This is a genomic window from Paenibacillus yanchengensis, assembly GCF_042684845.1.
Taxonomy (GTDB): Bacteria; Bacillota; Bacilli; order Paenibacillales; family Paenibacillaceae; genus Pristimantibacillus; species Pristimantibacillus yanchengensis.
This window is the reverse complement of the sequence record NZ_JBHUMH010000012.1, coordinates 1-230,686: the sequence shown is the minus strand read 5'-3', so window position 1 is coordinate 230,686 and position 230,686 is coordinate 1. Positions and strand designations below refer to the sequence as shown.

Sequence of the window (230,686 nt, the reverse complement as noted above, 5' to 3'; positions counted from 1 at the left end):
TCGCTGGTGTAGCGTTAGGCTTCATATTAGGAGTCTATCCGATAGCGATGGGACTTGTGTTTGCGATAATTGCTTCTTTTGCAATTGAGCGTTTACGTAAAGCATACAAAAGTTACGCGGAACTTTCACTAGCTATTATTATGTCTGGTGGTATAGGACTGGCCTCGATCTTATTTACGTCTGGTAAAGGGATGCAAATGAATGTTAGTAGCTACTTGTTTGGTTATATTTATACGTTAAATAAAATGGACTTAATTGTAATTGCTATTGTTACTATAGTCGTACTTGTTGCAATTGGTACACAGTTCAAAAAATTGTTTCTGATTACATTTGATGAAGAGGCTGCTGCTGTAAGTGGCTTGCCAGTATCATTCTACAATGTTATGATTAGCGTGCTAACTGCACTTGTGATAAGTGTCTCCATCAAAATCGTTGGTGCACTACTCGTTTCGGCATTACTCGTCATTCCAGCGGCGAGCAGTTTGCTCGTTGCCCGTAGTTTTAAGCAGGCGATTGTGCTAGCTGTTTTGATCGGTGAAATAGCTGTAGTAGGTGGATTATCGGTTGCAGGAATATGGAATTTAGCACCGGGAGGTACAATAGTATTATTGTTAATAGCTATGCTATTGATTTTATTGACTGTTCGTAAAGGCTTCCGGCTATCAAAGTAAATCGATAAGAGGTGAATCAGTTGGAAGCTAACATTACAATATGGATAGCTCTAGGCGCAGGGTTCGCATCATTTATATCACCTTGCGTTTTGCCGCTTTATCCATCGTACTTATCGTACATAACAGGTGTATCTGTAACAGAATTAAAGAAAAATCAAATGCCCGGAAAACAACGATTGCTTATGATGTCGCATACACTAGTCTTTTTACTAGGCTTTAGTACAGTCTATTATGCACTTGGATTAGGGGCAAACATGTTTGCGGAATTCATGTATGATTATCGTGATGTTATTAGGCAAGGATCTGCTATACTTATTGTACTTATGGGGTTATTTCTGCTCGGAATATTCAAACCAAGCTTATTAATGAAGGATAGTCGACGGAGCATTATTCCGAACAAAGTAAGTTATCCGGGTTCTTTTATATTTGGATTAGGATTTTCAGCAGGATGGACACCTTGTACTGGACCAGCGCTAGCTGCTATATTAGCATTATCGGCATCAGAGCCTGGTACATGGTTTAAATTGACGACAGCATATGCGATCGGTTTCGCACTTCCTTTTTTAATTTTAGCTTTTTTTATCGGACCATCTCGTTGGATATTGAAGTATTCTCCCTATGTGATGAAAATTGGTGGAGGATTGATGGTACTGATGGGAATATTATTGTTCTCGGATCAGATGTTACAAATTACAATTTGGTTAAACGGAGTAACGCCCGACTGGCTGAAATTTTAATTGAAATATAAGATGTTTGCTGCAATGGCAAGTAGACGCGATTAGGAGGTTTTACATTGCCTACTCCGAGTATGGAAGATTATTTGGAAAGAATTTATAAGTTAATCGAGGAAAAAGGTTATGCTAGAGTTTCTGATATTGCAGAAGGATTGGAAGTTCACCCTTCATCAGTAACCAAAATGATCCAAAAGTTAGACAAAGATAGTTATTTGATCTATGAAAAGTATCGTGGACTCGTCTTAACGACCAAAGGGAAGAAGATGGGGAAACGTTTAATGGAACGCCATCATCTGTTAGAATCGTTTTTAGAAACTATCGGAGTGCAAGAAGAAAATATTTATGCGGATGTTGAAGGAATCGAACATCATTTAAGTTGGGATTCCATTACCTGTATAGAAGCATTAGTGCAATATTTTGAAAGTGATCCATCGCGATTAGAAAATCTGCGGGCTATACGTGCCGAAATGGAAAGCGATTAGCTGTAATATAAAAAGCCGTCAGCTTGATTAATTAGGATTTCTCCTAACTGTAGTCAAGGTGACGGCTTTTATGTTGCTTCTGTACTTTCTCAGTGATATTTTGGTGTATCATCATCGTCTTTATTGCCATCAATTACTCGAAAAGGAACCTTTTTTGAACGTGTTCGTTTTTCTTTGTTTGTAGTTTTTGGTGGCGAGTAGTACGTTTGTTGTCCACGTGTGGAAGTATTCTTTTTACGCCACGTTTCGGGTGGGTATTTGTATAGTAAAAATATACCTCCTAAAATAACAATCGGTATTACAAAGGCAACAAAATTATTTTTTAAGCTTACAATAAATCCAACTATAGTTAAGAATAGTACGACAATAGCTACGCCATTAACCGTTTTAGGTCTTCTCACGATGGATGCACCTTCTTAAGAATAATTACTTTGTAGTTTGTTTGATGTTACAGCTTCAGCTTCATTGGCCAGTTGTACATCTAATTCTTGCATTTTTTTGAATGAAGCAATGGAAACAGCTACTTGATCGTTGTTTGGTTCTTTTGTTGTAAGTAATTGTAACCATAAACCAGGATAACCAAGGTAACGAAGAATTGGAACATTACGCACTGCATTCGTTATACGCAATACTTCATAGGATATTCCTAGTACGACTGGTAGAAGTAATACACGAATGTAAACTCGCTTCCAGATTGAATCGCCCCAATCGAAAATAGGCATAGAGTAAAGAATAATACCAACAATTACAGTGAAAATAATAAAACTTGAACCACAACGATAATGAAGACGACTATACTTTTGCACATTATCGACAGTTAATTCTTCGCCCGCTTCATAGGCGCTTATTACTTTATGCTCGGCACCATGATATTGAAACAGACGTTTAATAATTGGAGTCATGGACATAAAGTATAAGTACACAAGTAAAAAAACAAGTTTGATTAAGCCTTCGATTAAGTTGTGAACGACAGGATGGAACATGTTATTGAACAACAATTGTTCCACTGCTGCTGGAGCAGCCGTAAAGATCAGTTTTCCAAAAACGAAGGAAAGAACACCGATAGCTGCAACACTTAGTACCATTCCTGCACTCCAGCCACTTTTTTCTTTCTCGTCTTTTTGTTTCTGTTTTGCTCGTTCTTCTTCTGTCATGTCATCATATTCATCTTCAGCATATTGTTCCGAAGAAAAATTCAAATGTTGCGAACCTTTGGCACTCGATTCAACTAATCCGACAACTCCTCTTAAAAAAGGAATTTTCTTTAGTGATTGCACCCAAGGCTTAGAAGTACGGGGTACATGATAATAGACAATTTCGTTGTTTTTTCGTCTGACGGCAGTAACGTTCACATGTTTCCCTTGAAACATAACTCCTTCGATTACCGCTTGTCCGCCATAAACCGCTCGCGAATCTTGTGACAAATGAAGCTCACCTTCCTATATATAGCATCTTTAATACTACTATTGTACTTTATTCCAGCCATAATTGCCAACGCGCTTAGATAGGTTAGTTTTACTAAAAACAAGCCATACTAACACAACAGTTAATCGTTAGTAAAGGAGTGCAGGGAATTGGCAAAACAATCAACTTCGTCGCAAACTACGAAACCATTCCGATATGCTTTGTTTATCGGTTTTTATGCAGGACTTATTTGGGGATTTGTACGTTGGGGAGCTTATGGGCTCAAATTTACAAAAGAAATTCCAGGATATTGGTTAGAGCCATTTTTTCGCAATAGTTTTTTAAAATCTGGTTGGGGAGGTTTAGTGGGGGTTGGTAGTTTCATCATCTTTTCGATTATTGCTGCTCTTATTTATCAATATGGGTTGCGAAAATTGAAAGGCCCATGGGTAGGTATATTTTATGGTTTTTTATGGTGGGTACTTGTATTTGGCTTTCTGGGACCGTTACTACAAATGACGACTCCACTGCAATCGGTTGGTTGGATTACTATTTTTACGGAACTCGGAATTAGTTTATTATGGGGAGTTTTTATCGGTTATTCTATTTCTTTTGAATTTAATGATGAAGCGAGCAGAGAACCTACTCCAAAAAGAAAGTAACTATTATCTTCTCAACATACGGTTATTTGTGGTAAAATGGCTAATGATCTGTTTAACTGTCACGTGGGAGGTGCAACATTGAGCAAGATTGCTGTATTTAACGGACCGAATCTTAACATGCTCGGCATTAGAGAGCCAGATGTATATGGAAATGAGACTTTAGAATCAATTGAAGCTATGCTCAAGTCTTATGCAGAACCTCTAGCAGTTCAATTGCAGTTTTTACAAACGAATCACGATGGTGTAATGATAGATGCGATTCATGCCACTTACCAAAATTACGACGGTATAATCATTAATCCAGGTGCATGGACACATTATAATTATGCGATCAGAGATGCATTAAGTGCTGTGCAACTACCTGTAGTTGAAGTGCATTTGTCCAATATTCATAAGCGAGAAGCATTTCGTCAACATTCTGTCATTGCCTCAATTGCAGTTGGGCAAATTGCTGGCTTCGGTGGTTATGGCTATATTTTAGCTTTACAAGCACTGCTACAAAATATTAGACCGAAATAATAAAGGGAAGAAAGGGTGGCTAATATGATTACACAACGATTAAGTCGTCTACGTCATGTTATGGTTGAAAGTGACATAGCTGCATTGTTAATAGCAAGTCCAGTCAATCGTCGCTATTTGAGCGGATTTACCGGATCTTCAGGCATGTTATTGATTACAAATAGCAACCAGTATTTACTTACTGATTTCCGTTATATGACACAAGCACCGCTGCAAGCGCCGAATTTTACTGTTGTTGAGCATGGTGCTAATCCCATAGAAAATGTGAAAGAGCTGTTGGAGCAGGAACGGGTGGAAGAATTATCTTTTGAGCAAGAACATGTTACATATAGTGTCTTTCATTCCTGGAGTAAACAATTATCTAGTATACAATGGAAGCCGCAATCTGATATAGTAGAAAAGTTACGTCGCATCAAAGATGATGGTGAAATTGCGATTATGGAGCAAGCTGCTCAATTAGCAGATCGTACGTTTGATCACATCCTCCAACTGATTAAACCAGGAATACGTGAGTCTGACCTAGCGCTTGAGATGGAAGTGTATATGCGAAGTCATGGGGCAACCTCTTCTTCCTTTGACACTATTGTCGCATCAGGTGCAAGATCTGCTTTGCCACATGGTGTTGCTAGTGAAAAGAAGCTGGAGCACGGTGATTTTGTTACCTTTGACTTTGGAGCGTATTTTCAAGGATATTGTTCAGATTTAACACGTACAGTAGTCGTTGGTGAAGCAACGGAAAAGCATATCGAAATTTATAATATCGTATTAGAAGCACAGCTGCATACACTGGAACATATTAAACCAGGGATGACTGGCAAACAAGCAGACGCGCTAGCTCGTGATATTATTAGCAGCTATGGGTATGGTGAGCAGTTTGGACATAGTACAGGACATAGTTTAGGTATGGAAATTCATGAAGCGCCTAGATTATCAATGTACTCGGATACAATTTTAACGCCCGGTATGACAGTGACGGTAGAGCCTGGTATTTACTTGCCTGGATTTGGTGGGGTAAGGATCGAAGACGACATCGTTATTACGGAGTCCGGTATTAAAATATTAACTTCATCACCGAAGCAATTAATTACTTTGGGATAAGCAATTATATTCAGGAGGGAATCAGGGATGATTTCAGTTAACGATTTAAGAACAGGATTAACAGTAGAAGTAGAAGGCGACATTTATACTGTCATTGATTTTCAGCACGTAAAGCCAGGTAAAGGTGCTGCCTTTGTACGTTCTAAATTAAAAAACTTGCGTAATGGAAATACGGTTGAAAAAACATTCCGGGCTGGAGAAATGATCGGTCGGGCAATTATTGAAAACCGTGAAGTGCAGTATTTGTATAATTCTGGATCAGAATATACATTTATGGATAATGAAACGTATGATCAGTTTACACTAGATAAAGATCAACTAGAATGGGAATTAAACTTCTTGAAAGAAAACATGAACGTTCATATTTCTAGCTATAACAGTGAAATTTTGGGAGTTCAGATGCCGAACAGTGTAGAGCTAAAGGTTACGGAGACGGAGCCAGGCGTACGTGGTAATACGGCGCAAGGAGCGACTAAAAGTGCTATTGTAGAAACAGGTTTAAGAGTACAGGTGCCATTGTTTATTAACGAAGGAGATGTACTGCTAATCGATACGAGAGAAGGAAAATACGTTTCGAGAGCGTAATTTACACCGATTTACTATGGATGCCGTCCTGGAACTACAGGCGGCATTTTTTGTCGTGAAAAATACTAATATATCCAGATAATATCATATCCAACTTTCATCATGCTGTGCTATAATAGTAAGTTGTAAATATACGTCGGGTGTGAGGAGTGAATCAGCTTTGTCTTTGATAGTGATGAAATTTGGTGGTAGCTCTGTAGGTACTCCGGAAAGAATGCAGTTAGTTGCCAAACGGATTATAGAAAGACAGCAGGAAGGGAATCAAATTATCGTTGTAGTGTCTGCAATGGGAGATACGACGGATGATTTGATCGATCAATCAAAATTGTTGAACAGTAACCCTCCTGCACGAGAAATGGATATGCTGCTTTCCGTTGGGGAACAAATATCTGTTTCTTTGCTTGCAATGACTATTAACCAATTAGGTCATTCGGCAATGTCTTTTACTGGTTGGCAGGCTGGTATGATTACGGAGCAAGAACATGGTAAAGCAAAATTGAAAAAAATAAATCCATCACGTGTGATGGCTGCTTTGGAATCTGGTGCTGTAGCTATTGTGGCTGGATTTCAAGGAATGAGTGAAACGGGTGAAATAACGACACTCGGTCGCGGTGGTTCAGATACGACTGCTGTTGCAATCGCTGCTGAAGTAGGTGCCGATGTGTGTGAAATATACACAGACGTGGATGGGATATATTCTACTGATCCACGAGTAGTTCATCGTGCTCGCAAGTTAGACTATATTTCTTATGATGAAATGCTGGAGCTTGCTCATTTGGGCGCAGCAGTACTTCATCCGAGAGCAGTTGAATATGCGAAGCACAACAATGTGAAATTGGTAGTTAGATCCAGTTTTACAAGCAATGAAGGAACTGTAGTTAGGGAGGAAGCAAGCATGGAGCAAGGGGTAGTTGTTAGTGGCATTGCTTTTGATAAAAATGTAGCGCGTGTTAGCATACTAGGTGTGGAAGACATTCCGGGCGTACTGGCTACTGTATTCGGCAGTTTGGCTGATAATGAAATTGATGTAGATATTATCGTTCAAAGTGGTGTACAAGATGGAAAAGCTGATTTTTCATTTACCATTTCTAGAAATGATGTAGACGCAGCAATGGCTGTTATTGAACAAATGCGAGAAAAAGTTTCCTATAGTGCGGCAACACATGATGATAATTTAGTAAAAGTTTCGATTGTTGGTGCCGGGATGGTAAGTAATCCAGGAGTAGCAGCAAAAATGTTTGCGACGATATCAGCAGTCGGAATAAGCATCAAAATGGTTAGCACTTCCGAAATTAAATGTTCTTGTGTTATTGAACCTGACAAATTGAAGGAAGTAGTACAGGCGCTGCATACGGCTTACGGGCTTGACGCGGCAGAAGAAGTATTTGTTGGCGGTCCGAAAGATCGCAGATAAATATATAGTAATAGAAGCACCTTGTCATCGTTTCTAATAGTAGCGTAATTGCTCTATCTAGTGACGGTGTACAAGGTGCTTTTTTTGTAAACGGTGTATAGGAAGTTATTAATTTCAAATTAATATAGAAAGCTGTTCCGGATACGTCGCCTTCAATTTACCAGCAATCAACATAGGTACGACATCATATTGATTGATAGTGCTACAAGCGTAGATATCGTCTTTTAATCCCATTCGGACTAACCGTTCTCCACATTTACTGCTAAGCAATAGCTCGGTAATGTTATCTTTATTTTGCAAGTAGAAGGAATGAACTGTTTTACCAAAATCGTCAAGCTCTATTTTCCCATTTGTTAATTGCCACAATTCCTCTATAAGCATTCCCGCACAGATCCCATCCTCCAATGCATACTGATCATGATTACCTGCACAAACGATAACGACATGTCGATGGAGTTTGTTGATTACTTTTGCTGCTGCACGCACATTCTGTAAGGAAGCGGCTAAAATATAATCTGCTTTTTGCGCTCTTTTAAGTGCTCGAGTTCCATCGGATGTAGTCAGTATAATTGTTTTTTTTGCTAAATTATGATTGCTTATTTCTACAGGTGAAATACCAAATTCAAAGTTTGCGATTTTTCTTCCGAATCTTTCTCCTGCTAACAAATCTGTAGGCCCCCGCAATTTTTTGGCTTCTAAGACCGTTTCTACAGGTATAACTGCTTCTGCATTGGCAGCTAATGCACTAGCAATAAAACTAGTAGCACGCAGAACGTCAATAACTACTGCTGTTCGAAAAGGAAAATAAGTAGATCTCGCCTCGTTAACGTAAGGGATTACTTGAATATCCATATATATCACAACCTTTGCATTAATGTCTGCACTATACGTATACCCATATTGTATGCTTTATCATTTGGGCTGGTGTTTATAATGATTTGGTTATGAAATAGGGACAAGTCAGCATATACATATATAACGATAAGAGGTAGACATAATTTAAAAAGACAAGCATACAATGGAAACTACGCAATACATTTATGCGGGAGTGATGCGTAATGCTAGCGAAGGTGACACATTTATTACCGCTCGAGCTACAACAATTACTTACAAAACTGCCTAGTGATATACAGCAGGATATGGAAGAAATAAGAGTGAGAGAAGCAAGACCACTCGAAATTGGCTTTCGGGGGCAGTCGCGGCTTGTTGCCAAAGACGGTACATTTGCATGGCGACCAGATGAAGCCTTTATACCATCAGAAGAACAATGTCGCACATTACTTGAGAAAATATCCAACTACTCTTTGTATTCGATTGAAGAAGAATTACGCAGAGGATACATAACGGTATCTGGCGGGCATCGCATTGGTCTAGTAGGACGAACTATATTGGAGCAAGGACATGTCAAAGGAATAAGAGATATTGGTGCGTTTAATATTCGGATTGCTCGCGAGATGATTGGTGCAGGAACATCGTTATTACCGAAGTTGTTAGATACAGTAAATCAGTCGATTCATTCGACCTTAATTATTGCACCTCCACAACACGGTAAAACGACGATGATCCGAGATTTAGCTAGATCAATTAGTTATGGATATTGGCCCAAATCTATTAGTAGTAATTGGTCAGGAAAAAAAGTTGGCATTGTAGATGAACGTTCAGAAATTGCTGCCTGTGTACGAGGTATACCTACTTTTGATGTTGGTCCACGTACCGATGTGATGGATGCATGTCCGAAAGCGGAAGGTATGATGATGATGCTTCGTTCTATGAGCCCGGAAATATTAATAGCGGATGAAATTGGTCGTCAAGCAGATGGTGAGGCAATTATTGAAGCTAGCCATGCAGGTATTAGAGTTATTGCGACAGCTCATGCCTTTGATATGACCGACGTACTAGGGCGTCCTATTATAAAGAAATTAATGGAAGAAGGGGCGTTTAGATTAGTAGTACAGCTTCGAAAAACAGCATCGGGTATTTATCATCATGTCATAGATACAAGTACGCTGCTCCAAACAAACAACGTGGAAACGAATGCAGGAACGTTGAAATGATGAAGTTATTAGGAGCGCTACTTATATTACTCGCAGGCACGCTATTCGGTTTTTTTCAAGCCAATCTATTTATGGAACGACCGAAACAGCTAAGGCAACTTATTCATATTCTCCAGCGGTTGGCAACAGAAATTGGATATGGACAAACAGCACTTCCTATCGCAATTGAACGTGCATCAAAAGATGAACAAGGGGTTGTATATCGTTTGTTTCAAATGGTGGTTGAACAATTGCAGGAGGAAAACGATCGTTCGTTTGTAGAAATATGGCAATCGGTGATGGAGCAACGGTGGGCATATACCTCACTCAAAGCTTCAGAGCAACGAATTGTAATTAGGCTTGGATCAGTATTAGGAATTAGCGATACTACAGATCAGTTGAAGCAGCTGCAATTAGCAATGGAGCAACTAAAAATGGAGGAAGAACAGGCCAGAGATAATCAAGCGAAATACGCTACAATGTGGCGGAGTTTGGGACTGTTAATCGCAGTATTTATTATTATTTTAATTATGTAATGATAGAGGGTGCCTTTGTATATGAGTGTAGATGTTAGTGCGATATTTCAAATTGCTGGCATTGGCATCATTATTGCCATGATTCATACGGTGCTAAAGCAAATGGGAAAGGAAGACATTTCTCATTGGGTAACGTTAATCGGTTTTGTTATTGTATTGTTCATGGTCATTCGATTATTAAATGAACTTTTTCAGGAAATAAAAACCATCTTTCTATTTCAGTAGGTGAGCAATTTGGAAATGATTCAAATTGTCGGGATTGGGTTAATGGCCGCCATTTTAGTAATTGTACTGAAAGAACAAAAACCGATGTTTGCCTCTTTGCTTGCTATTTTTGCTGGATTGTTTATTTTGTTACTCGTCATCGGAAAAATTGAAGCAGTAATCACAATTATTGAAGACTTGGCTAATCGATCAGGCATCCCGACTATCTATTTAAAAACGATACTTAAAATAATCGGTATTGCTTACATTGCTGAATTCGGCGCACAAATGATTCGAGATGCTGGTCAAGATGCGATAGCCTCCAAAGTAGAGTTTGCTGGCAAAGTATTTATTCTCGTCATGGCCATTCCTATTATTACAGTGATGATTGAGACCATATTGGGATTGTTGCCAGACGGAGGTGGGTAATATGTTGGGGGACAACAGAGGTCGTGGTAGACATTTTACAATGAAAATACTGACAAGCTGCTTTATCGTTTATATGCTGTCATCACTTTTTTATCCAGTCTATAGCCTAGCAGCTACCGCGGCTGAAGAATCCTCTACCCCTTCGCTGACCAACAGTGCAACGGATCAATTAGCAGAATTAGAAATAGATACAATATCCACATACTGGGAAAAATTACGAGAGGAATATGGCGGCTACTTCCCAGATCGAGCAGTTCCTAGTTTTAAAGAGATGTTAAACCCTAGTGGTGATAGTTTTAAATTAAAAACGATGCTGCAAGGTTTGCTACGCTATTTATGGCATGAAGTACTTTATAATGGCAAATTACTGGTGACTATCGTATTTCTCACGGTATTCAGTATGATACTACAAAATTTACAAACGGCTTTTGAAAACAATACCGTTAGTACAGTGGCATATACGATTACATTTATGGTGCTACTTATTATTGCAGTCAACAGTTTCTATGTTGCGATTGACTATGCGAAAGATGCCATTCAGAGCATGATTCATTTTATGTTAGCGATGGTGCCGTTACTATTGACGCTACTGGCATCTATGGGAAGTGTCATCACAGTGTCTATGATGCATCCGCTAATTATATTGATGATTCACGTCGTTGGAACAGTTGTCTATACTGTGGTGTTCCCATTGTTATTTTTTTCAGCAGTGCTGCATATTACCAGTGCATTGTCAGAAAAGTATAAAGTTACCCAGCTGGCAAATTTGTTGCGAACGATAGGTGTCAGTATATTGGGTGGTCTACTAGCTATATTTTTGGGTGTTATATCGGTGCAAGGTGTGACAGGTGCAGTAACAGATGGCGTTACGATTCGAACAGCAAAATATGTTACTGGAAACTTTATCCCTGTCGTCGGAAAAATGTTTTCGGATGCAGCGGATACCGTTATCTCCGCCTCCCTTATCGCCAAAAATGCGGTGGGAATAGTTGGTGTAGTTATCATATTGTTTCTAAGTGCATTTCCAGCAATTAAAATTTTGACACTTGCACTTATCTATCATGTATCTGCCGCTGTTATGCAACCACTTGGTTCATCGCCTATAGTGACCTGTTTGCAAACGATAGGTAAAACGATGATCTATATATTTGCTGCACTAGCAACTGTTAGCTTAATGTTTTTTTTGGCAGTCACGATCGTCATTACTGCTGGTAATGCGGCGGTAATGGTTCGTTAATTATACAGCAGGATATAATCATTAGAAATAAAGTCACTGTACAGGGAGGAACTACCTATGGCTGCATGGTTAAGTGATTGGCTGCGAAGTGTGGTGACAGTTATATTACTTGCCGTCATTGTAGATATGTTACTACCGAACAAAGTGATGCAGCGTTACGCTAGAGTGGCGGTTGGACTAATTATTCTACTTACGATACTAAATCCAGTGATGCAGTTTTTTCGAATGGATTTTGCAAGTACTTTGGATGCAGCTACAGAAATATTTGATGAAAAAGCAGCGCAAAAAAATTATCAAATGCCTTCATTAGAAGATATTCAACAAAAGGCGGATCGATTAAAAGAGCGACAGCAACAAGAAGCGATGCAAAAGACCAAAAGCTCATTAGAGCAAGCGATTGCTGAACATTTGGAACAGCATATTGACGAAAAAGTAGAAAAAATAGACATTACATTGCAGCAGACTGCAAAAGATGAAATGCCTAGTGGCATAGAAAAATTACAGGTCCATTTACTCGTTACAGCCAATAATCAAGGAGAAGACAGGGGAGAACAACAAATGGATGAAGATCATAGTAACTCCGATGAAATTGCAAACATAACAGAAGTGCCAGATGTGGAAGAAATCAACGGTGTCCATGTGGCTATTGAAGCGTCAAATGAACATGAAGATGCCATATCAGCAATGGGGGCAAGTGAGCAGCATAACGTACTCCTTTCGAATCCCCAATTAGAGCAGTTTGTAAAGAATGTTATTTCATCACGGTGGGAGGTGAGTAAAAAACTGATTTCTGTCCAGCTTATGGCGCAGACGTAGCATAATAAGGTGAAGTCAAATCGTACAGTACCTTTGTAGTGGAAAGGAGAGTAACGACATTGTGGCGAAATGGCTGGAAAAATTCGAAAAAGTTGTAGGAGGTGGATCCGGCGGGCCGAAGCGAGTGCGAACGCTAAGGTATTTGTTAATACTAGGCGGAGTTGGCGCAGCTTTAATGTTGTTAAACTCATTCGTTTCGCTGCAAAGTGTAGAGCCGCAATTAGAAGAGCAAGCGATGGAGCCGGAAGCTGCACTTACTCTTGGTAAGAAATCAGAATTAGAAACCTTGTTTGAAACATATGAACAATCGATTGAAAATCGGTTAAAAGAAATATTGGAAAATATCGTTGGGGTGGGCACAGTTGATGTCCTAGTCACGATTGATTCTACCGAAGAAATAGTGGTGGAACGTAATGAGCAGCAATCAGAGCAAATTACGAATGAAGTAGATCGCAATGGCGGTCGCAGACATATTACATCTACAACTAAGTCAGGGCAAATTATGTTGCAAGATGATGATGGTGATAATGCACCAATTATTTCTAAAACGTTGAATCCGAAAATTCGTGGAATAATCGTAGTAGCAAATGGGGCGGAGCATGCTACCGTTAGAACGCTTATTATACAAGCTGTTGAGCGGGGAGTAAATGTACCAATAAATCGCATATCTGTCGTTCCAAGAAAACAATAAAAAGAAAAAGGTTAATAGGAGGAATAATAATGAATTCAAAAAGACAAACAATTTGGCTTGTATCTATGCTTACTTTAATGGTGATCTTATCAGCGTACTACTTATTTACGCAAGACCCTGTGGATAAAGAAATGTTTTCAGAAAATACGGTGCAACAAGAAAATAAAGAACAACTCGACAATATAGAGGGATTAGTTGTAGATGGCGATAATTTAACAGAAGAAGAAATATTGGCGCTATATGAGCAGAATATGGAAAGTGGCGGAATATTTAGCGAACTAATGGATAAACGTGAACTAGCAACGAAGCATCAATACGATGAAATTATGGCAACCATTGAAAATACAGCTAATGACGAAGAAGGAACGGTAGCCGCTTTTGTTGACTTGGAAAAATTTGAAGAAAAAACATCGAAAAAACAAGCATTAGAAACGATGCTAATGGAAAAGTTTGATGTTGCGCACGTAGACGAGACGTCAAATAAGTTTAATGTTGTAGTGAAAAGTGAAAATCTAAGTAAAACGGAAGCAGCGGAAATAATTGAAGAAGTAATTAGTGTAATGGCAGTTAAACCAAGCCAAGTATCCGTGCAATATGTTCCATAAACAAAAATAGTACTAGATGTGAAGCAATAATGATAGCTTCGGTTTTTGTCGGTAATTGCCGATTAAACCGAAGCTTTCATATTTTCTAGTATAAGTTTAAAAAATGATTCGTGTTCTCGTTAATTTATGATATAATGTGTTACGTCATGTGAAGAAGAGGAGTGAAAAGGAACATGTTCAAATTAAGCGAGATTAAAGAGTTAATCAAGCTTGTAGATCAAACATCAGTACAGGAACTGGAACTTGAAAACGAAGGAGCAAGACTTGTTATTCGCAAACCTGGTAAAACAGAAGTAGTCAATGTACAAGCAGCTCCAATTTCTCATACATATACTGGGATTGCTGGTGCACCAGCAGTTGCGCCTGTCGTAGTCGATGCTGCAACACCAGCAGCGGTTCCTGCAAATGAAACGTCAAGTAATGACCACTTGCACAAAATCGTTTCTCCAATGGTCGGAACGTTTTATTCCGCACCATCACCGGAAGCGCCTGCATTTGTGAAAGTAGGCGATCGTATTCATGAGAAGAGCACTGTTTGTATTTTGGAAGCAATGAAGTTGATGAATGAATTAGAAGCGGAAGTAAGCGGAGAAATAGTAGAGGTATTAGTATCTAATGGTCAGTTAGTGGAGTATGGCCAGCCTCTCTTCCTTGTAAAAGCTGACTAACCAAATCAATGATCAATTGCTGGTGAACAGTCATTGGAAAGGGGTTCTTACGTGAAATTCCAAAAAATTTTAATAGCCAATCGAGGCGAAATTGCTGTGCGGATTATTCGCGCTTGTCGCGAACTTGGTATTACTACAGTAGCTGTATTTTCAGAAGCTGATCGTGAAGCATTACACGTAAAACTAGCTGATGAAGCATACTGTATCGGTCCTACGCTAGCTAAAGATAGTTATTTGAATTTTACTAATATAATGAGTATAGCTACATTAACAGAATGTGATGCAATCCATCCTGGTTATGGATTTTTGAGTGAAAATGCTGACTTCGCAGAAATTTGTGAATCATGCAATATTACTTTTATTGGGCCATCTTCGGAGGCTATTAGTAAAATGGGGGACAAAGCAGTTGCCAAATTAACGATGCAGCAAGCGGATGTACCTGTTATTCCTGGTTCAGATGGTTTGATTTCTGATTTGGACGAAGCACTGGTAATAGCACGTAATATTGGCTATCCTGTTATTATTAAAGCAACAGCTGGCGGTGGAGGCAAAGGGATTAGAATTGCCGAGAATGAAGAGGCGCTTATTTCTCAAATTACTACAGCTCAGCAAGAAGCAGAAAAAGCATTCGGTAATGCTGGTGTTTATTTGGAAAAATATTTGACCGGTATGAAACATGTCGAAATTCAAATTTTGGCGGACAAGCACGGCAATGCCGTACATTTATTTGAAAGAGATTGTTCGATTCAAAGACGTCGCCAAAAACTAATAGAAGAAGCGCCTTGTCCGGTTTTGACACCGCAATTGCGTGATCGTATGGGGCAAGCAGCTGTAAGAGCTGCACAAGCAGTTCAGTATTCAGGTGCCGGTACACTAGAATTTTTGTTGGGTCCGGATAATAATTTTTATTTCATGGAAATGAACACAAGAATACAAGTTGAACATCCGGTTACAGAGATGATTACTAATGTCGATTTAATCAAAGAAATGATTATGATTGCTGAAGGAAATCCGCTTCCATTTGCACAGTCAGATATTTCTATTAATGGTTGGTCGATTGAATGCCGTATTAATGCGGAAGATTCGGAACGTAATTTTATGCCATCTGCTGGTCTTGTACCGTTTTATTTACCGCCTGGTGGTATAGGTGTTCGCGTTGATAGTGCAGTTTATCCTGGCTACTATGTGTCGCCGCACTATGATTCGATGATTGCGAAACTGATTGTGTGGGGCAATACTCGTGAAGAAGCGATTGCGCGGATGAAACGTGCACTGGAAGAGTTTGCTATTGAAGGAATTAAAACGACAATTCCATTTCATTTGAAATTACTTAACCATCCGAAATTTATAGATGGCGACTTCGATATTAAGTTTTTAGAAGATCATGATCTGTCTAATTAATTAAACTAGAATTGTTTGTCATATTTTATGCGGAATGTTATAGTATAGAAATAAGCTGCGGATGCAGGCTCGTCTTTGAAGCCGAAAACGCGCAACTTTAGGGAGGTGTACAGCCAACATGAGCACAATTGCTGCTGATTATGAGAAGACTGAAATGGGAACAATTCAAATTGCTCCTGAAGTTATCGCTGTCATTGCTGGACTGGCAACAGTAGAGGTAGATGGTGTGGCAGGTATGAGCGGAGGCTTGGCTGGCGGAATCGCCGAATTACTAGGAAGAAAAAACTTGTCCAAAGGTGTTAAAGTTGAAGTTGGACAACGTGAAGCGGCTGTAGATGTTTCAATTATCGTGGAATATGGTAACAAAATTCCCGAGGTAGCAGCCAACATTCAGAATAATGTCAAACATTCTATTGAAATGATGACAGGACTTCATGTAGTGGAAGTTAACGTTCATATCCATGATGTTTACTTTAAACCTGTGGATAAGCCAGAAGAAGAAGATCAGTTAAATCGCGTGAAGTAGATAGTTTACGCATTTGCAATGTATACCCCCTTGTGATGGGCATATCGCTTCGCACTAGGGGGTTTTCATTCGAAATGACAGGAGGAGACGCGCAATGGTTAAAGTAGTTGATAAAATGTTGTTATTTTTATACAGCATTGTCATTATGATTATCTCTGCCGTTGTAATTGCAGCAACTTTAGGCTGGATACCTTTTACATATTCCGAAAGATTCATCGAAATGCTTCAACTGAATCGAACAGTTGCTATTACTGCCATATGTATAGCAGTTGTATTGTTACTCATGAGCTTGCGTTTCTTTATCGTATCTGTTGCTAGAACTTCGGTAACGTCTACTTCTATCGATCAACGTACTGACTTTGGCGATATTCGTATATCTATGGAAACGATTGAAAGTTTAGCATTAAAAGCTGCATCTAGACAACGTGGTATTAAAGATTTGCGTGCCAGAATTAAAGTTACGGATGCAGGTTTAGATATTGTACTGCGAACGGTGATTGATGGAGAAACAGCTATTCCTCAATTAACAGAAGATGTACAAGTAGCAGTCAAATCACATATAGAAGAAATTACAGGCATGCCCGTAGCTGCAGTAGCTGTATTTATCGCTAATGTAGTTCAAGCCAATACGTTTAAAAGTCGCGTAGAGTAGCAAGGAGGGTTTGCTCATGATAGAAGAATTTTTAAAATTATACTGGAAACGGATTTTAGGAATTTTTGCTGGAGTATTCCTCAGTATAGTCTATTTGTTTTTCGGTTTTTGGGACATGCTATTTGTTGTGCTGCTCCTTTATGCAGGTTATTCCATTGGAAAGTATAAGGAAATGAACCATACACCATTGATGCCGATACAACGACTATGGGAGTCGCTCAACGATCGATTTAGACGATTCAAGTAATCCTGTGTTCTCCTCCGTTCTCCGGATGTGTATCTATTCGGAGCAGGGAGGAAAACATAGGTTTTTGCAATTTTATAGTGAAAATAGTTACGCATAAAAGCGACCTTGGAGGATACATGAGACGACGATTAGCAAGGCAAATAGCGGTAGCAAGTTTATATCAAACAGAGATGAATGAAGTATCGATAGAAGTAGCAGTAGATGTTGTAATGGAAGAGCTGCATGGGGAAAATGAATGGGAAGAAGAGTTACAAGGATTGACGAGAACAGAGCAATTTGCGCGTGAGCTTGCTTATCAAGTGGCAGAGCGTAAACCAATGCTTGATGATATGCTACAGCAACATTTGACGGGTTGGCAAGTAGATCGTTTATCGAAAATTGACTTACAAGTATTGCGTCTCGCATGCTATGAAATGATATTTCGGGAAGATATTCCGGCTAAAGCAGCAATTAATGAAGCTATTGAAGTGGCTAAATATTTTGGTTTTGAAGATTCAGGTAAGTTTGTAAACGGAGTGCTAGGCAAGTTGATCCTATCACTTCCATCACACGTAGAATCGAAAGCAGAACCGCAAGTAGAACAAAATATAGAAGGAAATGAGGACTGATTTTTGATGAGCGCACAAATTATTAATGGTAAAGAAGTATCTTTGCAAGTAAGGGAACAATTGATTGCAGAAACAGCGCAACTAAAAGAACAAGGTGTCACACCGGGTTTAGCGGTTATTTTAGTAGGAGAAGATGCTGGATCGAAAGTGTACGTAGCATCCAAAGAAAGAACATGCAAAGAAATAGGATTCTACTCTGAAGTACATCGTTTACCTGAACAAACAAGCGAGCAGCAATTATTACAGTTAATTGAAACATTGAACGGTCAAGATACGATTCATGGTATTTTAGTACAGTTGCCATTACCAGCTCATATTAATGAAAAAGAAATTATCGATGCTATCGATGTGAAAAAAGATGTGGATGGTTTTCATCCGCAAAGTGTAGGGAATTTAGTTATTGGTGATAATAGTTTATTACCATGTACACCTGCTGGCGTTATTGAGTTAATTAAACATAGTGGCGTTGAAATTGCTGGTAAACATGCCGTCGTTATTGGTAGAAGTAATATTGTAGGCAAGCCAATGGCGATGCTATTGCTAAGAGAGAATGCGACTGTTACCATTTGTCATTCCAAAACGGTTAATATGGAAGAGATCGCGAGTAAAGCAGATATACTAGTAGTGGCAATCGGAAAAAGCAAGGCAATCGATAGCAAATTTGTTAAACCAGGTGCTGTTGTTATTGATGTTGGGATGAACCGATTAGATAACGGTAAACTTGCTGGTGACGTTGATTATGATGATTGTTTGGCAACGGCAGGATATATTACACCAGTTCCAGGTGGGGTTGGTCCGATGACGATTACGATGTTGATGAAAAATACTTTGGTTTCTGCAAAAAGAACACTCCAATAGAAGGGGTGAGGCTTGTTATGAAACAATCACGCGTATTTACGATTAAAGAAATAAATAAATACATTCGGATGAAATTAGACGCTGATGTAACATTAAGTGATGTGTGGCTACAAGGAGAAATCTCTAATTTCATCCATCATTCCAGTGGTCACATGTACTTTACTTTGAAGGACAAAGATAGCCGCATAAAAAGTGTTATGTTTGCTTCACATAATGCTAAACTATCCTTTATTCCGAAAGAAGGAGCTAAAGTACTAGCTCGTGGCAACATTAGTGTATTTGAACGAGATGGACAGTATCAATTTTATGCCACTAATATGCAACCAGATGGGCTTGGGCATTTGTTTCTAGCTTTTGAGCAATTAAAAAATAAGTTGGAACAAGAAGGTTTGTTTGCGGAATCTCGCAAACGTCCTTTACCCCGTTATCCTTCTGCTATTGGTATTATTACATCTCCTACGGGAGCAGCTGTGCAAGATATTATTACAACTTTACGGCGGCGCTATCCGATTATTCCTATTTATATTTATCCCGTACTAGTGCAAGGAGAGCAAGCGGCTGCTTCTATCGCTCGAGCAATAGAAGTGATGAATGACCGTCACATGTGTGATGTGTTAATCGTCGGTCGCGGTGGAGGATCGTTGGAAGAGTTATGGGCGTTTAATGAAGAAGTGGTTGCAAGAGCTATTGCTAATTCTCATATTCCGATTATAAGTGCGGTTGGGCATGAAACTGATTTTACTATCGCTGACTTTGTAGCCGATTTGCGTGCAGCAACTCCTACTGCGGCGGCAGAGCTTGTTGTGCCTCATGTGGATAATCTTCGGGAGCAATTCATGAATAAGCAACAACGACTGTTGGGTGCTATGCAACAAAGGTATCTTCGCTATCGAGATCGGTTATCTCGGTTAACTCGTTCTCCATTTTTTGTGCAGCCGCACAAATATATGTTGGATCAAGCGCAACGATTAGATTTTTTGCAGTTACAGCTACAAAATTCGATGCGGCAGTTTATACAAGCGAAGCAAGAGCAACAAGTTGAACAGCATGGGAAATTACAACTTGTTCATCCAAAGCAAAGAAAAGTATTGTTGCAAAAACAATTGGAAAATTTGCAATATAAACTAAATCAATCGACGAACGTTATTATAAACCGCAAGCAAATGCAGTTGATAAGTTCCATGAAGCAACTCGATGCACTGAGCCCGCTAAAAGTAATGGCAAGAGGTTATGGGCTTGTCTATGATCGTCACCAGCATAGATTAGTTACCACTACAAGTCGGTTACAAGCAGGGGACAACATTGAAGTGCGGTTAGCGGACGGTACGATACACTGTTTAGTGGAATCTGTGGAAGAAGAGCGGGGTGAAGGGCATGAGTGAACAGCAAATGCAGGAAAAACCTAATTTTGAAATGGCAATGGATCGATTGGAACAAATTGTCACGCAATTGGAAAATGGAGATGTACCTTTAGAAAAAGCGATTGAGTTATTTCAAGAAGGAATGGAATTATCAAACTTGTGTAATCGGAAACTGGAAGAAGTCGAAAGTAAAATTGAATTGTTAGTGGAGTCGAATGGAAAAATAGATAAAAAAACGTTTACGACAGTAAATGAGGATAAAGGGGAATAAGGTTGAAGACGATGATATCTATTGAACAATATCTACAGTCCCAAGCATCTATGATTGAGCAAGCGCTCCGCACTATGTTACCGACCGAGTGGCCTATTCCAGAACGTTTACGAGAAGCGATGGTTTATTCGTTGGAAGCAGGTGGTAAGCGGATTAGACCAACCTTGTTACTAACTGCGGCAAATGCGGTGCAAAATAGTGAGCAAGCTGTTCACAATGCACTGCCAGCTGCATGTGCGATCGAATATATACATACTTATTCTTTAATTCATGATGACTTGCCAGCAATGGATGACGATGATTTTAGAAGAGGAAAACCAACGAATCACAAAGTATTTGGAGAAGCGATGGCCATTTTAGCCGGCGACGCTTTATTAACGCATGCATTTCATTTAATTACTCGTGTTCAAACAAACAGCACACTAACAGCTACAGATTTACTAGCGATTGTAGAAGATCTATCGAGACTATCTGGTCCTAGCGGAATGGTCGGAGGTCAAGTTGCTGATATGGAAGGAGAGCAAGGGATTACGTCGATTGCAGAATTAGAATTTATTCATCTGCACAAAACGAGTGATCTGATCGTATTTGCAGTTACGGCTGGTGGTAGAATCGGTGGCGCTAGCAAGGAGCAGCTAGAACAGCTGCGCATCTATGGGCAAAATATCGGTTTAGCGTTTCAAATCCAAGATGATATATTAGATTTAATTGGTGATGAGCAAAAGATGGGGAAAAAAGCGAATAGTGACGTAGAGCAAAGTAAAGTAACCTATCCTTATCTATATGGGCTTGAAGAAAGTAAACTGAAAGTAGCTGAACTGACGGCAGAAGCAAAAAATGCGATCGTAAATGCTAATTTTGCAGCACCAGAACGTTTATTGCAAATCGCGGATTACTTAGTACATCGTGATCACTAACGTTGCCATAAATTATGCATCTGTTCATGAATATGCTATACTAGCTCAAGAAAGAGAAAGTTAGCCGCCAATATGAATTAGCGATTAATAGATGTGAGAATACAGACAATGTGATCCTTAGTTAACGCAATAAATTTAGAGATAAGAAGTATCGTGAACAGGACAGTAGTTGATCGTTATAAACTGTCTCCGAAAGCGAGGAAAATATAGTGCTGCTTAATAAAATAAACGATCCGCAAGACTTAAAACAATTGACTGCTGCTGAGCTTGAAACACTTGCAGAAGAAATTCGACAATTTTTAATTGAAAAATTATCGACGACAGGTGGGCATTTGGCTCCCAATTTAGGTGTTGTGGAATTAACCATTATGATGCATTACTTGTTCGATAGTCCCCGTGATAAGTTTATATTTGATGTTGGTCACCAATCTTACGTACACAAAATATTGACAGGTAGACGTGAGCAATTCGATACGCTGCGCAAGTACAAAGGAATGTGTGGATTCGTCAAACGTGCGGAGAGTGAGCATGATGTATGGGAAGCTGGTCATAGTAGTACATCTTTGTCAGCGGCAATGGGAATGGCTATGGCTCGTGATTTCAAAGGTGAAGATAACCGTGTCGTAGCGGTTATTGGTGACGGAGCGCTCACTGGTGGAATGGCATTGGAAGCATTGAATCATATTGGTCATGAAAAAAGTAAAATGATCGTTATTCTTAATGATAACGAGATGTCGATCGCACCTAATGTGGGTGCATTACATCATTATTTAAGTAAAATCCGAACCGACCGCCATTATCAGCGTGCGAAGGAAGATTTGCAACAGTTTTTAAATCGGATTCCTGCTATTGGTGGTAAGTTAGCTAAAACAGCGGAGAGATTTAAAGACAGTTTAAAGTATTTACTTGTGAGTGGCATTTTGTTTGAACAATTTGGGCTTACTTATTTAGGACCGGTAGATGGTCATGATATGGAACAAATGAAAGAAATATTGAAGCAAGCTGATTCTATTCAAGGACCAGTCCTAGTCCATGTTATTACAATAAAAGGAAAAGGATATTTGCCTGCGGAAGCTGATTCACATGCATGGCATGGTGCATCTCCATACAAAATAGAATCTGGTAAAATGATTAAAGTGGTTGGTCCACCAATGTATACGAATGTTTTTGGTGATATGTTGATCGAGCTAGCCGAACAAGATGACTCCATTGTTGCTGTAACGCCAGCGATGCCAGGTGGTTCAGGTTTATTGAAGTTTGCGGAACGATTCCCTGGTAAAATGATTGATGTTGGAATTGCAGAACAACATGCTGCTACAATGTCAGCTGCACTTGCAATGGAAGGAATGAAACCGGTATTTGCAGTTTATTCAACGTTTTTACAGCGGGCATACGACCAAGTAGTGCATGATATATGCCGACAAAACTTGAATGTCTTCTTTGCCATTGATCGTGCTGGTTTTGTTGGACCTGACGGTGAGACGCATCAAGGTGTATATGATATCGCGTTTTTGCGACATGTACCTAATTTAGTTTTAATGATGCCAAAAGATGAAAATGAACTGCGTCGTATGATGAAAACAGGAATTGATTATAAAGATGGACCGATAGCTGTTCGCTACCCACGTATAAGTGGTGTTGGTGTAGAGTTAGATGCTGATCCACAACCATTACCAATCGGTGAGTGGGAGACGCTTAGAGAAGGTAACTCTGCTACGATTTTAGCGATTGGACCAATGATTCAAGTGGCGGAAGAGGCTGCTAATTTGCTAATGCGTGAAGGTAAGTCGGTAGAAGTAGTCAATGCTCGCTTCATTAAACCACTTGATGAAACGATGCTGCGCCGATTCGCTGAGCAGAACAAAAAAATCGTAGTTCTTGAAGAAGGCTCGGTGTTGGGCGGTTTTGGAAGTTCGATTCTCGAGTTCTATTCACAGCAAGGTTTATATAATATTCCAGTTAAAATTATTGGTGTTCCAGATGTGTTTGTAGAACATGGATCTATTCAAGAGCAGCGAGAAGAAGTAGGGCTTACAGCCGAACGAGTAGCTCAAGAGCTTAGAGCGATGTTACCGGTTCAAATAAGACGAGTATCAACAAGTCAACAGTAAGTACAGGATGGATGTTTAAGAAATGACGACGATAAGCAAAGAACGAATCGATATATTATTGATCGAACAAGGTTACTTCACAAGCCGTGAGAAAGCCAAAGCGGCGCTTATGGCAGGGCTTGTTTATGTAGATGATCAACCGGTAGAAAAAAGCGGCATGAAAGTGCCGCGCACCGCTACGATCAAAGTAAAAGGTGCAGTTCATCCATATGTAAGTCGTGGCGGTCTAAAATTAGAAAAAGCATTACAAACATTTCAAATTGATTTGCATAATAAAATAATGTTTGATATTGGAGCATCGACAGGTGGCTTTACAGATTGTGCTTTGCAAAATGGAGCCAAAACAGTATATGCCATCGATGTAGGATATAACCAATTAGATTGGTCGCTTCGTAATGATGAACGTGTTGTTGTAATGGAACGAACTAATTTTCGGCATATGCAGTCAAGTGATGTTAATGATGTTAAACCAGAATTTGCTTCTATTGATGTTTCTTTTATTTCTTTAAAGCTTATTTTGCCCGTACTAGGGCAGCTTGCTGGAGAAAAATTAGAAGTAGTAGCATTGATAAAACCACAATTCGAAGCTGGGCGAGAAAAAGTAGGAAAATCAGGTGTAGTTCGGGAAAAATCTGTACATTTAGAAGTACTTTCATCGATTACTACATTTGCTGCTCAAACCGGCTTTCGTTTGCTTGGTATTACTTATTCCCCAATTACTGGTGGAGAAGGTAATATTGAATTTTTGGCACATTGGTTACACACAGGAGATACTGCTGAGCTAGTACCTTCGCATGCACACTTAGAGCAAACAGTAGATGATGCTCGAGCAACCTTTGGTAACAAATAAATAATCAAACAAGATAAGATGCTGAACAGTAAAATGCTGGTTTGGCATCTTTTTGCTTTACTATGTTGAAAATATTTGATACACTAAGAATAACCAAACAAGCGTTCGCTTAATCGATTTATCTAAGTGGGAGGCATTTCGGTGATGAAATACGTAGACTTGTTCATAATGGCGATTTTTGCGGTAATAATTATTATATGGTTGTATCGGTTTCTATATCGTTGGTTACATACACCTGTAGCGATGAATGCTATTACTCTCGGTAAAGGTCAACCTGTAGATCAAGAAGATCCAGTAGTGAAATTACTGACAAAGTCAGGCTATACGGTACATTCCAGTAAACATATCGTTCGTATTCCAATTGAAATAAATGATAAACCGCTGTCACATACAGCGAGATTACATATTGATTACATCGTGGAGAAAGATCACGCCACTTATATTGTTAAGCTTGTTAAAGCGGGTAGTACTATTGAATTTACTGCTAACAGTTTGCGTGATTCTTTCTTAATATATTCGCTTGTATTGCCCCATTGCGTGGGGGTAATCGTCGTGGATGGTAATGATGATTCCCTGCATAAAGTAACTTTTTTATTTGATTAGTGGAGAATAATGAATGGAGGAGCTTTGTGTGAAAGGAATTAGGCAGTACAAAATAAGAGAAATCGTGTCCAATCAATTGATTGAGACGCAAGAAGAATTGGTGAATGCATTGCGTGAAAGTGGCATGAACGTAACGCAAGCAACGGTTTCTCGTGATATGAAAGAACTTATGTTAATTAAGGTACCAGCAGAAGAAGGGAAATATCGTTATTCCTTACCTGTTGATATGCAGAAACAACATCCTATACATAAATTGAAGCGGGCCCTTTTGGATCATTTTACCCATATTGACTTTACAGATAATCTTGTTGTGTTGAAATGTATGCCTGGGACCGCTCATACGATAGGCGGTTTAATTGACAGCATGGATTGGGCAGAAGTGATGGGAACAATTTGTGGTGATGATACGATTCTCATCATTTGTAGGACGAAGAAGCAAAGTGCCGAAGTCGTCGAACGATTATTAGAGCAATTGAATTAAGAGGAGGAACTAGTAATGTTGCGTGAGTTAGCGATTAAAAATTTAGCAGTTATTGAACAAGTTGATGTGACCTTTCGTCAAGGATTTCATGTATTAACAGGTGAAACAGGAGCAGGAAAATCAATACTAATTGATGCACTTGGTTTAGTAATTGGTGGTCGCGGCTCCGCAGAAATGGTTCGTCATGGATGTGATAAAGCGGTCATAGAAGCAATGTTCGATTTGTCAGCCCAACATCCTGTTTGGAACGTATTACACAAAATCGGTATTAATGCTGCTGCAGATGAGGCACTAGTCATTCGTCGTGAGCTTTCGGCTGCTGGAAAAAGTTCCAGTCGAATTAATGGGCAATTAGTAACGATGACGATGTTGCGTGAAGTAGGAGAGTTTCTTGTTAATATTCATGGGCAGCACGAGCATCAGTCATTACTTAAAACGGAAAGACACTTGGAATGGTTAGATTTATACGCAGGTGATTTGCTTGCCGATCGCAAGCACTCGTATCAGCACATATATAAACAGTTACAACAGGTAAGAGCAGAGATGAAGCAATTAGAACAAACAACTCGACAGAGTGCTCAAATGTACGATCTTTATTCTTTTCAAATGGAAGAAATTCAAAGCGCTGCGTTAACTATTGGTGAGGATGAAATATTATTAGAAGAAAAACAAAAATTAATGCATGCTACCAAGTTAATTGATCATACTAATGAAGCCTATACATTGTTACGTGAAGCGGGCGCAATTGATGCGTTGGCGACAGCGCTTAGCAAACTAGAATCGATTATGTCTTACGACAAAGAAATGCTTTCACCTTTACATGAACAATTATCTAACGCTTATTATCAAGCGGAAGATGCATCATTCCAGTTGCGTGATTATCGAGACAATATTGATGTAGATCCGCAACTGCTAATCGAAGTAGATGATCGGATTGCATTGATCAACAGTTTGAAGCGAAAGTATGGCGAATCGATTGCAGAGATACTGCAATATTTACAAGTTATCCAAACAGAACGTGACAAGATTGAAAATCGTGATGCTATATTGGAACAGTTAGCGAAGCAGGAACGTCAATTAATGGACGATGCATTACGATTAGCGACAGAACTATCTTTGCTGCGCAAACATGCGGCTACTGAGCTTGCCAGCAATATTGAACAAGAGCTTAAATTGTTGCAAATGCCAAATGTGAAATTTAACGTTAAAATTGATGTTCTGACCGATCATGATAATGAAATTAGATTGAACAACAATGGTATGGATGAAGCAATATTTATGTTATCATCTAATCCCGGTGAACCATTAAAGCCACTTGCAAAAATTGCTTCCGGTGGTGAGATGTCACGTATTATGCTTGCATTAAAAAGTATTTTTTCCGAAATTGATCAAGTACCTGTCCTTATCTTCGATGAAGTCGATACAGGTGTTAGTGGACGAGCAGCGCAAGCAATTGCAGAACGTATGTCAAATCTTGCATTGAGATGCCAAGTGTTTTCCATTACACATTTGCCACAAGTAGCATGTATGGCAGATCATCATTATGAAATTCGTAAACAAGTAGTACAGGATCGAACGGCAACAGGGGTAACTATGCTTGTACAAGAAGCGCGTATAGAAGAATTAGCCCGTATGCTAGGTGGCGTAGAAGTTACGGAAAAAACTCGCAATCATGCACAAGAAATGCTTGATTTGGCACATGGTTTAAAAGGTGCTTAAACGATCTAATAAAGGGAATCTTTTATGGACATAAAACGGGGAGCACGGGGTAACTTATAAGTACGCCAGTGGCGATATAACTTTTTTCGTCTTGCGATGGAAAGTCAGGGAGCGTGAGATCATTGAATTCCAGTCAACGGAAACGGTGGTTCGGTCTTTTACTCGTACTTATTATCTGCTTGATTAGCAGCTCCTCCACTTTTCAGCAATTTGTTTCCATTCCTAATGAATTAAGGTTATTCACAGGGCAATTGAAGCATTTGCAATATGGAGTACCCGTACAAGCAGAAGCGACCGTTAACCCACAAGTGCTAAAAATTAATGGTTCTACAGCACAAACAGTATCTGTTAATTTGAAAAACCCGTTAGCTTTACAGCCTTCACAGAGTGGTCACACCAAGTTACAAATGAAATTATTCGGTAAGATTCCTATTAAAACGATTGACGTTAATGTAATACCGGATCTGAAAGTTATTCCTGGTGGGCAGACGATCGGAGTAAAAGTGAAATCTGCTGGTGTACTTGTTGTGGGGCATCATCAAGTTGCCGATGGAACTGGGACTAAGTTATCTCCTGGTGAACAAGCAGGATTGAAGCTCGGTGATTTAATTACAAATATCAATGGTTCAAAAGTTACCGAGGTTCAGCAAGTGGCCGATTTATTACGCAAACATACCGATAAAAAGAAACCACTTCAAATTAAATATAAGCGAAATGGCTTAATAAAAGAAACAGTACTTGCTCCTACTTTTGATTCATTCGATAAGTCTTGGCGCTTGGGATTGTATATTAGAGATACAGCAGCGGGTGTTGGCACTCTAACGTTCTATGATCCGGCAAAAGGTCGTTACGGAGCGCTTGGGCACGTTATAACGGACATGGATACACAAACACCTGTAGAAGTTGGAGAAGGTAAAGTGTTGCAGTCCAATGTAACTTCAATTAACAAAAGCCAAACTGGTGAACCTGGTGAAAAACGAGCGCAATTTGTGAAAGAAGATCAAGTACTTGGTAATGTGGAACGCAATACGGCATTTGGTATTTTTGGTAAAATGCATAGTGCTCCTAAAGAAGGATATAGTTTACAACCTGTGCCAGTAGCTTTTTCTGAAGATGTTAGAACTGGACCAGCAGAAATATGGACAGTTGTTAATGGGCAGAAGGTCGAAAGGTTTCATATTGAAGTTACACATGTCACCAAACAAAATGCACCTGCAACAAAAGGTATGGTAATTAAAATTACAGACAAAAGATTGCTGGAGAAAACCGGTGGAATTGTACAGGGGATGTCAGGTAGTCCTATATTGCAAAATGGCAAACTTATTGGAGCAGTAACACACGTTTTTGTAAATGATCCATCATCTGGTTATGGTTGTTTTATTGAGTGGATGTTGCAAGATGCAGACGTCATTAAGGCGACTCCATCCCAATCTTTTATCACAGATGAGATTAATCATCCATTGCCTATCGCCGTATAAATTATTAAAACGGACGCCTCCTAAAAAGGTGTCTGTTTTATTTTTTTTGTCGAATGAATTCGAATCCAATCAGATGTTGTTACAAAATATTAATTATAGCGAATTTTTAAAAATAAATAAACAAAAAAATTTTTCGACAGAAGGAATTTCATAGTCTGTGTCGAAAACTACAGTTACACAACTATAAGAACGAACAGATAAGTACAAATTAAAGGAGGATTTTGCTTTGCACAAAATCGATATATTGTTGGCTGATGACAACCGAGAATTTGTAAGCTTATTATCTGAATACATATCTGAGCAAGGTGATATGAATGTTTGTGGTGTAGCTTATAACGGAGAAGAGGTATTGCAGTATTTAGAAACATCTTCAAAGCTACCCGATGTACTTATATTGGATATCATTATGCCGCATCTGGATGGACTCGGTGTTTTAGAACGTATGCGTGATATGGATCTAGGTTCATCAAGTCCCAAAGTAATTATGTTAACCGCTTTTGGTCAAGAAAGCATTACACAAAAAGCAGTACAGTTAGGTGCATCATATTATATTTTAAAACCATTCGATCTAGAATTATTGACAAGCAGAATAAGACAATTAGTTGGTGGAATGACTACAAATGTATCATCATCCTTTGCTAACAACTTTACGTCAGTCATTAAAACAAATGTAGTTCCTATGGCAAAAGGAAAAAATTTGGACGCCAGCATTACAAGCATTATTCACGAAATAGGTGTTCCAGCGCACATTAAAGGATATCAGTATTTACGAGAAGCAATTACAATGGTTTATAATAACATTGAAATATTGGGCGCAATTACGAAAACATTATATCCTGCCATTGCCGAAAAATTCAAAACAACGCCATCTCGCGTCGAAAGAGCGATTCGTCATGCAATCGAAGTCGCATGGACACGTGGCAACATCGACAGCATCAGCCATTTATTCGGCTACACCATCAACATTAGCAAATCCAAGCCAACGAATAGCGAATTTATAGCGATGGTGGCAGATAAGCTGAGAATTGAGAATAAGGTGTCTTAGAGCTAGGTTGGTAAGGGTTTTCGAGGAATAATATACCAACCAATTCTGGTAAATGTGTTTGAAACCTCCCATTATAAACCTATGAACAACATTACGATAAACGTATAAATTTCACTTCTTTATTGGGTAGTCTATTCCCAGTGGAGGAGTGATTTTTTTGACTAATTTTGAGTTTCAACTTGATAATTTCATGCTTTACTGTTCCTCAAAAAATCTGTCACGTAAAACGTTAGTAATCTATGAGCAAATGCTACGACTTATTGAAATGTACCTTAAAGACACGTTTCAAATTGAAGATGCAAAAAAAGTGCAATCAGGTCATATCAGACAGTATAAGAATCATGATGATTTAGTCAATAGTCATGCACTAGCTGTACAGGCGAGGAAATCAGGGAAATTGTATGTCTAAACAATAATCAATTAAGAGTGATTTCGTACAATTTTTTATGTCATATAGGTTTAGTTGGTATTGAAATTATATTTAGCTAGTGATAATATGGATATAACAAAGGAGCCATGCTGGTAACATGACTCCAGTTCTACAATAACCGCTTTTAAGGGCGGTAGGCTCTGAACGTGATAATACGTAAAAATAGACCGATTACCTTGTCACAGGGGCGGTCTATTTGTCGTTTCTGAATGACAGTATCGCAACGATTAATAAACCAAATGTAAGCATTAAAATAAGTGCTTCGTATACTGTCATAAGGCATCCCTCCTTTCATGGAGGTAGCCGACCGCCCATATAAGCCAAACTATTGCATGAGTCTGATTATAGCATATTTTGTATATTAGGAGTAGCGAGAGCTGCTTCTATTTTTTATTTATAAGGAGCGGATAATTACTATCCAATTAGCAGTGATATAGATGTTCGTAGGGGAATAATGTCAGTTTATTATGCTAGTTTTTCATTGGTGAGTTGTGAGCAGGTAGGTTATATGTATGAAAAGAGGTATGCATAAACGCAGAGTGGTTACATAAAGGTGGCATAGTCGATACCTCAAAACGAAAATGAGGGGTGGAAGCATATCCACTTTCGCATAAATGGAAAATTTCAAAATTAGAAAATAAAAAATGGATTTTTGACATATGAGAGTCAAGAACTTTATTCTCACGGCATGATTGATGATATGATTTTTGAACCGAATCCAGAAGATAAATCATAAATAGATAAATAATTTTACAATTATATTTTGTCAAAGATACTGTGCCATTTAGTCAGGATTGACAGACCATTAGCCTATTATTTTCCTAATACTATAGACCTAGTTTGTAAATCATGATATCATTATGGAAAATATAGGGGTTGGAGGATTGGATGTTATGAAATTAAAACCAGCAACAATTATCGCTATATGTGGTGTAGCAATCTATTTAGTTTTACAAACAATATTGAAACTTTCGCCAAAATTAATTTTATCAACTATGTCATTTGGTATGTTCAATAAATACGAATTAGTATCGATTGCAATAGTATCATTATCATTATTGAATTTTTTCGTTTCATTTTTATTAGCTCAGAGGAAAAGAGGTTAGTATATGAACAGCGAAATAGATAAAATTATTCAGAATCAACCTGTTCGAACCAATACATATAAAACTAATCCAATTGCTGATTTGTTCTATAAAATAGGTATTGCAGAATTGATCATAGGCATTATTGTAGGTATTTTAATTATTGCAACTTTAAAAGACCCACTATCAACGTATACATATATACATGAACCACATCCTTTGAGGTGGGTATATGGTATATCAATTATTGTTACTACTGCTATTACTGCCCTATTTACCGTTGGTTTCGGTGAAATCATTAGACTACTTACACATATTAGGGAAAACACAAATAAATAATAAAAACATAGGCAACAATCAGGTCTACCACATCGGTAGACTTTTTTGTTTGATCAATTTACTGTAAACAATCGAAAGGATGCATACATTCCTACATCAAGCTAAAATAAGAAAGAAATCTACCAAAAAGCATTATTTGTACTCGAATCTATTGCTAACAATTCTCAACTTCTGGCATGCCTTAAATTTGATGATATGATTGTTTATGATTTTGCTGATTCGTTACAAAATAGAATAGATCAGCTAGAGCGAAAAGTTAGATTGCTTCCATCGAGTGACGATGCAGAGAGCAAGGTGTTTATTAGGCATGTTCTACATAAAATCTTGTTCAATCTTGATTGTCGTTTTGAGGCTGTACACGCTTTTATAGACAATAGTAATCCGTCGTTTAGAGAAGGCAAAGTGTTAACACTCATACAGAATAAGGTAACAGAATATTTGTCTATCGCTTCAATAAATCTGAACCTTGTAAGTAGTGAAGAGTTTATGATACAGGGGAACAAGTTTAAAATTATCACAAATGATACATTTAGTGAGCCTGGGATTGCTATATTTACATGCGAGAGAACGCGGTATAGATGATGTAAATAATAATAATGCTAATGGCTTAGCATGTTGGATTAATATTACAAACAGTGTGCCTGTAAAGTGTGAGGTGGAGAACTCTTTGCAATTAACTTGGCAAACACCACATAATGCGCCTTTATTAATTGTATCGTCAAATCCTTCAAATCGCCAGCATATCAAAACATTTTGTTGGTTTACTTTGATTTGAGTGAAGTTGACTTTAGTAAGAAAGCGGAATTGGTATATCTCTATGCAGGGAAAGAAATATCTGTTACATATGCAGTAGACTTTTCTAAACTCGAGTAAATATTTATGTATTATTTGACCGTCAAATCTGGCGGTTTTTTCTTTGCCGAGTGCCCAGACAAGCACGTATTTTCTAACTTTAAGGTGAACTCTTTAAACAGCTTTTTATAGCCATTTGGTTATTCTTCATGAAAGCAGATAAAGTGCCATGGTCCGGCTGGAGTTTGCCTATCAGCCACATCAGTTCAATGTTTCGTTTCGTTTTTCATTTTGCGAAGGAGCGGATGCCGTTCATATAGCAGTAAAGATAGGGCTTAAGAAGGTCCTCCCTACGATAAGGTTTTTGCCCCGCTTTGGTACCCGAATACACCTAAAACCCCAATTCTTCTAGGACTAATCTATCAACGTAAGCATCGATGACTAGGATAGAACTCTAGTTCTTTAGGCGAATGGGGGGATAGTTTACATCAACATGAAGTTGCATGAATGATGAAAGGGGTATAGCAGCACTACTAGTCAGCGACACAGTAAAATTTAACGATACGATAAAGATGTTTATTCCAGTACATGGTACAATTGTTTTATTGTAAGAATGATTTTATCGAAGGTGGTATAATTTATTGGACAAAACAAAAGTAATGGCTTATTTCAAAATTTTTGGTGAGATGTTTTCATCGGATGAAGTAACAAATAAACTTGAAATTGAACCAACAGAAAGCACAATAAAGGTGATAAAATCGTTAGACCCCAAAATCCCAACATTATTTCAACTAATACTCATTATAGAAAAGAAACTGCTTGGGAATTAAGCACAGGTTATCAGAATCTAATGATATAAATGAACAGCTGAATTTACTTCTTAATGTCCTTGAAAACAAACAATATGAACTCCAAGAAATCAAAAGCAATAATGATTTATCCTTTTTGTTTATAATAGTTGTTCAAATTGAAAACAATGAAATGCCTGCGATGTATTTAGGAAGTAGGATAATAGATTTAGAAATTTCAATAGGTGCAGAAATACACTTCGACTTGTATGTCTTTAGCTAGCCAAGAAACAAGAAAGCACGATTTTATACAATATGGAGTGAATGAAAATGATAATAAAATATACTTGTCCTTGTTGCGGCTATAAGACATTAGATGAAGAACCTCCAGGTACTTATGATATATGTGAAATTTGTTTTTGGGAAGATGATGGTGTTCAATTGGATGACCCTGACTATGAGGGTGGAGCAAACATAGCATCCTTAAGACAAGGGCAGAAGAATTTTCTAAAGTTTGGGGCATGTGAGGAAAGTTGTAAACAATCTGTTAGGAAACCCACTAACGATGATATACGTGACCTCAATTGGAAACCTTTAGATGGTGGTGGAAATATGCAGACATTCAAAGAGTTGATTTCCATTACAGATTTTACAAAGGTTTGGAAAAAGTTTATTGTCCAATATCCAACTAAAAAAGACAGATTTGAAAAGTTTAGTATGCTATATGAAAAACTGAAATTGATTATACCTGAAGATAACGAAACTAATATGTACATTTATATCAATGTGTTCCAAGAAGAAATTGATGGTGAATGGATATGTACCAATGCGTTTGATGAAGATGATGATTCACTCTCTTTTGACGTTAGTGGTAAGGACGACGAATGGACTGGCTACTCTATAGCATCAAGCAAATTTAATGAATGGCTAGGTTACTACATTGACAAGAAGTCATTAGATACTATGTCAAATGAAAGCTTTATTGCCCACTGCCTTTGGGAAATGACGTTCTATTATGGATATGATGACACAGTGGCTAGATAAAACATGGATTTTATTACAATGCACTGAGGGTGAATATAGGAGTCGAAGAATACAGGTGGACTGTCTCTGCAACAAGTTATCATTAAAACAAATTGGATTAGAGAATAGGTTTAAAATGAACGGGAGGCTTGGAGTTGAAAATATATAATAAGCTTGTACGTGATAAAATACCACAAATTGTTGAAACTAATGGTCAGCAATGTGACATTAGCTTTCTCAATGAGGAAGAATATGAGGTGGCATTAAAATTGAAGTTGCAAGAAGAATTAAATGAATTTCTTCAAGCGAAGAATGTAAACGAGCAGATGGAAGAATTGTCTGATTTGTTAGAGATTATATATAGTATTGCCGAAAGCAAAGGGGTTGTAAGGGAAGAACTAGAGAATATTCGTCAAAGAAAGCGTGAAGAACGTGGTGGCTTTCAGAAGAGGATAATGCTGTTAACAAGTTCTTGAAAATAATGTGATTGTGATTCAATAATATGCCAATGTAACGATTCGGTATAGGGATTAGCCCGACACCGAAATGTTTACAATGGGCTTGTAGATCAGTTTTTCGATATAGAATAAATAGCATGATTTTATGTATAAAATAGTAGTGTAGTACAGCACAGTTGATGCACCCTATCGATGACTTTTTTGGAGGAATAATTTATTCTGCTACTTTCCAATCTATTATTAAGTTGGACTTACACTTTGAACATGTTGTGTTTACTGTATCGGAAACGATACTAACATCGCCACCGCAAATAGGACAGGCTTCTTTTTTAGTAGAGATAAAGGATAGAACGATCATTATAATACCAAAAATTAAAGCTGCGAGTGGGATTAAGAAAAGAAACGGAATAACGAAAAGTAAAAATAAGTTTAAAATGATGAGAAAAAAACCAAAAAGTAATTTACCTACATGAGGACTATTAGGTGTGAATTCTTCTGTTTGAATGTAGACTAAATTTTGTTTAGCTATTTCTACCGATGATTTATTGTTTTAGTCACTTCGTCCATCGATTGCTTTCCCTCCTTATTTTATCCTTTATAATCAAAGTGTGTTATTCTACATGCTCTTCGAGTGGAATGACCGTAAACAGTTCACCCATCGTAATATTTAAATAACCGCATATATTTGCTATTAATGTTGCGGGAATTCTAGCGTCTTCTATGTCGTTGCTAACTAGTTTATAGATCGTACCGATTCGTTCTTGGGTATCTTTTGCAAGTCTGTATGGAGTAATATTTTTTGTTTGGAGAATATTATTTAGATTACAAATTAGTTTGTATTTTGGACTCATCTGTATTGCCCCCAGCGTATGGAAGTTGACTATTGACATTAAACGTCTATAGATTTATAGTGTTATATGACTATAGTCGTTAATCGTTTATAGTCGTATAATGATTATAGCATTCTCCCCAAATAATGTACATATATCCATGCTCTGACGTTGCATATAGAACGAAGGAGGTAGTTATTATGAATTTGGAACAGTTGGTATTATTAATTGATCAAGGTGAACAAGCAACTCTACAAGATACGGTCGCTTCTTATCGCCCAATTGATCTTGCGGAAAGTATGGAAAAACTGGATCAAGAGCGCCAATTGATGTTCGTGACGTTGCTTACACCAACTAGTGCTGCTGAAGTAATCGAGCAACTGATGCCACTGCATCAATATTCGATATTACATCGGTTAAGTGCTAAAAAAGCAGCTGCTATATTAAGGGAGATATCTGGTGATGTCGTTGCTGATATGATGTTAGCGATTCATCGGCATCAAGCTGTAAATATGTTGAAATTGTTGCCTGATGAGTATCGAACAAAAGTGGAGATGTTGATGACATTTCCGGAAGATACGGCTGGTAGTTTGGCTACAGTCGATTATATTTCGGCTAGAGGGAAATGGACAGCAGAACAAACGTTGAAACATATACGTAAAGTTGGGCGGACGGCTAAGTTTACGTCTTATATATATGTGATAGATGCGATGGGGGTATTGTTAGGCGTTGTGTCGCTAAAAAATATTATTATCACCCAGCCAAGTACGCAATTAGAACAAATAATTGCTCCTGCTGTATCTGTTTCAGCATGGATGGAGCAAGAAGAGACAGCGGAGTTGTTGTCGCGTTACGATTTTGTAGCTGTTCCGGTAGTAGATAAACAGTTACGTCTCATCGGTGTTGTAACGGTGGATGATGTTATTGATGTGATGAGGGAAGAAGCGACAGAAGATATTCATAAATTGGGTGGTAGTGAGCCGCTCGAAAATTCATACTTTCAGACGTCTACGTTCCAATTGTATCGCAAACGAATTGTTTGGTTGTTAATTTTGTTCGTAGCAGAGGCGTATACTGGAAATGTTATGCGTCATTATGAAACAACGTTATCGGAAGTTATTGCCTTATCTTTTTTCATTCCTTTATTGATTGGTACAGGTGGAAATACAGGGACGCAAACGGTTGCGACTTTAGTAAGAGCGCTGGCAATGGGTGAAGTGCAGTTTAAAGATATTTTTAAAGTGGTGAGAAAAGAATTAACTACCGGTTTATTAACTGGTTTATCGATAGCTATTATTGCTTTTGCAAGAGCGTGGATGCTTGGTGTAGAATATAATGTAGGATTAGTTGTTGGGATTACAGCGTTAGCCATCGTCATTTGGGCTTCATTAGTAGCTGCTGTGCTTCCGTTATTGTTGCATAAGTTAAAAGCCGACCCGGCTGTTATCTCTGGTCCATTTATTACGACGTTAGTAGATGGAACGGGATTGGTTATTTATTTTACGGTGGCTCGGTTGTTATTGCAGTTGTAATAAAAGAGCTGATCTGTTCGCAAAAACAAGGCGAAGGATCAGCTCTTTTGATAAGTATCTTATTGTTTATTGTTGTGATTGTGGGGATGGTGGTGTTCCAGTGGAACCCGGTTTAGGTGGTCGTGGACGTTTTTCTTTGAATTTTGTGGAGACATAATTCCGTTTCCGATCGCGGAAAAATATCCAGCCGCCAATAAATCCAACGCCAATGAAAAACATAACAAATCCAGAAATAAATAACCACCATTCAAAGTTAGGCGTGGTGGCACTGTCTCCGAAAGCAGAGAAGTAATGGAATACGGCGTTTTTCATATTGAGAAATCCTAAGCAAGCAACGATGCCAGGAATGACAAGCAACATAATGGCTATAAATCGAGCAGTGATTTGTTTCATATCCAGCGATTCTCCTTCTGTTATAACTGATATAATGATACCTTGTTCTGGAACAAGAAGAAAGGGCATCATTTGATTTATTTAGTCTAAATGATTGTATTTTAGCATATTGTCAAGCAATTGTAACTGTTTTCATTATAATTATCGAAAATTTTCTGTTTTTTCACTTGTTTATTACTATAAAAATGCATTACACTTATCACTTCTTATTTTGATTGTTAGTAGGTATTCTGTATATAATGAGACATATGTAGCTGGAGGGAAGTTCGATGACGATTGAAGCGGATATAGCGATACTAGGTGGTGGTCCTGGCGGCTATACAGCGGCGATAAGGGCTGCTCAGCTAGGTAAAAAAGTAGTAATTGTCGAACAAAATAAACTAGGCGGTACGTGTTTGCATCGAGGGTGCATACCGAGTAAGTCATTGCTTCGTAGTGCAGAAGTATATCAATTGTTGCAAGCAGCAGATCAATATGGCATTGCTGTATCAACTGAAAATGTGAGCGTACAATTCGATCAAGTACAGCTGCGCAAACAGAAAACGGTAGATGAATTACATATAGGTTTGCAATATTTAATGAAAAAAAATGGCATTCAATTAGTGGAGGGAAAAGCAAGATTAATAGGTCCTTCGATTTTTTCGCCACGTACGGATTCTTTAGCTGTGGAATTAGTTAACGGGGAAATGGAAACAGTGCAGTTTGGACAATTAATTATTGCTACTGGTGCGAAGCCGAAAACAATTCCAAACTTAAATATAGATAAAAGTTATGTGTGGACAAGCGACGAAGCATTACAAATGGAGCAGTTACCAGCATCGATGATTATTATCGGTGGTGGAGTCATTGGTGTGGAGTGGGCATCTATGCTGCAAGATTTTGGGGTGCAGGTAACGATAGTCGAGGCAGCAGACCAGCTATTGCCTGGGGAAGATCGGGATAGTGCTGCTGAATTAACGAAACAGTTGGAACAAAGAGGCGTTCGTATATTGACGAGTACAGAGATCGCTGCGGAAAGTTACCGAGTAGAAGCGAATGCTGTTGTAATAGAAGCACAATCTGAACACAAATCAATTGTACTGCAAGCAGACAAATTAATGATTGCTATTGGAAGAGCACCTATCGTCCATGGTTTGGGATTAGAAAATACGGATGTTACGTATAGCGATAAAGGTATTGTAGTTAATAGTTTTGGACAAACGAGTGAACCGCATATCTATGCGATTGGAGATTGTATCGGTACTATTCAGTTAGCTCATGCGGCTAGCCGTATGGGGATTATTGCTGTTGAACATATGTTGGAACAGAAACCGCAGGAATTTACGACAAAGCATATACCCAGATGTATTTATTCTAAACCAGAAATTGCGTCGATAGGATTAACAGAAAAGCAAGCAAAAGAACAGCATCAACAAATTAAAATCGGCAAAATTCCATTTCAAGCGATTGGCAAAGCTCATGTTATCGGAGATACTGGCGGATTTGTAAAAGTGATTGCGGATGTGGCGACAAACGATATACTTGGTGTTCATATTGTAGGTCCGCAAGCTACGGATCTAATAGGGGAAGCGGCTCTTGCTGGTTGGTTGAACGCAACACCTTGGGAAGTCGGGCAATTAGCACATGCACACCCTTCTCTATCTGAAGCGATTTATGAAGCAATGCTCGCTGTAGATGGCCAATCTTTTTCTTTTTAAGGAATGATTATTTCATTTTTTAATAAGAAGGAGTATAATATAAGACATGGTATTAGTACCAGGTGATAGTATCTGATATAAATTACTGCTAAGTACTATATACTATAAGATATGTAGCTTGCTAGTAGTGGATAAATGGTATATGCAGTTTAGTTTGCAAAAGGTAAAAATGATACGAATTGGATAGGAGGCGTCAATCTATGTCCCAATCGTCTATAGTAAAGCAACAATTGTCACATGTGGAGTTAGGTTTGAGTAATGAAAAAGCTGTTGATATGTACAAAGTAATGATTACAGCACGCCGTTTCGATGAACGTGTATTGTTGCTTCAACGAGCTGGCAAAGTGAATTTTCATGTGTCCGGCATTGGACATGAAGTGGCACAAGTAGCGGCTGCATTTGCATTAGATCATGATCAAGATTATTTTTTGCCTTATTATCGTGATTATGGGTTTGTGCTTAGTGTAGGTATGACACTTAGAGACTTGATGTTATCTGTTTTTGCTAAAGAGGAAGATCCAAATAGTGGAGGCAGACAGATGCCAGGACACTTCGGATATAAGAAGTTACGTATAGTTACAGGTTCATCTCCTGTGACGACCCAAGTGCCGCATGCTGTAGGTTTTGCACTGGCAGCCAAAATGCAGCGCAAATCTTTCGTTAGTTTTGTTACCTTCGGTGAAGGATCTAGCAACCAAGGAGATTTTCATGAAGGATGTAACTTTGCAGGTGTGCATAAGTTACCAGTAATTATGATGTGTGAGAACAATCAATATGCAATATCAGTTCCTGTTAGAAAACAACTGGCTGCAAGTGTAGCATCTCGTGCTGCTGGCTATGGATTCCCAGGTCATCAGATCGATGGGAACGACGCACTTGTCGTTTATCAGTATGTGAAAGAAGCTAGAGAGCGTGCTGTTGCAGGAGAAGGTCCAACTTTGATTGAAGCGATGATGTATCGGCTATCACCACACTCGACTTCGGATAATGATCTTGTTTATCGCACGAAGGAAGAAGTGGATGAACATAGAGCGAAAGACGGGCTACCTCGATATAAGCAATATTTGGTGGATTGTGGTTTATGGGATGAGCAGCAAGATGAGCAATTTGAACAGCAATTGCGTCAAATGCTTGATGATGCAACAGATTATGCTGATCAAGCACCATTCCCATCAGCAGAATCTTCATTGCTGCATGTATATGCCGAACAGTAATAATGGGGGAGGGAATGGGCAATGGCAAAGATGAATTATCTAGATGCGATTAAACTTGCGATGCAAGAAGAAATGCAACGGGATGATCAAGTGTTTATTCTTGGTGAAGACGTTGGCGTAAAGGGTGGCGTTTTTACAACGACAAAAGGGTTGCAGGAGCAGTTTGGAGAAGAAAGAGTATTAGATACACCACTTAGTGAATCAGCGATTGCTGGAGTAGCGATTGGCGCTGCTATGTATGGTATGAAGCCGATAGCGGAGATGCAATATTCCGATTTTATGTTTCCAGCAGCGAATCAAATTATTAGTGAAGCGGCAAAAATTCGGTATCGCTCTAACAATGATTGGAGCTGTCCAATCGTAATTCGAGCGCCAATCGGTGGCGGGATATTCGGAGGTTTATATCATTCGCAGTGTCCGGAATCTGTTTTTTTTGGTACTCCGGGACTGAAAATTGTGGCTCCGTATCGTCCGTATGATGCGAAAGGGTTGCTAAAAGCTGCTGTTCGTGATCCGGACCCTGTTCTATACTTTGAGAATAAAAAGTCATATAAATTAGTGAGTGGTGACGTGCCGGACGATGACTATGTTGTACCAATTGGGGAAGCGAATGTTTTGCGGGAAGGGACAGATATTACTGTTATTAGTTATAGTTTACCGTTAATGTTTGCTGAACAAGCTGCGGCTGAACTTGCTGAAGAAGGTATCGAAGCGCACATACTTGACTTACGAACGTTACAACCACTTGATAAAGAAGCCATTTTGGAAGCAGTACGCAAAACAGGCAAAGTATTAATTGTACATGAAGATAACCGCACTGGTGGTATTGGAGCAGAAGTGTCAGCCATTATTGCGGAGGAGCTTTTATACGAATTAGACGCACCTATTATGCGTCTTTGTGGTCCGGATGTACCGGCAATGCCGATTAATCCACCAGGAGAAAAGTTTTTCATGTTAAATAAGGAAAAGCTGAAAGATGCGATGAAACAATTGGCTTTATATTAGGAGATGGTAGTTATGAAGAAAATGGTGGAAATCGTCGTGCCTCAGCTTGCTGAATCACTCGTATCCGCTACGATAGATAAATGGTTGAAGCAACCAGGTGACTATGTAGAAAAATACGAACCGATTTGTGATCTTTTAACGGACAAAGTAACTGCTGAGTTGCCGGCTACCTATTCTGGCACAATTAAAAAAATATTGGTAGGCAATGGTGAAACCGTACCTGTTGGTACAGCTATTGCATTGCTGGAAACTAGTGATACATTATCTGCTAATGATCAGCCAATCGTGATGGAGGATCAAATGGAAAATGAAGCTGGCACGCAGCAAGAGGCGAGTAAAGAGCAAGCGGGTGAACTTTCTTTGAAGAATAGATATTCACCAGCCGTTCAGCAGTTAGCACTTGAGCATGGTATTCAATTGTCAAGATTAACGGGAACAGGGCTTGGTGGTAGAATTACACGTAAGGACGTTCTGAATTATGTTGCTTCTGGAGCTCATGAACAAGCAAAACAAGCACCGCAAGCGTCAGAAGTGAAAGAAGAGCCAGTTCGTTCTACTGGTATTCATCTATCTGATCAGCCACCGTTACCTAAAATCGAAGTAGAACCATTTGCTACAACGGGTCAAGGGGAATCTTATATTGATGTAACTCCGATACGGAGCGCGATTGCTCGTAATATGCAGCAAAGTGCAACGACTATACCGCATGGTTGGACGATGATTGAAGTGGATGTAACGAACATCGTGTTGCTGCGTAATAAGCTTAAAGACGAATTTCGTAAGCGTGAAGGTGTCAATTTAACTTACTTAGCATTTTTATTAAAAGCGGTAGTAAATGCCATAAAAGATTATCCGATTATGAATTCTAGTTGGACAGATGAAAAAATTATTGTAAAGCGTGATATTAATATATCGCTTGCTGTTGGTACGGAAGATTCCGTAATGACACCTGTTATTAAAAATGCTGATCAAAAAAATGTCGCCGGTTTGGCGCGAGAAATCGATGAACTTGCCCGAAAAACACGGGAAGGGAAATTAAAGCTTCATGATATGCAAGGCGGGACATTTACAGTAAATAATACGGGATCATTTGGTTCGATCTTATCTTACCCGATTATAAATTATCCACAAGCAGCTATCGTTACATTTGAGTCTATAGTGAAGCGTCCTGTAGTTATTAATGATATGATTGCTGTCCGATATATGGCTAATCTTTGTTTGTCATTAGATCATCGTATATTAGATGGTGTCATTTGTGGTCGTTTCTTACAACGAGTAAAAGATAATTTGGAAAGTTACAATACGGAGAGTACGCTATACTAGAGAAAAGGGGTACGATCATGAGCAATGAAATAAATCGCTCGGTTCGACGATTAGATGCCCAGTATATAGGCTTGATGGAGTATGCTGCTGCATGGGATTTGCAAAAAGCTTACGTGAAGCAGTTGGATGAGGGGGAGCGGGAGGATACGCTGCTCCTTCTTCAGCATCCACCGACGTTTACCATTGGAACGAGCAAACATATGGAGCATTTATTGTATACAGAAGAGCAGTTGCAAGAGCGGGGAATAACGCTGTTTGAAATAGATCGTGGCGGTGATATTACATACCATGGACCAGGACAATTGGTAGGCTATCCGATTATGTTTTTGCCTGCGGAAGGGTTAAACTTACACCAGCATTTGCGTACGATGGAACAAGTTATGATCGATTGGTTGGCTACTTATCAAATAAAAGCAACGAGAAAAGCCGAATTTACTGGTGTATGGGTCGGAGATGAAAAAATTGCTGCCATTGGAATCAAGTTCAATAAATCGCGCCATGCGAGGGGATTTATTACGAGCCATGGGTTTGCGCTGAATATTAAAGCGGGCATCGAATATGAAGGATTTAACGGAATTATACCATGTGGCATTCAACAGTATGGGGTAACTTCATTTAACAATTTGACAGGGTTATCGTTAACAGTTGAAGAAGCAGCGGAGCAATTGCTGCCTTTTTTTTGTGATCGGTTTGGTTTTCGTTAGAAAATATAAAGAAATACGAGTTGAAATGAAGCAGTTATCATAAGATAATAAAGGAGAGCAGCTTGCTGTGTTTAAAATATTAAGCGGCAAGCTGCTATACAGCGGATGTCTAAAATAATGCTAATGAGCCGATTCCGGCGAAGAGTGTAGTAATAAGCATGGCTGCTGCTAGTATAATAGCAACAATTCTGATTATTTTTTTTTGGCGCATACGAAGTAACTCCTTTCTAAAAATGTTGTCAATTTAATAATTAACTCTATTGTATACGAAAATGACGTTTGGAGGAAATAGTAATGGTTAACAAACAGCGAATGATAGATGAATTTATGGAACTTGTGCAAGTAGATAGTGAAACTGGTGATGAAGCAGCCATTAGTAAAGTGCTAATGCAAAAGTTTACACAATTGGGGCTTGACGTGTTGGAAGATGATACAGCGGAGAAAACAGGATTTGGAGCTGGCAATCTCATTATTAACATAAAAGCAACCGAAGGGTTGGAAAAGCTGCCAGCACTTTTATTTACGTGTCATATGGATACGGTAACTCCTGGGAAAGGAATTAAACCGCAACTTGGTTCAGATGGCTACATACGTAGTGATGGCACAACGATTCTAGGCAGTGATGACAAAGCTGGCATAGCTGCATTGTTGGAAGCTGTACGTATTTTGCAAGAACAAAAAATTGCTCACGGAGCGATACAATTAGTTATTACGGTCGGTGAAGAGACTGGGCTAGTAGGAGCAAAAGCACTTGATCCAGCGCTGTTACAAGCAGAAATGGGTTTTGCTCTCGATTCTAATGGTGAAATCGGTGAAATTGCAGTAGCAGCACCGACACAAGCACAAATTGTAGTGAATATTCATGGCAAATCAGCTCATGCTGGTGTTAATCCGGAAGATGGGATCAGTGCTATTCAAATTGCTGCAAAAGCGATTGCCAAGATGCCACTTGGAAGAATTGATGAAGAAACGACAGCTAATATCGGAAAGCTTATCGGTGGAGGTCCAACGAATATTGTATGTGATTATATTCAAATCGAAGCTGAGGCGAGAAGTATCCAGCAGCATAAATTGAATGAGCAAGTGGAGAAAATGCGCTTAGCGGTGGAAGAAGCTGTCCAAGAATGTGGTGGTAAAGCAGAATTTATTAGTGATTTAGCGTATCCATCATTTCATTTTTCAGATGGTGATGCCGTTGTAGAAGTTGCGAAACAAGCGGTTGCCAAGCTCGGTAGAGAAGCGAAGCTGTTCCATTCTGGCGGAGGTAGCGATGCGAATGTATTTAATGGTTTAGGAGTTCCAACAATCAATCTAGCTGTTGGTTATGAACATATTCATACGACAGAAGAGCGAATTAAAGTGGATAATTTAGTGTTAACTGCTGAACTTGTAGTAGAAATTATAAAGCAGCCTGTGGATGCAAACTAAATATTAATAACAGAATTTATCCTAATTAGGAGATGTACAAGTGTGGAACGGAAAGCTGTACATCTCCTTTATTAATATGAAGGTAGTCGGTTATTTTTGAACGATATCAATTAAAGCACTTTTTGCTCCGAATTGATGGGATAGACGTCGTAATTGGTATTTCACTTGCCAAGCTTTACCTACGATTCGTAACTGATTATGATCCATGTATACTTTGATGAAAAACGCCTCCTAGTGCATATAGTATTTAGAATGTATGTAGATAGGGAGAATATTATGCAAAATGAGACAACAATTATATTTTGGGTTAATAATAAGGAGTGACAAATAGTGGAGGAATATGAAGTGACAAGGGAACAAACGGAAACAACGATAGCAACTAATAAAATATTTTCGGGTAAAGTAATTTCGCTACAAGTAGACACGGTTTTATTGCCAGACGGGACGGAAGCAACGAGAGAGTTGGTGAAGCATCCTGGAGCAGCAGCAGTTATTGCTTTAGTTGATCAGAAGCTAGTAGTTGTAGAACAATATCGTAAGCCACTCGAGAAAATGCAGATTGAGATTCCAGCTGGAAAGTTAGATCCGGGGGAAGATGCTCAGACGGCAGCTGCGCGTGAATTAGAAGAAGAGACGGGCTATATTGCTACGGAATTACAATTGTATCGTGTGTTTGCTACTTCACCGGGATTTGCGGACGAATGGATTCATTTGTACATAGCCAAAGATGTGACGTCGGGGCAGCAGCAGCTAGATGAAGATGAGTTTTTAAATGTATTTACGATCACGTTAGAAGAAGCGGAAGCTTATATTGCCAATGGACGGATCGGAGATGCGAAAACGTTGCTGGCAGTATTGGCGTGGAAACAGTATCTAGCTACAGGTAAGTGGCAATAAAAATAAACAACAATGCAGCAAATCGGTCATAGAATAGCTTCTTTCATCATACCTATAACATGGACAACCTATAGTTGGGTGAGGTGGGAGAGCTATGAAAAATCGCAATTTACATTTATACGCATTTGTTATTGGTCTAATCGGTGCCGGCTATTTATTCGGAATTGTTCTTGCTCACAATATAACGCTTGATCAACAACAATTACTTTCACAAGAAATTGCCCAGTACTTACATATGCTCCAACAACCAAGTAGTGTCGATTCACCTAAATTCTTTACAGAGTTTATGGCACAATTGAAGTGGTTATTACTTATTTGGGGGTTAGGAGCGACTGTAATCGGAGTACCTTTGTCACTAGTTTTCATATTTTTAAAAGGTTCTATATTAGGTTTTACAACGATGATGTTCATCGAACAATTTAGCTGGAAAGGACTCACCATTTCTATTTTAGCTACAGCACCACATAATTTGTTAATACTTCCTGCATTAGTAATTGTGACGGTTGCCGCTATGCAATATAGTTGGAGAATGATTCAGCAGCATGTACTACAGCACAAATTAGTGGAAAAACAATTGTTCGTTCGTTATACTAATCAAGCGATTATAATGGTGTTCGTATTTATAGTTGCTGTTGTTATCAAAACATATCTATCACCCACTATCGTTCAATGGGCTGCAACATATGTGATGTAAATGTTTGACTTAATCTGCAAGTAACAACTATAATGATAGAAAATAATATCTTGCGATTATAGCTGTTGCAGGAGGGGAAATATGGAAGCCCGTATCGAGAAAATAAAACAACAACTGCAGTCCCAGGGCTACAAATTAACGCTGCAACGAGAAGCGACTTTGCGTGTTTTGTTAGAGCATGAAGCGGATCATCTTAGTGCGGAAGACGTATTTTTGTTAGTCAAAGAAAAAGCACCAGAAATAGGTTTAGCTACGGTGTATCGGACATTAGAGCTGCTAAGTGAGCTGCATGTTGTTGAAAAGCTTAATTTTGGTGATGGCGTTGCTAGATATGATTTGCGTAATGATAATAATCAGCATCATCATCATCATTTGATCTGTATAAAGTGCGGATCGATGGATGAAGTGAAAGAGGACTGGCTTTTGCCACTGGAAGAGAAGTTGGCAGTGGAATATGGATTTACTGTTATCGATCATCGATTGGACTTTCAAGGGATTTGTGCAGCATGCAACAAATTGGAATAATTACCGGCATAGGTATGACGGGAAAGCTCTGTCTCCAGTAATCACTGTGAAGCAGAGCTGTTTTTTAATTTATGGTATATCAGGAAGGCTCGTTTCATATGGTGTAGCATGAGGTTTTTTTAGCAAGCGCACTGTTATCTGGAAAGGGGTACCTAATATATGATCATTTCACTTAAAATGTTCTGGAAACGAATTGTTTTTTTTGTTGTTTTTATTTGTTTAGTTTTAGTTGTATCTGGTGGGTATCATTGGTTGTTCGATCTAATGTCACCACTTCAATCGAATAAACTACCGCGCGGTGAAGCGGTTAAAGTGTTTACTATAGAGCAAGTGACATTGGAAAGTAATAACATTATTGATCGCTTACGTTTGTTTTATTGGTATGGGCAGTAAACAACGCAAGAGAAGAGGGGAGTATAGGTGGAGCAGGAAATAAAACAGTTTATACTTTATTTGCAGCTGGACAAGCGGTTATCTCCTAACTCGGTCGTTTCTTATGAGCGTGATGTACATATTTTATCTCGTTTTTTATATGATAATAAAGTGACACATTGGCGTGATGTCCAAGCTTTTCATTTGAATAAATATGTTTATCAGTTAAAGGTAGAACAAAAAAAATCTTCCACTATCGCTCGTTATATTAGTTCTACTAATGTTTTTTTTCAATATTTGCAGCGACAAGGAGTTATTGTTAACAATCCTGTTGCGCTGATAACGCCTCCTAAAGCAGAGAATAAAGAGCCAAACATCATCAGTGTAGAAACGGCTAATCAACTATTACAAATGCCGGACGAGACCACTGTCATTGGGAAACGAGACAAAGCAATGTTAGAATTGCTGTATGCCAGTGGCTTGAAAGTATCGGAGCTGGTAGGGCTAGATGTAGTGGATATTAAGTTGGAACTAGGTTTTGTACAATGTACGACTAACTATCAACAAAAAGAACGGATAGTACCGATTGGTAAGCACGCTCTAAATGCATTAACGATGTATATACAGCAATCTCGTGAACATTTTATCAGTGAACGTAATGCGGGGGATGCGCTTTTTTTAAATCATTTGGGAACGCGTTTAACGAGACAAGGGTGCTGGAAAATATTTAAAAGGTACGCCGAAAAAATTGGCTGTGCAGATGTTATTACACCCAATACGTTGCGACAATCTGTAGCTGCTCATATGTTGGCGAAGGGGGCGGATATTACAATGGTACAAGAGATGTTAGGGCATGATACTGTAGCGACTACATTAAAATACCTTCCTGTAAGTCCGACGCGTTTACGAGAAAATTATGAACAATCTCATCCTCGAGCATAGCTTTTCATTGGACAGTAAGATACAGTAATAGATAATAAGAAAACTTAGGTAGGAGGAATTTTAAACATGCAACAGTCAACAGAACAAATAAAAGAAGCAGCGCAATACATCCGTGAACAAATACAGTCCAATCCAGAAATTGGATTAATTATGGGTTCTGGGCTAGGTGTGTTAGGAGATTATATTCAGCAAAGTGTGACTATTCCATATGAAGATATCCCTCACTTTCCTCTATCCACTGTAGAAGGACATGCGGGCGAGTTAATTATAGGAGAACTATCTGGCAAACAAGTGGTGCTTATGCGCGGTCGCTTTCATATGTATGAAGGATATGAACCAGCGCTTACTGCTTTTCCTGTAAGGGTGATGAAACAATTAGGTGTTCAATCGCTTGTAGTAACTAATGCAGCTGGTGGTATCAATCTTGCATTTGCATCTGGAAACTTAATGTTAATTTCAGATCATCTGAATATGACAGGTAAAAACCCTTTGATTGGTGCAAATGATAATGATCTTGGACCACGTTTTCCAGATATGTCGGAAGCTTACAGTGAACGATTACGTGCGATTGCACATGAAGTAGCGAAAGAACAATCGATAACGCTCCAAGAAGGTGTCTATGCGGGGTTATTAGGGCCGTCTTATGAAACACCAGCGGAAATACGGATGCTCCGCATTTTGGGAGCTGACGCTGTTGGTATGTCGACAGTAGCAGAGGTTATTGCGGCAAGACATAGTCAAATGGAAGTGGTTGGTATTTCTTGTATTAGTAATATGGCGGCAGGAATTTTGAAGCAACCTTTATCCCATGCGGAAGTAATGGACACAACTGAAAAAGTGAAACTGCAATTTTTGTCGTTAATAACGGCACTTGTAGGTAGAATATAGTAGTAATTTGTAATAAAATTATAAGATACACTCGACGTGTTCCGACACCATTCCTGTTGATCATTATCGTATAATGTCCCTAATGATGAAGGAACTTGGAGTGTAGAGTAAGATGGACAAGCAAATGAACGAGGAAATGGAATTATTGAGGAATGAAATGGAGAAAATTGCTATAAAAACTAATAATTTATCGCATCCTATTGTTTTAGAAGCTAGTCAAAGATTGGACAGAGCAATATATACTGTTCAATATGATAACTTTAAAAAGTGGAAAAAATAATAATCTATTCATTCGCAAAGTGCATGTTTTAGCTGATCAAGCTAATTCATGCATTTTTTTATTCTGTTGGAATATATTTCTTGTTTTTAGTTAACAATAGAAACGAAAGTGTACATGAAGGAGGCAATTAGAAATATGAAATTAAACTATACATCAATTATTGCGTGGACAATGGTATGTTCTTTAGCGCTATTACCTTTGACTGCCGTAGCTAGTCCTAGTACTAGTAATGAGAGCTTGGCAACCTATATGGCAAGTGAGGAAAAGGGAGATGCATCTCCCAATGCGATGCCTAACAGCTCTGCGCCTGATCTAGCACCATCTGCTACATCCGCCATTTTGTTGGATGCGGAAAGTGGCACTGTAATTTATGAAAAAAATAGTCATGACAAATTACCACCGGCTAGTATTACAAAAGTGATGACGATGTTACTAATTATGGAGTCACTGCAAGATGGAAAATTGAAATTGACTGATAAAGTAAGAACGAGTGAACGAGCAGCATCTATGGGTGGATCACAAATATTTTTAGAGCAAGGCGAAGAGATGGCTGTGGAAGAGATGCTTAAAGGAATAGCGCTCGCGTCAGGTAATGATGCTTCCGTAGCAATGGCAGAAAAAATAGCTGGTACGGAGCAACAGTTTGCGGAACTGATGAACAAACGGGCGAAGGAACTCGGAATGAATAATACGCACTTTGTAAATGCAAGTGGCTTGCCCGCAGACAACCATTATTCAACAGCTTACGACATTGCGATTATGTCTCGAGAGCTTTTGAAGCATCCAGATATAACAAAATATACAGGATTATATCAAGACTACTTACGCCAATCGTCCAAAAAACCATTTTGGCTCGTCAACACAAACAAATTGGTTAGATTTTATGACGGTGCGGATGGGTTAAAGACGGGTTATACGAGTGAAGCGAAATATTGTTTGACAGCAACAGCAGTACGTGAAAATATGCGTGTCATCGCCGTTGTAATGGGTGAGCCGACTACTAAGACAAGAAATGCAGAAGTTAGTCAAATGTTTGATTACTCATTTGCACAGTATGGTAATTTAACACTTATTGATGAAGGCGAAATGATTGGTGAACTGGCAGTGGAAAAAGGTAAGAAATCTACGATCTCTATCGTTGCAGACAAGTCATTGAAGGTGTTAATGAAAAAAGGTGTAACGAAAGAACAAGTTCGTCAAGAACTACATTGGAATGAGCAACTTAAAGCTCCTATAAAAAAAGGAGAACAACTGGGTAAGTTGAAAGTTTATCATGAAAATGAATTAGTTAAAGAGTTTGATATAACATCACCAGAAAAGATTTCAAAAGCAAACTGGTGGGTTTTGTTGAAACGTTCCGTTTCTGGTCTCTTTTCGTAAGTGAATTACTGTTGAAAGTTGTCTGTTCATAGGTTGTTACTTCTAGTTTTGTCAGCAGGAAGGAATCTATAAATGCATAAGCGAATAGTATTCTTGTCATGTAAAACAATAACTCGAAGGAGCTGAGCGATCGAAATGAGCTTGCAGACAGAAATTCATAAACATCGCAACATGTTAATTGTACGATTGCAAGGAGAATTGGATCACCATACGGCAGAATTAGTTCGAACGAAAATGGAAGAAGCATTGCTTTCAAGTAATGTTCACCACATTATTTTAAACTTGAACGACTTGCATTTTATGGATAGCTCAGGCATTGGAGTTATTCTAGGCAGGTATAAACAAATAAAAGGTAAAGGTGGCCAAATGGTCGTTTGTGAAGTAAATCCACAAGTACATCGTTTATTTGAATTATCAGGGTTGTTCAAAATAATGTCGTTCTATGATAACGAGCGTATGGCGATCGAAAGTTTGGAGGTGGTATCATGACCTCGAGAAACGAATTAAAGCTTAGCTTTAGTGCAAAGTCGGAAAATGAAGCATTGGCGAGAGTTGCGATAGGTGCGTTCATAAGTAATTTGGACCCAACGATGGATGAATTGGATGATGTGCGAACGGTTATATCTGAAGCGGTAACGAATGCGATTATTCACGGATATGAAGAGGACCCAAGCAAACAAGTGGTCATTGAAGCGGTTATTGAAAATAATGAAGTGCAAATTTCTGTTTCAGATACTGGTCTTGGCATTGAGGATATTGATCTGGCACGACAACCATTGTTTACGTCAAAGCCAGAACTCGAAAGATCAGGAATGGGTTTTTCGATTATGGAAACATTTTTGGATAAACTTGAAGTTACTAGTAAACCCGGCGAAGGTACTACAGTGTTTATGAAAAAGCATATCGTATCAAAAACACGCTCCACAGCAAGAGCATAGGGGTTGATCCTCATGAAAGTCGATATGAAACAATCCTCACAACCATATCTAGATGATGCCGAGGTGAAGCGTTTAATTGCGCTTAGTCAATCTGGTGATATGGCTGCGAGGGACAAGCTTGTAGAATCTAATATTAGACTTGTTTGGTCAGTCGTGCAGCGATTTATTAATCGGGGATATGAACCAGAAGATCTTTTTCAAATTGGTTGTATTGGTCTGCTGAAATCAGTGGACAAGTTTGATCTCTCTTACGATGTGAAGTTTTCAACCTATGCTGTCCCGATGATTATTGGAGAAATTCAACGGTTTTTGCGTGATGATGGAACATTAAAAGTAAGTAGATCACTAAAAGAAACGGCTAATAAAGTAAGAAAAATGAAGGATGAATTATCGAAAACGTTAGGTCGTTTACCAACGCTGAGTGAAGTTGCAGAAGCGCTTGAATTGACACCAGAAGAAGTGGTGTTTGCCCAAGAAGCGAACAAGCCTCCAACATCTATACATGAGACGGTATTCGAAAACGATGGTGATCCGATCACATTAATGGATCAAATTGCAGATGATTCGCAGGATCGTTGGTTTGAGAAATTAGCATTGAATGAAGCGATTGAAGCATTAGGGGAACGAGAACGACTTATTGTTTATTTACGATATTATCGTGATAAAACACAATCGGAAGTAGCGAGTCGATTAGGTATTTCGCAAGTACAAGTTTCTCGTTTGGAGAAAAAAATATTACAATCGATAAAAGATCAAATTGCTCTCTAGAGCGATTTGATCTTTTTTTTGTTGGAAGGTTGTTAGAAGTTGGATGGAATTGGTTGATTAGAGAAATGATACATCTCTCATACTAATCATAGTCTATTTTTTATTGCGTTTGGAAGGAATGAGTCTAATGAGCAACGATACATTAGTTGTATATTTACGATTGAAAAAGAGAATACACATTAAACCAATGCAATTGATAACACTTGGACAAATCGCTCGACTAGTTATAGATTCCGAAAAATGGAAAATGAAATTAACAGAGCTAGAGCTATATCAGCATCGCATGGAAGATGGTAATCGGGTTGTCATTGATTTGCTACAAATTGTGCAAACTATAAAACAGATGAATCCAGCTTTATCTATAGAATCATTCGGCGATCCGCAAGTACTACTTATTGTGACCGAGCAAGAAAGAAAGCCACGTATGGCTGTTTTGTTATTTAGCTGGGTATTATTATTTTTTGGAGCGGGAGTAGCTATTATGAATTTCCATGCAGATGTGGGGATGGAGGAAACGCAGATAAGGCTGGTGGAGCTAATTAGCGGAGAGCGAGTAGAGAACCCTTTATGGTTTCAGATTCCATATTCCTTCGGGATTGGGGCCGGCATGGTTTTGTTTTTTAATCATCTCTTTCGCAAACGATTCAACGAAGAGCCGAATCCATTAGAAGTAGAGCTTTTTATGTACCAAGAAAATATGAATGAGTTTGTTATAGCTGATGAAATGAATAAGAAAACGGGGGATGAGGAGTAATGTTATATGAATGCAACGATAGTCGCTATCGGTGGCAAATTGTTAATTGTGCTTATAGGGTTTTCAGGCGGCATTGCTGTAGGTAGTGGACTGGTAGCTCTTTTGATTGTATTCGATCTTATTCCAAGATTGGCTCAGTTGGCTAGAGCATTTCATATGTCCGCATGGTTTGAATCAGCCATTATAAGTGGGACGTTGTTTTGGACGATAGCTGATTTTATAGATTTTAAGATAGGTTTACCTTCGCAATTACTACAATCGTTTGTCGGGATTTTGGCAGGTATTTTTGTGGGCATGTTAGCCGCAGCATTAACGGAAGTAATGAATGTTATTCCGATTTATGCAAAGAGATTAAAGTTATCGGATTATATGATTGCGCTAGTGATGGCAATGGTATTAGGAAAAATTATTGGTTCCTTGTTTAATTGGTTAGTGATGTAAGAAATTTTGGGATAGACAATATAGGGGGCAGTAAGATGATCAAATTAAAAGCTAATCGAAGACGCAATAGTAGGACGGGCAGTAGTAAACAAGACCAAGAAGCTTCGCAGAAGACAGATCATATTCCGTCAAACCTAGAAGAATTGAAAGAACGATTAAAAAACGAATTGGGCTATAAAAAAAGTTTTGATATCGTCGTTCGTGAAATGAATATTGCAGGAAAAAAAGTAATGTTCGTTTATTTAAGCGGTCTTGTTAACAGTGACTTACTTACGGATGTATTAAATCGATTGACTTTGTTGGACGATGGAGAAGTCAGTAGAGCGGTGTTTAATGATTTTTTTGATAAATACGTGCCTGCTGGACAAGCGAATGCGGAAGATAGTTGGAGTAAAGTATTGACAAATGTGCTATCGGGAATGGCAGCATTTTTTATGGATGGTGAGCACGATTGTATTGTTCTTGATGTGAGAAATTATCCTTCTCGTAGTCTGGAAGAGCCTTCCTTAGAGAAAGTTGTGCGAGGTAGCCGGGATGGTTTTGTGGAATCGATAATTACTAATATATCGTTGGTACGACGTAGAATACGCGATCCTCAGTTACGCTACGAACTTCTTCAAGTAGGGGAACGAACACAAACAGATGTAGTAATCGCCTATATAGATGATATCGTAGATCATCAACTAGTTGATTCATTTCGTTCCAAAGTCGAATCAATCAAAATCGATGGTATACCATTAGCAGATAAGCAGCTAGAAGAAGCGACGATAAAACGAGGCTGGAATCCATTTCCGTTAGTTCGTTATTCCGAACGACCAGATACCGTTTCGTCTCATTTGCTTGAAGGTGCTGTCGTAGTCTTCGTTGACAGTTCTCCCAGTGTGATGATTTTGCCTACAACGTATGCTGATTTAGTTCAACATGCTGAGGAAATAAGACAAACACCATTTATCGGTACTTACTTACGTTGGGTACGTTTCTTTGGAATCATCGCATCTTTAATTATGTTGCCTTTATGGTTGTTATTTGTGATGTATCCAGAATTCAAACCAGCGTCGTTAGACTTTTTGGGACCGGAGAAAGTAGGGAAGATTCCATTATTCGTTCAGTTTTTAATAGCAGAATTAGGAATTGATTTGATGCGAATGGCGTCTGTTCATACACCATCTTCGCTATCTACAGCGATGTCATTAGTTGCTGCTATTTTAATTGGAGATATAGCCGTTCAAACGGGACTTTTTAACAATGAAGTCATATTATATATGGCGGTGTCTGCGGTTGGTATGTTTGCTACACCGAGTTATGAATTAGGATTAGCTAATCGAATCGTTCGTTTAGTTTTAATTTTAGCTGTCGCCATTTTCGGTGCACCGGGGTTAGTCGTTACTGCTGTTGCGATATTTTTAGCATTAGTTTGTGAAAGATCATTGAATAGACCGTATATGTGGCCGTTTATTCCATTTGATCTACAAGGTATGATCAGTATTATATTGCGTAAACCAGTCTTATTTAATCGGAAGCGACCGAATATTTTAAGACCGCAACAACAAAATAAAATGCCTAGTGATAATTAATAAATAATTGCAAGAAACGTGTTCAGAATAGTTTTTTGTGCCATCTGAGCAATTTACCGTTTCACTGATCGAGTGATTGCGATATACTAGGTTTATAAAACTAGAAAGTTGAGGGACTAGGCATGTATTTGCATGGTACGAGCACAATTAACGATCAGGGACATTTGCAAATTGGTGGTGTAGACACGGTACAATTAGCCGAGCGTTTTGGCACACCATTATATATAGTGGATGAGCAATTGGTAAGACAGCGGGCACAACAATTTGTTCGCGCATTTAGCGAGACTGATTTGAAATTCCAAGTCGCTTATGCGAGTAAAGCCTTTAGTGTTGTGGCGATGTGTGTATTAGCGGAGCAAGAAAACTTATCGTTGGATGTCGTATCTGACGGTGAGCTGTACACCGCATTGCAAGCTGGTTTTCCAGTAGAACGAATTCACTTTCATGGTAATAACAAAACAGTAAGTGAGTTAGATATGGCTCTTCAAGCGAATATTGGCTGTTTTGTAGTCGATAATTTTTTGGAGCTGGATCTATTACATGAACGGGCTCAGCTACAAGGCAAGGTAGCTAATATATTGCTTCGTATTTCTCCTGGAGTGGAAGTACACACACATGAGTATATTTCTACCGGTCAGGAAGATTCTAAATTTGGCTTTGACTTGGGGAACGGTACAGCTGCTACAGCTGTTGCTACAGCACTACAATATGACAACTTACAGTTGTTGGGAGTGCATTCTCATATTGGATCACAAATATTTGAAGTAGAAGGTTTTAAACTAGCAGTAGAAAAAGTCGCTACCTTTGCTGTAAACATGCGCGAACAACATCAAATTACATTTCCTGTTATTAATATGGGAGGTGGGTTTGGGATTCGTTATACGGCAGAAGATTCGCCACTAGCTATAGAGAAATATGTTACTGCAATTGCAGGAGCTGTGAAAGAAAAATTTTCAGAAGCTGATTATCCGATGCCTGAAGTATGGATTGAGCCTGGTAGAAGTATGGTTGGTGATGCTGGTACAACGTTGTACACCGTTGGTTCAACAAAAACGATTCCGGGAATTAGAAAATATGTGGCAGTCGATGGCGGGATGACAGATAATCCCAGACCAGCACTTTATCAAGCGAAATATGAAGCGATACTAGCTAATCGAGCAAATGATGCAGTAGAAGAAGTTGTTTCTATTGCTGGGAAATGTTGTGAAAGTGGTGACATGCTTATTTGGGATTTGTCACTTCCTGAAGTAAAACAAGGCGATTTACTTGCTGTATTTAGTACAGGAGCTTATAATTATGCCATGGCAAGTAATTACAATCGTATCCGTCGTCCAGCTGTTGTTTTTGTGAAAGATGGTGAAGCAGATTTGGTTGTTGCTAGAGAATCATTGGAGCAAATTGTAGTAAATGATCTCGTTCCAGCTCGCTTTCAGAAAACTACACTTGCGAAGTGAGGAGAAGATTGGTAAGTTAATATACAGAAGTTATTAGAAAGGGAGTTTATAACATGGCAAAACAAGCGAAAATTACATTAGCAACAGGTGAGGAAATTATTATTGATCTTTATGATCAAGATGCACCTAATACGGTAGGGAACTTCGAAAAACTAGCAAGTGATGGTTTTTACAACGGTCTTACGTTTCACCGCGTTATTCCAGGTTTTGTAGCACAAGGTGGATGTCCAAATGGTTCAGGAACAGGTGGTCCTGGATATACGATAGATTGTGAAATCAACCCAAACAAACACGTTCGTGGTTCGCTAGCAATGGCTCATGCTGGACGTAATACAGGTGGAAGCCAGTTTTATATTTGCTATCAACCGCAACCGCATCTAGATGGCGGACATACTGTGTTTGGCTTAGTAGCAAAAGGTATGGAATTTGTAGATGCATTGAAAAATGGCGATCAAATGAACAAGGTTGAAGTTTACGAGGTTTAATGCTAAGCTTGAATTCAATAAATGAAGATCAGCTTTTCTTTCGGGGTCGGGTGTAAGTCCCAACCGGCGGTGATCAGCAAATGATAGTTGTTGTAAGTATAAGACTAATCTATTCGATAGTTTAGATTTAGCTTATAGCAGCTACATTTGCTTGTAAGTCCGTGACCTGCATAGTGGTAATTACTCTTTCAGAGTACATGATGCAGCTGACTCGGTGTAACTCCGAGACCGACAGTATAGTCTGGATGGGAGAAAGAGAAGGGGTCAACGAATGATACGAGAAATACTACTAATAATATTGTGCATTTTTTCACAATCGTTAGTAGTCGCTATTTTTCTATCGCACGATACGACTGCAAACAGGTTTATTGGCGGTTTGTTTGAATCGGCATATTTGCATATGCTAATAAGTAGATGATCATCTACTTGTTTATTCGAGCATCCCTAGCTATGTAACGTTTGTATTTGTATTTTCGTTTGACACTTCCCATAATCGCTCATACCCCTTTTGGATAGCTGCCAAAGGGGTTTTTTTATGGTTGTAAAGATGAATGAAGCTTTCTATATGCAAACCGCACTTCAGCTTGCGGCAACTGCACTTGGTCAGACGGGTATTAACCCTGTCGTAGGTTGTGTCATCGTGAATAGCGGGGTAGTAGTAGGGTTGGGTGCTCATTTGATGCGGGGGGAAGCTCATGCGGAGGTTAATGCTCTTCGGATGGCTGAAGGTAAAACTAACGGTGCGACAGCGTATGTAACGCTGGAACCGTGTAGTCACTACGGATCTACTCCTCCTTGCTGTGATGCATTGATCCAAGCCGGTGTGAAAAAAGTAGTAATTGCCACTCTTGATCCTAATCCGCTAGTAGCTGGGCAAGGGGTAGCAAAACTAGAAGCTCATGGTATTGAGGTTTCGGTAGGAGTGTTAGAGCTAGAAGCAAGGTCGTTAAATGAGAAATTTAATTATTTTATTACGTCGAGATTACCGTTTGTTACACTGAAAACAGCTAGTACTCTAGATGGAAAAATAGCTACAGCAACTGGCGATAGTCGATGGATTACGAGTAGCAAAGCACGAGAAGAAGTACACGCTATGCGCCATCAACATAGTGCAATTATGGTTGGGGTTAATACGATTATTACAGATGATCCGTCTTTAACGACAAGACTAGATGTGCCAGCGCTACATCCTATACGGATTATTGCAGATTCCACTTTACAATTGCCGCTCGATGCCAAATTACTACATGATAAGCTGGCGCCCGTTATTATTTTAACTACTACACAGGCTAATGCTGACAAACGACAGCAGTTAGAACTGTTGGGAGTAGAGGTAATAGATTGTGGTGATGGATTGCAAGTAGATCTTTCACTGGCTATGCGTTTATTGGGAGAACATAACATTAGTTCAATCCTGCTGGAAGGCGGTGGAACGTTGAACGGTGCGATGTTAAAAGCAAAAATTGTGAATAAAATAATCTTGTATGTTGGAGCAAAAATTGTAGGAGACCCTAACGCTCCTTCCAACTTTAACTTCACTGGTGTGAACTTGATGGCAGATGCAGTGTCGCTGGAGCAAGTTCATGCTGAAATGGTTGGAGAAGATATTAAAATTAGCGGTTACCCTATTTACAAAGAGGAAGGTGGCTGAACATGTTTACTGGATTAGTGGAAGAAGTAGGCCACTTACGTTTTGTTAAATCAGCAGGACAATCATTATATTTGACAATAGCAGCAAAGAAAGTTTTATCCGATGTGCAAATTGGCGATAGTATTGCTGTTAACGGTGTTTGTTTAACGGTTACGAATTATACGGGCAATTCATTTACTGCTGACGTAATGCCGGAAACGTTCCGTAGTACAACATTACACCAATTGAAGCCTGGTGATGAACTTAATTTAGAGCGAGCAATGAGTGCCCAAGGGAGATTTGGTGGGCATATCGTACAAGGACATGTGGATGGTGTTGGACAGATCGCAGCAAAAATTTCGGAAGGTAATGCGATCGTTTTTACCATACGTCCAGCAGATGAGCGAGTGCTTAAATATATAGTACCAAAAGGATCGATTACTATTGATGGAATTAGTTTAACCGTTGTTAGTACTACGAAACAGCAATTTACTGTTTCGATTATTCCTCACACAATGAGTGAAACGGTATTGTTAACACGTGATATTGGTGATGATGTTAATTTGGAATGCGACATTATTGGAAAATACGTAGAGCATTTATTGTCATTTTCAGTGGAGGAATCAAAAAATAACCAACAGAAATCAAAGTTAACCGCTAGTTATTTAAGTGAACACGGTTTTATGTAGTTTATATAGATTATATGGGAGGGAAACAGGATGACACAAGCAGAAGAGAAAATTGTTTTTGATACGATTGAAGATGCCATTAATGATTTATTACTTGGAAAAGTAGTTATCGTTGTGGATGATGAAGATCGTGAAAATGAAGGGGATTTAATTGCGCTAGCTGAAAAATCTACCCCAGAAGTTATTAATTTTATGATCAGTGAAGCAAAAGGGTTGGTCTGTGTACCGATTACACCTGAACGTGCCGAGGAATTAGATTTGCAGCCAATGGTCGCACACAATACCGATTACCATGGTACAGCTTTTACTGTGTCTATCGATCATGTAAGTACGTCTACCGGAATATCTGCTTTTGAACGATCCGAATCGATTAAAGCATTAATAGATCCGAAAACGCGGGCAGAAGATTTCCGCAGACCGGGGCATATATTTCCTTTGATTGCGAAAGCCGGTGGGGTGTTGCAACGAGCAGGTCATACGGAAGCGGCAGTAGATTTAGCAAATTTGTGTGGAGCGTATCCAAGTGCGTCGATTTGTGAAATTATTAATGAGGATGGTACGATGTCACGATTGCCTGATTTGTACCAGTTTAAATTAAAGCATCAATTGAAATTGATTAGCATTAAAGATTTGATTGCATATCGCAATGCGAAAGAAAAATTAGTAGAACGTATTGTTGATGTGGAGATGCCTACAGATTTTGGTCAATTCCGGGCGATTGCTTATACCAATCAAGTGGATGGTAAAGAGCATGTAGCGTTAGTGAAGGGAAATATTACAGCTGATGTTCCGGCGCTCGTTCGTGTACATTCGGAATGTTTAACTGGTGATGTGTTTCACTCCCAGCGTTGTGATTGTGGACCGCAGTTAGCCGCAGCACTACAACAAATTGAAGATTCAGGTAATGGTGTGCTGTTATATATGCGACAAGAAGGTCGAGGAATTGGCTTAATTAATAAGCTGAAAGCTTATGCTTTACAAGAGCAAGGTTACGATACGGTAGAAGCAAACTTAGAGCTTGGATTTGCAGCTGATTTACGGGAATATGGTATTGGCGCACAAATATTAAAAGATATTGGTGTTCGTCAAATGAAGCTGCTTACGAATAATCCACGAAAAATTAAAGGACTTGAAGGATATGGAATTGAAGTTGTTGAACGTGTTCCGCTTAAGATGGAAGAAAACGAAAATAATAGCCGATATTTAGCTACGAAAAAAACTAAATTAGGTCATATGCTATAAAAAATTTAAAATTACTATTGAGGAGAAGATGAGAAAATGATACGTTATTATGAGGGAAATCTAGTTTCTGATGGATTGAAAATTGGAGTAGTAGTTGGACGTTTCAATGAATTTATATCCAGTAAGTTGTTGGCGGGAGCATTGGATGCTTTTTCTCGTCACGGATCTACTGGAAGCGACGTAGAAGTAGCATGGGTTCCAGGAGCATTTGAGATTCCATTAATTGCTCAAAAAATGGCGGAAAGCGGTAAGTATGATGCTGTAATTACACTTGGAGCTGTTATTCGAGGATCAACGCCACATTTTGACTATGTATGTAATGAAGCTGCTAAAGGAGTAGCTGCGGTTGGTCTAAAAACAGGCGTACCGACAATATTCGGCGTGCTAACTGTAGATACGATTGAACAAGCGATTGAACGTGCTGGTACGAAAGCTGGCAACAAAGGCTATGAGGCGGCTGTAGGCGCCATTGAGATGGCTAATTTAACGAAGCAGATTGCAAAAGGATAATAATTTACACCTAAGCAACTGCTCGCTGGAGGAAAATAATAGTGTCAATGCAGTACAAGCTGGATTCATTTGAAGGCCCTCTTGATTTGTTGCTACATTTGATTGATCAGGCAGAAATTGATATCCAGGATATTTCTATTAGCGATATAACAGATCAATATATGGATTACTTGCAAGCTATGCAGCAGTTGGAGCTGGAGTTAACGAGTGAGTTTTTGGTTATGGCTGCTACTCTACTTGCGATGAAAAGTAATCAGTTGTTACCTAAGCCACCTGTTATCGATCAAGATGCTTTTGCAGAGTGGGCAGAAGGTGATCTTGATCCACGTGATGAACTAATCCAGAAGCTGATCGAATATCGTAAGTTTAAACAATTAGCTGAGCAGTTGCGTGATAAAGAATCCGAACGAAGTCTGATTTATGATAAGGAGCCGGAAGATTTGACACCTTACGAACGGGTAGTGCCGCTTAATCCATTACATGGTGTTTATTTATCCGACTTAATTCAAGCATTCCAAAAAGCGATGCGTCGAGCCACTCGTAGAGATATGGTTGCGACTGTTCACCGTGATGAAATATCAGTAAAAGATCGAATTCAAGATATTATTCATATATTGCGTCAACATGAAACAATTCGATTTTCTCGATTACTATCTTCAAATATGATCCGGCAAGAAATAGTGGTTACGTTTTTAGCTATTTTAGAATTGATGAAAATGAAACGGATTCGATGTTTTCAACATCAGTTATTTGAAGATATTGTTATAGAGTGGAAAGGAGAAACGCAAGAAGATGAATTATCAGAACTTGAAGTCAATTATTGAAGGATTGTTGTTTATGGCGGGAGAAGAGGGGCTTAATAAACGACAATTAGCTGATATTTTAGATGTAGAACAGGAGTTTGCTATTGATTTGGTCGAAGATTTACAACGTGATTTGGAACGGGAAGGACGAGGTATTCAAATTAGCTCGCTAGCTGGCGGATTTCGAATGACAACCAATAAAGATCACGCTGTGTTTTTTGAAAAAATGGCTTATACACCAACGAGATCACATTTATCTCAAGCAGCACTTGAAACATTGGCAATTATTGCTTATCGTCAGCCTATTACAAGGATTGATATTGAAGAAATTCGTGGAGTAAAAAGTGATCGCCCGATTTATTCACTAGTGTCCAAAGATTTGATCGAAGAAGTTGGTCGAGCTGAGGCGATTGGTCGCCCGATATTATACGGAACAACGAAGTTGTTTTTAGATTATTTTGGGCTTGCTACGCTAAAAGATTTACCAATGCCACGAGGGGATATAGAGCAGGAACTAGAAGCGGAAACACAGATGTTATTCGACAGGCTAGACAATAGTCAGCTTAATATAGAACAATTTAAAGAATGATCCGAGACTATCAGGTCATACTATATACAACATTACTGTGAAGAAAGGAAGCATTTTTATGCGCGGATTCACAACAGTTGGTTGGATATGGGTGATCGTTAGTCTCTTTTTTTTGTTATTTATTATTGCAGTTTTAATTTCTTCAGTAAAAATTGAATGTAGCTACATATGGCAATCAAAAAGAAATCGAACGATGATTCGAGTTGTTGCTTGCTACGGTTTAATTAAGTACAAAAAAGTGATCGATCGTAGTCAAAATGGAGAAAATAGTGCGGATACAGATGCAATGAATATGGTGGATGGTTTGAGAAATTTGTTCAAATTAATGAAAAGTATGACGGAGCAACTGCAGAAGCTCTTTAAGCATATGAAATTTACCCAGTTTCGTTGGCATACGACTGTTGGTACTGGAGATGCGATGTGGACCGCGATGACATGTGGGTCTGTGTCTACCATTCAGTCATTCATCATTGCTTATTTGCTGCAGCATATTAATTTTGTAGATAAACCGAGTACTGTAGTCAAGCCTATATATTCCCATCCTATATTTGCTACACGCTGGTCTTGCATAGCTCAAATTAGCTTAGGTAAAGCTATTATAGCTGGGCTTGCATTGTTAGCCCATATGAACAAGGAGAAAGGAGCGATACGTGCATGGCAGAACATCCTATCCAAGGCTTGATGCAAACAGCGATGGAAAACATTAAACAGATGGTCGATGTTAATACAATTGTTGGTGACCCTGTTCAAACGCCAGATGGTGCAATTATTATGCCTATCAGCAAAGTTGGTTTCGGATTTGTAGCAGGAGGCAGTGATCTAAGTTACGAATTTGAGGATTCGCAAGATCAATCCGCAATATCAGCTCACCTTCCATTTGGCGGAGGTAGCGGTGGAGGGGTGTCGATTACTCCAATTGCCTTTTTAGTTGTAAACAATCAAGGTGTGAAAATTGTTCCGCTTGATAACCAAACACATCTATTGGAAAAAGTTATTGATTATGCACCCCAAATGGTTGACAAGTTTCAAACGTGGATGAAGCAGCCAACAGAAAATGAACAATCGGTGACATCATCAATGCTTGATTAAAACAAAATGTTAACGGGCGTTTACGCTTTTATCATTTACGTTTTAGAAGCTGTGTCCTGTTGCATATTGCAAATCAGGATACAGCTTTTTTTAATTAAACAGTAGCATCAAAGCTGATGCGTATACTGGCAGCTGTACAAGCATATACTGCTTATAGATAGTTCTAACCTATGATTAAGAAGAAAGGAGCGGCCAATCATTGAACGGTATTATAACTAGTAATCGACTATTACGAATCGTCGTTTGTATCATTATTGTTTCGTTGTTTACACTGCAAATTGTTTCTCTGAATGATGTACAAGCCGCTACTAAGCAATATCAAGCAGAAAAAGCTGACAAACAAGAAGTGGCTACCAGCGCAAAAGCTTCAGCGCTTATCGATGTAACTTCAGGCCGGATATTGCATAGCGATAATGGAGATTCACCATTATTGATAGCTAGTCTTACGAAAATAATGACAGCAATTGTTGCGATAGAACATGGTCGGTTGGATGATCAAGTCACCGTTAATGCCACTGCTGTTGGTAAGGAAGGCTCATCGATTTATATTGAATTAGATGAAAAAATTACATTACATCATTTGTTATATGGGCTTATGCTTCGTTCTGGTAACGATGCTGCTGTCGCAATCGCGGAGCATGTGGGCGGTTCAGAAGAAGGATTTGTACATTTGATGAATGAAAAAGCAGTGATGTTAGGAATGAAAAATAGCTCATTTAAAAATCCACATGGATTGGATGAAGACGGGCATTACTCGTCTGCTAATGATTTAGCGATACTTACTGCTTACGCTTTGAAAAATAAACATTTTGCTGAAATTGTTGCCACTAAAGTAAAAACAGTTCCGAATACGATTAAAGACTGGAATTATCGATGGACCAATAAAAACAAACTGTTGTCTATGTATGATGGTGCCGATGGTGTAAAAACAGGCTATACGAAAAAAGCGCAGCGCTGTTTGGTCTCATCTGCTACTCGTAATGAACAACAACTTGTCGTGGTAACCATTGCGGCAGGGGATGATTGGAATGATCATCAGAAATTATTAGATTATGGATTTAAAAATTATAACCTAGAAAAATTGGTGCAAAAAAATAAACCAATTCGAGGTTATCCATATCAAGCGGGCAATAATTTTTATTATCCGTTAAAAGCTGGTGAATTAGAGCAAGTACAAAGTAAAGTTGTACCATTTGATGATGTACAGCCGTTTCGTTTTGGCTTAAGAGGATATATGCAATATTTTTTAGAGGATGAATTAATCGGTTCTGTACCGCTTTATGATTATAAAGGTGTATTTGGCTATTAGTGTCTCTATGGGGAGGAGAACAAAATGGTTAATTGGATTTGGTTATTTTTTATTGTAAGTAGTGTAGTAGTAGCAGCAATAAATGGGGAAATGGAAGTTGTTACACAAGCGATGTTTGATGGAGCGAAATCGGGTGTAACCATTAGTTTTGGTCTCATTAGTATTATGGTATTTTGGCTTGGCATGATGCGTATAGCGGAAGATGCGGGCTTATTAAAAAAGTTAGCAGTTTTAATGAGCCCGATCATTTCGCGCTTGTTTCCAGATGTACCAAAGGGACATCCAGCACTTGGATATATTATGAGTAATTTAAGTGCCAACGTATTTGGACTTGGTAATGCGGCAACGCCTATGGGGATTAAAGCAATGCAGGAATTGCAAAAGCTTAACGATGATAAGACGACAGCAACACCAGCGATGTGTACGCTATTAGCGCTTAACACGTCAAGTATTACCATTGTACCGACAACATTAATAGCGATTAGAATGAATTATGAGTCAGCTAATCCAGCAGAGATTATAGGAACAACATTAGTTGCGACATGTATCGCTACAACGGCAGCTATATTAGCTGATCGCTATTATAGAAAGAAAAACAAACAACGTCCACCAAAGTATAAATCGCCGATGAAGAACGCTAATATAAGCGGAGGTGGCGAACATGTATGAGTTGTTTACACAATTCTCTACGTGGTTAATTCCTGCTATTGTAGTATTTATTCCCCTTTACGCCGCCACCAGAAAAAAAGTTCCTGTATTCGAAACATTTGTTGAAGGTGCAAAAGATGGTTTTGGTACAGCGATTAATATAATTCCGCAATTGGTTGGGATGATGGTTGCCATTAGTATGTTTCGTGCCTCAGGAGCAATGGAAATGCTTCTTTCGGCTGTGCGACCGTTGTTTGATTGGGTGGGCATACCGAGTGAAGTGTTACCACTTGGTATATTGCGACCGCTTACGGGAGCGGGTTCTTTAGCTTATACTGCTGACTTAATTCAAAGCTATGGACCGGATTCGATGATAGGTAGAATTGCTTCGACTATTCAAGGTAGTACAGATACAACACTTTACGTTCTAACGGTATATTTTGGAGCAATTGGTATTCGCAAAACAAAATATGCATTAAAAGTTGGATTATTTTCTGATATTGTTGGTTTTTTTGCTGCAATATTTATTTGCTTACTTATATTTGGTTGATTTACTTGTGATTTTCACAGCGGAAAGTTATTATTGTACTTGAGGTGAAAATCATGGAGCGTCTGCAAAAAATTATTGCGCAGGCCGGAATAGCATCTAGACGGAAAAGTGAACAGTTAATTCGAGACGGACTAGTCCAAGTTAATGGCGAAATCGTAAAAGAGCTCGGAGTAAAGGCTGATCCGGCAGTTGATATTATAACGGTGAATGGTCAAAAAATTAATAGTGAGAAAAAAATTTACCTTATTATGAATAAAGTGAAGGGTGTTATCACTAGTTTGGAAGATCCGCAAGGTAGAAAAACAATTCTTGACTTTTTACCAGGGATCAAAGAAAGAGTATATCCTATCGGTAGGCTAGACTATGATACAGAAGGGTTACTTTTACTTACAAATGATGGTGAGTTTGCAAATATGCTGACACATCCTAGCTATCAAGTTCCGAAGACGTATCATGCAACAGTCAAGGGAGTGCCACACGGCACATTACTTGAAAAACTAGCAAATGGTGTTGAATTAGAAGATGGCATGACAGCGCCAGCAAGAGTAGAATATCATGATGTAGATACAGAGAAGAAAGTAGCTACTATTTCTATTACGATCTACGAAGGGCGTAACCGTCAAGTAAGAAGAATGTTTGCGGCAATCGGACATGAAGTAACGTTATTGAAACGAGTCCAGTATGGAGATGTTACGCTGCAACAATTGCGACGGGGAAAATTTCGTCATCTTCACCAATTTGAAATAGAAAGTTTGCTAATGTTTGCAAACAAGACACATAAAGTTCATAATTAGTAGTAGGCGGCGGCGGTTTTTGCCGTCTACTTTTCGTTATAATTATACTGGATTGTAAGCTTATATATGAATTGGTGGTGAAAGAATTTGAAAAAAAACCGCAAATTGATACAAGTTGTTATATTGGTAGCTGCATTACTTATCGGTGGTATTTCGATAGGAGCAACACTTGCTGATGGTAAGAAAGTTCGAGTGAAGGAAGGAGGACCACCTCCAGATTTTAATTTATCGCAACTTGAGGGCGGGTCAAAACAATTAGCTGATTATAAAGGAAAGCCGTTAATCATTAATTTTTGGGGAACGTTTTGCGAACCATGTGTTACAGAGATGCCAGAATTCGAACGCCAATATCAAAAGTGGAAAGATCAAGGGTTAGAGATTGCAGCTATTAATTTGCGTGGTGAAAACACGCTTACCATTACAAAGTTTGTCGAAAGCTTGGATTTGTCCTATAACATTTTGCGTGATGTTGATAGCAAAACAGAAAAAATGTACGGGGTAAGGCAATATCCAACTACTTATTTTGTAAAACCCGATGGTAATGTGATGGAAATTGTTTCTGGTCCAATGACAGAAAAGGATATAGAGGAGCGGGTAGTTCGTTTGTTGCAACAGTAGGAGGTAGTCAATTTGCTCAAATTTCAAAATACTAAATGTGAGTGCGGTCATCAAAATGCGGTGGCAACTGTTCTTTGTGAATCTTGTGGAAAGCCTTTGCAGGAAACAGAGCCATCGAATGAGCCGCTGGAGATGCGCTACGACGGAGTAGCGCGTCGCTCACAAAGGCGAAATGCTGATTTTATCGACCGGATATGGAACTTTTTTTCATCGGTTAAAATTGCTATTTACTTAATACTAATTACGCTTGTAGCATCTATGTTAGGAACGATCTATCCGCAAGAAGGATCGTTTATTAATAACTTTAATGCCAAAGTGTATTATGAAGAAACCTATGGTCTTCCCGGAAAAATATATCATATGCTTGGGTTGTCCAACACATTTGAAAGCTGGTGGTTTATCACCTTATTAGTGATGATCGGTACTTCGCTCGTCGTTTGTAGTTTGGACCGAGTTTTGCCACTATATAGAGCATTGAGTAAGCAGCAAATTCGCAAACATTTGCAGTTTATTACTCGCCAAAAAACAGTATATCAAGCGCAAATCGAACAACCAGCTAAAGAATGGACAGATACCTTTGGTGAAGCGTTAAAGAAAAAAGGATATAAGATCCATAAAGAAAAAGACGGGACAGCAATGCTTGCTGAGAAAAACCGGTTTAGTCGTTGGGGACCATATATTAATCATATTGGATTGATATTATTTTTGCTCGTTATATTGGCTAGATTTATTCCTGGTTGGCATATGGACAGTTACGTGACCGTTGCTGATGGAGATACCGTACATATAACAGATACACCGTACTATTTAAAAAGTGAAAAGTTTACGGTTGATTTTTATGAAGATGATGAATTGCCTGATCGGTTAAAAGGAACGACAAGACCAAAGTTATTTCAAACAGATGCTGTGCTATATTCATGTGAGAGTAATTGTAATGATCCTGTGGAAGAGCCAGTGTTAAAAGAATTGAAGCGTCATCCGATTATTGTTAACGATCCATTGGTATATAAAGGATTAAAGTTGTACCAATTTGATTTTGATCTTAACCCTCGTTTGAATGCAGTCGAACCGTCATTGTTCAACAAAGAAACGGGTGAATCGTATGGATCATTTCATTTGCCAATGAAAGAAGCAGAATTAGTGCATCAAATCGGTCCTTACACATTAGAGATTGTAGCGAACTACATGGATTTTGGTTTGAATAGCAAAGGAGAGCCAACGACATTATCTCCGGAACCTAATGCACCTGCTTTTGTATTTAATATGAAGGGACCTGGCTTAGCAGAAGCTGGAGAACCGTATATTTATTTCCCAATGCAGAAGGACAAGGCTAGATTCGCACAAGACGTTTTAAATGGACCAATTTCAGAAAAGTTAGAACTTCGAGTAGAAGATATGAGTAAAGTCCAATTTTCAGAGGCGAAAACAACATTGAACGTTCGTGTTGATAAGGCGATTCCATACTTATGGGTGGGAGCATTTTTCTCCATGCTTGGTCTGACTATGGGTTCATATTGGCAGCATAGAAGAATCTGGTTGCGTATTGATGACGGAAAGTTATCATTAGGTGCTCATACGAATAAAAATTGGTATGGTATGCGAGCAGATGTGGCAGGAGCTTTGAAAAAAACAGGAATTGAAGTAGATCCAAAGCTACTCGATAACGGAGGGAATCAAGGGTGAATTTAATAGACCTTAGTGCCGATATATTTATTGTTGCATTTTTTCTATATTGTTTTGCTTTTATTTTTTATTGTATTGCAGTCATGGGAAAAAAATGGAGTAATCGTGATCCGCTGTTACATGAAAAACGTTGGGGAAAAATAGCTTTTACTACTTCCTCACTTGGTCTCGTCGCTCATATTGCTTTCTTTTCATTGCGCTGGGCAGGAAGTGGCGTTATACCAGTAAGTAATATGTATGAGTTTATTAGTACACTTGCAATGGCTATTATGATTGCTCATACTGTATTTTACTTTTTATACAAAAAAACAGTTATCGGTATGTTTACATTACCGCTAGCGATCATTGTTGTTGCTTACGCATCGGTTTTTCCACAAGAAATACAACCATTAATTCCAGCTTTGAATAGCATCTGGCTAAAAATTCACGTCACGATGGCTGCTTTAGGCGAAGCATTTTTCGCAATCGGGTTTGCTGCCGGTTTAATGTATTTATTACGAGTGGCAAATTTTACAGATAAGAGTAAAAAAGCTCGTCGTGCTCATTTTTGGTTAGAGTTTTCTTTGTATGCTATCGTTATTGTTGTTGGATTTATCGTTGCTGTATTTGCCTTCAAAGGAATGGGTTATGAAGCAACATTTTCTGAAGAAAAAGCAATTGTGGATGCTCGTGGTAATGTAGAATCAAAAGTCTCAACTGTAACTTATACAATGCCGCCTATTGTTAAACCGTTTAATGGACAAACTGTAGAAGTACAGCCGTTTTTAGGAATGAAAGATGCGTTGCTTGAAGCTCCTGATTGGATGAATGGTGTCAATGCTGCAAGAAAGTTAAACACTGTTATTTGGTCGATTATTACAGGGAGTTTGCTATACGGCTTATTCCGCTTAATTGCACGTAGATCCATATCAAAAATGATTCATCCTGCTCTTTCTGAAATTGATCCAGACGATCTGGATGAAATAAGTTACCGTGCTATCGCTATTGGTTTCCCTATATTTACGTTAGGTGCTTTAATCTTTGCGATGATCTGGGCGGAAATTGCTTGGGGCAGATTTTGGGGTTGGGACCCGAAAGAGGTATGGGCGCTTGTTACTTGGTTATTCTATAGTGCATATTTACATTTCCGCTTGTCTCGTGGCTGGCAAGGATACAAGTCAGCATGGCTGGCTGTTATCGGATTTGTAGTTGTATTATTTACGCTTGTAGGCGTAAACTTGATTATAGCAGGACTACATTCCTATGCTGGTGTATAATAGGGATTGGAGTGTAAAAAAGCAATAATCCAAGTGCAACTAGTAAAGCATACAGCAACATTGCACGTTGAGAGGAGCAATGAATATGTCAGATTTTTTGAACCGCATTTTGGTTGTAGATGACGAAGAACGGATTAGACGTCTTCTCAAGATGTATTTGGAGAAAGAGGGCTACGTAATTGATGAAGCAGAAGATGGTGAAAGTGCGCTTCGGATGGCAACTAATGCTGATTATGCTTTAATATTGCTCGATGTCATGTTACCAGGTATCGATGGAATTGAAGTATGTGCAAGATTGCGCCAAGTGAAGGCTACACCAGTAATTATGTTGACAGCAAAAGGTGAGGAAATGAATCGCGTACAAGGGTTTGAAGTTGGTGCGGACGATTATGTCGTTAAACCATTTAGCCCGCGTGAAGTTATTTACCGTGTAAAGGCTGTTCTTCGTAGATCTTCGACAACAGCATTTTTAACAAAAGATCTTAATACGAGTAACAATATTGTATTCCCGCATTTAATTATCGAGCACGATGCGCATCGAGTAACTGCTGGTGGTCAGGAAGTAAGTTTAACGCCAAAAGAATATGAATTGTTACACTATTTAGCTGTAACTCCAGATAAAGTTTTTTCGAGAGAAGAATTACTGAAAGATGTATGGAATTATGAGTTTTTTGGCGATTTGCGCACAGTCGATACGCATGTGAAACGATTGCGTGAAAAGCTTAACAAAGTATCTGTCGAAGCTGCTTCGATGATTACTACCGTTTGGGGCGTTGGCTACAAATTAGAGGTACCAAAGTAAGATGAAGAAGCTGTGGAACTATTTGGTCCGATTGCTTTGGCATAGTGTAATTGGAAAGTTGTGGGCGACCATCATGCTACTTGTGGCGGTCGTCCTCATCATTCTGGGCGCTTTTTTATTGCAATATATTGATATATGGTTTGCAGATGATTCGCACCATATAAAGGTGTTATTTATAGTTGTAGCCATTATCGGTTTTTTGTTGTCTACTTTCTTTGCTTTTTTTCTATCCAACAAACTGCAACAGCCGCTTATTCAATTGAAAAATGCAGCGGGTTCGATTGCAGAAGGTGATTATACACGCCGAGTGGATATACGTTCTTCTGACGAGATTGGGCAATTAGCTAATATGTTTAATCATATGACCGAGCAGTTGGATAAATTGATCCATGACTTGAATCATGAGAAAAAACATTTGGCCAGTATATTGCGAAGTATGGGGGATTCGGTTATTACTTTTGATGCCGATGGTGTTGTTATATTGACGAACCCTAGTGCGGATTTACTTATTAGTAAGTGGAGTAGTTTAGATTTTGCCAGTCAAGAGCAATCGTTGCAAAATGATACTGGATATACATCTGTACCTATGCCACTCCGTGATTTGTTTCAAGATGTGATGAGTTCCGGGCAAGATACGAAAAGTAAAGTACATGTTCATAGTTTTGTCTGGTCGGTTGTGATGGCTCCATTAATTACGAATCAAGAAGTTAGAGGAGCAGTTGCTGTTATCCGAAATGTCACAGAGGAACATAAGTTAGAAAAGTTGCGTCAAGACTTTGTTGCCAATATCTCTCATGAAATTCGTACACCATTATCCATGCTACAAGGGTATAGCGAAGCGCTACTCGATGAGATTGTAGTTGATCCAGAAGATCGTCGTGAGTTAGTGCAAGTCATTCATGATGAGTCGTTACGGATGGGGAGATTGGTAAATGGCTTTTTGGACATTGCGAAAGTAGAAGCTGGTCATATCGATATGCATATGGAGCAAATGGACTTACGTGATTTAATTACTCGCGTACATCGTAAATTTTTGGCTTATGCAAAAGAACAAGAGGTGAAGTTGCAGACGGAGATTGTTTCCGATCAGCTGATCCTTTATCAGGCAGATGAAGATAAATTAGAGCAAGTATTAACTAATTTACTAGATAATGCTCTGCGACATACACCTGCTAATAAGCAAATTGTTATCAAAGCAAAGCAGTATGAAATAAACAACCAATTCTACGTCCAAATTGACATTGCTGACGAGGGGCAGGGTATTCCTCAAGAAGACCTGCCATATGTTTTTGAACGGTTCTACAAGGCAGATAAGGCGCGTAAACGAGGAGCGGCGGGGACAGGGCTAGGACTTGCGATCGTAAAAAGCTTTGTTGATTTGCATCAAGGTGAAATTACAGTAACAAGTTCTCTCGGAAAAGGTACAGCCTTCACAATAGTGCTACCAGTCAATCCGCAAATTGAATGATATCGCATAATTCAACAAAAAATAAGCATCCGACAAGCGGATGCTTATTTTTGTTGAAAGGATACGAATATTATTGTTGTTCGTGAAACATTACACAAGTGTAATTTCTTTTGCGATATTCAAATCGGCAATTTCGGTTAATTGCTTTAATACTTCTTTCGGTGTCGGCTTATCTACACCAAGTACCATAATTGCTTGTCCGCCCGCTAGTTTACGTCCAACTTGCATTGTGGCAATATTCACATTGTTACTGCCTAGCAAAGTTCCTACATTCCCAATAAGACCAGGTTTGTCATTATGGGAGATCAAAATCAAATTACCAACTGGTGCAACGTCTACTGGAAATTTGTCGATTTGGACAATTCTCGGCCCATATCCTGTTAATAAAGTTCCTGCTACGCTACGTTCTTCTTTTGCCGTTTTTAATGTAACAGTAAGTAGGTTCGTAAAGTCTTTGGCAATATGTGACTTTTGGATGACGATATTTACATCACGAATTTTGGCAAGATGCATCGAGTTGACTACGTTAACTTGATCTTCGCCCAAATGGTTAGCAAGTACACCACGTACAATATAGCGTGTTAATGGCTGCGTATCTACTTCAGCCAAATCACCTGCATAGCTAACTACGATTTCTTGTACAGCACCACTAGCTGCTTGAGCAATAAAGCTGCCTAGTTTGACACCTAGATCGTAGTAAGGCTGCAATTTATTTTGTAAACTTGCTGAAATGGGAGGCATATTAACAGCATTTGCAAATGGTTCATTGCGTAAAATATGCAAAATTTGTTCCGATACGTCAATCGCAACATTTTCTTGCGCTTCTATCGTTGACGCTCCCAAATGCGGAGTAACTATAATTTTTGGATGAGACAAAAATGGATGTTCTGGGCTTGGTGGCTCTGACTCGAATACGTCAAAAGCTGCACCAGCAACGATGCCATTATCGATTGCTTCAACCAATGCTACCTCGTCAATAATACCACCGCGAGCACAGTTAATAATTCGCATTCCTTTTTTCATAATAGCGAACTGATCTCGACTAACCATATGACGTGTTTCTGGAGTAAGTGGAGCATGAGCAGTAATAAAATCTGCTTGTTGCACAATCTCATCGACTGAAGCAAGTGTAATGCCTAATTTGGCAGCACGCTCTTCCGTCATAAAAGGATCGTAGCCTAGTATATTCATACCGAATGCTTTTGCTCGTTTGGCTACTTCGCTACCAATACGTCCCATTCCAAGCACACCGAGTGTTTTATGACGAAGTTCAACTCCGAGGAATGACTTGCGGTCCCATTCACCAGTAACTGTTTTAGCATAAGCTTGTGGAATATGACGTGCTAATGCCATCATCATAGCAAAGGCATGTTCGCAAGTTGTAATCGTGTTTCCGTCTGGAGCATTAATGACAATAATTCCACGCTGTGTTGCAGCTTCTAGATCAATGTTGTCTACTCCAACACCTGCTCGTCCAATGACCTTTAGTTTAGTAGCAGCTTCCATAATTGGTTTTGTTACTTTTGTTTGACTACGCACTAATAGAGCATCGAATTCTCCAATAATTTCAATAAGTTCTGCTTCGCTTAAACCGGTTTTTTTAACGACAGTAATATCAGCAGCTTCTGTTAATTGCTGTATCCCTTGATCGCTAATAGGGTCAGATACTAATACTTTGAACATAATAATCCTCCTGTACAGGGTTTTCCAGCCTAGAAGGGCAAACCCTAAAATTATGAACAGAAAAACCCTCTTCCTGGCACTAAACATGCACAGGACGAGAGTTTCATCACCGAATGTTAGACTATTTTAGTTTATAGTATTTACAGATGAAAATGCAATGAAAAAACAAAATATTATACAAAACTTCATAAATTAGTTTTAAAAATTGCTGATATTGTCAGAATTTTGAACAAGTTCATTTACATATTATCTGGATAAAAATAAGGCAATTGCGGTAAAAGTTGTTTTTCATCATACTTCATTTTATTGTTGATGAAATCTCCAGCACGAACGGCTTTTGTATCAATTAACAATTGCACGATTTGTTCAAAAGTTGTAAGCATCATTTTGTCCGCTTGCCCATTTGTAATAAAGTCGTCGATGCGACTTGTTAAATCTTGTGGTAAAAATGGTTGTATCGTTTTTTGCTCCTTCAATATTTCTGCCACTAGTCTGTTTTTGATCGTGAGTGGGAGTGTTTTCCATTTATCTAGTTTCAAAGGTTTTTGTGCTTTGTACTGCTGCGGTAGATCGGAATCCAAAGAAACGGCCCATTTCTCCATCGCTGTAAAATAATAATGTTGTGCAGTGAATGCCAACTGTACAGACTCATTATATATTTTGTCTTGTTCAATGGCTTGCAGCAACTTTTCTCCAGCATCGTTTTTTGCATACTTGGCTGCTTTTTCAGCAGCGTCATGGAATGTTCGTAAACTACGAATATAATTCGTTTGAGCATATCCAAGTAATGGCGTTTTGGACAAATTAACGGATCGAGCTTCTTCAGCTTTTTTGCTGGCTAATTTGGCTAGACCGTTGAACATAGCGGTTTCGTCGAAAGATTGTCCTTGTACTAATTTGTTAGTCGCATTTAACCATTCGTTTTCAAACTCTCGATAAGGAGAGTACACCGTGTGATAAAAAGAGACAAGATCTTGTTGCTGATAATTATGCGCTTCCCCCGCGACTTCCTCCGGAGGCAATAAACTAGCATACTTTGCGTTCGATTTTTCAGCACCGATATGCATACCATAAAAAAAGGCAGCGACAGCACATATAATCATAAAAATAAAGCCAACACTAAATAACATTGCAGTAGTTGTTAAACGTTTTTCCATAATGATTCTCCTTCTATATGTCTAATCCAGAACTGTATATTAAAGTCTGGAAATACTCCGTGTTGATTGTTATTGTCTATATCTAATAGTAAAATGATAATGTTTGATGGATCATGTCAGAATAGGCGGGTGGAAATGAAAAAATTTAACTTTCGCAATATCCGAGTTCGAAAAGTAACGGTAGATGAGCTGGATGACCGAATGTTGCTTATTAATTTATATATGACACAATCACTTATTTTTATTATCGGTTTTGTTTGGGTTTTATTTCAGCGTCAAAACGTAAACAAGCTATTTTCTTTTCCAAAAACGTTAGATTTCCTATATTTTGGTGCGGGATTAGCCTTAATTGTTATTATTTTAGATCTCCTCATTTCTAAATTTGTGCCGGACGAAGCGATGGATGACGGTGGAGTTAATGATCGTATGTTTGGAAATCGACCGGTATGGCACATTATTGTTATATCATTTATTGTAGCGGTTTGCGAAGAGTTGTTATTTCGAGGTGCTATTCAATATGCTATTGGTCCATATTGGACGAGTATTGTATTTGCTGTTATTCACATTAGATATTTGAAACATTGGATTCCTACAGCAATCGTATTTTTGAGCAGTTATGGCTTAGGGCTTATTTATGAACATACTGGTTCTATTTGGGCACCTATTGTCGCTCATTTTTTGATTGATTTGGTGATGGGATTAATTATTAGATTCAGGAGGAAGTCATGAGTAGGAAGGAGAAGTTCAGCAGAGCCAATAGAAAGAAAAGGATAAAGAAACAATTTATTGAAGCTGCTACTTCAGCAATAGAAACAACAGAGGAAATGCCAGCTAGAAGTAAAAAGCATCCTTCGAGTAAGCAACAAATGACGAAGCTTTTTTATAATACGTTATTTGTTTTATTTGTACTATTAGTTATCGTGTTATTTTGGTATGGATTGGAACATAGTGAGTAAATATCGCTTATTTCCTTAAATTATATGATCATTAATTTTAAAAAATGGCTACACTATAGGATGCATGCTGACAGATGCTTAGTATGTAATTCGTTGAAAAGAGGTGTAGTAAATGCGGGTAGGAAATATGTTACTTGGAGCAGTTTTAGGCGCAGCTACTATAATGGTTGTTGCTCACAGGAGACCGCAGTTAGTGGAAGCTGTCAATGATGCTGTGGCGGATACAGCTACGAATATTGGCAGAAAGTCAAGTCAGATGTTTCGGAAAATGAAGCGACAAGACTTCAAAAAAGAAATGCAGACAGTTATTCCAGAAATAAAGCATGAAGCAAAAGAAATGTGGGATAAGACGAAACATTTTGCCGGTGAAATAAATGATGAAATTATGCATTTACAGCATAATAATCATGAGAATGATGACAAAATAAAGCACCAGCATTAAAAAGAAGTGCCGTTTGAAGAAATAATTTATCTCTCCATAGAAATGATGAAGTGAACAATAATCGTATATGTGTACAGTATTCTTATATGCAAGAATATTTGTCCATATATACGATTATTTTTTTGTTAATAATAGTGCATATGCTGAGCATCCATGGTAAAGTATTTACATAGTATGATAAGATCAAGGTCAATTTATCGATATCATGCAATTTTATTATTATTACGTAATTGTAAAGGAGGATCCTGTCATGAAAATTGAACGCCTGGGTCAGGATAAGATAAGGATTTTTCTGACATTCGACGATTTGTTGGAACGGGGGATCCAGAAGGAAGATATGTGGCGTGAGCCGCCAAAATTGCATGATTTGTTCAGTGAAATGATGGAACAAGCATACAATGAACTTGGATTCGAAGCGATCGGACCACTAGCTGTTGAAGTGTTTGCTATGCCAGCTCAAGGCATGATTGTAATCGTTACAAGAGGTCGTTCATCTCGAGATGATCAATTATTGGAAGAGGACCTCGATGAAGAGCTATATGAGATGGAAGTAACGATGGAACAAAGCGACATTATTATGTACGCATTTGCTGACTTTGAAGATATCGTCTCCGTTAGCAAGCAGTTCAAATCGTCAGGATTAACAAATAGCGGTCGTCTATATTCGTATAATGAAAAATGGATTTTGGTATTTGAGCCTGATTCGATTGAGCTGAATAGCCATCATGCAATTATAGCATTACTGGCTGAATATGGTGAAGCTACTTCAGTAACTTATGCCATGTTGGAAGAGTACGGAAAGATTATTATTGCAGATGAGGCGGTACAGCAGATTAACCAACATTTCACCTTCTAAATTTTAGGAGGTGAAACCCCGTGAGGATGAAGAGCAGTCGTCGATATTATAGACTAGCTGCTCTTTTTACAATTACTTTAATGGTTACTATGACACAGCCTAGTCTAATTACGAGAAAGCAGGTAAACTATGCTGTTATTTTCATTGCTAAGTGTAGCTATCGCTCCAGGCTTGTCCTTGTTAACCTATTTGTATTTACGAGACAAGTACGATGCTGAGCCTGTTCATATTGTTGTCAAAATGTTTGTGATGGGTATTATTATTTTGATACCGATTATGGTTATTCAGCGTGGGCTTCAGCTATGGGCTGCAGACCTGCCTTGGATTGTATCATATATTGAATCCGCGGGCGTGGAAGAATTTTTCAAATGGTTTATATTATATCATTTTATTTTTAACCATGTAGAATTTGACGAGCCGTACGATGGCATACTGTATGCTGCTGCTATTTCACTCGGATTTGCTACGATGGAAAATATTTTATATGCCATATTTACACCAGTGTCATTTTCGATGATGTTTACTAGGGCGCTGCTCCCAGTAGCTGGACATGCTATTTTTGGCATATTAATGGGTTATTATTTAGGGAAGGCAAAGTTCTCAAAGCGAAGAAAATACTACTTGTTCATATCAATCAGTGTACCGGTTTTATTACATGGTACGTATGATTTAATATTACTTTCATTACCTGCTACTTGGATATGGTATCTTCTTCCATTCATGATCTTCATTTGGATATGGGGGTTGCGGAAAATGGAACGTGCGCATGCTCGCTCTCCATTTAAACTTTATATCAAAGAAGATGAGGTTAATTATTGAAAAAATAGTTAATAATGCTTCATAACTGACATCTTAATAGAGGAGGATATGAAGCGGTTGGTGGATGTATTTAGAACAAAGGTAATGATTCGTTGCAATTTGTGTGGAGAAAAGTATATTTTGCGTGGTCGCCGGATTGATCAAACCATTGATACTGGTTTTAAACAATGTATATGTGATAATACGGAAGACTTGCACATGGAGGAGTATAGTCCGACATAATAAAAAAACTTTGTTTTCCTTTTTTGGCGAAAATGTATAAAGCCCCATTCGTTCAAGCAAACTAAGATCAGGTTTGTTAACGAAAGGGGCTTTAGTTTATGTATAAGCGAATAAGTGCAGTGATGTTTCCGATTACGTTGTTACTGTTAGTGGGGTTTATTTTTTGGGGAGTACAGCAATATCAAGCAAAACAAGCGGTTTTAATTAAAGCAGAAAATCAATATCAGCGTGCATTTAACGATTTGACATTTCATATGGGAAAATTAAATAAACAGTTGGGGGAAACATTAGCCGTTCATACGTCTTCCAATGGTCACCAAAGGAAAGCGTTAGTTAACGTGTGGCGCTTGTCTGGTGAAGCACAAACAGAAGTAAGTCAGTTGCCACTTAGTTATTTGCCGTTTAGTGATGCGGAGCAGTTTTTATCACGGATCTCTAATTTTGCTTATAAGGCATCCGTAAGAGATTTGTTAAAACAACCTTTAACAGATCAAGAATTCAAAACGCTACAGACGTTACATGAAAAATCGCAAGAAATATCACAAGATTTGTCGAAAATGCAGCAAGAAGTGTTGGATAACAACTTGCGTTGGATGGATATTGAAATGGCGATTGCCAAAGAAGATGCAGCACAAGGAAATTTGGTCGTAGATGGGTTGCTTGATATTGATAAAAAAATTGGTGAGTATCCTGAACTAGATTGGGGTCCTTCCGTAATGAGTATGTATGAGCAAAAAAGCTTTAAAGCACTAAGTGATCATTATGTATCGCCGGAAGAAGTGAAAAGTAAAGCGGTAGATATGTTTGGCTGGGATAAAAGTAAAATAAAAATAGAAGAAAATGGTGTAGATAGTGAGTACGCTAGTTATGTTGTCACTTACGCTACATCTGACGAAAAAAAATACGTACGAGCTCAATTTGCCAGACAAGGCGGTCATTTATTGTTTTATATGAATGATCGAGAAGTGAAAGAGGAAAAACTTCAGCTTGAAGAAGTCAAAAATGCTGCGGATAAACTATTAGAAAAATTGGAATTTAAAAATATGAAAGCTATTAGTTACGATAAGTTTTCGAATAGTGGTACGTTTACTTATGTAGGATCGCAAAATGGTGTGCTATTGTATCCAGAAAAAATTGTCGTTGAGATGGCGCTAGATAATGGTGATTTATTGAGTATGCAATCGAGAGAATATGTACAAGAGCATCAAAAAGAGCGGAAATTACCAGAGCCAAAAATTAGTTCAGCGGACGCTCGAAAAGTACTTCATCCGAAAATGGCCGTTGAAGTGGAGCGATTAGCGGTTATTAAAGGAGAATCAGGCGAAGAAGTGCTTTGTTATGAATTTACAGGTAAAATCAATGACACCATTTATCGAATATATATAAATGCCGAAACAGCGATAGAAGAAGCGATTGAACAAATGAGTAGAGAAGATAAACACGTTACTACTGCACTAGGACAAGTGATGGGTCAAAAGTAGTGTAAAATCAACTAAAAAGATGATGCTCCCTTTCTAATGGCATGTTATAATATGCATAAGTAGGAGGGGAGCCAATTGTTTCCAAAAGTTAATCAAATGCTTTACTATTATATCGCAAACTCTGCCGGTGAAGAAAGTGAAGTAGAGTACAAATCAAGAATTGCTGATGATTTAGGAGATGCATTTTTAATTGAATACCCTATGTATCAAAACAATGGTGGCTACAAACGACTGCTTATAGGAGATGAATTAGCTGCCTATTACATAACGGACGAGGGTATTAAGAACTATTTCAACACTAACGTCATCGGTTTTTCTGTCGATCGTTTACAATTAGTAAAAATAATTAAGCCTAGTGAAGAAAGAATTACAAAGGTCCAAAGACGCAACTTTTTACGAGTACCTGCTGAACTTGAATTAGCGGTAAAGTTCCCTAACCAAAAAAGATATTTATGTAAAACATATGATGTTGGCGGTGGAGGTATTTCATTCGTTACGGATTTTGAACATGCCGTTTTCGTAGGAATGACGATGGAATGCTGGCTGCTTATTCAATATAAAAACGGTCTGATTGAACATGCCCCTTTTCATGCGGAAATCGTTCGGTTAAATCAATTGGAAAGTGGTCGACAACATGTGATGTGCAAATTTGTTTCAATTAAAGACTTAGAACGGCAAAAGCTAATTCGTTATTGTTTTGAACGTCAATTAGAATTTCGCAATCGATAGGGAAGAAGGAGTACGAATGAGATGAGTGACAAAAGTATAACAGCTAAATTACGACAATCTCATGAACAATCTCAAGATCGAAACCATATGCAATCGAACCAAAAATGGATCGAACGTTATGATTCTTATAGTAAAAAAGCGTTTCATTTGGCGATAGTTGCTTGCATTATAATCATTCTTATTCAGATTGCTATGCAAAACGATACGATTCGTCATTTTTTAACATCGGTAGAAGTATTAGAAGGGCAGCTGCTGGAATGAGCAGCTTTTTTGCATGTTGTATGTTTCTATGGTATAATTTTCACGTTCGCAGGCATTGCCTGCTTTTTGTTTGAAGCATAAAAAATGCGCCCAAAGCTTCTGCTTTGGCTCGTTTTATTATCTGCACAACTGATGCAAGCTAGCTTGCAAAAAGGGGGAGAACTGAGCGTGTCACAGCAACATAGTGACCGTGATCAAGCAGGTAACCGGATTAATATTGCTATTGATGGACCTGCTGGAGCAGGGAAAAGTACGATTGCTAGAATGGTAGCTGGTCAACTTAATTACATCTATATCGATACTGGTGCAATGTACAGAGCGGTAACATTAGCAGCGCAACGAGCAAAAGTTGCCTCTAGTGATGAAGCTGCTTTAGAGCAATTGCTAAAGAAGATTCAAATCACATTGCTGCCAGGTGATGAAGGTCAATTAGTATGGATGAACGATGAGGATGTAACAGGAGCTATTCGAAAACACGAAGTGACGGAACAAGTATCATACTATGCTGCTCAAAGAGTAGTCAGAGAAGTTCTTAGCCAGTGGCAACGAGAATTGGCTGCTACTAAGGGAGTAGTAATGGATGGTAGAGATATTGGAACTGCAGTATTGCCTAGTGCAGAACTTAAAATATTTTTGACAGCTTCCGTGTCAGAACGAGCTTCTCGTAGGTTCAAACAACTAAAACCTCATGAACAAATGGATCTTGAAACGTTGGAGAAAAGTATTGCAACTCGGGATGAGTTGGATAAACAACGGGACATTTCTCCATTAGTACAAGCGGAAGATGCTATATTACTAGACAGTACTGGCAAAAGTATTGATGAAGTAGTACAGGAAGTTGTTAATCTTGGGAGATGTAAGATGGCGGGGGAGAACTAAACGATGATGTATCAGATTTTCAGGTTTTTACTTCGTGCCATGTACCGCCTTTTGTTTCGTTTGGAAGCAAGAGGGGTAGAAAATGTACCAGTAGAAGGTCCGGTTATTATTGCGTCTAATCATTTAAGCAATTTTGATCCACCTACAGTTGGTGTCTTGTTAAAGCGAAAAGTTCGATTTATGGCAAAAGAAGAACTTTTTAAAGTTCCTGTATTGGGACCATTAATAAATTCATTTGGTGCGTTTCCTGTAAGACGTGATGGAATCGGAAAAGATGCTATTAAAACGGCACTTAATCTGGTCAAGTCAGGAGAAATGTTAGGTATTTTTCCAGAGGGAACACGTAATAATGATTCTGGTATGGCCAAAAAAGGAGCGGCTTTGATCGCAGTGCGAAGCGGTGCAGTTATTATTCCAACAGCTATCGTTGGGGAGTATAAACTGTTTCGTAAAACCTATGTTTATTACGGTAAACCATTAGACTTGCAAGCGGTTGTAGACCAAGCTGGTGATCAAGATAAGTTAGAAGCGGTTACGGAAGCTATTATGAGGCGTATCCATATGCTTATCGAACAGCATCATTCTAGTTAAAAGACTGCTTTGAACTAGTTTATCGGCGGATGAAATAGTGAACAAAGTGGATTTTAAATAAAGTAAGGGCAACAATCGAGGAGGTTATATTGAATGTCAGAAGAATTGAATGTGCAGGAAACTGCATCAGAAGAAGTAACTCAGGAGGCTATGGACAACCTAGTGTCTCTTAAAAAAGGTGATACCGTTACTGGTACTATCGTGAAAATTGAAGATAACCAGGCTTACGTGAGCATTGGATATAAATATGATGGTATTATTCCAATCCGTGAGCTATCTTCGCTACAATTGGAAAATGCAGCAGATGCTGTACAAATCGGTCAAGAAGTAGAGCTTAAAGTCGTTCATCTTGACGACAACAAAGAAGTTCTTAAATTGTCCAAAAGAATAGTAGACGGTGAAAAAGCTTGGGATGTATTGCAACAACAGCTAGATACTAAAGAAGTTTTTGAAGTAGTAGTAGCTGACGTTGTAAAGGGAGGATTAGTAGCAGATGTAGGTCTGCGCGCATTTATTCCAGCATCTATGGTTGAGCGTACATTTGTAGAAGATTTTAGTGATTATAAAGGCCGCACGTTGCGCGTCGTTGTAAAAGAACTAGATCGTGAAAATAACAAAGTTATTTTGTCACAAAAAGATGTGTTGGAAGCTGAATTTGAAGCTAACAAACAAAAAGTGATGGAAACTCTGCAAGTAGATCAAGAGTTGGATGGTACAGTACAACGATTGACTCCATTTGGTGCTTTTGTAGATATCGGTGGTGTTGACGGGCTAGTTCACGTATCTGAACTTTCTTGGGAGCATGTTGCTCATCCGAAAGATGTTGTCTCAGAAGGGCAACAAATTCGTGTGAAAGTACTAAAAGTTGATCCAGCAGCTGGGAAAATCAGCTTAAGTGTAAAAGCGGCTCTACCAGGTCCATGGGAAACTGCTGCAACAGAATTAAATGTTGGTGACATTGTAACAGGAACGGTTCGTCGTATTGTAACTTTTGGTGCGTTTGTTGAAGTTGCTCCAGGAGTTGAAGGACTAGTTCACATTTCACAAATTGCTCATCAGCACATTGCAACTCCACACGAGGTACTTAAAGAAGGGCAAGAAGTTCAAGCTAAAATACTTGATGTAAGTGTTGAAGAAAAACGTATCAGCTTGAGCATTAAAGAAACAGAAGAAGCACCTGCAAAATCAGAGCAACCAGCTCGTGGTGAACGTGCAGAACGTGCGCCAAGACAAGAAGATTTGAATAATCCAAACGTTAGCTTGAACAGCTCTAGCATGAGCTATTCACTAGGTGAGCGTTTTGGTGATAAACTAAGCAAATTTAAATAATAAATATTGTATATTAAAGTGCTATTCCCGTTATCAATGGGAATAGCTTTTTTTGTTTAGCACATAATAGTTCACATGGAAGGTGATGACATGATGACTAGCGGCTATTACTTTATTTTCACCGTCATAGTTTTAATTGTTTTATTGTTAACCGATTGGAAACCAATTATTGCTCCTCATTTATCAACAAAATTAACGATTTGTTCCATAGTATTGTTAGTTATCATGACATTTGTTCCATATCATATACCAATAGTAGGTGTATCATTCGTGACCGTAACTGCCCCTGTTTTTTTGTTGGGCATCATCGCTATAGCTATTTTGATATACCGGATAGTTGCAGTGAAAAGTATAGTTAATCTGTTGTTATCGGTTGGAGGAATTACAGTTTGCTACACTTTTATTAGGCATCTTTATTTTGTAGATCCGATATATTATTGGTTATCACCTCAGCATGATGCATTATTGTTGGCTGCTTGTATCAATGTTTTGTTGATAAGAAATGCAGCGGAGCAGTTTGCTGTTGCTACAATTACCCTTCTATTAGGGAATGTTTGGTTAGAAAGGTTGAATTCACCATCAACACATTTTTATTTAGGATCGTTGGAATGGTGGGATGAATTTGCACTAACGATATTATTTGTTGTTGTTTTGCGCATCGTGTATTACTATTTTTTACATTTTAAACTAAGTATGCAGCATAAATGGTCTTTGTTTCGGAAAGGGGGATCTACTTGATTACAACATTTCTTGAGGAAAACAAGCAGTTATTAGCCATTAGTTTAGCTCTCTTAGGCGGAATTGTAGCTAGAATGATATTGTTACGTACCGACTATCGGCAATACCCTACTTTCCCGCATGGAAAAATAATTCATCTTTCTTTAGGTGTTATTGCTGCTGCATTAGGTTCTGTATCTGTACCAGCACTGCTAAGTAAAGACTACACAGCTATTACTTTTTTAACATTAGCGGCGCAGCAGTTTCGTGACGTTCGAAAAATGGAGCGAGAGACGATGACGAAGCTGGACAGTCAAGAATTGGTAAGTAGAGGAGCTACATACATTGAAGGAATTGCTATGGTATTCGAGGGACGTAATTATTTGGTCATTATTAGCTCGTTAGTTACTAGTTTTTTTGCTTCTGTATTTTCAATATGGTGGGGGCTTGTGGCGAGTGTTATCATATTGATAATAGTTACAAAATTAAAATCAGGGAAACAATTACAGCATATTACTGAAGTGAAGCAAGGAACAGTGAAAATAGTTGGACCCGATCTATATGTTGATGATATTTACATTATGAATGTTGGCTTAAAGAGCAACCAACACATTATGGCAGAGCATAGTTTAGGGTTCATTCTTACCCCTCATAATCCGAATGGAAAAGTGACGATATCCAATTTGGGTCAACGACAAGCTATATTATATGATCTTGCGACTATATTAGGCGTTTACCGTGACTCGGGTGAACCGGCACTGATTCCGATGGCAAAGCTCGATATTGCAGAAGGAAGATTAGCGGTGTTTGTTATTCCAAAAGAAAAGGATGTCAGTAAAGCACTGCAAATAATAAAACAAGTACCGTTGCTGGAATCAGCTGTACGGATGCCAACGGAAGCTTTTGCTAATGAGAAGGGTGGAGTGGAACATGGCTAATATTATAGCGGTAATAACGAATGATGGAACCAAGGTAAAAGCAGGCGGAGCGCCGGTCTTTGTTGAACATAACGACGAAGCTCGAGAGCAAGTTGCTTTTTTATTAGAAAAAATATTAGATGCTAGTGCACATAATTTAAAAAATGGATCAATAATTATTGTAAATAGACAATGAAAGGTTAGCCAACTCGCCACTTTTTTGCTATGATTGGTAACGTGAGAAAGTTTGAAGGAGTGGACAATTGAATATGGCTAGACCAGTAGTAGCAATAGTTGGAAGACCAAACGTAGGGAAATCAACGATTTTTAATCGTATTATCGGCGATAGATTAGCTATTGTTGAGGATAAACCTGGCATTACAAGAGATCGAATCTATGGTGTTGGAGAGTGGAATGGCAAAGCTTTTAGCGTCATTGATACTGGCGGTATAGATTTGGATAATAATGATGAAATTATGCAATCTGTTCGGGCTCAAGCAGAATTGGCTGTGCAGGAAGCGGATGTTATCATTTTTATGGTTGATGTCAAATCAGGTATTACGCATGCAGACAGTGAAGTAGCGCAAATGTTATTTCGTTCGCGTAAACCAGTCGTTCTGGCTGTAAATAAAGTAGACAATGATGAAAGAATGACTGATATTTACGAATTCTATAGTTTAGGGTTTGGAGAACCGATCGCGTTATCGGGTTCACATGGTATCGGTATAGGAGATTTATTGGATGCCGCTACAGAATTGTTGCCAGAAGATCACTCGGAAGAATATGCTGATGATGTAATAAGGGTGGCATTGATCGGTCGACCGAATGTAGGTAAATCTTCACTTGTTAATGCCATATTGGGTGAAGAACGAGTCATAGTCAGCGATGTGGCTGGCACAACCCGAGATGCTATCGATACGCCGTTTGAGCATGAAGGACAGCGTTATGTTCTGATCGATACAGCTGGAATGAGAAAACGTGGCAAAGTTTATGAAACGACAGAAAAGTATAGTGTGTTACGAGCGATGAAAGCCATTGAACGAGCGGATGTTGTGCTAGTGCTTATTAATGGTGAAGAAGGCATTATCGAGCAGGACAAGCATATTGCTGGATATGCACATGAAGCTGGAAAAGCTTCGATTTTTGTTGTAAATAAGTGGGATACGGTAGAGAAAGATGATCGTACGATGCAAGAATTTACAAATGCTGTTCGTGACCAATTTTTATTTATGACTTATGCTCCGGTTGTTTATTTGTCGGCTCTTACGAAGTCAAGATTGCATAAATTGCTACCTGTCATTAATTACGTTTCTGATCAGCATGCCATGCGTATTCAAACGCATTTATTAAACGATGTAGTATCGGATGCGGTGGCGATTACTCCACCTCCGTCTGACAAAGGAAAGCGTCTACGAATCAATTATGTTACACAAGTGGCTACGAAACCACCGACAATTATATGTTTCGTTAATGATCCGCAATTGATGCACTTTTCGTACGAACGCTACCTTGAAAACAAAATTAGAGCTGCATTTAATTTTGAGGGTACACCAGTTCGTATATTTTCTCGACGTAAATCCGAAGACGGTTAGGGGAGAAGGAAAGTGCTATATAATATCATAGCGATTATAGCAAGTTATTTGTTAGGTTCAATCTCATTTAGTATCGTCTATGCACGGTTGTTTAAAGGTATTGATATTAGACAGCATGGCAGTGGTAATGCGGGTGCAACGAATACTTTGCGGATATTAGGAAAGGGACCTGGAATATTAGTATTTTTACTTGACTTCGCCAAAGGAACTGTAGCGGTATTGCTCGGTTATTGGTTAAGTACAAATGAATGGGTTCCTGTATTATGTGGCCTAGCTGCTATTATCGGTCATAATTGGCCGATATGGTTTCGCTTTAAAGGCGGCAAAGGAATTGCGACAACGGTAGGAGCGATGGCAGCTCTTGCCTTTTGGCCTGCGTTAATTGCAGGAATATTGACTATTATTTTAATTGCCATTACTAAGTATGTGTCAGTTGGTTCTTTGTTGTTTGCAACTTTAACTCCAATTTTCGTAGCAATTTTTAATTTTTCTTGGCCTTTGTTCGGTGGAACGCTTATTATTTGTTTATTTGCATTTGTAAGACACCGCTCGAATATTGTAAAGTTGTTACAAGGAAAAGAGAACAAGCTTGGTACGAAGAAAGGGATGTAAGCCGATATGGAAGCTCAGGAAGATAGTTCAAATCGTATACATCGTCGTGTAACTGTATTAGCCGCTGGTAGTTGGGGAACGGCACTCGCTATGGTATTAGCTGAAAATGGTTTTCAGGTAATGCTGTGGACGCGTTCAGAAGAACATGCAGCAGCTATGAACAAACAGCGTAAAAATGAAAAATATTTACAAGATGTGATGCTGCCTAATAATATTACTGCCACTAGTAGTTTGGAGGAAGCTATTGCTGCTAGTGAACTGGTGTTATTCGTATCGCCTTCAGCAGCTATGCGTCAAGTTGCTCAGGCAGCTAGTCCTTATATTAAGGATGAAATGTTGATCGTTCATGCGACGAAAGGCTTTGAAGCTGATACATTGAAACCAATGAGTATAGTGCTGGCGGAAGAATTACAGCGACCAGTAGAGAACATTGTTGTTTTATCAGGTCCAAGTCATGCAGAAGAAGTCGTTCGCCGTTTGCCAACTACAGTAGTGGTGGCAGCAGGCGAACTAGTTTGTGCAGAACGAGCGCAAGATGCGTTTATTAATACAGCGTTTCGTGTTTATACTAATCAGGATGTAGCTGGTGTAGAAATCGCGGGAGCATTAAAAAACATTATCGCATTAGGAGCTGGCTTGTCGGATGGCTTGCAATATGGTGATAATGCTAGAGCTGCACTAATGACCAGAGGATTAGCTGAAATTGTTCGTTTAGGTGTGCAGATGGGAGCGAATCCGTTAACCTTTGCAGGTCTTGCTGGTGTAGGTGATTTAATTGTTACTTGTACGAGTAAACATAGTCGGAACTGGCGTGCGGGCTATAAATTAGCGCAAGGCGAGTCGCTGAGTGATGTTTTACATACGATGGGGATGGTTGTAGAAGGAGTAAAAACGACGCGTGCAACTTACCAATTAGCGGAGAAGTATCAAGTAGAAATGCCAATTACAACACAATTGTATGAAGTGCTGTTTAACGGTAAGCAACCTAAATTAGCTGTGGAAGCATTGATGGGTAGAATTAGAACTAACGAAATTGAACAATTCTAATGGGTTCTTGCCTACACCTAATCCGCTCTTTTCTCATATGATGTGAGTAATGCATCGGACTGAGAAGGGTGGAGCGACAAATGGCAAGTAATTCAAAAGATGTGCTTGGAGAAATAAAAAAACGTACAGGTAAAAGTATTTCACCTACTGCAGTCAATAAATTGGCAAGTAAAGTAGATGCTTCTACACTCACTAATGAAGCGGAGCTTAGAAAGTTAGTGAAAAGTGTTGCAGCAATGGCGAAAGTAAAAGTTACGGAATCTACTGTCAATGATATTGTGAAAGCAGTGAAATCTAGTGGGATGAAAACTTCTCACTTGGAATCGCTTATTAATATGATGTTGAAAAAATAATAACAAATGTGACAAAAGTAGTAACGTTTAAAAAACGTACATCTGCTTTTGTCCTTTTTTTTTGCAAATGCTATAATAGAGGATGGTTTATTGTATGATGATAAAAAAATGAGATGAAGTGGGAGATAGATGCTATGGATCCAATGCAAAAAATGTGGATTTCCTTTCTAGGAATTGGTTTAATGGCTGTGGCTGCACTTGTAATTACAATTGCTAGAACGAAAACAAAAGGTATTTTAAAAATTATATTATCTATTGTAGCTTTTATCATGTTAATCTTAGGCTTTATCTATGGTTTTTTCTCTATATTGTAACAAAAGGGTACAGACAAATTACATAACGAAGTATGAGAAGTTAAAGGAGATCGAATGCAATGATTGAACTAACTGGACGAACGATTACAAAAGAGGTTGAAGCCGAAGAAGGATTGTCCATTCTTGATTTAGCCATTAAAAATAAAGTAGATTGGGGCTATTCTTGTACTCGAGGTACTTGTGCGCGTTGTCGCTGTTTAGTGCTAGAGGGAGCAGAATATTTGGAAGAAATAACAGATGCAGAATGGGATCGATTAGAACCGGAAGAGTTCGATGAAGGATTCCGACTGGGATGTCAAACGGTAATTAAAGCGAATGCAGGAACGATTAAAGTGAAAAATAAAACGTATTTTTAAATGAGCTGTTGTACAGTTATTAGTCATCAAGGAAAAGGAAGTGTAGGTAAGATGGAATCTGCTCTAATATATGACGCCATAGCGATACTAGTGAATCGATTAGACGATGCCAAACACACTCACCCATGGGTCATTGGTGGAAGTACAGCTCTTATGTTACGCGGGCTTGCACTTACACCGAGAGATATTGATATTTATTGTGATTTAAATAGTGTGAATTTTTTGTGTGAACGGTTAAATGATTATATGGTGGAAGCGCCTAACTATAGTGTAACGAATATTTATTCATCTACGCTTGCACGCTTTCAGATAGCAGGAGTTTCTGTAGAATTGGTTGGTGATTTTACCGTTCGAACTGCTTGTAGCAGTTACCACATTCAAGTGGAGCAGCTGCTATCTCCTTATAGTGATACTATAACTGTACCTGCTTGTACGGAAAGTACTGCGTTACCATTAGTGCCGCTGGCTCATGAGTTATTGTTCAATTATTTGCGTGGACGTGAAGATCGATTGCTTCAAGTTACCTCTATATTTCAAAAACAATACAATACCCATTTTCCAGCTTTTAAAGCATTAGTAGGGGCAAATGTATTATCAGAAGCAGACAGAATTCACTTACATCGGATCATTGCTATTTAAGAAACGGAGGGCTGAAAATGGATGCCGAGATAACATTCTGGCCATCAGGTCGTAAAGTTAAAGTGAAGCAAGGGACATCTGTTTTAATGGCTGCCAGACAAGCGGGTGTATTAATATCTACACGTTGTGGCGGCAATGCGGCTTGTTTCTTATGCAAAGTGCAACTGTTACCGAATAATGAGGTCATGCCAATGAATGAGGTAGAGCGTAGAAAGCTTGGGAATCCAGAAACAGCAAAGTTTCGCCTTGCTTGTCAAGTGAAAGTAACAGGAAAAGTAGAAGTCGAAGTACCACCAGATCCGTTAAAAGCGGCTGTGGCGCGACAATTGGCAAAACAACAAGAGGAAGATTTATTGTGGTAATGGAATGGAGCTGATAGTTATTTTGAGTAAAAATCGAAGATTAGCAATACAAAAGAAAATCTTACCTGTTGCCTTGTTATCGATTTTAATCGTTGTAACCCTTTCAGGGTGTTTGTACCCTAAGGAACGAATAGAACAGCAGCAAGGGGTGTCGAGAGACGTTGTACGCAACGTGCAAGCTGTTGTTGACGACTATCAAGCTGAAACAGGCTTACTACCTATTTTAAACAGTGCTAAAATGGTTCCTCGTTTTGAAAAATTTCAAATGGATTTCGTTAAATTAAAGGAGAAAAAATACATAAGTGAAATTCCAAAAGCTGCATTTGAAGTTGGAGGCTCCTATTATTTTTTAATTATTGATGCTGAAACTAATCCACAAGTGAAATTAATGCATTTGCCAACGATTCAAAAAGTGAACGATCTGCAAAATAAAGTATTAGAGTATTGGCAGAAAAATAAACATTTACCGCAAAAAGAAGAACAGTATGCCGGTTTCTACGTGATTGATTACGAAAAGCTTGGCATGAAGGCTCCTGCGATCAATAGTATCTTTACGAATCAAAGTCAAGAACTGCTAGTAGATAAGGCAGGAAATGTTTATGTGGATTATGGACCAGATATTATGCAGTTAATACTCACTCAACAAATATCAGATGATCAATTAGTAGGTGATTTAAGAGAGTTACTATTGGAGCATTCTGATTATGTGCCAGTTCGGGCACCAGCGTACTTGTATCAAAATAATGAGCCAGTAGCGATGCTTGATCGTCATATGCCAAAAACAGAATAGTGCGAAGAACAGTTGTACAAAGTAAATCTTTGTTCAGCTGTTTTTTTATTAATGGAGTCATAGTTTCCATATTATCTACATATATTTCAATCTTGGAAGGGCAAAAAAAAGTGTTTAATATTTTATGGACATAATCAGCATAATTGGACAGTCTCAACATATGATATTACTAGTCCTAAAAGTATGTACGAGTTGCGTCGCTGGCCTGCCCTCTTATCCGGTGGATGGCGGCGAACCGGAAAACCAATCAGGAGGGGATATTCAGTGGAGAAAGTGGACATTTTCAAGGACATAGCCGAACGTACCGGCGGGGATATTTACCTCGGCGTAGTCGGAGCAGTCCGGACAGGCAAATCTACCTTTATTAAACGATTCATGGAAACAGTTGTATTACCGAACATTCCAAATGAATCTGAACGGGTCAGAGCCGTCGACGAACTGCCGCAAAGCGCCGCAGGCAAAACAATAATGACAACCGAGCCGAAATTTGTACCTAATCAGGCGGTACAGCTTCTTGTTACCGAAGGGCTCGAAGTGAATGTTAGAATGGTAGATTGTGTTGGCTACGCTGTGGAAGGTGCGAAAGGGTATGAGGATGAAAATGGTCCTCGTATGATTACAACACCATGGTTTGAAGAACCGATACCATTCCAAGAAGCAGCTGAAATTGGTACTCGTAAAGTCATCCAAGAACATTCTACGCTTGGTGTTGTGGTAACTACTGATGGCAGTATCGCTGAAATTCCGCGTAGTTCATATGTGGATGCAGAAGAACGAGTCATTGAAGAACTAAAAGAAGTAGGTAAACCATTTGTCCTAATTATTAATTCAACTCATCCGCGTAATGAAGAAACACAACAACTGAGAAGTGAATTGCAAGAAAAATATGATATTCCAGTTATGGCTTTAAGTGCTGCAACGATGGGTGAAGAAGAAGTCATGTCCGTACTTCGTGAAGTGCTGTATGAGTTTCCTGTTCATGAAGTTAATGTTAACCTGCCAAGCTGGGTTATGGTATTACAAGAAAATCACTGGTTGCGTAGTAGTTACGAAACTTCTGTACGTGATACAGTGAAAGATATTCGTAGACTGCGTGACGTAGATCGTGTTGTTATGCAATTTATGGAGTACGAGTTTATTGATCGCGCTGGTCTGAGTGGTATGAATATGGGACAGGGAGTAGCAGAAATTGATCTGTATGCACCTGACGCTTTATACGACGAGATTTTGATGGAAGTAGTAGGAGTAGAGATTCGTGGAAAAGATCATCTACTACAACTAATGCAAGACTTCTCGCATGCCAAACGAGAATATGACCGTTTTGCTGAAGCGCTCGAAATGGTCAAAACGACTGGTTATGGTATAGCAGCACCTACACTTGCTGAGATGGCGCTTGATGATCCAGAACTTATTAGACAAGGTTCAAGATTCGGTGTTCGCTTAAAAGCGACAGCTCCATCTATCCATATGATTCGTGTAGACGTAGAGTCTGAGTTTGCTCCGATTATAGGGACAGAAAAGCAGAGTGAGGAATTAGTCCGATACTTAATGCAAGACTTTGAAAATGATCCAATTAAAATTTGGGATTCCGACATATTTGGTCGCTCTTTACATTCTATCGTTCGCGAAGGCATTCAAGGTAAAATAGCGATGATGCCTGACAATGCACGATATAAGCTGCAAGAAACGTTAGGTAGAATTATAAACGAAGGATCTGGTGGATTGATCGCCATTATTCTGTAACGCAAAACGAGTCAAGCTAGAAACTGGACATATCGTCCTAGTTTCTAGCTTTTTCAAGTTTTCAAAGTTAGGGCTTGAATTTGGCTAATAGCTGTATTACTATAAGTTTGTTCGGTTAACAGGTATATATTTCAACAATTCCGTTAATAAGATGAATATGATGGTTTTTTCTGCATCACGCCTTATTTAACAAAACACCGTGCAATATTTTTTATATACACAAGGAGGTGAAACCATGAACAAAACAGATTTGATTGCCAAAGTTTCTGAAAGCACTGAACTTTCTAAAAAAGATGCAACAAAAGCAGTTGATGCTGTTTTCGAGGCAATTGCAGAAGCGTTGCAAAGTGGAGATAAAGTACAATTGGTTGGTTTTGGTAACTTTGAAGTTCGTGAACGTCAAGCGCGCAAAGGACGCAACCCACAAACAGGTGAGGAAATTGATATAGCTGCAAGCAAAGTGCCTGCATTTAAACCAGGAAAATCACTTAAAGATCAAGTTTCTCAATAATAAGCAAGTAAGAAGCGCTTGAACGAACTTCGTTCAGGCGTTTTTTTGCGAATGAATGAGTTTGCAAGATACAAAGTGTTACGTGACTAGAATACTATTTGCACTATTAGAAAAGTTGCACTATAATTCACATGGGAAGCAGCATAATGGTGTGGGAGGTATAACAATGGAGCCTAATCATGGTGATTACGTAATTGTTAAAGCAAAAGAACAAGGTGTACAAGTGATTGGCCTTACTCGTGGACACGATACAAAATTTCATCATATGGAGAAGCTGGACAAAAATGAAGTATTGATTTGTCAGTTTACAGACCATACATCAGCAATTAAAGTTCGTGGTAAAGCAACGGTGATGACTAAATATGGCAATATTGAAACAACAGAATAAGTGTTGTCGGAAGCAGGCATAGCCTGCTTTTTTTCTGATTTGTTTAGAGACCGCATAATGTCTCCATGATGCTCGTACAATAGTAATATCCAAATATAATTAATTTGTATGAAATGTATTTTATTTGGAATGAAATCGGTACAAGGTGGAGGTTTTATTATGCGGAGGTTACAATGGTTCGTTTCAGCAATGCTAATTACGATTATAGGAACGATGTTACTCGTCATATTAAGTCCAGCAATAAAGAAAAACAGCTCACCTATAGGTGCAGTCCATAAAGAAGTATTTAGTTATGATACCATTCAACATTTGAATAATTATAATATTGTAGATTGGATTGTAGGATTGTCGTTACAGCAAAAGTTAGGTAGAGTAGAATGGTCTAATCAATTGTTAATTATTGAATTACATGTGGACATCATTCATTTGCAACCGGATGAGTGGTTGAAGGATGTACAGCAGCTAGTGGAGGCAAGCTTCAAACAAGTGACTAATGTGGAACGGATTTTAATTCGATTATTAGAACCGAAAGAACTGAATCGGCAGTTATTAGCTACGGTTGATGTAAGGAAATCGGATAGCTGGATCAATGAACCGGAAACGATGGAACAACTAAAATATCGCAATCCGTTATATGATCCTATTTGGCGAGAAAGACTTCGGATAAATGTAACATCTTTGTGGAAAGAGAAGTTCGGAGTGCCTAGAATATAAAACGAATGTTTCTTTTTTAAAACATCGTGTCGCAATCGTATGCTCTTTAAAAAAGTTATGCTATAATAGTTTAGATTATGGAGCGGTGATTATAGCTACTTGGCTTCGGAGGAAGTTATAATGAAAAATTATCGAATTCCGCAGTTAGCGGATAAGTATACGAATTTTGATATGATTCGTACATATACAACATTACCACCTTTGGCAAACCCAAGATTATGTTTACTACAGGCTGTATTAGACGAAGGTGGTACAGAGTTGCAAAAAAGTGAACTATTCGCGTTGGCAACAGCACTTGTTCAGCTAGCGATGGATACACATGATGAAATCTCTGCACAATATGAAGATCAACGTCTAGAAAAAGATATGCGCTCAACGCAGTTAAAAGTACTCGCCGGAGATTATTTTAGTGCACGATTTTATTACTTATTAGCAAAACAAGGAGAAATAGCTTTAATTGCTAAATTGAGTGGTGCAGTCAGTGAAGTTAATCAACTGAAAATGGATTTGTACTTTAATTCACAAGAACAAGTAATGACGGTAGAGGACTACATAACTACAGTAGTAGAAATTAAAAGCAGGCTATTTTTACAGTTTTCCGATTTATTGACGGGATTAACAGCAAACCTATGGCCTGAAATCATTCGTACCATCAGTAAATTAGAGATCATCACTGGCGAGTATGAGCGGATGAACCAGCTAGATAGTTTTCAGGATAGTTTAATTTACTGGCATTTGTTGGAGCAGATGGATAGTTCGGACAAGCAAGCTATTTTAGCGCAGGTCAATGAAAGTAAATTAATGCAATGGATAGAGCAATATCAGATCAAGCTATGGTTGGAGCAACTACTAGAAGAAACATGTAATCAAGTAGAGCGTTTATGTACAGAGCTAGGGGCTGTAAAGATTGTTTCGCATTTACAATTTCTAACAGAAAAACTGTGCTCTAAGACAAACGGCATCCAAGTGGCTGTACAATAATAGTGGGGTGAATGTAATGGGCACACATCCGAAAAGTCATGTGCACGATTTGTTTGAATCGATTGCTCCAAAATATGATTTCATGAATGATTTGTTGAGTTTTCGCAGACATAAAGCATGGCGCAAATTTACGATGAAAAAGTTGGCGTTAAAACAAGGTGATCGTGCTTTGGATGTATGTTGCGGAACGTGTGACTGGACAATTGCTTTAGCTGAAGCGAGTAAAACAGGCGATATTATTGGGCTTGATTTTAGCGATCAGATGTTAGCAGTTGGCAAGTCAAAAGTGAAAGAGGAGCAATTGCATGATCGTATCCAGCTAGTGCAAGGAGACGCAATGCAACTACCGTTTGATGATAATAGTTTTGATTTTGTTACAATTGGTTTTGGATTACGTAATGTGCCAGATTATGATCAAGTGATCCGCGAAATGTATCGTGTAGTAAAGCCAGGTGGAAAAGTAGTTTGTTTAGAATTATCGAAACCGACATTTTTACCGTTTCGTGCCATTTATTATTTATATTTTGAACGAATACTTCCATCTATTGGGAAGATAGTAGCCAAACGTTATGAAGAGTATAAGTGGCTTCCAGAATCACTGAAGCAGTTTCCAGATGCGAAACAGTTGAAACAGATGTTTGAGCATGCTGGATTAAGGAATGTTACGGCAGATGCTCTAACATTTGGTATAGCTGCGCTTCATATCGGTGAGAAGGAGTTATGATATGATATTTCGGAAATTAAAAATTATATTAGAGATGATCAAGTTTGAACATACAGTATTTGCTTTACCATTTGCTTATATGGGGGCAATACTGGGTTCATTTTCACTCTATGGAACATTTCCTAACTGGGCTGATCTCGGTTGGATAACGATGGCGATGTTTGGAGCACGTAGTGCAGCGATGGCGCTTAATCGAGTTATCGACAAAGCGATTGATGCAACTAATCCACGAACAGCTAACCGGGCAATACCAGCAGGACTGTTGAAATCAGCAGAAGTTATCCTGTTTATTATTGTATCTTTTGGACTATTATTTTGGGCTGCTTCACAATTGCACCCTATTACGATGAAATTAATGCCGATTGCAGTTGTAATGCTCGTCCTGTATTCGTATACAAAACGTTTTACGTGGATGTGTCATCTTGTACTTGGCTTAACGATTGCGTTATCCCCGATGGGAGGATGGCTTGCTATTACTGGGCAAGCATCACCAACGATGTGGATTTTGTTTGTCGCAGTGGCACTATGGATTGCAGGGTTTGACATTATATATGCAACGCAAGATTTCGAATATGATCGGCGTACGGGTGTCCACTCGATACCAGCGCGCTTTGGTTTATCAGGTGCATTATGGATTGCTAGAAGTTTACATTTGATTACGGCAACTGGTTTTGTACTATTATCTTTTTTATCAGAATTAAGCTGGATTTATTTGCTAGGTGCTATAGTGTCCATTATGTTATTATTTTATCAGCACTGGATGGTTAGACCGTATGATTTATCACGGGTACCTACAGCTTTTTTTGGAATGAATGGCACATTAAGTGTGGTGTTGTTTATATTTACAATATTTGATTTGGCGGTGCTGCAACAATGGTCATAGACAAGAAAGTTAATCGCTGGATCGTAGGAATTACTGGTGCGAGTGGCGCTATATACGGTGTACGATTAATCGAACATTTATTACAAATGCAATATCAAGTTCATTTGGTAGTAACGGATGCTGGTTGGCGAGTCATAAAAGAAGAGCTAGGCATCGATGCATTGCGACGGGCGGTTACTCTTACGGAATTGTTCGGCTCAGCATTAGAAGATGGGCAATTGATTTACTACCCCAATGGTGATATCGGGGCTGCTATTGCTAGCGGCTCTTTTCAAAATGCGGGTATGATTATTATGCCTTGTTCTATGGGTACGCTGGCTTCTATTGCACATGGTATATCAAATAATTTAATGGCAAGAGCTGCTGATGTTGCGTTAAAAGAAAAACGAAGCCTAATTATTGTACCTCGCGAAACGCCGATTCATGCGATTCACTTGGATAATATGGCCAATTTGGCAAGGCTCGGGGTACATATTGTCCCAGCAATGCCAGCTTTTTATTTTGGCCCTCAATCGATGGATGATATGATTTCATTTATGGTAGGTAAAGTGTTAGACGCTGCTGGTATTGAGCATACTTTATATCGTAGATGGAAAGAGGAAGAACAATGAAGGATATTTCGAAAATGAGGATGGGGCAAATTATTTATGCAAATAGTTGGCCGTTATTTTATCAGTTAGAGCGAAGCTTGCCGAGTACATATGAAATGATAAGAGATATTCCTGTTTCATTGAATCGGATGCTTGCTTCTGGAGAGTTAGATGTCTCAGGCATCTCTTCGTTTTCATATGGGCAGTACGCTGACGATTATATATTATTACCAGAGTTATCCGTTGGCTCGGTAGGTGAGGTTAATTCCATACTGTTATTTTCAAAAGAGCCGTTGGAAAAAGTACGACCTCGGACAGTAAGTCTATCTTCTAGCTCAGCTACATCGGTTAATTTATTAAAAATTATGATGCAGCTTCGCTATGATTGTTTACCTGAATATGATGTATCATCACAATCGTTAGAACAGATGTTATCGCAGTCCGATGCAGCTTTATTAATTGGTGATCCTGCCATAGTCGCTGCGCGAAAGTATAAGCAGTTACATATTGTTGATTTAGGAGCTGCATGGCATGAGTGGACGGGGTTAGGTATGACCTATGCTGTAGTTGCTGCTCGTAAACAAGCTTATTTGCAACAAAAACCTTTGCTAGAACAACTACATGAAGCATTATTAATTAATAAAACTAGAAATAGTAAAGATCTGTCCGCAATCATTAATGATGCTTGCTTGCAACTTGGTGGAGATCGTGCATATTGGACACGATATTTCTCATGTTTACAATTTGATTTTAATGAACAATTACAAGAAGGATTAGCGCTTTATTATCGTTATGCGCAGCAGTTAGGCTTTTTATCATCTGCTGTTCCGCTTACATTTTTGAACGACAAATTGCCAAATAGGTGAAAGCATGAAACTATTAGACTTATACGCCAAGTTAAAAGGCGATCTTAATTACATAGAGCAAGAATTGGAGAAGGCGGTAAGTGTGGAACACCGCTTGCTGAGCGAAACGTCATTACATCTGCTCAAAGCAGGTGGAAAGCGACTTCGACCTGTCATGATTTTGCTAGCCGGCAAGTTTGGCAATTACGAACTGGACGTTTTGAAAAATATCGCCGTACCATTGGAGCTCATTCATATGGCTTCATTGGTTCACGATGATGTTATAGATGATGCCATGTTACGTCGGGGACAACCAACAGTGAAGGCAAAATGGGATAATCGGATCGCTATGTATACTGGAGATTATATTCATGGTAAAGCGCTCACGATTGCAACCAAACTGGAAAATCCGCTTATTCATCAAGTATTAGCGAAAGCTATTGTTCAAATGTGTATTGGTGAGATGGAACAAATTAGAGATTTCTTTAATGTGGACCAAACGATTCGTAACTATTTACTTCGGATTAGAAGAAAAACAGCTTTACTTATCGCAGTAAGCTGTCAATTAGGAGCGCTCGCAGCGGATTGCTCTCCTAGAGTGATCAATGCATTATACAGCTATGGTTATAATGTTGGTATGGCATTTCAAGTTAGAGATGATTTACTCGATTTATATGGTACCGAAAAACAAATCGGGAAACCGCCCGGCTCTGATTTAAGACAGGGAAATATTACATTGCCAGTAATTATTGCTCTACAAGACCCACAAGTGCGAACTAACCTCTTATCTGAGCTTGCTCACATTCGTACACAAAAAGATGCTGATTCTAAGCAAGCGGTTGCGCTTGTCAAAGCAAGTAATGGCGGTAAATTTGCAGAGCAGTTAGCAGATCGTTATATCGCTAAAGCACTTCATGCCATAACAGTATTGCCTAATATATCTGAAAAGAAGAATTTAATAGACATTGCTCATTTTGCAGGGAAACGTAGTTTCTAACGAGGCAAATGAGTCAAACGAGCGAACGAGAGGATGTATTTGAGTGGAAAGAACGTTTATTATGATCAAGCCAGATGGCGTACAGCGCGGATTAATTGGAGAAATAATTAGTCGTTTTGAAAAAAAAGGACTACAATTATTGGCAGGTAAATTTCTACAATTAGATGAGGAAGCTGCTAAGAAGCATTATGAAGAGCATGAGGGAAAATCATTTTATGATCCGCTATTGGAATTCGTAACTTCTGGACCAGTGTTTGCTATGGTATGGGCTGGCGATAATGTCATTGCATTAACTCGGGCTATTATCGGTAAGACGGATGCCGTCACAGCAGCTCCTGGTACGATTCGTTCTGATTATGCCGTACATACTAACTTTAATTTAGTGCATGGATCAGATAGTGTAGAAAACGCAGAGCGAGAAATACCGATCTATTTTAGTGAACACCAAATTGTGTCCTACGAACATACGATACAGCGCTGGATTTAATGCTTTTCAGGGGGAATAACGATGGAAGAGCTTGATTTTGATCAGTTTATTACATTTATAAAAATGAAAACTAATATTGATTTGGCGCAATATAAAGAAGTGCAGATGAAAAGACGTCTGACGACGCTTCGAGATAAGCGGGGCTTTTCTAGTTTTAAACAGTACAGTGAAGCATTAGTGAATGACAAGCAATTGTTGGTTGAATTGTTAGATCGTATTACGATTAATGTGACGGAATTTTTTCGTAATCCAGCTCGCTGGGAAGTTTTATACAATCGTTTTTTACCAGAACTTATCCAACAATCGACATCTAGCAAATTAAAAGTATGGAGCGCTGCTTGTTCTACTGGAGAAGAACCATATACGTTAGCGATGCTACTTCATGAACTACAAGTTTTGCAGCGATCGGAATTGCATGCAACGGATTTAGATATACAAGCATTGCAAAAAGCGCAGGAAGCGATTTATGTTGATCGTTCTTTACGAGACACACCTCCTGCCTATGTTCAACGATATTTTGTGGAAGAAGATGGGCAATATCGCATTACTGATAAATTAAAACAAGCGATAATATTTCGACAACAAAATTTGTTAGCTGATACTTTCGAACGGAATTTTGATTTGATCGTATGTCGTAATGTCATGATTTATTTTACGGAAGAAGCAAAAACGATACTGTATACGAAATTTGCAGAAGCATTGAAACCAGGTGGTATATTATTTGTTGGAAGTACAGAACAGATATTTTCCCCCGCTCTATTTGGATTAGAAACAGCTGATACGTTTTTTTATCGAAAATTGTAATGATTGTGTTGGGGCATTCATGTCAAACTATAAAATGGTAAGTGGGGAATCGCAATGAGAGAACTGATAGTTGAACTCGGTGAACGATCTTACCCGATCTATATTGAAGCGGGTTTGTTAGATCGAATGGCAACTATTTTTATGGAACATGCTATTAGTAAAAAGTCACCGATATTAATTGTAACGGATACGAATATCGCTCCACTTTACTTGAGTAAAGTGGAAAAGCATTTACAACAATATGGATTTATCGTACATTCAGCAGTAGTGACGGCTGGAGAAGCTGCTAAGTCGCTTACTAATTTAGAGTCTTTAGTAGGTTCTGCTTTAGAGTTCGGACTTGATCGTCGTTCTGCTATTGTTGCGCTTGGTGGCGGAGTAGTTGGCGATTTAGCTGGAACACTAGCAGCAACGTATATGCGTGGAATTTCGTTTATTCAAATTCCAACGACGATATTGGCTCATGATAGTAGTGTAGGTGGTAAAGTTGCTGTCAACCATCCACTTGCCAAAAATATTATTGGCGCTTTCCATCAGCCACAATTCGTATTATATGATTTGAATACGATTCAAAGCTTGCCGCTTCGTGAAGTCAAAGCTGGGCTTTCGGAAGTAGTGAAACATGGGTTTATTTGGGACGAGTCGTTTGTTAGTTGGTGTGAAGAAAATGTTTCTAACTTACTGCAATTGGATGCGGAATCGCTTGGCTATGCGTTGTACAACGGTTGTAGTGTGAAAGCGAACGTTGTATCGCAAGATGAGCGAGAAAATAGTTTGCGAGCTATTTTAAATTTAGGGCATACGATTGGTCATGCGCTGGAAGCGGTAGCTGGATATGGTGAGTTGCTGCACGGTGAAGCCATCTCGATTGGTATGGTAGGTTCAGCTATGTTAGCCGTTCGCTATGGTGTTGATGAGCAAGTATATACGAGAACTAAAGCGTTGCTTGAGCAGTTGGGATTACCGACTAGTATTCCGGCTCATTTTGATGTAGATGCTATTATGCGAGCGATGATGCACGATAAAAAATTCCGAGAAGGTCATATGGTTTTTGTTGTGCCAACGGCAATGGGAACAGTTGAAATTAAAGAAAATGTACCTGTAAGTTGGGTACGTGAAATTGTAGAGCAATTAAAACGGGAGGCATCATGATGATGGGTGTGAGAGGAATTAGAGGCGCTATCACGGTGGAAGCTAATGAAGCAAAGGAGATTGCAGCTGCTACATTAGAGTTAACACGAGCTATTGTAGAAGCAAATGCCATTGATCCGGTTGATATTTGTAGTGTATTGGTTACTGTAACGGCTGATTTGGACGATACTTTCCCAGCGCAATCGATTAGACAGCTTCCAGGTTGGGAGCTTGTTCCATTAATGTGTTCACTAGAAGTTCCTGTCAAAGGAAGTCTAGAGAAATGTATTCGTCTTATGTTATTAGTCAATACCGACAAAGGGCAAGCGGAAATCGAGCACGTTTATTTGCAAAGAGCGCGTATACTTCGTCCAGATTTGACGAAACAATAACAAAAAAATAGTGGTTGACGCATGCCATGAGATGTAATATAGTGGTTGATATAATACTTAACAGTTTAGTTTAGTGAATGATGAATGAGATAAGAGACCAGCGGAGTTTAGCCTAGCAGAGTAGAGCTTAGTTGAGATTAGTAATGTAGAGAAGCGTAGCATAGTGGTATTTATTGTTATATTCCACATCTTTGTAGATATTTGTCTACGTCTATTGTGGTATATATTCATGCTACTCAGATAGTTCCTACAGTTACTACCTATACTTCTACACTTGTAAGCTTCTGCGCTGGCAGAAGCTTTTTTAATGTTTTAACAATGTGATGATGGAGGTAGTAAATAATGACAACAACTTTTGAACAAGTCGAGCAGCTAGCTAAAACATATAATTTAATTCCAATTGTAAGGGATATGATGGCAGACACGGAAACGCCAATTCGGTTGTTTCAACATTTTTCTCAAGAAAAACATGCCTTTTTATTAGAAAGCGTAGAAGGTGGTGTCAAGTGGGCGAGATATTCATTTATCGGTACTGATCCATTCATGATGCTTCACGGTAAAGGTGATCAGTTAATGCTGACGCTTAACGGAAAGCAGGAGCAGATAGAAGGTAAACCGATTGAAACGTTAAAAGAAAAATTAAATGCGTTTCGTAGTCCTGCCTTACCAGAATTACCACCATTTACTGGTGGCGCTATCGGATTTTTCGGCTATGATTTGTTGCAGTATTACGAAAACTTACCGAAACATCAAGTCGATGATTTGCAAATGAATGATTTACAATTTATGTTTTGCGATCAGATTATAGTATTTGATCATTTTAAACAAAAGCTGCAAGTAATCTGTAATGCTCATATTGAACCGAATGCTTCGGCAGCAACGATCGAGGAAGCGTATCGTCAAGCGAATGTGAAAATAGATCAACTGATCGAGCGAATACAGCAGCCCGTTGTTATATCTGCCGCTTCTACGAGCAACTATGCTGCATTGCCAATCGATGTTAGTGAAGTACAATCGAATGTAACGAAAGAACAATTTGAAGCAAATGTGTTAAAGGCGAAAGAATATATACAGTCGGGAGATTTGTTTCAAGTTGTTTTATCACAGCGATTTAATATAGAAACTACGATTGATCCATTATTCGTATACCGGGTATTGCGAACGATGAATCCATCGCCGTATATGTATTATTTGAAAATGGATGAAGAAGTGATTGTCGGTACATCACCTGAAGCATTAGTGAAAGTAGATGGTGATCGAGTAGAAACTAGACCAATTGCGGGAACAAGACCGCGAGGAGCGACAGCAGAAGAAGATTTGCGATTAGAGGAAGAACTATTAGCGGATGAAAAAGAGATTGCCGAGCATGTGATGTTAGTAGATCTAGGTCGTAATGATTTAGGTCGAGTATCGGAGTACGGTTCAGTCGTATGTGATTCTTATATGGAAGTGGAACGATTTTCACACGTTATGCACATTGTTTCGAACGTATCTGGCAAGCTTCGTCAAGACAAAGACTTTTTCGATGCTTTTATATCTTGTTTGCCAGCAGGTACAGTATCGGGTGCTCCTAAACTAAGAGCGATGGAAGTGATTGCAGAACTCGAAACAGAAGCAAGAGGGGCATATGCTGGAGCGATTGGTTACTTAGGATTTGCTGGTGCGATGAATAGTTGTATTACTATTCGAACGATTATTTTTAAAAATGGTAAAGCATACGTGCAAAGTGGCGCTGGTATTGTCCATGATTCTGTACCAGAAAATGAATATTATGAAACGGTCAATAAAGCAAAAGCGATGCTTACCGCTATTCGAACAGCAGAACGATTGTTTGGGAAAGATCAAGCAAAAGCGAAGCCAACAGCTATCAATTCAGATTATGATACACAATTAACAGTTGAAGGGAGGAACAATTGATGAACATAGAACAGTCAGTACAGCCAATTACAATGCAGCAAGCACTGACAAAATTGATTGATGGTGAAGGTTTGAGCCGAGTAGAAGCAAATCATGTGATGAGTTTTATTATGCGTGGAGAAGCGACGTCATCACAGATTGGAGCAGTAGCAACAGCACTGCGGATGAAAGGCGAAACGAAAGAAGAAATTACCGGCTTTGCGCAAGCGATGCGGCAACATTCTAGCCATCTGACAACTAGTAATGAAGGGCTGCTTGATACATGTGGTACAGGCGGATCGGGGATTCACAAGTTTAATATTTCAACAGCGTCTTCGATTATTGCCGCGGCAGCGGGCATTCGCGTAGCTAAGCATGGAAATCGAGCAATGTCTGGAAAATCTGGTAGTGCTGATGTATTGGAAGCATTAGGGGTAAATATTAATCTGTCGCCAGAGCAAGCAGAAATTTGTTTGGATGATATCGGTATTTGTTTTATGTTTGCTCAGTTGTATCATCCTTCTCTTCGCCATGCAGCAGCTCCACGTAAAGAGCTGGGCATTCGAACAATTTTTAATATGCTCGGACCACTTACTAATCCGGCAGGTGCAGATCGTCAACTACTTGGATTGTTCGATCGTAATCGTACAGAAACAATTGCAGCCGTTCTTGGAGAGTTACAACTTAAAAGAGCATTGGTTGTCAGCAGTTATGATGGTTTGGATGAAATAAGTATATCTGCACCAACACAGCTGTCGGAATTGAAAGAAAATGGAACGATTGAAACGTATAGTATAACGCCGGAAGATTTGGGACTCAAGCGATATGACATTAATCAAGTGATGGGCGGTGACGCAACAGTTAATGCCGGATTAATTCAAGAAGTATTTGCTGGGAAACGACAGGATGCCTACCGTGATATTGTGCTAGCGAACGCTGGAGCGTGTATTTATATAGGCGGATTAGCAACATCACTGCAAGCTGGGGTGCAGCAAGCTGCCGCAGTAATAGATAGCGGTAAAGCAATACAAAAATTGGAGCAGTTAATATTAAAGACGAAGGAGCATGAACATGTTTCTAGACAAAATAGTAGCAACGAAGCAACAGGAAGTTGAGCAGTTAGCGGCAACCTTTCATAGCAGTGAGATCGAAAGAACAATTAGCAATCTGGAGCAATGTCGTTCATTTGAGCAGGCATTATTAGCAGGTAATCGTCATTACCCGTTGGGGCTAATTGCTGAAGTGAAAAAGGCATCACCATCCAAAGGGTTAATTCGAGCTGATTTTGACCCTGTACAATTAGCAGTGACATACGAGCAAGCAGGGGCTGACTGTATTTCGGTATTAACAGATGTTTCTTATTTTCAAGGGAGTAATCAATATTTAACGGCTGTTCGTGAAGCTGTTACATTGCCACTATTACGAAAAGACTTTATTATCGACTACCGACAAATATATGAAGCAAGATTGATTGGTGCCGATGCAGTTTTATTAATTGTTGCGATATTGACGAAAGAGCAATTAAAAGAATATTATCATTTGGCTAAATCGCTCGGTCTTGATGTTTTGGTGGAAGTGCATAATCAAGCAGAACTCAATACAGTGCTGGAGCTTGATATATTTACTTTGATCGGGGTTAACAATCGCGACTTAAAGTCATTTCACACCGATATTAAAACGACAGAGTTATTAATAGCTGATATTCCAAAAACAGCGACGATTATTAGTGAAAGTGGTATATCTGGACGTAGCGAAATGACTTATTTGCAATCTATTGGAGCTGATGGTGTACTAATTGGCGAGCATTTTATGCGACAACCTAATGTACTGGAAGCTGTACAGACGTTAATGAGTTAGGAGTGTCTATGATGGAAGCTATGCCGATACAGAACGATCAGCGCTGCCGAATTAAAATATGCGGTTTTAAACATATCGAACAGATGAAACATATAACAGAGCTAGACGTTGATCAAATCGGATTTGTCTTTGCTAAAAGCAAGCGACAAGTGACAATGGAGCAAGCGAGAGAAATGGCAGAAGCATTGCGTAATGGTCATTCTAATCAAAAGCTGCCAGGCTTCATTCCACAAATCGTTGGTGTGTTCGTCAATCATCCGCTTGATCAGTTGCAACAAATCATTGACCAGGTGAAGCTGGATGTCGTGCAATTACATGGTAATGAGTCACTTTTATATATGGAACAACTGAAACAAAATAATCCCGAGCTTATCATTTGGAAAGTTATTTCGGTAGAGGAAGAAATAGTAGCTATTTTGGATGGCGAATTCAAACATAATACAGATCAAACAGCAACTGAAAAAATGTTCCGTTTAGCATTGGAACAACTAGTTACTTATGTGCCTACTGTTGATGCTTATTTGCTAGACACGCCAGGTGGCGGCACCGGCAAAACATTTCGCTGGGATACCATCTCTGCTTATAGCCAAGCATGTCGGTCATTAGGAATACCGCTATATGTAGCCGGTGGGCTTCATCCAGATAATGTGGAGCAGCTGCTACAGCGCTATGCTGTTGATGGTGTTGATGTGTCGAGCGGTGTAGAAACAGATGGAGAAAAAGATTGGACTAAAATACATTTATTTGTGAGAAAGGTGAGAGAATCATAATGCAAGTACCTAATGAGCATGGTCGCTACGGTGTATTTGGCGGCAGATATGTACCAGAGACGTTGATGAATGCACTGCTTGAATTGGAATCGGCATATAATAAACATATTAATGATCCGAGTTTTCAAGAAGAAGTGAATTATTTGTTAAAGCAATATTCTGGTCGTCCAACTTCACTTTATTATGCGGAGCGATTAACGGAACGACTTGGCGGAGCAAAGGTTTATTTGAAGCGAGAAGATTTGAATCATACCGGCGCTCATAAAATAAATAATACCATTGGACAGGGTGTCCTTGCCAAACGGATGGGGAAAACGAAAATTATTGCTGAGACAGGTGCGGGGCAACATGGCGTTGCTTCAGCGACTATCGCAGCATTGCTTGGTCTTGAGTGCAAAGTGTTTATGGGTGAGGAAGATATGAAACGCCAGCAATTAAACGTATTTCGTATGCAGTTACTAGGTGCAGAAGTAGTACCGGTGACATCAGGAACTCGTACGTTAAAAGATGCATGTAATGAAACTTTGCGCTATTGGGTTAGTCATGTTGATGATACGTTCTATATACTTGGTTCTGTAACAGGTCCACATCCGTATCCGATGATGGTTCGCGATTTTCAACGTATTATTGGCGTGGAAGCGAGAGAACAAATATTAGCAGAAGCGGGACGTTTGCCGGACTATTTGGTAGCAGCTGTTGGTGGTGGAAGTAATGCGATCGGTTTGTTCCATCCGTTTCTAGAAGACGAAGGGGTACAGATGATTGGTGTGGAAGCAGCGGGTGCAGGTATCGATACAGAGCAACATGCAGCAACGATGACGAAAGGAAGTCATGGCGTATTCCAAGGTTCAATGAGTTATGTGCTGCAAGACGAGTATGGGCAAGTGTTGCCTGCTCATTCGATATCAGCAGGTCTTGACTACCCTGGTATAGGCCCGGAGCATGCTTATTTAAAAGATCTAGGAAGAGCGAAGTATGTTCCTGTCACTGACCAGGAGGCGCTTGATGCACTGCAAATGCTGGCACGTACGGAAGGGATATTGCCGGCATTAGAATCAGCTCATGCCATTGCACATACAGTTAAATTAGCGCCACAGCTATCTCCAGACAATATCATTATCGTTAACTTGTCAGGACGTGGTGACAAAGATGTGGAAGCAATTATGGGTTATTTGGGAGGTGCGCCACAATGAACTTAATCGACAAAGTATTTGCAGAGCTACAAGCAAAAAAAGAAACAGCACTTATTCCATTTCTGACGATGGGCGATCCCGATAAAGAAACGACGATTGATATTATTAAAGAAGCTGAGGCAGCAGGCGCACATATTATTGAATTAGGCGTTCCGTATTCTGATCCATTGGCAGATGGTCCAGTTATTCAACGTGCTTCGCAGCGAGCGTTAATTTATAATATTACACTTGATGATTGTATGGAAATTGCGCAATCGGCTCGTCAGCAAGGGGTTAAACTTCCTTTTGTATTATTTACTTATTTTAACCCTGTGCTGCAATACGGAGTAGAGAGATTGATTGAAAAGGCAAAAGAAATGGATATTAGCGGATTGCTTATTCCTGATTTGCCGATTGAAGAAAATGCGGTAATTCGTAAGTTAACGGAGAAACATGGCATTCATTTGATTTCACTAATTGCTCCTACATCAGCTGATCGCATAGCAAAAATTGCTAGTGAAGCAGCAGGCTTTATTTATTGTGTGTCTTCACTTGGTGTAACGGGTGAGCGAGCAGACTTTCATCATGAGATTGATCAATTTTTATCGACGGTTCGCAAGCATGCGAACGTTCCGATTGCGGTAGGGTTCGGTATTTCCAGTCGAGAGCAAGTAGAGCGCTTTGAACCGTTGTGTGACGGTGTTATTATCGGCAGTGCGATTGTTCGCACCATCGAAGAAAATATTCCATTGTTACAAAGTAACGAACAACGTGCTACGGGGCTAAACAATATTAGACAATTTATTGCTCAATTTAAGCCGGAGTAAAAATAGCGTCAAAAGAAAAGTAACACAAAACCAGTAGCTGCGCTTCAAGTGCACTGTTACTGGTTTGTTTTCTGTACAAAGGTAGTTTGAAAGTCAAGGGGATCGTAAGGCTAGCACTATACAAATACTATCGACCTGTGAGACAATAGTTACTAGCCATTTTTTAAAATAATCGGTTATGAAGAATGTTATTACAATGAAGAGGTGAATGGCATATGCAGCCAAAATCAAATATTGTACATCTACCCGTATACAAACCAGGCAAGCCAATAGAAGATGTAAAACGGGAGCTTGGACTATCAGAAGTTATTAAACTTGCTTCGAATGAAAATCCATTTGGTTTTTCTAATTTCGCCAAATCAGCAATTCAAGAACAATTACAACAGATTAATTACTATCCAGATGGTGCAAGTGTTGAACTGACGAGTGCGCTAGCAACTCATTTGCTAGTAAAGCCAGAACAGCTTATTTTTGGAACAGGTTCGAGTGACATTATTTTAATGATCGCACGTGCTTTTTTGACGTTGGAAGACGAAACCATTATGGCCGAAGAAACATTTTCTCAATATAAACATAATGCAGAAGTTGAAAATGCAATTGTTGTTGAAGTTCCTTTAGTGGATGGTAAACATGATTTAGTTGCGATGCAAGCAGCTATTACAGAGCGCACGAAAATTATCTGGATATGTAACCCGAATAATCCGACAGGGACGATAGTTACCAATGAAGAATTAGTTGCTTTTTTGGACAAGGTGCCTGATCATGTGATGGTTGTTTTGGATGAAGCATATGGAGAATATGTAGAGGACCCGTCTTTTAGTAATGGAATACAACTATTAGACAAATACCATAATTTAGTTTTATTGCGAACTTTTTCGAAAATATACGGACTAGCTTCTTTACGAATTGGTTATGGTATCGGAGATCCAGAGATTATTGCTTATATTAACCAAGTGCGAGAACCGTTTAATACGACACGCCTAGCACAAGTTGCTGCCAAAGCGGCGCTTGCTGATGATGCTTTTTTAAGCTACTGTCGTGAACAAAATCGTGCAGGTATCGACTTTATAAATCAAGAACTAGAACGATTAGGGCTGGATTACTTCCCAGCACACGGAAACTTCGTTATGTTTGATGCAAAGAGAGCTTCGAGCGAAGTATTCCAATCATTACTGCAAAAAGGGATTGTCGCACGTGCGGGATGGAAAAATTACCCTAATTGGATTCGTATATCTGTCGGTACGATGCCACAAAACGAAAAGTTTATAGCTGCACTAGAACAAGTTTTGCAGGAAGTGACGGTGCAATAATAGCATGATAAAAGTTGCCATATTTGGAGTAGGCTTAATTGGAGGATCTTTAGCGCTTTGTTTTAAAAATGATCCTAATATACATGTGATCGGTTACTCTAATCGACAAAGTTCCATCGAGAAGTATTTGCAGCGTGGTGTCGTGCATAGTGCGACTACATCGTTAAAAGAAGCAGCCGAGCAGGCGGATTTTATCTTTTTATGTGTTCCTGTCGGGTTACTTGAAGAGTACATGATAGAGTTATCGAAGTGTGAGCTGAAGTCAGGGTGCATTATTACAGACGTTGGTAGTACGAAAGCTGCGGTAGCAAAACGGGCGAATCAATTAGCTTTTGCAGATGCTTATTTTATTGGTGGTCATCCGATGGCTGGCTCTGAGCGTTCTGGCGTAGAAGCTGCTTCCTCTCATCTATATGAGAATGCTTATTATATATTAACACCTGACAAACAAACGCCTGCGCTGGTTGTAGAGCGTTTGAAACAGCTATTGACTTTGACTAAAGCTAATATTGTTGTTATGGATGCGGATGAACATGATGAAGTAGTCGGGGCAATTAGTCATTTACCACATATGATTGCCGTTGCATTAGTTAATCAAATTCGTCAATATAACGAAAATAATGAATTATATGAAATGCTCGCAGCGGGTGGTTTTCGTGATATTACGAGAATTGCGTCGAGTGATCCTATCGTATGGCGAGATATTTTGTTGCACAATAAAGAAGTGGTTTTACGTTTATTGCACGATTGGAGCAAGCAAATGACTGATTTTGCATCAATTTTACAAAATGATGATGGAAAAGCAATTATTGCTGCATTCGAGCAAGCGGGACAATTTCGCAGTAAAATGCCTGAACGCCGCAAAGGAATTATTCAGTCTATTTATGATTGCTATGTGGATGTGCCAGATCATCCTGGTATTATCGGAAACATTGCAGGAGAACTAGGTAAACAGCGCATTAACTTGAGCAACATTCAAATTATTGAAAGTCGAGAAGATATACCCGGCGTATTGCGGCTTTCGTTTCATGATCAATTAAGTTTAGACCAAGCGATGGAGCATTTGCAGTCCATTGGTTATGCCGTTCATATGTAAATGATAAAAGTAACTGTTTTGAAATGAATAAATTTCAAAACAGTTGTTGACAAATTGGAAGCGTATACATATAATAAAAGTACAGTATGGTTTCTCTCCACTCCTATCCTAATATGAGTTACCCTATAATGGGCAACGAGTCGCAAATGATTTGCGGCTTTTTTTTTATTCTTTTATCGAAATAGGCGTAGTAGGTCTCATTAGATCATATAAATATAATTATGAGAATTGTTAAAAATGAATGATTTGTCGAAATAGGCAGGAATTTGCGTGGCAATATCGAATTTTATAATACTGGACATTATTTATTATATTATCGTTAACCGCAACTAATTCCCCTTAAAGCAGTATATACAATACATAGTAATGCTAGGGTAATCAATTGCAGGTGAAGGAGGGTTCGCCTGTCATGACTGATTCACAGTTAATACGTGAGATAAAGGATGGCAACGTTGAGCTCTACTCAGAGCTAATGAATCGCTATCAAAGAAAAATTATGGCTTTTATATATCATATGTTAAAGAGTGCTAAGCTTGAATTAATAGCAGAGGATCTTTGTTCGGAGACGTTTTACAAAGCTTATCGTAGTCTTCATTCCTTTCGTGAAGTTGATGCTTCATTTTCTACGTGGTTATATACAATTGCTCGTAATACAGTACTAAGTGAACTAAGAAAGAATAAGGCTGTTCAAGTGTCGATGGAAGATGCAGGTTATGAACCAGTAGAGTCAACAGAACTATTACCAGAACAACAGATGCTACGTAATGAAAGAATGGAAATGGTACGTGAAGCGATTAATAAACTACCTGATAAACAGCGTTCTGCATTAATATTAAGAGAGTATGATCAATTAGACTATCAAGAGATTGCAACAATTATGGGGCAAACAGTCAGCTCTGTGAAGTCATTACTATTTCGTGCCCGCGCGAGTATCAAAACACATTTGGAACCATACTTTGGTCAAACAGCGCTGTTGGAACAGTATGAAGGGATGGATTCGCGATGAACTGCGACGATGTGCAAACATTACTTGGCAGTTACATAGATATGTCGCTTGATGATGAGTTGAAGCAGTATATCGATGAACATCTTGTTCATTGCGATCATTGCTTAGAATATTATGGAAATATGGACGAAGAATTGTTTCAAATGGAATACGATAACCTCGAATCAAGCTACGATCCATTGGCTACGCCATCCTTAGACCGAATGAACGATAATGTAATGAAGCAGATTTTTCAAGAAGAAAGCTGGTTGGCTCCAACAACTGTAAAAAGCTATTCTTTTTCCAAATATTTTCGGCGTAATTTAGCTATCATTGTAACTGTATGTATGGCTATTTTAACAAGTGCATTATTCATGATGTTATTTAATCAGCAGCCGGAAAGTTTAGATATTGCGTCTATGTCAGGGTTCATGGATCCGTCACTTGCTTCTGCTGATCCAGCTCCGATTTCCGCTTCTTTTTATGCTGAAGTACCTGTTGCAAGCATCAGTGATCCGATCATTCTAACGCTGGTACCAACGTTTCCTCAATATTATATCGCTTTGTCCCTTATAGGTATTGTGATGGCATTATTGTCGCTTAATTGGATTTCAAGGACTCGTAATTAATAGTCCATAACAACGTTAGGAAAGAAATATGGGTGGATGATATTCCGCATCGAAGGAGGATTTTTTAGTTGAAGCTTGGGTTTGTTAGACATGGTGAAACAGATTGGAATAGGCAAGGAATATTGCAAGGACAAACGGACATTCCGCTTAACGAAACGGGAGTGTTACAGGCTCGGCAATTAGCAGAACGACTGGCGCAGGAAGAAGCAATTTGGGATGCGATTATAGCGAGTCCACTACAACGTGCTTACGACACAGCAGCCATTATTTCTGATAAGTTAAATATTCCACTATTAACAGCAGATACGCGATTACAAGAGCGGGGTTTTGGTTTGGTGGAAGGAACGAATGCTGAACAACGAGTTGCTCGTTTTGGAAAAGACTGGAGAGATAACGCTGTAAAAATCGGTATGGAATCCGATGAACAAATTTGGGATAGATTCCAATCGTTTTTAGCTGAGTTGCAGCAGGAAGAGCAACCGGGTAATCTGTTAATTGTTTCGCATGGCAGCTTTTTAGGTGCGGTATTACATCTACTTTGTACAAATTTAGAAGAGGAACGAATTGATAATTTATCCTATTCGATCTTTCAATGGGACAGTAGTCAGTGGTCACCTTTATTGTATAATTGCACACGTCATTTGAATAAGTTATAGCGAGGGGATGCCATAGTTGAGCATCCTCTTATTGTTATATCCATCTGTAACTATCCTTCGCTTTGATGCGTCCTCCATCTATCATTCTTCTGACTTCGTTAGCTGAGTCGTCTCAATATTATAAGGCTATTATGGTAATTTTCCTCATAAAAAAGACCTTCTTTCGTGGAATTCTTATTATCAATTTTGACAATCGTAGTTTGAAATATAAAAAAAATCCCCATACTATGTCTAGGCAGCAAGCTTGGCGAGAAAGGGGCTTGAAGTTGATGAGCAATTTGGCGGATATGTTAGTTTATGCTGATATTAATCAACTACATAAAATGGCACAATTGTATCAATGTGAATGTAATAGTAATTCGAAGCATGAGCTTATTCAAGCGATTATGACTACGATTCATTCGAAAGATACGTTAGAGAAACAAATAGAGTCAATGTCATTGGCTGAATTACGATTTGTTAATTCGCTGTTGTTTGAAATAAATCGTAGTTATAGCTTAGAAGATTTACTTGCAAAAGCACAACAAAGCAATAAAGTTGTTCCGATTACAGCAGAAACCGACAAGGTGAAGTCACAGCAACAACCGCGAGAATTGATAAGTAAATTAAGGCATCGTGGATTTTTATTTAATGGGCATCGGGAACAAACGAAGTATCTGTTTCATGTTCCTAGAGATATGCAGCACTCGTATCAAGCGATGCTCAAGAAAAAATTTGCCCAGCAGCTCACTTACACTGCTGATCCAGCGCTATATCGGGATGAACAACGATTGCTTCAAGCAGATATTACGATTACATTGCAGTTTATTAAAGAGCAAGATGTGATGCTAATCGCGGATGGATCCATGTACAAACGTTACTTGACCGCACTACTTGAACAATTGCATATAGAGGAGCAATTACCAACAAAGGTTGCGTGGCGCTTCGGTTATGGCAGACATTTCACTCATTATCCAGATCGTTTTTCACTACTATACGATTATTGCATTGCGCAAAAGTATATCGCAGAACAAGTAACCGGAAATTTAACGTTACTAGCGCCGGGTGAACTACGTCTTTTGGAGGATAAAGAAGTACAAGCTGCATCGAAGTGGAAAGCTGAATCGATGAGGTTGTATGTTCATTGGATGAAAGTTTATAAAAAAGCGATTCCTAATATGCCGTCGCTAGTCACGTGGATAGTTCAATTAGCAGATCAATGGGTTACTTTGGATTCCTTGGAAGCTGTGTTGTTACCATATCTCAATGATTTTTACTATGAACAGTCGACAGATGTATTTCGAAAACGAATAGTAAAACCGATGATTCATTTAGGATTATTGCGTTATGGAGAGATAGAGGAAGCGGGTACAGTTATCAAAACAACGTCGTTATGCAAGACAATCGTACATTAATGTATTGTCAGGCAATTATCTTTAACCTAGCGACGATTTTTGAATATCTTAGTATATACACAAAAATGCTACAAAAATAGGTGAACAACGAACAACGTTATTTCGTACACTTCTCTACATCCCACAATAGCGGAGGTGCATCTGATGGATAAAATGAAAATAGGTTATGAAGTGATATTGGCATTAGCAGCAGAAATGACGCTTGATCAAGCTATTCATTCCTTTGCTCTGGAGAGATTGGATCGTTTAATTGACGAAGCACTAGCAGCAGGTGATGAGCAGAGTTTTTATGAGCTTGTTCAAAAAAGAAATGAATTGCATACGTAAATGACTTCTTTCTTAATTAGAAACCAAAAAAGCTTCCATCTAGTACAACGAAATGTTGTCATGTACTAGCATTTGGAAGCTTTATTATGTAAAATGAACATGATTGTAACAATTATCGCATGTACAGGAGGGTTGTGAGCAGTGAAGTTTAGCGATATAGAGGAGCAAGAGTGGGAGGAACTACAACCTTACCTAGATACTTGTCTACTACCTATCACTGGATTGGATGGTAGTGAGCAGCCATATGAGGTAACCGCTGGCTTGGAGCAGTTACGGGATTTGCTAGATTTGGTAGAAATTCCATACAAGGGAAGAGTAGTAACCTATCCAGCTTATCATTATGTTGATTTTTCTGAGCAATCATTAACTTTAATATCCAATGTTTGCCAAAATTTGAAAGTGGCTGGCTTTAAGTATATTATACTGGCTACAACTAAAGCAGAGCATGCATTGGATGTATGTGAAGCAGATATTGTGCTTACCTTAAAAGAAGACGGGGCATTGCCTAGTAGCAGCGAAGTAGCAGAAGAAATTCAATTGTTATGGAATCGTTCGTCTACATAAACTAACTAAACTTTTTGCATATTTTTAGTAACATTAGGGAAAAACTAATGAAAAAGCTGTCAAATGTGACAAATTGACAACAAATTTTCGAACGACAATTCTATAACAGCTCAAATATTGTGCCAAATTGTTGACGCTATTATATTGCTAGGCTATTATAAGTTATGTCCTGGTTCGTCATTTGTTTTGCCGTGTGGCAAAGCGCGATATATGTTGACAAAGGGGGTTGGAACAGAAGATGAATAATAACGAACAATTTGAGGCTGAAAAAGGTCGGAAAAAGCGTAAAGAAATGACACGTCGTCAATTCTTATCGTATACGCTTGGTGGTACTACAGCATTTCTAATGGCTGGCCCTATTTTACCAATGGTTCGCTTTGCAGTCGATCCATTGTTGAAAAAGGAAGAAGCGGGAGAGCATGTTAAAGTTGTTGAAGTTAGTAAAATCACAACAGAACCGCAAGAATTCAAATTTAAAGTAAAACAAGTGGATGGTTGGTATGAAAGCGAAGCAGAGTTGATCGCTTGGATTTCCAAGGATGACAAAGGAGAAGTATTTGCACTTTCTCCAGTATGTAAACATTTGGGCTGTACTATTTTTTGGAACACGAAGGGTCTCAATGAATACGATTGCCCATGTCACGATGCGCGTTATTCAAAAGACGGCAAAAACATTACTGTTTCCCGTTTACCGCTTGATGAGTACGACGTAAAGATTGATAACGGCTACGTGTACTTAGGAAAAATTAAACCAAATACAAGAATGAAGTAAGGAGGCGTAACTGCAGATGTTTAAAAATATTTACAACTGGATTGATGAGCGTCTTGACATTACGCCTTTGTGGAGAGATGTTGCCGATCATGAAGTTCCTGAACACGTGAACCCTGCGCATCACTTTTCTGCATTCGTTTATTGTTTTGGCGGATTAACGTTTTTCATTACAATTATTCAAATTTTGTCAGGTATGTTTTTAACTATGTATTATGTACCAGACATCATTCATGCTTATGCATCGGTTGACTTCTTGCAACAAGTTGCTTTTGGTAAAATCGTGCGTGGTATGCACCACTTTGGCGCAAGTCTTGTTATTGTAATGATGTTTTTACATACGCTACGCGTTTTCTTTACAGGTTCTTACAAAGCACCTCGTGAAATGAACTGGGTAGTTGGGATGTTAATTTTCTTCGTTATGCTAGGATTAGGTTTTACAGGATATCTACTTCCTTGGGATAACAAAGCGTATTATGCAACAAAAGTTGGTGTGGAGATCGCTGCCTCAGTACCTTTTATAGGTTCCTACATAGCTGACTTCTTATATGGTGGCGATATCGTAGGTGCTCAAACATTAACCCGATTCTTTGCAATTCACGTATTTTTCTTGCCGGGAGCATTGATAGCTCTCTTAGCAGCTCACTTTATTATGATACGTAAGCAAGGTATATCAGGACCGTTATAAGCGAAGGGAGGGTAATACATGGCTAGTGGTCAATCATCAAAGGAAAAAGTTCTTTACGTCGGTGATTCCCGCGTAAAGAAATCAGGTCGTATGGAAAACATACCGCCAGATTTTACTTCATATCCAGGAAAATCAGAAGCTTTTGTACCTTACTTCTTGCTTAAAGAATGGATGGTAGGGGTAGTTGTACTGGTTGGTTTCTTGGCATGGGTCGTTGTAGAAACGCCGCCGCTTGGTTATCCGGCTGATCCAACGAATGCATCATTTATCCCGATGCCGGACTGGTATTTCTTGTTTTTGTATCAGTTTCTGAAATATCCTTATGTTTCACAAGATTATTTGTTACTTGGTATTCTTGGAGTGCCAGGAGTAATGTTCGGTGCTTTAGTATTGGCTCCTTTTCTTGATACTGGCAAAGAGCGTCGTTTTTACCGCCGTCCGATTGCATCAGGACTAATGATTCTATCTCTTGCAGCAGTAGTTTATTTAACTTACACGTCATGGGATGGATACCAAAAACAATTAGTGGCGACTAATACGACACCTGAGCATCATGTTCGGGCAGAAAAGGTAAAAGAAGCATTGGAAGCTGGTAAGCCGCGTCCGAATCCACTGAAAACAGTACCGATTATTGAAGAAAGCGATCCAGCGATGGAAATAGCTCAATCAAACTGTATGAGCTGTCATGCTATTGATCTTGCTGGTTCAGGAAATACACCGCCGTTACTAGGTATCGGAAACAAATATACAAAAGAAGAAATTGCTGCAATCATTACAGAGGGTGCAGGCGATGGTATGATGCCTTCATTTAAAGATACTCTATCAGCAGAAGAGATTGATGAGCTTTCTGTGTGGCTTGCAAAGCAAACTCAATAATAATGCTAGTCAACACCTGATCGGTAATACGATCAGGTTTTTTTTAATCGAAAATGCTGTTATACTGTTGTAATAATGTTCCATTGTCTATAAGTTATTGATAAATCGAAAGGTGTTTACTCCATGAATCCATTTTTTTTGTTTAATAAAATGTTTCTGATGAATCGTTCGTTTTTATGGCTGTTATTTTGGATTAATTTTTTAGGAACTATTTACGGGTATATATGGTACGGCGGACAACTGGCATATACTGCTATAACTGAACCGCTTTGGCTGCTTGTATTTGTTCCAGATTCACCAACTGCCAGTTTATTTTTTACGATAACCATTTTATTTTTATTGTATCCACCATCTACTCGCTACAAATGGATAACTGTAGTCCGTCAAATTGTAGAAGGATTAGCGGTAGTTTGTTCGGTGAAATATGGGGTATGGGCGGTCGCTATTATTTTTGCTGGTTGGTTTGAAGGTGCGCCAATGTATGCAACAGATTTTATGCTCATAGCTTCACATTTGGGGATGGCGATTGAAGTATTGTTGTATTTACGGTTTATGTCGGTTGGCAAAGCTGGATTATTGTTGGCTACTGGCTGGCTGCTCTTGAACGATACAATTGATTATACATATGGGGTTTATCCAAATTTACCTACGCAGCTACATGATAACGTATCTACAGTAAAATGGTTTACGGTTACTTTATCGATCATCAGTTTGTTCATATCACTCTTTGTGTTTAAATTTAAAAAGCGGTCATAATGCAGGACAACCTCTCATAGCCATATAGGGGAGGGATCGTTATGAAAGTCAGGGTCGCTGTTTTGTTAACGATAAGTATATTGTTATTTAGCGGATCGTTTTTTACTTTAACGCGTGCATATGCTGCTGATCCAACGATGCAATACAGAGATGATGGACGGTTGTTACAGCAGGTCGAGAGTACGATGCAAATGGTATATGTTGCAGCTACGAACAATAATAGGCAGGCGGGATATTTGGAGTTAGATAAGCTACGCCAATTAAGTGATCGTATTGCGGAGCGTAAGCTCAAGCGAAATCAAGTGGAGCAAGCGGCGTATTGGAAAAATATTGCGGTAGAAAGCCGTTTAATAATGAATACGTCTAGCGATAGTGTATTGTCTGGTCGGTGGTATCAACAAATTTCTGCTTTAAAGTTAGCTGTCGATGCTCTAGTGAGACCGAATGAGGCGCTCTGGTTGCAGTATGACCGTTTACTTTTGGAAGATATACATTATTTACGTCAACTACTGCTGACCGCTAATTCGAGTGATCTTTACGCTGTACAAGCGGTTATGAAAGGTATGCAGCAAAAGATTGATAGAATTAAATTAGCAGTGGAGATGAGCAAGCAGCAATATGCATTGCCTGCTGTGGAAGAAAGGTTACTTTATACCGCTTATCTAATGGAGCAACAGCCATATGCTTCTAAAGAAATGAGAAATCAAATCGTTCATTCGATCTCTGCATTGGAGAAAACGATCAATCATTTGTTTCCAGTAACTACAACAGCGATTACTTCAATAAGTGTATCTTCTTCTAACGAGAAGCTTTTGTTTGGTTGGTCATTATTTATAGGTGGTATTATTACGTTAATATTAAGTTTGACGGTATGGAGAAAGTATCGTATACAACCATATGGGATGAAACCACTATAAGTGTATAGATGCGAAACATCATTATCATTTCATCATTATAATAGGTATTTCTGGTCGTCGTTATTAACTAATGTTGCTAAACGATGGATAGGAAATATCTTTTTTTATTGTCTTTATTTCCGTAGACGAAGGCATTGATTTTAACAAGAGTGATACGGTAACATAGAGATATAGTTAAGAGGAAGAAAGGAATAAACCAAATGTCAGAAAAAACATTACATGATATACAGCAGGAAGTAGATCAATATATTTCACAATTTAAAACGGGGTATTTTAGTCCGCTCGCATTAATGGCTAGAATGACAGAGGAGGTTGGAGAGCTCGCCCGGGAAGTAAATCATACGTATGGAGAAAAAAAGAAAAAATTAGATGAAGCGGACAGCTCTATTGCGTTAGAGCTTGGCGATATCTTGTTTTTGTTATCTTGTTTTGCCAATTCGATGCAAATAGACTTAACGGAAGCGCATAATAAGGTGATGGAGAAGTTTCAAACGCGCGATGCTAACCGCTGGGAACGAAAGACTGACGAACAGTAGACAAGCTATTTACATATGCTGTACTAACAATCTGTGCATAAGGAGGCTTAGCAGATGGACGGTGCAGCGTGTGTACAACGAGCTTATCACTATATTTTGCAAAATGATTTTGAGTCAGCTATTGCTTGGTTTGAACGAGCAATTGCACTGGAACCTAGCAATGCCGATTTTTATTATCTTTGCTCTATCTCATGTACTCGCAGTAGAAAATGGCAGAAAGCAAAAGATTATGCTAGCACTGCATTAAAGCTTGAACCGCACAATGAAAAGTATCATTACCAACTAAAAGTTAGCGAAGCTAATTTATTATATGAGCAGGCAAAAGGTTACATTGGACAAAAACCACCAGCGTTAAAACAAGCGGCAATATTATTAGAAAAAGCAGTAATTAGTGATGCACTTCACTTTGAAGTACGGTATACTTTAAGCCTAGTGTATAATGAGTTGGGTCAGTGGGAATTGGCTTATCTGCATGCGAGTGAGGCATTAAAGTTATCGCCCGACCATAGAACATTACAACGTTTGATTGTGGATTTAAAACAAAAATTATAGTAGTATTCATTGTTAATTATCGATTATTTTGAAGAGGAGAAATTCGATATGGATAAAATAAAAGTTGCAGTAACTGGTGCAGGCGGTAGAATGGGGCGGGAAGTTGTTAAAATGGTGCTGGAGGACGAAAGCTTGCAACTCGTTGCAGCTATTGATCCTTCAGCAGGCCCGATTGACGCAGGTATTCTGGCAGGTATGGGGCAGTGTGGTGTAGTTGTTAATGCATCGTTGGAAGATGCACTGAGACAAGCAAATGCGGATGTTATGATTGATTTTACTGTGCCACAAGCAGCTTACAAAAATACGTTAGAGGCTATTTCGTTTGGTGTGCGACCAGTAATTGGAACTACAGGATTTACACCAGCTCAAATAGAGGAGTTACAACAGCTTTGTGAGCAAAAGGGAATCGGTGGACTAATTGCTCCCAACTTCTCAATTGGTGCTATTTTAATGATGAAATTTGCTGCTGAAGCATCTAAATATATGCCGCATGTCGAAATTATCGAGTATCATGGAGATCAAAAGTTAGATGCACCTTCAGGTACTGCTGTAAAAACAGCAGAGTTAATTTCAGAAGTGCGTGAAGAGTTAAAACAAGGAAATCCAAAAGAGGAAGAAACAATTGAAGGAGCTCGTGGTGGATACTACAATGGCTTTAGAATACATAGCGTCAGATTGCCAGGCGTATTTGCACAGCAAGAAGTCATTTTTGGCGGCTATGGTCAAACATTGAAAATTCGTCATGATTCCTATGATCGTGCAGGTTATATGCCGGGCGTTAATATTGCTGTCAAAAAAGTAGTTACGTACACCGGACTCATCTATGGATTTGAACATATTATGGATTAAGCGCATGTCGTTGCGCGAGAGGAGTAAAATATGCTTAATATAGCATTTATAGCACATGATCGTAAAAAAGAAGAGATGGTCAACTTTGTAACTGCTTATGAACCGATCTTTGCTGGACATCAGTTGTACTCTACCGGAACTACTGGTCAACGGATAATGGATCAAACGAATTTAAGTATTCATCGTTTTTGTTCCGGTCCATTAGGGGGAGATCAACAAATAGGTGCTCTTGTAGCGCAAAATGAGATGGACTTGATTATCTTTTTGAGAGATCCACTAATGGCTCAGCCGCATGAGCCTGATATTATAGCGTTGTTGCGTTTGTGTGATGTGCAAGGTATTCCAGTTGCTACGAATGTAGCGTCAGCAGAATTGCTTGTAAGAGCTTTAGCGAGGGGAGATTTTGCATGGAGAGAGTTAGTTCATAAATATAAACCGGAGACTGTTGAATAATGGACAAGCTTGATATTTTAGTATTTGGTGCCCATGCCGATGATGCAGAGATTGGAATGGGCGGTACGATTGCTAAGCATACGGCGCAAGGTTACCGAGTTGGAATATGTGATTTAACACAGGCAGAGATGTCTTCTAACGGCAATGTAGAGCTACGTCAACAGGAGGCATCTCAAGCTGCTAGTATACTTGGAGTGGCGATGCGAAGTAATTTGCAGCTTCCTGATCGTGGTTTATATGGTGGGGAAGAGCAATTACACAAAATTGTTGCCGAAATTCGCAAATGGCAGCCGAAAATGGTATTCGCTCCATTTTGGATCGATCGTCATCCGGATCATATCGCTTGTAGTAAATTAATAGAAGAGGCTGTATTTAATGCGAAGTTGCGTAAATATATGCCTGATCTACCAGCTGTTCAAGTCGAACAATTAATATATTATTACATAAATGATGTAGAGCAAGTGAATATAGTTGTTGATGTAAGTGAGTTCTATAAAGTGAAAATGGAAGCACTTCATGCGTACCGTTCACAATTTAGCGCACCCGGGACAGCCGATAGTGAATTAGACCAAGTAGCGACACCTTTGACGAATAGTTATATTGAACATGTGGCAGCAAGAGATAGTTTGCTCGGGAGAAAAACAGCCTCTACTTATGCCGAAGGGTTTGCAATAAAGCAGCCATTTCCTATTGCATCATTTTTATAATAAAAAGTTAAAACATACATGAAGTAGAGGGAGGTGCATAATGACAGAGCCTCGGAAATTGAAAATCGGAATTACGTGTTACCCGACATTGGGCGGCTCAGGCGTTGTAGCGACAGAACTGGGCAAATTACTTGCAGAGCGCGGGCACGAAATACATTTTATTACGCATAGTATCCCTTTTCGTCTAGGGAAATTTCATAAAAATATATTTTTTCATGAAGTAAGTGTCAACAATTATTATGTATTTCGTTATCCGCCGTATGACCTTGCGTTAGCAAGTAAAATGGCTCAAGTAGCTAAAATGCAACAGCTAGACTTGTTACATGTTCATTATGCTATCCCTCACGCCGTTTGTGCGCATTTAGCTAAGCAAATGGTCGGTTACCAGTTGAAAACGGTAACGACTTTGCATGGAACAGATATAACAGTATTAGCGCAAGATGAATCGATGAAAGATTTGATTCGACTAGCGATTAATGAAAGTGATGCGGTCACTGCTGTGTCACAAGATTTAATACGAGAGACGAGAAGTTTGTTAGATATTCAAGCGCCGATCGATTTGACTTATAATTTTGTTGATAAACGTATTTATTATCCACGTGATGTTAGTAGCTTACGTGGTGACTATGCGAAACCACATGAAAGAATATTGATGCATATTTCTAATTTCCGTCCAGTAAAACGTGTGGATGATGTTATTGATATATTTTATAATGTACTGCAAACGATGCCTGTAAAGCTTTTGTTAGTTGGTGAAGGACCAGAACAATCGAAAATACAACATAAAGTACAGCGACTAGGAATCGAGGAACATGTTTATTTTCTGGGCAAACAAGAAGATGTAGCACAAGTAATATCGATGGCAGATGTGCTATTACTTCCGTCGGAGAAAGAAAGCTTTGGACTTGTTGCACTAGAAGCAATGGCTTGTGGTGTTCCGACTATTGGCTCCGATGCAGGTGGTATACCTGAATTAATCGCTCATGGGAAAACAGGTTACTTGTCTCCTATTGGTGACGTAGAGTCTATGTCGCGGGATACGATAAATTTATTAAGTGATCCGATTTTATATAGTCAGTTTAAACATGCTTGTATAGAGCGTGCTAGAACCGTATTTTGTAACGATATTATTACTGTACAATATGAACAAATTTATTATCGTGTGCTCGGTATTGATGTTGACTTACCAATTCCTATTTGTAGTGAATAATGAGGTGTTTCTATGTACTTGCAACTACCAACTGAATTAGTAAAGGCTATTCCAGTGCTTGATCGTTTATTAGCGCATGGCTATGAAGCAGTTTTTGTTGGTGGTGCAGTTCGAGATACGATACTTGGCTTGCAAGTGTCTGATGTCGATATAGCAACATCTGCTACCCCTCATCAAGTGATGGGTGTGTTTGAACGAGTAGTTCCTACTGGCTTACAGCATGGTACAGTAACTGTACTGTATAAACAGAGTAGTTATGAAGTGACGACATATCGTACAGAAGGAACATACGTCGATAGCCGTCGCCCAGCATCCGTTCAATTCGTCAATCGATTAGAGGACGATTTAAGCAGACGGGATTTTACGATGAATGCTATGGCGTTAACAAATGAAGGCGAAGTGCTTGATCCTTTTTTTGGATACCAGCATTTGTTGGCAAAAAAACTGTATGCTGTTGGTGATCCGGCGCAACGATTCGAAGAAGATGCATTGCGCATGCTACGGGCTATTCGGTTTATTGCTTGCTATGAGCTGCAACCTGCACCTTCGGTATGGCGAGCTATTACAGAGCATGGATCTGCTATACGCTTAATCGCTATGGAGCGTGTACAAGTCGAATTGGACAAGTTGTTGCAGGCTCAAAAGCCGGATCGAGCAGTCGGTTGGTTGTTAGCTAGTCGATTGTTACTCCATGTCAAAGAACCACTTTTTCCGGATATAAATTTGCCAAAGGCTAATGCTACAGAAGATCTGTCAGCTTTAGCCTTGCTGCACTGTGTAGATATGCGTTGGGCAGCTTTATTGATCATTATGCAGCGTACAAAAGAACAAACATTAGCTAGTTTTCGTGCTCTCCGATTTGCCAAAAAACGAGCGCAAGAAATAAGTGCCATTGTTGAAGTTCATGAGCTAGTGATGGATCATAAAAAAAGATCGCCGCAACATGTATCGCAGAAAACATGGGTTACCATTGTAATATCGATGGGGCAAGCAGCAATAGCAAACTGGCTTCAAATAGCCCAATTATTGCAGCAAAACAATCAGTTGATATTGGAAAAAAAAGAAATAAAGCAATATAACGAGTGGTTTCATGCGATGCCAATTTATCATATGAAACAATTAGATGTGAATGGCAATCAACTTATGGCACATTTTGCAAAACGACCAGGTGCTTGGATAAATAATCTGTTATATTATTTGCTTCAAGCGGTTGTTTGTCATGAAATAACGAATGAATATAACGAACTGCTTCGATATGCAGAAATGTGGAGAAAAGAGGTTGATGTTAGTGAGCAGCCTATTAGATATATTCAAAAGCAATCCGAATGAGTACTTGTCTGGTACGAAATTAAGTGAATTATTAGGTGTTAGTCGCACAGCAATCTGGAAGCAAATACGGAAGTTAGAAGCGGAAGGTTATGAATTTGAAGCTTCGACGAAACTTGGTTATAAATTAATGATGCATCCTAGCAGTCTGGATCGAGATTTGATCGCTAAACAATTGCACACCAAAACTTTTGGTCAGCAAATTAATGTATATCCAGCGGTTGATTCTACGCAAAATGTAGCAAGAGAAGCAGCAGAACAAGGCGCGCCTGAAGGAACGTTGTTTATTGCAGAGCAGCAACTAAGCGGGCGAGGTAGAATGGGCAGACAATGGGTTTCTCCAGCTGGCAAAGGGATATATTTAAGTATGATTTTACGACCGAATGTAGCCATTCCATTTGCCCCACAATTAACATTATTAACTGCTGTAGCGTTATGTCGTAGTTTGCGAACTATAACAGCTTTGCCGATTGGTATCAAATGGCCTAACGACTTATTAATTGGGCAGCAAAAAATAAGTGGTATATTGTTGGAGTCTGCAACAGAGGATACACGGATCAAATATATTATTGCAGGTATAGGTATTAGTGTGAACTTAACAGAGAAGGACTATACAGAGCAGTTGTTAGTTAAAGCAACTTCACTTCGCTTAGCAGCAGGGAAACCATTCGATAGGGCGACCATAGTTGGACAGTTTCTGTTGGAGTGGGAGCAATTATATGAATCGTATTTGGCAGCAGGATTTCAAGCGATTATACCGATTTGGGAAGCACTATCTGTTTCTTTGGGAAAACCGACAACGATAACGACACATAATGAAACGATTGTAGCTACTCCGATTGGGCTGGATGAAAGTGGAGCGATTCGGATTCAACTGGAAGACGGCAGCGAACGAGCGATTTTTTCTGCGGAAATGGGCCAGCCAAACATTAAAAAATAATAATTGATATTTACGAATGGAAGACAATTTGCTACTATAAATTTTAACAGGCGGTATTTGTAGAAAACTGCACTGGGTTATTGAAGTAAAAAAGATAGTGATTCAAAAGTCAAAATGTGACAAGTCGTACTCTGCTCTGAGCCGTAGGGACCGAGACAGAAGGAAGCGATAGTTAATAAAAGTTTCCTTTTCAGATCTAGGACCTTTTTAGCAGCGGCTAAAAGGTTTTTTTATGTTCAAAATATCCGTAGGAGGATGATACTGATGAGGAAAAGATTAACGATTACGAAATTGGCAGAAATGAAAAAACAAGGTCAGCCGATCTCTGTTTTAACAGCATACGATTATCCATCAGCTAAATTAAGTGAAGAGGCTGGAGTAGACGTTATTTTGGTTGGTGATTCTTTAGGTAATGTAGTACTTGGTTACGATACAACTATTCCGGTGACGGTTGAAGATATTATTTATCATACGAGAGCTGTTGCACGTGGTGCACAGAATACTTTTATAGTAGCGGACATGCCTTTTATGTCTTATGGCGCTAGTCGCAAAAAAACATTGCAAAATGCTGCGAAAATAATGCAGTTAGGACTAGCACAAGCTGTTAAACTAGAAGGTGGAGAAACAATTGCTAAAGATGTGAAAGCACTTGTAGATGCTGGAATACCTGTTATGGGACATATTGGGCTTACTCCACAAGCAGTTCATCAAATTGGCGGATATAAAGTGCAAGGAAAAGATGATGCAGATATTAAACGACTAGTGAAAGATGCAGTAGCTTTAGAAAAAGCGGGGGCGTTTAGTATCGTAATTGAACTTGTCACTGAAAAAGCAGTAAATGAAATGAAGAAAAAAATAACGATTCCGATTATTGGAATAGGAGCAGGGCGTAATTGTGATGGGCAAGTACTTGTATATCATGATGTTTTACAATACTCCTCACCATATTTTGCTAAAAAGTTCGTGAAAACTTATGCTAATTTAGCAAATGATATAAAGGAAGCCATCGGTCAATATGTGATGGATGTGAAAGAAAGAGTGTTTCCAGCTGAGGAACATACATTCGAGCCAATCCCTACAGTAGCTCCACCTAAGCAACAAACCGATAAAGAGCTAGACAACAGCGCTACACCATCAACAGGTGATGATCATGAACAATTATATGGCAGCGGAGCACCTAAAAAATCCAATAGTAAAAAGGAGAAGGGGAGCAAGTGATCACTTGTCATACTATTTCTGATTTACAACAGCAATTGCAAGATTATCGGAGCGAAGGAAAACAAGTTGGATTTGTACCAACGATGGGATATTTGCATGCTGGACATGCCAGTTTATTACACAACGCAAGGCAAAACAATGATATTGTTGTATTAAGCATTTTTGTTAATCCACTTCAATTTGGTGTAAATGAAGATTTGGATCGCTATCCGCGTAATATGCAACAAGATACGGAAGTGGCGAGAAATAGTGGAGTTGACATTATATTTGCACCAACCGTAGAAGAAATGTATCCGCAGCAGCCATTAACTAAAATTACTGTTGCACAAGTAACAGATTTATTATGTGGTGCTACAAGACCGGGGCACTTCGATGGTGTTGGGATTGTCGTTACAAAGTTGTTTCATATCGTTAAGCCGGATCGGGCTTATTTTGGAATGAAGGATGCGCAACAAGTAGCGGTAGTCGAAACGATTGTTCGTGATTTGAATATGGATGTAGAAATTGTACGCTGTCCGATTATAAGAGAACCAGATGGTTTGGCATTAAGCTCGCGTAATGTATATTTGTCAGCAGAACAACGAGCGCAAGCGGTCATTATTTCGGAATCATTAGCCTATGCGGAGCAATTATTTCTTGCAAAGGAAATGACTGGTGAGCAGATCGTGGAACAAGTTCGTCAAAAGCTACAAAGTGCATCGCTAGCTCGTATCGATTATTTACAATTACTGAGCTATCCACAATTAAAGCAGATTGATCTGCATGACATACCTGCACATTTGGAGGAACAATTGTTACTAGCGACAGCCGTTTATTTTGGCGAAACCAGGTTAATTGATAATTGTTTATGGGAAGGGTGAAACATATTGTTTAGAACAATGATGAAATCAAAACTACACAGAGCAACGGTTACAGAAGCAAATTTAAACTATGTTGGAAGTATTACGATAGATGAAGACTTGATGGATGCTGCGAACTTATGGGAAAATGAAAAGGTACAAGTTGTGAATAATAATAATGGAGCCCGATTAGAAACATATGTTATCGTAGGACCTAGAGGATCGGGTGTTATTTGTTTGAATGGTGCAGCAGCACGACTTGTACAGTCTGGAGATCAGGTAATTATTATGTCCTATGCGATGATGGAAGAAAAAGCTGCGAAAATGCATGTGCCTACTGTTGTCATTTTAGGAGAAAACAACCGAATTGAACAACAAATTGGCTCGGAGCCACATTCCACAATTATGTAATGTAATGACTGGACGATAGTATGAAAAATTGATTTGTAACAGACAATGTACGTATCATCTCCTTAGCTCAAAAAAAAGGCGGGATACGTTATGTTTCAGTATATGTTTACGACGATGCACGAAGCACTTGATCAAATTGTTGCCCAGTACAACGAAGCAGATGAAGCAGAGCAAGAGCAATATTTAGAACAGTTGAAGGAACTAAAGCAAGTAAGTGATACGTGTTTGGAGATGTGGTTGGAATTTGAAGAACGATGGACGACCTTAGTTGAATCTAACCAAAGTGACGAAGCAGTTAATTATATCCAACCTTTAGAGCCAGCAGATACTGTCAGCAATAATGATAATCCATGGAATGAATTTGCAGTGGGGAGAGGTTATTACAATTTATTTATGTTTCGTGAAGCAGCTAACAATTTTTTGACAGCTGTAGAACAAGCACCGCATAATCACTTAGCACGATTGTTTCTAGGCATGTGTTATATGCACTTACAGCAATGGCAAGCGGCGGAACGAGAATTTAAACTGCTTCTTGTATTATCAGAAAATGAAAAATGGCTTGCATTAAGTTATAATGCACTTGGATGCATTGCCGCTATTTACAAACAGTTAGATAAAGCTCAGCAATTATTCGAAAAATCATATCAAATTTATCCGCACTTTTCTTATTCTTTAAATAATTTAAAAGCATGTCAAAATAAACAACAGCAATTATCTTTATATTTTGGAAGTACGGAGCTGTGCTGTATGTGAGAGGATCGGGATGAATGAAATATGCTGTTATCGATCTGGAAACAACAGGTCATAGTGCAGAGGATAGTATCATACAAGTCGCTGCAGTAATCATCGACGATAAATTAAATATTATCGATACATTTAATTCTTATGTGAGACCCACGGTAGCAATTCCGCCATTCATTACTAACTTAACTGGGATTGACGATGAAACGGTAAAATCAGCTCCTGTATTAGAAGAAGTGCTTATTTCGCTCATCGGCAAGTTAGACGATACCGTACTAGTCGCTCATAATGTAGGTTTCGATGCTGGATTTTTGAATCAATCATTGGAACAAAATGGGTATATGCCATTCGTTGGTCGAAAGTTGGATACAGTTGAGATGTTACGCATATTGTATCCTTCTATTTCCTCCTACCAATTAGGAGCTGTCGCTGCTTATTTTTCTATTCCTCATGAAGAACAGCATAAAGCTGATCATGATGCGATGGCTACTGCACAGATTTTTATTACAATGACCAAAAAATTGCGTCAAATGCCGCTGCTTACGTTGCAGCGGCTCACTTCTTTCATTGATGAAAGTAGTGATCTCGGTTGGTTTATGCAGCAAGCAGAGCAGCATGTGACGACGTATGGCTTATATGAGCCTGATGATTTGGATTATTATCGTCAATTCGCATTGCGGAGCAAGGAATGGTATAGCGATAAGGAAAAGGATGATTCGCCAGCTTCGGAAGTGGAAGAATTATCGTTTGAACAATACTTTCAACAAGTGCAAACTAATTTTGCTGAAAAATTTCCTCTTTATGAAGAGCGCCCTGCGCAATCAGAGATGATTCAACATGTATACGATGCGTTATTGCAGGATGATCATTTAATGATTGAAGCGGGTACAGGTACTGGTAAATCGATGGGATATTTGTTGCCCGCTATTTATTATAGTAAAAAGTTTGACAAACCAGTTATTGTTAGCACGCACACGATAAATTTGCAGGAACAACTACGTCAGCGGGATTTGCCTTTGTTAGCAGAAATATTACCGTTTTCTTTTCAAGCTGCTATATTTAAAGGTCGTCGTAATTATTTATGTTTACGAAAATTTGAAGCTAGAGCTAATGGATCTGTTCCAATGGAAACGGTAGATGACAAGCATGTTACTGCTCAAATGACGGTTTGGCTAGCGGAGACAGAAACGGGAGATCATGAAGAATTAAATTTAAGCGGACGTGGGTTAGACGTATGGGAAACAGTAGCAAGTGATGCTGATTCTTGTTTGAATCGAGCTTGTCCATGGTTTCGTCGATGCTACTATCATAAAGCGCGGAATGAAGCGAGCCAAGCAGATGTTACTGTAACTAATCATTCCTTGTTGTTTACGGATGTGGCTGCGGAACATCGATTACTACCTGCATATCGACATCTTATTATCGATGAAGCACATCATTTGGAAGAAGTAGCTAGTAAGCATTTGGGTTTTCAAAATAATTATTTAAGTGCTCCGCAACTTATTACGCGCTTATTTAAAGATGCGAAAAATGGTTTATTATTACAACTTCGTCATTGTGCGATGGAAGAAACAGATGAACAAAGTAATGTTTGGATAGAAACAATCGATGATTTAATCCCTCAACTAACTACGATGAAAGAACGTTGGGATGTATTATTTGATTTGTTGTATCAATTGGTGGATCATCAGTCGGAAGAGCAAGTAGAAAATGGTGGGCTAGTATTACGTCTGCATAAAGATAAATTGCCGGAGCAATGGAATGTAATCGTTGAACATGAACAAAATCTACATAGTACAATGAATCAATTTGTCACCAACTTAGATAAGTTACTGTTACAAATAAAAGAACGTGCGGAAGAAAGTGTAACAGAAGCGGTAGTTGTAGATATTAATGGAATTGTTCGCGATTTGACGCGCATTAAAGACGAGCTTAAAATGTTTGTAAAGCTAGAAAATAAAGACTACGTATTTTGGTTGGAAGCGAGTGCAGTCTATCGACATCGCTCTATCTACTTGTACGCTGCTCCGATTGATGTTAGTAGTCAATTACAAAAGTATTTTTTTGATGTAAAAGATAGTATTATTATGACTTCCGCTACGCTGACTGTACAAAAGAGTTTTCAATATGCTGCCGAGCAGTTAGGATTGACAAGCTTTGAACAGGCAGGTAGATTGAAAACAGTTGTACTACCTTCGCCATTTAACTATCGTGAACAGGCACTTGTTGTCATTCCACGTGACTTTCCAGTGTTAAAAGGAGCTAATGTAAGTGAAGAATATTTACTTAAATTAGCACGTTCTCTTGCTGATGCTGCCAAAGAAACGGGTGGGCGTATGCTAGTTTTATTTACATCGTATCGGATGTTAAAGCAAACCTATGAACCGCTCAAGCAATTTTTGGCTGATAGTGATATTTCTATTTTAGGTCAAGGAGTAGATAGTAGTAATCGTACCAAGTTAGTGCGCCGCTTTATGCAGCAGCCAAAAACGGTATTACTTGGAACGAGCAGTTTTTGGGAAGGTGTTGATATTCCAGGCGATGCTCTACTATGCTTGGCGATTGTTAGATTACCTTTTCAGCCACCTAATCATCCATTAATTGCTGCTAAAGCAGAACTATTGGAACAGAAAAAACAAAATCCATTTATGAAGTTGTCTATTCCACAAGCGGTCATAAGATTCAAGCAAGGGTTTGGCCGACTAGTTCGTTCTAGTCAAGACAAAGGAATTGTGATTTTATATGATACTCGGGTAATTGAAAGCTATTATGGCAAACATTTTTTATATTCTCTGCCTGGTCCAAAAATCGAAACGATGTATGCAGAGCAAATGATTTTACGAATGAGAGAATGGCTTTCTACTTAACTGGTAGAGAGCTGCGGAGGTGCAATGATGAAGCAAGCGAAAATATCCGAAGCTGTTGTCAAGCGTTTGCCTGTCTATCTGCAGGTACTAAATGAATTGCAATTTCGAGACATTTTGACGATCTCATCTCAGGCTTTGGGTATGAAGCTTGATTTGAATCCAGCACAAATTCGCAAAGATTTGGCTTATTTTGGTGAATTTGGTCGAAAAGGAATCGGTTATGATGTCGCTTATTTAAGTGAGAAAATTAGAGAAATATTAAAAGTTGATCGAAAAATAAACGTTGCTTTAGTAGGCGCAGGTAATTTGGGTCATGCTTTATGCAATTATAATCGTTACTCTAAAGATAGTATGAAAATAACTGCGGTTTTTGATACGAACCCTACTAAAATCGATACTAAAATAAATCATCTACTCGTTTTACCAATAACGGAATTGAAACATAAAATTAATGAGCAAGATATTAAAATCGGCATTATTACTGTTCCTGCGCCAGAAGCACAGAAAGTGGCTAATCAGTTTGTGGAAGCAGGAGTGAAGGGTATTTTGAATTTTGCTCCAACGGTTATTAGAGTTCCTGAAGAAGTTCGGATTCATCATGCTGATTTTACAAAAGAATTGTTAAGTTTAGCCTATTATTTGCATCGTGAAGGAGAAGAATCGGATGAGTCAATTGTGGATTAAAGATGGATTGTTTGTGACGATGAATGAGCAAGCGGAAGTGATACAAGGTCATATGGTTGTAGAAGATGGTGTAATTGTTTATTTGGATAAACAAACCCCTCCAGCAACATTACTTCATAGCAATGTAGAAAAAGTAAATGGGCATCATCTTGTCTTTATGCCAGGGCTTATTAATACACATGGACATACACCTATGTCGTTGTTGCGAGGGTATTCCGATGATCAAAATTTGCAAGTGTGGCTAGAGCAAAAAATGTGGCCAATGGAAGCTAAATATACAGAGCAGGATACGCACAATGGCGCTGCAATCTCGCAAGTAGAGATGCTGTTAAGCGGTACGACGACGTTTGTTGATATGTATGATCGGATGGAAATTGTAGCTGCATTAACGGAGCAAACAGGAATGCGCGGTGTGTTAACACGTGGGGTTATTGGACTTTGTTCTCCAGCAGAACAGAAGCAAAAATTGGATGATGCGATTCAGTTTGCGGTAACTTGGAATGGTAAAGCAGACGGACGTATAACAACGATGCTTGCTCCACATGCTCCTTATACTTGTCCTCCAGATTACATTGCTCAGTTTGTAGAAGCAGCTGTAAAATATCAATTGCCTTTACATACACATATGTCGGAATCTCGTGCGGAAGTAGAGCAAAACATAAAACAATATGGTACTCGTCCAGTGGAACATCTAGATGCGCTTGGTTTTTTCTCTGTACCGAGCTTGCTGGCGCATGCTGTACATTTGACGGATGAAGAGATTGCCTTGTTAGCTGCCAAAGATGTTGCTATATCGCATAACGTTATTAGTAATTTGAAGTTAGCTAGTGGGGTAGCTAGACTACCTGAACTGTTGCAAGCAGGAGTGCGTGTTTCCCTTGGAACGGATGGTCCGGCAAGTAATAATAATTTGAACTTATTTGAAGAAATTCGACTCGCTGCACTGCTGCACAAAGGAACGACTTATGATCCTACTGTAATTCCAGCAACGGAGGCGTTAAAATTAGGTACGTATTACGGCGCGAGATCGCTACGGATGGAAGACAGTATTGGCAGTTTGCAAGTAGGAAAACAGGCAGATTTCATTGCGCTAAATATCGATCAACCACATTACTATCCGCTTACTGATATTACATCGCATCTCGTTTATACAGCGAATGGACATGATGTGCAACATGTATGGGTAGCAGGAAAGCAATTAGTGAAAGATCGTCAATGTCTCACATTAGATGTAGAAAAGATTAAATATGAAGCACAAGCCAGCTTTGAGCGGCTAATTGAAAATTAATGCGTTCTACAGATAGAAAAAGTTCAACCTTTATGACGCCACGACGTTGGGCAATGGTAACGATATTATTGGTACTTGCTTTAATTAGTGCGACTATTTACTACTTTACGATTATCCAACAACCTAAATGGGATGAAATGAAGTTGATCAAACAACGTTTAGCAACAGAAGCTAATGTAGTAGAATGGGATCAGTTAGCTAAATATGTATGGGATGAAGTCGTTTGGGTTGCGGAAGGAGCAGTAATAGATCAAGAGATCAACACTGTTATTTTGCGAGACGAGCAACCGCCATTGATTATTTTGCAAAATGAACTTATAGATCGTACACAGATAGAAGCGCAGTTTATGCAGTCCTATAGTAATGAAGATACAGTAGAATTATTAAGTAGTCGTCTAGGTTTTGTGGCTGGTCAGCCAGTTTGGGAAATATACTATAAAATGGATCAACAATATAACTATCACTTTTACGAAGCAACAACTGGACAAACGATTGATAATTATCGATTGATCAATAAACATTAAAGAAGCGGAGCCAATTGGCTCCGCTTCCTGTTTTTACAACCGCTAATAGAGTATAAACTATGATATACTTTTTGATATACGAAATAGTGTATTATTAGCTATATTACTTTTTTAGCAGGGGGCTCAATGATGAATCAATTAAAGGGAAAAGTGATCCTTGTTACTACTATTATTACTGCAATTGTATTGTTTGGAGGTTGGGCAATATATGAGCAGTTTGTCGTTAAAGCTCCGCTAGAACAAGCAATTATGAAAGTAGACGGCATTATTAAAGCCGATAAACCAGTTAGAGATCAAAAGACGATGTCAATCCAAGTGGAATTATCACCTACTGCTAATTTAAAAGAAGTTTATACGGCAATTAGTGAGCAAGGGAAGCGGATGATCGGAAATCGAACATTGCAATTAGATGTAAATAATCAGGAATACGAGCGATTAGATCAAGTCTGGGAAAAAAGTATGTTTCAAATTGCCGAAGCGATGGAAACAAGAACTTATTCCACTATTCCTAACGTGTTAGAGCAATTAGCGTCCGATGAAATAGAAGTATATACAGAAATGGATGATAGCAATGTGTATATTACTTTAAAAGATCAAAATACAGCATTACACAAAATTTTGCCGCGTGTTGCTGAAAAGTTGGGGGTTTGGACAAATGTCTAAATACTGGAAAGAAATTGTCATTGGCATTGTACCTATTGGATTATTTTTTCTAGTCTTTTTGAACAACGCTTTTCTTCCGATAGCAATCGTCGCACTGTTAGCAGTTGTTTTGTTATTTATTGCTTCTAGAGGAAAAAGTGGACTGATGGCTATGCCAGTAGCTAGATCTGAACGTCAAACGTTAGAAACGTCGTTTAGTTTTGCAGAGATTGGTGGACAAGAACGAGCAAAGCAAGAGCTAGTTGAAGCATTGGATTTTTTAGTAAAGCCAGAACAAATTGAAAAATTAGGCATTCGTCCTTTAAAAGGTATTTTGTTAACTGGTCCACCCGGAACGGGAAAAACACTATTGGCTAAAGCTGCGGCTCATTATACGGACTCCATTTATTTAGCGACATCTGGTAGTGAGTTTGTGGAAATGTACGTCGGGGTTGGAGCGGGAAGGATAAGGGACTTATTTCAAGAAGCTCGCAAAAAAGCAAAAAAATTAGGGAAATCCAATGCGATTATTTTTATTGATGAAATAGATGTCATCGGCGGTCGTCGTGATGGAGGACAGCAGCGTGAATATGATCAAACGTTAAATCAATTGCTTACAGAAATGGATGGCATTCATAGTGAGGTTGCTCCGCGAATATTTATTATTGCTGCCACAAATCGTAAAGAATTATTAGATTCTGCGTTGATTAGACCAGGTAGATTTGACCGCCATATTGAAGTTGGTTTGCCAGATAAAAAAGGACGTTTGCACATCCTAAATATTCATGCCAAAAATAAACCGTTAGCTACTTCCGTTGATTTGGAGAGGATAGCAACACAATCTTACAGTTTTTCTGGTGCTCAATTAGAATCAGTAATGAATGAAGCTGCCATTTATGCATTACGCCATAATTTAACAGAAATTACAGAAACGGAATTAACGATGGCGATTGATAAAGTGTTGATGGGTGAAAAGACAGATCGAGAAGCTGCTGAAGAAGAAAGAAATAGAGTAGCTCGTCATGAATTAGGTCATGCTATTATGGCTGAGATTGTGTCGCCGGGAAGTGTTGCGCAAATTACGGTTGCCCCTCGGGGAGAAGCATTAGGATTTGTTAGACATCATCCCGAACAAGATAAAGCATTGTATACGAAACAATTTATTTATGGTCAAATTAAAATTGCATTAGCTGGCGCTGCGGCGGAAGAAATTTATTATGGAGAAAGAAGTACGGGATCGCGAGGCGATTTTGACCAAGCGGTAAAACTAGTTCGTACCCTTGTCGAGTCTGGAATGACAGAACTTGGTATTGTTAATCAATCGATGATGACACCAGATGGTTGGGCAACGATAACACGAACAATATTGGATCAGCTGATGAGTGAGACAAAGGATAGTTTATTACAGCATAAACAAGTGTTAGATCGAGCACTGGATGTTCTTATTTGTGAAGAAACAATGAACGGAAATGAGTTTCGTCAACTGTTAGTGAGTTAATTAATTCATGAAGCGGTTTCATTCTAACAATTTGAAGGCAGACTGGTTTGATGCCTTCTTTTTTGTTGGAAAAGAGTTATAATATAAAGTGAATAACTACCTAAAGGGGCAGTAAAGATGATAATTAAGAAAGTCGGCGTTGTTGGAATTGGAACAATGGGACAAGGGATCGCTGAAATGCTAGCAGCTAATGGTCTTGATGTAGTCATTGTAGAAAGTACAACAGAACGTCTTGCACATGGATTGAAAATGATCGAGCTAAATCTCGATAAGCAAATTGAAAAATGGGCACTTACTAATGCAGAAAAGAAATTGATTCTGTCGAGAATTCAAGGTGCTGACCATTATTTTTCACTATCTGATTGCCAGCTTGTCATTGAATCTATATCGGAAGATTTGGATGCGAAAAAAAAGCTGTTTCAAGAAATGGATAAATGTTGTGGACCAGATATTATTCTTGCAAGTAACACTTCGGCATTAAGCTTAACGGAGCTAGCTAGTGCAACGCAGTATCCAGAGCGTGTAATTGGTGTTCATTTTATTTATCCGGTATTAAAAATTGATCTTGTAGAAATCATTCGTGGTCTAAAAACCTCTGATGAAACATTCAATACGACAAAAGAATTTGTGGAGCATACGATTCAGAAAAAAGGAATTATGGTGTACGAATCTCCAGGTTATGTTACTACCCGCTTGATTACGTTGTTGATTAACGAGGCGTTGCATGTACTTGAAGAAGGAGTTGCTTCGGTAGAAGATATAGATGAAGCAATGCGTATTGGCTATTCATTCCAACATGGCCCATTCGAAATGGCAGATAGATTTGGGTTAGATTCTGTATTAGCTGCGCTTGAAAATATGTTTAGAGATTACGGGGAACTGAAGTATCGTCCGTCTATTGTGCTGAAAAAGTTAGTTAGAGCAGGGCATCTTGGCGTGAAAACTGGAGAAGGTTTCTTTAAATATGATGAGGAAGGGGATCGTATTTGATGATCGTTCTAATTCTTAATGCGGGAAGCTCTTCTTTGAAATATCAAGTGTATAATATGACGAATGAATCTGTACTTGCCAAAGGATTGGTCGAAAGAATTGGTATGGATTCTTCCATTGTTACGCACAAATCTACAGGATTTGAAGAAGTACGTGAAGTAAGTGAAATTTTGGATCATGTAACAGCGGTTCGCCGTGTGATTGATATGTTGACTAATAGAGAATACGGTGTATTGAAAAATATAAATGAAATTCAAGCAGTAGGACACCGAGTCGTTCATGGTGGGGAAGTCTTTAAAGAATCTGTCTTAGTTACGGACGCAGTAAAGCTAGAAATAAGAAAATTGTTTGACCTAGCACCATTGCATAATCCAGCCCACATGATGGGGATTGTTGCTGTCGATTCTAACTTGCCAAATGTACCGCAAGTAGTTGTATTTGATACAGCGTTCCACCAAACGATGGATAATGTAGCTTATTTGTATCCTATCCCAACAGTATTATATCGTCGTCACAAAGTTAGACGTTACGGATTCCATGGTACGTCACATGCTTATGTCAGTGTGCATGCAGCAGAGCATTTGCAAAAACCATTGGAAGATTTGAAGATGATAACTTGTCATATTGGAAACGGTGCTAGCTGTACTGCAATCGTTGGTGGTAAATCTGTTGATACTAGTATGGGTATGACTCCGCTAGAAGGTTTAATGATGGGTACACGAAGCGGTGATATCGATCCGGCTATCGTTCCTTATGTTATGAATAAAGAAGAGCTAACGATGAATGAAGTTAACTCGATGCTGAATAAGCATAGCGGGATGTTAGCTATTTCGGGTAATAGCAGCGATATGCGTGAAATTACAGAAGCGATGCAAGAAGGCGATAAAAATGCGCAACTAGCATTTGATATGTACGTTTACCGACTTGTAAAATATATTGGATCTTACGCTGCTGCGATGAACGGTTTAGATGTGCTAGTGTTTACGGCAGGTGTAGGAGAGAATTCAGCCGTTGTTCGAAAAGCTGTTTGTGAAGCTATTACGTTTTTCGGAATAGAGTTGGACGAGCAAGCAAATGCCGTTCGTTCTGGAGATATAAGAGAAATATCTACAGCTAACTCCAAAGTAAAAGTGTTAGTTGTACCTACTAATGAAGAACTACTTATTGCAAGAGATACGTTTCGGATCGTTAATGAGCTAAAATAATTATTTATGCAGTTTAGTCATTAGAGGAGGAGTCATTTCATGAAAGACGAAATATGGAAAGCATATTCGCATGGAATGGCTGTAGCGATGCAAGAAGGCGGTATATATTTACCGTCTCTTTTGTTGCGTAGCTACAGCCAGCTAGGTCTTGATAACTTCGAGATGATGTTGATGCTGCATCTCATATCATTTGCGCAGACGGAACAAATAGAATTTCCTACACCTAAGCAGTTGGCAGATAGAATGGGAACTACAGCAGAACAAGTAGAACAATCGTTAGGACGATTACTAAAAGAGCAATATATTACAATTGAAGATTACATCGATGAAGAAAGTGGACGTCATACAGAGCGATATAACTGGCAACCTTTTTTTGTCTTGGCTACGCAGTTTATTGCAGAGGAACAACGTCACAAAAAAACAAATCAGAAGCAGCCAGTAGTAGAGGTTAAACCTTCATCGACTAATCTATTTTCTACATTTGAACAGGAATTTGGCAGATTATTATCTCCAATGGAATGTGAAACAATTATTAATTGGCTAGACAATGACCAATATACAGAAGAAATAATTTTATTCGCACTTAAAGAAGCTGTGTTTGCTGGAAAACTAAGTTTACGCTACATAGATCGCATTCTTATAGAGTGGAGTCGGAATCGGATAACGAATGCGGACGAAGCGAAAGCACATATCAATCGCTTTCGCAAAGGGAACGGATAGAGTTAATGTACTAGAAGTAAAAACAGTTAATTAGTGTTCAAAATAAAAGTAAACAAAACAACAGCTTGCCGACAAATGGCAAGCTGTTGTTTGTACTTTAGCGTTGTAAAAGCTCCATTTTATAGACATATTCAAACAAAAATTCAAACGCTTCAAGATGACGTTTTGCTTCGAACGCATTGGCTCCCCAAGCGTAAATGCCGTGTTTTCGTAGTAGGATACCAGGAATTTTACTGTCTATTCTATCCGTTACTTCGGGAACAATCGCTGGTATATGGGCAAAATTAGAGACGATTGGAATCTCGATATGCGCATCTTCGTCCCATATATTAAAAGCTTTAATCAATTCTACACCGTCTACCGGCACAGATTTACGCTCCCAAAAATATTCCGAGATAATGCTATTGTACACACTATGAATATGGAAGATAGCACCTGCACCTGTTAACCGATAAATTTCGCAATGAATCAACGTTTCAGCTGATGGTTTAAGGGAAGTTAATTCGCTCGGCTGTCCTGTTTGATCGACTAATAAAAAGTCGGAAGGAGTATCAATCGTTTTATCTTTACCGCTAGCAGTAATAGCAAAATGAAATTGTTCGGCATCGAAGTCACCGACTCGCACCGATAAATTACCACTTGTGCCTGGAAACCAGCCACGCTCTGCAAAGAGCTGCTTCACCGATCGTAATTCAGCGAAAGCTTGTTGTTTCTCTTCTAAAGTAATGGATCTGTTACTCATTTTTATTTCTCCCTTTCCATTTCGGCAATAATATCATGAAAAGTAGCAAAGTCTGTATAGGGTAAGTTTAATTCGGCACATTGTTCAGTAAGACGGGCACGTGAGTAGATTTTGTCAGCTAGTTTGGCAGCTTCAAAATCGGTGACACTATCTCCAATGACGATACGATTATATTGTTCAGTTGGAAATTGCCGCATAATCGTCGGTTTACACATGCCACAATTACGCTGACAATGCTCATCGCAAGGGTGTGGCCATGTTATTTCAATCGTATCTCCTGCAAAATTACTACCATTACAATAAATATGGGCTGTGTCGATGTTATAACGAGCGAGTGTCGGATAGACAAAAAAATCAATGCCACCACTCGTTACATATAAGATGATGTTATTATCGTTACAGTATTGTACGAATTCAGCAAACCCATCTCTTATTTCAACATTAGTAATACTGAAATCAATCACTTCTTGTTGCATAGAGGAAGGTAGTAGGTGGAACATCAGACCTACGCCTTCTTTAATTGTCATGGATGTATCTAACACTTTAGTTGCTATCGCTTTCCAACCTGGTGGGTCGAAATGTTGAATAATCGCAATAATATTATCATTGATCGTAATCGTACCGTCAAAGTCACAAAAGATAACTTGTTGTTTACTCATTGTTTAATCCCCCAAGTTTCAATAGCTACTTTCAATGATTCATTACCCGCATTCTCTGTTGCTGCTTGCAAAGTTAATCCGTTCTTTACCGCATCAATCGCTTGTCTAAATGCTTGTCCGCCAGCACTAGTGCCGAGTGGGTGACCATGGATGCCACCGCCAGCGTTAATAACGACATCTTCTCCAAAATCTTGCATCAGCAATGGAACGATTCCGGGATGAATACCAGCAGAAGGAACCGGCACACTTTGTTTCAGATGATGAAGTGGAGCTAATAGTGCTTCTTGTACCGCTAAATTTTCTTGTTTTGGCATAACGACAGAACCATATGGCGATGGGAAGAGTACTAAATCTGCTCCGGCAAGTCGCATTAATTTTCCTAATAGGAGAGGAGCGGCTATACCATAATGGGGGGACGGATAATAAGCACCTGCGAGCGCTGGGTGAGCGGCTATAGGTACTTGAATATCTTGGTGGCTACTTAGCTCATGAAGCGCATCATAACCATACGCTAGTACGTTAAATAGCAAACCATTTGCTCCCGCATCAATTGCTCTTTTCGCTTGTTCGATTAATTGACTAGTTGGACCAGTGATATTTGTAAAATAAATCAATTTTTGTCCCGTTTCACTTTCGGAGCGGCGTGCCATATCGATACAGGCAGCTACTCTTTTTTCGATAGGAGTAAGTGGATTTTCGAATAATATTTCATCATCTTTAATAAAATCAACGCCACCAAGAGCTTGTTTGTAAAATTGTTCTTGTAGGTTAGTTAGATCATGACCAACAACCGACTTGAAAATGCTCATTAGCAGCGGTCGATCGTATACTTGTAGTTGTTCACGTATGCCAGCTAATCCGAATTTCGGGCCAGCAAATGAAGCAGCAAAATCATCGGAAAACTGCAAGTCGAGTAGCTTGATTTTTCCATCCATCGATAACTTACCAAACACAGTAACAAGTAGAGCTGGTATATCTTTACTAAAATTAATATCAGGATAGGCTATCGTAATATCGGCATATCGTTCGCCTGGCTGCAAAGCAAGCGGTTCATGCACCTCTACTTTAACGACTTGTCCTAAATGCTGTTCCATTTGCTTTTTTTGTGCTTCCGGTAGATCTGTCCAGCTGCCAACCGTTAATCCTACCGCAATACTTTGTGCTTTTTTTTGAAAGTCAGCCTTATCATCATAAGAGCGATAAGTAGCTACACAATATTGATTCATCAATGGATGCTCCTTTCAATTTCTTTGCCAAGTTCATCTGCTCGAGTACAAGCACGCTGAATGGCATCCGATATCGTAGTAGATAATTGTTGATCTATCATAACATCGAGCGCAGCAGCAGTTGTACCATTAGGCGAAGTGACATTTTTTCTTAATTGTTCCGCCGGAAGCTCCGTCTGTTCTAACATAGCAGCAGCGCCTTTTAATGTATGCAGGACGAGCTTACTAGCATCTGCTGTTGTAAATCCTAGCTTTTCGGCAGCAGCAGTCATCGCTTCTACAAAGAAATAAATATAAGCAGGTCCGCTTCCCGAAATAGCGGTAATCGCCGACTGCTGCTTCTCGTCAATCGTTAGTGCTATACCAATTGCTGAAAAAATAGACTGAATGGTCATTTTTTCAACTTCCGTTACTTCATCAGAATAGCTAATACCAGTAACACCTTGCCCAATCGAACTTGATGTATTCGGCATGGCTCTCACAACGGGTTGCTTAACTCCGATGAGTTGCTTGATAGAAGTAATAGACAGACCAGCAATGACCGAAACTAACACTTGATCTGCTCGTATATGTGCTTGCAATTCGGTAAGGGCAGCAACAGCATCTTTTGGTTTCATTGCAAGGACGATAATATCTGCTTGCTGCAATAACAGCTGTTTTTGCTGCTCTTCATTACTAACGGTAACACCATATTTACTATGTAAATGGTGGAGACGTTGCTCGTTACTTTTATTGAGTACGGATACTTGCTCGGGTAGAAAAATACCTTGAGCAAGTACCCCGCTAACAATTGCTTCTGCCATTGCGCCAGCACCAAAAAAGCAGATAGTATTATTTTGTTTATTCGATTGCTCCATTGTGTACTCCTTTACTACTGACGAATTTGTCCGTTTCCTGTAATTTGATATTTGGTTGAAGTAAGCGCTGGTAATCCCATTGGACCACGTGCATGTAGCTTTTGTGTACTAATACCAATTTCAGCACCGAATCCGAATTCAAATCCATCTGAGAAACGAGTAGATACGTTATGATAAACAGCCGCTGCATCCACTTCTTGTAGAAAGCGAGCAGCATGAGCAGCATCATTGGTTATGATACTTTCCGAGTGTTTCGTACTAAATCGATTGATATGAGTAAGTGCTTCATCCAAACTTTCGACGATAGCGATATTTAAAATGTAATCATTATATTCGGTAGCAAAGTCTGCTTCTGTCACAGCAGTTGCTTCTGGTATATTTGCCAAATAAGCTGCTGGAAGTTTCAATTGCACGTTAGCTTCTGCGAAAAGTTTACATAATGCAACGAGGTGCTCATTGGCAAATTGTTGGTGAATAACTAATGTTTCCATTGCATTACAAACAGATGGGCGTTGCACTTTTGCGTTATACGTAATTGCGGCAGCCATGTCATAATTTGCATCCGCATCAATATAAGTATGGCATATGCCAGCACCTGTTTCGATTACCGGAACCGTTGCATTTTCAATGACATTACGTATTAGTGAAGCACCACCGCGAGGGATAATGACATCAATAAAACGATCTAGTTTAATTAATTCCGTTACGGAAGCACGATCTGTATCTTCAATTAGTTGCAATGCCTCTGCTGGAAGAGCAGATTGTTGCAGTGCTTGCTGTAATACAGCAACAATTTTACTATTAGAGTGTAGAGCAGCAGAACCACCACGTAGCACAACACTATTGCCTGTTTTCAAACATAATCCTGCCGCATCAACGGTAACATTCGGACGAGCTTCATAAATAATGCCAATAACGCCAATCGGAACGCGAATTTGTCGAATATTTAAGCCGTTTGGTCGAGTAAACTGTTGTAGTTGTTCTCCAATTGGATCAGGCAGTACAGCAATTTCTTTCAAGCCTTCTGCAATAGCGGCAATTCGTTGTTCATTGAGAGTTAATCGATCGAGCATAGCGCTACTCGTTCCTTGTTGCTTGCCATATTCCAAATCGAGCTTATTAGCGGTAATAATTTCGTCTGTAGCAGCGATAAGCGCATCTGCCATCATTAGCAACGCTTCATTTTTTTGTTTCGTTGTTACATTATTTAACGATCGTGCTGCCTGTGCAGCTAATTGACCCTTATTAAATACTTCGCTCATATTTTTACGCCTCCAAATAGTTAGATTATATCGAAACCCACTCATTACGATGGATAACTTCAAGACGAGCCGCATCTATGCGACGACTAACTTCCTCTGTTGATAAACCTGCTGCTGCTAACAATTGTTGCTGGGTGTAATTAACAACGCCTCTACCTAACAATTGTTCTTTATTATTATACACTTCTACAACATCTCCAGGGTGAAACTCGCCGCTAGTTGTTATTACACCTGCCGGTAATAAACTTTTACCACCATGCATTAGTGCTTCTTGCGCACCATCATCTACAATAATTTTACCTTTGACGAAAGAGTGAAAGCCAACCCATTGTTTTTTAATTGAAAGACTGTGTAATTGCGTGTCAAAGTAAGTGCCTTTGCCGTTGCCTTCTAGTGCAGCTTGTAAATCTAACGATTGTTGTACTTTTCCAATAAACGTGTTTACGCCACCACGCATCGCTATTCTGGCAGCTTCTATTTTGGAGCGCATGCCACCAGTTCCGACGCTAGAGCCAGCACCACCTGCTAAGGCGATAATGTCGCTAGAAATTTGATCTACGCGATCAATTTTACTAGCGTCAGGGTTTTTACGTGGATCTTCTGTATATAAACCATCCATATCCGTAACTATAATAAGCTTATCTGCACGAGTCATGGCAGCTACCAACGCTGATAAGTGGTCATTGTCTCCGAATTTAAGGACAATTTCATCGGTAGAAACAGTATCATTTTCATTAATAATGGGAATAATATTTTGTTTTAATAATTCTTCAATCGTAATAAGTGCATTGTTAATTCTTCGGCGATTAGAGAAATCTTCTCTCGTTAATAAAATTTGTGCCGCTGTAATCTGATGTTGAAAAAAAGCATCTTGATAAGCTTGCATTAGTAATGCTTGACCTACTGCGGCGGCAGCTTGTTTTTCGTGAACTAATTTAGGTCTTTCTGTATATCCAATTTGCCGAAAACCTGCGGCTACAGCTCCTGAGGTAACTAACATCATCGGATAGCCTTGTTTATGTAAATAAGCAATTTCGTTGGCGAAAAAATTGATTTTTTCCCGATGAAGTCCTCCTTCTGCTGATGTAAGAGAACTGCTGCCGATTTTGACAACGATTCGTTTCGACATAATATATCCCTTCCTCATTGTAAATAATATAGCTTATAGTTAGCTTAAAAAACAAAAAAACTTTCATCCTTATGTAAAGGACGAAAGTTATACTTCCGCGGTACCACCTTTGTTGATGCTCGCACGTTTAAAAGATAAGCATCCAGCTCATACCTAGTAACAGCAGGCAGACTGTTCGGCAAAAACGCCGACCGTTCAGGGGTAGGATTCAGCTAAAAGTCAAGACGCATTTTCCAGCCGTTCGAATGCGATTTCTGGGCATGACATAAGTAAGCTTACTGGTCCCATCTTTACGTTTCAGATTATTATAATGAGCATAACATGAACTGAAATGACTGTAAAGGTGACCCTTTTCATCTAATATAGTCATTCCACAAAGATGGTGGAAAATTTTAAAAGAGCTGCAATTTTCCAATCCGATCTATCGCTTCGATCAGTCGCTCTTCACTAGCTAACAAAGCAATACGAACATATCCTTCGCCATATTGTCCAAAACCAATGCCTGGTGCAACAACAACATTAGCTTGCTCCAATAGTAAATCTGCAAACTGCTCGGAAGTGTAGGGGGCAGGTACTTTTAACCAACAGAAAAATGAGCCTTGTGGTTGTGTTGATTGCCAGCCAATTCGATCAAGTGCTTGGAACAAAGCATGCCGACGGTTTTCATACATGTTTCTTAATTGTACAACCGATTGTTGATTATCGCCGAGTGCGATAGCGGCAGCTTCTTGGATACCACCAAATAAACTACAATAGTAATGGTCTTGCATAAGATTAATCATTTCGATTACTTTGGCGTTACCGAGTGCAAAGCCCACTCGCCAGCCAGCCATGTTATATGTTTTGGATAATGTATAAAATTCAACGCCAACTTCTTTTGCACCTGGAATACTTAAAAAACTTATGGGCAAATTACCATCAAAGCCAATGGCACCATAAGCGAAGTCACTGGCGATGACGATGTTATGTTGTTTGGCAAACTGAATGACTTGCTCATAAAACGCTACATCTGCAATGGCGCCGGTTGGATTGTTAGGATAATTTAAAAACATCAACTTTGCTCGCTCTGCAATAGCAGGTTCAATAGCTTGTAGATCGGGTAAAAAGCCGTTTTCGGATAGTAGTGGCATAAATGACATTTCTGCTCCCGCCAGTGCTACGCCTGACCAATAATCAGGATAGCCGGGATCAGGGACTAGACAAATGTCATCAGGATTCAATAAACATTGGCTAATTTCTACCAACCCTGTTTTTCCGCCAAATAAAATAGCCACTTCCGTATTCGCATCTAACGAAACGCCATGATCTTGCAAATAGCGGTTGGCGATGGCTTCCTTTAGAAAGGAATAGCCGCTAAATGGGGGATATTTGTGATATAACGGATTAGTAGCAGCTTGCTGTAGTTGTTTCACAATATGCTCTGGTGTTGGTTGATCAGGATTACCTTGCCCTAAATTAATCACATCATGCCCTTTAGCAATTTGCGCATTAGCTTTGGCGACTAATTTTGAAAAAAATTGAGTTGGTAATTGTTGCAGTCGTTCTGCAGCTTGTATAGAAAAAGTATAATCTGTCTTCATCTTGCATTGCTCCTCAACCATTATTCACATTAAACATAGGTTTTTAGTTTACTTTAACATGTTTGTGTATGATTGAGAAGCCAGATTTTTAAAGCAGCGATTAAGCAGCTTTTTCGATCATCTTCATTAATTTTTTTGCATTGGTATCACATTGAAATAAAAATGGTTTTCGTTGTTCGCTAAAAACAAGTACTAATGGCTCTTCATTCTCACAATTGAAAATAAACAATTCATGAGCAACTATAACTTGATCTTTTAATTTTATTTCGCGTGGCTCCAGTAACGGCAGTTTTATAATATGAGTGCAATCTGTCGAGATTTGTAATTGGGGAGCTAAAGTGTCCATTTTTTTTATTATTTTATTAGCATATTTTTGAAATCGTTTGTTATTTTCCACCTGTAGTACTATTTTTTCTTGTTTAATATCAAACACTTGAATCTGACTGGTGGCAGTTTGATCGGAAGCAAAGCTGACTGCTGGAACGTTGGAGATAATAATGGAACTAAGCATAAAGATACAGACAAGAGTCCGGATTGTCGATTTTAACTGTTGCATAATCAAGCTCCTTTGTTTTTATTAGTGGTGAACGGCTATCTCTTCTAATACGATTCCCTGCTTGACAGTAAACCATGAGCAGTTATGATAAGAGAAATAATACAAGTGTAGGAAGGAAGCAGTGATTATGGCAAGTAAACTACAAGTGGCATTACTTCAAATGGATGTTTTTATTGGAGACGTAGAGCGGAATTATGAACAAGCAGCACACCTGATTTCGCAAGCAAAACAAGAACAACCTACCATCAAAGTTATAATATTACCTGAATTGTGGAATACGGGGTTTCAACTCGATCAAATTAAACAATTAGCTGACCAAGATGGACATCGTACGAAGCAGTTTTTGGCACAATTGAGCAAACAACATGATGTATATATCGTTGGTGGTTCTGTTGCAGAATTAAAAGAAGATCAAGTGCTAAACACTACTTATGTTTACGATCCAACAGGAGCGCAAATAGCAAATTACAGTAAAGTACACTTGTTTCGTCTAATGAATGAGGAGAAACATTTGACACCAGGAAATGATACTAGCTTGTTTTCTGTAGAAGAAACGACAGCAGGTTCGATTATTTGTTATGATACTCGTTTTCCTGAATTGTCACGTAAGCTGGCAATTAGTGGAGCGAAGATGATGTTCGTTCCAGCACAGTGGCCACATCCGAGGTTACATCATTGGCGTACGTTATTGATGGCAAGAGCGATTGAAAACCAAATGTATGTTATTGCTTGTAATCGATCAGGAGTTAGTGACAATACTCACTTTTTTGGTCATTCGCTTGTCATTGACCCTTGGGGAGAAGTTATCGCCGAAGCTAGTGAAGAGGAGACGATCTTGTATGCCGAAATCGATCTACACTTAGTTGATGACGTTCGTGCAAAAATTCCTGTTTTTCAAGATCGTCGTCCTGAAATATATAAAATTGAGGAATAGACTAAACATTTATTTATAAATTGATTTATGTTTCGTTCTGTTGTAATTGCATCGTTTCATGTAACGTTTGAATAAAAGCTTCCGCCGCTTTGGATACATATCTCCCTTTTCGACTAGCTATTATTAATGTTCGAGTTGGTTTAGATTGCAGTGGTAAATAAACAGGTGCAAATTCAGAGCGAGCGGCTCTTGCTAACATTTGAGGAACAAAGGCGATTCCCATGCCACCACCGACGAGCGATTGGATCGTTTCGATATTGCTGCTTTCAAATACAATTTTTGGTGTAAAGCCGGCCTTCACGCATAAGTCGACTGTAATTTGGCGAAAACCTTGACCTCGTTTTAAACCAATAAAAGGTTCATCCTGTAACATTTCTAACGCTACTGGCTGCTTATAATTGGCTAGCTTATGTGATTTTGGAACGGCAAGCCAAATTTCTTCCTCCAAAAAAGGGCTCCACTCTAAAGTGTTGTCTATTAAAGGAAGGGAGAGAAAACTAATATCTGTTCCACCACTAATCGTTAACTGTTCTAACTTCGCTGTTGTTTCTTCGACTAGCACTACTTCAATTTGCGGATACTTTTTGCCGAAAGCAGGTAGCACTAACGGTAATACGTGGGAGCCGGTAATCGGAAGAGTGCCTATGACGAGCCGTCCGCGCTTCATTTGAGCCAAATCATCCATTTCTTGCTTTAATTGCTCGACGGCATCCATAATATGCTGCGCTCGTTCGATAAACACTTGACCAGCTGGTGTAACTTCGACAGAATTAGTCGTTCGTCTAAATAGTAATAAACCAAGTTCTTGTTCTAATTTGGACAATTGCTGACTAAGAGAAGGTTGAGCAATATGTAGCTTCTCCGCCGCCCGTGAAAAGTTTTGTTCTTTGGCAATTTGTAATACATACTGTAATTGACGAAATTCCATATATTTACAACTCCTTATAACATCAATTATTGATCGGCGCCTTATAGTTAATTCTTATAAACGCTATAGATATTATATCTTGGCTCTATGAAGATTGTCATGTTATGATGTATAAAGTTAATATTATTCGTAGAAGTAAGAACTGAAAGAAACGATGGGGTGAATTATTATGACAAAAAAGACAATGTTTGAAAAAATTTGGGACAATCACGTCATTCATCAAGAAGAAGGTAAACCTAGCGTTATTTATATCGATTTACAGCTTGTTCACGAGGTAACATCTCCACAAGCATTCGAAGGTTTGCGCTTGTCTGGACGTAAAGTAAGACGACCTGATTTAACATTTGCTACGATGGATCACAACGTACCGACTAAAGACAGATTTAACATTAAAGATCCAATTTCGAAACAACAAATCGACACATTAACACAAAACTGTGCTGATTTCGGCGTTAAATTGTTCGATCTAGATAATATCGATCAAGGTGTTGTTCATGTTATGGGACCTGAACTTGGTCTAACACACCCAGGTAAAACAATCGTATGTGGTGATAGTCATACCTCTACACACGGTGCTTTTGGAGCATTGGCATTTGGTATCGGAACGAGTGAAGTTGAGCACGTATTGGCTACACAATGTTTGCAACAGTCTAAGGCGAAAACGATGGAAGTTCGCTTCGAAGGTAAGCGTCGTCCAGGCGTAACAGCTAAAGATATGATTTTAGGTGTTATTTCACAGTATGGTACAGACTTCGCTACGGGATACGTTATTGAATTTACGGGTGAGTCAATTACTAGCTTAACAATGGAAGAGCGAATGACAGTATGTAATATGTCTATCGAAGCGGGAGCTCGTGCTGGTATGATCGCTCCTGACGAAACAACTTTTGAATATTTGCGTGGACGTGAGTATGCACCAGCATCTTTTGAAGAGTCTGTAGAAAAATGGAAGCAACTTCGCACAGACGAAGGGGCACAATTCGATAAAGTTGTTACCTTTGATGTGGATGCATTGATTCCACAAGTGACTTGGGGAACTAGCCCAGGGATGGGAACAGATATTACTGCAAAAGTTCCTAATCCAGCAGATTTGCCTACAGAAAATGATCGTAAAGCAGCTGAAAAAGCGCTTGAATATATGGATTTACAGCCAGGTACTCCAATGACTGATATTGAAATCGATTATGTATTTATCGGTTCTTGTACAAACGGTCGTATTGAAGACTTACGTGCAGCAGCAGAAATTGCTCGTGGCTACAAAGTAAGTGAAAAAGTAACAGCTATCGTTGTTCCAGGTTCTGGACGAGTGAAGCTGCAAGCAGAAAAAGAAGGTTTGGACAAAGTGTTTACAGAAGCTGGATTTGAATGGCGTGATGCAGGTTGCTCTATGTGTCTAGCGATGAATCCTGACGTATTGGAGCCGGGTCAACGTTGTGCTTCCACGTCAAATCGTAACTTTGAAGGACGTCAAGGACGCGGTGGTAGAACGCATCTTGTTTCACCTGCAATGGCAGTAGCGGCAGCTATTAACGGTCGCTTTACAGATGTGCGGAATTGGGAAGTTAAACAAGCTAATTAAGAAAGGGGAACGAATATAATGGAAGAATTTCAGCAACATTCAGGCATCGTTGCACCAGTTGATCGTGTGAACGTTGATACCGATGCTATTATACCTAAACAATTTTTGAAACGTATTGAACGTAGTGGATTTGGTCAGTTTTTGTTTTATGAATGGCGTTTTCATGAAAATGGTGAAGTGAATAAAGAGTTTGAACCTAACAAGTCTCGCTATGAAGGAGCATCTGTGCTTTTATCTCGTGCTAACTTCGGTTGTGGTTCTTCTCGTGAACACGCACCATGGGCAATTTTGGATTATGGATATAAAGTTATCATTGCGCCATCATACGCAGATATATTTTATAACAACTGTTTTAAAAACGGAATTTTGCCAATCAAACTGAGCGAAGAACAAGTAGAAGATTTGTTTCAACGAACAGCTACACACGAAGGATACCAATTGCACGTTGATTTGGAGAAAAAGCAATTGACGGACGATCATGGACTAGTGATTGATTTTGACTTGGATGAACATCGTCGCCAATTTTTGTTGCAGGGTCTTGATGATATCGGTCTTACACTACAACATGAAGATAAAATTACAGCTTATGAAGCAGCACAAGCTGCTCGTCTAGCTAATCAATAATATGGATGAAAGGATGTTTTTCGCGTATAAGTAAAGCGAAAAACATCCTTTTTTATTCCTCTGAGTAAATGTTCATTATTAGTAGATGAATTTCGTAAACCGACACAATTATTTAAAAATCCAATTATTGCCGCAACCTTTTTAGACAAAAAGCGTCTATTTATATGTCTGGGCATGTCAATTGGCGCATGCATAGGGGCAATACATCATTCGAGGTGCAAAATGAAAAAAAATTTATTGATGCTACTTACTTGTCTACTGTTTTTTGTAATTGCAGATTATGGACATGCTGCCACCGTTGCCAAGCCAAATCCTAAATTGTTTTTGAATGGGGAACGAATTCATTCAGAAGTAGAGCCTTATATTGAGAAAACCGCAACACTTGTACCACTTGCGATTTTGTCAAAAGAACTTGGCTATCAAGTGAAATGGGATAATAAGTTAAAGCAGGCAACAGTGATTAAGCATGACAAAACGATCAAACTTATCATTAATAAGCAAGATGTGCTAGTAAATGGTGAAGTACAGAAAGTGACGATACCGCCAAGACTGCACAAAGAAAAAACAATGGTGCCACTTCGTTTTATTGGAGAAATTATGGGTTTATCATTTAAGTGGGATCAAAAAAGTCGTGAAGTACATATAACGAGTGAAACTGCTCCAAAACCATCTCCACCAGAAGTAGAAACGAAACCAGATCCTGGTCAATCCGTAGAGAATGCCGCAAGTACCATTTCTTCGATTGCATGGGAAAATAATTCGTTGTTAGTTATTTCTTATACGGGAAAACTTTCACCGAAAACATCGTATTTGAAAGGGACAGATAATAGTGCAGATCGATTAATTATTGATATGGCTGGTACTAATTATAGTATGAAGGCGGCTAATACTGTAAAATTGGATAGTAACCCATATATTCAAGGTTATCGCCACTCTCAGTTTCAAGAAAAACCGTTAATGGCGCGAGTTGTTGCTGATATTCATCCTAATCAAACACAATATGCGGTGACTCAAGCAAATAACCAATTGTTTATTCAATTTGCTGCCATAGGTGAAGAGATCCCAGGTAATAATTCAGAAGTTGATCCTAATGAGCAATTACCAACCGAGCCTCAGCCAGAAGAGGAACTACCACCAATAACAGGTGGACAAGTATATACGGTTGTTTTGGATGCAGGGCATGGTGGTACTGATCCAGGTGCGAGCGACAGTAGTAAAAAACGATTAGAAAAAGATTTTAATTATAATGTGACGCTGCTTATGAAACAAATTTTGGATCAAGACGGTCGAATCAATGTTCAATTATCTCGTCCAGAAGATAAAAAGGTAGAGCTGCGTGAACGAGTAGCTTTTGCTCACCGAATGAAAGCTGACCTCTTTATTTCTGTTCATGTCAATAGCCATACAGCAAGTTCTGCTAATGGTAGTGAAACGTATTATTATCATGAGCGAAGCAAGGAACTTGCGAACGTGATGCAAAAGTATTTGTTGGCTGGAACAGGACTCGCTGATCGAAAAGTGAAAAAAGCAGGTTTCCTTGTAATCAAAGAAACGACGATGCCAGCTATTCTTTTAGAATCAGGTTTTGTCTCTAATCAACATGATGCCGATGTACTTTATAACTCTGAAAATCAACAAAAAATTGCTGCACAATTAGCGCTAGGTGTAAAAGAATATTTAAAGCTGAATTAGGATAAGGGGTGCGAGCATGAGAAACTACAATAACCGACTGAGGATGTTGCCTATACTGGTGGCTGCATTGATGGTACTATTACTAGCGGGCTGTGGTGCAAATAAACAACCTGTAGGTGGCAGCGCAACGCCAGATCCTTCGAATGAATTGTCAGAAGAAAAAACAGAAGAACAAGAAATAGTCATCTATGGTGTTGACTTGAACGGTGAGGAGTTAGTCGAACGTACAGAGAAAATCACCTATAAGACGGAGCAAGAGTTGGTAGAAGCAACGTTACAAGCGCTACAAGCAGAACCCAATGAGGACTCTGTTTCTCCGTGGAAAAAGATTATTGTTCATTCTGTTCAATTAGATCAAAATCGGGTGAAGCTTGATATTGCTATTCCGAGCGAAGCTAAATTAGGAGCAATGGGAGAGCAACAATTTATTGAAGTATTAACGAAAACATTATTTCAATTGGAAGTCGTGCAAGAAATTGAACTTTTAGTTGATGGAGAACAAGTAGAAAGTTTAATGGGACATATAGAGCTTGACTATCCGCTCAAGAAAGAATCACAATAGAAAATATTATATAGATTTAAAAAGGAGATATGTTGCATGAAATTGCATCGTCATATGAAAAAAACAATAGTGAGTGTAGCAGCAGCTACGTTATTAATGGGGGGGATCCCAACGTTAGCACCACTATCATCCTCTGCTGTACACGCCGAAGTAGTGAACCAAGCAGCGACGATTTTTAAAGATGTGAAGGCTGGGTTATGGGCTGAAAAACATATTGCCAAGTTATCATTGCAACGAATCATAAATGGATATTATGATGAAAAAACAGCGACGTATTCCTTTAAACCTAACCAAAGTGTATCGCAAGAAGAAGCGGTAGTTATGGCACTTCGTTTTGCAGGATTAGAAAAAGACTTAGATAGTTCAACTGATATTACATTCGATGAATCTTTCCAAGTAACGAAGTATGCAAAGCCGTACATTCAATTAGCATTTGACAAACAGTTTCTTGACAAAGAGCAAGAGTATTCCCTCGCAGGCGAAGATAAAGCAAATAACTGGGGGACGAAACCAGCTACTCGTGAATGGGTAACGAAACTGATTGTTAGAGCGATTGGGGAAGAAGAAGCAGCGAAAAGATTGCAGAATAGCGAGTCTTCCTTTAGAGATGCTGATGCGATCGATTCCAAATATGTTGGCTATGTAAACGCGGCAACACAAATGGATTTAATTAAAGGAATTACGAATAGTAAAGGAACGTCATTCGAGCCGAAAGATCCAATCAATCGTGCTAGTTTAGCTACTTTGCTCAGTCGTGCCCAACATCAAATAGAAGTAAATTATGAAGGTCAATCCACTGGAATTGTATCGAAATTGACAGATAAAGAAGTAGCTTTATATGTGGATGGCAAAGAAACGACGTATCAATTGAATGATCAAACAGCTTACTATCATTTTCAAACAGAAAATTCTATGCGCAAACAAGAGTTAATTGAGTATGGAGATGCACTTGTTATTGCAGAAAATGGCGTAGCTAAATATGTTGAAGTGATGGGTGTCGAAAAGAAAGTTGAATCCGTGGTAGGTACAGTTGTTCTTTACAATAACGAAGAGAAAATGCTGTATTTATTAGTGAATGGTAAGCCAGAAGGGTTTTTGACGAATGATCAAGTAATTATTGAATCAGCAGATGGAAAAGTGTTGCAATTGGCAGACTTAAAACGTGATCGAGAAGTAACGGTATTACGTGATAAGTTCCGCAGCACCCCTCAAACGATCAAAATTGTTGTTTCTTCTGCACCAATCGTATCTACAGTTAGCGGGAAATTAATGAGTAAAAGCAACAAGTTAGTTACTATTTCGCAAACGACAACGACTAACACAACTGGTAAGCTAGATACGTATTATTTGGCACCTCATGTTGCAGTTGAAATTAATGGTATGCTTGATGCCTCTATCGAGCAACTTGTAGTTGAAGGTGATGCGGATGGAAACGCAGCTGGTGACGTTGTACAGTTAAGTATTAATGAAGATGGTCAAGTAACTAAAATTAAAGTGGAAAATCGTTCGGTAGAAGTTTTAGCGGGTGTAAAAGCCTTTTTTAATAAAGATTTGCCGAATTATATTATTTTGACAGATGCGTTTGATAAAAATGCTAAAACGTTAGCTTTTACAGCAGATACTCGTTTTGATATGAATGGAACGAAGCTGGACAAAGCAAATGCTTTGCAAATGTTAAATACAAATGTGAACGTAAAAGTTAGCTATACTTCCGATAAAATTATTTCGATGTCTTTTGTAACAGAGTATACAGGCACAGTTGTAGAGCGTAATACGGTTGATAAGACATTAACGTTCAAATTAGCGGAAGGTGCAACGGTCAAGCTGCCTTATGCCTCTTACGGAAATATGGCGATGCCAATTGAGAAGCGTGGAATTTCTAATGCGACTATTGCAGATCTGCGTCAAGGTGATACTATTTCGGTAGGTATGAATATGGGACAATTACAAATTATGAATGTACGTGTACAGGCTACGGAGCAAATGCAAATTACTAATATTGATTTAGCCAATAATAAAGTAACTTTCCGGACAAATCAAAATACGACCTTTACGCAATCTATCAATAAAGCTGAGCTGCTAGGATCAACAGGTTTGAAATTAGCATTAAATCGTTTCAAAGTTGGTGAAACAGTAAATACGACATTTATTGGTAATGAAATGTTGAAAATGCAGTCAATAGATAGTGGTAATTAATTGCTTTGTTATGATCTATCATTAACTTTCTGTGAAAACTGCTCGTAAGAGCAGTTTTTTTATATTAAAATTTATAAATTCATGTTGATTATAGTGATGTTTTTCGCTACACTTTGAACGATAGTAGTTTATTGGTTTGCTATTGTAGTGGTTCGGGGAATTAAAATAACAGATTTAGAGAACACTGTATATTTTTGAGGAGAGAATAGAAATGAATGCTAAGCAAAAAACGCGCATTATTTTGGATCAGTTAGCAGAGATGTTTCCTGATGCACACTGCGAGCTTGTTCATCAGAATCCGTTTGAGCTTACTATTGCTGTATTGTTATCAGCCCAATGTACCGATGAAACAGTAAATAAAGTAACAGCTACGTTGTTTCAAAAGTACAAACGACCGGAAGATTATTTGGCAGTGCCGCTTGATGAGCTGGAACAAGATATTAGGCGAATTGGTTTATTTCGTAGTAAAGCCTCAAACATTCAGAAACTATGTCGGATTTTGATTGATAAATACGATGGAGAAGTACCAAACACGTATGAGGGATTAATTGAGTTACCTGGAGTTGGTCGCAAAACAGCTAACGTTGTAATGTCTATAGCATTTGGAGTACCAGCTATTGCGGTAGACACACACGTGGACAGAGTATCTAAGCGATTGGCGCTTGCTAAACCTGATGATACGGTATTGCAAGTAGAGCAAAAATTAATGAAATTAGTTCCTCGTGAAGAATGGACAATGACGCACCATCGACTTATCTTTTTTGGACGTTATCACTGCAAGGCGCAAAATCCACAGTGTCCGCTTTGCCCGTTATTGGAACTGTGCAAAGAAGGTAAGCAGCGGATGAAAAACCCAGTTAAACCGAAACAGCGAGGTAAGCTTGCCTAAGCTCGGAAGGATAGTTGTGTTTCATTGGCAGTAATATGCCTGTAGGCGACTGTTTTACAAAGCTCATGGCGATCTATCTTGCAATCCTATACTGTTGAATGAGGGATGAGAAGATGAGAAAATGTATTTCTGTATACACAAAAGATTTTGAAGCTTTTTCGGATATTTACGAAGAGGTATTAGGGGCGCCGCCGCAAGAAAATGAAGATATAACGGTCCAAGGTATTACCGTCAGTGGATCTGGCGAAGTGCCTGAGCAATATATCGATAGAATGCGTAGTAGACCAGAAGTAGTTGTTATGCGCGAAAAAGAACGAGGAATTATGATTTTACAACATGGCAATGTGTTCGAAATTTGTATGCCAGCAGATCCTACGGATGAAATTATAGAACAATAAGATCGATAAGAGAAATAGTATAGATATAGAAAAGGAATGACTGTAATGACGGTGCAGAGCATAGCGCAAGCGTTATACGATATCACCGCAGCAATGGAAAATCGGCAAGATTTTAAACACAGCCGACAAATCCAGCAACTGAGCAGTAAGCTGATCGATGATCGGCTTACTGTTGCTTTATGTGGGCATTTCTCAGCTGGAAAGTCTACGTTAATAAATACATTGTGCGGTGCAAAATTGTTACCTTCTAGCCCGATACCAACGAGTGCTAACGTGGTACAAATTAGTGGTGGAAGTAAAGCGATTGCTTTTGTTGAACAGAAGCAAGCCGGGGAATTAGTAAAAAACGAAGTGCCTATTGACGAGTTAGAGCAATATTGTCTAGATGGAGAAGCGATTGCGTCCATTTCTATTCAATATCCTAGCGAGCTATTAGGTGATCATATTATGTTGTTAGATACACCAGGAATAGATTCGACAGATGATGCTCACCGTATGGCTACGGAATCAGCCTTACATTTGGCGGATGTTGTTTTTTATGTGATGGATTATAATCATGTGCAATCAGAAATCAATTTTACATTTGCCAAGCAGTTAAAAGATTGGGGCAAGCCACTTTACTTTATCGTTAATCAAGTAGATAAACATCGTGAACAAGAAATAAGTTTTGCTACTTATCGAAAAAGTGTTAGTGATGCTTTTCAAATGTGGCATTTAGAGCCTGCCGGTATTTTATATTTATCGTTACGTTACCCAGATCATCCATTGAACGAGTATAAGAAGTTGGTAGCGATAATGGAGCAACTTGCAACGCAACGTCAATCATTATGTGCGTATAGCGTCGTTGCATCTTTACATCACGTTGTAGAGCAGCACAATGCCCTCATAAAGCTAAATAACAGTGATCAGTATGAGAAGTTGCTTGTAGCGATTGGCGGGGAAGAGGCGGCAACTACAGCGCAGCTACAGCTAGCTCAATTGGAAGAGCAGAAACGAGAGTTGTTGGAACAACCACTTAGAAAAATGCAACAGCTTCGTGAACAAGTGGAAAATATACTAGATAATGCTAATATTACACCAGCTAGTTTGCGAGAGCAGATTCATTCGTTTTTAGTTAGTCGGCAATCCGGGTTTAAAAGTGGTTTTTTGTTTGCTGGAGCGAAAACAGCTACTGAAAAAGCGAAACGTGCTTCAAATGTGCTAGAAGAGCTACACAAGTTAATTCAAGCGTCGATCCAGTGGCATGTCAAACAGTTGTTACGTAAAGAAATGATTGCAGTAAATGATATAGCGGAACAACAAGTCTTCTTCGAACAGTCGCTAGAGCAAGCAATTTCGTTTTTGCCAAATGAAAGCTGGTTAGAAAGCCGAGTGAAACAAGGTGCGATTATGGGTAACGAATATACGATGACCTATAGTCATGAGTTAGCAGCTGATATAAAAAGAACTTATAAGCAACAATCGTTTCAACTAATTGAACAAATTGGTGAATATGTACAAGAGCAAGTGAATGAGCAGATCGCTAGTTTGCAACAACAGTTAGAGACGATGGGCGAAACGATGGTTCGCGTCAACCAATTGCAGCAACTACAACTTGCAGAGCAACAAATGATGGAACAAACAAGTAAGCTATTACCGGACAAATTAACAGCTCCGTCGCTACCCCGCTTACCTGAAAGCGATTTAAGCAGAACGGATACTATAAAGGAACAACTCGAACAAGCAATCGAACACGAAAGTAGCAAAGGCATTGATGTATCTGCTGTAACAAAAAGACATTCGGATAGCGATGCTGCGGTACAAATAAGGAAGGCTACAGAAGCAAAGGGGACATTGCTACATAATCAGCGTCTAGCGGCACAACGTCTGCAAACAGCCGCAGACTTTATACGTACAGAGCCAACACTTGTACAAGCGACACAAACATTAAGAGAAAAAGCAGATCGATTGCAGCAAAGTAATTTTACGATAGCATTGTTTGGTGCATTTAGTGCAGGGAAGTCATCGCTTGCTAACGCTTTAATAGGTGAAGCGGTGTTGCCGGTATCTCCTAATCCGACGACAGCTTCTATTAACCGTTTGTTGCCACCTACGGAAGAGTATCCGCATCGTTCTGCTCGTATTGTAATGAAATCAGAAGAAGAGATGGCGGATGACTTACGATATTCTTTGGCATTGTTAGGGGAAGATGCTAGTGAAGCGACATTGCCTACGATTGCTACTATTTTGTCTGCGGCAGAAAAAATGTCACCAGATCGGATTGCGGCGAATGGACGTGCGCACTACAGCTTTTTGCGAGCGGCATCTATCGGTTTTGCAGAGCATGAACAGTGGCTTGGGCAAGAGTTGCGTGTAGATCATGAACAGTATGAACGTTTTGTTGCTGAAGAATCGCGTTCTTGTTTTGTTAGATCTATCGATTTTCACTATCTTTGTCCATTAACTGCCGAAGGCATAATATTAGTAGATACTCCTGGAGCGGATTCTGTCAATGCGCGTCATACTGGAGTTGCCTTTGATTATATTAAAAATGCAGATGCAGTATTGTTTGTAACCTATTATAATCATGCTTTTTCCCAAGCAGATCGACAATTTTTACAGCAATTAGGGCGAGTCAAAGATCAATTTGAGTTGGATAAAATGTTTTTTATCGTTAATGCGGCTGATTTGGCAGCGGATGAACAAGAATTAAGCGGAGTATTAACTCATGTGGAACAAAATTTGTTGCAGCATGAAATACGTTTTCCACGATTATTTCCTGTGTCCAGCCTACAAGCTTTGCAAGCTAAAGTAACGAATAATCAAACTATTTTGCAACAATCTGGCATGGCGCAGTTTGAAGCAGCCTTCTTACAGTTTGTTCAGCATGATCTTGGCACGTTAGCACTTCAAACGGCAACATTAGAATTACAGCGAGTGTATGCAATGGTCACAAGTTGGCTACAGGCTACACAAGGAGATCAAGCGAAGCGAGAGCAACAATTAACTGATCTACTAAACAACTATGAACAGCTACAATCGCAGTTTGAAGGATACCGACAAAAGACAGTACCGCAACAATTGAATGAAGATATTAGTGAATTGCATTATTATATTGCACAACGACTACAATTTCGCTTTGGTGAGTTTTATAACTTGTCGTTTAATCCTGCTGTATTGCAAGATGATGGGCGTGATTTGCGCAAAGCACTGTTGCAAGCATGGTTGGAATTAGAACGGGTCATACAACGTGAATTAGAGCAAGAATTACAAGCCACTAGTTTACGGATAGAGAATAATTTGCAAAGAGAATTAACGGCATACTACGATCAATTGACAGCTCCAATAGAGCGAGTTATTGATTACTATCAAGCAGCTACTGTGTCGTTTGATTCGATTCGTCCGCCTGCGATGAATCGTCATTTTCAAGCACCAGTTATTGAACAAAAATGGCTTTTTCAAATGTTCAAATCTCCCAGAGCATTTTTTGAAGGAGAAGGAAAAACAAAATTACGCACTGACTTAGAACAGCTCATCTTGCCTGCTGTAGCAGAGTGGTTAAAAATATATACAGAAGATTGGCAAGCATTTTATCGGAAAATGTGGACAGAACAATTAGCGGTTACGATAAGTAAATTGGAGTTAGATATACAAGAACATGTGCATGGAATTTCCAGTACGCTGCGTGATGAGCAACAAAAAGAAAAGTGGGAAATATTACACAAAAAATTACAATCATTGTTAGATGATCATCTGGTAGAGAAGTAAATTTTTAAATTACAAAATTCTCCTATTCATCTAATGTAGATAGCGCTTTCTGATCAATTAATATCATAATCAGTTCGATACACCCGGTTCTTTATGAAGGCGTCCGGGTGTTTTTTTTTTATAGTGAAGGATAAAGTCAAAAAGAGAGCAAATGGAATAGAAGCCAACATTAAAGGACGATTTAAGAGGTTTCATGCTATTTTGCTGTATATTTGGCATATTAAGATGAAACGTTCACCATTTCGAAACATTATCGAATTTGCTCCTCGTACCCGATGCTGATAATATTCATTCATACCAAGAAGAACTTTTTAATTTAAGGACGAAATTTACAGCGATGAGGGAGTTCGCTTGGCAACGTTAGAAATATAAAAATAATGAAGACGGGGAGATGGATAAGGTTGGACATATTAAGGCAGCTAAAGGCCTTTTATTGGCCTGAGCGTAAGCTGTTAGTCGCTTCAATCGTATTTTTAATGATTTCTACAGCGCTTGGGCTTGTTTATCCAAACTTGCTTAGCTATCTAATTGAAGAAGTCATTAGACCAGAAAAATTTGAAAGAGTACCGACCTTAGCTCTTGTAGTAGTGGGAGTTATAACTGTGAAAGCGCTCAATCAGTTTTTGCATGGTTTTTTTGGAGGGAGATTAGGGAATAAAGTTGCCTATCGATTACGCAACTCAGCGTATTCCAAATTGCAACAATTGTCATTTCAATATTATGACAAAGCAAAAACGGGCGACCTTATGTCACGATTGACAGCAGATTTGGAAGGAATTCGGCAGTTTATCGGATTTGGTTTTGCACAAATATTGAACATGGTCTTAATGGTTGTGTTTGGTGGAGCAATGATGCTTTACTTGAACTGGCAGTTAACATTAATAACACTGGTTACTATTCCAGTTCTTGCATTTTTGGCGCTCCGTTTTGAGAAATTGATTCACCCTGCGTTTCGAGAAATGCGACAAGCATTTAGTAACCTTACAACTGCTGTTCAAGAAAACATTACTGGTGTTCGGACAGTGAAGTCTTTTGCACGGGAAGACCATGAAGTAGGGAAATTCTCGATACGAAGTGATGCGTACAAAGATAATCAAATTGGAATCGCCAAAATATGGGCAAAATATTTCCCTGTTATGGAGTTAGTAGCCAATTTGAGCGCAGTTATATTATTTATCGCAGGTGGTTTATTAGTTATTAACGATCAATTGAAACTAGGAGATTTTGTAGCATTCTTTAGTTTAATTTGGTACATTATCAACCCGATGTGGCAACTTGGTTTTCATATTAATAACTATACGCAATTTAAAGCTTCTGGTGAAAGAATATTAGCATTGTTGAATGAACACGTACATGTAAAAAATAAGCCTGACGCTATTGTATTAAATAAAGAACAAGCAAAAGGTCATGTCCAGTTCGAGCATGTGTCCTTTCATTATCCAGATAAATCGAATGCGGTAACAGATATTAATATCGAAGCGCCGGCAGGTTCAGTGATTGGATTTCTTGGACCGACAGGAGCAGGGAAATCAACGATTATTCAGTTGTTGATGAGAGCTTATAACGTGAAAAAAGGTAGTATCAAAGTAGATGGTGTAGATATCCGCGATTTGGATGTACACAGCTTGCGTAGTATTATAGCTACTGTGTTTCAAGAAACGTTTTTGTTCTCGGCATCGATACGGGACAATATTGCTTATGGTGCTGGCAATGTGACGCAAGAACAAATTGAATATGCTGCCAAATTAGCGCAAGCCCATGGTTTTATTATGGAATCGCAAGAAGGCTACAATACACTTGTTGGTGAACGAGGTATGGGGCTATCTGGTGGACAAAAACAGCGTATTGCGATTGCAAGGGCACTACTGATTAATCCACGAATATTGATTCTTGATGATGCGACGAGTGCTGTTGATATGGAAACAGAACATGAGATTCAAGCCGGGTTTAAGGAATTAATGAAAGGGCGGACGACGTTTATTATTGCCCATCGTATATCTTCCTTACGTCATGCGGATGAAATTATTGTGTTAGATGATGGCCATATTGTACAACGAGGAAAACATGCAGACTTAATTCACGAGGCAGGACCATATCGCGATACGTACGAAATACAATATGCCGACTATTTGCTTAAGCAGAAGAAAGAAAAAGCAGCTGCTTCTAACGTCGTGCATATGGATCAGAAAAGGAGTAGCATATAAATGAGTGCAACATCCAATTCAAAAACACATAATCGTAATGAGCGCTTTGTATATCAGGATGATGAACAAATAGAAAAACCATTTAATTGGGCACAATTGCGTCGATTGTTCGTTTATATGAAACCATATCGTAAAGAATTGATGCCTGTTCTTTTAATGATGGTCATCGGCACATTAACACGGTTAGCCAATCCGCTAATTATTGTTATAGCGATTGATACTGCTCTAGATGGAAAGAACAAACAACTCGTCATATGGCTAGGAGTGGCGATGTTAGCTCTTTATATTATCCAGTGGGTGACGAACAAGTATAGAATCAAACATACGACTATTATTGGTCAAAAAGTTATTTATGATTTGCGTAATCATTTATTTCAACACATTCAACGGTTATCTTTTAACTTTTATGACAAACGACCAGCAGGTTCGGTATTAGTTAGAATAACGAATGATGTTAATGCATTGCAGGATTTGTTTACTAACGGTGTTGTTAACTTACTGATGGATTGTATCCAATTGTTTGGAATCGTCTTTATATTATTGTTTATGAACGTGAAGCTTGGGCTTGCCGTTATGATAACCGTTCCGTTGATGTTTTTTGTCTCATCAGCACTGCGGAAACGAATTCGGTTTGGCTGGCAAGATGTACGGATTAAACAAGCAAGAATCAATGCTCACTTGAATGAAAGTATTCAAGGAATGCGAGTAACACAATCTTATGTACAAGAGAAAAACAACATGAGTTTCTTTGATCATATGAACTCGATTAATTTGAAATCATGGAATAAAGCATCAGCACTTAATCAGGCATTTGGTCCAATTATCGAAATAACAGCTGCGATTGGAACGTGTATTTTGTTTTGGTACGGCACATCTTTAATAGCAGCAGATGTAATTACGGTAGGGTTTTTAGTTGGTTATGCGAACTATATGGGTAACTTCTGGGAGCCGATTAACCGACTAGGTCAAATGTATTCACAATTACTTATTGCCATGGCATCATCCGAACGTATATTCGAATTCATAGATGAGCAGCCTGACATTGCTGAAAAAGATACGGCTCAACCACTACCACAAATTCGTGGTGATGTTCTATTCGATGATATTATATTTGAATATGAGCCAGGCAGACAAGCGCTGAAAAATATTACGATTAATGTGCAAGCCGGACAGTCTATAGCGTTAGTTGGTCATACTGGTTCAGGAAAAAGTACAATCATTAACTTGTTATGTCGTTTCTATGATCCGGTGCATGGCAGTGTGAAAATTGACGGAATCGATATTCGTGATGTAACCATCGAAAGTTTACGTTCACAAGTAGGGATAGTACTGCAAGACACGTTTATTTTTAGCGGTTCTATCCGCGATAATATCCGTTACGGTCGTTTGAACGCAACAGATGCAGAAGTTGTAGAAGCGGCAAAAGCAGTCCATGCGCATGATTTTATTATGAGTTTGCCTGATGGATACGATACGCAAGTGGAAGAAAGAGGTAGCATTCTATCCATGGGTGAGCGTCAGCTTCTGTCATTTGCTAGAGCATTGTTGGCAGATCCGCGTATTTTAATTTTAGATGAGGCTACCGCTAGTATTGATACAGAAACGGAATTAAAAATTCAAGAAGCGTTAAAATCTTTGTTACAAGGTCGCACATCGTTTATGATTGCTCACCGACTATCTACTATTCGTAATGCCGATGATATAGTTGTACTGGATCATGGAGTGATTGTAGAGCAAGGTACTCATGAGCAGCTAATCGAAAAAGGCGGATATTACAATACGCTTATTGAAGCACAATTTAGATTTATATAAGTAGCATGAAATAGTTGCATTTTCATAATAGAACCCCCAAAATAAAGGAAAAACAATTATTTTGGGAGGTTCTATTTTTTATGTCATTTACTGCGGCTAATCAAAAACATGCACGGAAAATAATGTTGTTAGGATCAGGTGAATTAGGTAAAGAAACGGTTATCGAAGCGCAACGTTTAGGAATCGAAACGATAGCAGTGGATCGATACGATCATGCTCCGGCGATGCAAGTAGCCCACCGCAGTTATGTGATCGATATGTTAGATGGTGATGCTTTGCGTCAATTGATTTTGCAAGAAAAGCCCGATATAATTGTTCCAGAAATTGAAGCGATAGCAACGGATACACTCGTCCAATTAGAGCAAGAAGGGTTTCATATTGTGCCAGTAGCTCGCGCAGTTAATTTAACGATGGATCGTGAAGGAATACGTAGATTAGCTGCAGAACAGTTGCAGTTGCCAACTGCTCCTTACCGATTCGCTGATAGTTTGGAACAACTACAAGTAGCAGCAGAAGAAGTAGGCTTTCCTTGTGTCATTAAACCGCTGATGAGCTCGTCAGGAAAAGGACAAAGTGTTTGTTATTCTGAATTAGAACTAACACATTGCTGGGAGTATGCGCTGCAAGGTGGACGAGCTTATAATCAACGTGTCATTGTGGAAGGATTTATTGCTTTTGAATCGGAGATAACGTTATTGACGGTGCGTTCGGTATCGGGAACGACATTCTGCCCGCCGATTGGTCATATTCAAAAAGATGGGGATTACATAGAATCTTGGCAACCACACCAGATGTCAGCGAAGCAATTGCAGCAAGCAGAGCATATTGCTAAACGTATTACAGACGAATTAGGTGGCTACGGTGTATATGGTGTTGAATTGTTTTTAACGAAAGACGGTGTTATATTTAGCGAAGTATCTCCTAGACCGCACGATACGGGGATGGTTACTTTGGTAACCCAACAGTTATCAGAGTTTGCACTACATGTGAGAGCGATGTTAGAATTACCGATTCCGGCGGTACAATTAGTAACTGCTGGTGCTACTCGCACACTTAAAGCAGAAAAAGATAGTATAGCGTATACTATAGATGGCGTTGCAGAAGCATTAGCTGTTCCAGATACGAATATAAGGTTGTTTGGAAAACCATCGACGCTCAAAGGAAGAAGAATGGCTGTTGTGTTAGCAAGTGCCACATCTGTAGAGGAAGCTCGAGCTTATGCTGAACGGGCTGTTGCTCAGTTATCTATACGTTACGACGTTCTATAGTGAGCGATATGATAGATATAATGAGCTCTACCTCAAAATTATTACTTGACGTGTGAAAGTGCAGATAGTCTCTCACCGCTCGGACATTTACAGGAAACAGGAAGTGATTTATACGATTTTTCACACAAATTGCCTCCAAATTGATTCCAATTGATGCCGATTGTACGAAAAATCGTACATAAAGGAAGGCGCGGCATTCAAATAGCGAAATTTTGTACGATTTATCGTATAAATTAGTCATCATTGCCTGGAATTGACCATTCTTTGTACGAAAAATCGTACATTCCATGCTGCGCTACCCAATCAACATCAGCACAGGTCAAGCACTGATTTCGGTTTTGAGCCATAAAATGAGGTGAATCTTTTGAAAAAAAATAAAAAAAGCAAAACTTTTAATGGAAGAGAACAACGTGGGCATGTAGACGAAGCAAAGCAGCAAGTATCAGGGCACACGATGCAAGATTTGATTGATGATACGATGTTACAAAAGCTTAAACTGCAAGCCAAAGAGTTAGAAGCAGCAGAACAACAACGGGTAGAATTAGAACAACAAAAAAAACTCGCTGCTAAACAAGCGGAAAAGAAACAAAAGGAAAATGATTTTGCGTACCTATTAGAAAACAGTGATCCGAATTGGAATAAATATAAGTAATTAAACACCTGCCGTCTGCTCGAACCATATGCTATTACACAATGAGCAGCTGGAAGGAGAATGACTTTGAATATAGTAGTGCAACGTGGCGATTCTCTATGGAAGTATAGTCAATTATTTGATTTACCTTTACAATTGTTAATTGATTCTAATCCAAATATGCAAACGGAAGCTTTACAAATCGGGCAAATTATTCGTATACCAGGTTATTGGTTAGATTATTATACAGTTGCAGCGGGTGATACATTGTGGTCCATCACTAATCAGACAAATACTGATCTAGATCAAATAATACATTTGAACGTGATTACGAATCCACAAACGCTCACCATTGGGCAAACGTTATTGTTGCCTCGCCGTGTAACAGAATTATTAATAACGTGGTCAAAGCCTTATTCATTCGAAACGATGCAAGCCGATTTATCGAAGCTAATAGCTATTTATCCGTTTATTGTACAAGAAATTATCGGTTATTCCGTTATGGGAAAACCACTCTATGCCCTTTCCATCGGGCAAGGAGAAAAACAAGTAGGGATGAATGCAGCGATCCATGCGAATGAATGGATTACAGCTCCGACTGTCCTTCGCTTTCTCAATGAATATGCTTTGGCGATAACGAATGGAAAAAGTTTGCGAGGACTTGCGATGTTGCCTTTCTATTTGCAGACTACACTTGCTTTGGTACCAATGGTAAATCCTGATGGAGTCGATTTAGTGATCAACGGTGCGCCAAGTGAAGAACCATATCGTAGTAATGTGCTGAAAATTAACAATGGTAGCAACCAATTTAATGGTTGGAAGGCTAACATTCGCGGTGTAGATCTTAATAAGCAATTTCCAGCTTTGTGGGAGCAGGATGCCGTAAAAGGACCGCAACAGCCAGCCCCGAGAGATTATTCAGGTACTGCGCCACTTACTGAACCGGAAGTAATAGCACTAGCAAAATGGACGGAAGATAATCAGTTTGTTCATGTGTTAGCTTTTCATACGCAAGGAAAAGTGATATATTGGGGATTCGAGCAGCTCGAACCGCCAGAATCAGAAGCGATAGCAGCAGAATTTGCGAGAGTTAGTGGTTATGTGCCGATTCGTAGCATCGATAGTACAGCAGGTTACAAAGATTGGTTTATTATGAAATGGCGGAAACCTGGTTTTACCATTGAGCTAGGTCAAGGAGTTAATCCGCTTCCGCTCACCCAAATAGATGAAATTTATGAGGCAGCAGCGGGTATTATGTTAGCAGCTTTATACGAATAGTGTATAGGGGAAGGCTGATGTGCAGTCTTCCTTTTCCATTCCGTATCGGAAAGAAGTTATAGATAGATGGCTTTACGAATCTGAATTGTTGCTTTAAAATAGCGGAAGGTGTATTTCTGAACGGGGGGAACATATGTCGGAGCAATTGAATTTGTTTTCGCAGCAAGATGAACAGGCAAAATTATATGATGCTGATGATATACAAGTGCTTGAAGGGTTAACAGCAGTTCGCAAAAGACCTGGAATGTACATTGGTAGTACGAGTAGCTCTGGTTTGCATCACTTGGTATGGGAAATTGTCGATAATGCGGTCGATGAGCATTTGGCTAAGTTTTGTTCAGCGATTGATATTACATTACATCGGAATGGCTCGATAACTGTTTATGATAACGGACGAGGTATACCAACAGGAATGCATAAACTGGGGATACCTACTCCGCAAGTAGTGTTCACCATGCTGCATGCTGGTGGTAAGTTCGGTGGCAATGGCTATAAGAAATCAGGCGGATTACATGGGGTTGGTGCTTCTGTAACGAACGCTTTATCGGAATGGCTGGAAGTCGAAATCTATCGAGATGGCAAAATTCACCGTCAACGATTTGAATATTGGATTGATGCAGATGGTAAGGAGCATGTAGGTGAGCCTGCTTCTCCTTTAGAAGTAACCGGCAATACGAATCGTACGGGAACAAAAGTGACGTTTTTACCAGATAAACGAGTGTTTCCGACAGGAATATCGTTTAGTTATGATACGCTCGCAGAACGACTACAAGAAATTGCGTTTCTTAATTCTGGACTAAAAGTAACGATTAAAGATGAACGCAGTGATAAAAATGATGTATTTCATTATGAAGGCGGAGCTCGTGAGTTTGTACAATTTTTGAATGAGTCCAAAACAGTATTGCATGAGGTAATCCATTATAGCGGTGAACGTGATGATATCGAAGTGGAAGTTGCTTTGCAGTACAATGATGGCTATACAGAGACATTAGCTTCATTCGTTAACTCGATCCCAACTAGGGGCGGTGGAACGCATGAGACAGGGTTCAAAACAGCTTATACACGCGTGATGAATGACTATGCTCGTAAAACAGCATTATTGAAAGAAAAAGAGAAGAATTTGGAAGGAAATGATTTACGCGAAGGTATGATGGTTGTTATTAATATAAAAATGTCGGAAGTTGAATTCGTCGGTCAAACGAAAGATCAACTCGGAAGTGCTTCGGCGCGTAGTGCAGTAGATGCGGTTGTATCAGAGAAAATGCAATTATTTTTGGAAGAAAATCCACAAACAGCCCAGTCTATTTTAAAAAAGGCGATGCAAGCATCGAAAGCACGTGAAGCAGCACGTAAAGCTAGAGAAGAAATTCGGAGTGGCAGAAAAAGAAGTGAAAGCTCTAATTTAGGCGGAAAACTTACTCCAGCTCAATCCAAAGACTATACTCGTAACGAATTGTTTATTGTGGAAGGGGATTCTGCGGGCGGTTCTGCCAAACAAGGTCGTGATTCAAGACATCAAGCGATATTACCGCTAAAAGGTAAACCGATGAATCCAGAAAAAGCTAAACTCGCTGATATTTTGAAAAACGATGAGTATCGTGCTATTATCGCGACCATTGGTGCGGGTATCGGTTCCGAGTTTGAAGTGGATGAAAGTAATTACAATAAAATTATTATTATGACAGATGCGGATACAGATGGAGCTCATATTCAAGTATTACTACTTACTTTTTTCTATCGGTATATGAAACCGTTAATTGATGCTGGAAAAATCTATATTGCACAACCGCCACTTTATAAAATTACTAAAAAGTCAGGGAAATTAGAAACGATCCGTTATGCTTGGACAGATGAACAATTACAAAATTATTTGAAAGAATATGGGAAAAACTATGAGTTGCAACGGTACAAAGGGTTAGGCGAGATGAATCCAGATCAGTTATGGGATACAACGATGAATCCTGAGACAAGGACATTACTACAAGTACAAATTGAAGATGCGGCTAAAGCTGAACGTAGAGTATCGACGCTTATGGGTGATAAAGTAGACCCTCGTAAACGATGGATTATTGAAAATGTCGATTTTACACAATATGAAGTATAGGAGGGATTACACTTGAGTACGTTGGAAGAATTTTTACCGGCATTTTTAGAAGAAATTGTAGGTGACCGATTTGGACGTTATTCGAAGTATATTATTCAAGATCGAGCTATTCCAGATGTACGTGATGGATTAAAGCCCGTGCAGCGACGGATTTTATATGCGATGTATGACGCTGGCAATACGCCAGACAAAACGTATCGTAAGTCGGCTAAGACGGTCGGAGATGTCATGGGTAATTATCATCCTCATGGTGATTCCTCGATCTATGAAGGTATGGTCCGAATGGCACAACCATGGAAAATGGCTCATCCACTCATAGATGGTCATGGTAATTGGGGTTCGCAAGATGATGACCCGGCGGCGGCAATGCGGTATACAGAAGCAAGATTGTCGCCCATTGCGTTAGAGTTACTACGTGACATCGAAAAACGAACGGTGCAATTTAAAGATAACTTTGATAATACGACAAAAGAACCGGTCGTTTTGCCTGCAAGATATCCTAACTTGTTAGTAAACGGTGTAAGTGGTATTTCATCCGGCTTTGCTACAGATATTCCCACACATAATTTGCGAGAAGTCATTAATGGTTGTATCGCCTTAATGGAAAATCCTAATTTAGAGATAGAGCAAATTATGGAGCATATTAAAGGACCTGATTTCCCTACTGGCGGCATTATTATGGGAGAACAAGGGATTATCGATGCCTATAAATCGGGAAAAGGACGCATATATGTTCGTTCTGTAGCAGAAATCGAAAATGTGCGTGGCGGTAAGCAGCAAATTGTTATTACAGAAATTCCTTATGGTGTAGTAAAGTCTCGTTTGGTAACAGCGATGGAAAATATACGCTTAGAACGTAAAGTAGAAGGTATAGCAGAAGTTCGTGATGAAAGTGGACGGGCAGGACTTAGAATTGTAGTTGAGCTGCGGAAAGATGCGGATGCGAAAGGTATTTTAGCTTATTTGCTCAAAAAAACCGATTTGCAAGTGACATACAATTTTAATATGGTGGCGATTGTTAACAAAACACCGATGCAACTTGGCATAAAAGACATATTATTAGCTTATATTAATCACCAAAAAGAAGTTATTCGTTTTCGAACGGAATATGAGCTAGAAAAAGCAGAAGATCGTGCTCATGTGGTGGAAGGGCTAGTAAAAGCGCTTCAAATATTAGACGAAGTTATTGCTACGATTAAAGCGTCGAAAAATCGCTTAGATGCACAAAATAATTTAATTAAGCAGTTTCAATTTACAGAGCGACAAGCAGATTCTATTCTAACGTTGCAATTGTATCGATTAACTAATTTGGAGATTACAGCATTAGAAAAAGAGTTTAAAGAAGCGATGAAACGAATCGCCTATTATCGTTCGATACTGGATAGCGAGAAAAAGTTAATAGGTGTTATCCGTACAGAGCTGCTAGAGATAAAAGATAAGTATGGTATTGACCGACGTTCTTCGCTTCGCAGTGAAGTAGAAGAATTGAAAGTGAATGTGGAAGTGTTAGTCAATGCAGAAGATGTGTTGCTTACACTAAGTGAAGAAGGATATGTGAAGCGTACAAGTATGCTATCCTTTACCCGGTCTGGCGGAGATATTACAACGGCTGGTGTAAAAGAAGGCGATGTCATACGTAAATTGTTAGAAGTAAATACGCTCGACCAATTATATATATTTACAAAAAAAGGGCAATACTTTATGTTGCCAGTTCATCAAATTCCAGATTTTAAATGGAAGGATATTGGAACAGCTATCGTTAATTTAGTAGCTATTTCGAAAGATGATGCTATTGCGGAAGTTTTTGTCGCTCGTAGCATACAAGAAGCAACAGAATCGATTGTTTTTGTAACCAAACGTGGTCAAGTAAAGCGAAGTGAACTAAAAGATTATTACACGACCCGTTCTACAGCAATTGCGGCATGTCGTCTAGCTGCTGACGATGAGATCATTAAAGTGGTGCTGAGTCAGGGCGATAAACATATTATGCTAGTTACAAAAGCGGGTATGTCGATTCGTTTTGAGGAGCAAGAAGTTAATGCAATGGGTAGAGTAGCTGCTGGTGTTCGCGGTATTCAGCTGAAAGATGATGATGAAGTAGTAGCAGCGGAATGGGTGGCGAATGATGAAGGCGAAATATTATTAATTACAGAAATTGGATATGGAAAACGAACATTGTTACTTGACTACCCTGTACAAGGTCGAGGTGGTCGAGGAGTACAAACATTCCAGTTTAAAGAAGGAAAACGAGTACGATCCAATGGTAGTTATATCGTTGCTGCTTTTTACTGCAAAGAAAAGTTGGAGCTTACAGCAATGACGAATGAAAAAGAAGGTTTGATTAATAGTTCTGAAAAAGCACCAATTGAGGATCATAAGTCCGTAGGGAAATTATTATTTGCCGTAGAGAAACCACAATTTATTCAAACGGTATTTGTACAGCCATCCATCGTTGGAAAACTGGATGACCAGCCTGAACGACCATAAAGAAAAGACAGGGATATACTTCGATTATGTATGAATCGACAGTGAACCTGTCTTTTTCTGTTAGTTTATATAAGTTACACTCAGCAAATGACAGAAACTATTAATAGCATTAACCTTTTATTCGACAATTTCAGTTGCTATAATTAGTTAAGAGACTAGAATTTGAGAGAGTGGGTGAACCCATTGGTAGCAGATCAGTTTACAATACTATGGACAAGATTATCAAAGGAATGGAAAATGAGTTTAGAGCAGTCATTAGCACCTTTAACAGAAGGACAATTACATGTTTTGGAACTAATAGAGCAGTTAAAACAAGTGAAACCATCCGATTTGATCGAATATTTATCTACTTCCCCTGCAGCAATTACGACGTTGCTTGATCGAATGGAACGTAATCAGTTAATTGAACGAACAAGAGATGAACAAGATCGTCGTATTGTCTGGGTTACTGTGTCAGAAAAAGGGAAATCCGAAATGGAACGAGGCAGACAAATTCGTAATCAGTTGGTGGCAGGCTCCTTGAACCGTATATCGGAGCATAACCAACAATTACTTGTCTACTTATTAGGAAAAGTCGCTAATCCATAGTTGTTGTAGCTGTTATTGTTTCATCGATTCTAATCGCGTTTTTAACATAGCAAAATCACTTTTAAGTTGTTTATAATCGTTAGGTGCAAGGAGTGGATCTTGTTGCTGTTGTAAAACTTGTTCCACTGGCAAAATTCTGTATCTGTAGTATTGATCTGGCTTGTAACGATGTACCCAAGTGGGAATAGCAGTAATATCGGTTAGCTCTGTAAAATTTGACGTTAATTCTTTTTTTAGGTTAACTTTGTATAGTACGCCATAATCTTTTGTATCTCCACGTTGGTTAGATATAAAGTTACCGAGAGAGTAAATAATGAGTGCTTTTTTTTTCTTACCTGCACTCGTAAAGGTTTCAATTACTTCATAAGGTTGAATAACATGCGGGTGGGAGCCAGCAATAATATCTGCACCTGCATCGACAAGTTTACGAGCCAATTGTTTTTGTTCTTCACTTGGTATTGGATCATATTCAATGCCGAAGTGTAAAGCGACCGTTATTATGTCGACTCCAGCATCTTTTAACTGTGTAATATCCGACTTTATTTTTTGTTCATCTATTAGATTGACCAAATAAGGCTTACCTGCTGGTATAGCAATACCATTGGTTCCATACGTGTAAGCTAATAAACCCATCGTAATATTATTTTTCTCCACAATGACTTGTTTTTTGGTCATTTCGTCTGATAATGCTGTACCAACGTAATGAACATCTAATTTGTCCAGCGTCTTCATCGTTTGAAGTAACCCTTGTTCTCCTTGATCAAGTGAATGATTATTGGCAGTAGACAAGATATTAAATCCAGCATGCTTCAAAGCTTCTGCTAATTCATCAGGAGCATTGAACAGAGGATAGCCTGAATACCCAACATCTTTTCCTGCTATTGGCGTTTCTAAATTAGCCATTACAAAATCACCGGTTTTTAAAATCGGTGCAACATTAGCAAAGATCGGATCAAAATTGTACCGTTGTTCCGCTGCAATATACGAGCCGGGCAATTGTGGTTTATGACTCATAATATCGCCAGCCCCGATCCAAACAGCTTCTGTATACTGAAGTTTGGGAGTTGCTGACGGTACTACTGGCGTAGGTGTAGGCGGGGGAGTAGTAATGAATTGTTCCGTTGGTTGTGGAGTTGTTTGCATTGTAATATGATCACTTAATTTACTAGATGTATTAAAAATAAAAACGTAGAAAGCACCAAACAAGCCAAGGGAAAAAACAATTATCATCATTATACGCTTGGTTAGGCTGCTTTTATTTCTTTTGTTCATGTTAAATCCCTCGGCTTTATGATTAGTTTACCCGTCTGCTTTTTGTTTATAGAAAACAATGGGTTGCTTCGTATAATTGTTGTTCTGTCCATTGATGAAATAAGGGAATATGAGTAGGCAGGGCGGTATAAGTTACGTTCTCTTTTGTCGTTGGATGAGCAAAAGATAGCGCTGCTGACCAAAGAGCAATGTTGGAACGTTTTCCTTGTTTTGTTTCCCCATACTTCATATCACCTACTAGAGGACAGCCAATATGTGCAAGCTGCGCTCTAATTTGATGTGTTCTACCCGTATGTAAGCGAACAGCAAGTAAGCTCGTTTGCCCGCTTGTAGTGATGACCTTATAATCTAGCAGAGCATGTTTAGCACCTACTGTTTCTGTTTCAAACACATCGACTTGATTACGTTTCACATCTTTGCGCAAATAATGCTGTAAGCTAGCCGTTGCTGCTGTTGGTTTACCATGGACGACACAAATATATGTTTTATGAAAATGTCTATTTCTAACGCTATCGGATAGCCGAGCTGCTGCTTTGGATGTTTTGGCGAATACCATGACACCGCCGACAGGACGATCCAGTCTATGGACTAAGCCCAAATAAACGTTGCCAGATTTTTGATAGCGCTGTTTGAGATCATCTTTTAATATCGTTAACATATCTACATCACCAGAAATATCTGCTTGTGTAGGAATTCCAGCTTGTTTTTCTACAACTAGTAAGTGATTATCTTCATAAATAATAGGAAGAATTGGATAACTCACTCTGCTTCCCACCGTCCTAATATGCCACATGGAAGATGTAGTTTCGAAGAGCGAATCGGCAAACCGATTTCTGCACAATCGATTGTCCCACCATAATTTTGTTGCATAGTAAGTTGTAATATGTTGCGTAATACAGTTGGTGATAGCCCTGTTGTGTAAGAGTTAATGAGTAAAAATAATGGGCGATCAGATAAGATCGACATACACGTTTGTAAAAATGGAAACAAATTTTCCTCTAGCTTCCACGTTTCACCTTGAGGCCCACGACCATAAGAAGGCGGGTCCATAATAATCGCATCATATTTATTACCACGTCGTTGTTCTCGCTGTACAAATTTGAATACATCATCTGTAATGTAGCGAATTGGTGCATTCTCTAATCCTGATAGTTGCGCATTTTCTTTTGCCCATTGCACCATACCTTTTGCCGCGTCAACATGACAAACTTCAGCACCTGCTTTGGCAGCAGCTACAGTTGCTCCGCCAGAATAAGCAAATAAATTCAATACTTTGATCGGTCTATTAGCGGAACTGATTTTGTCCATCATCCAGCTCCAATTGACTGCTTGTTCTGGGAACAAACCAGTATGTTTAAAGCCTGTCGGTTTAATATGGAAGGAGAGTGGACCATAATTGATCGTCCATTTCTCTGGCAAATTGGGTTGTAGCTCCCATGATCCGCCACCATTTTTACTACGATAATAATGCCCATCTATTTTGTTCCAAAGGTTTGGTTGCTCGGGCGGCCAAATGATAAGTGGGTCGGGTCTACGCAAAATATATTTACCCCAACGCTCCAACTTTTCTCCATTACCGCTGTCCAATATTTCGTAGTCTGTCCAATTGTTCGCAATGTGCATCAAAATTATCCCTTTCAATATCAAATTAAATTGATGAAGTGTTATTATATTCGCTAATTATAACGAAGCAGACGTAATTAGGCAATCAATGAAAGAATTCTATAGATTGATTACACTACGCACTAGAATAGTGGTAAAATAAAGAATATAACGCTAGATCGATAAATCTAACGAATAGTGAGACGGGAGATTGTTACATGGATAGACTGGTAGCATTTTTGCAGGAAGTTCCTTTTTTTAGTAACTTAGCGTATGTAGAATTAGAAAAAGTTGCTTCATTGCTTATCACTAGAAAATATGAGCGAGGAATAAATGTTTTTTTAGAGGGTGGGGATGGGGACGAGTTTTATGTGATCTATTCCGGTAATGTAAAAATATATAAGGAAAGTGTTTCTCGCGAAATTATTCTTGCTATTTTTGGAGAAGGGGATTTTTTCGGAGAAATGGCAGTATTGGAAAACGAAACGACCCGTTCTGCTTCAGCGATGACGTTGGAAGAAACGACATTGTATGTACTGAAAAGGCAAGATTTTCTCTGGCTGATGAATCAAACACCACAAATTCCAATTAAAATAATGAACACTGCGATGCAACGGTTGCGAACAGCAAATGAATTGATAAAGGATTTAACTTTTCGGGATGCTAAGACAAGAATTGCTAAAGGATTGTATCGACTCGTTGAAAAGCATGGCGTGCAAAAACAAGACAATATCCTTATTGATTTAAAGCTAACGCACCAACAAATTGCTGATCTTACGGGAACGGTACGTGAAACTGTTACGAAGGTGATGCAGGAATTGCAAACGATGGGAATTCTCAAAATTGAGAAAAAACGAATTACAATTACCGATCACCAACAATATTTACTGTTGTTTGATGAAGAATAGGGAATGACGAATTTATTATTAAACTATAGGCATACTACAAAAATAACAAAATAAGGAGCGAATAAACATGAAGGATTTCTTACAACGAGCGGTATCTTTAGGATTAGGAATTGTCGTAGAGAGTAAAGAACAAATAGAAAAATTAGTGGATGATTTGGTGAAAAAAGGTGAAGTTAGTAAATCAGAGTCTACTGCGTTAATTGAACAGATGGTGCAAAAGGGTGATCAAGTGAAAGAGCAAATCAGTGCTATCGTTCAAGAAAAAATGCAAACTAACTCCAGTGAACAATGGGTGACCAAAGAAGAATTTCAACGATTAGAAGCTCGAATCGCTCAATTAGAACAGCAGTTAACAGAAAATAAATAGCTGTTTCTCATTGGAGATAGGAGTTGTATGTATGAGAAGAAAAAGTAGTTGGCGCTACTTACAACGCTATCAAAAAATAACTATGGCCTTAGTCCGCAATGGATTCGGATATTTTATCCATGAACTAGGGCTTCCCGGTGGTGTTCATTCTACCGAAAAACATGATAATCATAAGCTATCTATATGGGAACGACTTAAAAATATTTTAGAAGAACTTGGACCAACCTACATTAAACTAGGACAAATAGCTAGTACAAGAGCAGATATATTGCCACCTGAACTTATTAAGCACCTGCAAAGTTTACAAGATCAAGTAACACCATTTACTTATGAAGAGGCTTCGGCGATTGTCGAAGAAGAAATAGGCAATGGGAAAACGATAGAGGAACTATTCGCTTGTTTTTCAACAGAACCATTAGCCTCCGCATCAATCGGGCAAGTTTATGAAGCAGAGCTGTGGGATGGAACTGCCGTAGCTGTAAAAGTGCAACGTCCCAAAATCAAAAATATGATCGAAACGGATTTACAAATGTTATTCGAGCTTGCTAGTTTAGCGGAACGTAAGTTAGAGTGGGCAGCTCGCTATCAGTTAACCGCCATAGTTGAAGAGTTATCAGAAGCGTTATTCGCTGAATTAGATTATAAAAAAGAAGCGGCAAATATGCAGCGATTTTTCAAAATATATCGTAATAATCCAATGGTTCATGTTCCTGAATTATATGCTAGATTTTCAAGTAGTAAAGTACTTACTATGGAACTTTTATCTGGTGTGAAATTATCACAATTGCAAAAAATTGAAGAACACGGCTACAACCGAGCAGAAATAGCGAAGCAACTTACAGAAACGATCTTACATCAAATATTAATTGAAGGTTTTTTCCATGGTGATCCTCATCCTGGAAATTTGTTAGTACTGCCTGATCAGCAATTAGGGTTACTCGATTTTGGGATGGTCGGACGGTTAAGTGACGAAATCAAGTATCACTTTGCCAGTTTAATTATAGGATTATATCGGCAAAACTCGAAAGCTATCATTCGAGCAGTTAATAAAATGGGTGTTATTCCGGATGATGTTAATGAGCTGGCGTTATATGCTGATGTGGAGCAACTTAGAGAAAAGTATTATGAAGTGCCATTTGGTCAAATTAGTATTGGTGAATCGATACAAGATTTGTTCGCAGTAGCGTTTCAGCATCGAATAAAATTACCTACGGAACTAACGATATTAGGAAAATGCTTTGTCACACTCGAAGGGGTAGTTAGTGCATTAGATCCTAATTTTAATATTATTGCAGTTGCTGAGCCTTATGGAAAACAATTGCTAATAAAGCGATTAAATCCGCTTCATTATATAGAAGAAGTAGTCGATACAGTTAGCGATATTATAGATTTTTCAAAACAATCTCCCTCTTACATGAAGAAATTAAGTGCAGTATTTAGTAGTGGAAAAGTACGGGTTGAAGTGAGTTCTCCCGAGCTTGAAGCGCTGCCTAACAAATTAGAAAAAATCGCTAATAAGCTATCGTTTAGCATTGTTTTACTAGCGCTTAGTATTATTATGTCAGGACTAATAATCGGATCTTCATTACACCATCAACAATCGTTTATATGGCAAATTCCAATATTAGAGATTGGATTGATCGTATGTGTTATTGTCGTTATTGTTCTTATTTACAAAATACTGCGATCTGGACGGTTTTGATTATTGTGCGAAATATGGGCTTGATTAGATAGTTGACAATTGGATCATTGTTTACTATACTTGGCATTAATCAAAAAAATGAATGCGAAGAATGAGCGCAGTAGCAACTATGTCACTGTTTTTAGAAAGCCGAGGGTTGATGCAACTCGGTACACACATAGAATGTGAAATACACTCAGGAGCAACTCAGGTAATGCTGAGCGGATTAGTGAACGTTATATCATGTTAGAGTGGCAAAGTTGGCGAAGGCATAGGTTATGCTGCGCAGCATTGCAATATGGGTGGTAACACGGTTAATAATCGTCCCTAGTCTTATCTATGATAAGATTGGGGATTTTTTGTTTTTCTATATTTTTAATAATTTGCTGAGGTGGATAACATGAACATTATTAATGAATTACAATGGCGTGGAGCGATTAATCAACAAACAGATGAAATAGGATTGCGACAGTTAGTAGAAGAAAAATCGATTTCTTTGTACTGTGGCGTTGACCCAACGGGCGATAGTATGCATATAGGTCATTTGATTCCATTTATTATGTTGAAAAGATTTCAAATGGCAGGACATCGTCCTGTTATATTAATCGGCGGTGCTACGGGAACAATTGGTGATCCTAGTGGACGTCAGACAGAGCGTTCACTACAAACGATGGATCAAGTAGAGGAAAACGTTCGTGCGCTTACAGAACAAATGAAGAAGTTATTTATTACAGATGGCGATAACCAAATCCGGATGGTAAACAATAATGACTGGATGAAAAATATTACGATCATTGACTTTTTGCGTGATTATGGAAAAAACTTTAGTATAAATACGATGCTTGCTAAAGATATCGTATCAAGTCGATTAGATAGCGGTATTTCTTTTACCGAATTTGCATACCAAATTTTACAGTCCGCTGATTACTTGCATTTGTACCGTCATGAAGATGTTCAGTTGCAGATAGGTGGGTCAGATCAATGGGGAAATATTACAAGCGGTCTTGATTTAATTCGTAAAAAAGAAGGATCTGAAGCGAAAGCATTCGGTTTGACGATTCCTCTAATGCTAAAAGCTGATGGTACAAAATTTGGAAAAACGGCCGGCGGAGCAATATGGCTAGATCCGAAAAAAACAACGCCGTATGAATTTTACCAATTTTGGGCGAATGCAGATGATCGCGACGTTATTAGATATTTGAAATACTTTACTTTTTTATCGCAAGAAGAAATTGAACAATTAGAAGAAAAAGTGAAGACAGAGCCACACAAACGGGAAGCACAAATGAAATTAGCAGAAGAAATGACGTTGTTTGTCCATGGACCAGCATTGTTAGAGCAAGCACAACGTATTACGAGAGCACTATTTAGCGGAGATATAAAAGCATTAACTGTTGAGGAAATTGAACAAGGGTTCAAAGAAATGCCGACGTTTACGGCTAGCGCGCAACAACAAAATATTATTGATTGGTTAGTCGAGGTAGGTATCGAACCATCTAAACGCCAAGCAAGAGAAGATGTGAAGGGTGGAGCGATATCAATTAATGGTGATCGAATTACCGACGTAGATTTTGAAGTTACGAATGAATTAGCAATTGGTAGTAAATATATCATTGTTCGTAAAGGAAAGAAAAACTATAGTTTAGTCCATCTACAATAAATAGATCGATGCTGCATGCAACAGTACCAACTGTGCTCAGCATCTTTTTTTGTCTAAAAGTGTAATGAAAACCTGTAATGCAATACAAATATATTGATATACGATAAAAATGTGTTGCAAAAGGATTTAAGTTCGTTATAATTAAATTAAGCAATACGATCTAAAACAAAGAAAGGAGTACCCATCATGACTAAAAAATATATGTTTGCTATCACTCCCATCATGCTGGGATTGGTCTGTTTTATTAGTAAAGCTGCAGTAGGTAGTTATGTAGCTGACGATGGAACATTAGTTGAACCATTTTTCTTATTACCAATCGGATTTTTATTGTTGTTTAGTGGAATTATTGCCACGTTATTTGTAGCGATATCTTCCTTAAGAAAACGGAATAAGACTGTGACTTAAATCGCTAATTCGATTTTGATTAACATTTTCTCACATCTATTATATAGGCAGTTGTCCGAACGCAAGAATGTCGGCAGCTGTCTTTTTTTATTTTAAATTTGAACAGAGTTTGAACTATGACGGAAATGTATCGAAATGATGAGCGGAACTAATTGTTATATGGTGGAAGATCGTTGCAACTTCTATACGGAGATGCATGATAGTAAGCGATTTTACTAGTGAAGTTAGTTAATTTGTCATTTATACAAATACCTTTACAAGAAATGTGACGATTAAACGTCTAAATTATATCTAAAGATTGAACTTGGATGGCAACAATGATTCATTTAGCGGTGGGTGACACTTATCACTGCGGCAGGTAAAGTAGAACAAGATTAAGTCGTATTACGAGGATTGACAGGAGATGAAAAGATGAATTTAAAGAAAGGATTGCGCTGGATAGGGTTGTTCTCCATGTTAATGGTGTTGTTAGTTGTCGCCACGGGATGTACTGAAAACATCATTATCCTAGATCCTAAAGGGCCGATCGCTGCACAACAACGAGATTTGATGGTAATTGCAACTATTCTTGTTTTAATTATTATCATACCTGTCTTGTTATTGACAGTTTTCATTGTCTGGCGTTACCGAGACAAAAAAGGAAGTAAAGCAAAATATGCACCTAATTGGGCGCATAGTACATCGTTAGAACTTATTTGGTGGAGTATACCTGTTGTCATCATCATTATTCTTGGTGCTGTAACAGTGAAGTATACGTACGCACTTGAACCATCTAAGCCAATCGAATCAGAAAAAGAAGAGCTAGTCATTCAAGTTACTTCATTAGATTGGAAATGGTTATTCCAATATCCGGATCAAGATATTGCGACAATTAATCATATTGTTATTCCAGAAGATGTACCTGTCCGTTTTGAGATAACGGCAGATGGTCCGATGAACTCGTTTTGGATTCCACAATTAGGCGGTCAGATGTATGCGATGAGTGGAATGGCCATGGTATTGTATTTGGAAGCGGATGAATCAGGTAATTATTGGGGATCAGGAGCTAACTTCACAGGTCGGGACTTTGCCAAAATGTATTTTGATGTGAAAGCTACGTCAGAAGAAGAGTTTGATAAATGGGTAGATGAAATTAAAACTAGTCAGCCGAAATTAACGCAAGATGGTTATGAGCAAATACGTTTGCCAGCAGCATCTGAGCAAATGCAATTTTCTGCATTCCCGGATCAACTATTTGAAAATACAGTAAATAAATATGCAGCATCCCACCGTCATCATATGGCAGGTAGTTCGAGTGATAGTGATAAGCAACATGATGATCAGTTAAACGAGCAACACGAAGCAAGTGAAAGCAACGAAACTGATGCTACTCATAGCGGACATTAAATTATGGGAAAGTAAGGAGAGAGACTCATGTGGGAGAAAGTGAAAGACTTTGCTTCTGAATTTTTTGTCACCGGTGATCCGATGATATACGGAGCAATGGCTTCCATCGCACTTGTAAGTATCGGTATTGTTTTCGTACTGACTTACTTTAAAAAGTGGAAATGGCTGTGGGAAGAATGGATTACTACAGTAGATCATAAAAAAATAGGAATCATGTATATTCTCGCCTCTATGTTAATGTTATTTCGCGGAGGTGTCGATGCTCTCTTAATGCGGGCACAGCTAGTGATGCCAGAAATGACACTTTTAAACGCGGATCACTACAACCAAATATTTACGACTCATGGTGTCATCATGATTTTATTTATGGCGATGCCATTAATGTTCGGATTGTTTAACGTCATCGTACCGTTACAACTTGGTGCACGAGATGTTGCGTTCCCATTTCTGAACTCACTTAGTTTTTGGTTATTTTTATTCGGAGCGATGCTATTTAACTTATCATTCGTCATCGGTGGATCACCGGATGCGGGATGGCTAGCCTATCCTCCTTATTCGGGTAAAGAATTTAACCCCGGAGTCGGGCAGGACTTCTATATATGGGGGATTCAAATATCGGGTATTGGTAGTTTGATGACCGGTATAAACTTTATCGTTACTATATTAAAAATGCGTGCACCAGGTATGAAATTGATGAAAATGCCAATGTTCTCCTGGTCTGTATTATCGAGTTGTATCGCTATCATTTTTGCTTTTCCAATTTTAACAGCTACATTAGCTTTACTATTTTTAGACCGCTACTTCGGAGCGCATTTTTTCACGCTTGACGGAGGCGGAAATCCGATGATGTATATTAACCTCATTTGGATGTGGGGACACCCTGAAGTATACATTATTATTTTACCAGCATTCGGTATTTTCTCGGAAATCGTTGCTACGTTTTCTAAAAAGAAATTATTTGGTTACAAGTCCATGGTTTACGCCATGATGATTATTAGTATCCTATCCTTCCTCGTATGGGCGCATCATTTCTTTACGATGGGATCGGGGGCCGATGTCAATGCCTTCTTCGCCGTCACGACGATGTTAATTGCCATCCCAACCGGGGTCAAGGTGTTTAACTGGCTCTTTACGATGTTTAGGGGAAGGATTACGATGTCCATCCCGATGATGTGGACAATCGCTTTTATTATCTGTTTTGTTATTGGTGGAATGACAGGTGTTCTATTGTCCGTCGCTCCAGCAGACTTTCAGTTTCATAATAGTTACTTCCTTATTGCTCACTTCCATAACACCCTTATCGGTGGAGTGGTGTTCGGATTTTTTGCAGGAATTTACTATTGGTGGCCAAAAATGTTTGGTTTTCAGTTGCAAGAAAAATGGGGAAAATGGGCATTCTGGTTCTGGAATATCGGATTCTATCTCTGTTTCATGCCACAATACGTACTTGGTTTAATGGGTATGACAAGACGTGTTTACACGTACGGATGGGATAAAGGTTGGTTCGAGATGAACCTTGTTTCTACTATCGGTGCAGGACTTATGGGGATCGCATTTATATTCCAAGTTTGGCAAATTGTTGTTAGTGTTAAAAACCGTAAGATGGATACGAATGGTGATCCATATAATGCAAGGACGCTTGAGTGGTCTATTCCTTCTCCAGCTCCACACTATAACTTTGCGATAACACCAACAGTATCTAGTATCGATGAGTTCTGGGAGGAAAAGCAGCGAATTGCAAGTGGCGTGCCACCGAAACCAACACCACCAATCGAACCAATTCATATGCCAAAAAATTCTGGTGTACCTTTCGTTATGTCGTTCTTCTGGTTTTTGGTAGGCTTCGGATTTGTTTGGTCATGGACATGGTTAATCGTAATAGGAGCGCTTGGAGTGGCAGGCAGTATGATTTATCATTCCTTTAATTACGACACAGATTATTATATTCCTGTAGATGAAATAAAACGCACGGAAGCTGCATTAAGGAGGGCTTGATCACGATGTCACATTCAAAAGCTGCTGTACAAGCAACAACGAATCAGGCTGATGCAGCACACGAAGAACATATTGATATGGAAGAAGTCCGTACGTTTGGATTTTGGATATATTTAATGACAGATATTATTATATTCGGTGTATTGTTTGCTACTTTTATCGTTTTGCGACAAAACTATGATGGTGGCCCTACGCCAAAAGATTTAATTGAAATTGGTGGTATTATTGTTTCCACCTTTATACTACTGACAAGTAGTTATACAAGTGGATTAGCAGTACTATCGATGAACAAAGGCAATAAAAATGGATTGATAGGTTGGTTAGCTGTCACTGCATTGCTTGGCGCATCATTTCTATATTTGGAAATTAGCGAATTTGTTCATTTGGTTAATGCAGGAGCATCGATCGGTACTAGTGCTTATTGGTCTTCCTTCTTCACCCTAGTCGGTACACACGGTATTCATATTGTGATAGGGCTAATATGGATGATCGGTATCATAATACAAATTAGTAAACGTGGCATTACTCCTGTAACAAAGCGAAAAGTAAATGTCATCAGTTTATTCTGGCATTTCCTTGATATCGTTTGGATCTTTGTACTAACACTAGTCTACTTGTTGGGGGTGAGCTAATATGGCACAGCATCCATCACACCAAGAAGAGCAGCAATCGCATGGTTCGATTAAATCCTATACGGTAGGGTTTGTGTTATCAATTGTGCTAACGATCATTCCAATTATGATTGTATGGAATGGTTGGCTGGAAGGTATGACGAATGTTATTGTACTGATGATATTTGCTGTCATACAAATGGGAATTCAGCTCATCTTCTTTATGCACTTGCGTGAAGAAAAAGGACCACGTTACAATTTAATTTCATTAGTACTTGGTTTGGTCATTATTGTAATTATCGTCGCAGGATCGATCTTTATTATGATGAACAATGTGGTAGCAACTTAAAGTTATTTAGAAATAAGCGAGTGTTAATCGAAAGATTAGCCTCGCTTATTTTTTCTCGAGCAGTCCATACTGTAGATGTCATCACTAGGTAACGTTCAAAATCAATTAGTGGAACAGTAAGCTTGTCCGTTTTTTCGTACAAAGTTGCATTCTGATCATCGTAATTATGGTTTTTTGTTTGTTTTATCGTATAAAATCCTTACGTTCAACCATTTATCGGGGTCACTTTATATGATATTTCGTATAAACTTGATCTCCTTCGGTACTTATTTGAAAGTTTGTCCGTTTTTTCATATAAACTTGATCTAGAAAAATGGTGAGAAAGATTATTTATCTACCCAAGAATAAAACAATTAAAATGGTTGGTGTCATGAATCAAATAAGGAGAGCTAGCGTGAATTTTCACGTTAGTTCTCCTTATTTTGAGTATGTGTTATGGCGTTTGTAGCACCGTATGCAGTGCTTTAGCGAAGCGTTGCACGCCAATCGCTATTTTATCGGTATCTGGTCTTGCAAAAGTGAAGCGAAGGTGTCCTGTTTCTTTGCCAAACACGGAGCCAGGCATAAAGACAACCCCTTGTTTAATGGCTTCATCTAATAGCTTTGTCTCACTTACTTTAAAATGGAGCTCACACCAGAGATGGAGACCTCCTTCTGGTATTTCGAAAGTGACTAGCTCAGAAAGATGTAATTGTAATGCTTCTATTAATAAATCTCGTTTATACAAAAGATGAAGTCTTAGCCTACCCAGATGTGCTTGAAAATGTTCAGAGCTAATAAATTCAGCAGCTACTTGTTGTGGTAAACTGCTTTGTCCATAGTCGATTAATTGTCGTGCTTCTGCTAATTTTTCGACTATGAGGCGGGGGGCAACTAACCAGCCGATTCTTAAACCTGCTGCTACTGTTTTGGATAACGAGCCGATATAAATAACTGATCCTATGGAATCAGATGATTTGAGCGGTTGCGGGCATTTGCTTTGAAAAGCTGTTAAGCTAAAAGGATCAACTTCGACAATGGGAATTCCTAGATCATTTGTTAGTAATAATAGATCCAGCTTCTGATCCTCACTCATTACCGCCCCGGTTGGATTTTGAAAGTTTGGATTTAAAAATATCATTTTGACACGGTTTTTTTTAAGCGCTTGGTGGAGGTCAGAGGAAAGGGAAGTTTCCCCTTGCTGATCTGTTTGTTCTAATTTCATGCGAAAGACGCGTAAGCCGGCATCTTCAAACATGGGCATAGAATAGTAAAAGGATGGATCTTCAATGGCAATTGTATCGCCTGGACTGAGTAAATAATGGCAAATTAAATATAATGCTTGCTGCGTTCCCGATGTAATTAGAATAGAAGCATTAGATGTTTGAATTTGATTTTCACTTTGTAGATGGTTGGCAACAGCAGAACGTAATTTTATGGACCCTAAAGGATCATTGTAGCCAAGCATTTCTTGGTACTTCTGTATTTTCATAAATTGATTTATTTCATCGATAGGGGAGAGATCGCTATTTAACTCTCCACTCGCTAAATTAATTAAACTGGCATCTTGCTGGAGGGCATCACGTACTCGTTTTTGCAAACCTTTTGGTGATACAGCATTTGCGGGTTGCAAATATTGATCCCACTGGATGCTTTGCTTCGGAATAGTTCCCCACTTTGTACTGTTAACTCTTGTGCCGCTACCTGGTCTGCTTTCAATCAAACCAAGTGCTCGAAGCTCGGAATAGGCAAGTACAATGGTACTGCGATTTACATCTAACTTTTCTGCTAATTTACGTTCGGATGGTAGCAAACTGCCGGGAGGAAATTCGCCACTTATTATTTGTTGTTCGATATAATCGGCTATTTGCATATATAGAGGAGAATCATTTTTTCGGTCGGGTTTCCACATGTACATATCTCCTTATGGTTGCTAGTGTATACGACAAAAAGAAATCGCTACTACTTATCGTATCATTTCTCACTATACTTAGGATGGACATATCTTTGCGAAATAATGACGAATATTTAGTAAAGCGTTGAACTTGGATGGGTTGATAGTTGAAAAGTGGATGGTCTATAGCTGTTATAGAATTTTGCACAGTGCTTGAATAATGAATAATCGGCTGATTTTCTTGTAATAACCAGTTATGATAGCGCTTTCTTGAATAATGCACATTCGTTGAATTATTCCTATTTACAGTATGCAGCGGCTAAGGTTAAAGTTTGAATACCAAGTTTGTAGCGCTTACATTGTTGACCGAACTACAAACAGGGAATTTTAACAGACGGGGGGATGAATTATTCTGAAAACGTGGAAAGAAGCAGGTCAGCGATGGCAACTGTATCTTATGTTCTTATTACCGTTAGCGTATATCATTATCTTCAAATATGTACCTATGTTTGGAGCAACTATTGCTTTTAAAGATTTTACTATTTCAAAGGGGATTTTTGGTAGCGATTGGGTTGGTTTGAAACATTTTAATCGTTTTTTTGGATCCTATGAATTCAATCGATTAATGTGGAATACAATCTCGATTAGTTTGTATACGCTACTGGCCAGTTTCCCGTTTCCGATTTTATTAGCGCTAAGTTTAAATATGGTTAAAAATCAACGCTTTAAGAAAACTGTGCAAATGATTACGTATGCTCCATACTTTATTTCTATGGTTGTATTAGTTGGTTTAATTATGCAGTTGTTAGACCCAAGAACAGGAGTAGTGAATCACTTTTTAGGATTGTTCGGAATGGAGCCAATTAACTTTATGGGTGAAGCATCGATGTTTCAGTCTATATACGTTTGGTCACATGTCTGGCAAAATGTTGGATTTTCGTGCATTATCTATTTAGCTGCATTAGCAGGCATATCGCCGGAATTGCATGAAGCAGCAGTAATGGATGGAGCTAACAAAGTAAGGAGAATGTGGCACATTGATATTCCTGGTATATTGCCGATAGCTATTATATTATTAATTTTGAATACTGGGCAGTTACTGGATACTGGATTTGAAAAGATATTATTAATGCAAAATCAATTAAACATGCGTAGCTCTGAAGTAATTGACACTTATGTTTATAAAGTAGGTATAGTGTCACAAGCAGTTAACTTCTCTTATGCAACAGCAATTGGACTGTTTAAATCTGTGATTGGTTTTATCTTACTCTTTATTGTAAACCAAACATCTAAAAAACTTGGACAAGAGAGCTTATGGTAGAAAGGCGGGTATATTATGGAGAGTATGAATGCAACTCCAATAAAAGATTCGCAAGGCGATCGATTATTTAATATTGTCAACAATACATTACTGTCGCTCTTGCTTATAATTGTGCTTTACCCGCTCTTATATGTTGTAAGCGCTTCATTGAGTTCGACAGATGCGGTTATGTCAGGGCGAGTATGGTTATTTCCAGTAGAGCTTTCATTGGAAGGATATGCAGCAGTATTTAAAAACAAAAGTGTGTTAACGGGTTTTATCAATACGATTACTTATACAGTGCTTGGTACAGCAATTAATATTGTTTTATCTATACTAGCTGCATACCCACTATCACGAAAAGATTTTAAAGGACGTCATGTCTTTATGCTAATGTTTGTTTTTACGATGATGTTTAGCGGTGGTTTAATTCCTTCTTATTTAATTGTGAAAGATTTAGGAATGATTAATACATTATGGTCAATGGTTATTCCTGTTGCGCTTAGTGTATGGAACGTTATCATCATGAGAACTTACTTTAGTGTGACGATACCTGGTGAATTGTTAGAAGCTTCACAAATGGATGGTTGTACTGATTTTACATTTTTATGGCGCATTGTGTTACCGTTATCCGGACCGATTATAGCTGTTATTGGACTGTATTATGCGGTAGGTCATTGGAATCAATACTTTAATGCATTACTGTATTTAAAAAGTGCCGACAAATATCCTTTGCAATTGGTTTTGCGTGATATTTTAATTCAAAATGAAGTGAACGTTGAGATGTTAAGTGATACGAAAACAGCAGCAGCAAGACAAGGATTACGTGAATTATTAAAGTATTCTTTGATTGTTATTTCATCGTTACCACTTCTCATCGTTTATCCATTTATCCAAAAGTATTTTGTTAAAGGTGTCATGATTGGTTCTATTAAAGGCTAATATTATAATGTCTAAAATGACTAGGGGGCTGGAAATATTTATGAAAAATAAGTATATTCTATTATTAGTGCTTGTGCTTGTTGCTACGACTGTTCTTGCAGCGTGTGGGAGTGGTGGTAATAAGGGTGAAGAGAATGGAACGGGTACAGCGAATACAGCGAAGCCAGAAACTAAAAAAGATAATAAAAAAAGTGGCGAGTTATCAGAAGAGGATTTATTAACTCCACCTGGTACGTATCCGATTACAAAAGAAAAAGTTACGATTAAAGCGATGGTACGTGGCAATCCACTAGTAGAGGATTTTGCTACAAATGATTTTACGAAATGGTATGAAGAAAAAACGAATGTTCATATTGAATGGGAAGTAGTTCCAGAACAAAGCCGTCAAGAAAAGCTTAATTTGGCTTTAACAGGTAACGATTATCCAGACATTATTTTTGGAATTAACGTTTCTTCTACGCAACAAATGATTTATGGTTCACAAGGTATTTTCTTACCGCTTAATGATTTGATTGAAAAGCAAGGAACACAAGTGAAAAAGATGTTTGAAGACAAACCGTTTGTTAAAAATACGATAACTGCACCAGATGGTAATATTTATGGATTGCCAGATGTCAATGAATGCTTCCACTGTTCTATGGCACAAAAAATGTGGTTGAATAAAGAGTGGCTAGACAAGTTGGAGTTGCAAATGCCTGCAACAACGGAAGAGCTTTACGAAGTGTTAAAAGCATTTAAAGAAAAAGATCCAAATGGAAACAATAAACAAGATGAGATTCCATTAGCATTTACTCAAAAATCTTGGTTAAGTAATATGGAAGCATTTTTAATGAACTCTTTTGTGTATACACCGATGATCAATAGTACGACCAAATATTTGTATGCAGATGCTGATAATAAAGTGAATGCATCGTTCGAACAACCTGGCTGGAAAGAAGGGCTAAAATATTTGAACCGACTATACAGCGAAGGGTTAATTGCGCAAGAATCGTTTACACAAGATGGTAATCAACTTATTCAGTTAGGTGAAAATTCTGATGAAGTGATCTTAGGTGGTGCTGGTGGTGGGCATCAAGGGGTGTTTACCGTTCTTCATGGAGACAGCGGTAGATGGATGAATTATTCAGCTGTTCCACCTCTAAAAGGACCAGAAGGCGTACAATACGCATCATATGATCCAACAGGTATGACAGCAGGAGCATTTATTATTACAGATAAAGCTAAATATCCAGAAATAGCATTGCGCTGGGCAGATGGATTGTATGAGTTCGAACATACGCTACGTAGTAACCACGGTCGTCCAGGTGTAGAATGGCGTGAAGCAGAGCCCGGTGAACTTGGTATCAATGGGGAACAAGCGACTTGGGCAGAAATAGAATTCCACGGTACGCTGCAAAATAATAACTATTCACAAACAGGTCCAGGAAGGCGCTCCAATGAATTCAGATTAAGCTCTGTAGCAAAAGGAGATACGGATTCCGAAGTTATTTTATATAAAGAAACGAAAGAAAAATACGAACCGTACCAACCGAAAGACGTAAAGTCATTACCACCGTTGTTCTTGACAGAAGAGCAAGCAGCAGAAGCAGCTGATTTGCAAAAAACATTGTTTGATTATGTAGAAGAAATGACTGCTCGTTTTGTCATTGGCGATGCGGATATCGAAAAAGAGTGGGAAAATTACTTAAAGACCTTGAAAGATATGAACTTGGCACGTTATATTGATATATATCAGGAAGCATATCAACCACACACTAACTAATATATTTTTTGGTAGGCCTGAACGAAATAGATAAAGTTCAGGCCTACTCACACAAAGGAGAGAAACTGAAATGAAATTAGGAATGAGTAGCTACTGTGTTTTGCCAGCATTAAAATCAGGAGAATTGCATATTCTCGATGTACCAAAATGGGTGAAGGATCATGGTGGAGAACATTTGGAGCTTGTACCCTATGGATTTACACTGATCGACCAGCCAGAGCTTGCTGATCAACTACGTAAACGAGCAGAAGAAGAAGGAATTGAACTATCGAATTATTCAATGCCAGCTAATTTTGTACAAGATACAGAAGAAGAATTTGTTGCAGAAGTAAATCGATTAAAGGAACATGTTGATCTATTAGATAGAATGAATATTAGACATATGCGTCATGATGTTACCGCTTTTACGCTACCTCATGAAAAAACGTTATTGCCATATTTTCTAAATAGTTTTGATCAAATTATTGAAGGAAGCAAACAAATTGCTGATTATGCGGCACAATTCGGTATTACTACTACGATAGAAAATCATGGATTTAGTGTGCAACAAAGTGATCGGGTGCAACAAGTATTGTTGGCGGTAGATCGTCCTAACTTTAAAACGACATTGGACATTGGTAACTTTTTGTGTGTCGATGAAGATCCAATGGTTGGCGTGAAAAATAACTTGCCTTATGCTTCTTTAGTTCATGTGAAAGATTTTTATATTCGTCCATTTGATGAAGATCCGGGTGAAGGCGCGTGGATTAAAACGACGCATGGCAATTTTATAAGAGGTTCAATTTTTGGACAAGGTGATGTAGAAATTAGAAAGATTTTTAAATACATTAAAGAGTCCGGATATGATGATAAGTTGACATTAGAATTTGAAGGAATGGAAGAATGCTTAGAAGCGACGAGAATAAGTCTAAACAATGTACGTAGATTGTGGGATGCTGTCTAATCTATAAGCAGTAACTCTTACAAACGATCATAGTATTTGTCTGAGGGAGCTGTGAGAATGAACCGTACAGCGTACGATAAGTTCAGAATACCGTTTCATTTCTTTGTACCTACAGTGTTTATTTTATTAGGAGCATTACTGCTGGGAATGATAGCGTATACGAATACTTCTAAATTAGTCGAAAGAGAAACGATCAAAAACAATTTGGCTGTATTGAATCAAACTCGAAGCATTCTTGATCGCCGCTTGGCAGAAATTGAAATGATCGCTTATTTAGTTGCTAACGATACGAAAGTAGTTTCATTTCAATATGTGCGGGACCCACTTAGTGGAACTAATCCTTATAAAATGTATGAAACGGTTAAAAAGCTGTTTAATTATCCGCTGACTAATCATTTTCTTATAGACTATTATTTGGTGTTTAAAAGTAATAATATGATTTTTGCTCCAGACAAAGTATATGATTTGGATCAATTTTATAATATGCAGCTACAAGTAGAAGGAATGGACGTGGCAACTTGGCGTCAATCTATATTGGCCAATTTTCATACACGTACTTATTATCCTTCGCAAAATATGACGTATATGAAAAAAGAGCATTCTGTTTTGCAATATGTCCATTCTTTTGGCAATCAAAGTTATTATGGCGGCGCAGTAGTAATGATGATCGATAATAATCAAATTCGCGGTATGCTTAGTGAGCTTGATCTGCACGAAGGTGGTTATGTATACGTCGCTGATAGTGATGGCAATATTGTTAGCTATGTGGCAGAGAAAGACGAGCAATTAACTACGATAGATACGAATGAATTAGGCGATCGAATGCATGATCAAATGCAGATTAATGGGCAACAAATGCTCGTTACACAAAGCAAGTCGACCTATAATAGTTGGACGTATATATCGGTTCAGCCGCTTAAGCAAGTATTGAATAAGGTAACTTATTTAAAAACAATGATTACGGTTATTTTTGTAGCAGCATTAATATTTGGATTAGCGATCGCAGCTTTTTTTGCGTATAAACAAAGTAGACCGTGGAACGTACTAATGTCTATGTTAGCACGACCTCAGCCAGACGAAGGAACTGCTACTTACCGAAAAAATCCGCTCGATGCGATTCAAACTTCGGTAAAACAATTGATTGAGAACAATGAACAGCTGCAAGAACGGTTAACGGAGCAACTACCATTGCTACAAAATAGTTTTTTCGATCGACTGTTAACGGGACAATTTAATACAAAACGTGAAATTGAAATATCGATGGCACATTTGGGGCTCAATTGGAATCATCCGTACTATGTGGCAGCTATTGTTCACTTTGATCAATATATGTTGGAGTTAAATGAAGAAATATTACAAGAGTTAGACATTCATAAGCTGGCAGTACAAGATTTGGTTAATAATCATCACAAAGATCATTTGTTTGTTCAAGATATACATGTTAATCAAATGGCATTACTGATCAATTTGGGAGCCAATTCGGTAGCTGAAGCGGAAGAGAAACTGAAAACTAGCTTGTTGTCATTCTATGAAGAAATTACACAGACGTTACAAGTCCGTATATGGATAGCCGTAGGAACTATTGTAACGGATATAGTTGATATTTCTCGCTCATTCGAGGAGGCGGGGGTAATGGTAAGAAACGACGATATACCGGATCAACAAGCAATTTTATATCAATTCGAACAGCCATCACCAATAGATTCTTTTTATTTCCCTACAGATGTCGAGTTGCGATTGCTCAATCTTGTAAAGTCTGGAAATGTGGATGAAACAAATAAACTAGTGGCACAAATTAGAGAACGTAATCAACAAAAAAATGTAACACCAGCAATGAAAAAAGTATTATTATATGAACTGCTAGCTACATTTTTCAAAAGTTGCGAATCATTAGGTGGAGAACAAGCAAAGATTTCATTAATGATGGAGCCTGTGCTGAAAAATATGGAGTATATTTATAACTTTGAAGAAGTGTTTTCACAAATAGGTGGAGGATATGTTCATGTTGCCGCTGCGATGAATAGTCGTAAAAAGAGTCATAATGAACTATTGAAAGTAGATTTATTGGCATATATTAATGAAAATTATAACCAATCATCGTTAAGCTTGACTGTATTAGCCGATCACTTTCAAACTTCTGAAGCGTATATCTCTTATTTTTTCAAAGAACAAACGGGTGAAAATTTCTCGGACTATTTGGAAACGTTACGAATGAATAAAGTGAAACATCTGCTACTTCATAGTGAACATACCATTAATGAAATTGCTGGAGAAGTAGGCTATGTCTCACTCAACACCTTTAGCCGAGCGTTCAAACGTAGCAATGGGATGAGTGCAACCGAGTTCAGAAAAATAAATCGTTAAAATGACGTACAAGTAAGCGCTTCCTGATGAACCACATTAATCCTTCCAAACGATTGGAAATAAGCCTACACTTTAGGTTGATTCTTATCGTCTGGAAGGTTTTTTTGTGCAATAAAAACAATTATAGTTGCAAGTTTTAACGGATGTTATTAATATTTATTAGAAAGATGAATCATTTTGCTATAATGATAAGTATAACTAATAGAGTGTGTAACTTCATAAAAAATGAACGACTTATTTTTGCATAGCTGAAAAGGAGAAGTGGGCAACTTATGGATGAAATATTACGAATGAAGCGGGTGCTACAAGCCCATATTCATACTATTATTAACGAAAAAAAAGATACCAAACAAGTGATGAACAAAATTATAGCTGCATTGCAGCGTCAAGCGAATATTAGTCAATCCCAGTTGTCTGCACAAACGGTAAATGAAAGACGTTTGAAACTTTCTCTAGTCGAGTGTCGTAGTGAACTGTTAAAGTATGAACGATATAAGCAGCTGGCAACGGAAGCTAATGATCGTTATAAACTGGAACAAATAATGACGCAGCAGAAAAAGACAGAGCAAAGAGAGAAGAAATTGCAAGAGGAGTATGAGCTGTTTCGAATTCAATATGAGCCGCTAATGGAATGGAATCAACTATTACTGACAGATGTAGAACACTTACAGCAAAAAGCAATTAGCTTGCAAACGGATATAACAGAGACTGCGATTTTTGAAAGTCTCGTTTCGATGACAGAAGGTTCCGAAGTAATGAAGCGATGGGAACAACAAGTGCTAGAAGTGCAGGATAGACTAATTGCGGAGCAAGAACTTCGGAATTGAGGTGGAAAAGTGTCAACGATAGATTACAAATGCCCCGGATGCGGTGGGGGGATGGTGTATAACAGTGAAATTGGTATGCTGTATTGTGCCAGCTGTGGACGAGAAGAAAAGATAGAACAATTTGCAGCGAAATATAAGTTAGAACAAGAGCATGATAGTTCTTTACAGCAATTTCATTGTAACAGCTGCGGAGCAGAATTAATAACGGATCAATTGTCTGCTGCAACGGTATGTAGTTTTTGTGGTTCAGGTGTTATTATAGGAGAGCGGTTAGCGGGAAAATGGTCGCCTGATCTCGTAATTCCTTTTACAATTAGCAAAGAGGAAGCAATTGATGCATTTCGGAAGTGGTGTCGTAACGGTAGATTTACACCAAAAGGATTTATGAGCGCTAATCGGATCAAAGCAATTACTGGTATGTATGTACCGTTTTGGCTATATGATTTGGACAATGACGTAGAAGTGAAAGCACGTGCTACTCGAATCCGTACGTATATACAAGGTGATTATCAATATACAGAAACGCAGCATTATGCACTATATCGCAAATTAAAATTGAATTATAGTCAAGTGCCCATCGATGCTTCTGAGAAAATGAATGACAGTTTGATGGATAAGCTGGAGCCCTTTCCTTATGAACAGTTAAAATCATTTCAAGTTCCGTATTTGGCGGGCTTCGTTGCAGAAAAATATAGCTATAATGAAGATGAAATGTTACCTAGAGCGGATGAAAAAGTGAAGTCCTATATTGATGCCTATATACAATCTACATTAGGTGGATTTACAACAGTAAGCGTGACGGATAATGATGTTCGCAGGTCAGTGAAACATGCAAAATATGCGTTATTGCCAGTTTGGGTATTACATTATGATTACAATCAATTAGAATATACATTTGCAATGAATGGTCAAACAGGCAAGGTAGTTGGCAAACCACCAATAAGTAAAGGGAAAATAGCCCTTTGGTTTGGAGTATCTACAACAGCAACATTGCTCATTATTAAGTCGATTTCTGCATTTATGGGTGGTGGCTTTTGGTGAAATTACAATCTCGAATTGTGTTAATCGTGATGATATTTATTTTATTTGGGCAAAGTGCTATTTCTATATATGCTACATCCAACCAATCGCCTGCCTCCAAAAGGTATATTTATGATCAAGCTTCCATACTTTCAAAAGAAGAATATATCAGCTTAAAAACGTTGATGCAGGATGTTAGCATAAAACATCAAACGGATGTTATGATTGTAACGAATAGTGGTATTGCAAATACTGATACACAATATATGACAGAACAATTTTATGATGATTTTGGACCAGGATATGAAGGAAAGCATGGTAGTACGGCAATATTATATGTTGATATTACTGCTCGTTCTATTTATTTGGCTGGTTATGGTCAAGCAAAAGAGACGTTAAATGATAAGCGATTAGATAAAATAAACGTAGAGATTAGCCGCTATTTTGCCGAAGGAAAATATTATGAGGGCATGTATCGTTATGTAGAGTTAGCCGATCAATTTATGGCTGTTCCCAGTGGTGTGAGTCCGGATAATTGGTTATTTAATCGTTGGTTTCAGCTCGGTTTAGCTATAATTATCGGCATTATCGTTGTTGCCATATTAGGTTATCGCCCCGGTCAAAAGTTAAAAGTTACATTTCGAACATATGAAGATAAAAAAACATCGCAAGTTATTGCTAGCCAAGATCAATATTTGCATTCTACAGTTACGAAAAGCAAAATTGAACGGAATAATGGATCTTCTGGTGGTGGATTTAGCGGCGGTGGAGGAGGAGTGTCCGGTGGTGGGCATTCACATAGTGGTAGTAAAGGTTCATTTTAAAAATGAAGCAATTGTCAATGGGAGAGGAGAATCATCGTGATGGACTTTATTAAAAAACAATTTGCGAACGTTATAGAGTGGGAAGAATTCCGTGATGATATGATTTTTTGGAAGTGGCATAATGAAGAAGTGAAAAAAGGTAGTAAAATAATTATCCGTCCTGGACAGGATGCTATATTCTTTTCTAATGGAAAGATTGAAGGGATTTTTGAACAAGATGGAGAATATCAAATTGCTTCGGATATTATCCCCTTCTTATCGACTTTAAAAGGCTTTAAGTTTGGCTTTAACAGTGGGATGCGGGTAGAGATACTTTTTGTTAATACGAAAGAGTTCACGGTCAAATGGGGAACGAGGCAGCCGATTATGATCCCAGCACCACAATTGCCAGGTGGTCTTCCTATTCGAGCCAATGGAACTTTTCAGTTTAAAGCACATGATTATGTATCGTTGATTGATAAAATAGCTGGTATGAAAAATAGTTATTTGGTAGAAGATGTGAAAATTAGAATAACAGCAGCACTAGATCAATTGTTGATGAAATGGATTAGCCGAGAAGGAAAAGATATGTTTAATTTGCAAGCGAACGCTTCGGCGATCAGTGCCGGTATTCGAGAAGATTTGGATATGGAGCTGTTGGCAACAGGGTTGTCTGTTACGGGATTTCAAGTGATGAGTTTCAGCTATCCAGCAGAAATTCAAGAGAAAATTACGCGATCAGCCTCTTATGAAATGATTGGTAATTTGACCAAATACCAACAAGTGGCGATGACAGATGGCATTGCTTCCGGGAATACAAAAGGTGGCGGTATGGCGGGAGATATGGCGAGTATGATGATTGGCATGAATGTCGCTAACGATATGATCGAAAATATGCGCCCTGATTCACCTAAAAGAGATAAACCGAGCGCATCTTCGACCGCTAAACTTAATTTTTGCCCTAACTGTGGAGTGAAAAATGAAGGGGCCAATTTTTGTCCTAATTGTGGAGAGAAGCTAGCGAAATAAAAGCAATTTTTATATTTGAAAATTGTATTCATCTGGTAACACCCGTCGCAAAAAGCGTCTAGTTCGTTCTTCTTTTGGTTGAAAAAAAATATCATTGGCGCTCCCTTGCTCAACAATAGCACCACTATCCATAAACACAACATGACTGGCGACCTCTTTGGCAAAACTCATTTCATGAGTAACAACGAGCATCGTCGTACCTTCTTTAGCGATAGATTTCATAACAGCAAGCACTTCAGAGACTAGTTCAGGATCGAGAGCGGATGTTGGTTCATCGAATAGTATAATGTCAGGCTGCAATACAACAGCTCGCGCAATACCAACACGTTGTTGTTGTCCACCAGATAACTGATGCGGATAGAGATTCATTTTGTCTGCCAGCCCGACTTTTTCTAAAGCTGCTTTTGCTCGTTCTATCGCTATTTCTTTTTTTACTTTTCGACCTACGATTAACCCCTCGGTTACATTTTGTAAAGCTGTTTTGTTGGCAAATAAATTATAATTTTGAAATACAAAAGCTGTTTTTTGTCGTACAGCGAGTACTTCTTTTTTGGTTGCTGTAGCTAAATTAATTTGCTGATTGCCAAAAGTAGCGATACCTTGATCTGCTCGTTCCAAAAAATTAAGGCAACGTAACAAAGTTGTTTTTCCCGAACCGCTTGGTCCTAAAATAACGACGACATCACCCTTCTTAATATCGAGATCTATTCCTGTTAAAATAGTGTCTTTGCCGAAAGACTTCCGTATATTTTTAATGGTTAGCATAAGCTGATACTCCTTCGTGACGACGCATATATTGTTCCCACCATTTAAATAACTGTTCCACTAGTAAACATAAAATAAGATAAACGACAAAAATAACAAGATATGCTTCCAAATAATGATAGCCTAAATTAGCAGCTACTTTGGTTCGTAGTGTAATCTCTGGTAGAGAAATAGCGTAGCCGAGTGATGTAGCTTTTATTAAATTAACTGTAGCAGTACACAAATTAGGTAAAGCCGCTACTAGCATTTGTGGAATAATAATGGAGCGATACGCTTGTTTTGTAGTAAGCCCAACAGCGTGTGCAGCTTCTAGTTGTCCACGATCTACTGTTTGCAAAGCTCCGCGAAAGACTTCGGAAAGGGTAGCTGCCGTATTGAATGAAAAGATAACAAAAGCGTACCAAAGTGGGTGAATATCATAAATAGCAAACGTAATGTTGTTTGCTGTTAACAACTGATTAATAATGAGCGGAATACTGCTGTAAAGGACAAAAATTTGGATAATGATAGGTGTTCCACGAACGAAAGAAACATAAATAGTTGTTAGTTGATGTAAAATTGGAATGCGCTTCAAGCGAACGAGTGCAAACAAGAAGCCGATAGGAACAGATATAAGTAATGCAACAAAAGTAACGAGTAAGGTGATTGGTACGCCGCTCAGCGCAATTCCCAATGCTTCTTTGATAAAGGATATATCCATTGCTATACTAGCTCCTTTCTAAATTGTAATTTTCGTTCGATAAAGCGAAAAGCTCTTTCTATACCAATGGCAAGTATCCAGTAGATAATAGCAAGTGCAATGAATATTTCTAACGTATGTGTACCATAGTTGTTCGCAATGATTAAATTGGCTTTGCCTACAATATCGATAAATCCAATCGTATAAGCTAGCGCACCTTCCTGCAAAACGCTAATAATGCCGTTTCCGATGTTTGGAAGTGCAAAAACAATCGCTTGTGGAAACACAATTCGGATATAAGCTTTAGCAGGGGACAAGCCAACACTTACCGCAGCTTCGAATTGACCTTCTGGTACAGCTTTTATGCTAGCACGAACAACTTCGGACATCATGGCAGCGAATTGTAGTGTAAATGTAATAACGACGTAAAATCCGGTATGAACATTTTGGATAGAAAAAGCGAACAAATAATCCGTTAATGCCGGTACGCCATAATAAATTAAAAATAGCAGCACAATCGAAGGCGTACATCTCATAATCGTCGTATAGCTATTAGCGATGAAACGCCATATACGATGTTTGCTTAACTTCATAAAGGCAAGCAAGATGCCAAATGCTGTACCACACGATACAGCAATTAGCGAAACGTAAAGCGTGACAGAAAGATAGGGGAGCAACTTCGGAAAGGCATCCCAAATGTAGGTCAGATCAAAATATTGTTGCAAGTAGGATCATCCTTTACTGTTGGACGCGATCAAGTACGGCAAATAAATCACGCCCGTAATGTTTTTCACTTATTTTTTGCAACTCACCACTTTGAAAGATTACTTCCATCGCTTGATCGTAATCATCAGCAAACTGTTGCTCTTTTTTATTAAATAAAGGCCATGTTTTGATAACATCAAACTCCTGAAATATGACATTGTCTTTTAAATGATGATAGGGACCGTCTGCTTCTGTTACTTGTTTGTTGAACGATCCTTCAATCATAACGCCGCCGTCTACTCGTCCTTCGTTCACCCATTGCACAACATCGACCCCAAAGGTGTCACCAGCTTCTAATTGAATTGGCTGCTCTGGATGTTGTTTGTTATAACTATCGATAACGGTATATTGCGCATTGTTGGCAGCAATAGGAGCTAGTGTAAATTGTTTGTTAGCAAAGTCAGCTAAACTTTTAATATCGCTATTGTCCTTGTTTAACACTAATCCTGCGCTTGAAAGACCGATAAATTGTTGCGGATAGATATACTTTTTAGTTCTTTCTTCTGTGTAAAAAGCATTTTTCACTCCGACTTGAAACTTTCCTTGCTCAACACCAATTAACAAATCATCAGAAGTTGTCCCTATATATTCAAATTCATAGTTTTCCAGTTTTTCATCTACAAGTTTCATAACATCGATATCATATCCAGCAGCGTTCCCATTTTCATCTTGATAAGTCATCGGTTTGCCGCTTAATTCATAGGCAACTTTCACTTTAATCGTATTGTCGCCATTACTAGATGCGGTAGTTTGTTCAGATGAACTATTTGCTGAGCAACCAGCTAGTAATATAACAGAACTGATCGCGATCAGTTGAATGGATTTAATTAGTGTTTTTTTCATCGATAATTCCTTCTTTCTGTCTCCAATTATTGTTTGCATGTTTTGCCAGTAGCGAAATGGTCAAATCATCCATCGGTGGATTGTGTAGTCCAGCTCGAACATCACGATAGTATCGTTGTAGCGGGTTGGACAATTGCAAGCTTTTGGCGCCAACTATCCGCATAGCGATATCTACAATAGCGATAGCGTGATTCGTTGCTGTATGTTTAGCTGCGTTGACAGAACTTACAAGTAGTTCTTTGTCTGTTTGTCTTTCCCATGCCAGTGCAGTTCCGTACAAGCTGTGTCGTGCTTGCAGCAGCAGTAGTTCCATCTCTCCTATAGAGGATTGAACATTAGGCAAATGAGCGATCGTCGTCGTTATACTATTCGGTTGGTGACGGTTGGCGAAATCAATAGCATAAGTAGCGGCAGCTTGAGCGATACCGAGATAGGTTGCAGGAATAAGAAGCAACCACGGATTTAGTTTAAATCCTGTACGATAACTTGGGATTTCTACCAACTTGTTTTCATCCACTGTTACTTGATTCAGTACGACATCGTGGCTACCAGTACCACGCATTCCCACCATATCCCAATTGTCTTCAATTTGTAATCCGGGAGTATCTTTTGCTAAAAGAAAAAAGCCAATCTGTTCCTCGTCTTGCAACCAAGCGGATACAAGGAAATAATCGAGAGCATAAGCTCCAGTTGTGTAGCTTTTTCGCCCAGTAATAATATATTGATTACCATTTCTAATAGCAGTAGTAGTCGGCTTACCTCCGCGAATAGGGCTTCCTGTAGCAGCTTCACTCACCGCTCGATTGATGATGGCTCCTGCGGTAACTTCGTTAGAGAACGATTGTAGTAGCGTGTCGTCCCAATATTGATTTTCATATAATTCGCCGACAGTGAGCAGTGTCCAAGCCATAACTAAGGCAGTACTGCCATCGTAGCTAGCTAATGTTTCTTGCAGCACAATAGCGTCATGGATGGAAAATCCTGCACCACCGTATAATGAGGGTAGGGTGATGGCGCTATATCCGCTTTTTCTTACTAGTTCAATATTATCAGCAACAAAACAATTTTGTTCATCTGCCTGTAAAGCGGACTGTTTGATTGATACTTCCAATTGTTCTAATGTGGTTAGCCATTGTTTTGTTTTATCATTATTAATAAATAATTCCTTCATTACCAATCACTCCTTTGTAGATGTCATTTATTTTATAACCGAACGATATATTTGTCAACAGTATTCCTAGTGGAATAGTATGATATGCTGTAAATGTGTTATTTGGTTACAGTAAATTGACAAAGATCAAGTAAATAACAATAATAAAATCAACGTACATATTACAGCTTTCGAAAATGGAATGGAGGAGTTAACATCATGCGTACAACGGAGGAGATGTATTCTCTTATTATGCAATATGCGATGCAAGATGAACGGGTGCGGGTAGTGACACTGGAAGGATCGCGAACGAATGAAAAAGTACCAACCGATATGTTTCAAGATTTTGATATCAGCTTTTTCGTTACAGATATGGCGTCATATTTGTTAGATCATCGTTGGGTGGATCAATTTGGCAGTAGAATTATGATGCAGATGCCAGATGCAGGTACTTGGATCGATGCGGGAGATGTAGAATGCTTTTCTTATTTAATGCTATATACGGATGGTAATCGCATAGATTTATCGTTATATCCACTAACTGTTATGCCACAATATTGTCAGTCGGATAAACTGATCCGTACGTTACTAGATAAAGATCATATTATGCCTAAGCTACCACCTGCTTCTGATGAAGATTATTGGGTGAAAAAGCCAAGCGCTAACGAATATGCGGCGTGCTGCAATGAATTTTGGTGGATTGCTACGAATGTAGCCAAAGGGCTGTGGCGTAGAGAAACGCTGTATGCTATGGATCATTTGCAATTATATATGCGACCGATGATAATGCACATGTTGAGTTGGAAAGTAGGAATGGAAACTGATTTTAGTTTAAGTGTGGGGAAAAATTATAAATATTTGCAGTCTTATATCGAAGAGGAGCAATGGCAAGCGCTAATGAGAACTTTTCCAAGTGGAAATAATGAGGCGATATGGCAGTCTCTCATGGAGATGACCGATTTATTTCGTCACAATGCCAAAGAAGTAGGGGAGAGACTTGGTTATTGTTATGAGGAAGAAGACGATAGTAACGTAACAGCATATTTGCATCATGTACGATATTTACCGCAAATTGCTACTGCTATATACACTGGAAAAGTATCATACTATTAAAAAAGTTGGACAAAAAAGTTTGGCAGGGTGCTAAACTTTTTTTGTCCAACCGGAAAGCTTTCGGCTAATTAGCCAGCTCATTTGTACCGTATTCTTTGTTCACTTCTATTCATCAGGGATGTTCGCCCAAAATTCGGATGTTTCTTCATCGCCATTGAGTGTAATTTCTGACCGAAATACACGACGATCATATTCGGTATACATATACTGTTCGATAGCTTCTAATAAATTAGCTTCTAGCAAATATTGACTACGACCGTTTACCCAAATTTCTGCCGTAAAGCCGTACTGCTCTTCCCAAGATAGTTGCACCTCTACATCTGTAGGCTGCACGTCACGACGATCAGCAATATGCAAACAGACTGCATTAACTATTTCGTCTGTATAAAGGCGCATACTTAGTAATTTCTCCGATCATTGGGATTATACGGATTTGGCGGTTGTTTTCTGTTATTGCGAATATAAATAAAGAGCGCACGGACTGCCATAATAATTGCTGCAAATATGATAATGTTTACAAGCAAGCTAAGGATTTGTCCGAAACCACCCATACCTGCGAATAGACCACCGAACAACATACCAGCTAGTCCACCAAACAACATACCTCTCATAAATCCACCACTATTTGGTTTGTTAGCAGTTGCTCCAGCTTGGTTTTGTTTTGGATTTGATTTCTTTACGGAATCTGTTTTCTTTGGTGTTTGAGTAAAGCTGCTCTTTGGAGATCTGAATCCGCCTCCACGTCTTGCATCTGCATTTTCGCTAAAACTCAAGCCAATCGTTAGTAATAATGTCATTACCATCATAACAAGCATACCTTTTTTCATTCGTTCTTTCTCCTTTTATAACGTGATTAGTTTGCTATCATAGTCACATACGTTTAAAATCAATATTGGTTGCAATTTTTTTATGGAGGAAAAAATATCATGATAGAACAACGAATCGACTATTTAACTAGATATTTAATCCAATACCATGCTGTCCGTGATTATTTCGAATGTCATGAAGTGCTAGAAGAATATTGGAAACAACAACGCCAATCTTCTTATGCGCATGTGTATCAAGGACTTATTCAATTAGCAGTCGCACAATACCATGAACGCCGTGGCAATTATAGTGGTGCGATCAAGCTGTATAAAGCAGCACAATTGAAGCTGAACACATTATTGCTTAATGAGCTAGGCATCGATAGTATCGATCTCCAAGAGCAGCTGAGTGAACGGTTGCAAGCTGTAACACTTGGTTTGGCATTTGAAGATATCGACTTATGGATCATTGATCAAGAGCTATTACATCGTTGTTTATCCCAAACGAAACAAATGGGTCTTGTATGGGGCGAAGCTAGTGATCTTTCTAATCATCGATTAGTACATCGACACTTAAAGCAATATAGAAGTGAAATAGAACCGGCACTTAAGTCATAGTGCTAAACTAATTTTGCAATGCTATAGAAATTCCCCCCTGCTAATCTTATATGATACCACTATACTATATATTCTATAACTTATTGCTATCAGAAATCAAATGAAGGAGAGGCGAGCAACGAAATGAAACAAATAACAGAAACACTTGATTCATTTTTGCAATTAGATCGTAAATTAAAATACTATGAGGAAGCTATTGGACTGATGTATTGGGACTTACGGACAGGAGCTCCAAAACAAGGAGTAGACATCAGATCTGAAGTGATCGGTGAATTATCTGCTGAACAGTTTAAGCTAGCTACTTCCGCTCAATTGGGGGAATGGCTAACGACGTTAGAAGAGCAACAAATTTTTGCACAGTTGGATGAAGTGTCCCAAACATTAGTAACGGAAACACGGAAAGCATATGATCGTAATATACTAATACCTGCACCGTTATATAAAGAATATGTCGTTCTTGCTTCGCAATCAGAAGCGAAATGGGAAGAAGCAAAGGAAAACAATGATTTTGCATCATTTGAGCCTTACTTACAAAAAATAATTGATTATAAAAATCAATTCATTGATATATGGGGAGTAACAACTAGTCGGTACGATACGTTGTTAGATGAATACGAACCAGGCATGACAGTGACGGAACTAGATCGTATCTTTGGGCAATTACGTGGACAATTAGTCGATTTGTTAGCTCGTATACAAGCATCGCCGCATCAACCGGATCGCACATTTTTGCAACAGTCATTCCCTATTGCAGCACAAAAACAACTTAGTTTGCAAATATTAGAGCAGATGGGCTTTAATTTTCAAGCGGGTCGATTAGATGAAAGTGTTCATCCATTTGCAATTGGATTAAACCCTGGAGACGTAAGAATAACGACGCGTTATTTGGAAGATGATGTTACTAGTGCTTTGTTTGGGACGATTCACGAAGGTGGTCATGCACTTTACGAGCAAAATATTGCTCAACGTCTAGCACATACAACATTATGTACTGGCACGTCGATGGGTATTCATGAATCTCAATCTCGATTTTGGGAAAATGTGATTGGTCGGAGTCGACCATTTTGGAATAAAAACTATTCTAAATTACAATCTTATTTTCCAAACTTACAATCGATATCGGTTGACCAATTTTATCGTGCCAATAATATAGTGGAACCATCTTTGATCAGAATTGAAGCAGATGAGCTAACTTATAACCTGCATATCATTATTCGCTATGAATTGGAAAAGATGATCTTTAACGAAGGCCTTCAAGCTAAAGACTTGCCAGCTGCTTGGAACGAAAAGTATGAGCAATATTTAGGGATAAAACCACAAACAGATAGCGACGGTGTATTGCAAGACGTTCATTGGTCCGGTGGCGATTTCGGTTATTTTCCATCATATTCATTAGGTAATATGTACGCGGCGCAATTTGCTCATACGATGGAGCAACACATACCAGCATTTTGGTCATTAGTTGCAGATGGAAACTTATTACCTATGAAAGACTGGTTGACGGAGCGAATTTATCAATATGGTAAGTTGAAAACACCTGAGCAACTGATTGTAGATGTGACGGGGAAAAGTTTAGACCCAACTCATTTAGTTACTTACTTAACGAACAAGTATAGCGATATATATCAATTGTAAAATGGTTACCCTAATATGTAACCATTAGGAGCAGCTTGGACCAATGTTTGATTTGGTCAAAGGCTGCTTTTTTAATTTGTATGAAAAGGAACCGTCCTTTAGGCATGTGCATAATCTATTACATCAATCGATGCTAATAGTTTGGAGGATAAGCGAATGAAGCGTAGAAGATTAACCATTTTCTTCGTGGCAGCATTGGTGTTACTAACTATATTATCAGGCTGCAACAAAGGAGATTCGGGCAAGCAATTAGTACGTATAGGTGAGGTGACGAGATCATTATTTTATGCGCCGCAATATGTGGCGATCGAAAAAGGTTTTTTTGCTGAGGAAGGTTTACAAATTGATCTAACGACAACACCAGGTGGAGATAAGACGATGACTGCCTTGTTGTCAAACGCAATTGATGTAGCGTTGGTTGGTTCTGAAACATCTATTTATGTTTATTTGCAAGGAGCAGATGATAAGGTAATCAACTTTGCACAGCTAACACAAACTGATGGCACATTTCTCGTAGCAAGAACAGAGGAAGAGCCATTTGATTGGTCAAATGTGGCTGGAACTGAATTTTTGGGTCAACGAGTAGGCGGAATGCCACAAATGGTCGGGGAATTTGTATTAAAAAAACATCAGATTGATCCGAAACTAGATTTGGAGCTTATTCAAAATGTTGACTACGGTAATATTCCAGCTGCTTTTGCATCAGGTACGGGTGACTACGTTCAATTATTTGAACCTACAGCCTCAATTTTTGAGCGGGAAGGTACAGGCAAAGTGGTTGCTAGTTTTGGTACGGAAAGTGGGTTATTACCATATACTGCGTTTATGGCACGTGAAAGCTATATTACAAAAAACGAAGCCATTATTCAATCTTTTACGAATGCGATCTATAAAGCGCAACAATGGATTATATCGGCTGATGCTACCGAAATTGCTGAAGTAGTAACTCCGTACTTTGATGGCGTAGATGCAGATATTATGATTTCATCGATTGATCGATACAAACAGCAAGCTTCATACGCAGAAAATCCTTATATTGATGAGCTAGAGTGGAACAATTTGTTAGATGTGATGAGTTCAGCTAATGAATTAAAAGGCGACGTGCAATATGGTGAAATTGTCAATATGAAATTTGCAGAGCAGGTGCTGGATGAGGTGTCGTCCAAATAAGGTTTGCACGTACTAGGGGGCAAGTAGATGACGCAAACAGCGATTTTGGAATTACAACAAGTTACCCATGTTTATGTGCATAGTAAAGGTGCATTTACAGCAGTTGAAAATATTGATTTGCAAGTTGCGCCGGGAGAGTTTTTGGCATTAGTTGGGCCGAGTGGTTGTGGTAAAACAACGGTTTTAAACTTATTGGCTGGATTATTTCTACCAACAGTCGGCGCTGTATTGTTAGAGGGAGAGAAGGTTGCTGGACCATCTCCTAAAGTAGGCTACATGTTACAACAGGATTATTTGTTCCCATGGAGGACGATTCAAAATAATACGCTACTAGGTTTAGAAATTCAAAAAACTTTGCAATCAAACTCCATTGATAAAGCGGTAAAACTATTAGATGAATTAGGGCTTCCTGGTACTGCACAGCGATATTCGTATGAGTTATCTGGCGGAATGCGGCAGCGAGCGGCATTAGCTCGAACGTTGGTGACGGAGCCACAAGTATTGTTGCTAGATGAACCCTTTTCTGCGCTAGACTTTCATATCAAGTTGCAATTAGAGGAACTAGTTAAAAGTACATTACGACGTTTAGGTAAAACAGCAGTGTTAGTAACTCATGATTTGCAAGAAGCTGCTGCCATGTGCGACCGTATTATCGTTCTTCAGCCTGGACCAGGTCGCATTCATAGCGAAATTGTTGTACCGGATGCGATGAGGCAAGTAAGTCCACAAATGGCAAGGTCTATGCCGCAGTTTCTAGAAGTATTGGAACAGTTGACTGCTGCTTTGCAAAGTATCGATACGGAAGGAGGGGGAGGTGTTGAGTGATCATCAGCTCACAGATCAACTCCATGCAGCGTACCGTAGCAAAGAGCGCAAACAATCGATAGCTGTAAAAGTAGTGCAACTATCGATTTTAATTGCTTTTATTGGACTATGGGAAATGGCAGGACAGAAAAAGTGGATTGACCCATTATTATTCAGCTTTCCCTCCAAATTAGTAAAACAACTGTATACAACGATGGTAGACGGTACGATTTGGCCTCATATTGGGGTAACTGTAGCAGAAACGATTGTTGGTTTCGCTCTAGGAACCTTTCTAGGTACCGTTCTGGCGGCATTATTATGGTGGTCACCATTTTGGGCGAAAGTATTTGATCCTTTTCTAGTAGTATTGAACAGTATGCCAAAAGTAGCACTTGGACCAATATTTATCGTAGCGTTTGGACCGGGATTTACTTCAATAGTTGCAATAACTTTGATGGTTACAGTCATTATTACAACGATTAATATATATAATCAATTTAAGGAGATAGATAGTGGTTACATTAAAGTAGTTCGTTTATTTGGAGCTAGTCGCTGGCAACTATTTCGAAAAGTAATATTACCAGGTTCTTTTCCCGTCATTATTGCAACATTGAAAGTGAACGTTGGATTAGCTTGGATTGGTGTCATTGTCGGCGAATTTCTTGTGGCGAAAGCAGGTCTCGGCTATTTAATTATTTATGGCTTCCAAGTATTTAATTTTACTCTCGTTTTATCAACGTTAGTCGTGATTGCTGTCGTTGCAGTAATTATGTATCAACTGGTTGTTTGGTTAGAGCGCAAACTAACAGCAGGATATCGTGAGCGTTAATACAAAACTGCTGTCTCTAGACAATTAGAGACAGCAGCTAGTATAGAAAAAGCAATTATAGCTGAAATAAAGAAGTCTTGTAAAAAATATTTATAACTTTAGAGGTTCATTAATCAACAAACGCCTATGACTTGCATACACTTTAAATGAATGATTGTTTGGAGGAGGTTAAATCAATGACGATTGCAGATAAACAGCTTCAAGGAAGAGAGATTATTACAAAAGCTGTCTGCGGTAAAGGACGCAAGTTTTCTACTGTAACACATACCGTTACACCGCCGCATAGACCAACTAGTATTTTAGGTGCATGGATTATTAACCACCAGTTCGAAGCTGTTCGCTCGAATGATGGAATTGAAGTGGTAGGTTCTTATGACATTAACATCTGGTATTCGTACAATAATAATTCACAAACCGATGTTGCGAAGGAGTCTGTGCAATATGTAGAAAATGTTCCACTTTCTTATGTAGATAGCAAACACAGACCAACTACGGAAGAAGTATTCGCAGATATAATCCAAGAACCTAATTGTGTGGAAGCGAATATTTCATCCAGTGGTCAGAGTGTGACACTAAGGGTGGAAAGAGAGTTTACAGTGGAGCTCATTGCTGAGACAAAAGTATGTGTTGCTGTGTTGCCACATGGCTACTCTGATGATGACAAAGGTTTAGTTTACAATTTCGACCATGATGAAGATTTTGAAGATTTGGATATTTCATTGCTGGATGATGATTTGTAAAAAGAAGAAACTGTGTATATCCGTTTCCGAGGCGGATAATGTATTCTATGCTACTACAGCTTAGAATTCGAGGGCGCAAGCCCTCTTTCTTTTTAATTAGGTAAAAGTAGGCGGAGGATAGATGACTTGGATGGAAGTCAATGATGACAGCTGAGGTGTTAAACATGATAATTAGAGAACAGCGTTACCTCAAAGAAGGGGAGCTATTACAACGAGGAGATGTACTGATTCAAAGTGAAAAACAACTAACGAAACAGCAGGCTGAGATGGCTGGAGTTTGGTATATGAATGCTGGGGCCCCTAGACTTGCAAAATGCAGTAGAGAGCAGTTGCAAGTCTATTGGAAAGACTGTGGGTTAATAGGTAATAGAACGTTGAGCCATAACCGCTTTTTTCGGGTGACGATTTTTCACTTTCAATTAGTACAACTGATTCGATTGACTGACAAAGATGCGTTAACTACTCGCTATCAGGAAACGGATTCATTTCGAACTACGGTAAAAGCAGAACATAATTATACAGAGCGAGTCAGTAACGACAAATTGTTGCAACAAGTTGTGAAAGCGGCTATAGCAAGTTTGTACGTATTAGCATTAGAAGTAGGAGAAGTGATAGTTCAATTAAGTGGTGACGGATTGGTGCAGCCGGTTAGTGCATCAGATCGGATAGTAGACGATCATTCGTATCAGCTTGCTAAACAACAGTTTGCGGAGACGATGGCATTAAATATAGTTAATCACAAACAGATGCTTTCTATTATGCTTGGTGCTGATCCAGAAGTAGCTATTGTCAATGCAACTGGTCAGCTCGTGTCTGCTTCTTACTTTTTTGGCGAAAATAAAGGAGCGGCTATTGGTACGGATTCGATCAGAGTAAAAGGTAAATTAATATATCCGCTATTGGAGTTACGGCCCCGTCCTACATCTGAACCTGCGCAATTGCTAATGCAAATACAACGACTATTAATGCAAGCCAGTGAGCGAATTAATAATTCTTCGATGCGATTAGTTGCTGGTGCGATGCCAATTAAAGGGATTGCGCTCGGAGGTCATATACATTTGAGTGGGGTACCGCTTACTAGCAGACTGTTACGGCTGTTGGATAGCCTGATTACCATACCTCTAGCACTTATAGAGGCAGAGAGCGGCAAAGAGCGTAGACCGAGATATGGACGGTTAGGTGACTATCGACGACAAGCTTACGGTGGGTTTGAATACCGTACATTGCCAAGCTGGCTTATTTCTCCGATGGTAGCAAAAGCTGTTTTTGCACTAACTAAGATGTGTGCAGAGGATGCACTGCAATTAGATACTGTTCCACAGTTATCTATGGACATGATGCGCGCCTATTATCAAGCGGATTATGCACAGCTTCGTTCGTTTTGGCCCCAGATTAAACAAACGATTTTTCGGATGACTCGTTATAAAGAATATGAGTCTTACATTGATCCTCTGATTACTGCCATTGATCAACAAAAAAGATGGGATGAGCGCCTTGATATTCGTAAGAAATGGCGTATCCCAGTATAACGAATTAAAAAAATAGGGAGATTTCAGAAGTTACATGGTTTACCTTTGCTTGGCTTGTTATAATAGATAAGTAATGAAGACATTATTTATTATAATATCTATTTTTTTAGCCGTTAGGCAGGGGGATTGACATGTCAGGTTATACTCCAATGATTCAGCAGTATTTTGAGATCAAAGAAGAAGCGAAAGATGCTTTCTTGTTTTTTAGATTAGGTGATTTTTATGAGATGTTTTTTGATGATGCTATATTAGCTTCTCGAGAGTTAGAAATAACGTTAACAGGACGTGGAGGCGGCGGTACAGAGAAAATTCCAATGTGTGGTGTGCCGTATCATTCCGCAGAAAATTATATTAATCGTTTAGTGGAAAAAGGATATAAAGTAGCTATTTGTGAACAAGTGGAAGATCCAGCGAGTGCCAAAGGAATTGTAAAACGAGAGATTGTCCGAGTTGTTACACCAGGAACCGTCATGGAAACGAAAGCATTACCTAGTAATGAAAACAATTTTATTGTCGCTGTAGTTCAGGCGGAGGAATCTCTAGCTTTAGCAGCTTGCGATTTATCAACTGGTGAGTTATATGTTACTCATATGTCGCAGCAATGGAATGTTCTGATAGATGAAGTGCAATTGTATGAACCTGCGGAAATTATCGGTGATGCAGGCATACTTGATACATTAAAAGAGCGATTAAATATTACGGTTCCGATGACGCCATATGAAGTGTTGGAACAATCTGTCGCCATGCAATTAGTACAAAAACAATTAAAAGAAGATGAAATTACTTTATTATCCGCACCACGATTGTCCGTCATTCAATTGATGATTACTTATTTGGAAGAAACGCAAAAACGGTCATTAGCACATGTGCAAAACATACGAGAGTATGAGACGGATCAGTATATGGTATTGGATCATTACACTAGACGAAATCTAGAGTTAATAGAAACAGTACGTGATCGCAGTAAAAAAGGGTCCTTGCTATGGTTGCTAGATGCTACACAGACCGCTATGGGAGCCCGAATGCTTCGCCGTTTTATTGATAAACCACTAATCGATCAAGCGAATATCGAAACGCGGCTAGATGTCGTGGAAGGATTGTACAAAAACTTGATCTTGCGGGAGGATTTGCGTAGTGAATTAGCTCCCATTTATGATTTGGAAAGATTAGTAGGCAGAGTAGCATATGGAAGTGCGAACGGAAGGGATTTGAATGCATTACGGTTGTCGTTACGTAAAATACCGATATTGCAGCAGCTATGTCAATCATCCCAAATACCAGCATTAATTAAAATCGTTGATGGCATGGATACTTGTCAAGATATTGCTGATCACATCGAGCAAGTGCTTGTGGAAGACGCGCCTATTTCAATTCGAGAAGGTGGGCTAATTAATGCTGGTTGGGATGATTATTTGGATCAATTGCGTGAAGCGAGTGTGAATGGAAAGAAATGGCTAGCTGAATTAGAAGCTCGAGAAAGAGAAGCAACAGGAATTAAGTCATTAAAGATTGGATTTAATAGAATATTTGGTTATTACTTAGAAATTTCAAAATCGAATTTGGCGGTGCTGCCTGAAGGAAGATACGAGCGCAAACAAACGTTAGCCAATGCGGAACGATTTGTAACGCCGGAGTTAAAAGAAAAAGAAAAGCTTATTTTAGAAGCAGAAGATAAAATGGTTGATATTGAATACGAGCAATTTGTTCAACTTCGCAATAATATAGCTGGGCATCTTAAACGACTACAACAAGCAGCTACTATTATCGCTGAGCTAGATGTGTATCAGTCATTAGCTACTGTTAGTGCGGCTCGTAGATATGTGCGACCACAAATTTCGGACCACTATGATTTGACGATTGGAGACGGACGTCATCCAGTCGTAGAAGCGATGCTTGAGCAAACTTCTTTTATAACCAATGACACGAATTTAGAAGAAGCGAGTTCTTCTATTTTGTTAATTACTGGTCCCAATATGGCAGGAAAAAGTACGTATATGCGGCAAGTTGCTCTCATTTGTATTATGGCACAAATCGGTTGTTTTGTACCAGCTCAGCATGCTACTGTCCCTTTGATCGACCGTATATTTACTCGGATTGGAGCGGCGGATGATCTAATTGGTGGTCAAAGTACATTTATGGTCGAAATGAAAGATATTCAATTAATGACCGAAAAAGCGACCAAGAAAAGTCTTGTCATTATTGATGAATTAGGTAGAGGAACATCAACAGACGAAGGTATGGCGATTGCTCAAGCTGTTATCGAATATATTCATCATCATGTCGGTTGTAAAGCACTAGTATCTACTCACTTTCACGAACTCTCTCATTTGGAGCAGACATTACCAACTTTGGTCAACAGCCGTATGGCGGTAGAGGAACGAGATGGTCAGATTACTTTTTTACGTAAGTTAGTAGAGGGTGCTGCTGATAGTAGCTATGGTATTTATTGTGCAGAACTGGCTGGATTACCACGTTCCATTATTGGACGAGCTTACGAGCTGTTAACAGTCGTTGAGCAAGAATTACCACGTGCAGTACAAGCGAAACAGGTGAAGTTAGAACAACTCGACTTATTTTTTGACGAACAAGTGGCAGTAACTGCTGAACGTGTAGAAATAATACCATCCAAAGTAGCTGCTATAGCAGACAACAAAACGGAACAAAAATTAGTGACAGAATTAAAGAAAATAGATTTGATGAATATGACGCCGATGCAAGCAATGCAATGGATTCATGATATGAAGAACAAATTGAAGTAAAACAAATAATTTGGGAAGGCTTTTGAAAGATTGGTTAAGAAAGTAGGTTTTTGAAAATGGACACTAATGACCGTAAAATTAACGTTCTCGCAGAACAATTAGCAAACCAAATTGCAGCTGGTGAAGTGGTGGAACGCCCGGCTTCCATAGTCAAGGAATTAGTCGAAAACGCCATCGATGCTGGTAGTACTACGATAGATATTACTGTTGAAGAAGGCGGGCTTACTTCGATTACTGTCATAGATAATGGGAGCGGGATTCATGAGGCAGATATTCCACAAGCATTTTTGCGTCACGCGACAAGCAAAATTACGACTAGTAGCGATTTATTTCGCATTGCCAGTTTAGGTTTTCGAGGGGAAGCATTACCGAGTATTGCTGCTGTGTCCCGAATAGAATTGGTATCATCTGACAACAACGACGGTATTGGAACTGTTATTGCTGTTGAAGGTGGTCATATCACTCGTGTTGAGCGTTGTAACGCGCCACTAGGTACCAGAATTGTCGTAAAGGACATCTTTTATAACACTCCTGCTCGATTGAAATATATGAAAAGTGTTCAGACAGAAATAGGGCATATTGCAGATTATATTAATCGAATTGCGCTTGCTCATCCGGCTATATCTATTTCGTTAAAGCATAATGGAAATGCGATTTTACAAACGATTGGTTCTGGAGACAGATTGCAAGTGATTGCTGCTGTTTATGGGCGGAATACGGCAAAAGCGATGCAAGAGATTAGTGCGGAAGATGCTGATTATACGATTCGTGGATTTGTTTCTCGCCCGGAATTAAATCGTAGTAATCGTAATGGGATTACTGTTATTGTCAATGGACGATATATCCGTTCATTCGCTATTAATCAAGTACTAGTTACTGCTTATCATACCTTCTTGCCGATTCATCGTTTTCCGCTGGCGGTTATTGAATTGGAGATGCACCCTACATTACTTGATGTGAACGTTCATCCATCGAAAATGGAAGTTCGTTTTAGTAAAGAGCAAGAGTTGAAGCAATTGCTAGAAAAAACAGTACGAGCGGCGTTGCAATCAGAGCGATATATTCCTGCGGGTGCAGACAGCGTAAAGCAAAAACAAGCGAAACCTGCATATGTGCAAGATGCGATTACATTTCATTTGAACGATGGAATAGCAGTGACCAAAGAATCAGTGCAGCAACCATATACGTCTCAGAGTAATAGTTTTAGTAATAGTGATAGTACAAGTGACAGCATGAGTAATAGTCTAAGTAATAGAAATAGTGATAGTAAGAAGCAATCGGCGTATACACATTATCCATCACAGCCGGAGCATAGTGTGAAAATACCAACTGATGCTACGGATCGACTGTACAAACCTGGTAAAATAAATGAATCTGATCAGTCTACACCAGTCCAGTCGGAAACGGTGCAAGCAGAACCTAATATAACGGACTCCACCGATGCTATACCATCTCATCATTCTACTGTAACCTTTCCAGAGCTGCATTGGATTGGACAACATCATGGAACATATATCGTTGCGCAAGCGGAAGACGGACTATATTTGATCGATCAACATGCTGCTCACGAACGAATTAATTATGAATATTTTATTGAGAAATTTACCAAATCGTCACAAGCAAGTCAAACAATGTTGTTGCCTACAACGCTAGAATATGCACCACAAGAAGCAAAGCAAATTAGAGATTATTTACCTTTGTTGGAACAAGCGGGAGTACAATTGGAACCATTCGGTGGACAAACCTTTCTTGTACGAGCGCACCCAGAATGGATGCCGGTAGGGGAAGAAGCCGCGCTGATTGAAGAAATGACTGATTGGCTATTAACGGAGCGCAAAGCTGTCCCTATTGACAAATTACGTGAAAAAGCTGCCATTATGTGTGCTTGTAAAGCTTCTATTAAAGCGAACGACCGATTGACGAGGGAAGAAGGAGATATGTTGCTGCGCAGACTGGCTAGTTGTGAGCAGCCCTATACGTGTCCACACGGTCGCCCAATCATTGTCCATTTTTCTATATATGAGTTACAAAAAATGTTTAAGCGGGTGATGTCTTGATCGTAACAACTTCACCTAAGCCGAGCGAGAAAGTGTTGCATCAGTCTCTTCGTCTGGCGCAACAACTATCTGCTAGCTGGCAAGAGCGAGCCAAACTTTCTGTTCATCGTTTATTGCAGCGAAGTGAAGATGGGGTTGTCGTCGTCACGGAAAGAGAAGTACGCTTTTATTCATCCGAATTGGAGTCTCCGTATTTTTTTCATCCTAGTATGGCACTAGTACGGCTGAAACGCATGTTGCAAGGTCAGGTGGATACATTGATGGACTATGCTCGCTGCACTTCTGGCGATATTGTCGTTGATTGTACCGCAGGGCTATGTAGTGATGCTATTGTTTTTTCACATGCGGTAGGGACGGCAGGGCGGGTTATTGCTGTTGAAAGTGAACCGATAGTGTATACTTTAGCCAAAGAAGGGCTACAAGATTATAAGACAGGCTTAGTGGAAGCAGACCAAGCAATGCGTAGAATTGAATTAATGCAATCCGATTATTATCGTTTTTTGCAAAAGCTGGATACAAAAAGTGTTGATATTGTTTATTTTGATCCGATGTTTACGGTTCCTGTGCAGCAATCCAATTCAATTGAGCCACTACGTTTTTTAGCTAACGATCATCCGCTTTTATTGGATGCAGTAACCCAGGCGAAACGAGTGGCACGAAAAACGGTTGTCATGAAAGAACACGTTAGCAGTGATCAGTTTGGTTTGCTTGGCTTTAACAAGCGATTAATAAATAGAACGAAAATTGCTTACGGAGTGATTGAGATTGATACGAGCAAGTAAATGGAATTATTCGGAAGTAAACAGCGGTGTGCGTAAGCAGCCGTTGTTAGTATTATTAGGACCAACGGCAGTCGGAAAAACAAAATTAAGTATTGAACTAGCTAAAGTGTGGAATGCTGAAATAATATCTGGTGATTCTATGCAAGTTTACCGAGGAATGGACATTGGGACAGCAAAAATAAATGCAACAGAGATGGAAAATATTCCTCATCATCTGATTGATATATGCGATCCACAGGTTGCATATTCAGCAGCAGAATTTCAAGCGGATGCGAAACAACTGATTCAAGAGATAAGCGATCGGTCGCAGCTCCCCTTTATCGTTGGCGGTACGGGCCTTTATATTGAATCGTTGTTATATGAATATCGATTTGCTTCGATTGGAGAAGATGAACAATTTCGTGTTATGCAAGAAAATTACGCTGCAACAAATGGCAATACAGCACTTCATGCAAAACTGGCAATAATTGACGAAGAAGCCGCCGAAAGATTGCACCCTAATGATACTAGACGTGTTATTCGGGCGTTAGAAGTATACCATTTGACAGGACAAACCTTTTCGGAGCAGCAGAAAAATCAATTGAAACAATCTCCATATGAATTATGTATTATCGGGCTTAGTGTAAATCGAGCGCTATTATATGAGCGGATCGAACAAAGAATCGATCAGATGATGGAAGAAGGATTGTTAGAAGAGGTAAAAGCACTATTAGCTCTCGATCCTCCACCTCATAACGTACCGTTGCAGGCACTTGGGTATAAAGAAATGGCGATGCACCTTAGAGGTGAATTAACGTTAGAAGAAGCTGTACAATTGTTAAAAAGAGACACAAGGCGATTCGCAAAACGTCAATTGTCATGGTTTCGACATATGTCTGAAATACAATGGATAGATATGGAACAAAACTTTAACAACAATTTGCAGGCAATTCATGGTATAATAGCAGGAAAGTTCGATTATTATCGGGAATATAAGTAAAGTAGAAACTATTAATTATTAGACGGGGGTAACGTTCAATGAACAAATCAGTCAATATTCAAGATACATTTTTGAACCAACTGCGTAAAGAAGGCATACCAGTAACCGTATTTTTAATGAACGGCTTCCAAATACGTGGTGTTATTAAAGCATTTGATAATTATATTATTATTATTGATAGTGAAGGTCGTCAACAAATGATTTACAAGCATGCGGTTTCTACATTTACGCCACAACGTAATGTATCATTAATGCAGACAGAAAATACCAATAATGATTAACTAAAATAGTTTTTTGAAACATTATGATAGACTCGTTCGTTTAATTAGATAGCGGCAAGCAAGAGCAACCGCTCGGCAGGTTGCTCTTTTCGCTTTTCATCGGTATATTTTAATGGTGGTGGGTGAATGACAGCTTGCGGTTAAATCATATAAAGAGAGTGCTAATAAAGCATCGCAGAGAGGGGAGTCAGTGATGGCTGAACAACCAAAACGAACATCCAATAGCGAACAAAATCGATCAAGAAAATCAACAAAAAAGAAAAGAAAGAAAAAAATGACAGGTATGACCTGGTTTTATATTTTTTTCTTTTCGTTAGTAATTGCCATCGTCTGCGCAATTGTTGGATACTTAATGATCATTATGAATGGAGAAAGAATTCTTTCGGAACATGGCAATAAGCTTAACTTTGGGCAAACATCAATTATTTATGATATAAATGATAATGAAATTGCCAAATTATACGATGTTAATGAAAATAGAGAAATTGTAGAATATGCCGATATTCCCGAGAAGTTAAAAGAAGCTGTTATAGCTACGGAAGATCAGCGTTTTCTAGAACATTCAGGGTTGGATTTTTGGGCTATTGGACGAGCAGTAGTGAAAGATATTGTTGCTAGAGAAGCTGTAGAAGGGGCAAGTACTATTACGCAGCAGCTAGCGAAAAACGTATTTTTATCTTCCGAAAAGACATTGTTACGAAAAGCGACTGAAGCATCTATTTCCGTAGCATTAGAGCAAAAATTAACGAAAGAAGAAATATTGACGATGTACTTAAATCGTATTTTCTTCGGACATCGGATGCACGGGATTAAAAATGCCGCTGATTTTTATTTTGACAAAGATTTGGATGAATTAGAATTATGGGAGATGGCAACACTTGCCGCTATTCCGAAAGCACCTAATCGTTTTAACCCACTAAAGCATCCGATAGATTCTAAAGCAAGGCGAGCTGTCGTGCTTAAGTTGATGTACGATCAAGGTTATATTACAGAACAAGAGATGAATGAAGCAAAAGAAGTAGAATATGTACCACCAGCCAACATTGAGAAGAAATCGACAGAAAAACATTCTGCTTTTGTTGACATTGTCATTGATGAAGCGATTGAAATGACGAAAATGACGGAAGAAGAACTACGTATGGGTGGCTATCGCATCTATACTACGTTGAATCCAACTGCGCAACAAGTAGTAGAAAAAGAATTCAATAACGATAGTAACTTTGATTCCAGTGTAGATGAACAGAAATCACAAGCAGCTATGGTTATTATCGATCATCGAACTGGTGAAATTCAAGCTGTATCTGGCGGAAGAGATTATGTGAAAAAAGGGTTCAATCGGATATATGCGAAACGACAACCAGGATCTGCATTTAAACCTATTAGTGTATTTGGACCAGCGTTAGAAACGGGAAAATATACCCCGAATACGACACTGAAAATTGATCGCACTTGTTTTGACAATTATTGTCCACGTGATCGATGGGGAGCAGTTTCTGTTTCGATGTCGCAGGCGATGAAAGATTCACGAAACTTGGCTGCTGTATGGTTGTTAAATGAAATCGGAGCTAAACAAGGAATGAATTTTTCAGCGAAGCTTGGTATGGAATTGCCAAAAGAAGATCGTAACTTATCGCTAGCACTAGGTGGACTAACAGTGGGGGTATCTCCACTACAAATGGCAACAGCCTATAGTATTATTGCTAATGATGGAAAAACGGTTGATCCGCATACGATTCGTAAAATTGAAGGACCAAATAAGTATGAGAAAGAATATAAGGCGCCAAAACAAGAGCAACTTATCTCTTCACAAACTGCTAGTTACTTAACAGATATGATGTTAAAAGTAGTCGAAAAAGGCGGAACTGGCGTAAAAGCTGCCATCGATCGACCAGTGGCGGGCAAAACAGGAACAACGCAGCATGGTATTGCAGGCTACAAAGGAAATGGGATTCGAGATGCATGGTTTGTTGGCTATACGCCAGAATGGACAGCTGCCATTTGGATGGGCTACGATACCCCTGACAAAGATCACTTGTTGCAAAGCAATAGTTCCCAAGCAGCGGCATTGTTTGCAAAAGTGATGGGACCTGCAATGAAAAATGTGAAAAAATCAAGCTTCAAAAAAGTAGAACAGGTGGTTGAAGCTACGCCACCACCGGTACAAGTTTCTAACTTCAAACTTGATTTTATTGCCGAACAAATGACAGTCGTATTAAACTGGGATGCGGTAAAAGAAGAAGGAGTAACATACTTCGTTTATCGGAAACAAAATAACGAACAAAACTACAGTTTGTATGGTGAAACGGCTGGTACTGAATTATGGGATACTTCGGTGATGGGCGGTAATCAGTATAGTTATTACGTAACGGTATATAATCCAAATACAGATGTAGAGAGTACTCGTTCTAATGTATTAACTGTAGATGTCACCGAAGATGAATGGACCGAAACAGATGTACCAATGGAAACTGATCCGTTGGAGCCTTATCCAACCGATTTCCCTACTGAATTGCCAGAGGAAACGATATCTCCTACTAATCCACCAGATGGTGGTGAAACAGGAGAGCTGCCTGCTACAGAACCACCAGTAACGGAGCTGCCGACAGATCCTCCGGTTACAGAGGCGCCACCTTCGGAACTACCTGAGCCTACTCCTGATGAGTCAGGAATAGGTCAGCCCGCACAAACTTCTATGCCAGTAGATATTGGTAATAATATGTTAAACGATGCAGTGCAATAGCATGTTCCATAACTAAACGATAAAAGCCCGGTTAGCAACTGCTTCCGGGCTTTCTTATAGCGATTTTCGGAAAATTATGGTATTCTACCAACAACAAGATGGATTGGAAGGTACGCTATATGAAAAGAAAATTTTCTGATCGAGCAAACTGGCGTAGAATTATTAATAGAACCTTTCGTTGTGAAGCTTATCGTGATAAGCATATTCGAGGACTCGTTACTGTTTATTATATACATGAAATGCGCGATCCTTTATGGCGGAAGTATGAAGATAGAAAACTTTGTCTAGCAGATCAAAATTATGTTTGGTTACAACATTATCCCAAAGATGCTCATTATGTAGTGACGACTATGTTTGATGAGTGTGGATCAGTGGTACAATGGTATATTGATATTTGTAAAAAACAAGGCATTACGGAGCAGCAAGTACCTTGGTTCGAAGATTTATATTTAGATATCGTTATATTTCCTGATAACAAGTTCGTTTTGCTAGATGAAGACGAATTATTAGCAGCGTTAGAGCAAGGGAAAGTGACTGAAAAAGATGCAGATTTAGCATCAAGGACAGTGAAACAATTGCTTCGTGATATAAAACATAATCGTTTTCCTTACTTTGATTTATCAAGAAAGCATTATAAACAATTTGTTATAGACATGAAGAGGTGATGTAGGTGTCGCATGCAAGACAGAAAAAAAAGAAACGGTCTAAACGAACAAAACGCTCCACATTTAAAAAAATGGTAGTGACCGTTATTACATGCTGTAGCTTGTTTTTACTTTGGTGTATATTTGCATTAGTTTTTATTAATACAATTCCAAAGGAATCCAGAAATATGGAAATGATTTCAAAAGCCGACACTGCTATTATTTTAGGAGCAGCATTATGGCGAGATAAGCCTAGCCCTGCTCTACAAGAGCGATTGGATGGCGTGCTTGCTTTGTATAAAGCTGGTCTTGTGAAAACTATGATTCTATCAGGTGGTTATGGTGGGCTTGCCTCAACAATTAGTGAAGCAGAAGGGATGCAGCAATATTTAATAGAGCGTGGTGTCCCCAAGGAAAATCTGTTTTTGGATGATCAAGCCGTCAATACGTTTCAAAATTTGAAATATAGTAAAACGATAATGGCAGAGAATAAACTGAATTCCGCTATTATTATATCGCATGATTTTCATTTGGCTCGAGCTTTGGATATAGCAAACTATTTAGAATATGAGCAAGTAGCAGGTTATGCTGTTAAGTCGAAAGTGCTTCACCCCGTATATCATCAAGCACGAGAAATAGTTTCTGTTACGAAATGGAAGCTAGAATGGTTACTATTAAAAGTAGGATTACTATCTCCTCATGCAATTAAGTAAATCTGTTAATAAGCTGCAACAAGCTAGAATACACTTGTAGTGCGCTTGCCGCTAGCCTTTTGTGAAAAGGAATGGTGATCGACAGATGAATAAAAATAGTGCGAGAGGAGCGAGTCATATTACGAATCGTCCTTCTCGGCAAATTAACATTGTGTTAAGTAATCAAGAGACCTATCAAAACAGTAGCTCCGCAACGGTGTTAGAGGAACAGGAAACGGATAAAGTAATAGCTAAACCATTGCCAGATGCAGATCATTATGCTGTAATAGAGAAGGAATTGGAGCAAATGATCGGGATGGATAATGTGAAATCACTCGTGTATGAAATTTATGCGCTACTATACATTAGTAAAGTACGAGCTGAAGCTGGTCTTACGAGTGGTTCTCAAGTTTATCATATGATCTTTAAAGGTAATCCTGGTACGGGAAAAACAACGATTGCTCGGATTATTGCCAAATTGTTTCAAAAGATGGGTGTTTTGAGTAAAGGTCACTTAATTGAAGTAGAACGCGCTGATTTGGTAGGAGAATACATTGGGCATACGGCACAAAAAACACGAGATTTAGTGAAAAAAGCGATGGGCGGCGTGCTTTTCGTTGATGAAGCTTATAGTTTAGCTCGTGGTGGAGAAAAAGATTTTGGAAAAGAAGCTATTGATACATTAGTAAAAGCGATGGAAGATCATCGAAGTCAATTTATTTTAATATTAGCCGGTTATCCAGCGGAGATCGAAGACTTTTTGCAAACTAATCCAGGTTTACCTTCCCGTTTTCCAATACAAATACAATTTCCAGACTATTCGATCGATCAACTTATGCAGATAGGCGAACTTATGTTGCAAGAACGGGAGTATGTATTACTGCCAGCTACTTTGTTTAAACTAAGGGAACAATTGCTGCAAGCAAAAATGAGTGATATATTTTCCTTTAGTAATGCACGATATGTTCGTAATATATTGGAAAAAGCGATTCGTCACCAAGCGGTGAGATTGCTGCAAACATATGCTAATTCAGTACCTAGCAAGCAAGAATTGATGTCGATCAGGCCTGAGGATTTACGATGAAAGGGTAGTAATAATGAATAACGATTTGATGCAACATTTATTGCAATTAGCGGAAGAAGTAGAACAACAAGTAGCTCCCGCATTCGCTAGAACAGAATCTATTGCACAACAAAATGAGTGGAAAATAACGCGCTCATTTCAAGCACATCAAGTGAGTGATTATCATTTTGCAGGTTCAACAGGCTATGGCTATAATGATCGTGGTAGAGAAGTGTTGGATCTTATCTATGCCGATATAATGGGTGCTGAAGCAGCTATAGTTAGACCACATTTTGTATCTGGCACACATACGATAAGTTGTGCATTATTTGGTATTTTACGACCAAATGATGAACTATTGTACATTACAGGACGACCATACGATACGTTACATAAAGTCATTGGCGAAAAAAATGATGGTATCGGATCATTACAAGATTGGGGAATCGATTATAATCACATTGATTTACTTCCAAACGATGAATTGGACTGGGATTCGATAGTAACTGCTATAACAGATAAAACGAAAGTGATTGGCATTCAACGTTCTCGAGGATATGATTGGCGATCTTCTTTTACAGTAGAACAGATTAAGCAAATGATTTATCGTGTCAAACAAATTCGTACTGATTTAATTGTTTTTGTTGATAATTGCTACGGAGAATTTACGGAGTTGTTGGAGCCAACAGCAGTTGGAGCTGACATAATGGCTGGATCTTTAATTAAAAATCCAGGTGGTGGCTTAGCAGAAACAGGAGGTTACATCGCCGGCAAGCAGTGGGCAGTAGATGCAGCTGCACAGCGTCTTACTGCTCCGGGGATAGGTGGTGAAGTTGGAGCTATGCTTGGCACGATGAGATTGATGTATCAAGGTTTGTTTATGGCTCCACACATCGTTTCGCAAGCGATAAAAGGAAGTATTCTCGCTGCTGGTGTGCTGCAACGTTTAGGGTTTGTTACGAAGCCGGAGTGGAATGCGCAACGAACGGATTTAATTCAAGCGGTGCAGTTCGATACTGCTGAACAACTTATTGCTTTTGTACAAGGAGTACAGAAAGCAGCCGCTGTAGATAGCTATGTACTGCCAGTGCCAGCAGAAATGCCGGGATATGAGAGTGAAGTTATTATGGCTGCCGGTACATTTATCCAAGGAGGAAGTTTAGAGTTGTCATGCGATGCTCCGATTAGAGAGCCGTATATTGCGTATTTGCAGGGTGGATTAACCTATGCTCATGCGAAGTATGGCATCCTACAAGCGCTTCAGTTATTGGTGGAAAAACAGTTAGTGAAATTGGATTAAACAGAGTGTATTACCATTAATTATATGAACAGAAAAGGGTGTCGTACTTGACACCCTTTTTTTTGCTGGATAAACTTAATGAAAAGGGTTGTTAGGAAGGTTGATGTGCGATGACAGATGATGACCAGCGCCGTAATATGGCTTTGTTCTCTATGGGGATTGTTATGAAGCTAACCGATCTTACTGCCAGACAAATACGTTACTATGAACAACAAGGTTTAGTAAATCCTGCCCGAACAGTAGGCAATCAACGAACTTTTTCGTTTAACGATGTTGAACGATTATTAGAAATTAAAAAATGGATTGAAAAAGGGATAAATATTGCTGGTATTAAACAAATGATAAATCCTACTGCACATACAGCCGAGCAGCAAAGTGACGAAGCGATTGCGTTGATTTCGCTATCAGAGACGACTCTGCCAGAAAAATTATCGCGTAAACAAATGCACCAGCTTTTAAAACAAGAATTATTAGAACAGCGACATGGTAGTAAAGCTTCCATGATTCAAGGACAATTATCTCGTTTTTTCAAAAAATAATAAAATTACTATTCGATGTTGCGGAGGGACCACTTGTGGCTTATACAAAAGAAGATATTAAAAGAATAGCTATTGAACAAGATGTTCGGTTTATTCGATTGCAGTTTACTGATTTACTCGGCGCAATCAAAAACGTAGAGATTCCTATCAGTCAGCTGGACAAAGCGTTAGATAACAAAATGATGTTCGATGGATCTTCTATTGAAGGTTACGTGCGAATTGAAGAATCCGATATGTACTTGTATCCTGATTTGGATAGTTGGGTCATATTTCCATGGGTAACGGAAAATCGGATCGCTCGTTTAATATGTGATGTATATATGCCGGATGGTACGCCATTTTCTGGTGATCCTCGAGGAATTTTGAAACGCGTATTAAGAGAAGCGGAAAAGATGGGCTTTACAGCGATGAATGTTGGACCAGAACCTGAATTCTTTCTATTTAAAACAGATGAACGGGGCGAACCAACGATAGAATTAAACGATCAAGGGGGCTACTTTGATCTAGCGCCGATGGATATGGGAGAAAATTGCCGACGAGATATCGTTATTGCGTTGGAGGAAATGGGCTTTGAAGTAGAAGCGTCCCATCATGAAGTTGCACCTGGACAGCATGAAATTGATTTTAAATATGCAGATGCGATTCGAGCAGCCGATCAAATTCAAACATTTAAGCTAGTTGTCAAAACGGTAGCTAGATTGCATGGTTTACACGCATCTTTTATGCCTAAACCACTGTTCGGAGTTAATGGTTCAGGGATGCACTGTCATATATCATTGTTTAAAGAGGACGAAAACACATTTTATGATGAATCGGACGAGCTTGGATTGAGTCAAGTCGCTAGATATGCGATGGCGGGTATGATGAAACATGCACGTGCCATGGCAGCTATTACTAATCCAACAGTTAATTCCTATAAGCGCTTAGTTCCTGGCTATGAAGCTCCATGTTATGTAGCATGGTCGATGAGTAACCGATCACCTATGATAAGGATTCCAGCATCTCGAGGACTATCGACAAGGGTAGAGCTGCGAAATCCAGACCCAACCGCAAATCCATATTTAACGTTGGCTGTTATTTTGCAAGCGATACTAGACGGTATTAAGCAACAATTACCGCTTCAATCGTCAACGGATGGCAATATTTATCGGATGAATGAAGAGGAGCGAGCAGAAGGCGGCATAGTTAGCTTGCCAGCTGATTTAAAAGAAGCGCTGGATGAACTTTCAAATAGTGAAGTAATAGCTGAAGCACTAGGCGATCATGCGTTTTCTCACTTCTATGAGTTAAAGGCGATTGAATGGGACATGTATCGCACACAAGTTCATCAATGGGAGAGAGACCAGTATTTGTCGCAGTACTAAGTGGATGAAAGCTTGTAGTGGTGCGGGTTTTGGGGGATTATGGTGGGGGACGTTTTGAAGGGAAAATCTTAAATAAAGTTAGGCGTCCCCCGAACGTCCCCCAACTTTATTTTTTTCTAGATTAAATATTTGGGCAGTATGGGATGCATACTTTGTAATGTTATTTTGCTGTAGCTTTTTTGTTATGTGCGCGTATACGTCGGATGTAATTTGAATACTTCCGTGTCCTAATTGTTCTTGGATAAATTTCATGTCTGCATCAGCTTCTAACATAAGTACAGCATAAGTATGTCTGAGAGAATGGATCGTTAAATCTTGACTTAAGTCAGCTCGTTTCAAGATTCTTTTAAATGAATTCCAAAGAGATGATTTAGGCATTGGATTACCATCAACTCGGCACAGTACAAGATTAAGATCGTGCCGATATTTTGACTCTCCAAGCGTTATTTTATTTTGATTTTGCCAAGTGAGATGATACTTAAGATCATTGATTATACTTGTACTAATTGCTATAGTTCGGCTGGAATTTTTAGTTTTCGTTTTTCCAAATAACTCATCTTCATGATCTGGCTGAAAATTTGACGTTTCATCAATTGTAATAAGTCGATCCTTGAAGTTAATATCGGACCATTTTAAAGCTGCAGCTTCACCTTTGCGCAAGCCTGTTTCGATAAGTAATTTAAAGAAGATCCAATACGTATATCCATCTGCTCGAGCTTCTTGAAGAAAATGTGTAATTTTATCTGATTCTATAAAAGTACATTCTTTATTATTTGTTACTATCTGGATTTTAGAGCCTTTACAAGGATTACGTTTGATCTTGCCATGAAGTAACGCTAATTCCAGCGCTTCGTCTACAGTCGCATGAATGATTTGGATAGTTCTCTTGCTAAGATCCTTTTTCACTAAGTGGTTTAAAAATTAGTTTCTTGAAGTAGGGCTTAATGTGATTTTTTAGGTTGTTTTCATGGATTTTTATTGTGTTTTTCCTGACACTATCTTTTTTGTACTCTTCAATCCAATTTCTAATATAATCTACCAGTGGTAAATCTGTTTTTTCATAACCTTGTTTCAGCTTCATAAGTGCTTCTGCTGCTGCCAGTTCTGCTTCTGCTTTCGTACGAAAACCTCGCTCTGATCTTTCCTGGACTTCTTTCGTAAATGGATCGGTAACGCCAACCTGAAGCTAGTTTTTTGTAGTTTGCCATATCATTACCCTCCTAATAGTAGTATCTATGTTACCGATCAAGTGATCGGAATTTTAATTATAGGAATATATGTTCTGTTTTTAATTGAAAAGAAAAGCCCATTGGGCTGCCGGTATTCTCTATGCTTGCAGTGTATCAAACGAAAAAGAATATACATGATTCTGATGGTCAAGCATTAGGACTTCACGGGTGGGTTAAATCAATAGTAAGGTCAATTGCCACCTTCTTTGGAGTTCTCCAGACTAAGATCTCTCGCGATTCGTGAACATTAAACAATCGGTGGCTATATTTAGCCTATAGATGTCTGCAGGTCAGCTAGTACAGCGTATGCTGTGTGCTGAAGGACAGATTGACGCAACACGAATGCGTACAGGTCGTTTTGAAGGTGATGATTGGGAGCGGATGTCTACTGCAGTTGGGCTGCTATCAAACGCAAATATTCACATCGATGACACACCAGGAATTACGGTAAATCAAATACGTGCCAAATGTCGTAAGTTAAAAAAAGAAAAAGAGCTAGGGATGATCGTAATCGATTATCTGCAGCTCATACAAGGCAGTGGGCGACGCAGAGTGAACAGGCAAGAAGAAGTTTCGCAGATCAGCCGAACACTGAAACAAATAGCTAGGGAACTAGAAGTACCGGTTATTGGTATGGCAACACTAAATCAAACAATTTTTTTAGGGGCTTGTAATCGATACTGTACAGGTGTTAGATAGTCCAATGTTCCATGAATACGATGATTATTAAACCAATGGACATAGTCGGATAATTCTATTTGTAATTGC

The 230,686-nt window shown here is 38.9% G+C and carries 244 protein-coding genes, 3 pseudogenes, 1 riboswitch and 1 other annotated feature (1 of these 249 cut by a window edge); of the genes and pseudogenes, 214 read left to right on the top strand and 33 right to left on the bottom strand.

Translation table 11 applies throughout. The features are described 5' to 3' along the window. The 3 genes in view from ACFSTH_RS04930 to mntR are tightly spaced (at most 56 nt apart) and all read left to right on the top strand, a layout consistent with a single transcriptional unit that may run on beyond the window. A protein-coding gene (locus ACFSTH_RS04930; protein WP_377771889.1) for a metal ABC transporter permease crosses the window boundary here: on the top strand, positions 1–671 show its 3' portion. Its footprint begins 142 nt before the window's first position; the window shows 671 of its 813 coding nt (coding positions 143–813); its start codon lies off the left edge, out of view; it ends in the stop codon at positions 669–671. Between the two features lie 20 nt (positions 672–691). Then, the gene (locus ACFSTH_RS04925; protein ID WP_377771887.1) at positions 692–1,408 is read left to right on the top strand and encodes a cytochrome c biogenesis CcdA family protein; all 717 of its coding nucleotides are present in this window, start codon (positions 692–694) and stop codon (positions 1,406–1,408) included. A gap of 56 nt (positions 1,409–1,464) precedes the next feature. Beyond that, entirely contained in the window at positions 1,465–1,887 is a 423-nt protein-coding gene (gene mntR, locus ACFSTH_RS04920; RefSeq protein WP_377771885.1) for a transcriptional regulator MntR, read from the top strand. Positions 1,888–1,976: 89 nt separating this feature from the next. Here the strand turns inward: mntR and ACFSTH_RS04915 are convergent, their stop codons facing one another. Next, entirely contained in the window at positions 1,977–2,288 is a 312-nt protein-coding gene (locus ACFSTH_RS04915; protein WP_377771883.1) for a hypothetical protein, read from the bottom strand. Positions 2,289–2,303: 15 nt separating this feature from the next. Beyond that, positions 2,304–3,311 carry a DUF1385 domain-containing protein gene (locus ACFSTH_RS04910; protein WP_377771881.1) on the bottom strand — a complete coding sequence of 336 codons (1,008 nt, stop codon included), beginning with the start codon at positions 3,309–3,311 and terminating at the stop codon, positions 2,304–2,306. Between the two features lie 150 nt (positions 3,312–3,461). Between ACFSTH_RS04910 and ACFSTH_RS04905 the strand changes: the two genes are divergently transcribed. From ACFSTH_RS04905 to ACFSTH_RS04885, 5 genes are all read left to right on the top strand, one after another. Further along, positions 3,462–3,953 (top strand): YqhR family membrane protein, encoded by a 492-nt coding sequence (locus ACFSTH_RS04905; protein ID WP_377771879.1) that lies wholly within the window; start codon positions 3,462–3,464, stop codon positions 3,951–3,953. A 78-nt stretch (positions 3,954–4,031) separates the two neighbouring features. Further along, complete coding sequence (aroQ, locus tag ACFSTH_RS04900) at positions 4,032–4,472, top strand: type II 3-dehydroquinate dehydratase (protein WP_377771877.1); 441 nt, start codon at positions 4,032–4,034, stop codon at positions 4,470–4,472. Positions 4,473–4,496: 24 nt separating this feature from the next. Next, positions 4,497–5,570 carry a M24 family metallopeptidase gene (locus ACFSTH_RS04895; RefSeq protein ID WP_377772063.1) on the top strand — a complete coding sequence of 358 codons (1,074 nt, stop codon included), beginning with the start codon at positions 4,497–4,499 and terminating at the stop codon, positions 5,568–5,570. A 27-nt stretch (positions 5,571–5,597) separates the two neighbouring features. Further along, on the top strand, positions 5,598–6,155 hold the full coding sequence (gene efp, locus ACFSTH_RS04890) for an elongation factor P (protein WP_377771875.1): 558 nt from the start codon (positions 5,598–5,600) through the stop codon (positions 6,153–6,155). Between the two features lie 160 nt (positions 6,156–6,315). Further along, entirely contained in the window at positions 6,316–7,569 is a 1,254-nt protein-coding gene (locus tag ACFSTH_RS04885) for an aspartate kinase (RefSeq protein WP_377771873.1), read from the top strand. A 114-nt stretch (positions 7,570–7,683) separates the two neighbouring features. On the opposite strand, the gene ACFSTH_RS04880 is transcribed toward ACFSTH_RS04885, so the two are convergent. Continuing rightward, on the bottom strand, positions 7,684–8,421 hold the full coding sequence (locus ACFSTH_RS04880) for a 2-phosphosulfolactate phosphatase (RefSeq protein ID WP_377771871.1): 738 nt from the start codon (positions 8,419–8,421) through the stop codon (positions 7,684–7,686). 206 nt (positions 8,422–8,627) lie between these two features. Here ACFSTH_RS04880 and spoIIIAA point away from each other — a divergent pair, with 206 nt between their 5' ends. The 26 genes from spoIIIAA (at position 8,628) to ACFSTH_RS04750 (ending at position 30,325) form a co-directional block, all read left to right on the top strand. Then, entirely contained in the window at positions 8,628–9,623 is a 996-nt protein-coding gene (gene spoIIIAA, locus ACFSTH_RS04875) for a stage III sporulation protein AA (protein WP_377771869.1), read from the top strand. Beyond that, the gene (gene spoIIIAB, locus ACFSTH_RS04870; protein WP_377771867.1) at positions 9,620–10,138 is read left to right on the top strand and encodes a stage III sporulation protein SpoIIIAB; all 519 of its coding nucleotides are present in this window, start codon (positions 9,620–9,622) and stop codon (positions 10,136–10,138) included. The genes spoIIIAA and spoIIIAB overlap by 4 nt, the downstream gene beginning before the upstream one ends. Before the next feature lie 21 nt (positions 10,139–10,159). Continuing rightward, positions 10,160–10,363 carry a stage III sporulation protein AC gene (gene spoIIIAC / locus ACFSTH_RS04865; protein WP_377771865.1) on the top strand — a complete coding sequence of 68 codons (204 nt, stop codon included), beginning with the start codon at positions 10,160–10,162 and terminating at the stop codon, positions 10,361–10,363. Between the two features lie 9 nt (positions 10,364–10,372). Next, positions 10,373–10,771 (top strand): stage III sporulation protein AD, encoded by a 399-nt coding sequence (spoIIIAD, locus tag ACFSTH_RS04860; protein ID WP_377771863.1) that lies wholly within the window; start codon positions 10,373–10,375, stop codon positions 10,769–10,771. 1 nt (position 10,772) lies between these two features. Then, positions 10,773–12,008: a stage III sporulation protein AE gene (gene spoIIIAE / locus ACFSTH_RS04855; RefSeq protein ID WP_377771861.1), complete on the top strand. Its 1,236-nt coding sequence runs from the start codon at positions 10,773–10,775 to the stop codon at positions 12,006–12,008. A 57-nt stretch (positions 12,009–12,065) separates the two neighbouring features. After that, a complete protein-coding gene (gene spoIIIAF, locus ACFSTH_RS04850) occupies positions 12,066–12,824 on the top strand; it encodes a stage III sporulation protein AF (protein ID WP_377771859.1) in 759 nt (252 codons plus the stop codon). 61 nt (positions 12,825–12,885) lie between these two features. Next, positions 12,886–13,515, top strand: coding sequence for a stage III sporulation protein AG (spoIIIAG, locus tag ACFSTH_RS04845; RefSeq protein WP_377771856.1), 630 nt, complete (start codon positions 12,886–12,888; stop codon positions 13,513–13,515). A gap of 29 nt (positions 13,516–13,544) precedes the next feature. Further along, a complete protein-coding gene (locus tag ACFSTH_RS04840) occupies positions 13,545–14,120 on the top strand; it encodes a SpoIIIAH-like family protein (protein WP_377771854.1) in 576 nt (191 codons plus the stop codon). A gap of 173 nt (positions 14,121–14,293) precedes the next feature. Continuing rightward, positions 14,294–14,788 carry an acetyl-CoA carboxylase biotin carboxyl carrier protein gene (accB, locus tag ACFSTH_RS04835; protein ID WP_377771852.1) on the top strand — a complete coding sequence of 165 codons (495 nt, stop codon included), beginning with the start codon at positions 14,294–14,296 and terminating at the stop codon, positions 14,786–14,788. A gap of 51 nt (positions 14,789–14,839) precedes the next feature. Continuing rightward, positions 14,840–16,189: an acetyl-CoA carboxylase biotin carboxylase subunit gene (gene accC, locus ACFSTH_RS04830; RefSeq protein ID WP_377771850.1), complete on the top strand. Its 1,350-nt coding sequence runs from the start codon at positions 14,840–14,842 to the stop codon at positions 16,187–16,189. A 118-nt stretch (positions 16,190–16,307) separates the two neighbouring features. Continuing rightward, entirely contained in the window at positions 16,308–16,715 is a 408-nt protein-coding gene (locus ACFSTH_RS04825; protein WP_377771848.1) for an Asp23/Gls24 family envelope stress response protein, read from the top strand. A gap of 94 nt (positions 16,716–16,809) precedes the next feature. Continuing rightward, positions 16,810–17,367, top strand: a complete 558-nt coding sequence (gene amaP, locus ACFSTH_RS04820) for an alkaline shock response membrane anchor protein AmaP (RefSeq protein WP_377771846.1) — start codon at positions 16,810–16,812, stop codon at positions 17,365–17,367. A gap of 16 nt (positions 17,368–17,383) precedes the next feature. After that, positions 17,384–17,614, top strand: a complete 231-nt coding sequence (locus tag ACFSTH_RS04815) for a DUF2273 domain-containing protein (protein WP_377771844.1) — start codon at positions 17,384–17,386, stop codon at positions 17,612–17,614. 116 nt (positions 17,615–17,730) lie between these two features. Then, a complete protein-coding gene (nusB, locus tag ACFSTH_RS04810) occupies positions 17,731–18,222 on the top strand; it encodes a transcription antitermination factor NusB (protein WP_377771842.1) in 492 nt (163 codons plus the stop codon). A 6-nt stretch (positions 18,223–18,228) separates the two neighbouring features. Beyond that, positions 18,229–19,080, top strand: a complete 852-nt coding sequence (gene folD / locus ACFSTH_RS04805) for a bifunctional methylenetetrahydrofolate dehydrogenase/methenyltetrahydrofolate cyclohydrolase FolD (RefSeq protein WP_377772061.1) — start codon at positions 18,229–18,231, stop codon at positions 19,078–19,080. Positions 19,081–19,097: 17 nt separating this feature from the next. Next, positions 19,098–20,462 carry an exodeoxyribonuclease VII large subunit gene (gene xseA, locus ACFSTH_RS04800; RefSeq protein WP_377771840.1) on the top strand — a complete coding sequence of 455 codons (1,365 nt, stop codon included), beginning with the start codon at positions 19,098–19,100 and terminating at the stop codon, positions 20,460–20,462. Beyond that, positions 20,455–20,712 (top strand): exodeoxyribonuclease VII small subunit, encoded by a 258-nt coding sequence (xseB, locus tag ACFSTH_RS04795; protein ID WP_377771838.1) that lies wholly within the window; start codon positions 20,455–20,457, stop codon positions 20,710–20,712. Before xseA ends, xseB begins: the two co-directional genes overlap by 8 nt. A 2-nt stretch (positions 20,713–20,714) precedes the next feature. Beyond that, complete coding sequence (locus ACFSTH_RS04790) at positions 20,715–21,629, top strand: polyprenyl synthetase family protein (RefSeq protein ID WP_377771836.1); 915 nt, start codon at positions 20,715–20,717, stop codon at positions 21,627–21,629. 209 nt (positions 21,630–21,838) lie between these two features. Beyond that, positions 21,839–23,740 carry a 1-deoxy-D-xylulose-5-phosphate synthase gene (gene dxs, locus ACFSTH_RS04785; protein ID WP_377771834.1) on the top strand — a complete coding sequence of 634 codons (1,902 nt, stop codon included), beginning with the start codon at positions 21,839–21,841 and terminating at the stop codon, positions 23,738–23,740. A gap of 22 nt (positions 23,741–23,762) precedes the next feature. Then, positions 23,763–24,590 carry a TlyA family RNA methyltransferase gene (locus ACFSTH_RS04780; RefSeq protein ID WP_377771832.1) on the top strand — a complete coding sequence of 276 codons (828 nt, stop codon included), beginning with the start codon at positions 23,763–23,765 and terminating at the stop codon, positions 24,588–24,590. Between the two features lie 141 nt (positions 24,591–24,731). Then, positions 24,732–25,193: a hypothetical protein gene (locus ACFSTH_RS04775; RefSeq protein WP_377771830.1), complete on the top strand. Its 462-nt coding sequence runs from the start codon at positions 24,732–24,734 to the stop codon at positions 25,191–25,193. Positions 25,194–25,221: 28 nt separating this feature from the next. Next, positions 25,222–25,674, top strand: a complete 453-nt coding sequence (gene ahrC, locus ACFSTH_RS04770) for a transcriptional regulator AhrC/ArgR (protein ID WP_377771828.1) — start codon at positions 25,222–25,224, stop codon at positions 25,672–25,674. Between the two features lie 15 nt (positions 25,675–25,689). Beyond that, complete coding sequence (gene recN, locus ACFSTH_RS04765; protein WP_377771826.1) at positions 25,690–27,393, top strand: DNA repair protein RecN; 1,704 nt, start codon at positions 25,690–25,692, stop codon at positions 27,391–27,393. A 122-nt stretch (positions 27,394–27,515) separates the two neighbouring features. Further along, positions 27,516–28,871, top strand: coding sequence for a SpoIVB peptidase (gene spoIVB, locus ACFSTH_RS04760; RefSeq protein ID WP_377771824.1), 1,356 nt, complete (start codon positions 27,516–27,518; stop codon positions 28,869–28,871). A 226-nt stretch (positions 28,872–29,097) separates the two neighbouring features. Then, positions 29,098–29,916: a sporulation transcription factor Spo0A gene (gene spo0A, locus ACFSTH_RS04755; protein WP_377771822.1), complete on the top strand. Its 819-nt coding sequence runs from the start codon at positions 29,098–29,100 to the stop codon at positions 29,914–29,916. A 157-nt stretch (positions 29,917–30,073) separates the two neighbouring features. Beyond that, positions 30,074–30,325: a hypothetical protein gene (locus ACFSTH_RS04750; protein ID WP_377771820.1), complete on the top strand. Its 252-nt coding sequence runs from the start codon at positions 30,074–30,076 to the stop codon at positions 30,323–30,325. A gap of 213 nt (positions 30,326–30,538) precedes the next feature. On the opposite strand, the gene ACFSTH_RS04745 is transcribed toward ACFSTH_RS04750, so the two are convergent. Continuing rightward, positions 30,539–30,622: a putative holin-like toxin gene (locus ACFSTH_RS04745; protein ID WP_377772059.1), complete on the bottom strand. Its 84-nt coding sequence runs from the start codon at positions 30,620–30,622 to the stop codon at positions 30,539–30,541. A 617-nt stretch (positions 30,623–31,239) separates the two neighbouring features. Between ACFSTH_RS04745 and ACFSTH_RS04740 the strand changes: the two genes are divergently transcribed. The 6 genes and pseudogenes from ACFSTH_RS04740 to ACFSTH_RS04715 all read left to right on the top strand — a co-directional run bounded on the left by ACFSTH_RS04740 (position 31,240) and on the right by ACFSTH_RS04715 (position 34,849). Next, positions 31,240–31,452, top strand: coding sequence for a hypothetical protein (locus ACFSTH_RS04740; protein ID WP_377771818.1), 213 nt, complete (start codon positions 31,240–31,242; stop codon positions 31,450–31,452). 3 nt (positions 31,453–31,455) lie between these two features. Beyond that, positions 31,456–31,770 carry a hypothetical protein gene (locus tag ACFSTH_RS04735; RefSeq protein WP_377771816.1) on the top strand — a complete coding sequence of 105 codons (315 nt, stop codon included), beginning with the start codon at positions 31,456–31,458 and terminating at the stop codon, positions 31,768–31,770. Between the two features lie 1,451 nt (positions 31,771–33,221). Next, positions 33,222–33,633 (top strand): annotated as a pseudogene (locus ACFSTH_RS04730) (DUF4279 domain-containing protein). 53 nt (positions 33,634–33,686) lie between these two features. Beyond that, positions 33,687–33,947 (top strand): annotated as a pseudogene (locus tag ACFSTH_RS04725) (CPCC family cysteine-rich protein); the annotation flags it as partial. Positions 33,948–33,962: 15 nt separating this feature from the next. Beyond that, positions 33,963–34,394, top strand: a complete 432-nt coding sequence (locus ACFSTH_RS04720; protein WP_377772057.1) for a DUF6557 family protein — start codon at positions 33,963–33,965, stop codon at positions 34,392–34,394. 134 nt (positions 34,395–34,528) lie between these two features. Next, positions 34,529–34,849: a phosphoribosyl-ATP pyrophosphohydrolase gene (locus ACFSTH_RS04715; RefSeq protein WP_377771814.1), complete on the top strand. Its 321-nt coding sequence runs from the start codon at positions 34,529–34,531 to the stop codon at positions 34,847–34,849. A 593-nt stretch (positions 34,850–35,442) separates the two neighbouring features. On the opposite strand, the gene ACFSTH_RS04710 is transcribed toward ACFSTH_RS04715, so the two are convergent. After that, on the bottom strand, positions 35,443–35,682 hold the full coding sequence (locus tag ACFSTH_RS04710) for a helix-turn-helix domain-containing protein (RefSeq protein WP_377771812.1): 240 nt from the start codon (positions 35,680–35,682) through the stop codon (positions 35,443–35,445). Between the two features lie 179 nt (positions 35,683–35,861). Here ACFSTH_RS04710 and mgtE point away from each other — a divergent pair, with 179 nt between their 5' ends. Further along, on the top strand, positions 35,862–37,193 hold the full coding sequence (gene mgtE / locus ACFSTH_RS04705; RefSeq protein ID WP_377771810.1) for a magnesium transporter: 1,332 nt from the start codon (positions 35,862–35,864) through the stop codon (positions 37,191–37,193). Between the two features lie 66 nt (positions 37,194–37,259). Here mgtE and ACFSTH_RS04700 read toward each other — a convergent pair whose 3' ends face one another. After that, positions 37,260–37,586, bottom strand: coding sequence for a DUF2627 domain-containing protein (locus tag ACFSTH_RS04700; RefSeq protein ID WP_377771808.1), 327 nt, complete (start codon positions 37,584–37,586; stop codon positions 37,260–37,262). A gap of 269 nt (positions 37,587–37,855) precedes the next feature. On the opposite strand from ACFSTH_RS04700, the gene lpdA reads away from it, so the two are divergent. The 5 genes from lpdA to lipB all read left to right on the top strand — a co-directional run bounded on the left by lpdA (position 37,856) and on the right by lipB (position 43,529). Then, positions 37,856–39,283, top strand: coding sequence for a dihydrolipoyl dehydrogenase (gene lpdA / locus ACFSTH_RS04695; protein ID WP_377771806.1), 1,428 nt, complete (start codon positions 37,856–37,858; stop codon positions 39,281–39,283). 200 nt (positions 39,284–39,483) lie between these two features. Next, complete coding sequence (locus tag ACFSTH_RS04690) at positions 39,484–40,497, top strand: thiamine pyrophosphate-dependent dehydrogenase E1 component subunit alpha (protein WP_377771804.1); 1,014 nt, start codon at positions 39,484–39,486, stop codon at positions 40,495–40,497. A gap of 21 nt (positions 40,498–40,518) precedes the next feature. Then, positions 40,519–41,502: an alpha-ketoacid dehydrogenase subunit beta gene (locus ACFSTH_RS04685; protein WP_377771803.1), complete on the top strand. Its 984-nt coding sequence runs from the start codon at positions 40,519–40,521 to the stop codon at positions 41,500–41,502. 12 nt (positions 41,503–41,514) lie between these two features. Continuing rightward, positions 41,515–42,825: a dihydrolipoamide acetyltransferase family protein gene (locus ACFSTH_RS04680; protein WP_377771801.1), complete on the top strand. Its 1,311-nt coding sequence runs from the start codon at positions 41,515–41,517 to the stop codon at positions 42,823–42,825. A gap of 17 nt (positions 42,826–42,842) precedes the next feature. Continuing rightward, on the top strand, positions 42,843–43,529 hold the full coding sequence (gene lipB, locus ACFSTH_RS04675) for a lipoyl(octanoyl) transferase LipB (RefSeq protein ID WP_377771799.1): 687 nt from the start codon (positions 42,843–42,845) through the stop codon (positions 43,527–43,529). 109 nt (positions 43,530–43,638) lie between these two features. Here lipB and prli42 read toward each other — a convergent pair whose 3' ends face one another. Continuing rightward, entirely contained in the window at positions 43,639–43,740 is a 102-nt protein-coding gene (gene prli42 / locus ACFSTH_RS04670; protein ID WP_377771797.1) for a stressosome-associated protein Prli42, read from the bottom strand. Between the two features lie 83 nt (positions 43,741–43,823). Here prli42 and ACFSTH_RS04665 point away from each other — a divergent pair, with 83 nt between their 5' ends. Beyond that, positions 43,824–44,957: a M20/M25/M40 family metallo-hydrolase gene (locus tag ACFSTH_RS04665; RefSeq protein ID WP_377771795.1), complete on the top strand. Its 1,134-nt coding sequence runs from the start codon at positions 43,824–43,826 to the stop codon at positions 44,955–44,957. Positions 44,958–45,047: 90 nt separating this feature from the next. Here ACFSTH_RS04665 and ACFSTH_RS04660 read toward each other — a convergent pair whose 3' ends face one another. Then, the gene (locus tag ACFSTH_RS04660) at positions 45,048–45,164 is read right to left on the bottom strand and encodes a hypothetical protein (protein WP_377771792.1); all 117 of its coding nucleotides are present in this window, start codon (positions 45,162–45,164) and stop codon (positions 45,048–45,050) included. A 123-nt stretch (positions 45,165–45,287) separates the two neighbouring features. On the opposite strand from ACFSTH_RS04660, the gene ACFSTH_RS04655 reads away from it, so the two are divergent. The 33 genes from ACFSTH_RS04655 to ACFSTH_RS04495 all read left to right on the top strand — a co-directional run bounded on the left by ACFSTH_RS04655 (position 45,288) and on the right by ACFSTH_RS04495 (position 73,029). Beyond that, a complete protein-coding gene (locus ACFSTH_RS04655; protein ID WP_377771790.1) occupies positions 45,288–45,854 on the top strand; it encodes an NUDIX hydrolase in 567 nt (188 codons plus the stop codon). 94 nt (positions 45,855–45,948) lie between these two features. Beyond that, a complete protein-coding gene (gene spoIIM / locus ACFSTH_RS04650) occupies positions 45,949–46,548 on the top strand; it encodes a stage II sporulation protein M (RefSeq protein ID WP_377771788.1) in 600 nt (199 codons plus the stop codon). Between the two features lie 81 nt (positions 46,549–46,629). Continuing rightward, positions 46,630–47,073, top strand: a complete 444-nt coding sequence (fur, locus tag ACFSTH_RS04645; RefSeq protein WP_377771786.1) for a ferric iron uptake transcriptional regulator — start codon at positions 46,630–46,632, stop codon at positions 47,071–47,073. Between the two features lie 159 nt (positions 47,074–47,232). Next, the gene (locus ACFSTH_RS04640; RefSeq protein WP_377771784.1) at positions 47,233–47,466 is read left to right on the top strand and encodes a DUF4227 family protein; all 234 of its coding nucleotides are present in this window, start codon (positions 47,233–47,235) and stop codon (positions 47,464–47,466) included. Positions 47,467–47,493: 27 nt separating this feature from the next. Beyond that, positions 47,494–48,387, top strand: a complete 894-nt coding sequence (locus ACFSTH_RS04635; protein WP_377771782.1) for a tyrosine-type recombinase/integrase — start codon at positions 47,494–47,496, stop codon at positions 48,385–48,387. A gap of 66 nt (positions 48,388–48,453) precedes the next feature. Continuing rightward, positions 48,454–49,275, top strand: coding sequence for a purine-nucleoside phosphorylase (locus ACFSTH_RS04630; protein ID WP_377771780.1), 822 nt, complete (start codon positions 48,454–48,456; stop codon positions 49,273–49,275). Between the two features lie 112 nt (positions 49,276–49,387). Further along, the gene (locus ACFSTH_RS04625) at positions 49,388–49,555 is read left to right on the top strand and encodes an aspartyl-phosphate phosphatase Spo0E family protein (protein WP_377771778.1); all 168 of its coding nucleotides are present in this window, start codon (positions 49,388–49,390) and stop codon (positions 49,553–49,555) included. Between the two features lie 249 nt (positions 49,556–49,804). Beyond that, positions 49,805–50,935: a D-alanyl-D-alanine carboxypeptidase family protein gene (locus ACFSTH_RS04620; protein ID WP_377772055.1), complete on the top strand. Its 1,131-nt coding sequence runs from the start codon at positions 49,805–49,807 to the stop codon at positions 50,933–50,935. Positions 50,936–51,070: 135 nt separating this feature from the next. Next, positions 51,071–51,424 carry an anti-sigma F factor antagonist gene (gene spoIIAA, locus ACFSTH_RS04615; RefSeq protein WP_377771776.1) on the top strand — a complete coding sequence of 118 codons (354 nt, stop codon included), beginning with the start codon at positions 51,071–51,073 and terminating at the stop codon, positions 51,422–51,424. Further along, positions 51,421–51,873 (top strand): anti-sigma F factor, encoded by a 453-nt coding sequence (gene spoIIAB, locus ACFSTH_RS04610; protein WP_377771774.1) that lies wholly within the window; start codon positions 51,421–51,423, stop codon positions 51,871–51,873. The genes spoIIAA and spoIIAB overlap by 4 nt, the downstream gene beginning before the upstream one ends. A 12-nt stretch (positions 51,874–51,885) precedes the next feature. Next, positions 51,886–52,641 carry an RNA polymerase sporulation sigma factor SigF gene (gene sigF, locus ACFSTH_RS04605; protein WP_377771772.1) on the top strand — a complete coding sequence of 252 codons (756 nt, stop codon included), beginning with the start codon at positions 51,886–51,888 and terminating at the stop codon, positions 52,639–52,641. 127 nt (positions 52,642–52,768) lie between these two features. Next, entirely contained in the window at positions 52,769–53,395 is a 627-nt protein-coding gene (locus tag ACFSTH_RS04600; protein WP_377771770.1) for a stage V sporulation protein AA, read from the top strand. A gap of 6 nt (positions 53,396–53,401) precedes the next feature. Then, positions 53,402–53,836 carry a stage V sporulation protein AB gene (locus ACFSTH_RS04595; protein WP_377771768.1) on the top strand — a complete coding sequence of 145 codons (435 nt, stop codon included), beginning with the start codon at positions 53,402–53,404 and terminating at the stop codon, positions 53,834–53,836. A 35-nt stretch (positions 53,837–53,871) separates the two neighbouring features. Beyond that, positions 53,872–55,410 (top strand): spore germination protein, encoded by a 1,539-nt coding sequence (locus ACFSTH_RS04590; protein ID WP_377771766.1) that lies wholly within the window; start codon positions 53,872–53,874, stop codon positions 55,408–55,410. A 122-nt stretch (positions 55,411–55,532) separates the two neighbouring features. Continuing rightward, positions 55,533–56,864 carry a diaminopimelate decarboxylase gene (gene lysA, locus ACFSTH_RS04585; protein WP_377771764.1) on the top strand — a complete coding sequence of 444 codons (1,332 nt, stop codon included), beginning with the start codon at positions 55,533–55,535 and terminating at the stop codon, positions 56,862–56,864. A gap of 53 nt (positions 56,865–56,917) precedes the next feature. Further along, positions 56,918–57,349: a peptidylprolyl isomerase gene (locus tag ACFSTH_RS04580; RefSeq protein WP_377771762.1), complete on the top strand. Its 432-nt coding sequence runs from the start codon at positions 56,918–56,920 to the stop codon at positions 57,347–57,349. A 32-nt stretch (positions 57,350–57,381) separates the two neighbouring features. Further along, positions 57,382–57,610: riboswitch (FMN riboswitch) on the top strand. A gap of 274 nt (positions 57,611–57,884) precedes the next feature. Continuing rightward, complete coding sequence (gene ribD / locus ACFSTH_RS04575) at positions 57,885–59,000, top strand: bifunctional diaminohydroxyphosphoribosylaminopyrimidine deaminase/5-amino-6-(5-phosphoribosylamino)uracil reductase RibD (protein ID WP_377771760.1); 1,116 nt, start codon at positions 57,885–57,887, stop codon at positions 58,998–59,000. A 2-nt stretch (positions 59,001–59,002) separates the two neighbouring features. Then, positions 59,003–59,668: a riboflavin synthase gene (gene ribE, locus ACFSTH_RS04570; RefSeq protein WP_377771758.1), complete on the top strand. Its 666-nt coding sequence runs from the start codon at positions 59,003–59,005 to the stop codon at positions 59,666–59,668. A 30-nt stretch (positions 59,669–59,698) separates the two neighbouring features. Continuing rightward, on the top strand, positions 59,699–60,910 hold the full coding sequence (locus ACFSTH_RS04565) for a bifunctional 3,4-dihydroxy-2-butanone-4-phosphate synthase/GTP cyclohydrolase II (RefSeq protein ID WP_377771756.1): 1,212 nt from the start codon (positions 59,699–59,701) through the stop codon (positions 60,908–60,910). 36 nt (positions 60,911–60,946) lie between these two features. Next, positions 60,947–61,420, top strand: a complete 474-nt coding sequence (gene ribH / locus ACFSTH_RS04560; protein ID WP_377771754.1) for a 6,7-dimethyl-8-ribityllumazine synthase — start codon at positions 60,947–60,949, stop codon at positions 61,418–61,420. Between the two features lie 41 nt (positions 61,421–61,461). Then, a complete protein-coding gene (locus tag ACFSTH_RS04555) occupies positions 61,462–62,244 on the top strand; it encodes a segregation and condensation protein A (RefSeq protein ID WP_377771752.1) in 783 nt (260 codons plus the stop codon). After that, entirely contained in the window at positions 62,213–62,812 is a 600-nt protein-coding gene (gene scpB, locus ACFSTH_RS04550) for an SMC-Scp complex subunit ScpB (RefSeq protein WP_377771750.1), read from the top strand. Before ACFSTH_RS04555 ends, scpB begins: the two co-directional genes overlap by 32 nt. Positions 62,813–62,870: 58 nt before the next feature. Beyond that, a complete protein-coding gene (locus ACFSTH_RS04545) occupies positions 62,871–63,494 on the top strand; it encodes a DUF2953 domain-containing protein (RefSeq protein WP_377771748.1) in 624 nt (207 codons plus the stop codon). Further along, positions 63,467–63,901 carry a GerW family sporulation protein gene (ytfJ, locus tag ACFSTH_RS04540; protein WP_377771746.1) on the top strand — a complete coding sequence of 145 codons (435 nt, stop codon included), beginning with the start codon at positions 63,467–63,469 and terminating at the stop codon, positions 63,899–63,901. Before ACFSTH_RS04545 ends, ytfJ begins: the two co-directional genes overlap by 28 nt. A 199-nt stretch (positions 63,902–64,100) precedes the next feature. After that, positions 64,101–65,210 (top strand): D-alanyl-D-alanine carboxypeptidase family protein, encoded by a 1,110-nt coding sequence (locus ACFSTH_RS04535; protein ID WP_377771743.1) that lies wholly within the window; start codon positions 64,101–64,103, stop codon positions 65,208–65,210. A gap of 24 nt (positions 65,211–65,234) precedes the next feature. Further along, the gene (locus ACFSTH_RS04530; protein WP_377771741.1) at positions 65,235–65,879 is read left to right on the top strand and encodes a nucleoside recognition domain-containing protein; all 645 of its coding nucleotides are present in this window, start codon (positions 65,235–65,237) and stop codon (positions 65,877–65,879) included. Beyond that, positions 65,872–66,408: a spore maturation protein gene (locus ACFSTH_RS04525; RefSeq protein ID WP_377771739.1), complete on the top strand. Its 537-nt coding sequence runs from the start codon at positions 65,872–65,874 to the stop codon at positions 66,406–66,408. Before ACFSTH_RS04530 ends, ACFSTH_RS04525 begins: the two co-directional genes overlap by 8 nt. Positions 66,409–66,461: 53 nt before the next feature. Further along, the gene (locus ACFSTH_RS04520) at positions 66,462–67,202 is read left to right on the top strand and encodes a pseudouridine synthase (protein ID WP_377771737.1); all 741 of its coding nucleotides are present in this window, start codon (positions 66,462–66,464) and stop codon (positions 67,200–67,202) included. Between the two features lie 87 nt (positions 67,203–67,289). Beyond that, positions 67,290–67,820, top strand: a complete 531-nt coding sequence (locus ACFSTH_RS04515; RefSeq protein WP_377771735.1) for a redoxin domain-containing protein — start codon at positions 67,290–67,292, stop codon at positions 67,818–67,820. A gap of 12 nt (positions 67,821–67,832) precedes the next feature. Further along, a complete protein-coding gene (resB, locus tag ACFSTH_RS04510) occupies positions 67,833–69,503 on the top strand; it encodes a cytochrome c biogenesis protein ResB (RefSeq protein ID WP_377771733.1) in 1,671 nt (556 codons plus the stop codon). Next, positions 69,500–70,759: a cytochrome c biogenesis protein CcsA gene (gene ccsA / locus ACFSTH_RS04505; protein ID WP_377771731.1), complete on the top strand. Its 1,260-nt coding sequence runs from the start codon at positions 69,500–69,502 to the stop codon at positions 70,757–70,759. Before resB ends, ccsA begins: the two co-directional genes overlap by 4 nt. A gap of 85 nt (positions 70,760–70,844) precedes the next feature. Continuing rightward, positions 70,845–71,561 (top strand): response regulator transcription factor, encoded by a 717-nt coding sequence (locus ACFSTH_RS04500; RefSeq protein WP_377771729.1) that lies wholly within the window; start codon positions 70,845–70,847, stop codon positions 71,559–71,561. Between the two features lies 1 nt (position 71,562). Beyond that, positions 71,563–73,029, top strand: coding sequence for a HAMP domain-containing sensor histidine kinase (locus ACFSTH_RS04495; protein ID WP_377771727.1), 1,467 nt, complete (start codon positions 71,563–71,565; stop codon positions 73,027–73,029). Positions 73,030–73,119: 90 nt separating this feature from the next. On the opposite strand, the gene serA is transcribed toward ACFSTH_RS04495, so the two are convergent. Together serA and ACFSTH_RS04485 are read right to left on the bottom strand one after the other, a co-directional pair. After that, positions 73,120–74,712, bottom strand: a complete 1,593-nt coding sequence (gene serA, locus ACFSTH_RS04490; RefSeq protein ID WP_377771725.1) for a phosphoglycerate dehydrogenase — start codon at positions 74,710–74,712, stop codon at positions 73,120–73,122. Positions 74,713–74,951: 239 nt separating this feature from the next. Continuing rightward, positions 74,952–75,869 carry a hypothetical protein gene (locus ACFSTH_RS04485; protein ID WP_377771723.1) on the bottom strand — a complete coding sequence of 306 codons (918 nt, stop codon included), beginning with the start codon at positions 75,867–75,869 and terminating at the stop codon, positions 74,952–74,954. A gap of 135 nt (positions 75,870–76,004) precedes the next feature. On the opposite strand from ACFSTH_RS04485, the gene ACFSTH_RS04480 reads away from it, so the two are divergent. The 78 genes from ACFSTH_RS04480 (at position 76,005) to ACFSTH_RS04095 (ending at position 141,012) form a co-directional block, all read left to right on the top strand. Further along, entirely contained in the window at positions 76,005–76,598 is a 594-nt protein-coding gene (locus tag ACFSTH_RS04480) for a CPBP family intramembrane glutamic endopeptidase (protein ID WP_377771721.1), read from the top strand. Continuing rightward, positions 76,595–76,825, top strand: a complete 231-nt coding sequence (locus ACFSTH_RS04475) for a hypothetical protein (RefSeq protein WP_377771719.1) — start codon at positions 76,595–76,597, stop codon at positions 76,823–76,825. The genes ACFSTH_RS04480 and ACFSTH_RS04475 overlap by 4 nt, the downstream gene beginning before the upstream one ends. Before the next feature lie 112 nt (positions 76,826–76,937). Beyond that, on the top strand, positions 76,938–77,267 hold the full coding sequence (locus tag ACFSTH_RS04470) for a hypothetical protein (protein WP_377771717.1): 330 nt from the start codon (positions 76,938–76,940) through the stop codon (positions 77,265–77,267). Positions 77,268–77,517: 250 nt separating this feature from the next. Next, positions 77,518–78,123, top strand: coding sequence for a genetic competence negative regulator (locus tag ACFSTH_RS04465; RefSeq protein ID WP_377771715.1), 606 nt, complete (start codon positions 77,518–77,520; stop codon positions 78,121–78,123). Positions 78,124–78,252: 129 nt separating this feature from the next. After that, positions 78,253–78,942, top strand: coding sequence for a glutamic-type intramembrane protease PrsW (prsW, locus tag ACFSTH_RS04460; protein WP_377771713.1), 690 nt, complete (start codon positions 78,253–78,255; stop codon positions 78,940–78,942). A 48-nt stretch (positions 78,943–78,990) separates the two neighbouring features. Then, positions 78,991–79,164, top strand: coding sequence for a hypothetical protein (locus ACFSTH_RS04455; RefSeq protein ID WP_377771711.1), 174 nt, complete (start codon positions 78,991–78,993; stop codon positions 79,162–79,164). 98 nt (positions 79,165–79,262) lie between these two features. After that, entirely contained in the window at positions 79,263–80,645 is a 1,383-nt protein-coding gene (gene ypeB / locus ACFSTH_RS04450) for a germination protein YpeB (RefSeq protein WP_377771709.1), read from the top strand. A 75-nt stretch (positions 80,646–80,720) separates the two neighbouring features. Further along, positions 80,721–81,374 (top strand): flagellar brake protein, encoded by a 654-nt coding sequence (locus ACFSTH_RS04445; RefSeq protein WP_377771705.1) that lies wholly within the window; start codon positions 80,721–80,723, stop codon positions 81,372–81,374. A 21-nt stretch (positions 81,375–81,395) separates the two neighbouring features. Then, positions 81,396–81,635 (top strand): hypothetical protein, encoded by a 240-nt coding sequence (locus ACFSTH_RS04440; RefSeq protein WP_377771703.1) that lies wholly within the window; start codon positions 81,396–81,398, stop codon positions 81,633–81,635. An 84-nt stretch (positions 81,636–81,719) separates the two neighbouring features. Continuing rightward, positions 81,720–82,514 (top strand): (d)CMP kinase, encoded by a 795-nt coding sequence (gene cmk / locus ACFSTH_RS04435; RefSeq protein WP_377771701.1) that lies wholly within the window; start codon positions 81,720–81,722, stop codon positions 82,512–82,514. Positions 82,515–82,517: 3 nt separating this feature from the next. Further along, positions 82,518–83,105 (top strand): lysophospholipid acyltransferase family protein, encoded by a 588-nt coding sequence (locus tag ACFSTH_RS04430; protein WP_377771699.1) that lies wholly within the window; start codon positions 82,518–82,520, stop codon positions 83,103–83,105. Positions 83,106–83,198: 93 nt separating this feature from the next. Next, the gene (gene rpsA, locus ACFSTH_RS04425) at positions 83,199–84,434 is read left to right on the top strand and encodes a 30S ribosomal protein S1 (RefSeq protein ID WP_377771697.1); all 1,236 of its coding nucleotides are present in this window, start codon (positions 83,199–83,201) and stop codon (positions 84,432–84,434) included. Between the two features lie 90 nt (positions 84,435–84,524). Further along, positions 84,525–85,172 (top strand): YphA family membrane protein, encoded by a 648-nt coding sequence (locus ACFSTH_RS04420; protein ID WP_377771695.1) that lies wholly within the window; start codon positions 84,525–84,527, stop codon positions 85,170–85,172. Continuing rightward, complete coding sequence (locus tag ACFSTH_RS04415; protein ID WP_377771693.1) at positions 85,139–86,089, top strand: YIEGIA family protein; 951 nt, start codon at positions 85,139–85,141, stop codon at positions 86,087–86,089. The genes ACFSTH_RS04420 and ACFSTH_RS04415 overlap by 34 nt, the downstream gene beginning before the upstream one ends. Further along, entirely contained in the window at positions 86,082–86,264 is a 183-nt protein-coding gene (locus ACFSTH_RS04410) for a capping complex subunit for YIEGIA (protein WP_377771691.1), read from the top strand. The genes ACFSTH_RS04415 and ACFSTH_RS04410 overlap by 8 nt, the downstream gene beginning before the upstream one ends. Before the next feature lie 73 nt (positions 86,265–86,337). Beyond that, the gene (gene der / locus ACFSTH_RS04405) at positions 86,338–87,660 is read left to right on the top strand and encodes a ribosome biogenesis GTPase Der (protein WP_377771689.1); all 1,323 of its coding nucleotides are present in this window, start codon (positions 86,338–86,340) and stop codon (positions 87,658–87,660) included. 12 nt (positions 87,661–87,672) lie between these two features. Then, entirely contained in the window at positions 87,673–88,272 is a 600-nt protein-coding gene (gene plsY / locus ACFSTH_RS04400; RefSeq protein WP_377771687.1) for a glycerol-3-phosphate 1-O-acyltransferase PlsY, read from the top strand. A 6-nt stretch (positions 88,273–88,278) separates the two neighbouring features. Then, positions 88,279–89,319: an NAD(P)H-dependent glycerol-3-phosphate dehydrogenase gene (locus ACFSTH_RS04395; protein WP_377771685.1), complete on the top strand. Its 1,041-nt coding sequence runs from the start codon at positions 88,279–88,281 to the stop codon at positions 89,317–89,319. An 80-nt stretch (positions 89,320–89,399) separates the two neighbouring features. Next, positions 89,400–89,672: a stage VI sporulation protein F gene (locus ACFSTH_RS04390; protein WP_377771683.1), complete on the top strand. Its 273-nt coding sequence runs from the start codon at positions 89,400–89,402 to the stop codon at positions 89,670–89,672. Positions 89,673–89,806: 134 nt separating this feature from the next. Next, the gene (locus tag ACFSTH_RS04385; RefSeq protein WP_377771681.1) at positions 89,807–89,986 is read left to right on the top strand and encodes a DUF2768 family protein; all 180 of its coding nucleotides are present in this window, start codon (positions 89,807–89,809) and stop codon (positions 89,984–89,986) included. Between the two features lie 59 nt (positions 89,987–90,045). Continuing rightward, positions 90,046–90,342 carry a 2Fe-2S iron-sulfur cluster-binding protein gene (locus ACFSTH_RS04380; RefSeq protein WP_377771679.1) on the top strand — a complete coding sequence of 99 codons (297 nt, stop codon included), beginning with the start codon at positions 90,046–90,048 and terminating at the stop codon, positions 90,340–90,342. Positions 90,343–90,393: 51 nt separating this feature from the next. Further along, positions 90,394–90,981, top strand: a complete 588-nt coding sequence (locus ACFSTH_RS04375; RefSeq protein WP_377771677.1) for a hypothetical protein — start codon at positions 90,394–90,396, stop codon at positions 90,979–90,981. Positions 90,982–90,998: 17 nt separating this feature from the next. Next, positions 90,999–91,343: a 2Fe-2S iron-sulfur cluster-binding protein gene (locus ACFSTH_RS04370; protein WP_377771675.1), complete on the top strand. Its 345-nt coding sequence runs from the start codon at positions 90,999–91,001 to the stop codon at positions 91,341–91,343. A 22-nt stretch (positions 91,344–91,365) separates the two neighbouring features. Next, entirely contained in the window at positions 91,366–92,133 is a 768-nt protein-coding gene (locus tag ACFSTH_RS04365; RefSeq protein WP_377771673.1) for a hypothetical protein, read from the top strand. A gap of 264 nt (positions 92,134–92,397) precedes the next feature. Next, positions 92,398–93,876, top strand: coding sequence for a stage IV sporulation protein A (gene spoIVA, locus ACFSTH_RS04360; RefSeq protein WP_377771671.1), 1,479 nt, complete (start codon positions 92,398–92,400; stop codon positions 93,874–93,876). 199 nt (positions 93,877–94,075) lie between these two features. Next, positions 94,076–94,387: an HU family DNA-binding protein gene (locus ACFSTH_RS04355; RefSeq protein ID WP_377771669.1), complete on the top strand. Its 312-nt coding sequence runs from the start codon at positions 94,076–94,078 to the stop codon at positions 94,385–94,387. A 166-nt stretch (positions 94,388–94,553) separates the two neighbouring features. Continuing rightward, the gene (mtrB, locus tag ACFSTH_RS04350; RefSeq protein WP_377771667.1) at positions 94,554–94,775 is read left to right on the top strand and encodes a trp RNA-binding attenuation protein MtrB; all 222 of its coding nucleotides are present in this window, start codon (positions 94,554–94,556) and stop codon (positions 94,773–94,775) included. 159 nt (positions 94,776–94,934) lie between these two features. Beyond that, entirely contained in the window at positions 94,935–95,489 is a 555-nt protein-coding gene (locus tag ACFSTH_RS04345; protein WP_377771665.1) for a hypothetical protein, read from the top strand. A 120-nt stretch (positions 95,490–95,609) separates the two neighbouring features. Beyond that, complete coding sequence (locus ACFSTH_RS04340; protein ID WP_377771663.1) at positions 95,610–96,470, top strand: heptaprenyl diphosphate synthase component 1; 861 nt, start codon at positions 95,610–95,612, stop codon at positions 96,468–96,470. Positions 96,471–96,486: 16 nt separating this feature from the next. Continuing rightward, positions 96,487–97,194, top strand: a complete 708-nt coding sequence (locus ACFSTH_RS04335; protein ID WP_377771661.1) for a demethylmenaquinone methyltransferase — start codon at positions 96,487–96,489, stop codon at positions 97,192–97,194. 4 nt (positions 97,195–97,198) lie between these two features. Further along, positions 97,199–98,077: a UbiA-like polyprenyltransferase gene (locus ACFSTH_RS04330; RefSeq protein WP_377772053.1), complete on the top strand. Its 879-nt coding sequence runs from the start codon at positions 97,199–97,201 to the stop codon at positions 98,075–98,077. After that, positions 98,068–98,688, top strand: coding sequence for a UbiX family flavin prenyltransferase (locus tag ACFSTH_RS04325; protein ID WP_377771659.1), 621 nt, complete (start codon positions 98,068–98,070; stop codon positions 98,686–98,688). The genes ACFSTH_RS04330 and ACFSTH_RS04325 overlap by 10 nt, the downstream gene beginning before the upstream one ends. Beyond that, on the top strand, positions 98,685–99,533 hold the full coding sequence (locus tag ACFSTH_RS04320) for a menaquinone biosynthetic enzyme MqnA/MqnD family protein (protein WP_377771657.1): 849 nt from the start codon (positions 98,685–98,687) through the stop codon (positions 99,531–99,533). Before ACFSTH_RS04325 ends, ACFSTH_RS04320 begins: the two co-directional genes overlap by 4 nt. Before the next feature lie 4 nt (positions 99,534–99,537). Continuing rightward, the gene (locus tag ACFSTH_RS04315; RefSeq protein WP_377771654.1) at positions 99,538–100,509 is read left to right on the top strand and encodes a polyprenyl synthetase family protein; all 972 of its coding nucleotides are present in this window, start codon (positions 99,538–99,540) and stop codon (positions 100,507–100,509) included. 43 nt (positions 100,510–100,552) lie between these two features. Beyond that, complete coding sequence (ndk, locus tag ACFSTH_RS04310) at positions 100,553–100,996, top strand: nucleoside-diphosphate kinase (protein ID WP_377771651.1); 444 nt, start codon at positions 100,553–100,555, stop codon at positions 100,994–100,996. A gap of 21 nt (positions 100,997–101,017) precedes the next feature. Further along, positions 101,018–101,800 (top strand): CheR family methyltransferase, encoded by a 783-nt coding sequence (locus ACFSTH_RS04305; RefSeq protein ID WP_377771649.1) that lies wholly within the window; start codon positions 101,018–101,020, stop codon positions 101,798–101,800. 54 nt (positions 101,801–101,854) lie between these two features. After that, on the top strand, positions 101,855–102,952 hold the full coding sequence (gene aroB / locus ACFSTH_RS04300; RefSeq protein WP_377771647.1) for a 3-dehydroquinate synthase: 1,098 nt from the start codon (positions 101,855–101,857) through the stop codon (positions 102,950–102,952). 2 nt (positions 102,953–102,954) lie between these two features. Next, positions 102,955–103,323 carry a chorismate mutase gene (gene aroH / locus ACFSTH_RS04295; protein WP_377772051.1) on the top strand — a complete coding sequence of 123 codons (369 nt, stop codon included), beginning with the start codon at positions 102,955–102,957 and terminating at the stop codon, positions 103,321–103,323. Between the two features lie 342 nt (positions 103,324–103,665). Then, entirely contained in the window at positions 103,666–105,240 is a 1,575-nt protein-coding gene (gene trpE, locus ACFSTH_RS04290) for an anthranilate synthase component I (protein WP_377771645.1), read from the top strand. Beyond that, positions 105,240–106,334: an anthranilate phosphoribosyltransferase gene (gene trpD / locus ACFSTH_RS04285; protein WP_377771643.1), complete on the top strand. Its 1,095-nt coding sequence runs from the start codon at positions 105,240–105,242 to the stop codon at positions 106,332–106,334. Before trpE ends, trpD begins: the two co-directional genes overlap by 1 nt. Next, a complete protein-coding gene (trpC, locus tag ACFSTH_RS04280) occupies positions 106,291–107,076 on the top strand; it encodes an indole-3-glycerol phosphate synthase TrpC (protein WP_377771641.1) in 786 nt (261 codons plus the stop codon). Before trpD ends, trpC begins: the two co-directional genes overlap by 44 nt. Positions 107,077–107,084: 8 nt before the next feature. Further along, positions 107,085–107,846: a phosphoribosylanthranilate isomerase gene (locus ACFSTH_RS04275; RefSeq protein WP_377771639.1), complete on the top strand. Its 762-nt coding sequence runs from the start codon at positions 107,085–107,087 to the stop codon at positions 107,844–107,846. Beyond that, positions 107,846–109,039, top strand: coding sequence for a tryptophan synthase subunit beta (gene trpB / locus ACFSTH_RS04270; protein ID WP_377771637.1), 1,194 nt, complete (start codon positions 107,846–107,848; stop codon positions 109,037–109,039). The genes ACFSTH_RS04275 and trpB overlap by 1 nt, the downstream gene beginning before the upstream one ends. Beyond that, positions 109,036–109,845 carry a tryptophan synthase subunit alpha gene (gene trpA / locus ACFSTH_RS04265; RefSeq protein ID WP_377771635.1) on the top strand — a complete coding sequence of 270 codons (810 nt, stop codon included), beginning with the start codon at positions 109,036–109,038 and terminating at the stop codon, positions 109,843–109,845. Before trpB ends, trpA begins: the two co-directional genes overlap by 4 nt. Positions 109,846–110,060: 215 nt before the next feature. Beyond that, positions 110,061–111,155, top strand: a complete 1,095-nt coding sequence (hisC, locus tag ACFSTH_RS04260) for a histidinol-phosphate transaminase (RefSeq protein WP_377771633.1) — start codon at positions 110,061–110,063, stop codon at positions 111,153–111,155. A gap of 4 nt (positions 111,156–111,159) precedes the next feature. Continuing rightward, a complete protein-coding gene (locus tag ACFSTH_RS04255; RefSeq protein ID WP_377771631.1) occupies positions 111,160–112,251 on the top strand; it encodes a prephenate dehydrogenase in 1,092 nt (363 codons plus the stop codon). 409 nt (positions 112,252–112,660) lie between these two features. Then, positions 112,661–113,257 carry an RNA polymerase sigma factor gene (locus ACFSTH_RS04250; protein WP_377771629.1) on the top strand — a complete coding sequence of 199 codons (597 nt, stop codon included), beginning with the start codon at positions 112,661–112,663 and terminating at the stop codon, positions 113,255–113,257. Next, positions 113,254–113,865: an anti-sigma factor family protein gene (locus ACFSTH_RS04245; RefSeq protein ID WP_377771627.1), complete on the top strand. Its 612-nt coding sequence runs from the start codon at positions 113,254–113,256 to the stop codon at positions 113,863–113,865. Before ACFSTH_RS04250 ends, ACFSTH_RS04245 begins: the two co-directional genes overlap by 4 nt. Before the next feature lie 68 nt (positions 113,866–113,933). Further along, positions 113,934–114,521, top strand: coding sequence for a histidine phosphatase family protein (locus tag ACFSTH_RS04240; RefSeq protein WP_377771625.1), 588 nt, complete (start codon positions 113,934–113,936; stop codon positions 114,519–114,521). A gap of 269 nt (positions 114,522–114,790) precedes the next feature. Then, a complete protein-coding gene (locus ACFSTH_RS04235; RefSeq protein WP_377771623.1) occupies positions 114,791–115,915 on the top strand; it encodes a hypothetical protein in 1,125 nt (374 codons plus the stop codon). A 144-nt stretch (positions 115,916–116,059) separates the two neighbouring features. Then, positions 116,060–116,242, top strand: coding sequence for an IDEAL domain-containing protein (locus ACFSTH_RS04230; RefSeq protein ID WP_377771621.1), 183 nt, complete (start codon positions 116,060–116,062; stop codon positions 116,240–116,242). Between the two features lie 141 nt (positions 116,243–116,383). Further along, positions 116,384–116,806, top strand: a complete 423-nt coding sequence (locus ACFSTH_RS04225) for a DUF2487 family protein (protein WP_377771619.1) — start codon at positions 116,384–116,386, stop codon at positions 116,804–116,806. A 238-nt stretch (positions 116,807–117,044) separates the two neighbouring features. Then, the gene (locus ACFSTH_RS04220; RefSeq protein WP_377771617.1) at positions 117,045–117,578 is read left to right on the top strand and encodes a QcrA and Rieske domain-containing protein; all 534 of its coding nucleotides are present in this window, start codon (positions 117,045–117,047) and stop codon (positions 117,576–117,578) included. 16 nt (positions 117,579–117,594) lie between these two features. Next, positions 117,595–118,263: a menaquinol-cytochrome c reductase cytochrome b subunit gene (gene qcrB / locus ACFSTH_RS04215; RefSeq protein WP_377771615.1), complete on the top strand. Its 669-nt coding sequence runs from the start codon at positions 117,595–117,597 to the stop codon at positions 118,261–118,263. Between the two features lie 18 nt (positions 118,264–118,281). Then, positions 118,282–119,139 carry a c-type cytochrome gene (locus tag ACFSTH_RS04210; RefSeq protein WP_377771613.1) on the top strand — a complete coding sequence of 286 codons (858 nt, stop codon included), beginning with the start codon at positions 118,282–118,284 and terminating at the stop codon, positions 119,137–119,139. Between the two features lie 123 nt (positions 119,140–119,262). Beyond that, a complete protein-coding gene (locus ACFSTH_RS04205) occupies positions 119,263–119,895 on the top strand; it encodes a DUF1405 domain-containing protein (protein ID WP_377771611.1) in 633 nt (210 codons plus the stop codon). A gap of 41 nt (positions 119,896–119,936) precedes the next feature. Beyond that, the gene (locus ACFSTH_RS04200; RefSeq protein WP_377771609.1) at positions 119,937–120,812 is read left to right on the top strand and encodes a sporulation protein YpjB; all 876 of its coding nucleotides are present in this window, start codon (positions 119,937–119,939) and stop codon (positions 120,810–120,812) included. A gap of 200 nt (positions 120,813–121,012) precedes the next feature. Next, entirely contained in the window at positions 121,013–121,348 is a 336-nt protein-coding gene (locus ACFSTH_RS04195) for a nucleotide pyrophosphohydrolase (protein ID WP_377771607.1), read from the top strand. A gap of 54 nt (positions 121,349–121,402) precedes the next feature. After that, positions 121,403–121,900 (top strand): tetratricopeptide repeat protein, encoded by a 498-nt coding sequence (locus ACFSTH_RS04190; RefSeq protein ID WP_377771605.1) that lies wholly within the window; start codon positions 121,403–121,405, stop codon positions 121,898–121,900. 48 nt (positions 121,901–121,948) lie between these two features. Beyond that, complete coding sequence (dapB, locus tag ACFSTH_RS04185) at positions 121,949–122,749, top strand: 4-hydroxy-tetrahydrodipicolinate reductase (RefSeq protein ID WP_377771603.1); 801 nt, start codon at positions 121,949–121,951, stop codon at positions 122,747–122,749. A 30-nt stretch (positions 122,750–122,779) separates the two neighbouring features. Next, on the top strand, positions 122,780–123,202 hold the full coding sequence (gene mgsA / locus ACFSTH_RS04180; RefSeq protein WP_377771599.1) for a methylglyoxal synthase: 423 nt from the start codon (positions 122,780–122,782) through the stop codon (positions 123,200–123,202). Then, positions 123,199–123,909: a bacillithiol biosynthesis deacetylase BshB1 gene (bshB1, locus tag ACFSTH_RS04175; RefSeq protein ID WP_377772049.1), complete on the top strand. Its 711-nt coding sequence runs from the start codon at positions 123,199–123,201 to the stop codon at positions 123,907–123,909. Before mgsA ends, bshB1 begins: the two co-directional genes overlap by 4 nt. A gap of 40 nt (positions 123,910–123,949) precedes the next feature. Further along, on the top strand, positions 123,950–125,119 hold the full coding sequence (gene bshA / locus ACFSTH_RS04170) for an N-acetyl-alpha-D-glucosaminyl L-malate synthase BshA (RefSeq protein WP_377771597.1): 1,170 nt from the start codon (positions 123,950–123,952) through the stop codon (positions 125,117–125,119). 12 nt (positions 125,120–125,131) lie between these two features. Then, positions 125,132–126,448 (top strand): CCA tRNA nucleotidyltransferase, encoded by a 1,317-nt coding sequence (locus tag ACFSTH_RS04165; protein ID WP_377771595.1) that lies wholly within the window; start codon positions 125,132–125,134, stop codon positions 126,446–126,448. After that, the gene (locus tag ACFSTH_RS04160; RefSeq protein WP_377772047.1) at positions 126,402–127,385 is read left to right on the top strand and encodes a biotin--[acetyl-CoA-carboxylase] ligase; all 984 of its coding nucleotides are present in this window, start codon (positions 126,402–126,404) and stop codon (positions 127,383–127,385) included. Before ACFSTH_RS04165 ends, ACFSTH_RS04160 begins: the two co-directional genes overlap by 47 nt. Positions 127,386–127,643: 258 nt before the next feature. After that, positions 127,644–128,603 carry a 3-methyl-2-oxobutanoate hydroxymethyltransferase gene (gene panB / locus ACFSTH_RS04155; RefSeq protein ID WP_377772045.1) on the top strand — a complete coding sequence of 320 codons (960 nt, stop codon included), beginning with the start codon at positions 127,644–127,646 and terminating at the stop codon, positions 128,601–128,603. Further along, entirely contained in the window at positions 128,600–129,463 is an 864-nt protein-coding gene (gene panC / locus ACFSTH_RS04150; RefSeq protein WP_377771593.1) for a pantoate--beta-alanine ligase, read from the top strand. The genes panB and panC overlap by 4 nt, the downstream gene beginning before the upstream one ends. A 6-nt stretch (positions 129,464–129,469) precedes the next feature. After that, positions 129,470–129,853: an aspartate 1-decarboxylase gene (panD, locus tag ACFSTH_RS04145; RefSeq protein WP_377771591.1), complete on the top strand. Its 384-nt coding sequence runs from the start codon at positions 129,470–129,472 to the stop codon at positions 129,851–129,853. Positions 129,854–129,943: 90 nt separating this feature from the next. Next, the gene (locus tag ACFSTH_RS04140) at positions 129,944–130,606 is read left to right on the top strand and encodes a tetratricopeptide repeat protein (protein ID WP_377771589.1); all 663 of its coding nucleotides are present in this window, start codon (positions 129,944–129,946) and stop codon (positions 130,604–130,606) included. A 14-nt stretch (positions 130,607–130,620) separates the two neighbouring features. After that, complete coding sequence (gene dinG, locus ACFSTH_RS04135) at positions 130,621–133,461, top strand: ATP-dependent DNA helicase DinG (RefSeq protein WP_377771587.1); 2,841 nt, start codon at positions 130,621–130,623, stop codon at positions 133,459–133,461. 27 nt (positions 133,462–133,488) lie between these two features. Beyond that, the gene (locus ACFSTH_RS04130) at positions 133,489–134,145 is read left to right on the top strand and encodes a redox-sensing transcriptional repressor Rex (protein ID WP_377772043.1); all 657 of its coding nucleotides are present in this window, start codon (positions 133,489–133,491) and stop codon (positions 134,143–134,145) included. Continuing rightward, positions 134,126–135,433, top strand: coding sequence for an amidohydrolase (locus ACFSTH_RS04125; protein ID WP_377771585.1), 1,308 nt, complete (start codon positions 134,126–134,128; stop codon positions 135,431–135,433). The genes ACFSTH_RS04130 and ACFSTH_RS04125 overlap by 20 nt, the downstream gene beginning before the upstream one ends. Positions 135,434–135,465: 32 nt before the next feature. After that, positions 135,466–135,957 (top strand): hypothetical protein, encoded by a 492-nt coding sequence (locus tag ACFSTH_RS04120; protein WP_377771583.1) that lies wholly within the window; start codon positions 135,466–135,468, stop codon positions 135,955–135,957. A gap of 126 nt (positions 135,958–136,083) precedes the next feature. Beyond that, entirely contained in the window at positions 136,084–136,620 is a 537-nt protein-coding gene (locus tag ACFSTH_RS04115; protein WP_377771581.1) for a hypothetical protein, read from the top strand. Next, positions 136,613–138,097 carry an AAA family ATPase gene (locus tag ACFSTH_RS04110; RefSeq protein WP_377771579.1) on the top strand — a complete coding sequence of 495 codons (1,485 nt, stop codon included), beginning with the start codon at positions 136,613–136,615 and terminating at the stop codon, positions 138,095–138,097. Before ACFSTH_RS04115 ends, ACFSTH_RS04110 begins: the two co-directional genes overlap by 8 nt. 117 nt (positions 138,098–138,214) lie before the next feature. Then, on the top strand, positions 138,215–139,087 hold the full coding sequence (locus ACFSTH_RS04105) for a 3-hydroxyacyl-CoA dehydrogenase family protein (protein ID WP_377771577.1): 873 nt from the start codon (positions 138,215–138,217) through the stop codon (positions 139,085–139,087). Beyond that, positions 139,087–140,292 (top strand): acetate/propionate family kinase, encoded by a 1,206-nt coding sequence (locus ACFSTH_RS04100; RefSeq protein ID WP_377771575.1) that lies wholly within the window; start codon positions 139,087–139,089, stop codon positions 140,290–140,292. The genes ACFSTH_RS04105 and ACFSTH_RS04100 overlap by 1 nt, the downstream gene beginning before the upstream one ends. Before the next feature lie 39 nt (positions 140,293–140,331). Then, a complete protein-coding gene (locus ACFSTH_RS04095) occupies positions 140,332–141,012 on the top strand; it encodes a DnaD domain-containing protein (protein WP_377771573.1) in 681 nt (226 codons plus the stop codon). A 97-nt stretch (positions 141,013–141,109) separates the two neighbouring features. Here the strand turns inward: ACFSTH_RS04095 and mtnB are convergent, their stop codons facing one another. From mtnB to ACFSTH_RS04055, 8 genes are all read right to left on the bottom strand, one after another. Further along, on the bottom strand, positions 141,110–141,754 hold the full coding sequence (mtnB, locus tag ACFSTH_RS04090; RefSeq protein ID WP_377771571.1) for a methylthioribulose 1-phosphate dehydratase: 645 nt from the start codon (positions 141,752–141,754) through the stop codon (positions 141,110–141,112). Between the two features lie 2 nt (positions 141,755–141,756). Then, positions 141,757–142,413 carry a 2-hydroxy-3-keto-5-methylthiopentenyl-1-phosphate phosphatase gene (locus ACFSTH_RS04085; protein ID WP_377771569.1) on the bottom strand — a complete coding sequence of 219 codons (657 nt, stop codon included), beginning with the start codon at positions 142,411–142,413 and terminating at the stop codon, positions 141,757–141,759. After that, entirely contained in the window at positions 142,410–143,639 is a 1,230-nt protein-coding gene (locus ACFSTH_RS04080; protein WP_377771567.1) for a 2,3-diketo-5-methylthiopentyl-1-phosphate enolase, read from the bottom strand. Before ACFSTH_RS04080 ends, ACFSTH_RS04085 begins: the two co-directional genes overlap by 4 nt. Continuing rightward, the gene (gene proC / locus ACFSTH_RS04075) at positions 143,639–144,496 is read right to left on the bottom strand and encodes a pyrroline-5-carboxylate reductase (RefSeq protein ID WP_377771565.1); all 858 of its coding nucleotides are present in this window, start codon (positions 144,494–144,496) and stop codon (positions 143,639–143,641) included. The genes ACFSTH_RS04080 and proC overlap by 1 nt, the downstream gene beginning before the upstream one ends. Before the next feature lie 14 nt (positions 144,497–144,510). After that, positions 144,511–145,758, bottom strand: a complete 1,248-nt coding sequence (locus ACFSTH_RS04070; RefSeq protein WP_377771563.1) for a glutamate-5-semialdehyde dehydrogenase — start codon at positions 145,756–145,758, stop codon at positions 144,511–144,513. 25 nt (positions 145,759–145,783) lie between these two features. Beyond that, positions 145,784–146,887, bottom strand: coding sequence for a glutamate 5-kinase (gene proB / locus ACFSTH_RS04065; RefSeq protein WP_377771561.1), 1,104 nt, complete (start codon positions 146,885–146,887; stop codon positions 145,784–145,786). 392 nt (positions 146,888–147,279) lie between these two features. Next, positions 147,280–148,467: a pyridoxal phosphate-dependent aminotransferase gene (locus tag ACFSTH_RS04060; protein ID WP_377771559.1), complete on the bottom strand. Its 1,188-nt coding sequence runs from the start codon at positions 148,465–148,467 to the stop codon at positions 147,280–147,282. Between the two features lie 100 nt (positions 148,468–148,567). Next, positions 148,568–149,023 carry a hypothetical protein gene (locus ACFSTH_RS04055; RefSeq protein ID WP_377771557.1) on the bottom strand — a complete coding sequence of 152 codons (456 nt, stop codon included), beginning with the start codon at positions 149,021–149,023 and terminating at the stop codon, positions 148,568–148,570. 127 nt (positions 149,024–149,150) lie between these two features. On the opposite strand from ACFSTH_RS04055, the gene ACFSTH_RS04050 reads away from it, so the two are divergent. Beyond that, the gene (locus tag ACFSTH_RS04050) at positions 149,151–149,957 is read left to right on the top strand and encodes a carbon-nitrogen family hydrolase (protein WP_377771555.1); all 807 of its coding nucleotides are present in this window, start codon (positions 149,151–149,153) and stop codon (positions 149,955–149,957) included. 25 nt (positions 149,958–149,982) lie between these two features. On the opposite strand, the gene ACFSTH_RS04045 is transcribed toward ACFSTH_RS04050, so the two are convergent. Further along, positions 149,983–150,885, bottom strand: coding sequence for a LysR family transcriptional regulator (locus ACFSTH_RS04045; protein WP_377771553.1), 903 nt, complete (start codon positions 150,883–150,885; stop codon positions 149,983–149,985). 169 nt (positions 150,886–151,054) lie between these two features. Between ACFSTH_RS04045 and leuC the strand changes: the two genes are divergently transcribed. The 16 genes from leuC (at position 151,055) to ACFSTH_RS03965 (ending at position 174,944) form a co-directional block, all read left to right on the top strand. Further along, on the top strand, positions 151,055–152,464 hold the full coding sequence (gene leuC, locus ACFSTH_RS04040; protein ID WP_377771551.1) for a 3-isopropylmalate dehydratase large subunit: 1,410 nt from the start codon (positions 151,055–151,057) through the stop codon (positions 152,462–152,464). Positions 152,465–152,482: 18 nt separating this feature from the next. Beyond that, a complete protein-coding gene (gene leuD, locus ACFSTH_RS04035; RefSeq protein ID WP_377771549.1) occupies positions 152,483–153,088 on the top strand; it encodes a 3-isopropylmalate dehydratase small subunit in 606 nt (201 codons plus the stop codon). 222 nt (positions 153,089–153,310) lie between these two features. After that, the gene (locus ACFSTH_RS04030) at positions 153,311–154,780 is read left to right on the top strand and encodes an N-acetylmuramoyl-L-alanine amidase (RefSeq protein ID WP_377771548.1); all 1,470 of its coding nucleotides are present in this window, start codon (positions 153,311–153,313) and stop codon (positions 154,778–154,780) included. A gap of 16 nt (positions 154,781–154,796) precedes the next feature. Continuing rightward, positions 154,797–155,342 carry a GerMN domain-containing protein gene (locus ACFSTH_RS04025; protein ID WP_377771543.1) on the top strand — a complete coding sequence of 182 codons (546 nt, stop codon included), beginning with the start codon at positions 154,797–154,799 and terminating at the stop codon, positions 155,340–155,342. Positions 155,343–155,378: 36 nt separating this feature from the next. Further along, positions 155,379–157,538, top strand: a complete 2,160-nt coding sequence (locus tag ACFSTH_RS04020) for an S-layer homology domain-containing protein (RefSeq protein ID WP_377771541.1) — start codon at positions 155,379–155,381, stop codon at positions 157,536–157,538. Between the two features lie 211 nt (positions 157,539–157,749). Next, on the top strand, positions 157,750–158,427 hold the full coding sequence (nth, locus tag ACFSTH_RS04015; RefSeq protein WP_377771539.1) for an endonuclease III: 678 nt from the start codon (positions 157,750–157,752) through the stop codon (positions 158,425–158,427). 113 nt (positions 158,428–158,540) lie between these two features. Continuing rightward, complete coding sequence (locus ACFSTH_RS04010; RefSeq protein WP_377771537.1) at positions 158,541–158,825, top strand: NAD/NADP transhydrogenase alpha subunit; 285 nt, start codon at positions 158,541–158,543, stop codon at positions 158,823–158,825. 45 nt (positions 158,826–158,870) lie between these two features. Continuing rightward, the gene (locus ACFSTH_RS04005; RefSeq protein WP_377771535.1) at positions 158,871–162,572 is read left to right on the top strand and encodes a dynamin family protein; all 3,702 of its coding nucleotides are present in this window, start codon (positions 158,871–158,873) and stop codon (positions 162,570–162,572) included. Between the two features lie 401 nt (positions 162,573–162,973). Further along, positions 162,974–164,776: an ABC transporter ATP-binding protein gene (locus ACFSTH_RS04000; RefSeq protein WP_377771533.1), complete on the top strand. Its 1,803-nt coding sequence runs from the start codon at positions 162,974–162,976 to the stop codon at positions 164,774–164,776. After that, positions 164,777–166,588: an ABC transporter ATP-binding protein gene (locus tag ACFSTH_RS03995; protein ID WP_377771531.1), complete on the top strand. Its 1,812-nt coding sequence runs from the start codon at positions 164,777–164,779 to the stop codon at positions 166,586–166,588. Positions 166,589–166,668: 80 nt separating this feature from the next. Next, a complete protein-coding gene (gene purT / locus ACFSTH_RS03990; protein WP_377771529.1) occupies positions 166,669–167,856 on the top strand; it encodes a formate-dependent phosphoribosylglycinamide formyltransferase in 1,188 nt (395 codons plus the stop codon). A 364-nt stretch (positions 167,857–168,220) separates the two neighbouring features. Further along, positions 168,221–168,508 carry a YqkE family protein gene (locus ACFSTH_RS03985; protein WP_377771527.1) on the top strand — a complete coding sequence of 96 codons (288 nt, stop codon included), beginning with the start codon at positions 168,221–168,223 and terminating at the stop codon, positions 168,506–168,508. Positions 168,509–168,574: 66 nt separating this feature from the next. Beyond that, a complete protein-coding gene (locus ACFSTH_RS03980; protein ID WP_377771525.1) occupies positions 168,575–169,765 on the top strand; it encodes a M14 family metallopeptidase in 1,191 nt (396 codons plus the stop codon). A gap of 133 nt (positions 169,766–169,898) precedes the next feature. Continuing rightward, entirely contained in the window at positions 169,899–171,869 is a 1,971-nt protein-coding gene (gene parE / locus ACFSTH_RS03975; protein ID WP_377771523.1) for a DNA topoisomerase IV subunit B, read from the top strand. Between the two features lie 12 nt (positions 171,870–171,881). Further along, the gene (gene gyrA / locus ACFSTH_RS03970; RefSeq protein WP_377771521.1) at positions 171,882–174,356 is read left to right on the top strand and encodes a DNA gyrase subunit A; all 2,475 of its coding nucleotides are present in this window, start codon (positions 171,882–171,884) and stop codon (positions 174,354–174,356) included. A 183-nt stretch (positions 174,357–174,539) separates the two neighbouring features. Next, positions 174,540–174,944 carry a MarR family winged helix-turn-helix transcriptional regulator gene (locus ACFSTH_RS03965; protein WP_377772041.1) on the top strand — a complete coding sequence of 135 codons (405 nt, stop codon included), beginning with the start codon at positions 174,540–174,542 and terminating at the stop codon, positions 174,942–174,944. A gap of 12 nt (positions 174,945–174,956) precedes the next feature. On the opposite strand, the gene ACFSTH_RS03960 is transcribed toward ACFSTH_RS03965, so the two are convergent. The 3 genes from ACFSTH_RS03960 to ACFSTH_RS03950 are packed head-to-tail and all read right to left on the bottom strand — an operon-like array spanning position 174,957 to position 177,839. Next, positions 174,957–176,216: a CapA family protein gene (locus ACFSTH_RS03960; protein WP_377771519.1), complete on the bottom strand. Its 1,260-nt coding sequence runs from the start codon at positions 176,214–176,216 to the stop codon at positions 174,957–174,959. Positions 176,217–176,262: 46 nt separating this feature from the next. Then, positions 176,263–176,979 (bottom strand): RluA family pseudouridine synthase, encoded by a 717-nt coding sequence (locus ACFSTH_RS03955; protein ID WP_377771517.1) that lies wholly within the window; start codon positions 176,977–176,979, stop codon positions 176,263–176,265. After that, complete coding sequence (locus ACFSTH_RS03950; protein ID WP_377771515.1) at positions 176,976–177,839, bottom strand: class I SAM-dependent methyltransferase; 864 nt, start codon at positions 177,837–177,839, stop codon at positions 176,976–176,978. Before ACFSTH_RS03950 ends, ACFSTH_RS03955 begins: the two co-directional genes overlap by 4 nt. Before the next feature lie 197 nt (positions 177,840–178,036). Between ACFSTH_RS03950 and ACFSTH_RS03945 the strand changes: the two genes are divergently transcribed. From ACFSTH_RS03945 to cyoD, 9 genes are all read left to right on the top strand, one after another. Next, positions 178,037–178,726 carry a Crp/Fnr family transcriptional regulator gene (locus tag ACFSTH_RS03945; protein WP_377771513.1) on the top strand — a complete coding sequence of 230 codons (690 nt, stop codon included), beginning with the start codon at positions 178,037–178,039 and terminating at the stop codon, positions 178,724–178,726. Between the two features lie 67 nt (positions 178,727–178,793). After that, on the top strand, positions 178,794–179,093 hold the full coding sequence (locus ACFSTH_RS03940) for a phasin family protein (protein ID WP_377771511.1): 300 nt from the start codon (positions 178,794–178,796) through the stop codon (positions 179,091–179,093). A 31-nt stretch (positions 179,094–179,124) separates the two neighbouring features. Continuing rightward, complete coding sequence (locus ACFSTH_RS03935; protein ID WP_377771509.1) at positions 179,125–180,795, top strand: ABC1 kinase family protein; 1,671 nt, start codon at positions 179,125–179,127, stop codon at positions 180,793–180,795. A gap of 78 nt (positions 180,796–180,873) precedes the next feature. After that, positions 180,874–181,106 (top strand) — a binding site (T-box leader). Between the two features lie 68 nt (positions 181,107–181,174). Beyond that, entirely contained in the window at positions 181,175–182,434 is a 1,260-nt protein-coding gene (tyrS, locus tag ACFSTH_RS03930) for a tyrosine--tRNA ligase (RefSeq protein WP_377771507.1), read from the top strand. 186 nt (positions 182,435–182,620) lie between these two features. Further along, entirely contained in the window at positions 182,621–182,839 is a 219-nt protein-coding gene (locus ACFSTH_RS03925) for a DUF3955 domain-containing protein (protein ID WP_377771505.1), read from the top strand. Between the two features lie 411 nt (positions 182,840–183,250). After that, on the top strand, positions 183,251–184,225 hold the full coding sequence (gene cyoA / locus ACFSTH_RS03920) for a ubiquinol oxidase subunit II (protein ID WP_377771503.1): 975 nt from the start codon (positions 183,251–183,253) through the stop codon (positions 184,223–184,225). 27 nt (positions 184,226–184,252) lie between these two features. After that, positions 184,253–186,220 carry a cbb3-type cytochrome c oxidase subunit I gene (locus tag ACFSTH_RS03915; protein ID WP_377771501.1) on the top strand — a complete coding sequence of 656 codons (1,968 nt, stop codon included), beginning with the start codon at positions 184,253–184,255 and terminating at the stop codon, positions 186,218–186,220. Between the two features lie 5 nt (positions 186,221–186,225). Beyond that, positions 186,226–186,852 (top strand): cytochrome o ubiquinol oxidase subunit III, encoded by a 627-nt coding sequence (gene cyoC, locus ACFSTH_RS03910; RefSeq protein ID WP_377771499.1) that lies wholly within the window; start codon positions 186,226–186,228, stop codon positions 186,850–186,852. Position 186,853: 1 nt separating this feature from the next. After that, the gene (gene cyoD / locus ACFSTH_RS03905) at positions 186,854–187,180 is read left to right on the top strand and encodes a cytochrome o ubiquinol oxidase subunit IV (RefSeq protein ID WP_377771497.1); all 327 of its coding nucleotides are present in this window, start codon (positions 186,854–186,856) and stop codon (positions 187,178–187,180) included. A 433-nt stretch (positions 187,181–187,613) separates the two neighbouring features. On the opposite strand, the gene ACFSTH_RS03900 is transcribed toward cyoD, so the two are convergent. Beyond that, on the bottom strand, positions 187,614–189,071 hold the full coding sequence (locus ACFSTH_RS03900) for an aminotransferase-like domain-containing protein (protein ID WP_377771495.1): 1,458 nt from the start codon (positions 189,069–189,071) through the stop codon (positions 187,614–187,616). A 439-nt stretch (positions 189,072–189,510) separates the two neighbouring features. Here ACFSTH_RS03900 and ACFSTH_RS03895 point away from each other — a divergent pair, with 439 nt between their 5' ends. From ACFSTH_RS03895 to ACFSTH_RS03855, 9 genes are all read left to right on the top strand, one after another. Then, the gene (locus ACFSTH_RS03895) at positions 189,511–190,374 is read left to right on the top strand and encodes an ABC transporter permease (protein ID WP_377771493.1); all 864 of its coding nucleotides are present in this window, start codon (positions 189,511–189,513) and stop codon (positions 190,372–190,374) included. Between the two features lie 24 nt (positions 190,375–190,398). Next, positions 190,399–191,295: a carbohydrate ABC transporter permease gene (locus ACFSTH_RS03890; protein WP_377772039.1), complete on the top strand. Its 897-nt coding sequence runs from the start codon at positions 190,399–190,401 to the stop codon at positions 191,293–191,295. Between the two features lie 40 nt (positions 191,296–191,335). Continuing rightward, positions 191,336–193,057, top strand: coding sequence for an ABC transporter substrate-binding protein (locus ACFSTH_RS03885; protein ID WP_377771491.1), 1,722 nt, complete (start codon positions 191,336–191,338; stop codon positions 193,055–193,057). Between the two features lie 70 nt (positions 193,058–193,127). Continuing rightward, on the top strand, positions 193,128–194,000 hold the full coding sequence (locus tag ACFSTH_RS03880; protein ID WP_377771489.1) for a sugar phosphate isomerase/epimerase family protein: 873 nt from the start codon (positions 193,128–193,130) through the stop codon (positions 193,998–194,000). A 57-nt stretch (positions 194,001–194,057) separates the two neighbouring features. Continuing rightward, positions 194,058–196,364, top strand: a complete 2,307-nt coding sequence (locus ACFSTH_RS03875; protein WP_377771487.1) for a helix-turn-helix domain-containing protein — start codon at positions 194,058–194,060, stop codon at positions 196,362–196,364. A gap of 272 nt (positions 196,365–196,636) precedes the next feature. Next, entirely contained in the window at positions 196,637–197,191 is a 555-nt protein-coding gene (locus tag ACFSTH_RS03870) for a hypothetical protein (RefSeq protein ID WP_377771485.1), read from the top strand. A 9-nt stretch (positions 197,192–197,200) separates the two neighbouring features. After that, a complete protein-coding gene (locus ACFSTH_RS03865; protein WP_377771483.1) occupies positions 197,201–198,232 on the top strand; it encodes a TFIIB-type zinc ribbon-containing protein in 1,032 nt (343 codons plus the stop codon). After that, positions 198,229–199,035 carry a TPM domain-containing protein gene (locus ACFSTH_RS03860; protein WP_377771478.1) on the top strand — a complete coding sequence of 269 codons (807 nt, stop codon included), beginning with the start codon at positions 198,229–198,231 and terminating at the stop codon, positions 199,033–199,035. Before ACFSTH_RS03865 ends, ACFSTH_RS03860 begins: the two co-directional genes overlap by 4 nt. 39 nt (positions 199,036–199,074) lie before the next feature. Next, on the top strand, positions 199,075–200,043 hold the full coding sequence (locus ACFSTH_RS03855) for an SPFH domain-containing protein (protein WP_377771476.1): 969 nt from the start codon (positions 199,075–199,077) through the stop codon (positions 200,041–200,043). A gap of 9 nt (positions 200,044–200,052) precedes the next feature. On the opposite strand, the gene ACFSTH_RS03850 is transcribed toward ACFSTH_RS03855, so the two are convergent. The 5 genes from ACFSTH_RS03850 to ACFSTH_RS03830 are packed head-to-tail and all read right to left on the bottom strand — an operon-like array spanning position 200,053 to position 204,266. After that, on the bottom strand, positions 200,053–200,808 hold the full coding sequence (locus ACFSTH_RS03850) for an amino acid ABC transporter ATP-binding protein (protein WP_377771474.1): 756 nt from the start codon (positions 200,806–200,808) through the stop codon (positions 200,053–200,055). Beyond that, entirely contained in the window at positions 200,795–201,508 is a 714-nt protein-coding gene (locus ACFSTH_RS03845) for an amino acid ABC transporter permease (RefSeq protein WP_377771472.1), read from the bottom strand. Before ACFSTH_RS03845 ends, ACFSTH_RS03850 begins: the two co-directional genes overlap by 14 nt. Before the next feature lie 2 nt (positions 201,509–201,510). Continuing rightward, entirely contained in the window at positions 201,511–202,212 is a 702-nt protein-coding gene (locus ACFSTH_RS03840; RefSeq protein WP_377771470.1) for an amino acid ABC transporter permease, read from the bottom strand. Positions 202,213–202,225: 13 nt separating this feature from the next. Further along, a complete protein-coding gene (locus ACFSTH_RS03835) occupies positions 202,226–203,095 on the bottom strand; it encodes a transporter substrate-binding domain-containing protein (protein ID WP_377771468.1) in 870 nt (289 codons plus the stop codon). Beyond that, on the bottom strand, positions 203,076–204,266 hold the full coding sequence (locus ACFSTH_RS03830; RefSeq protein ID WP_377771466.1) for an acyl-CoA dehydrogenase family protein: 1,191 nt from the start codon (positions 204,264–204,266) through the stop codon (positions 203,076–203,078). Before ACFSTH_RS03830 ends, ACFSTH_RS03835 begins: the two co-directional genes overlap by 20 nt. A 198-nt stretch (positions 204,267–204,464) precedes the next feature. Between ACFSTH_RS03830 and ACFSTH_RS03825 the strand changes: the two genes are divergently transcribed. Continuing rightward, positions 204,465–205,358, top strand: coding sequence for an aminoglycoside 6-adenylyltransferase (locus tag ACFSTH_RS03825; RefSeq protein WP_377771464.1), 894 nt, complete (start codon positions 204,465–204,467; stop codon positions 205,356–205,358). A gap of 105 nt (positions 205,359–205,463) precedes the next feature. Here the strand turns inward: ACFSTH_RS03825 and ACFSTH_RS03820 are convergent, their stop codons facing one another. Then, a complete protein-coding gene (locus ACFSTH_RS03820) occupies positions 205,464–205,754 on the bottom strand; it encodes a YxcD family protein (RefSeq protein ID WP_377771462.1) in 291 nt (96 codons plus the stop codon). A 2-nt stretch (positions 205,755–205,756) separates the two neighbouring features. Next, a complete protein-coding gene (locus ACFSTH_RS03815; RefSeq protein ID WP_377771460.1) occupies positions 205,757–206,185 on the bottom strand; it encodes a hypothetical protein in 429 nt (142 codons plus the stop codon). Positions 206,186–206,284: 99 nt separating this feature from the next. Between ACFSTH_RS03815 and ACFSTH_RS03810 the strand changes: the two genes are divergently transcribed. The 19 genes from ACFSTH_RS03810 (at position 206,285) to glnA (ending at position 228,689) form a co-directional block, all read left to right on the top strand. Continuing rightward, positions 206,285–206,782, top strand: coding sequence for a DUF309 domain-containing protein (locus ACFSTH_RS03810; protein ID WP_377771458.1), 498 nt, complete (start codon positions 206,285–206,287; stop codon positions 206,780–206,782). Positions 206,783–206,905: 123 nt separating this feature from the next. Then, positions 206,906–208,417 (top strand): carboxypeptidase M32, encoded by a 1,512-nt coding sequence (locus ACFSTH_RS03805; protein ID WP_377771456.1) that lies wholly within the window; start codon positions 206,906–206,908, stop codon positions 208,415–208,417. A gap of 156 nt (positions 208,418–208,573) precedes the next feature. After that, positions 208,574–209,587, top strand: a complete 1,014-nt coding sequence (locus ACFSTH_RS03800; protein ID WP_377771454.1) for an ABC transporter substrate-binding protein — start codon at positions 208,574–208,576, stop codon at positions 209,585–209,587. Between the two features lie 27 nt (positions 209,588–209,614). Next, complete coding sequence (locus ACFSTH_RS03795; RefSeq protein ID WP_377771452.1) at positions 209,615–210,412, top strand: ABC transporter ATP-binding protein; 798 nt, start codon at positions 209,615–209,617, stop codon at positions 210,410–210,412. Further along, entirely contained in the window at positions 210,405–211,220 is an 816-nt protein-coding gene (locus tag ACFSTH_RS03790; RefSeq protein WP_377771450.1) for an ABC transporter permease, read from the top strand. Before ACFSTH_RS03795 ends, ACFSTH_RS03790 begins: the two co-directional genes overlap by 8 nt. 176 nt (positions 211,221–211,396) lie before the next feature. Beyond that, on the top strand, positions 211,397–211,960 hold the full coding sequence (locus tag ACFSTH_RS03785) for an outer spore coat protein CotE (RefSeq protein ID WP_377771448.1): 564 nt from the start codon (positions 211,397–211,399) through the stop codon (positions 211,958–211,960). Between the two features lie 140 nt (positions 211,961–212,100). Continuing rightward, on the top strand, positions 212,101–213,489 hold the full coding sequence (locus ACFSTH_RS03780) for a putative amidoligase domain-containing protein (RefSeq protein ID WP_377771446.1): 1,389 nt from the start codon (positions 212,101–212,103) through the stop codon (positions 213,487–213,489). A 131-nt stretch (positions 213,490–213,620) separates the two neighbouring features. Continuing rightward, positions 213,621–216,248: a DNA mismatch repair protein MutS gene (gene mutS, locus ACFSTH_RS03775; RefSeq protein ID WP_377771444.1), complete on the top strand. Its 2,628-nt coding sequence runs from the start codon at positions 213,621–213,623 to the stop codon at positions 216,246–216,248. Positions 216,249–216,304: 56 nt separating this feature from the next. Next, entirely contained in the window at positions 216,305–218,305 is a 2,001-nt protein-coding gene (gene mutL / locus ACFSTH_RS03770; RefSeq protein WP_377771442.1) for a DNA mismatch repair endonuclease MutL, read from the top strand. Next, the gene (locus tag ACFSTH_RS03765; RefSeq protein WP_377771440.1) at positions 218,302–219,087 is read left to right on the top strand and encodes a class I SAM-dependent methyltransferase; all 786 of its coding nucleotides are present in this window, start codon (positions 218,302–218,304) and stop codon (positions 219,085–219,087) included. The genes mutL and ACFSTH_RS03765 overlap by 4 nt, the downstream gene beginning before the upstream one ends. Continuing rightward, positions 219,071–220,066, top strand: coding sequence for a tRNA (adenosine(37)-N6)-dimethylallyltransferase MiaA (gene miaA / locus ACFSTH_RS03760; protein ID WP_377771438.1), 996 nt, complete (start codon positions 219,071–219,073; stop codon positions 220,064–220,066). Before ACFSTH_RS03765 ends, miaA begins: the two co-directional genes overlap by 17 nt. Before the next feature lie 38 nt (positions 220,067–220,104). Continuing rightward, on the top strand, positions 220,105–220,347 hold the full coding sequence (hfq, locus tag ACFSTH_RS03755) for an RNA chaperone Hfq (RefSeq protein WP_377771436.1): 243 nt from the start codon (positions 220,105–220,107) through the stop codon (positions 220,345–220,347). 193 nt (positions 220,348–220,540) lie between these two features. Continuing rightward, entirely contained in the window at positions 220,541–223,087 is a 2,547-nt protein-coding gene (locus ACFSTH_RS03750) for a PBP1A family penicillin-binding protein (RefSeq protein WP_377771434.1), read from the top strand. Between the two features lie 119 nt (positions 223,088–223,206). Further along, positions 223,207–223,752, top strand: coding sequence for a DUF402 domain-containing protein (locus ACFSTH_RS03745; RefSeq protein ID WP_377771433.1), 546 nt, complete (start codon positions 223,207–223,209; stop codon positions 223,750–223,752). Between the two features lie 167 nt (positions 223,753–223,919). Continuing rightward, the gene (locus ACFSTH_RS03740; RefSeq protein WP_377771431.1) at positions 223,920–224,444 is read left to right on the top strand and encodes a YdcF family protein; all 525 of its coding nucleotides are present in this window, start codon (positions 223,920–223,922) and stop codon (positions 224,442–224,444) included. An 85-nt stretch (positions 224,445–224,529) separates the two neighbouring features. Beyond that, positions 224,530–225,507 (top strand): AAA family ATPase, encoded by a 978-nt coding sequence (locus ACFSTH_RS03735; RefSeq protein ID WP_377771429.1) that lies wholly within the window; start codon positions 224,530–224,532, stop codon positions 225,505–225,507. A gap of 13 nt (positions 225,508–225,520) precedes the next feature. Beyond that, positions 225,521–226,786 carry a methionine gamma-lyase family protein gene (locus ACFSTH_RS03730; RefSeq protein ID WP_377771427.1) on the top strand — a complete coding sequence of 422 codons (1,266 nt, stop codon included), beginning with the start codon at positions 225,521–225,523 and terminating at the stop codon, positions 226,784–226,786. Between the two features lie 110 nt (positions 226,787–226,896). Further along, complete coding sequence (locus ACFSTH_RS03725; RefSeq protein WP_377771425.1) at positions 226,897–227,325, top strand: MerR family transcriptional regulator; 429 nt, start codon at positions 226,897–226,899, stop codon at positions 227,323–227,325. Positions 227,326–227,360: 35 nt separating this feature from the next. Further along, complete coding sequence (gene glnA / locus ACFSTH_RS03720; RefSeq protein ID WP_377771423.1) at positions 227,361–228,689, top strand: type I glutamate--ammonia ligase; 1,329 nt, start codon at positions 227,361–227,363, stop codon at positions 228,687–228,689. A 78-nt stretch (positions 228,690–228,767) separates the two neighbouring features. On the opposite strand, the gene ACFSTH_RS03715 is transcribed toward glnA, so the two are convergent. Together ACFSTH_RS03715 and ACFSTH_RS03710 are read right to left on the bottom strand one after the other, a co-directional pair. Beyond that, positions 228,768–229,595, bottom strand: coding sequence for a site-specific integrase (locus tag ACFSTH_RS03715; RefSeq protein WP_377771421.1), 828 nt, complete (start codon positions 229,593–229,595; stop codon positions 228,768–228,770). Then, on the bottom strand, positions 229,579–229,770 hold the full coding sequence (locus tag ACFSTH_RS03710; protein ID WP_377771419.1) for a tyrosine-type recombinase/integrase: 192 nt from the start codon (positions 229,768–229,770) through the stop codon (positions 229,579–229,581). Before ACFSTH_RS03710 ends, ACFSTH_RS03715 begins: the two co-directional genes overlap by 17 nt. Positions 229,771–230,173: 403 nt before the next feature. Between ACFSTH_RS03710 and ACFSTH_RS03705 the strand changes: the two are divergent. Then, positions 230,174–230,575, top strand: a pseudogene (locus tag ACFSTH_RS03705) (DnaB-like helicase C-terminal domain-containing protein); the annotation flags it as partial. Here the strand turns inward: ACFSTH_RS03705 and ACFSTH_RS03700 are convergent. Next, the coding region (locus ACFSTH_RS03700; RefSeq protein ID WP_377793604.1) for an IS3 family transposase at positions 230,566–230,686 on the bottom strand (121 nt) is incomplete at its 5' end. The pseudogene ACFSTH_RS03705 and the gene ACFSTH_RS03700 sit on opposite strands and share 10 nt — an antisense overlap.

Excerpts from the sequence above, each read along its gene's own strand:
- ACFSTH_RS04895 (WP_377772063.1), top strand. The coding sequence starts at position 4,497 with ATGATTACACAACGATTAAGTCGTCTACGTCATGTTATGGTTGAAAGT.
- efp (WP_377771875.1), top strand. The coding sequence starts at position 5,598 with ATGATTTCAGTTAACGATTTAAGAACAGGATTAACAGTAGAAGTAGAA.
- ACFSTH_RS04880 (WP_377771871.1), bottom strand. The coding sequence starts at position 8,421 with ATGGATATTCAAGTAATCCCTTACGTTAACGAGGCGAGATCTACTTAT.
- spoIIIAA (WP_377771869.1), top strand. The coding sequence starts at position 8,628 with ATGCTAGCGAAGGTGACACATTTATTACCGCTCGAGCTACAACAATTA.
- spoIIIAB (WP_377771867.1), top strand. The coding sequence starts at position 9,620 with ATGATGAAGTTATTAGGAGCGCTACTTATATTACTCGCAGGCACGCTA.
- spoIIIAC (WP_377771865.1), top strand. The coding sequence starts at position 10,160 with ATGAGTGTAGATGTTAGTGCGATATTTCAAATTGCTGGCATTGGCATC.
- spoIIIAE (WP_377771861.1), top strand. The coding sequence starts at position 10,773 with ATGTTGGGGGACAACAGAGGTCGTGGTAGACATTTTACAATGAAAATA.
- spoIIIAF (WP_377771859.1), top strand. The coding sequence starts at position 12,066 with ATGGCTGCATGGTTAAGTGATTGGCTGCGAAGTGTGGTGACAGTTATA.
- ACFSTH_RS04840 (WP_377771854.1), top strand. The coding sequence starts at position 13,545 with ATGAATTCAAAAAGACAAACAATTTGGCTTGTATCTATGCTTACTTTA.
- accB (WP_377771852.1), top strand. The coding sequence starts at position 14,294 with ATGTTCAAATTAAGCGAGATTAAAGAGTTAATCAAGCTTGTAGATCAA.
- ACFSTH_RS04825 (WP_377771848.1), top strand. The coding sequence starts at position 16,308 with ATGAGCACAATTGCTGCTGATTATGAGAAGACTGAAATGGGAACAATT.
- amaP (WP_377771846.1), top strand. The coding sequence starts at position 16,810 with ATGGTTAAAGTAGTTGATAAAATGTTGTTATTTTTATACAGCATTGTC.
- ACFSTH_RS04815 (WP_377771844.1), top strand. The coding sequence starts at position 17,384 with ATGATAGAAGAATTTTTAAAATTATACTGGAAACGGATTTTAGGAATT.
- nusB (WP_377771842.1), top strand. The coding sequence starts at position 17,731 with ATGAGACGACGATTAGCAAGGCAAATAGCGGTAGCAAGTTTATATCAA.
- folD (WP_377772061.1), top strand. The coding sequence starts at position 18,229 with ATGAGCGCACAAATTATTAATGGTAAAGAAGTATCTTTGCAAGTAAGG.
- xseA (WP_377771840.1), top strand. The coding sequence starts at position 19,098 with ATGAAACAATCACGCGTATTTACGATTAAAGAAATAAATAAATACATT.
- xseB (WP_377771838.1), top strand. The coding sequence starts at position 20,455 with ATGAGTGAACAGCAAATGCAGGAAAAACCTAATTTTGAAATGGCAATG.
- ACFSTH_RS04780 (WP_377771832.1), top strand. The coding sequence starts at position 23,763 with ATGACGACGATAAGCAAAGAACGAATCGATATATTATTGATCGAACAA.
- recN (WP_377771826.1), top strand. The coding sequence starts at position 25,690 with ATGTTGCGTGAGTTAGCGATTAAAAATTTAGCAGTTATTGAACAAGTT.
- ACFSTH_RS04745 (WP_377772059.1), bottom strand. The coding sequence starts at position 30,622 with ATGACAGTATACGAAGCACTTATTTTAATGCTTACATTTGGTTTATTA.
- ACFSTH_RS04740 (WP_377771818.1), top strand. The coding sequence starts at position 31,240 with ATGAAATTAAAACCAGCAACAATTATCGCTATATGTGGTGTAGCAATC.
- ACFSTH_RS04735 (WP_377771816.1), top strand. The coding sequence starts at position 31,456 with ATGAACAGCGAAATAGATAAAATTATTCAGAATCAACCTGTTCGAACC.
- ACFSTH_RS04720 (WP_377772057.1), top strand. The coding sequence starts at position 33,963 with ATGCAGACATTCAAAGAGTTGATTTCCATTACAGATTTTACAAAGGTT.
- ACFSTH_RS04710 (WP_377771812.1), bottom strand. The coding sequence starts at position 35,682 with ATGAGTCCAAAATACAAACTAATTTGTAATCTAAATAATATTCTCCAA.
- mgtE (WP_377771810.1), top strand. The coding sequence starts at position 35,862 with ATGAATTTGGAACAGTTGGTATTATTAATTGATCAAGGTGAACAAGCA.
- ACFSTH_RS04700 (WP_377771808.1), bottom strand. The coding sequence starts at position 37,586 with ATGAAACAAATCACTGCTCGATTTATAGCCATTATGTTGCTTGTCATT.
- lpdA (WP_377771806.1), top strand. The coding sequence starts at position 37,856 with ATGACGATTGAAGCGGATATAGCGATACTAGGTGGTGGTCCTGGCGGC.
- ACFSTH_RS04690 (WP_377771804.1), top strand. The coding sequence starts at position 39,484 with ATGTCCCAATCGTCTATAGTAAAGCAACAATTGTCACATGTGGAGTTA.
- ACFSTH_RS04685 (WP_377771803.1), top strand. The coding sequence starts at position 40,519 with ATGGCAAAGATGAATTATCTAGATGCGATTAAACTTGCGATGCAAGAA.
- ACFSTH_RS04680 (WP_377771801.1), top strand. The coding sequence starts at position 41,515 with ATGAAGAAAATGGTGGAAATCGTCGTGCCTCAGCTTGCTGAATCACTC.
- lipB (WP_377771799.1), top strand. The coding sequence starts at position 42,843 with ATGAGCAATGAAATAAATCGCTCGGTTCGACGATTAGATGCCCAGTAT.
- prli42 (WP_377771797.1), bottom strand. The coding sequence starts at position 43,740 with ATGCGCCAAAAAAAAATAATCAGAATTGTTGCTATTATACTAGCAGCA.
- ACFSTH_RS04665 (WP_377771795.1), top strand. The coding sequence starts at position 43,824 with ATGGTTAACAAACAGCGAATGATAGATGAATTTATGGAACTTGTGCAA.
- ACFSTH_RS04660 (WP_377771792.1), bottom strand. The coding sequence starts at position 45,164 with ATGGATCATAATCAGTTACGAATCGTAGGTAAAGCTTGGCAAGTGAAA.
- spoIIM (WP_377771788.1), top strand. The coding sequence starts at position 45,949 with ATGAAAAATCGCAATTTACATTTATACGCATTTGTTATTGGTCTAATC.
- fur (WP_377771786.1), top strand. The coding sequence starts at position 46,630 with ATGGAAGCCCGTATCGAGAAAATAAAACAACAACTGCAGTCCCAGGGC.
- ACFSTH_RS04640 (WP_377771784.1), top strand. The coding sequence starts at position 47,233 with ATGATCATTTCACTTAAAATGTTCTGGAAACGAATTGTTTTTTTTGTT.
- ACFSTH_RS04630 (WP_377771780.1), top strand. The coding sequence starts at position 48,454 with ATGCAACAGTCAACAGAACAAATAAAAGAAGCAGCGCAATACATCCGT.
- ACFSTH_RS04625 (WP_377771778.1), top strand. The coding sequence starts at position 49,388 with ATGGACAAGCAAATGAACGAGGAAATGGAATTATTGAGGAATGAAATG.
- ACFSTH_RS04620 (WP_377772055.1), top strand. The coding sequence starts at position 49,805 with ATGGCAAGTGAGGAAAAGGGAGATGCATCTCCCAATGCGATGCCTAAC.
- spoIIAA (WP_377771776.1), top strand. The coding sequence starts at position 51,071 with ATGAGCTTGCAGACAGAAATTCATAAACATCGCAACATGTTAATTGTA.
- spoIIAB (WP_377771774.1), top strand. The coding sequence starts at position 51,421 with ATGACCTCGAGAAACGAATTAAAGCTTAGCTTTAGTGCAAAGTCGGAA.
- sigF (WP_377771772.1), top strand. The coding sequence starts at position 51,886 with ATGAAAGTCGATATGAAACAATCCTCACAACCATATCTAGATGATGCC.
- ACFSTH_RS04600 (WP_377771770.1), top strand. The coding sequence starts at position 52,769 with ATGAGCAACGATACATTAGTTGTATATTTACGATTGAAAAAGAGAATA.
- ACFSTH_RS04595 (WP_377771768.1), top strand. The coding sequence starts at position 53,402 with ATGAATGCAACGATAGTCGCTATCGGTGGCAAATTGTTAATTGTGCTT.
- ACFSTH_RS04590 (WP_377771766.1), top strand. The coding sequence starts at position 53,872 with ATGATCAAATTAAAAGCTAATCGAAGACGCAATAGTAGGACGGGCAGT.
- lysA (WP_377771764.1), top strand. The coding sequence starts at position 55,533 with ATGTATTTGCATGGTACGAGCACAATTAACGATCAGGGACATTTGCAA.
- ACFSTH_RS04580 (WP_377771762.1), top strand. The coding sequence starts at position 56,918 with ATGGCAAAACAAGCGAAAATTACATTAGCAACAGGTGAGGAAATTATT.
- ribD (WP_377771760.1), top strand. The coding sequence starts at position 57,885 with ATGGTTGTAAAGATGAATGAAGCTTTCTATATGCAAACCGCACTTCAG.
- ribE (WP_377771758.1), top strand. The coding sequence starts at position 59,003 with ATGTTTACTGGATTAGTGGAAGAAGTAGGCCACTTACGTTTTGTTAAA.
- ACFSTH_RS04565 (WP_377771756.1), top strand. The coding sequence starts at position 59,699 with ATGACACAAGCAGAAGAGAAAATTGTTTTTGATACGATTGAAGATGCC.
- ribH (WP_377771754.1), top strand. The coding sequence starts at position 60,947 with ATGATACGTTATTATGAGGGAAATCTAGTTTCTGATGGATTGAAAATT.
- scpB (WP_377771750.1), top strand. The coding sequence starts at position 62,213 with ATGAATTATCAGAACTTGAAGTCAATTATTGAAGGATTGTTGTTTATG.
- ACFSTH_RS04545 (WP_377771748.1), top strand. The coding sequence starts at position 62,871 with ATGCGCGGATTCACAACAGTTGGTTGGATATGGGTGATCGTTAGTCTC.
- ytfJ (WP_377771746.1), top strand. The coding sequence starts at position 63,467 with ATGGCAGAACATCCTATCCAAGGCTTGATGCAAACAGCGATGGAAAAC.
- ACFSTH_RS04530 (WP_377771741.1), top strand. The coding sequence starts at position 65,235 with ATGGTTAATTGGATTTGGTTATTTTTTATTGTAAGTAGTGTAGTAGTA.
- ACFSTH_RS04525 (WP_377771739.1), top strand. The coding sequence starts at position 65,872 with ATGTATGAGTTGTTTACACAATTCTCTACGTGGTTAATTCCTGCTATT.
- ACFSTH_RS04520 (WP_377771737.1), top strand. The coding sequence starts at position 66,462 with ATGGAGCGTCTGCAAAAAATTATTGCGCAGGCCGGAATAGCATCTAGA.
- ACFSTH_RS04500 (WP_377771729.1), top strand. The coding sequence starts at position 70,845 with ATGTCAGATTTTTTGAACCGCATTTTGGTTGTAGATGACGAAGAACGG.
- ACFSTH_RS04495 (WP_377771727.1), top strand. The coding sequence starts at position 71,563 with ATGAAGAAGCTGTGGAACTATTTGGTCCGATTGCTTTGGCATAGTGTA.
- serA (WP_377771725.1), bottom strand. The coding sequence starts at position 74,712 with ATGTTCAAAGTATTAGTATCTGACCCTATTAGCGATCAAGGGATACAG.
- ACFSTH_RS04485 (WP_377771723.1), bottom strand. The coding sequence starts at position 75,869 with ATGGAAAAACGTTTAACAACTACTGCAATGTTATTTAGTGTTGGCTTT.
- ACFSTH_RS04480 (WP_377771721.1), top strand. The coding sequence starts at position 76,005 with ATGAAAAAATTTAACTTTCGCAATATCCGAGTTCGAAAAGTAACGGTA.
- ACFSTH_RS04475 (WP_377771719.1), top strand. The coding sequence starts at position 76,595 with ATGAGTAGGAAGGAGAAGTTCAGCAGAGCCAATAGAAAGAAAAGGATA.
- ACFSTH_RS04470 (WP_377771717.1), top strand. The coding sequence starts at position 76,938 with ATGCGGGTAGGAAATATGTTACTTGGAGCAGTTTTAGGCGCAGCTACT.
- ACFSTH_RS04465 (WP_377771715.1), top strand. The coding sequence starts at position 77,518 with ATGAAAATTGAACGCCTGGGTCAGGATAAGATAAGGATTTTTCTGACA.
- prsW (WP_377771713.1), top strand. The coding sequence starts at position 78,253 with ATGCTGTTATTTTCATTGCTAAGTGTAGCTATCGCTCCAGGCTTGTCC.
- ACFSTH_RS04455 (WP_377771711.1), top strand. The coding sequence starts at position 78,991 with ATGAAGCGGTTGGTGGATGTATTTAGAACAAAGGTAATGATTCGTTGC.
- ypeB (WP_377771709.1), top strand. The coding sequence starts at position 79,263 with ATGTATAAGCGAATAAGTGCAGTGATGTTTCCGATTACGTTGTTACTG.
- ACFSTH_RS04440 (WP_377771703.1), top strand. The coding sequence starts at position 81,396 with ATGAGTGACAAAAGTATAACAGCTAAATTACGACAATCTCATGAACAA.
- cmk (WP_377771701.1), top strand. The coding sequence starts at position 81,720 with ATGCGCCCAAAGCTTCTGCTTTGGCTCGTTTTATTATCTGCACAACTG.
- ACFSTH_RS04430 (WP_377771699.1), top strand. The coding sequence starts at position 82,518 with ATGATGTATCAGATTTTCAGGTTTTTACTTCGTGCCATGTACCGCCTT.
- rpsA (WP_377771697.1), top strand. The coding sequence starts at position 83,199 with ATGTCAGAAGAATTGAATGTGCAGGAAACTGCATCAGAAGAAGTAACT.
- ACFSTH_RS04420 (WP_377771695.1), top strand. The coding sequence starts at position 84,525 with ATGATGACTAGCGGCTATTACTTTATTTTCACCGTCATAGTTTTAATT.
- ACFSTH_RS04415 (WP_377771693.1), top strand. The coding sequence starts at position 85,139 with ATGGTCTTTGTTTCGGAAAGGGGGATCTACTTGATTACAACATTTCTT.
- ACFSTH_RS04410 (WP_377771691.1), top strand. The coding sequence starts at position 86,082 with ATGGCTAATATTATAGCGGTAATAACGAATGATGGAACCAAGGTAAAA.
- der (WP_377771689.1), top strand. The coding sequence starts at position 86,338 with ATGGCTAGACCAGTAGTAGCAATAGTTGGAAGACCAAACGTAGGGAAA.
- ACFSTH_RS04395 (WP_377771685.1), top strand. The coding sequence starts at position 88,279 with ATGGAAGCTCAGGAAGATAGTTCAAATCGTATACATCGTCGTGTAACT.
- ACFSTH_RS04390 (WP_377771683.1), top strand. The coding sequence starts at position 89,400 with ATGGCAAGTAATTCAAAAGATGTGCTTGGAGAAATAAAAAAACGTACA.
- ACFSTH_RS04385 (WP_377771681.1), top strand. The coding sequence starts at position 89,807 with ATGGATCCAATGCAAAAAATGTGGATTTCCTTTCTAGGAATTGGTTTA.
- ACFSTH_RS04380 (WP_377771679.1), top strand. The coding sequence starts at position 90,046 with ATGATTGAACTAACTGGACGAACGATTACAAAAGAGGTTGAAGCCGAA.
- ACFSTH_RS04375 (WP_377771677.1), top strand. The coding sequence starts at position 90,394 with ATGGAATCTGCTCTAATATATGACGCCATAGCGATACTAGTGAATCGA.
- ACFSTH_RS04370 (WP_377771675.1), top strand. The coding sequence starts at position 90,999 with ATGGATGCCGAGATAACATTCTGGCCATCAGGTCGTAAAGTTAAAGTG.
- mtrB (WP_377771667.1), top strand. The coding sequence starts at position 94,554 with ATGGAGCCTAATCATGGTGATTACGTAATTGTTAAAGCAAAAGAACAA.
- ACFSTH_RS04345 (WP_377771665.1), top strand. The coding sequence starts at position 94,935 with ATGCGGAGGTTACAATGGTTCGTTTCAGCAATGCTAATTACGATTATA.
- ACFSTH_RS04340 (WP_377771663.1), top strand. The coding sequence starts at position 95,610 with ATGAAAAATTATCGAATTCCGCAGTTAGCGGATAAGTATACGAATTTT.
- ACFSTH_RS04335 (WP_377771661.1), top strand. The coding sequence starts at position 96,487 with ATGGGCACACATCCGAAAAGTCATGTGCACGATTTGTTTGAATCGATT.
- ACFSTH_RS04325 (WP_377771659.1), top strand. The coding sequence starts at position 98,068 with ATGGTCATAGACAAGAAAGTTAATCGCTGGATCGTAGGAATTACTGGT.
- ACFSTH_RS04320 (WP_377771657.1), top strand. The coding sequence starts at position 98,685 with ATGAAGGATATTTCGAAAATGAGGATGGGGCAAATTATTTATGCAAAT.
- ACFSTH_RS04315 (WP_377771654.1), top strand. The coding sequence starts at position 99,538 with ATGAAACTATTAGACTTATACGCCAAGTTAAAAGGCGATCTTAATTAC.
- ACFSTH_RS04305 (WP_377771649.1), top strand. The coding sequence starts at position 101,018 with ATGGAAGAGCTTGATTTTGATCAGTTTATTACATTTATAAAAATGAAA.
- aroB (WP_377771647.1), top strand. The coding sequence starts at position 101,855 with ATGAGAGAACTGATAGTTGAACTCGGTGAACGATCTTACCCGATCTAT.
- aroH (WP_377772051.1), top strand. The coding sequence starts at position 102,955 with ATGGGTGTGAGAGGAATTAGAGGCGCTATCACGGTGGAAGCTAATGAA.
- trpE (WP_377771645.1), top strand. The coding sequence starts at position 103,666 with ATGACAACAACTTTTGAACAAGTCGAGCAGCTAGCTAAAACATATAAT.
- trpD (WP_377771643.1), top strand. The coding sequence starts at position 105,240 with ATGAACATAGAACAGTCAGTACAGCCAATTACAATGCAGCAAGCACTG.
- trpC (WP_377771641.1), top strand. The coding sequence starts at position 106,291 with ATGTTTCTAGACAAAATAGTAGCAACGAAGCAACAGGAAGTTGAGCAG.
- ACFSTH_RS04275 (WP_377771639.1), top strand. The coding sequence starts at position 107,085 with ATGATGGAAGCTATGCCGATACAGAACGATCAGCGCTGCCGAATTAAA.
- trpB (WP_377771637.1), top strand. The coding sequence starts at position 107,846 with ATGCAAGTACCTAATGAGCATGGTCGCTACGGTGTATTTGGCGGCAGA.
- trpA (WP_377771635.1), top strand. The coding sequence starts at position 109,036 with ATGAACTTAATCGACAAAGTATTTGCAGAGCTACAAGCAAAAAAAGAA.
- hisC (WP_377771633.1), top strand. The coding sequence starts at position 110,061 with ATGCAGCCAAAATCAAATATTGTACATCTACCCGTATACAAACCAGGC.
- ACFSTH_RS04255 (WP_377771631.1), top strand. The coding sequence starts at position 111,160 with ATGATAAAAGTTGCCATATTTGGAGTAGGCTTAATTGGAGGATCTTTA.
- ACFSTH_RS04250 (WP_377771629.1), top strand. The coding sequence starts at position 112,661 with ATGACTGATTCACAGTTAATACGTGAGATAAAGGATGGCAACGTTGAG.
- ACFSTH_RS04245 (WP_377771627.1), top strand. The coding sequence starts at position 113,254 with ATGAACTGCGACGATGTGCAAACATTACTTGGCAGTTACATAGATATG.
- ACFSTH_RS04235 (WP_377771623.1), top strand. The coding sequence starts at position 114,791 with ATGAGCAATTTGGCGGATATGTTAGTTTATGCTGATATTAATCAACTA.
- ACFSTH_RS04230 (WP_377771621.1), top strand. The coding sequence starts at position 116,060 with ATGGATAAAATGAAAATAGGTTATGAAGTGATATTGGCATTAGCAGCA.
- ACFSTH_RS04220 (WP_377771617.1), top strand. The coding sequence starts at position 117,045 with ATGAATAATAACGAACAATTTGAGGCTGAAAAAGGTCGGAAAAAGCGT.
- qcrB (WP_377771615.1), top strand. The coding sequence starts at position 117,595 with ATGTTTAAAAATATTTACAACTGGATTGATGAGCGTCTTGACATTACG.
- ACFSTH_RS04210 (WP_377771613.1), top strand. The coding sequence starts at position 118,282 with ATGGCTAGTGGTCAATCATCAAAGGAAAAAGTTCTTTACGTCGGTGAT.
- ACFSTH_RS04205 (WP_377771611.1), top strand. The coding sequence starts at position 119,263 with ATGAATCCATTTTTTTTGTTTAATAAAATGTTTCTGATGAATCGTTCG.
- ACFSTH_RS04200 (WP_377771609.1), top strand. The coding sequence starts at position 119,937 with ATGAAAGTCAGGGTCGCTGTTTTGTTAACGATAAGTATATTGTTATTT.
- ACFSTH_RS04195 (WP_377771607.1), top strand. The coding sequence starts at position 121,013 with ATGTCAGAAAAAACATTACATGATATACAGCAGGAAGTAGATCAATAT.
- ACFSTH_RS04190 (WP_377771605.1), top strand. The coding sequence starts at position 121,403 with ATGGACGGTGCAGCGTGTGTACAACGAGCTTATCACTATATTTTGCAA.
- dapB (WP_377771603.1), top strand. The coding sequence starts at position 121,949 with ATGGATAAAATAAAAGTTGCAGTAACTGGTGCAGGCGGTAGAATGGGG.
- mgsA (WP_377771599.1), top strand. The coding sequence starts at position 122,780 with ATGCTTAATATAGCATTTATAGCACATGATCGTAAAAAAGAAGAGATG.
- bshA (WP_377771597.1), top strand. The coding sequence starts at position 123,950 with ATGACAGAGCCTCGGAAATTGAAAATCGGAATTACGTGTTACCCGACA.
- ACFSTH_RS04165 (WP_377771595.1), top strand. The coding sequence starts at position 125,132 with ATGTACTTGCAACTACCAACTGAATTAGTAAAGGCTATTCCAGTGCTT.
- ACFSTH_RS04160 (WP_377772047.1), top strand. The coding sequence starts at position 126,402 with ATGTTAGTGAGCAGCCTATTAGATATATTCAAAAGCAATCCGAATGAG.
- ACFSTH_RS04140 (WP_377771589.1), top strand. The coding sequence starts at position 129,944 with ATGTTTCAGTATATGTTTACGACGATGCACGAAGCACTTGATCAAATT.
- dinG (WP_377771587.1), top strand. The coding sequence starts at position 130,621 with ATGAAATATGCTGTTATCGATCTGGAAACAACAGGTCATAGTGCAGAG.
- ACFSTH_RS04130 (WP_377772043.1), top strand. The coding sequence starts at position 133,489 with ATGAAGCAAGCGAAAATATCCGAAGCTGTTGTCAAGCGTTTGCCTGTC.
- ACFSTH_RS04125 (WP_377771585.1), top strand. The coding sequence starts at position 134,126 with ATGAGTCAATTGTGGATTAAAGATGGATTGTTTGTGACGATGAATGAG.
- ACFSTH_RS04120 (WP_377771583.1), top strand. The coding sequence starts at position 135,466 with ATGACGCCACGACGTTGGGCAATGGTAACGATATTATTGGTACTTGCT.
- ACFSTH_RS04115 (WP_377771581.1), top strand. The coding sequence starts at position 136,084 with ATGATGAATCAATTAAAGGGAAAAGTGATCCTTGTTACTACTATTATT.
- ACFSTH_RS04110 (WP_377771579.1), top strand. The coding sequence starts at position 136,613 with ATGTCTAAATACTGGAAAGAAATTGTCATTGGCATTGTACCTATTGGA.
- ACFSTH_RS04105 (WP_377771577.1), top strand. The coding sequence starts at position 138,215 with ATGATAATTAAGAAAGTCGGCGTTGTTGGAATTGGAACAATGGGACAA.
- ACFSTH_RS04100 (WP_377771575.1), top strand. The coding sequence starts at position 139,087 with ATGATCGTTCTAATTCTTAATGCGGGAAGCTCTTCTTTGAAATATCAA.
- ACFSTH_RS04095 (WP_377771573.1), top strand. The coding sequence starts at position 140,332 with ATGAAAGACGAAATATGGAAAGCATATTCGCATGGAATGGCTGTAGCG.
- mtnB (WP_377771571.1), bottom strand. The coding sequence starts at position 141,754 with ATGAGTAACAGATCCATTACTTTAGAAGAGAAACAACAAGCTTTCGCT.
- ACFSTH_RS04085 (WP_377771569.1), bottom strand. The coding sequence starts at position 142,413 with ATGAGTAAACAACAAGTTATCTTTTGTGACTTTGACGGTACGATTACG.
- ACFSTH_RS04080 (WP_377771567.1), bottom strand. The coding sequence starts at position 143,639 with ATGAATCAATATTGTGTAGCTACTTATCGCTCTTATGATGATAAGGCT.
- proC (WP_377771565.1), bottom strand. The coding sequence starts at position 144,496 with ATGGAGCAATCGAATAAACAAAATAATACTATCTGCTTTTTTGGTGCT.
- ACFSTH_RS04070 (WP_377771563.1), bottom strand. The coding sequence starts at position 145,758 with ATGAGCGAAGTATTTAATAAGGGTCAATTAGCTGCACAGGCAGCACGA.
- proB (WP_377771561.1), bottom strand. The coding sequence starts at position 146,887 with ATGTCGAAACGAATCGTTGTCAAAATCGGCAGCAGTTCTCTTACATCA.
- ACFSTH_RS04060 (WP_377771559.1), bottom strand. The coding sequence starts at position 148,467 with ATGAAGACAGATTATACTTTTTCTATACAAGCTGCAGAACGACTGCAA.
- ACFSTH_RS04055 (WP_377771557.1), bottom strand. The coding sequence starts at position 149,023 with ATGCAACAGTTAAAATCGACAATCCGGACTCTTGTCTGTATCTTTATG.
- ACFSTH_RS04050 (WP_377771555.1), top strand. The coding sequence starts at position 149,151 with ATGGCAAGTAAACTACAAGTGGCATTACTTCAAATGGATGTTTTTATT.
- ACFSTH_RS04045 (WP_377771553.1), bottom strand. The coding sequence starts at position 150,885 with ATGGAATTTCGTCAATTACAGTATGTATTACAAATTGCCAAAGAACAA.
- leuC (WP_377771551.1), top strand. The coding sequence starts at position 151,055 with ATGACAAAAAAGACAATGTTTGAAAAAATTTGGGACAATCACGTCATT.
- leuD (WP_377771549.1), top strand. The coding sequence starts at position 152,483 with ATGGAAGAATTTCAGCAACATTCAGGCATCGTTGCACCAGTTGATCGT.
- ACFSTH_RS04030 (WP_377771548.1), top strand. The coding sequence starts at position 153,311 with ATGAAAAAAAATTTATTGATGCTACTTACTTGTCTACTGTTTTTTGTA.
- ACFSTH_RS04025 (WP_377771543.1), top strand. The coding sequence starts at position 154,797 with ATGAGAAACTACAATAACCGACTGAGGATGTTGCCTATACTGGTGGCT.
- ACFSTH_RS04020 (WP_377771541.1), top strand. The coding sequence starts at position 155,379 with ATGAAATTGCATCGTCATATGAAAAAAACAATAGTGAGTGTAGCAGCA.
- nth (WP_377771539.1), top strand. The coding sequence starts at position 157,750 with ATGAATGCTAAGCAAAAAACGCGCATTATTTTGGATCAGTTAGCAGAG.
- ACFSTH_RS04010 (WP_377771537.1), top strand. The coding sequence starts at position 158,541 with ATGAGAAAATGTATTTCTGTATACACAAAAGATTTTGAAGCTTTTTCG.
- ACFSTH_RS04005 (WP_377771535.1), top strand. The coding sequence starts at position 158,871 with ATGACGGTGCAGAGCATAGCGCAAGCGTTATACGATATCACCGCAGCA.
- ACFSTH_RS03995 (WP_377771531.1), top strand. The coding sequence starts at position 164,777 with ATGAGTGCAACATCCAATTCAAAAACACATAATCGTAATGAGCGCTTT.
- purT (WP_377771529.1), top strand. The coding sequence starts at position 166,669 with ATGTCATTTACTGCGGCTAATCAAAAACATGCACGGAAAATAATGTTG.
- parE (WP_377771523.1), top strand. The coding sequence starts at position 169,899 with ATGTCGGAGCAATTGAATTTGTTTTCGCAGCAAGATGAACAGGCAAAA.
- ACFSTH_RS03960 (WP_377771519.1), bottom strand. The coding sequence starts at position 176,216 with ATGAACAAAAGAAATAAAAGCAGCCTAACCAAGCGTATAATGATGATA.
- ACFSTH_RS03950 (WP_377771515.1), bottom strand. The coding sequence starts at position 177,839 with ATGCACATTGCGAACAATTGGACAGACTACGAAATATTGGACAGCGGT.
- ACFSTH_RS03945 (WP_377771513.1), top strand. The coding sequence starts at position 178,037 with ATGGATAGACTGGTAGCATTTTTGCAGGAAGTTCCTTTTTTTAGTAAC.
- ACFSTH_RS03940 (WP_377771511.1), top strand. The coding sequence starts at position 178,794 with ATGAAGGATTTCTTACAACGAGCGGTATCTTTAGGATTAGGAATTGTC.
- ACFSTH_RS03935 (WP_377771509.1), top strand. The coding sequence starts at position 179,125 with ATGAGAAGAAAAAGTAGTTGGCGCTACTTACAACGCTATCAAAAAATA.
- tyrS (WP_377771507.1), top strand. The coding sequence starts at position 181,175 with ATGAACATTATTAATGAATTACAATGGCGTGGAGCGATTAATCAACAA.
- ACFSTH_RS03925 (WP_377771505.1), top strand. The coding sequence starts at position 182,621 with ATGACTAAAAAATATATGTTTGCTATCACTCCCATCATGCTGGGATTG.
- cyoA (WP_377771503.1), top strand. The coding sequence starts at position 183,251 with ATGAATTTAAAGAAAGGATTGCGCTGGATAGGGTTGTTCTCCATGTTA.
- ACFSTH_RS03915 (WP_377771501.1), top strand. The coding sequence starts at position 184,253 with ATGTGGGAGAAAGTGAAAGACTTTGCTTCTGAATTTTTTGTCACCGGT.
- cyoC (WP_377771499.1), top strand. The coding sequence starts at position 186,226 with ATGTCACATTCAAAAGCTGCTGTACAAGCAACAACGAATCAGGCTGAT.
- cyoD (WP_377771497.1), top strand. The coding sequence starts at position 186,854 with ATGGCACAGCATCCATCACACCAAGAAGAGCAGCAATCGCATGGTTCG.
- ACFSTH_RS03900 (WP_377771495.1), bottom strand. The coding sequence starts at position 189,071 with ATGTGGAAACCCGACCGAAAAAATGATTCTCCTCTATATATGCAAATA.
- ACFSTH_RS03895 (WP_377771493.1), top strand. The coding sequence starts at position 189,511 with ATGTTCTTATTACCGTTAGCGTATATCATTATCTTCAAATATGTACCT.
- ACFSTH_RS03890 (WP_377772039.1), top strand. The coding sequence starts at position 190,399 with ATGAATGCAACTCCAATAAAAGATTCGCAAGGCGATCGATTATTTAAT.
- ACFSTH_RS03885 (WP_377771491.1), top strand. The coding sequence starts at position 191,336 with ATGAAAAATAAGTATATTCTATTATTAGTGCTTGTGCTTGTTGCTACG.
- ACFSTH_RS03880 (WP_377771489.1), top strand. The coding sequence starts at position 193,128 with ATGAAATTAGGAATGAGTAGCTACTGTGTTTTGCCAGCATTAAAATCA.
- ACFSTH_RS03875 (WP_377771487.1), top strand. The coding sequence starts at position 194,058 with ATGAACCGTACAGCGTACGATAAGTTCAGAATACCGTTTCATTTCTTT.
- ACFSTH_RS03870 (WP_377771485.1), top strand. The coding sequence starts at position 196,637 with ATGGATGAAATATTACGAATGAAGCGGGTGCTACAAGCCCATATTCAT.
- ACFSTH_RS03855 (WP_377771476.1), top strand. The coding sequence starts at position 199,075 with ATGGACTTTATTAAAAAACAATTTGCGAACGTTATAGAGTGGGAAGAA.
- ACFSTH_RS03850 (WP_377771474.1), bottom strand. The coding sequence starts at position 200,808 with ATGCTAACCATTAAAAATATACGGAAGTCTTTCGGCAAAGACACTATT.
- ACFSTH_RS03845 (WP_377771472.1), bottom strand. The coding sequence starts at position 201,508 with ATGGATATATCCTTTATCAAAGAAGCATTGGGAATTGCGCTGAGCGGC.
- ACFSTH_RS03835 (WP_377771468.1), bottom strand. The coding sequence starts at position 203,095 with ATGAAAAAAACACTAATTAAATCCATTCAACTGATCGCGATCAGTTCT.
- ACFSTH_RS03830 (WP_377771466.1), bottom strand. The coding sequence starts at position 204,266 with ATGAAGGAATTATTTATTAATAATGATAAAACAAAACAATGGCTAACC.
- ACFSTH_RS03825 (WP_377771464.1), top strand. The coding sequence starts at position 204,465 with ATGCGTACAACGGAGGAGATGTATTCTCTTATTATGCAATATGCGATG.
- ACFSTH_RS03820 (WP_377771462.1), bottom strand. The coding sequence starts at position 205,754 with ATGCGCCTTTATACAGACGAAATAGTTAATGCAGTCTGTTTGCATATT.
- ACFSTH_RS03815 (WP_377771460.1), bottom strand. The coding sequence starts at position 206,185 with ATGAAAAAAGGTATGCTTGTTATGATGGTAATGACATTATTACTAACG.
- ACFSTH_RS03810 (WP_377771458.1), top strand. The coding sequence starts at position 206,285 with ATGATAGAACAACGAATCGACTATTTAACTAGATATTTAATCCAATAC.
- ACFSTH_RS03805 (WP_377771456.1), top strand. The coding sequence starts at position 206,906 with ATGAAACAAATAACAGAAACACTTGATTCATTTTTGCAATTAGATCGT.
- ACFSTH_RS03800 (WP_377771454.1), top strand. The coding sequence starts at position 208,574 with ATGAAGCGTAGAAGATTAACCATTTTCTTCGTGGCAGCATTGGTGTTA.
- ACFSTH_RS03795 (WP_377771452.1), top strand. The coding sequence starts at position 209,615 with ATGACGCAAACAGCGATTTTGGAATTACAACAAGTTACCCATGTTTAT.
- ACFSTH_RS03785 (WP_377771448.1), top strand. The coding sequence starts at position 211,397 with ATGACGATTGCAGATAAACAGCTTCAAGGAAGAGAGATTATTACAAAA.
- ACFSTH_RS03780 (WP_377771446.1), top strand. The coding sequence starts at position 212,101 with ATGATGACAGCTGAGGTGTTAAACATGATAATTAGAGAACAGCGTTAC.
- mutS (WP_377771444.1), top strand. The coding sequence starts at position 213,621 with ATGTCAGGTTATACTCCAATGATTCAGCAGTATTTTGAGATCAAAGAA.
- mutL (WP_377771442.1), top strand. The coding sequence starts at position 216,305 with ATGGACACTAATGACCGTAAAATTAACGTTCTCGCAGAACAATTAGCA.
- hfq (WP_377771436.1), top strand. The coding sequence starts at position 220,105 with ATGAACAAATCAGTCAATATTCAAGATACATTTTTGAACCAACTGCGT.
- ACFSTH_RS03750 (WP_377771434.1), top strand. The coding sequence starts at position 220,541 with ATGGCTGAACAACCAAAACGAACATCCAATAGCGAACAAAATCGATCA.
- ACFSTH_RS03745 (WP_377771433.1), top strand. The coding sequence starts at position 223,207 with ATGAAAAGAAAATTTTCTGATCGAGCAAACTGGCGTAGAATTATTAAT.
- ACFSTH_RS03740 (WP_377771431.1), top strand. The coding sequence starts at position 223,920 with ATGGAAATGATTTCAAAAGCCGACACTGCTATTATTTTAGGAGCAGCA.
- ACFSTH_RS03735 (WP_377771429.1), top strand. The coding sequence starts at position 224,530 with ATGAATAAAAATAGTGCGAGAGGAGCGAGTCATATTACGAATCGTCCT.
- ACFSTH_RS03730 (WP_377771427.1), top strand. The coding sequence starts at position 225,521 with ATGAATAACGATTTGATGCAACATTTATTGCAATTAGCGGAAGAAGTA.
- ACFSTH_RS03725 (WP_377771425.1), top strand. The coding sequence starts at position 226,897 with ATGACAGATGATGACCAGCGCCGTAATATGGCTTTGTTCTCTATGGGG.
- ACFSTH_RS03710 (WP_377771419.1), bottom strand. The coding sequence starts at position 229,770 with ATGAAGCTGAAACAAGGTTATGAAAAAACAGATTTACCACTGGTAGAT.